The organism is Pseudarthrobacter sp. SL88, assembly GCF_026672455.1.
Taxonomy (GTDB): Bacteria; Actinomycetota; Actinomycetes; order Actinomycetales; family Micrococcaceae; genus Arthrobacter.
Map to the genome: position 1 here is coordinate 1,305,804 of NZ_JAPPRD010000001.1, position 230,686 is coordinate 1,536,489.

Here is a 230,686-nt window from a genome sequence, read left to right on the forward strand (position 1 = left end):
CTCGCCGCCACGGCAGTGGGCATCCAGAAGCTGCAGGAGCGCCGAAGGACCCGGCTCTTCCTCCGCCCCGACATCTACGGCCGCTTCATGTCGGCTGTCGTCTACCTGCCCAGGGATCGCTACACCACCAATGTCAGGCTTCGGATCGAGCAGGAACTCCGAGAGACCTTCCAAGCGGTTTCCATTGACTACGAAGCCAGGATGACCGAATCGGCTCTGGCCCGCCTCTTCTTCAGGATCCGCCTGCCGAAGGATGCAGATGTCAGCCACGTTGACAGCGGAGAGCTCGAAAAGCGGCTGGTCCGTGCGGCCAGGTCCTGGAGCGAGGGCATCGCCGAGGTGCTGCGCGACGGCGGCGACGCGGCGGAAGCCAAGGAACTGGCGGCAATTTGGGCTGAAGCGTTCCCGGCGAGCTACCGGGTGGACTACGAAGTGGAAGACGCCCTTGACGACATTGCCCGCTTCGAGAAGTACGGAGCGGCGGCCGAACGCACCGAGGGGGCACGGCAGGAGCGCCCGGGCGTCCACGTCTACCTCCCCGAGGGGGCGGGCGCAACGCTTGAGGAAGATGCGCGGGTCAAGCTTTACATGCTCGAGCCCAAGAGCCTGAGCCAAATCCTTCCGTTCTTCCACAACCTGGGACTCGAGGTGCTCGACGAACGGCCCTTCGAAATCGAGACCGCGGACCGCCGCGATTTCTTCCTGTACGACCTCGGTCTGAAATACCCCGCAGGCGTCGACCCGGTGGCAACCGGAGGCTTCCTGGCGGATTCCTTCAGCGCGGCTGTGACAGGTGCGGCAGAATCCGACGCTTTCGACCGCCTGGTCCTTCGGGAAGGGCTGCACTGGCGCCAGATCACCGTCCTGCGTGCCTACGCCCGCTACATGCGCCAGATGGGCAACACCAATTCGTTCGGGTTCATGGCCGACACCCTCCTCGCCAACCCTGATGTGACCAGGGGGCTCAGCGCCCTGTTCGAAGCACGGTTCGACCCGTCCCTGGACCGCGATGCACGGCAGGCCGCCCAGGAATCCGTGCGGGAAGAACTGTCAGCGTCCATCGAAAAAGTTGCAACACTTGACGCTGACCGTGTCCTGCGGACGTTTGTGAACCTCATCGAGGCCACCCTGCGGACGAACTTCTACCAGGACAAGCGGCACCTGAGCTTCAAGCTCGATCCGGCGCGGATCGACGGCTTGCCGTTCCCGCGTCCCATGTTTGAGATCTGGGTCTACTCTCCGCGGGTTGAGGGTGTGCACCTCCGATTTGGCAAGGTCGCCCGTGGCGGCCTGCGCTGGTCGGACCGCCGGGAGGACTTCCGCACCGAGGTGCTCGGCCTGGTGAAGGCACAGACGGTAAAGAACGCCGTCATCGTTCCCACCGGGGCCAAGGGCGGCTTTTTTGCCAAGCAGCTGCCGGACCCGTCCGTCGACAGGGCGGCGTGGATGGCCGAAGGTGTCGAAAGCTACAAGACCTTCATCCGGGGCCTGCTGGACCTCACCGACAATCTGGTTACCGAAGGTGCGGACGAGAAGCTGGTGCCGCCGTCGGACGTGGTCAGGCATGACGACGACGATTCCTACCTCGTGGTCGCAGCGGACAAGGGGACTGCGACATTCTCGGACATTGCCAATGGCCTGGCCGCTGAGTACGGATTCTGGCTGGGAGACGCTTTCGCTTCGGGCGGCTCCGTTGGCTACGACCACAAGGCCATGGGCATCACCGCCCGCGGTGCATGGGAATCCGTGAAACGGCACTTCAGCGAGCTGGACCTGGACACCCAGACCCAGCCGTTCACCGTGGTGGGCGTGGGCGATATGTCCGGCGACGTGTTTGGCAACGGCATGCTGCTGTCCCGGCATATCCGGCTGCTCGCTGCCTTCGACCACCGGCACATCTTCCTGGATCCCACGCCGGACGAGGAGTCGTCCTTCACTGAACGCCGGCGCCTGTTCGAACTGCCCCGGTCATCATGGGACGACTACGACAAGTCCCTCATCAGCGAAGGTGGCGGTGTCTTTGCGCGGCAGGCCAAGTCCATCCCGGTGTCCCCCCAGGTACGCGACGCCCTGGGACTTCCCGCCCACATTACGGAGCTCAGCCCGCCCGAACTCCTGCGGGCCATCCTGCTGGCCCCGGCAGATCTTCTCTACAACGGCGGCATCGGGACGTACGTGAAGGCCAGCAGCGAGTCCAATGCTTCGGTGGGGGATAAGGCCAACGACTCGATCAGGGTTGATGGCAGGGACCTCCGCGTCAAGGTGGTGGGCGAAGGCGGGAATCTCGGAATGACCCAGCGCGGACGGATCGAGGCAGCACTGCAGGGTGTCATCCTGAATACCGACGCCATCGACAACTCCGCAGGCGTGGACTGCTCCGACCATGAGGTCAACATCAAGATCTTCGTTGACCGGATGGTGGCTGCCGGCAGGCTGGACGCGGCCGAACGCGCCGAGTTCCTTGCCTCGATGACCGACGAGGTTGCCCGCCTCGTCCTGGAAGACAACATTGACCAGAACATCCTGCTGCTGAACGACCGCACAAGGGTTGCGGAGTGGAGCCCCAGTTACGAACGCCTCATGGACTGGCTGGAAAAATCGGCCGACCTGAAGCGCGACCTTGAGGCCCTGCCCACCACGGAGACCCTGCGCGAACGGCTGCAGCAGGGCCAGGGCCTGACGTCGCCTGAGCTCTCCGTCCTCGCGGCCTACGCCAAGATCGAATTGGCGACGGCCCTGCGGGAAAGCGATCTCGCGGACGATCCGTGGTTCCGGCAGACCCTCCGCGGTTATTTCCCGACGCAACTGCGTGAACGTTTCGACGCTGAACTGGACACGCATCCGCTGCGGCGTGAAATCATCGCAACGGTGGTGGCCAACGACATGATCAACATGGGAGGCATCACTTTCGCTTTCCGCGTCATGGAGGAAACGTCGGCCAGCGAAGTGGCCGTGGCCAAGGCCTTCGTCGCGCTGCGGGAGATTTACGAGCTGGACGTGATGGTCCGGGAGCTCAACAGCCTGCCTGCGTCGTTCCCCACGGAGCACTGGAGCACGGTCCACCTGGATATCCGCAGGTTGCTTGACCGCGCAGTGCGGTGGCTCCTCACCCAGGGAACCGTCTCCCAGCCCATCGATGAAGTGGTGGCTGAGTTCAAGCCGTTGATGGATCCCCTGCGTGCACGCGTCCTGGACTACTTGCGCGGCGAAGACCGGGAACGGGTGGGCAGCTGGCTCGAGAACGCGCGCGAATGGGAACTTCCGGATGGCCTTGCCCTGCGCTGGGCTGAACTGTTCGAAAGCTTTGTCCTTCTGGACATTGCCAAGATCGCCCGCCTGCGGAAAGAGCCGGTTGAGGACATCGCCGCCGCGTATTACACGGTGTTCAACCGTTTCCACGCCGATTCCCTCCTGGAACGGATCAGCAGCCTTCCCCGGCAGGACAGGTGGCAGGCACTGGCAAGGGCAGCGCTTCGCGATGACCTGTACTCCACGGTGTCGGACATTACGACGGCGGTGCTGGACGCCACGGCCGCGGGCGGCTCGCCCGAGGCGCGGCTCACGGAGTGGGAGGCGCGGAACGCCGAACAGCTGGGCCGCGCGAAGAGCATGTTCGATGAGGTCAACGCACTCGAAACCGACGATATGGCCTCGCTGTCGGTAGCATTGAGGCTCTTGAGGTCTATCGTCCGGCGCTGATCAATCAGGCGTCGCAACTGGAGGTGCAGTGGCAATCTTTACCGACCCCATCAGGGAGCACGCCGATTTCGGCCCGGGTGATGCCGAATGGCTTCACCTGCTGGTGGGGGACTGGCAGATGGTTGCGGACCTGGCCTTCGCCGACCTCGCACTGTGGTTCCCGCATCCGGAATACGGGTACGTGGCGCTGGCGCACGTCCGGCCGTCCACTACGCACACCGTGTTCCACGGGGACTTCGTCGGCGAAGGCATCCGCTCCGACCTTCGGCCCCTGGTGGACAAGGCCTGGAACAGCAGGGCCATCGAGCGCTCCAGCGAGACAAACTGGAGCAGTGACATGGCACTGCGGGTCGAGGCTGTCCCCATGGTACGGAATGGGCGGACCCTGGCCGTTGTCACTACGCACATGGACCTGTCCAGCTCACGGATGCCGTCCCGGCTTGAGCTGACGTACCGTCAGTGCGCCTATGACCTGTTGCGGATGGGAACGCTTGGCCTGTGGCCCGACTTCGCTTCGCCAACGGGGTCGCGCCGCGGCGCGCCGCGGGTGGGGGACGGATTGATCAGGCTCGACGCCGACGGCGTGGTGCAGTACGCCAGCCCCAACGGTGTTTCTGCCTTCCGCCGGCTTGGTGATGGTGAATCGCTGGAGGGCCGTTCCTTGGCGGAGGTAACTGCCAGCCTCCTCAAGGACCGTCGGATGGTCGATGAAACCTTGCCCCTGGTTGTTACCGGCCGGATGCCGTGGCGCAGTGAAATCGAGTCCCGCGGCGTTAGCTTGTCCCTGCGGGCGATTCCCCTTCGTGACGAACAGCAACGGTTCGGTGCCCTGGTGCTGTGCCGCGATGTGTCGGAGCTTAGGCGGCGGGAAATGGAGCTGGTGACCAAGGACGCCACCATCCGGGAAATCCACCACCGGGTGAAAAACAATCTTCAAACCGTGGCTGCCCTGCTGCGGATGCAGTCGCGCCGGATGGTGAGCGAGGAAGCCAAACAAGGCCTGGAGCAGGCGATGCGCCGGGTTGCTACGATCGCGCTGGTCCACGAGACCCTGTCCCAGGGCCTGACCCAGAGCGTCGATTTCGATGAGCTGATTGGTCGGCAGTTCAGGCTGTCCGCCGAGGTCGCCTCACCGTCCCAGCAGGTGAAGACGGAACGTTCGGGCACTTTCGGCGAGCTTCCCAGCGACCTGGCCACCCCCCTTGCACTGGTGATCAACGAACTGGTCACCAACGCTGTGGAACATGGCCTTGAAGGGCGGGCAGGGACGGTGTGGCTTATTGCCGACCGTGCGGAGGGCGAGGATGGCGACGACGAAGAGCTCACCGTGACCATCGCCGACAATGGCGTGGGATTACCGGATACTCCGCACGTCGAGGGTCTTGGCCTTCAGATCGTGCGGACCCTGGTGACCAGCGAGCTTGGCGGAACCATCCAGTGGCTGCCCCGCGAAGGCGGCGGCACAGCGGTCCGCATCCGCCTGAGCCTCTTGGGCCGGTAGCCGGACGGCGCCTGCTGTCCGGCGGCGTCCCTTGGCATTAAATGGAGAGAGCCCCGGCGGCAACCTGATCGGTTGCTGCCGGGACTCTTTCTATTTGGCGGATATCCTTCCGCTGTATGTCCGAGGGCCTGCCGCTTATGAAGCGCGGCGTGCCCGGGCTGCCCGGCGCTTAAGGGCGCGGCGCTCGTCTTCGCTCATGCCGCCCCAGACGCCGGCGTCCTGGCCGGACTCAAGTGCCCACTGAAGGCAGGTATCGACTACCGGGCACCGGCGGCAGACACTTTTGGCTTCCTCGATCTGCAGGAGGGCCGGCCCCGTGTTCCCGACGGGGAAGAAGAGTTCAGGATCCTTCTCGAGGCACGCTGCGCGGTTACGCCAATCCATGCTGATTAGTTGCTCCATTTCTGGGAATCGCCCTTTGTGAAATTATTCACTAGTAGCTACAAAGGAAAAGGGCCCGGCAGGGCCCCCTTGGTCATCTTCATCAAGCCTGTCATGTTAACGCTGTGTAAACAAGGGGTAATAACGCTTGATATCCCGGGAATGCTGAGCGATACATCACACTGCTGGCGCTGGCCCTCACCAGTCTCCGACTATGTCGGGTATGGTGCCAGTGTGTCAAGACCCCCTTCCATGCCTGCAGAGTCCCCGCCCCCTCCCGGGGGAACCCACCCCGGCCAGGACGGTGCCGTTGCATCAGGGAAGGTGCGGCCTCCCCGCGCCGCTGTCCTTATTGCCGTGGTGGTTGCGGCCGAGGCGACGGCCCTCCTGGCGGCAGCTGCATGGTACGCATTCGAGCTGGTATCGGGGAGCCCCGTCCTGTCGTTCTGGGGTGCGGTGTTTACCCTCGGGCTTTTGCTCGCCTTTTCGGCGTGGTTGTTCGCGGTGGGTCATTTCCTGTACCGCGGGTTCCGGTGGACCCGTGCGGCGGCCCTGGTGGCCCAACTGTTCGTTCTGACGATCGGTTTCCCCACCCTGACCAGCGGCCTGATCCTTGCTGGATTGGCGATGGTTGTCCCTGCGGTGGCAGCCCTTGTGCTCCTGTTCCACAGCAGCGTTATCGCCTATGCTTCCCGGGCCGGCGGAGTGCCGCCGGCCTTGTAGCCAGTTTTGCTGCCGCCGCTGCCGCCGGCCTCAGCCCCGGGCGGCGCCCAGGCAACCTGGAGGGCGGCGGACCCTCCTCCGGAAATCAGCACTGCCCTGCCCGGCGGAGCAGCGGGCTCCGCCTCGAAGCGGACGCCGAAGAGGTCCCCGTCCGCCATGGAGCGCGGCGCGAGCAGCATTCCGGCGCCGTGAGCCCTGGACGCCATAACAAGGGGGAGGCGTTGCAGCAGCAGGGGATTGTAGTTTGCTGTCAACATGACGGTGTGGCCCCGTGACTGGAGTTCCGCCAGTGCAGTCAGCGCATCGGGAGACAGGTGGTCAGCATCGTCGGCGATCAGGACCCGGCTCCCCGCCGGAGCCCGGGACGCGGCGTCCAGGCGCAGTGATGTCCAAAACCTGTCCGGCTCTGCGGCATCCGGCGGATGCACCCAGCAGGTTTCCGGGTTGAGGATCCGTAGCGCGCGGAGGCTGTTCGTTTTACCGCCGGCGGGGCGGCCCAGAATGGTGAAAACGCCGCCGGCGGGTACGTGCAGGCGGACCGGGGAGAGCTCGTCCCCACCCACGCCGATCAGAAGTCCGGGCGGGGTGGACCCGGCGGCGGCCACGGATGAGACCGGGTTCGTTGCAGACTCCTGAACGTCCGTCGCTGAGACGAGCGGGGGCAATGACTCAATCCGGAAGGGCAGGGTTCCCTGCTTGGCGTTCAGCTCCCTGCCCGTGTCCTGGTGCCACTGGTCCGCTATGGCGAGGTCATAGACCTGGCAGACCACGGGCTCGCTTCCTGCGAATGGTCCGAAGGCCACCGCCCGCCCTTTCACCTTTTCCGTGGAAGGCATCCTGGGCCAAGCGAGCCTGCTGTCCTCGTTGGAGGCTGCGGGGAAATACAGCCGGTTTTGCAGGGAGCCGCCAAAACGGGCGGTGGCCAGTTCCCGTTCCCCGGATATGGCGACCGATATCCCGGCGCGCTGACCGTCCCGGACCAGGTCCTGTACCACGTCCTCAGCCCACGCAAGCGGTCCGGACCTGAAGGCAGAAACCCAGGATCCCCACCCGGAGATGACCAGCACCAACGGAGTGGCCCAATCATCAGGGCGGTTGAGGCGGTGGCCAAGTTCGCGGGCCAGCCGCTCCAGTACACGGACCGCGCGGCGGAGTTCGTGGAGGCCGGCATGGGCCCCCGTCCTTTGATGGCCGGCGGCATGCTGGAGTCCGCCCGGGGCATCGAGGAAGTAGCAGTGTGACTCACGCGGGTGCGCCAGCAGGCGGCGTACTGCGAGGTCCAAGGCTTCAACGGCGCCGGAGGAGGCAGAGCCAACGAGCCCCAGGTGGCCGTGCCGGGCTGGTTCCCAGGTCAGGGGAAGGACGCATTGGGCATGGGGCAGGTCCATGGCGCCCAGCTCAACAGACCATTCCGGACGAGACCCGGATGCCTGCTGGCCGTTTGCCTGCACCGGTGTCACCACGGGTTCCCGGAGCTCATGCGGAAGGGGAGGCGCTACGGGGTGCCGGGGAGGTGACCCACCCCGTGCTGCCCAAAGCCTGCGGACCAATTCAACGTATGGCCGTGCGGCCTGCGCCGGGGTTGACGTTTGGCAGCGGGGTGCACCTCCTTCTCCCGCCCTCAGGAAATCAGAAGTGCGCTGAACGTGAAGGGCGTCGTTCCGGGTTTCCGCGACGGAAAGGTTCAGTGTTGCCGCCTGGAATTCCTGGGCAGGTTCCGTTCCACGTGCAAGGAACGCGCGCCCTGGGCAGCCCACTCCGATGCCTGCCGCAGCTTTGGTGCCGATAATGTCATGGGATTCCATGTCGGACTGTACCCGCAGGGCAATGCTCGACGTCACGTTGGCCCTGATATCGGCTGTCAGTGCTCCCTGCGGCCGCTGAGTGGCCATCACCAAATGGATGCCAAGGGAACGTCCGATGGCGGCAATGCGCATCAGCTCCCGCAGGACCTCCGGTGCGTCATCCACGAGCATTCTGAACTCATCGATGACGATGACGAGATGGGGGAGCGCGGGGCCTGCAACATCCGGCGTGGACCGGTAGGACGCCAGATCCGGCACGTTTGCCGCGGCGAGGGCCTCCTCACGGAGCCGGATCTCAGCCCGCAATGAGGCGAGCGTGCGGTCCAGCTCACTGGCGGACAAGTCAGTCAGCAGCCCAACACAGTGCACGAGGTCGGCTAACGGCCCGAGTCCGGAGCCGCCCTTGAAGTCAACGAAGAGGAAGTTCACCAGTTCGGGCGGGTGACTTAGTGCCAGCGCAACAACGAGGGTGCGCAGCAGCTCCGACTTCCCCGAACCGGTGGTACCCGCCACCAGAAGATGTGGCCCGTCGCCGTCAAGGTCCCAGGACCTGACGCCTCCGGCGCTGAGTCCCAGCGGAACTGCCAGCCCCGTGGCCTGTTCCGCCGTCTCCCACCGCGCAGCTGTGGCGGCCGCGGATAAGGGCATGACATCCTCCAGGGCGCACGTATCCGGGACGCAGTCTTCCCGCGCCCTGCCATCCGCTCCGGCTGCAAGGTTCCGGCAAAATGCGTCAAAGACCGTCGCAGGAGCCAAGTCGGGAACGAATCCCGTATCGCCTTCCGGGCAAAGTAAGGAGGATTCCGGCTCGGACAGTTCCACATCAGCGCTACTGGCTGGCTCTCCCGTGGTGATGAACCTGAGGACCTGCCATCCGAGCTGGATGGCAGTAGCGGCAAGGGCGTTGTCCGTTTCCCGGCAGTCTGACGGGCCGGCGATGATGAGGACTTCGTGCGGGTAGCCCCCGGAAGAATTCTCGGACAGATGCCGTCGGCATGACTCCCCGGTTGCTGTCAGGACGACGCGGGGAAGGAACCTTGCAGCGAGGGGAAGGACTTCCGGCCGGCCGTGGATGACCACCCTGGTCTCTGTACCCCGGGGATAACCGGCCAACTGCATGACCAGCGCCCTGATCATGGCGTCCAGCGCCGGGCGTGCTCCTTGAAATACTGTCTCCGGCCGGGACGGATTGAGGAGGATTGGCACCGCACCCGCGGACGGCAGGTCCCGGACTGCGCCGGCGGGCTGGACGCTGATATTCGCGGGCTGTGCGCCCAAGCCGAGTCGAAGCCAGATCCTGCCATCGCCGGCGCCTCTCCCGTGGGATCCAAGGCGCGGCGCACTCAAGGCGAGTGAGGCCAGGGACGGCCCGGCCCGTCGTCGTCGTTCCTTGTCCTCCTGGACAGCCGCAGCGACTGCGGCTGCGTTGTCCCGCCGCTGCCTTCGCCCCGTTAGCAGCGGAATCAGCACCGAGACGGCTGAGGCGCCGGCGAACGCCAGGAACATCCACATTCCCGTAAAGACAGCCAAACCGACCCCGATGACCAAGGGGAGCGTCGCGGTCAGTAAGAGGACTGCGCGATTTCCGTGATCGGTGCCGGCGGTAACGGGAATGGGGTCCGCTACCGAAGCGCCCGCGTCCGCCAGGTGCCCCGGCAGGCGGTCCGTGAAGATCAGGGACATGACCGACGTCCCGCACCGGATGACGGAGGCCGTGGACACGGCCGCATTCCGGACTCTCCGGCCATCCACCCACGTTCCATTGGAGCTGTCCAGGTCTTCGATGAAGATGCCTGTGTCCGTGACGGTCAGCTTCGCATGCTCCCGCGACATTTCGGCGTCAGCAATGGAGATCCGTGCGCCGCTCCTGCCAACTGTGTAGGTGCCCCGGACAAGGGCAACAACGGCGCCGGCTCCCGAGCCGCTGTGGACAGCCAGTGCCAGCCCAGCCTCCGCCTCGTCCGCAATCCGGGACAGCTGCTTCCTGAGCGGCGGCCTGGCATCGCCGGCATCGACGAGTACCGCGCCGGTGACAAGGGGAGCGGTGCCAACGTTGAGCGAGCCCAGGCGGATTCCCCGGACGGTAATCTCCCCCGTGCCGAACTGGCGGGCAAGATGGTGGTGGATTTCCGTCCCTGCGGTTCCGGCGGGAGCCTCAATGGTCAGCTCCAGTGGATCGTCGCCGGAACCAGGGCCGGCTGCTCTTACCAACGTGCAGTGGAGTGTCATGTGGTGGATTCCTTTGAACGTAGTTTCCAAGCTAAGAGACAGGCTCCGAACGGGCAGGCCCGAACATGGGCTATGTGGAAAACGTTCCGTGCCCTCTGGGACGCAGCTGGCTCATGGGCAATTCGCCGGGCCAGTGCCTGCGGCCGATTCGACTGGCGCTGCAGTCACTCGGGTAGGCTAGAGCAGCAGACAATGCTCAACATTGCGCTGCCCGCATTCGAACCAGGAGATTTTGTGACCGCTGACCTCGTCATCGTAGGGTCCGGCTTTTTTGGCCTGACAATCGCAGAACAGGCCGCCACTGAGCTCGGCTTGAAGGTCGTTGTCCTCGACCGTCGCCACCACATCGGCGGAAACGCCTACAGCGAAAAGGAAGAGCAGACAGGCATCGAGGTGCACCGCTATGGTGCCCACCTGTTCCACACTTCAAACGAACGCGTGTGGGAGTACGTCAACCGGTTCACCAGCTTTACCAACTACGTGCACAAGGTTTACGGGGTTCACAAGGGTGAGGTTTACTCCCTCCCCATCAACCTCGCCACCATCAACCAGTTCTTCCGGGCAAACCTCACTCCGGGCCAGGCCAAGGACCTGATCCAGGAGCAGGCCGGAGAACTTGCAGGCACCGACCCACAGAACCTCAACGACAAGGGAATCCAGCTGATCGGGCGCCCCCTGTACGAAGCCTTCATCAAGCACTACACGGGCAAGCAGTGGCAGACGGACCCGAAGGACCTTCCCGCCGGGATCATCTCGCGGCTCCCGGTTCGCTACAACTACGACAACCGGTACTTCAACGACAAGTACGAGGGCCTGCCCACCAACGGTTACACGGCCTGGATCGAAAAGATGGCGGAGCACCCGAACATCGAGGTCCGCCTGAACACGGACTTCTTTGATGAGTCGCACGAATACAGCAAGAACAAGGTCGTCGGCAATATTCCGGTCGTGTACACGGGGCCCGTTGACCGCTACTTCGATTACGCCGAGGGAGACCTGTCCTGGCGCACGATTGATTTCGAAGAGGAAGTGCTCGATGTCGGCGACTTCCAGGGTACGTCCGTGGTCAACTACAACGACGAAGACGTGGCCTACACCCGCGTTATCGAGCCCCGTCACTTCCACCCCGAGCGGGAGTACCAGACGGAAAAAACCGTCATCATGCGCGAGTTCTCGCGCTTTGCCGAGAAGGACGACGAGCCCTACTACCCGATCAACACTTCGGCAGACCGTGACCGGCTGCTCAAGTACCGCGATCTCGCGGCCGGCGAAAAGGACGTCCTGTTCGGTGGCCGCCTGGGCACCTACAAGTACCTTGACATGCACATGGCCATCGGTTCTGCCCTGACCATGTTCGACAACAAAATCCGTCCTCACTTCGAGGCGGGAGCCGACATCGAAAGCGGAGGAGTCGACGCATGAGCGTCCCCACCGATACCAAGAACCAGGACAAGGCCGAGGGCGGCGCCGTGGAATCCGGCCAGCAGTGGCAGACGCTGCAGCGCGTGATCCTCCCCAGCGCCAGCCAGATGGACACTGTTCCCCTCTACATGGACATGGGCACTGCCACAGGGATCCAGTTGCCTACAGCCGGCGACCGGGACGGGAAAACCCCCAAAGCCCGAACCATCAGCAGCCCCACCAAGGAAGCGCACGTGGAGGATTTCCTCTCACGGCACTCGACTTCCGTACGGTCGGGCGAACGGGTGTCCTTCGGCAGCTACTTCAATGCCTTTCCTGCCAGCTACTGGCGGCGCTGGACCACTGTGGACAAGGTCCGGCTGCAGGTCCGCACGCAGGGCGCTGGTTCTGTCATCGTGTACAAGTCGAACGCCCGCGGATCCCTGCAGCGCGTAGACACGCGCCGCGTTGAGGGTACTGCCGAGAACTTCTTCGAACTGTCGCTGGCACCTTTCGGTGACGGCGGTTGGTATTGGTTCGACCTGTTGGCAGGAACTGAGCCACTGGTGATGCTCGATGCGGAATGGCAGGGCCCCGCCGTTGAGAGCAGCCCCGGCTCCGTAACGCTCCAGATCACCACCCTGAACAAGACCGACTTCTGCCTCAACAACCTCCGGCTCCTGGCCGAAAGCAAAGAGGCCCTCGACCACGTACAGGAAATCCTGATTGTGGACCAGGGGACCCAGAAGCTCGCCGATGCGGACGGGTTTGACGACATCAAAAAGATGCTCAACGGCAAGTTGCGCATCATTAACCAGTCCAACCTCGGCGGGTCGGGCGGATTCGCCCGCGGCATGTTCGAAGCCGTCGAAAACGGCAGCGACTACGCACTGCTGATGGATGACGACGTCGTCGTGGAACCGGAAAGCATCATCCGGCTGCTGACCTTCGCTGATCGCTGCAAGACGCCCACGCTGGTGGGCGGACACATGTTCGACCTCTATAACCGGACCGTGCTGCACACCTTCGGAGAGGTGGTCAACCCCTACCGGTTCCAGCCGTCGCTGCCCAGCGACGAAATGATCCTGGGTCACGACTTCCAGTCCTCCAACCTTCGTCAGACTTCCTGGCTGCACCGCCGCTGCGACGTTGACTACAACGGGTGGTGGATGTGCCTGATTCCCACGGAGGTAATCCGGGAAATTGGACTCTCCCTTCCGTTGTTCATCAAATGGGACGACTCGGAGTATGGGCTGCGTGCGAAGGCCCACGGTTACTCCACGGTCTCTCTTCCGGGATCGGCCGTGTGGCACGTTTCCTGGATTGACAAGGACGACCTCGTCGGTTGGCAGGCGTACTTCCACGCCCGGAACCGTGTGGTGGCCGCGCTGCTTCACAGTCCTTACGAGTTCGGCGGGCGCGTGATTAAAGAATCGCAGTATGCCGATGTCAAACACCTTGTTTCCATGCAGTACGCCACGGCGCAGGGCCGCCAGTGGGCGCTCGAAGATGTCCTGAAGGGCCCCGAAGCCCTGCCTGACCTTCTGCCGGCCAAGCTGCCCCAGATCCGCGAAATGATGTCCGCGCACCCCGACGCCGTCTTCAAACCGAATCCTGAGGACTTCCCGGCGGCGAAGATGGACAAGCCGCCGCGCCGGGGACACGGGCCGGCCCAGCCGTCCAAGATTTCCCTGCTTCCCTGGGCAGCGAAAACCGTCGTCCGCCAGCTGGCGAGCCCGGTGAAGGAAACCAGCACCGAACGTCCGCAAACGACCATTGCCCACCAGGACAACCGGTGGTGGCGCATGGCGCAGTATGACAGTGCAGTAGTCTCGAACGCCGAGGGGACCGGTGCGTCCTGGTACAAGCGGGACCCCAAGCAACTGAGGAAGATGCTGGCAGAGAGTGCGCGACTGCACTCCGCGCTGCTCAAGGAATGGCCCGCGCTCAGCCGGAAGTACAAGGCAGCTGTAGCGGACCTGACGTCGATGGAGTCGTGGAGGAAGACGTTCGAGCAACATACGCAGAACGAAATCAAGTGAGTGCATCGTCACCGGCCGAACTGACAAGTCCAGGGCTTGGGGGTGGACTGCGGGACATCCGGCAGTCCGGATTCCTCCTCAAGCTGTTGGTCCGCAAGGAACTCAAGGTCCGCTACCGCGGGTCCGTTCTCGGACTCCTGTGGTCCTACGTAAAACCCGGCGTTCAGTTCGTCGTCTTCTATGTTGCCCTTGGTGTATTCCTGGGGCTGGAGCGCAGCGCCAGGAACCCTGAAGGTCTTCCGAACTATGCGGTCTACCTTTTCTCGGGGATCGTTCTGATCAACTTCTTCTCCGAGGCGCTGGGAAATGCGTCCCGTTCAATTGTGAACAACGGGAACCTGATCAAGAAGATTTACCTGCCACGTGAGCTTTTCCCGGTTGCCTCTGTGTGGGTCTCCGCGGTTCACTTTTTCCCGCAGCTGGTAGTCCTGGTGGCTGGGTGCCTGCTGGCAGGATGGCATCCGAGCGTGTTCCAGCTGCTGGCAGCTGTCGCAGGTTTCGTGATCGTGGGCCTGCTGGCCACCGGCCTTGGCCTGCTTTTCGGATCTGCCAATGTGTACTTCCGGGATTCGGAGAATCTCGTGGACATGCTCCTGATGGTTGCTACCTGGGCTTCGCCGGTGATGTATGCGTGGTCGATGGTGGAAGCAAAACTCGGTTCAACGTGGTTTGCCATTTACCAGGCGAACCCCATCACCATTGGTGTGGAACTGTTCCATTACGCGTTCTGGTTCCCCACGACAGATGGCACCACCGCTATGCCACCAAATCTCTTCACCCTGTGGACACCCCTGGGCCTGGTCATCGCCCTGGCCATTGTTATTTTGGGTCAGTTCACCTTCCGGCGGCTCGAGGGCCGCTTCGCTCAGGAGCTGTGAGTGGTCAACGCAATTGAAGTTTCAGACATCAGCAAGCAGTTCGTCCTCCGGCACACACGCTCCATCAAGGAAGCAGTTGTTTGGTTGGTCAAGGGCCGTAAAGGCGACCTGTCCGAGAAGTTCCATGCGCTGAAGAACGTCTCTGTCGATGTCAAAACGGGGGAAACCGTGGCGCTGCTGGGCCTTAATGGTTCCGGCAAATCGACATTGCTGAAGCACATCTCCGGAGTGATGCTGCCGGATTCGGGAACCGTGAGGACCAGGGGGCGGGTGGCGGGCCTCATTGAAGTGGGCGCCGGCTTCCACCCCGACCTGTCCGGCCGGGACAACGTCTTCCTCAATGGCGCCATCCTGGGAATGACCGAGCAGCAGGTCAAGGACCGATTCGACGATATTGTCGAATTTTCCGAGATCGGGCAGTTCATTGATACCGAGGTCAAGTTCTACTCGTCAGGAATGTATTTAAGGCTCGCATTTTCCGTTGCCGTCCATACTGATCCCGAGGTGTTCCTCATAGATGAGATTCTGGCCGTGGGCGACGAGCCTTTCCAGCGGAAGTGCATCGACAAGATCCAGGAACTCGCCCGCGACGGAAAGACGCTGGTCGTGGTGAGTCACGACCTGGATCTGGTCTCCCGCATTTGCGACCGGGGAATCCTCCTGGAGCACGGTAACGTGAAATTCGATGGACCAATCCACGAGGCAGTTTCGATTCTGCGCGCCTGACAGTTAGCGGCGCGAGGACGTTCGCTTCGGGGCGGATGATGGTCCCTTATCGTCAAAGTCTGTGGCACGGAGTGCCGCTCTGGCCGCTGTGCCACTGAATTTTCGGAGGATTCTTGTCCTGGTTTGATACAGTCCCACAGTTTGTCCTGGCAGCGGCTTTGCTGTTCATTCCGGGACTCGCCGTGGGTGCGGCAGCCAGGCTGAGGGGATTCCGTATCTTCGCCCTGGCGCCGGGAATCAGCGTGTCGGTAGTGGCCGTTGCTGCGATCGTGGCTCCGTTCGCGGGGATCCGGTGGTCACTGCTGCCAGTCCTTGCTATCACTGCCATTTTGGCCGGAATGGCTTTTGCGGCGTCGGCTGTGGTGGCGAAGAAGGGCGCGATGGTTCAGCCGCACGACGGCGGCAATCCGCGTTGGGTCCTGGGTTCCATCGTGTTGGCGGTTGCCATGGCAGCCTTTTTGGTTTCGCGCCGGCTTGTGGAAGCCATCGGACACCCGGAGTCATTTTCACAGACATTTGACAATGTCTTTCATCTCAACGCGATCCGGTACATCCTCGATACCGGCTCCGGCTCATCCCTGACGCTCAATGAGATGACCGGTGCGGCCTCGTACCCCGCGGCATGGCACGACCTTGTTTCGTTGCTGGCCAGCCTTGGCGGCGGCGGTATACCGGTCTCGGTCAATGTGATCAACATTGTCGTCGCCGCCGTTGTCTGGCCCCTTGGCTGCCTGTATCTCGCTCGCTCCGTCTGGGGCGACCGGCCCGCGGTGGTCCTGTCCGCCGGTGTCCTGTCTGCCGGTTTTGGCGCCTTTCCCATTTCATTGCTCGATTTTGGGGTGCTGTACCCGAATTTCCTTGCCGTTGCCCTCCTGCCCCTCGTGCTGGCTATCTCGCTTGAAGTACTCGGATTGTCCGCGGTGCCGGTCCATTCCAGGATCATCGGAGCACTCGTCCTCCTCGCAGTACTCCCGGGCGTCGCCCTCGCCCACCCCAGCGCCGCCATGGCCTGGATTGCCATGATGTCTCCGCCTGCGGTTTTCGTCTACGTGCGTTTTCTGGTGCGAACATTGACTTCCGCGCGCGGGCGGACCCGCTGGACAGCCACAGCGGCCCTGGTGGCGTTGGGCGTGATCGTCGTCGTCGTTGTACGCATTCTCTGGGACCTCGTCCGGCCACCGGCGGAGGCGGCCTTTTGGCCACCTGTTGAGAGTAGCGGCCAGGCCATCGGAGAAGTCATCGCCAGCTCCGCGATTGGCCGCCCCGTAGCATGGGCCATCATGGCACTGACCCTCGTTGGCATCTTCGTGGTGGTCAGGTCCGGCCGGCAGCTGTGGTGGTTGGGAACCTATGCTGTAGCGGCGTTCCTCTTTGTTGTGGTCAGTTCTTTCCCCGCCGACGACTTCCGGACCTACTGGACGGGGATCTGGTACAACGATCCTCCCCGGCTTGCCGCGCTCTTGCCGTTGGTTACGATTCCCCTTGCCACCCGTGGCGCCGTTTGCGCTTGGGAACTACTGCTTCGGGGAGCCACTCGCAGCGCGGGCATTGTGCAGCGGAAGACTGCAGCGGAACGGGACAAACCCTTCGAAAAGGGCGCCCGTGTAAAGCCGGCAACCTACATGGTGGTTGCTGGCCTGATTGCAGTTCTGGCGCTGGGTGTGCTCACACAGCGTGGAAGCGTGCGCCAGGCGCAGGACTCAATGGCCGGTTCATACAGGCTTTCTGCTGACTCACCCCTCATCTCGAGTGATGAGCTGGAGCTGATTGACCGCCTTTCGGAGGAAGTGCCGGAGGACGCCGTGATGGTGGGGAATCCCTGGAACGGCAGTTCCCTGGCTTATGCCTTGGCAGACCGAAAGCTCATCCAGCTGCACATCCTTAGCGCCGTTCCTGACGGGACGGGAGCGCTCCTTAACGGGCCTACCCCGTCCAAAGGCGATCCTGCAGTATGCCCTGCGGTCCAGAAACTGAACATCGATTACATACTGGACTTCGGCCACCGTGAAGTGCACGGCCGGGACAGCGGTTATAAGGGGCTGGACAGCCTCATTGCCGCGGGCATGGCCACTCTTGAAGATTCGGAAGGCGACGCAAAGCTATACAAGTTGCAGCTTTGCGGGAACTGAACGCAGGACCGGCCCGCCCGTCTCCACGTGCCGTGGCGTTGACGGAAACTGGTGCTTTATTCACGCCTTCTTCAGCAGGCGTAGCCCTGGGACCAGCAGGCCCAGGAAGAGAATCGCCTCGCTGAGGGCCATTGCCAGCGCGATGCCATCCACCCAGCCGCGGGTCGCCGCGAGAAACATGAGGGTAATGCCGATCACGGCCGAGATCAGCGTCCAGACAAGGATGAGACGCTGGCGGCCCTGTGGGAGCAGGAGGTTGCGGATGAACGGAGTGCTGGCGGAGATGAAAAGGAATGACAGGCCGTAGAGAGCGCATGTCGCTTGGCCTGCCTTGTTGACGGATCCAAGGATGATCTCCGTAGCCAGGGGTCCCAGGATAGCCAGGAAGGCAGCTCCCGCGAGACCCAGTGCAAGGTGGGACACGATGGCGGCGGCGTGGCGCTTCTTCGGGCTGGCTTCCTGCGGCTCCAAAGTCCAGCCTTGGAAAGTATTGCCCAAAGCCATCACAGAGAAGAGACCGAAGCGGTAGACCGTGTCCGCGGAACTGAATCCAGCCATAAGGGTGTTGGGCACAAAGGCCTGGCCTATTGGGACAGGAGTTGCTGCGTAGGTTGTGCCGGACAAGCTGATAGCGGCCGGTCCGAAGTGTTGGCGCAGGTAGCGCCAAGTTCCGCCCCAGGCAGTGAAGGTCTTACCCCGCTCCGGGACTACGATGCGGTGGAATAGGACCAGGCTTACGCCAACAGTCGCGAGCAGAATGACTCCGTACAGCCAAATATGAGTCGTCAGCAAGATCACGGGAACGGCAAGAATTGTGGCCGCAACCCGCGGAAGCGCGTCGAACGTTGCCAGAAGGGCGGGCTTTCCTGCGCCAATGCAATACCAGGCCGGCGATAGTCCAGTTACAGCTGTCGTCAGGGACATTGCTGCTCCATCCAGCCGATGGCCAGGGGCTGCCAACTGCCAGGCCAGAATAAAGACGAAGGGGAAAACCAGCGCAGAAAGGACCAGCCTGGTTCTCAGGCTTTGCCGGTAGACCTCGGCACGGTGCTGCGGAGAAGGGTTTTGGGCTATCTCGACGGGGCCGAGGGTATTCCAACTCCAAGCTATGACCGCACCGCCGAAGGCACCGATAGCCTGCCCGGACGCGACGGTGGACCAGCCGCCCTCCCCGGCGACGCGTGCCACGATGGGAACAAGAAGGAACGGGGTCAGTATCGACACCAGGGGTAACCCCGTAAAGCCGGCCAATCTTAACAACACAGCTTTCATGCTTTAAGTGCTTCCTTCTGTTGGTGGTGCCGGATGGCCGTGGCGGCTGCTTCGTCCGGTGGTCCAGAGCCGCATGGCTGTGCGCACCAGGGCCGTGTGCGGGGATGTTTGATCACCCCGAACCACATCGTGCCGGAGCACCGCCTCAAGCCTCATCGCCGGTGCTCCCGGAACAACACTGGGTTACCGTGGATCGCTGATCCCGCTGTGCCGCTTCCATGGGAGCACGACGCCGAGATAAATCTCAGCAGCCCGGATCGGAGCTACGTTCTTGCGTCGCACGCCGTCCCACAGGGCCCTGAACAGGCGCCACGCGCGTGGCCGTGCATACAGGTTCAGGGCATCCTGCAATTCCGGGTCCGTGGAGATGCCAGCCTGCATAGAGCGTGCCAGCAGAGTCCTCGCCATGAGCGTCCGCCATCCGAGGCCGGTCTTGTAGATGATGCTGCAGATACTCCGCAGCGAGGTGTTTCCTTCGTACCGCTTTACGAAGCGGAGAGTGTTCCGTATGGAAGTGAGCAGGCTTTGCCGCGATTCGCCCACCACGTTGCCGCCGTGCTGGATGTAATCCTGCAAGACCTCATCAAGGATGCTGATGCCCCCGGAGGCGAGGGCGCATAGCGCAAGCCAGTGGTCGTGATACTGGGATGGCGCTGCCAACGACGGGAAGGGGAGAGCCGTCTCAAGCACTTCGCGCCGGAACACGCACAGGGATCCGGTGACCTGGTTAGTGGCGATAAGGTCCGCAGCCCCGACATTTCTCCTATCGGTGAGAGTCCCTCTTGCGGGGTCCGGGTCAGTTGCGGAAATTTCCGGCGACACTACCCGTGCCTGCCCTGTAACCAGGGCGGCGCCGTCAAGGCGGGGGAGAAGCGCCGTCAGTTTTCCGGGATACCAGTAGTCATCCTGGTCGCTGAGGGCGACCCAGCGGGCCTCCTCCGGAACGGCTTTGAGGGCCCGCTCGAAGTTGTGGTGGAAGCCAAGCCGGCTGCTGTACCCGAGAACCTGGAAACGCTCGTCGCCGCCACAAATCTGCCGGACCATATCCGCAACCTGTTGGTAGTCGCCGTCCACCGAGATGAAACAGACGAAGTCCGTGTGGGTCTGTGCCTGGATTGACAGGAGTTGGCGCGCAAACATGGGCTGATCCGGCTTGTAGGCGGCCAACGCCACCGCGCCGAAGGTTCCGGCGTAAGTGCCCGCCCCGGATGGGTGGGGCGCAGGGGTCCCTTTCGATGTCATGGAGTTCCCGGCTTCCTGCCCAGGGCCACAAAAATGGCGCGAAGAAGCATGATCCTGGCCCGCAGGATCACCGCGACCGGGCGGCGGGATTTCGGGGTCGTATTCTCGTCGTGCAGTCGCCGGGCAACGGTGGGGGCTGCCACGTGGACCATGTTGCGGTTGAGGTTGGCGACGATGGCGATCCATTGATCGTGGGTTTCGGTCAGGAACTCCGGGAAGGGGAGAATTAATTTCTTGGCTGCCGCCCGGAATGCCATGGTGCACCCGTAGTAGGGACGAATGCCTATCCACGTGGTGACCAGGTTGGCCACCCACCTGCCGCTGTCCGATTCCTTGAGCTGAACCTTGTGATACCTGTTGGCCGGGCCGCCGAACACGGTGAAATTACTGGCGGCAAAATCCTTGGTCTGCAGGGCACTCACCAACGTCTCCACGCGTCCGGGGAGCCAGATGTCGTCCTGGTCCGACAGCATGATGTACTCACCCCTGCTGGAGGAGACTGCCTTTTCGAAGCTCGCAACGTAACCCTTGTTTTCCGCGCTTGGCAGGAGAACTATGCGCGGATCCTGAAGGCGACGGACGACGTCGAGCGTGGAGTCCTTTGACGCATCGTCCACGATGACGAGTTCGTCCTCCGGAGACAGCTGGGAAAGGATGGATTGAATCTGTTCTGCAACGTAGTCCTGGCCGTTATACGTTGCCATGCATACGGAGACCCGCACAGCGCCGTCCCCGTTCATGCGCTGATCTTCCGCTGGAACGAGGGATCGATCTTGCCGAGCCGTCCGAGCCAGCCATCCACGAAGCCGCGGGCAAACGCCCGGTACTGCCCCTTTCGATCGGCGCCGTACAGCATCCTGAAGACGTCACTTTCCACTTGGAAGCGGAGCCTGCGGATCAGCCAGATCGGAAATCTGGCGCCGTACTGCCGCCAGAGGTGGATGTTGTTCCGGGTCATGTAGTACACCCGGAAAGGGGCATGTGAGTGTACATGGCGCTTTCGGCCCAAGACGCTGACATGCCATCCGAAAAGCATCATTGGCTGTGCCTGGCCCAGGGCATGGGTCATGTTGCACCCCTTGCCCACAAGGGTGGCAAGGCCGTGGGACCTGACACGAAGGTTGTATTCAGAATCGACGCAGTCAATGAATAACCTGCCGTCGAGCATTCCGGCTGTTTTGAGTGTGGACACCGGTATGACGGCGCCGGACTGCAGGGGGTCGAAGGCTTCGGGAAACCGTGCCCTCCTGGCCAGCAGCGGAACGTTGAGGCCGTTGTGTGACTGGGCACTGACCAGGCCGACGTCGATGCCGTTGGCACTGGCCTCCGTGTAGGTGGCCAATGCGGCAGCGATGTAGCCATCATCAAGCGCGGAGTCCTGGTCAAGCGTGACGAGGAAATCCGGAGACCACGCCTTGAGCGCTTCATCGATGCCTGCGTTCAGTGCTGCCGCGATTCCCACGTTCTCGGGCATGCGCAGCACGGTGCATCCCAGCGCTTCCAGACCGTTCAGCACGCTGCTCGTTTGCTGGGGGTCGGAACCGTCGTCGACAACAACTGTATGAACGACTTGCTGGTTGAGTTTTTCGACCCTCTCGGGAAGGTCCTGGGGAGGGTGGAAGGCTGAAATAACAGCCACCACACGCGGGTCACTCTGGTGCGTCACGTCTTATAGTTCCTTCTCGCTTACCCAAATAGACCGTTCCAATGCGTCAGGGAACTGTCAGACAGCAGGCTTCAGTCTATCGCCGGGGCGGAGGGGCCTCCATTTGAACCCGGCCACTGGCGGGGGACAGGCGGCTGGAAGCCGCTCGCGCAGGCCGACGCGGTAGCATTGACCGGGGTGCTCATCTCCGGGCAAACAGATCCAACCCTGTGAATCTTCAAGAAAAGGACCTACCTGGCACATGGCCATTGATGTATTGCTTCCGTACTACGGCGACGTCGACCTGATGAAACTTGCCGCGCAAAGCGTCATGAGCCAGCAGTTCGAGGATTGGCGCCTCATCGTGGTCGACGACGGCTACCCCAGCCCGGAACCCCAGCGTTGGTTCGAATCCATGTCAGACCCCCGGGTCAGCTACCAGAAGAACGAAGAGAACCTCGGCGCCAACGGCAACTACCGCAAGGCGCTGGAACTGGCCGAAGCTCCCATTGTTGTGGTCATGGGTGCAGATGACATCATGCTGCCGAACTACCTCGACGTCGTATCCAAAGCGTTCGAAGCCTACCCCGAAGCCAGTGTTGTCCAGCCTGGCGTTCAGGTTATCGACGAGCAAGGGCGCGCGTGCTCCCCGCTGGTGGACATCGTCAAAAAGGTGTACGCACCGTCCACCAAGTCCACAGTCCTGCTGCAGGGCGAGAAGATGGCCACCAGCCTTGTCCGGGCCGACTGGGCGTACTTCCCGTCCCTGGCGTGGCGCACGGATGTTATCCGCCGTATCGGCTTCACGGAGGGGTTGCACGTGGTGCAGGACCTGGCGCTGCTGTTGGATATTGCAGCCGAAGGCGGCTCCATGGTGGTTGACCCGACGCTCGCGTTCCTCTACCGCCGCCATTCCGCATCGGACTCGTCGGTCAAGGCGCTTGACGGGCGCCGGTTCGACGAGGAGCGCGCGTATTTCGAAGGACAGGCACGGCGTTTCCGGGAACTTGGCTGGAACGGAACGGCACGCGCCGCGGCCTTCCACACGACGTCGCGGTTGAATGCAGCCACCCTGGTAGCACGATCACTGATGATCGGGAAAACCGATTCGCTGCCCAGGCTGCTGAAGCACGTGGTTTCCTAGCGGTTTGCTTAAAATGGTGGCTGCCCCCAGATCCTGGGGGCAGCCACCTTTTTCGTTACGGCGCTGGTTCGGGAGGGAGCGTTTCGGGGTGAGTGCCGTTACCGGCGGCTGTGCCACCCTGCGCCAGGCTCTCTTCCAGCTGAAGGACTTTGAGCCGGAGGATACCTACTTCCTCCGCCAGGACGCGGACTTCGTCTTCCGCCTGGGACTGCTCGAAGGAGAGGTGCAGGCACACGGAAACCAGCAGCACGATCGCCATGGCGAACAGAAGGTTTGAAGGCACCTTCACGCCGAGCACTCCGCTGGACCAGAAGAGAAGCTGCGGAAAGGCCACCAGCACCAGGACGCCAATCCCGATGATGATCCAGATGACGGCGTACTTTTCGCGCAGGTGGCGGCGGCGCAGCATTTCAAAAATGATCAGCAGAATGACCAGCACAAAGATGAAGCCAACGAGGGTGGCCATGGAAACTCCTAGTTGGACGACGGTTCGTTCTTCTTGCGCGTCAACGCAAAGAGGAGGGCAAAGGCTGACCGGCCCAGGTAGATGGCGGCCTTGACGGGGTCGTGGCTTGGGGTCCCGCCCTGCCGTTCGCGCATCGAGACGCCCACTTGGCGCACGGTACATCCCGACCGGATGGCGACGACCAGGGAATCGATGGTGTCGCCCAGGTATTCGGCGGGATAGTGGTCCACGTATTGGCGGATGGCCTTCGCATTGGCAGCGCGGAAACCGGACGTCACGTCCGTGAGACGGGTGCCCGCAATCCGCGAGATGGTCCAGGCAAGGACGTTCATGGCCCACTTACGGGGCCCCCGGACGGTGTACGTGCCCTTGTCCGCAAACCTGGCCCCGATGACGATATCCGCTTCCTGCAGGCCGTCGAGGACGGCCTTGATGTCACGAGGATCATGCTGGCCGTCGGAGTCCACCTGGATGACCCGCGTGTAGCCGTGCATTTTCGCGTATTTGAAGCCCGTCCTCATCGCTCCGCCCACGCCCATATTGAACGGGAGCTGCACCACCAGTGCACCGGCGTCGCGGGCAACCTGGGCAGTGTTATCGCGCGAGCCGTCGTCCACGACGAGGACGCTGCAGTCAGGGCCGAACTCGAACACTTCCCGGATGGTACCGCCGATGGCCTCCGACTCGTTCCAGGCCGGCATGATCACCAGGGTGCGGTGGGCTTGCTCTGCAGGAGTCATGCTTTATCGTTTTCCGCCTTTAGGTAGGCAGTCAGCCGCTCATCGGCATTGGCGACATCAAATCCGGTGGAGTGTGCCTTCGCCAGGTTCAGGGCACTCTTGAGCGGCCGCGGAGCGGCGGCCTTGTCCTTGAAGTAATCAGCAGTGGTGATTCCAGTGACATCAGTCCTGGAGGCGCCGGCCTGCTCGTAGACGTCCGCCGCTATGTCGGCCCAGCTTTTTACGGGTCCATCGTTGCTGAAGTTGTAGATACCGTAGGCGGCCTCGGTGGTCAGCAGGTGGCTGATGAAAGCTGCGATGTCCTGGGTGAAGGTCAGGCGGCCGGTCTGGTCATTGACCACCGCCGGCTTAATTCCTTTGCCTGCGAGGCTGGCCATGGTCCGGACAAAGTTGTTGCCTTCACCTATAACCCAGCTTGTACGCACAATGTAGTGGCGGGGGACGACACCTGCCACCGCCTCGCCTGCAGCCTTGGTTTGGCCGTAGACGCCCAGGGGTGTAGGGGGCTCGTCTTCGTCGTGGTTGTCGCGGCTCCCGTCAAAAACGTAGTCGGACGAGACGTGGACCAGCGTGAGGTCATGCTCCACGGCGGTGCGCGCCAGGTTGGCGACGGCCGTCACGTTAATGGCCCAGGCGGCAGCCCGGCCTTCCTCGGATTCGGCAGCGTCCACGGCGGTGTAGGCCGCGGCGTTGACGATGGCGGAGTAATTCTTCCAGTTCCGGTTCTTGTAGGAATCCTCCCTGGCGAGGTCGAACTCACCGCGGCCGGCGAACTCGACCCTTGAATCGCCGTCGTACTGTCCGCGCAGCGCCTTGCCCAGCTGGCCGTCGGCGCCGACGACGAGGATCTTCTTGGCCGGCATCGGGGCGACGTCTGCCATCCGGGGGTGGGCTTTGTCCTTGTCGGAGAGTTCAGCCTGCTCCAGCGGGATCGGCCAGGAAATGGCAGCGGTCTCGTCTGCCAGGTTCAGGAAGGTGTATTGTCCCTGGGCATCGGCGGACCAGTGGTCGTTGACCAGGTAGGTGTAGGCCGTGTTGTCCTCAAGGGTCTGGAACGCATTGCCGACTCCGCGCGGAATGAAGATGGCCTGGCTGGGGTCCAGCTCAGCGGTGAAGACGGCGCCGAACGAGGGCCCTTCACGCAGGTCAACCCACGCCCCGAAGATCCGCCCCGTGGCAACAGAGATGAACTTGTCCCACGGTTCGGCATGGATACCGCGGGTGGTTCCGGCTTTTTCGTTGAACGAGATGTTGTTCTGGACTGGCCGGAAGTCAGGCAGTCCAAGAGCCACCATTTTTTCCCGTTGCCAATTTTCCTTGAACCAGCCGCGGTTGTCGCCGTGGACAGGGAGGTCGTAGAGAACGACGCCGGGAATGGGGGTTGTGTGGCCGGAAAGCTTTTTCGAGAACTCCAGAGACATGGACTACTGGCCCTGTTCCTTGTATTTGGCTTCGGTGGCGGCTTTTTGCGGGCGCCACCACTGTTCGTTGTTGCGGTACCAGTCGATGGTGTCTTCGATGCCGGCGTCGAAGTTGGAGAACTGGGGTTCCCAGCCAAGTTCGTTGCGGAGTTTGGTGGAGTCGATGGCGTACCGCAGGTCGTGGCCGGGACGGTCCACTACATGGTCGTACGCGTCCGGGGCCAGGCCCATGTGCTTGAGGATCAGTTCAACGACGTCCTTGTTGTTCTTCTCGCCGTCGGCACCGATCAGGTACGTTTCCCCGATGGTTCCCTTGGCGATGATGGCCAGGACGGCGGAGGAGTGGTCGTTGGCGTGGATCCAGTCACGGACGTTCTCGCCCTTGCCGTAAAGCTTGGGGCGGATCCCGTCGATCACGTTGGTGATCTGCCGGGGTATGAACTTCTCCACGTGCTGGTACGGGCCGTAGTTGTTCGAGCAGTTGCTGATGGTTGCCTGCAGCCCGAAGGAGCGCACCCAGGCGCGGACCAGGAGGTCCGAGCCGGCCTTCGTGGAGGAGTACGGGCTTGAGGGGTTGTAGGGGGTCTGCTCGGTGAACCGCTCGGGATCGTCCAGCTCGAGGTCGCCGTAGACCTCGTCGGTGGAGATGTGGTGGAAGCGCTTGCCGTGCTTCCGGGCCGCTTCGATCAGCGTGTAGGTGCCGATGATGTTGGTGTCCAGGAAGGGGCGGGGGTCATGCAGGGAATTGTCGTTGTGCGATTCTGCTGCGTAGTGGACCACGACGTCGGTGCCCGCGACGAGTCCGTCCACGATGCCGGCGTCGGCGATGTCACCCTCAACGAAGGTGAAGCGGTCCTCGGGCAGGCCGCGCAGTGATTCAAGATTGCCGGCGTAGGTCAGCTTGTCCAGAACAGTGACATGGTCATCAGTGTTTTCCAATACATAGTGGACAAAGTTTGAGCCAATGAAGCCGGCTCCGCCGGTCACAAGAAGTCGCTGCATAATTCCCAAGGGTACCGGATTTGCCGCTGCACTTAGCGAAGGGAAAGATGGGGACATGCGCGGAATAATACTTGCCGGCGGAACCGGCTCAAGGCTCCACCCCATCACACTGGGTGTCAGCAAACAGTTGGTCCCTGTCTATGACAAGCCGATGATCTACTACCCGCTGTCAACCCTCATCCTCGCCGGGATCCGGGACATTCTAATTATCACCACCCCGCATGACGCCGAGCAGTTCGAGCGGCTCCTCGGAGATGGCTCCCGTTTCGGTGTTTCCATCACGTACAAGCAGCAGCCCTCGCCGGACGGGCTGGCCCAGGCCTTTGTACTCGGTGCAGAGCACATCGGCGACGACAGTGTGGCCCTCGTGCTGGGGGACAACATCTTCTACGGCCAGGGCATGGGTACCCAGCTGCGCCGGTTCAAGACCATCGACGGCGGCGCCGTCTTCGGGTATTGGGTCAAGGATCCGTCGGCCTACGGCGTGGTGGAGTTCGATGAGCAGGGCAAGGCACTGTCCCTGGAAGAAAAGCCAGCTGCACCGAAGAGCCACTACGCGGTGCCCGGACTGTACTTCTACGACAACAACGTGGTGGACATTGCGAAAAACCTGAAGCCCTCCGCCCGCGGAGAGCTTGAAATTACGGATGTCAACCGTAAATATCTCGAAGCCGGAAAGCTGCAGGTGGAGATCCTGCCGCGGGGGACTGCCTGGCTGGACACCGGGACATTCAATGACCTGAACGACGCTTCCAACTTCATCCGCACCGTCGAGAACCGGCAGGGTCTCAAGATCGGGGCACCGGAAGAGATCTCGTGGCGCTTGGGCTTCCTGACGGACGACGAGTTGCGGGAACGTGCTGAGCCGCTCGTCAAGAGCGGTTACGGGGCGTACCTTCTGGAGTTGCTGGCCGAGAGCAACAACTAGCCGGGGCCAGCAGAAAGGGGGGTGAAGCCAAGCTTCACCCCCCTTTCTGCTGGCCGGGCGGCCCTTAGTACGTCAGGGTCCGGCAACCCAGCCCCGTGTTGCCGGTGGTGAAGGGGGACACTCCGATCCCGTAGGTGCACAACGTATATGTTCCACGGACCGTGATTTTGACGTTGACTGAATATCCGTGGGTACCCGTGATGCCGAAAGCCTTGTTTGCATCGGGCCGGTCCACCGTCGTTGAGAACACGTATCCCGTGGTCTTGCCGTCGGGGCCGGTGACATAAGCGTGAACAGGATTCGAAAGGGTGGGCATGTCCGGGTCGTAGGTCCACCCAGTCGCCTCCAGCGAAGTAACCCCCGCAGCCGTCTTGATTGCTACTGAGTCGAGCACACCCACCGGTACCCCGCTCTTGCCGGCGTCAGCCGTGCGGCAACCTATCAACGGGTTGCTGGACGCCAGGGGGCTGGGCGCGATGGCGTAGGCACAGGCAGTGTAGACGCCGGGGCTGGTGATGGGAATCGAGGGAGCGAAGCCGTGGTCGCCCGTCACGCCGAACGCAGTATTGACGTCAGCCCTGGGGCGGGACGCATTGAAGGCATATCCCTTAGTGGTTCCATCAGGTGCGGTGACATATATGTGCACGTCGATGGACCGCGAGGCATCTGCTTTGTCCACGGCCCAGCCGGCGAGGGACAGCGAGGCAGAGGTGGTCGTCTTGTTGACTGTTAGGCTGTCGAGGCTCCCGGTAGGTGGTGCGACCGCTCCAACATCAACGCTGCGGCAGGACAGCAAGGGATTCCCCGGGGCAAGCGGGCTGAGCGCTATTGCGTACGTGCAAACCTTGTACTGTCCCGGTGCCGTGATCGGTATGGCGGCAGCAAAGCCATGGCTTCCTGTTACTCCCAGTGCGCTGTTGACATCGGCCCGGGCCTGGGACGCCGAGAACGGGTAGCTCTTAGTGGTGCCGTCCGGTGAGGTCACGTAGACGTGGACAGGGATGGACCGTGTTGAGTCCCCGCGGTCCAGTGCCCAACCACGAACTGAAAGTGCGGCTGTGGTGGACGTCTTTATCAGGGATGCGTCATCGAAGCTGCCAATGGGGGCGGCCGCCGGGGCGAAGTTCAGCTGCCTGCAGCCGATCTCGGTATTGCCGTACTGGCCTATGGCGTAAACACAGAGTTTGTAGGTTCCGGGCGCCGTGACGGGAATATCGCGCTGGTAGCCATGATTGGCGCCCATCCCCAACGCCTGGTCCACGTCGGGTCGCGACAGATTCGCGGGCATGACGTAACCGGTCCTGGTACCGTCCGGCGCCGTCAGGTAGGCGTGGGCTTCTGTTGCTGTCGCCGGGTTGGCGCCGTCGATTGCCCAGCCCCGAAGGGAAAGCGTTACCTTGTCTGCGCTCCGCACTTCCTTGGCGTCATCAATGCTGCCTATGGGCGGTTCGGTGCCCTTCGCGTCAATCGACTTGCAGCCGATTTCAGTATTGCTGAAGGCGCCAATGGCGTAGGCGCAGACCTTGTAGGTTCCGGATTTCTGAATCTGGATGCCCTGCTGGAAGCCGTGTTGCCCGGTGACTCCAAGGGCGGCGTTCACATCGGGGCGGGATATGTTGGCGGGAAGTGCATAGCCGGTGCGTACTCCGTCCGGGCCGGTGACATAGACATGCGCCTGCGTCGAGGCAGAGGAATTGGCAAAGTCGACGGCCCAGCCGCGCACGTTCAGCTGCGAGGTGGATCCGACTCGCTGCACCGAGAGGTCGTCGAAGGACCCGTCGGGAGCCGCGGCGCCGGCGAACGTCCGCAAGGAGGCGTAGTCGCCGTTCCAGACGTTGGAATCGCCGGCGAGGGGGCCAGTGGAACTGTATTGCCAGATGCTGTAGGTGCTCCAGCTACCCGTCGGGACAGGGCCGGCATTGTTGGTGGCAGAGCTGGGGTAGGCGGCCATCCACAGTGGATAATCACCGAACCCGGCAGGGTTGCCCACGCATTGGTTCCACCAGCTGGTATTGGTGTAGATCACGGGAAGCCGCCCGGTCAACGAACGCATTGTATTGCCGAAGTCCCGGATCCAGGACTGCAGCTGTGCTGCGGACATGTTGTAGCAGGTGTTGCCGAAGTAGAAGCCATTGATCGTCCGGCCCTCGTAAGGGTTGAACTCAAAGTCCAGAACCGGAGGCATCGTATAACCGTCCGAGGACCATCCGCCGCCATTTTGCACGAAGTAGCGGGCCTGGTCTGCGCCCGACGACCAGTTGGGGATGGCGAAGTGGTAGGCGCCCCTGACCATGCCAACGTTCCGCGCTCCCTGGTATTGGGAACTGTAGGAGGGATTGGTGTAGTAGTTCCCCTCAGTTGCTTTCACATAGGCGAACCGGGCCCCCATGTTCCACTGCTGTCTCCAGTCCACGGTTGGCTGGTGGCCGCTCACGTCGAGCCCCTGGACGCCGAACGTGGGCATCCAGGTGCCTTCGCTGGACAGTGCTTCGGAACTGAGCTTCCTCACGGATTCCGAGGGGGCGGAGCGCACTACCCGTGCAGATCGCTGGCCCATTTCGGCGCCGCCAATCCCGACGGCTTCAGCCATGGACTGCTGGGCTTCCGGAGAGGGTGCCGGAGCCGGCGGCTCGGTGGCTGCCGCAGGCTCCTGCGAAGCCGGGGCAGGTACGCCTGAAGACGGCGGGGCGGGGGTCGTCGGTGTGGTCGGCGCACTTGCTTCGGGTGCTGCCGACGCCGTTGGCGAGGGCGCCGGTTCAACAGCCAAGGCCGCGTCCGTAATTCCGGGGCTTGCCATTAGCGAGGCTGCCAGCAGCATGACCCACAGCGATTTCACGGCGGGGCGACGGGACTGAGACGGGTTCCGCTTCATATTGGCTCCGGAGACAATGTGGCGCTCTCCTGAGCGCTCATTTAGATAACTGGCCAAATGCTCCCCCCAGGGAGGCACCTGACCGTGGTAATTCGACAATTAACGCGCTCACCATAGCACTGGTGTGACCAGCGTAACCAGTGGTTCTTTTGGGGCTGGAGTGATAGAGAGCCTCGCGATGGTGGCTTATCCACATTCCGGGAAATATGACTTGTTGCCATGAGGTAGCCTCCCTAGGCTGGACGCAATTGAACTGCCTCCGCCGGGGGGCGGCAGTCAACTGGGGGAAACTGGCATGGATGCTCTGGGGATAGTCGAGGACGAAGTCCGGGAACTGATCAGGCGCAGGGGACTCGACCCGCTCAACCAATCAGGCGAAGTGCGGCGCCTTGTCGACGCCGCGGTGACGGACTACGACGAACGGGCCCTCATGGGACCACTTCCGCCGCTGGGTTCCCTGGACGCAGCGCGGCGGTTTCTGTTCGACGCCGTTGCGCGCTTCGGCGTGCTCCAGCCGCTGCTGGACGATCCCTCGATAGAAGAAATCTGGCTGAATGCTCCCAACGAAATCTATGTGGCACGCAATGGGGAATCAGAGTTAACCTCGCTCAGCCTTACTGAGCAGCAGGTGCGCGACATGGTGGAAAGGATGCTGAAGAGTTCCGGCAGGCGCCTGGACATGTCATCTCCGTTTGTGGACGCTGCCCTCCCTGACGGCTCCAGGCTCCACGTCGTCATTCCGGACGTGACGCGCCGCCACTGGGCCGTGAACATTCGAAAGTTTGTTGTCAAAGCCAGCCGGCTCGAACACCTGGTGGAGCTCGGCACCCTGACGCCGCAGTCGGCTCGGTTCCTCGGCGCGGCTGTGTCCAGTGGGCTGAACATCCTGGTATCAGGGGCAACCCAGGCCGGTAAGACCACCATGTTGAACTGCCTCGCCGCCAGCATCGGCAGCCGGGAGCGGGTCATCACGGTGGAAGAGATCTTTGAGCTGCAGTTTCCCCTGCGGGACGTGGTGGGACTCCAGTGCCGGCAGCCGAACCTTGAAGGAACAGGTGAGATCCCACTCCGGCGCCTCGTCAAGGAAGCCCTGCGCATGCGGCCCGACCGCCTTGTGGTCGGTGAAGTACGGGAAGCCGAAAGCCTCGACATGCTGATTGCGCTCAACAGCGGACTTCCCGGAATGTGCACGGTCCATGCCAATTCCGCCCATGACGCCGTCACCAAGATCTGCACGCTTCCCCTGCTGGCGGGCGAAAACATCTCGTCGGCATTCGTCGTTCCAACGGTGGCATCCTGCATAGACCTGGTGGTCCACTGCAGCCGGCTTGCCAACGGACGCCGGGAGGTAACAGAGATCCTTTCCCTTGGGCGGCGGGTTGAAAACGGAATCATCGAGTCATCACCGGTGTTTGCCATGGCGGACGGCGTTCTGCAGGCACGCGCCAACGCGATGCCTGCAATAGAGAAGTTTGCCCGGGCAGGCTATGACGTTGCAGCCCTGCTGGACCCACGATGATGTCTGCACTGCTGGGAGTTACTGCGGGAACGGGCCTGTTCCTTGTTTGGTGGTCACTGTGGGAATCGCCGGAGCGCAAGCCCCGCCAACGGCCGCCCAGCCGGATCGCGGATCTGCTGGCCGCCGCCGGAGTGGAAAAAGTTTCCGTGGGCGGACTGCTTGGAACGTGCCTTGGCTTGGGACTGTTCGTCGTCCTGGTCTTCTTCGCCGTGAGCAGGTCGTGGCCGATTGCTGTGTGCTTCGGACTGTTCGCCGGCTGGCTTCCACTCACCATCCTTCGGTGGCGCGCGAAGAAGCGGACTGCCCTTCTCCGCCAGCTGTGGCCCGACGTCGTTGACCATCTGCGGTCAGCGATCCGAGCCGGACTCCCGTTGCCTGAGGCGCTCATCCAATTGGGTGATAAGGGGCCCGAAGAGCTCAGGCCGGTCTTTCGCGAATTTGGCGCGGACTACAGGGCCGGAGGACAGTTTGATGGTTCCCTGAACAAGCTGAAGAACCGGCTCGCCGACCCCGTGGCCGACCGGATCGTCGAAGCCTTGCGGCTGACTCGTGAGGTCGGAGGGTCTGACCTCGGCAAGTTACTGGGAACCCTCGCCGAGTTCCTCCGCGAAAACGCCCGAACGCGCAGCGAACTCGAAGCCCGCCAGTCCTGGACCGTCAATGCTGCCCGTCTTGCAGTCGCAGCGCCGTGGATCGTGATGCTTCTCCTCGCCACCCGGCCCGAGGCTGTGCAGGCATACAACACAGCCATGGGGGCGGCGGTCCTCCTCGGCGGGCTCGTGATCTCGTTGGTCTGCTACTCAACGATGCTCAGGATCGGCGCCCTGCCCCAGGACGAACGGGTGCTTCGATGATGACTGTGTCACCGTCCGCCGCCGTTTGCGGCGCGGTCCTCGGACTCGGACTGTGGCTGGTCATTTTCAGGTCTCCGCTCATGCGGGCGACGACTCTGACCCAGCGCATTGAGCCCCAGCTTAAATCGCAGAACCTGGAGTCGCGCCTTCTGTCCGGAGAACACACCCTGACGCCCTTCGGACCGCTGGAGCGGATCCTCCGCCCGTTTATCCGCGACAGCATTTCCGCCCTGGGGAAAATGAGTCCTGCTCCGGGGGCAACAGCCCGCCGGCTCGCGCAGGCCGGAATCGGCAAGTCGGTCATAGATTTTCGCGCCGAACAGATTATGTGGGCAGCTGCAGGATTCGCCCTGTCTTCGGCCATTGTCGCCGTGGGGGCTGCGGCCGGAAGGTTCAACGCCCTGCTGGCTGCTGTGGCCATCATCGGCAGCGGGGTGGCGGGCTTTGCTGTTCGGGACTACTGGCTGGGTGTGCAGGTCCGCAGGAGGGAAGAACGGATGATGGCCGAGTTTCCCAGTCTCGCCGAACTGATGGCCCTGGCCGTCGGTGCAGGGGAGAGTGCCACCGGAGCCCTGGACCGGGTGTGCCGGAGCGCCAAGGGCGAGTTGTCCAAGGAGTTCTCCACGATCCTGGCAGAAACGCGGGCTGGCAAGCCCCTGACCAACGCCCTCCAGGGGTTCTCCGCGCGTACGGACCTTGCACCACTCGTCCGGTTTGTGGACGGAATCGTTGTTGCGGTCGAACGGGGGACACCCCTCGCGGACGTACTGCGTGCGCAAGCCCAGGATGTCCGCGACACAGCCAAGCGGGACTTGATGGAAGCCGCAGGAAAGAAGGAAATTGCCATGATGGTGCCCCTCGTCTTTGGTGTGCTTCCCCTGACGGTGGTATTTGCCGTCTTTCCCGGCATCGCCGCCATCAGCCTGGGGCTCTAATGGCGTCAATTGATCTGGGCGAAAACAGCATGCAATCCATGACAACGCCGTCAACGGCACGGAAAACAACAAGGGACAGGAACAGTAGATGAAGACTCAAGTACTCCGCTGGGCAGTATTACTGGTTGCGGTCGCCGCCTCACCCGGCGCCTGGGCCACCAAGGGCGTCCGGCGCCCGGCCCGATACCGTTTCCCTGCCGTCCATCGCCGCGCGCAACAGCGAGGAACGTCCCACGTTGCCGATGATCCCGAGAGGGGTGATGTTCCTGGGTGGGTAATGATCACCCTGATGTCCGCGGTGCTCGTAGCTGCTCTGCTGGCGCTTGCCGGTCCCGCGCTTGAGGCCATGTTCAACCAGGCAATGGACAAGGTGGGCAACTAGCCCCATGGCCGCTTCCGTACGGGTCTCGGGTCGCGGCCAGCCAGGTGTCCTTGGCCGGGAACAGGGTTCGGCAGTCGTGGATTTTGTGCTGGTGGGTGGCCTGCTCACGATGTTCTTCCTGGCAATTCTCCAACTGACCCTTGTGCTGCACGTCCGGAACACGCTGATTGACGCGGCAGCTTCTGGCGCGCGGTACGGAACACTCGCAGACCGGGGCCCTGGTGACGCGGAAGAACGGACCCGCGGCCTCATCATGACTGCCCTGAACCCATCCTTCGCTGAGGAGATCAGCACGAACGAAGTGACCGTTCAGGGCCTTAGGACGCTGGAAGTAACGGTCCGGGCTCCCATGCCTGTAGTGGGGTTGATCGGACCCCGGGGAATGTTGGAGGTGACGGGACATGCCGCCGTACAGCCGTGACGTCCGCCGAGTGTTCCGGCGTGTCCGTAGCCGGTTACTCGAGGCGTTGTGCCGGGGACCGGAACCATCCGGCCCGCAAGCGGCCGGGCGCAGTGAGCAGGGAAGTGCGGTTGTGGAGTTCACGTTTCTTGCCCTGCTGCTGATGGTCCCGCTCGTTTACTTCATCATCACCGTCGCGCAGATGCAGGGTGGCTCGTTCGCTGTGGTGGGGGCGGCAGACCAGGCTGCGAAGGTCTACGTCGCCCAAGCCGACAGCGCGTCAGCCCAGGCGGCCGCGGAGCAGGCCGTGGGGTTGGCACTGGCCGACTTTGGACACAGCCCGGACCAGGCCTCGATGGCAACAACCTGTGACCCCGCTGACTGTCACGCGCCGGGCACTGCTGTGACCGTCACCGTCAGGTTGTCCATCCCGCTGCCGTTCGTACCGTTCCAAGATGGCGTCCGGCTCTCTGCCACCGAGGTGGAGGCCGCCGCTACCCAAATTGTGGGGAGGTTCCGGTGAGGGAATCGACATCCGAGGACGGCCAGATAACGGTAATGATTATCGGATATGTGGCCTTGGCACTCCTGGTGGCCACAGTCGTGATGGGAATTTCTTCCGTCTACCTGGAGCATAAGCGCCTGCTGTCCCTGGCTGACGGCGCCTCCCTTGCTGCAGCGGACAGCTATACGCTGGGTGAGGTGGCGACCCAGGGCGGCAGCCCATCTGCCGTCCTTAACCCCGCGCGTGTTCGGAGTGTCGCGGCTGACTTTGTTGCCCGGAGCCCCGCCTCGGCACGGTTTGACGCCCTGGCAGTTGCCGGGGCAACCGGTACTCCGGACGGCTCTACCGCTGTTGTGGTGCTCACCGCCGCGGTGCATCCGCCGGTGGTGAACTTCCTGGTCCCAGACGGAATCCTGATTGAGGCGACGTCGACAGCGCGCTCGCGGTTAACGCGGTAGGCAGGCAAACCCGGGGCCGGGTGCAAAGAACCGTGCCTTTCGCCGGATAGCGTAGGCTTAAACGACCATGGCCAATATTGATTTTTCCGCTGAAATCCGCGCGCTCCGCGCCACCTACGAGTCCATTGAACGGGTTACCGACATGGACGCGCTGAGGGAAGACATTGCCGAACTCAGCGAGCGTGCAGGGGAGCCGGACCTGTGGGACGATCCCGCTGCGGCGCAGAAAATCACCTCCCGACTCTCGCACCGGCAGTCAGAGCTGGAGCGTCTGACAACCCTGGCATCGCGCATCGACGATCTTGAAGTCCTGGTGGAGCTCGGCCAGGACGAAGGTGACGCTGACTCCATGGGAGAGGCGGCAGCAGAGCTGGAATCGATCCAGAAGGCGCTGAAGAACCTGGAGGTGGTCACCCTCCTGTCCGGCGAGTACGACGAGCGCGAGGCTGTGGTCTCGATCCGTGCCGGCGCCGGCGGCGTGGACGCCGCCGACTTTGCCGAAATGCTGATGCGGATGTATCTCCGCTGGGCAGAGCGCCACGGGTATCCCACCACAGTCATGGACACGTCATACGCCGAGGAAGCCGGGCTCAAGTCGGCCACGTTCGAGGTCAAGGCCCCATACGCATTCGGTACCCTCAGCGTTGAGGCCGGCACCCACCGGCTGGTGCGGATCAGCCCCTTCGACAACCAGGGGCGGCGCCAAACGTCCTTCGCCGCGGTGGAGGTCATTCCGCTGATCGAGCAGACGGACTCGATCGACATCCCGGATAACGAGATCCGGGTCGACGTCTTCCGGTCCTCCGGTCCGGGCGGCCAGTCCGTGAACACCACAGACTCCGCTGTCCGGCTCACGCACATTCCCACCGGCGTGGTGGTGTCGATGCAGAACGAAAAGTCACAGCTGCAAAACCGGGCAGCAGCACTGCGCGTCCTGCAGTCCCGCCTTCTGCTGTTGAAGAAGGAACAGGAAGACGCCGAGAAGAAGGCGCTGGCCGGGGACGTCAAGGCATCCTGGGGAGACCAGATGCGCTCATACGTCCTGAACCCATACCAGATGGTCAAGGATCTGCGCACCGAACACGAGGTGGGCAACACCTCGGCTGTTTTCGACGGCGAGATCGACGACTTCATCGACGCTGGCATCCGCTGGCGCACGGACAACCGTAACGCTGAGAAGTAGGGCCGGAACACCGCCACGGCGGATCGGCCTACCGCGACACGCCCCCAAAGCCGCGTCTTAAGCAGCCAATCCTGCGTATAGTCGAGGGGCCGGGGCCCTACTTCCCCCAACGAACACCCGTGCACCGGCTGCAGAACTGGGCTGCATTCCGCATCAGCCATGCCCTGCAGGGTACTTAGGGCCATGATCCGATTCGAAAATGTCACCAAGGTCTACGACCAGAAGGCCCGGCCGGCGCTGGACTCCATCAACCTTGAGATCGACCGCGGCGAATTCGCGTTCCTCGTCGGAGCATCAGGCTCCGGAAAATCAACCTTCCTCCGGCTCGTGCTCAAAGAGGACCGCGCCACCTCGGGAGCCGTCTACGTGGCCGGCCAGAACGTCGCGAAGATCTCGAGCTGGCGGGTACCCCGCCTCCGCCGCGGCATTGGCGTGGTCTTCCAGGATTTCCGCCTCCTGCCCCAAAAGAACGTCTTCGCTAACGTGGCTTTCGCCATGCAGGTCATCGGCAAGAGCCGCAGCGTCATCCGCGACACCGTCCCCGAGGTCCTGAAGACCGTGGGGCTCGAAGGCAAGGAGCACCGGATGCCTCACGAGCTCTCCGGCGGCGAGCAGCAGCGTGTCGCCATTGCCCGGGCCGTCGTGAACCGCCCCGGCATCCTCCTCGCTGACGAACCAACCGGAAACCTGGACCCCACCACCTCCATGGGCATCATGGGAGTGCTGGACAAGATCAACCAGAATGGCACCACGGTGGTCATGGCCACCCACGACGACGACATCGTCAACGAAATGCGCAAAAGGGTGGTGGAGCTCAAGAACGGCGTGGTGATCCGCGACGAAGCCAAGGCACTCTACACCTCGATGATTCCGGTCATCGGACAGTCCAGGAGACTCAAAGACGCCAGCGGCAGGGACGAACCCGACGCCCGCCCGGCGGACGAAGGCCGTGAAGGTGAGGCGCAGCGATGAGGCTCGCATTCATCCTTTCCGAAATCGGCAGCGGCCTGCGCCGCAACCTATCGATGGTGGTCTCGGTCATCCTGGTCACGTTCGTCTCTCTGACGTTCGTGGGTGCCGCCGGAATGCTCCAGATGCAGATCAACCAGATGAAGGGCTACTGGTACGACAAAGTCCAGGTAGCCGTCTTCCTTTGCAGTGACGGCTCGACGGCCACCGGCTGCGCAGGCGGTTCGGTCACCCCGGAGCAGCAGGACAGCCTCAACACCCTGCTCGAGTCCCCGGCAGTGGCCCAATACATCAACGACTTTCAGTTCGAGTCCAAGGAAGATGCCTACAAGCACTTCAAGGACCAGTTCTCGAACTCACCGATTGTCGATTCCGTAACCCCCGACCAGTTGCCGGCTTCCTTCCGGATCAACATGAAGGACCCGGAAAAGTACGAAATCATCAGTGAAACCTTCAGCTCCCAGCCCGGGGTGGAAACCGTGATCGACCAGCGTCAGCTGCTGGAGCGGCTTTTCTCGGTGATGAACGGGGCTTCCCTCGTTGCGGTAGGCATCGCGGGTGTCATGATCGTGTGTGCCATCCTGCTGATTGCCACCACCATCCGGCTTTCGGCTTTCAGCCGCAGGCGGGAAACCGGGATCATGCGCCTCGTGGGAGCCTCGAAGACCGTGATCCAGCTGCCCTTCATCCTCGAAGGCGTCATCGCAGCGGTGATCGGTGCAGCCCTTGCCTCGGCAACGCTGTGGGCCGTGGCCCACTTCTTCCTGGGGGAGTACATGTCCAAGCAGTATCCGGACACCGCGTTCATTTCCTCGGGCCAGACACTGATCCTGGTGCCTGCACTGCTGATCCTTGGCGGATCCTTGGCTGGAATTTCGTCCCTCTTGACCCTTCGCAGATATTTGCGCGTTTAGGCTATGCAAACCGACCGAGGAATGCCGATGAACGTAACGTCAGAAAATCCCTTGCGCCTGCGACCGAGGCGTCATGCAGCGCGCCGCTCGGCGCTCCTGAGCGGGGTACTCGCCGTCGTCCTCGCTTCCGGTCTCGCCTCGTCCACACCACCGGCATTCGCCGATGAGCTGGAGGACAAGCAGGCCGCGCTCCAGGCCGAAGCGCAGCGCGTCCAGCAGTCATTGGAGTTCGTTGACTCGAGGATTGCGAAGGCCGCCGGTGACCTGGTCCTGTACCAGGGCCAGCTGCCCGGCGCCCAGCAGGCGCTGCTCGAAGCGCAGGGGCGCGTGGCCAGCGCAGTTAAGGAAGTCGAGGCACTGTCCGCCCGCGTTGACATGGCGCAGCAGAACAAGGCGAAAATCACCCAGCAGCTGGAAACCGACAAGCAGAAGATCGCCGACACCAAGAAACTGATCGGCCAGATCGCGACACAGGCATACAAGTCCGGCGGTGTCCCCTCCAACCTGTCCCTGTTCTTTGGTTCGAACAACGGCGGCAGCCTCACCGACACCATGGACCTGGCGGATCAGGCCATGCGCAGCCAGAACGCAGCCATGGACAAGTTGAGCCAGCAGAACGCCACCAACGTCAACTCCGAGGCACGCCTTCAGGCCGTGGAGGCGGAAATCAAGGATCTGAAGGCCAAGGCTGACGCCGCCCTTGAGCGCGAGAAGGCGGCCCGCGATGAAGCCGCCGCCAAGAAAGCCCAGGTTGACCAGCTGATCGCTGATACGACGCGACTCGACGCTGAACTGCAGGCCGCCAAGCCGGGAATCCAGGCCCAGCTCGCCGGAGTCCAGGCAAGCCAGAACCAGGTGGCCAACGAGATTGCCGAACGGGATCGCAGGGCCCGGGAGGCATGGGAAGCCGAGCAGCGCCGGTTGGCCGAAGCAGCTGCTGCGGCCGCCGCCGCCGCGGCCGCGGCAGCGAACCGCCCGGCACCGCCGGTCCAGCCGTACGTTCCGCCTGCTGCCGGATCGCCGTCGGCCTTTGGTCTTCGCCACCCGTTCGACGGCAGCATTCCGATCACGTCCGGATTTGGTTGGCGCACCACTCCGCCAGGGACCATCGATTTCTACGGCCAGGGCGGCTATGTCCACACCGGTATCGATTTCGGCGCCGCCTGCGGTACCCCGGTGTACGCCGCAGCAGCCGGTGAAGTCTTCAGCTCCGGCTGGAACTCCGCAGACGGCGGCGGCTGGCGGGTGAAGTTGGACCATGGGGTGGTGCAGGGCAACTCGCTGACCACCATTTACTACCACAACTCCAGCATCGTGGTGTCGAACGGGCAGAGGGTCTCGCAGGGCCAGCTCATCGCGTACTCCGGCAGTACCGGCAACTCCACGGGCTGCCACGCCCACTTCGAAACCTGGCTGAACGGCGCCGCCGTCGACCCGATGGGCCTGCTCTAGGGCTGCGCGGCCCTGCCGTACACTGGTATGACTCCGCTGCGACCCGGCCGGAGGACATTTCGATTTGATTGAGGAGCTGTTCCGTGCCCAAAGAAAGTGGCCGTAAGGTGGTGGCCACCAACCGCAAGGCCCGGCATGATTACCACGTGCTGGATACCTATGAGGCCGGCATTGCGCTGATGGGCACCGAAGTGAAATCCCTCCGCGAGGGGCACGCGTCCATGGTGGACGGGTTCTGTACCTTCTATAACGACGAATTGTGGATGGAAGCCATCCATATCCCGGAGTACAACCAGGGCAGTTGGACCAACCATGCTGCCCGGCGCCGCCGAAAGCTGCTCCTGCACCGCGAAGAGCTCATCAAGATCTCCCGCAAGGTCCAGGAAGCCGGCTACACCATCGTGCCTCTCCAGCTCTACTTTGTGGATGGCCGCGCGAAGGTTGAAATAGGCGTAGCCCGCGGCAAGCGCGAGTATGACAAACGCCAGACACTCCGCGAACAGCAGGACAACCGCGAAGCCCAGCGCGAGATGCGGGAACGCAACAGGCGGCGCGGCTGAACGGTGTTGCCCGGAATGAATCTGGCACAACATGCGTTACTATAAATAGTCCGGCGGGTACGCCCGCGGGATTGGGTAACACCGATTGGTAACAAAATACGGGGATGATCGGTTTCGACGATGTTAGTCGCGACAGGTGAAGCGGGCCGAGGATGCAGAATTATCTCGTAAACGCTGTCTGCAAACCAATAAGTGCCGAATCTAAGCGCACTGACTTCGCTCTTGCTGCCTAAGCAGTAAGACAGTCCGTCAGCCCGAGGTTGCTATTGCCCCGGATCCTGGCGTCATTTAGATAGCCACTGCTGTTTACCCCCGTCATCGGGGTAAACGGGACTCTTAGATGACTGGGCCCGGATCAGCCAGCTGTTTGCAGCATGGCTGGGGCCGAGAAAGTCCGACGCAAACTGCGCCCGGAGAAGCCCTGACAACACGACATCGGACGGGGGTTCAATTCCCCCCATCTCCACACCCCTGCGGTGATTCGGGACATCCCTTGCGGATGAGTCGAGTCGCCGAAAAAACACCCCGGTCTTCGGACCGGGGTGTTTTTCTTTGCCCGGATTGAGCGGGCTGGTATCCCAGGCCGGGGCCGGGCCCTGGACCACTGTGACCCAGGGCCTGATTCCTCAGACTTCTGGAGGCAGGATTATTGCCGGGCCTCGTTGAACCGTTGCGCCACTACGGGCATCAGCGAGTGGATGTAGCTCCGTGAGGCGTGGTCGAAATCGGCGTAGACCTGCAGGCCGCCGATGACCGCGTAGCAGGTCTGGTCGTCACAGAACTGGTCAGACATGTCGAGCACCTTCACCGAGGGCTTGCCCACGCCGACGGCCGCACTCGCAATCGGGTCCGGCACCAAGGCTTCGGCCCGGGGGTTCGCGCAGTTAATGGGCTGTTGCTGGTTGAGCGCCACGCAGTCCGGGCTGCTGTGGCGCAGCGTCAAGGGGGGATCGCGGAAGACGAAGACCCGGGAGCCCGCACCTGTCCAGGCGAGGAACCGCTTGGCGACGGCATCGCCGTACTGTTCCAACTGGGGGCGGCCGGTGCCATCGTCGATCGTTTCCCCGGCGCCGAAGGAGGAAGCGAAGACCATGCCGGGTTTTTCCTGGACAATCCTGTCGGTCACCTGCTTGCTCCAGTCCAGGCACCGTTTCTGGGAGCGTGCGTCATCCGCGGGTTCGCCCATGAAAGCGACACGCTTTACGTCGACGAACGGACAACCACCCACCATGGACTCCTTCAGCTTCCACTTGTGCAGCCGGGCCAGCTCATACAGGGCGCTCTTCCACTGCTCCGCATGCGAGTCGCCGATCAGCCAAACAGTTGCCGAGGCCGGCGCGCCGCCCGTGAAATCACACTCCGTCAGGAGTTTCTGGTCCTCAAAAACGATCGGGTCGTCTGCCGCCGGGTGGCATTCCGGGGCGTCAAAGCGCGGAGCCTCGTTCGGCCCCACGTTGGCAACCCGGGCAGCGCCAAAGGGATCACCGCAATCGTTTCCCGGGTCCAGGCTCCGCGCGCCGTAGCAGGGGTCCCCGGAAAGGTTCTGCAGCTTGGCTGTCTCTGCCTCCTGCGCCTTTCCGAAACTCAGCAAAAGGCCTCCGCACAAGGCACAGACGGTGGCCATGGCAGCCGCCGTGACCAGGACGACCCGGAGCGGTCTGGCCCCCTTCAGGAGTTTGGTGCGGCCCGGGTCTTCGACAAGTTTCTTCGACGCGTAGGAGAGCCCGATGGCCAGTGCCAGGATGCCGAGTTTGTCCAAGGTCCCCAGCGGGCGGCTAAGGATGGCCGGCGCCAGGACTATGAGCGGCCAGTGCCACAGGTACAGCGAGTAGGACACATCGCCGACGAACTGGATTGGCTTGGCGGCAAGGACCCGGTTGGGCGACCAGAAGGGGCTGTTCGGCCCCGAAGCAATTACCAGCACCGTACCGAGGACGGGAACTGCGGCAGCGAAGCCGGGGAAGAACGTGTGCTCATTGAACGTCAGGGCGGAAAAGGCGATCAGGCCGTACCCCAGCCACTGCGCTGTTCCAGAGAGTGCCAAATGGTAGGAGGGCAGCCGCAGGCGCAAGGATCCCAAAGCGTGGGCGCCTCCGATGGCCACCAGGGCCCCGGCACCGAACTCCCAGACGCGGGCCGGCGTGACAAAGTAGGCCGGGCTCTTGTTGGTGTACGTAAACCAGATGCAAAACACCAGCGCGATGACACTGGCAAGCGCGACCCCCAGGGTCAGTAGCGCCCGACGGCGGAGCCGGAACCTGACCGCGGCCGTAAACAGTCCGAGCATCAGTAGGGGCCAGACCAGGTAAAACTGCTCCTCCACGGAGAGCGACCAATAATGCTGCACCGTGGACGCGGCTTCGTTGTGCGCTGAATAGTCCACGGATTTAGCGGCCAGAACCCAGTTCTCAACATACAGGACAGATGCCATGGTCTCCTGGGCTATGGCCACCCAGCGTGAGAACGGAAGCAGCGCCCAGGCTGCCAGGAGGGAAACGACGCCCACAAGGGTTGCCGCCGGGAGGAGCCGCCTGATCCGCCGCGCATAGAACTGACCAAGGTTGATCCGGTCTGATCGTTCCAGTTCGCCGAGCAGGTGCTTGGAAATCAGGTAACCCGAGATCACGAAGAATACATCGACGCCGACGTACCCGCCCGGAAGCCGAACGGGCCACAAATGGTTGAGGACCACGAGCATGACTGCCAGGGCCCGGAGGGCCTGGATGTCCTTGCGCGTTGCGTTGACCGATTCTTTCCGTCGCAGTTCCGACCGCGTTCGGAACAAGACCTGTCCGGTCACACGTACTCCTTGTTATTCGACCTGTGGGTTCACCGGGAGCGTGGTCCCGTCCCGCCACAGGTGTGGCGGCCAGGCGTGCTTTCCACCGGGAACAACGCCCGGATGGCATGAAAGCCGCATCGTCGGTGAAGCCAAGACAACCCACATGCTGTGAGGTTGTGGAGGAAATCCCCTCGGGTACTTTAGCACCGGACATACCGCGGTGATGGTGTGGGCAGGCCAAGGTGACAAGCGGCCCGGGGCGCGGCGGATACGCGGCTGCACCAGGGGAGGGGAACGAAGAGCAGGCGTTCACCGAAGGCGTAGCGGGCCAGGGACTAGCGTTGCTCGGCCGCCCGTTGTATCCGGTAAGCCCTCCAGCGCGACAGGTGCGGGGTGCCAGGACAGGGAGGTGCGTCATGGAGCGCGCACGGGAAGAGGCTTCGGACAGGTACGACGACGAAGCCTTGGATTCGTATTCACGCACAGTCATGCGGGTGGCAGCGGCGGTCACGCCGCATGTTGCCGCCATTGAGATGTCAGCTACCCGCCGCAACGGCCGGATGCGCGTTGGAGCGGGCTCAGCGGTGCTTTTCACGGAGGACGGCTACCTCGTCACCAACTCCCACGTAGTGGCGGGAACAAGGAACGGGCACGCTGTCTTTGCCGACGGGAGCAGGCTGGAGCTGGAGCTAGTGGGCGCAGACCCGCTGTCCGACCTTGCAGTTGTCCATGGCCGGCGCCCCAAGGTCCGGCCCGCCGAGCTGGGAGATGCCGAGTCCCTCCGCGTTGGGCAACTCGTCATCGCGGTCGGAAACCCGTTGGGACTTGCAGGTTCCGTAACAGCAGGAGTGGTCAGTGGCCTGGGCCGCGCCATACCGGTCTGGGCGGACGGTAACAGGAGGGTGATCGAAGACGTCATCCAGACCGACGCCGCCTTGAATCCGGGAAACTCAGGCGGTGCCCTGGCCGATACGCACAGCAGGATCGTGGGCATCAATACCGCTGTGGCCGGGGCAGGGCTGGGCCTGGCAATCCCCATCAACTCCACCACCCGGCGGATCATTTCGGCCCTGCTCTCGGACGGCCGGGTGCGGCGGGCCTACCTGGGACTCGTCAGTACCCCGGTCCGGCTCACTCCCAGCGCAGTCATCAGGAGCGGCCCGCGGGACGGCCTCCGCATCGTTGAGGTGCTGCCAGGTTCTCCGGCAGACCGGGCCGGCCTGGCTGCAGGGGATATCGTGCTGACCGCCGGCGGGAGGGCTGTCAGCAACGCCGAAAGCCTGCAGCGGCTGCTGTTCTCCGATGCCATCGGCCAGCCATTGGACCTGGCGGTGCTCCGTGACGGGGCGGTGCTCCGTGACGGGGCGGACCTCCGCCTGGTGGCGGTCCCTGACGAAATGACCAGCAACCCCAAGTGAGCGTGACTGAACGGGTTAGCGTCCGCCGTCGGGCGCTTCCACGTCTGCGATGCCGATGAAGCGGGTGCCCACGCCGTCGAACTCGCTGCGGACAAATCCTGCCTGGGCCGGCGGCACATCGTCCGGGCGGTGATGGTCGCACACTACATAGGTGAAGTCCGGCCACCATTTCTTAGGCCGTGCCGCTTCCTCGTAACCGCAGACCGCGCACACGAGGTGAACCCAGACCGGCCGTTTGCCCGTCCGGTTGGCACGGGACTGTTCCAGCCAGGCCGGCGGGCTGTCCAACAGCGCGCCGAGTTGCTCCTCGGACATAAACTTGGGGAGGCCGTGGCGCTGGGCCATTTCCATGGGGATATCGAGGGCTATTGCCACGTCGCGTCTGCTGATCATCACCTCCACAATACGTGAACGGGAAAGGCCGCCATGGACGGGACGGGCCCTCAGGACACCAACGCGACGCCGGCGGCGGCAGCGCCAAGGCCCAGTACCAGGTTCACTGCGACGTTCATGGCTGCGGCTCCGAACCTTGCCTCTCCGAGCAGACGCACCGTGGCAGTGGTCCAGGAACTGAAGGTCGTCAGGCCGCCTGCAAAGCCCGTCGCAAGGCCAATGCTCCATTCGTGCCCCAGCCCAAGCTGCGCCGTGAGGCCGTACGAGATTCCGATGATGAAGGAGCCTGCCACGTTGACCACCAGTGTTGCCCAAGGCCAGTGGAGCCGCTCCTTCGACAGTCCCGGCCGTACGGTGCGCCGGGAGCTGTGGTGGGCGAACCAGCTGTCCGTGGCGAACCTCAGGAGTGCACCGGAGATACCGAAAATTCCCACCAACGCGGCGCTGATCACTGCCGGCTCCCGGAGCCGCCCCGCGCGGACAACCGCCCGGTGAGCCTACCGAGGCGCCAGCCCAGCGCCGCCGAGAGCAGGCCCAGCAGCAAGGAGAGACCCAGGTAAGCGATCCACAGCACATGCTGCCCCTCCCGCGCCAGCTGGTCCACGGCAAACACCACCGCCGAAAACGTCGTGAAGGACCCAAGCAGTCCCGGCCCCAGCCCGGCACGGAGCCAGAATGCGGTCTGCGGCCGCGCCATCCAGGTGGTGGTCAGGGCGGCCAGGACAAAACTGCCGACGACGTTGATCCAGAGCGTTGTCCAGGGCACGGACCCCGCGGGGTCGGGGAAGGCCAGGCCCAGTCCGTACCGGAGTTCAGAACCAACGAGGCCGCCGGCGGCAACAGCCAGCCAGGCACGGCCCGACGGAATCCACGTCTCCCTCATCCGGCCCTGCGCATGTCAGGACTCCGTCAGGGTGCAACCCTCGTGGGGGTGGCCGGTGTGCACCCACAGTGCGGAGGTGACCTCGTCGGCGAGATCAAATTCCCTGGTTCCGCCGGCATTGCTGATCCGCACGATCAGGGCACCTCCGAAGGGCCGCCGTCCCAGGATTTCAACCCCGGAATCAAGATCGATCTCTTCGGCCGCAAGGTAGCGCAGCAGCTCAGGGTTGTCGTCGCTGATGCGGGTGATCCGGCCTGTGTGGCCCTCGTCGAGTTCGCCCAGGAGGCGGGCAACGGGCATGTGGACCTTGCCGTCGGCCGTGGGAATGGGATCACCATGCGGGTCCCGGTCCGGGTGGCCCAGCTGCGCTGACACCCGGTCGATAAAGGTGTCAGAGACAGCGTGTTCCAGCAGTTCGGCTTCGTCGTGGACTTCATCCCAGCTGTAGCCCAGCTGCTGGACAAGGTACGTTTCGATGAGTCGGTGGCGGCGCACCATGGACAGTGCAAGCCGGAGTCCGGCATCCGTGAGGGTAATCGCGCTGTAGGGCTTGTGGTCCACCAGCCCCTGGTCTTTCAGCTTGCGGACCATCTCCGAGACTGAAGAATTTGCCACTCCCAGGCGCTGTGCCAGCTGGGAGGACGTGATGGGCTTGTCCTGCCATTCCGTGAACGAATAGACCACCTTGACGTAGTCCTCAATGGAGGAGGAGGGCGCGCTGGTCTTCACACGTTCAAGCCTACCCTTTGGCGGGACGCGGCCGGGATCCGCGTCTCACGCGCGGATGGCGCGCCAGGACAACGTCAGGTAGGGGAGGCTGAGTTCTTCACCCTCGGCATGCCCCAGATGCTCATGGAGGTACCACGTGAGGTTCGCCAGGACTTTGGCACGGGTCTGTTCGTTGGCCCGGAGGTAATAGCTCCGGGATTTGGTCAGTTCCATCAGGTCGGCAGGGGTGACAGGATCCTGCCAGCGGGTCACGTGCCCTTCGAGGCCCTCGAACTCCGGGCCCACCAGCGGCCGCTGCCCGGGCTTATAGACGTCCCCGGCATGCATGATGCGGGAAAGCCGGTGCACCCACGGTACCGAGGTGTCCAGCTGGTTCCACACCAGTCCCAGCGTTCCCTGCGGACGGAGGACTCTGGCAAGTTCCGTGCTGGCCGCGAGGGCGTCACACCAGTGCCAGGCCTGGGCAACGCTGACGACGTCGAAACTTGCGTCATCGAGCCCGGTGGCCTCGGCGGTGCCGCGCAGGGCAGCAGCTGCCGGGTATTGGGCGGAGAGTTGCGCCAGCATGTCCGCGGAGGGATCGACGGCGGTTACGGACAATCCGAGCGCCAGCAGCAGGTCAGTGAATTTGCCTGTCCCTGCGCCGACGTCGAGCGCATCATGGGCGCCTGCGGGCACCAGCCACCGTGCCGACTCCGCCGGATACCCCGGACGGACCTTGTCATAGTGCTTGCCGCCGTCCTGGAAGCTCTGGCCGAGCTCCCGGCGCCGCCCGTGATCGAGCTTGGGCCCACCCCGAACCACGTGCGGCCTCCTTCAGCTGATTCCCTGCGGGTACCGTCCGAATTTACAGCATGCATCCGGGTGCCGGCTCCCGGCGGTCAGTCGTCGATGCAGGGCGCTGCGCCGGCCGTTCCCGGGGTGTTCGGTGCCCAGTGGGGGTAGGTCCTGGTGTCGTTGGCCGGCACCCATCGGCCGGCATCGACCACGTAGTCCCAGCCGAGCCCGTCCCGGCGGAGCTTTTCAATGCCTGCGAGGAGCCGCTGGGCATCTTCCAGCCGGGAGCCCACTCCAAAGCTTGCCCGCAGCGATCCCGATGGCAGCCCCAGGCGCTTCAGCAGCGGGTGGGCGCAGAAGCGGCCATCGCGGAGTCCCACGCCGTGTTCGGCGGACAAGTAGGCGGCTACCAGGCCGGCGTCGTAACCCGCCACAGAGAAGTTCACCACCCCGATGGTGTCCTTGTCAGGATCGGTGTCCTTGAAGATCTGGTGCACCGTGACGCCGTCGATCGCCTGCAGGCCTTCCACCAGGTAGGAACGGATGGCCGACTCGTGGGCGTGCCAGCGGTCCTGGTCCAGGCTCGCGATAACCTGTGTTGCCCGCGCCAAGGTAGCCGCACCCAGTACGTTGGGGGAGCCGCCCTCATGGCGGGCCGGGCCGATGGCCCAGCTGACGCCGTCGAGCTTTGCCTCCTTGACGGCGCCACCGCCGGCGAGGTGCGGAGTTCCGGCGTCGAGCCAGTCCGGGCGGCCCACCAGGACACCCGCGCCAAACGGTGCGTAGAGCTTGTGCCCGGAGAAGGCAAGGTAGTCGACGTCGTCGGCGCTGATGTCCACGCGGCGGTGCGGCGCCAGCTGGGCCGCGTCCACCACGATGCGCGCACCGTGACGGTGGGCGAGGGCGGCAAGCTCCCTGATGGGCAGGATTTCGCCGGTGACGTTGGAGGCGCCGGTCACGGCCAGGAGGCTGACGCCGCCCTGCTCAAGCTCGGTGCGCACGGAATCGATGGTCCCGGCGATCGTGTCTGCGGCGACGATGCTCCGGTGGGGGACACCCTGCCACGGCAGCAGGTTGGCGTGGTGTTCGATGTCCAGGTAGAGGACGTCACCGGCGGGTTCGCCGTCGGTGCCGGGGAGGCAGCCGGCCAGCAGGTTGAGGGAATCGGTGGTGTTCCTGGTGAAGATCACGGAATCGTCGGGGCGCCCGCCGACGAACTCGCGGACGATGTTGCGCGCGTTCTCGTAGACCGAAGTGCTGATCTGCGATGCGTATCCGGCACCGCGGTGGACGCTGGCGTAGAACGGCAGGATCTCGTTGAGGTAGGCCGACACCACGGTCAGGGCCGGGGCGGAGGCCCCGTAGTCAAGGTTGGCGTAGCGGACGTGCCCGCCGGAGATCAACGGGGCCAGGATTTCGGCGCCTGTAACCGCTGAAAGCGGACGTCCGGCGGCGGCCAGGCGTTCGTCAGGAACGTTCCCGGCGGCGATGGCGGTAATGGGGGATTCGACGGCAGTAGTCATGGAGACCTCACTTCAGGACAGGACTCCGGCTGTGCTGGAATCCGCGCTTGCCGCATCCGCTCCGGACCGGCCTGGTCGTCACCCGGGGCACCCCACCGCGAATGGAGGGTTGCCGGCCAGCAAACCGGGGTTTAGCGCTGGCACTCGTGACCTGGATAAAACCATAGAACATCAGGCGGCCCGGTCCGAAGCCGGGGGGATTGTTAAGGCTTTTGTTACGCGCGGCCTGGAAACGGGACTTTCTCCGAAGAATACGACGGCGGGCGCCCCCTTTTGGAGGCGCCCGCGGTCGATTGTTCGGAAGGAGGCCGGCTTACAGCAGGTCGTCCAGTCCGGGGTTGAGCCGGTGCAGCACTTCGGTGTGCAGGATGGAATTGGTGGCCAGGGCGTTCCCGCCGAACGGCCCGTCCTCACCTTCGAGCGAAGTGAAGCGGCCGCCTGCCTCCACCACGATGGGCACGAGGGCGGCCATGTCATAAAGGTTCAGCTCGGGCTCGCAGGCGATGTCCACCGATCCTTCGGCCACCATGCAGTAGGACCAGAAATCGCCGTAGGCGCGCGTGCGCCAGACGTCCTCAGTCAGGCCCAGGAAGTCGTCCAGGTTGCCGCGTTCCTTCCAGCCGCCGAGGCTGGAATAGGACAGCGAGGCGTCGGACAGGGTGGAAACGTCCGAGACCCGGAGCCGGGTGGCCGACGCAAGGGATCGGCCCATGTAAGCCCCCATGCCTTTGGCGGCCCACCACCGCTTACCCAGGGCGGGTGCGCTGACAACGCCAACCACCGGCTCGCCCTCATCAACGAGGGCGATGAGCGTGGCCCAGACGGGAACTCCGCGGACGAAGTTCTTGGTGCCGTCGATGGGATCGATGATCCACCGCCGGGAGCCGTGGCCGGTGCTGCCGAACTCTTCGCCCAGCACAGCGTCGCGTGGCCGGGAACGTGAGAGCTGGCCGCGGATGGCTTCCTCGGCGGCTTTGTCCGCATCGGTGACCGGCGTCAGGTCGGGCTTGGTCTCCACGTGGAGGTCCTGCGCCTTGAAGCGGCTCATGGTCTGGTCATCCACGGAGTCGGCCAGGACATGGGCCAGGCGCAGGTCGTCGTTATAGGTCGAAGCGGGTTGGATCATGGTTCCAAACTACCGTCTGGCGCCGTTTCTGCCGGGAGGTCGGCCGTGCCGGTTGGTGCTGTCAGCTGATGGTGCCGAGCTCCTTGGCCTCCTGGGCTTCCATCCTGGGATCGGTGCCCAGGAGCCGCCGGAGCGAAGCCAGGCGCGCTTCACCGGTGGGTCCTGCGTGTCCGCCGGCCACCCAGGCGTCGAGCCCGCAGTTGACGGCAGCGGCGGTGTGCTTGCAGCCGCGTTCGCAATCATCAGTGCCCGGCGAAAGATCCGGGAATGACCTCAGGATCCGGTCCGGATCCACGTGGGCAAGGCCAAATGACCGGATGCCGGGGGTGTCGATGATCCAGCTGCCGGGTGGGGCGTCGGCCAGGCGCAGGGCAAGGGCCGACGACGACGTGTGCCGTCCCCGTCCGGTTACCGCATTCACACCGCCGGTGGCCCGTTCCGCACCGGTCAGGGCGTTCACCATGGTGGATTTGCCGACGCCGGAGTGCCCCAGCATCACAGTGACCTTGCCGCCCAGGTGGGCCCTGAGCCCGGCAACAGCGTCACTGTCCAGCCGGGCCGACAACCCGTCATCGGAGCGCGCGTCAATGCCTGACGCCTTCAGGTCGGCGGTCCGGCTGATGATGACCGGGAAGTCAAGGTGCGTGTAGTTGGCCAGGAACTCGCCGGGATCCTTCACGTCCGCTTTGGTGACCAGCAGGATCGGCTCGATGCCGGCGTCGTACGCTGCCACGAGGGCGCGGTCGATGAACCCTGTGCGGGGCTCGGGGTTGGCTGCTGCCACCACTACCACCAGCTGGTCGGCGTTGGCCACGACGGCACGTTCCACGGGGTCAGTGTCGTCTGCACTGCGGCGCAGGAGGGTGCTGCGGTCCTGGATTTTGACGAGCCTCGCCAGGGTGTTGGGATCCCCGGACACGTCGCCGACGAGGGAGACGAAATCGCCGGCAACCACCGGGTTCCGGCGCAGCTCCCGCGCGCGCGCGGCAATGACTGTCCGTTCATCGCCGGAGTCTTCGTCAACGACGGCGGTGTAGCGCCCGCGGTCGACGGTGATGATGCGGCCTGTTACGGCGTCGTCGTGGCTGGGGCGGTCCTTCGTGCGCGGCCGGGTGCCCTTCTTGTTGGGCCGGATCCGGACGTCGGATTCGTCCCAGGAGTCAGTCCTCCGCGGCACCGGCCGAACCTCCCGCTCCGTTTTCGGAGCCTTGTGTGGCAGGGGCCGTGCCCTGCTGCGCGAGCATGCCCGTCCACAGCCGCGGGAAGTCCGGCATGGTTTTGGCCGTCGTTGCGATGTCTTCCACCTGGACCCCCTCGACGGCGAGGCCGAGGATTGCCCCGGCAGTGGCCATGCGGTGGTCGGCATAGCTGTGGACGACGCCGGCATGCAGCTTTGCCGGGCGGATGACCAGGCCGTCGCTGGTTTCCTCCGCGTCGCCGCCCAGGCGGTTGATCTCGGTGACCAGTGCGGCGAGCCTGTCCGTTTCATGCCCCCGGAGGTGGGCAATGCCGCTCAGGCGGGAGGGGCCGGTGGCCAGGGCACACAGCGCGGCCACTGTTGGCGCCAGCTCGCTGGTGTCGGCGAAATCCGCCCCTTTGATCTCGGGACCGCCCCGGACCGTCAACACCCCCTCCAGCAGTGTTACTTCTGCGCCCATCCGGGCCAGGATGCTGCGCCACAGGTCGCCTACCTGCTGCGTCTGCTCCGGCCAGCCCGGGATCCTGACGGTTCCTCCGGATGCGAGGGCGGCGGCCAGGAACGGACCAGCATTGGAAAGGTCCTGTTCGATCTGCTGGTCAAAGGCACGGATGGGTCCCGGAGAAACCACCCAGTGGTTGGGAACGGAATCGTCCACCTGCACACCGGCGCCGCGGAGCACGGCCACCGTCATATTGATGTGGTCGAGGCTGGGCACCGGCTTGCCGACGTGCTCCAGGTGCAGGCCTTCGGTAAACCGTGCACCGACCAGCAGGAGTGCGGAGACGAACTGCGAGGACGCACTGGCGTCGATGACCAGATGCCCGCCGCGGACTTCTCCGGTTCCTTCGACGACAAATGGCAGCGACGCGGGAGTGCCGCCATCTTCCGCCGAGACATTGACGCCAAGGGCTTTCAGGGCCTCGATGATCGTCCCCATGGGGCGCTTGCGTGCGTGCGGGTCGCCGTCGAACGTGCTGGCACCGCTGCGCAGCGCAGCGAGTGGTGGAACGAAGCGCATGACGGTGCCGGCAAGGCCGCAGTCGATGTGCACCGCGGTGCCCGCTGCGTCCTCCTGTCCTCCATGGTCCTGGTGCTGCAGCGGAACTACCTCAAGGTCGGGGCCGAAGGCGCCGTCCCCGGGAACCTCGGTAATCGTGGCGCCCAGCTGGCGCAGCGCCTCGATCATCAGGACCGAATCCCGGGAATGCAGGGGCGCCCGCAACCGCGACGGCCCGTCAGCCAAGGCAGCCAGGACAAGATACCTGTTGGTCAGGGACTTTGAGCCGGGAACCGTGACGGTGGCGTCTACCGGACGGCCTGCGTAGGGTGCCGGCCAGTGGGGGACAGTCGTTCCGGAGTCATTCCGGGCAGCGGCTGCAGCGATCATGTCCTTTAGGCCCCCGTAGCCTGCTCCACGGCGCGGCGCACGGCCTTGTCTGCTTTGGTCAGCTTCTTGTTCGTGGTCTTGCGCGCATCCGCGGCGAGGTGGGCGGCACCCTTGCGGGCGTCGGCTGCCAGGTGTTCCGCGCGCCACGCCAGTCCGGGCCTGCCTGCGGTGTCAACCGAAGCCAGCAGTGCGCCGCCGCTGAGCGACAGGTTCTTGAGCAGCCTGCCCCGGCGGGCTTCGCGGCCTTCCTTGCTGCTGATGTCCGCGCTGCGCCATTCAACGAATGTGTTAAGCAGCGAGACCACCGTCAGGACGGTGGCGGAAACCCGGGAGAACTTGCCCAGTCCAAAGAGCACTCCCGCGCCCACCTGGGTTCCTCCGATCACCCGGGCGAGGGTCTTCTCGTCCGTTTGGAAAGGCAGGGACGCCGCCGCCTTGCGGAGCAGGGGAGACAACTGCTGGGCAGTGTCGTCGGCGTTCTTGAGCTTGTCCAATCCTGCAATGACGAAGCTGGAAGCCAGCATGGGGCGGGCGAGCGTGCGGACAAAGGACATGGATTTCCTCCTGGCTGGACGAACCGCATCGGCAGCGGCGTAAGTCCGTTCTAGTCTTGCACTTTTAGGGAATATTTGCCCAAGGCCGGCGGTTATGGCTCATGGGTCCGCACAGGGGGCTGGGCCCGAAAGCAAGCAGCAGATCGGGACACCGGACAGAGAGCGGAGTTGGGCCTTGGCGAGGGTGTTGGACGGAGTTGGTGCTCCAGGGCCGGTGGCACTGGACCTGGTATCGGACGCGTTGCCGGAGTACGGCAGCGCCGGGACGAAGAGCCTGACAGTAGACTTGAAGGCAATGAGTACCTTGGATCCGGCCGTTTCGGCCATGTATGAAGCGTCCAGCGCTGAAGCTAAGGGCGGAAACGCTGCGGTGCCGGCAGGCAGCGGGGAAACCCGGGACGTACCTGCCGGCGATTCGGGCGGTAACGGCCTGGATGTTACCGCCGAATCGGTCGAGGAACGCAGGCTCCGTTTTGAGCGTGATGCCATGCAGTACGTCGACCAGCTTTACTCTGCCGCCATGCGGATGGCCCGGAACCCGTCCGACGCTGAGGACCTGGTGCAGGAGGCTTACACCAAAGCATTTTCGGCCTTCCACCAGTACAAGCCGGGAACAAACCTGAAAGCCTGGCTGTACCGGATTCTGACAAACACCTACATCAATTTGTACCGGAAGCGGCAGCGCGAGCCCCTTCAGTCCAACTCGGACACCATCGAGGACTGGCAGTTGGCGCGGGCCGAGTCGCACACCTCAAGCGGACTCCGTTCCGCCGAGGCAGAGGCGTTGGACCACCTTCCGGACTCCGACGTTAAACGAGCCCTTCAGGCCATTCCCGAGGAGTTCCGGCTTGCCGTGTACTTCGCGGATGTCGAGGGGTTCGCATACAAGGAAATTTCCGACATCATGAACACCCCCATTGGAACGGTGATGTCCCGGCTGCACCGCGGCCGGAAGATGTTGCGGGACATGCTCGCGGAGTACGCCGCGGAGCGCGGATTCAAGACGGGCGTGGAATCGCAGGCCGCGGCCGACACCAAACAACAGGAGAGCAGGAAATGAGCGACTGCCAGGGATTGGGCGATTGCGACGACGCCCGGATGCAACGCATCTATGAGTACCTCGATGGTGCGCTGACCCGTGAGGACATCACGGAGATCAAGAACCACCTCGACGAGTGCCCGGAATGCACGGAGCAGTATGACCTCGAGTGCGTCATCCGGAACATGGTGAAGCGCTCCTGCACCGAAGCGGCCCCGGACAACCTCAAGAACGCCATCCTGGACCGCATTCACGCCATCAGGCCCGTGGACGCCTAGCCAGGGACACAGCGGTGCGCTGACCACGCGCCGCGACGCCACCGCCCTCAACTGGATACGTTGGGTGTGGGAAGCAGCAGCAAGTTAAACAGTAAAAGACCCCGGGAGCCGATTGGCGTCCGGGGTCTTTCACTTGAACCGTGGTACCTGGCTGTTGCCTAGGTGTTGGGGCGCTTCCCGTGGTTCGCGCCGCCACGCTTACGGTCACGACGCTTGCGTGCACGCTTGCTCATAGCTGGCCTCCTTACTTTCGGTACTCAAAAGAGCTGCCCTCCAGTCTCCCACATGATCAGACCCGCCGCGAACCGGCACCGCCTCATGACCTGCAGCTGGATCAGGCGGCTGCGGCCGCTGCTAGCGCGCCAGGGAGTTCAGTACGGCGATCCTGGCTTGCTCCAGGACGGTGCGCACAGTCTCCAGTGCCACGGGGCTGAGCGGCTCCTTGCCCGCCTTCAGCCGCAGCTCCCGCCGGAGGTCGTCGCGGAAGGCCTGCAGCATCATTTCCGCTTCCTTCAGCGACCGGTTTCCCTCTGCCGGGGTGCGTCCGCTCCTGCCCCGGAACTCCGCAGCGGTGGCGGTGGCACGGGCGGCCTCTGCCGTGGCTGCAAGGTCCGCGCGAAGGCCGCGCATGTTGCTTCGGATGTCTTCCCGGAGATTGTCCGCCAGCCGGCGCACGGAGGCCGAGATCTCGTTCTCGACCCCGGCCAGTTCGTCGCGGCGGCTGTCCAGCTCGGCAAGGCCGGACTCGGTGATGCGGTAATTGGTCCTCCTGCCGGCGGTTTCGGTGGAAACCAGCCCTTCCTCCTCAAGCTTGCCGAGGCGGGGGTAGATGGTGCCCGCACTGGGGGAGTAGGTGCCGCCAAACCTGTCTTTCAGGGCCTTGATGAGCTCATAGCCGTGTTTCGGCCCTGACTCCAGGAGTGCAAGGAGATACAGGCGGAGGGCGCCGTGTGCGAATACCGGGGGCATCAGAGCCCTGCTTCCGCGTTACCGCGCTCCGCCCCGTGGAAGATCGATGTGGTGCCGGAGATCGAATTTGTCCGGACCAGCATCAGTTGGCGGTCCGGCCCGGCGATTGTTTCCACCTTGCCGCCCACCTGGGCATACCGGTGGTTGTTGATGACCACCGCGCCACTGGCCGATTTGGCCACGATGTCCACGCCGACATCATGCGGCAGCCGGATCGTCAGGTCCCCGGAAACCGAGTTGGAACCAAAATCCTCGGTAAAACCGTGCAGGTCGAAGCTGAGGTCCCCACTGACCGTGTTGGCCCGGACGTGGCTGAGGGTGCCGGAAACGGTGACCTCGCCGGAAACGCTCTTCGCGGTCAGCAGGCCGGAGTGGCTCCGGGCGGTCACATCCCCGCTGACGGTATTGACGTGCAGCTCACCGGCCGTGCCGTCCGCCATGACCGATCCCGAGACGGTGTTCAGCCTGGTGTGTCCGGAGATGCCGGACACCAGTCCGTCGCCGCTGACAGTGCCTGCCTCAACTTCCACATTTTCCGGGACTGCGATGCTGATGATCGCGGAATTGTCGCTGTGGTGGCTGACTGTGCCCATCAGGTTCTTGAACCAGCCTTGGGGGCCGTGCAACTGGTGGCGGATCTCAAGCCTGCCGTCCACCACCGAGACCGCGACGGGATCCCCCTCAACCTGGGAGATCTCAACGCGGGTCACCGGCTCTTCGTGGGTCACAACATCGAACCTGCCGCTGACCATGCCGAGCTTCAGCGACGTCACGGCGTCGACATCGATGGTTTGTGGACTGGTGACTGTCCAGCTCTGCTCAGGCATTTCCCCTCCAAAGACGATATATCGCGGTTGCGTCCAGCGTACGCGGGAGGCCCGGGCCGGTCAAGATATATCGCGAAGCCCGGCTACTCCGGGGCGCTGATCCGCAGCCACTGGAACCAGCCGCGGTGCAGGACCAACCAGGCCATGAGTCCATAGCCAGCCTGCCCGGGAGTGCCGCCATTGGCGGCGAGGTCCTGGCGCCACTGCTCATGGTTGAGCAAGGGGGAAAAGGTGTCCACGTACAGGTGCTTCCGGCGGGTGGTGACATCGGCGAAGGCAGTGTTCAGCTCGTCCAGGCGCCGGTTTTGGGCCGGGTCCAGGGTGGGCGGCGGGCCCACGACGAAGACCTCGATCCGGTTTTGCGAGGCGGAGTCGAGGATGTTGGCGAGGTTAAGCCGGCTCCGTGCCGTGGACAGGCCAAACTCAATGTCGCGGCCCGACAGCCCGATGACCAGCCGGTTCTCCGCCTGGTCGCTGAAACGCCGCCCGGCCTCGCCCAGCCAACGGGCGGCCAACCCCTCGGTGCCTTCCTGGGGGCAGGGCAAGGCATAGCTTTCCAGCAGCATGCCGTCCTGTGGCGTCCGGGCAAGGACACGCCCCAGCCAACCCAGCGCGCGGGGGTCTCCCAGTCCGGCCAGCAGTTCGTCTCCTACAGCTGCTATGCGCAGCTTCCTGTCTTCCACACGATCCTCTTAACGTTCGTACTGACCGGCCGGTGCGTGCCGGTTGCCGCCTGGAGCTGCAACCGGCACACAAAGGGCGCTGTCCATCCATTAAACAGAACTGCCCGGCCAGAGTCTGGTATTTCGACTCCGGCCGGGCAGCCCGCTTCCTACTTCCGGGCAAATGCCTGCTTCAAGAGCACATCCTGCTCAGCAGCGTGCCGCTTCATCGAGCCGGCCGCCGTCGAGGCCGACGCGGGCCGGGACACCAGGCGGACCCTGCGGTCAAGTGCGTCCGGCAGGTTCAGGCCAATAAAGGGCCACGGGCCCTGGTTGGCGGGCTCGTCCTGGGCCCAGACAACCTCGGCGTTCGGGTACTTGGCAAGCTCGGCCGCGATGTCGGCGCTCGGCAGCGGGTACAGCTGCTCAACGCGGACGATCGCGGTGGTCTTGTCGCCGGTCTTCTGGCGGGTGGACAGAAGATCGTAGTACAGGCGGCCGGACACCAGGAGGACGCGTTCGACGGCGTTCGCATCCAGGTGCTCGTGCTCGGCGATCACCGGGCGGAAGGTCCCGGTGGTGAAGTCCTCCACGGAGGACGCGGCGGCCTTCAGGCGCAGGAGCTGCTTGGGAGTAAAGATGATCAGCGGCTTCCGCGGCCGGCTGTACGCCTGGCGGCGCAGCAGGTGGAAGTGTGATGCCGCGGTGGTGGGGTTGGCCACGATCATGTTCTCTTCGGCGCACATCTGGAGGAACCGCTCGATACGGGCGGACGAGTGGTCCGGCCCCTGGCCCTCGTAGCCGTGCGGCAGCATCAGGACCAGCGAGGAGCGCTGGCCCCACTTCTGCTCTGCGGATGAGATGAACTCGTCGATGATGGTCTGGGCGCCGTTGACGAAGTCGCCGAACTGCGCTTCCCAGAGGACCAGCGCATCCGGACGCTCCACCGAGTAGCCGTATTCGAAGCCCATGGCCGCGTATTCGGAGAGCAGCGAATCATAGATCCACAGCTTGGCCTGGTCATCAGACAGGTTGCCCAGGGGCAGCCACTCGTTGCCGTTGGCGCGGTCGTGGAACACGGCGTGGCGCTGCACGAAGGTGCCGCGGCGGGAGTCCTGGCCGGCGAGCCGGACCGGGACGCCTTCCATGATCAGGGAGCCGAACGCGGCGATTTCGCCGAAGCCCCAGTCGATGCCGCCTTCGCGGGACATCTGCTCGCGCTTCTCCAGCAGCTGCTTCAGCTTGGCGTGCACCGTGAAGCCCTCAGGGATCTCGACGTGTGCCTTGCCGATGCGGGCCAGGGTGTCTGCAGAGATAGCGGTGTTGGCCGGGGCGTTCGTGCCGAAATCGGACTGCTGGGCGATGGGCCGCTCGATGTCCGAGACAGCTGCGGAGTCAGCGGTAACGATCGGGATCGGGGACGTCTGCGCTGCGTGCGTTTCAGCGAAGACGCGCTCCAGCCGCTCCTGGTAGTCGCGGAGCAGCTGCTCTGCTTCTTCCTCGGTGATGTCGCCGCGGCCGATGAGGGCCTCGGTGTACAGCTTGCGGACCGAGCGCTTGGCTTCGATCAGGTTGTACATCATCGGCTGGGTCATCGAAGGGTCATCGCCTTCGTTGTGCCCGCGGCGGCGGTAGCACACCATGTCGATGACAACGTCCTTGTGGAAGCGCTGGCGGAACTCGTAGGCAAGCTGGCCGATGCGGACCACTGCCTCGGGGTCGTCGCCGTTGACGTGGAACACCGGTGCCTGGATCATCTTGGCGACGTCCGTGGAGTAGGTGGACGAACGCGATGACGACGGCGCTGTGGTGAACCCCACCTGGTTGTTGACCACCACGTGGATGGTGCCGCCGGTGCGGTAGCCGCGGAGCTGCGACAGGTTCAGCGTCTCGGCGACAACGCCCTGGCCGGCGAACGCGGCGTCACCGTGGACCATGATGGGCAGGACGGGGAAGGCCTCGCCCTGATCCAGGCGGTCCTGCTTGGCGCGCACGATGCCTTCGAGGACGGAGTCCACGGCTTCAAGGTGGGACGGGTTTGCGGCCAGGTAGACCTTGGTCTCGTTGCCGTTCTCCGACGTGAAGGTGCCCTCGGTACCGAGGTGGTACTTGACATCGCCCGAGCCCTGCACGGAGCGGGGATCCTGCGTACCTTCAAATTCGCGGAACACCTGGGCGTAGGTCTTGCCGGCGATGTTGGTCAGGACGTTGAGGCGGCCGCGGTGGGCCATGCCGATGGCAACCTCGTCGAGGCCGTCGTCGGCCGCTTCCGAAATAACGGCGTCGAGCAGCGGAATCAGCGATTCGCCGCCTTCGAGGGAGAAGCGCTTCTGTCCGACGAACTTGGTCTGCAGGAAGGTTTCGAATGCTTCTGCGGCGTTGAGCCGGGAGACGATCCGAAGCTGCTCTTCGCGGCTGGGCTTCGAGTAGGGGTGCTCGAGCTGGTCCTGGAACCACTTGCGTTCTTCCGGCTCCTGGATGTGCATGTACTCGATGCCTGTGGTGCGGCAGTAGGCGTCGCGGAGGACACCCAGGATGTCGCGGAACTTCAGCATCGGCTTGCCGCCGAAACCACCGGTAGGCCACTCGCGGTCCAGGTCCCACAGGGTCAGGCCGTAGGTCAGGACATCGAGGTCGGGGTGCTTGCGCTGCACGTACTCCAGCGGATCAGTGTCCGCCATCAGGTGGCCGCGCACGCGGAACGAGTGGATCAGCTGCTGGATCCGGGCAACCTTGTTGATCTCGTCGGCTGGGTCGACCTGAAGGTCGGGGCTCCACCGTACGGGCTCGTAGGGAATGCGCAGTGCTTCGAAGATCTCGTCGTAGAAGTTCTGCGCACCCAGCAGCAGCTGGTGGACCAGCTTGAGGAACTCGCCGCTGCCGGCGCCCTGGATGACTCGGTGGTCGTACGTCGAGGTCAGGGTGAGGACCTTGCTGATGGCGTTCTGGGCGATGATCTTTTCGCTGGCACCCTGGAATTCGGCGGGGTAATCGAGGGCGCCGACGCCGATGATGGCGGCCTGGCCCTTGGAGAGGCGCGGAACCGAGTGCACGGTGCCGATGCCGCCGGGGTTCGTCAGGGACACGGTGGTGCCCTGGTGGTCATCGGCCGTGAGCTTGCCGTTGCGGGCACGCTTGATCAGGTCCTCATACGTGTGCCAGAACTCGGCGAAGTTGAGGGTTTCGGCCTTCTTGATGTTCGGGACCATCAGAAGCCGGGTGCCGTCAGGCTTGGGCATGTCGATGGCGATGCCGAAGTTGACGTGCGCCGGCTGGACTGCGACAGGCTTGCCGTCCACCTCGTCGTAATACACGTTCATGGACGGGAACTGGGAGAGGGCACGGATCACGGCGTAGCCGATGAGGTGCGTGAAGGAGACCTTGCCGCCGCGGGCGCGGGCGAGGTTCGAGTTGATGACCACGCGGTTGTCGATGAGCAGCTTCGCCGGGATGGCGCGCACGCTGGTGGCGGTGGGAACCTCAAGGCTTGTGACCATGTTGGTGGCGATGGCCTTGGCCGGTCCGCGGAGGACGGAGACGACGTCCTCTTCCGGAGCGGTGGGTGCCTTGACGTTCTTGGGCAGCTGGGCCGGGATGGGCTGGGCTCCGGCGGCGGGCTTCCGGCCGCCGTCGCGCGCTTCCGTAGCGGGCGCCTTTTTCGCAGGTGCCGGTGCCGCGGGTGCTGCGGCCGGTGCTGCTGCGGGCGCAGGCGGTGCGGCGGCCGGCGACGGTGCCGGTGCTGCAGGTGCCGCGTTCACAATTGGCATCTTGGTTGTGGGAGGGTTCGCTGCGGCATTCGCCGAGTGTCCGTTGGAAGAAGAACTGCTGCCTGAGTCGAACGATTCAAACAGCGGCCACCATTTGGCATCCACAGCGTTCTTGTCCTGCTGATACTGCTCGTACAGTTCATCAACGAGCCACTCGTTCCCGCCAAATTCCTCTGGTAGACGGTGGCTTGGCTGCTCTGGCACTTGAAATACGCCTCTTCCATGAGTTTGATTTCTCTGCCGGCCATACGGTGCTACAGCACTCTGACGGACCGGTTTCCCTGAGTCCTCTGAACCCAGACCTCTGCAAGTCTAGTAACCCCAATGTGGTATCTGCCAATAAGGGTGACCCAAATCATGAAGTGACGTTCGGGGCGTTGATTATGGCGGCTGGAAGAGACCCTGGACGGTGTCCCCGGGTATGGGGTTCGGGAGTCCGCTGCCGTTGCCGGGGAACGGGCCGGGGACAGGGGCTCCTGTAGACTGAAATCCTTATGGACAGTAAATCTAGGTGCCGGCCTGGGGGCTGTCAGCGGAGCAGGAACCACAGCGCCGCACAGCCTACCCGCAGAGCCGGCAAACCCCGAACACGCGCCCATCATCTGCTGTCGGCCTCCCCGGTCGAATTCCCCGGGGACAGGGCATCCGCTGACCATCCTCCGCCGGACCGATTTTCCAGCCCCGTGATTCCCGGACTCCTGTCCGGGCCGGCGGGGTGCTGAATGGAGTGGCTGCTCCTGGCGGCAGGACTGCTGCTGATTGCCGGCACGGGCTTCTTCGTCGCCGTCGAATTCTCCCTGATCGCCCTTGACCAGCCGACGGTCCAACGGGCTGTCGATGCTGGTGACGCCGGCGCCGTGCCCCTGCTTAGGTGCCTTAAGTCGCTGTCCACCCAGCTCTCCAGCTGCCAGCTGGGCATCACCCTCACCACGCTGCTCACGGGCTACGTCATGGAACCGTCGGTGGGCCGCCTCCTGGAGGGTCCGCTCACTGCCCTTGGCCTCCCGGAGGTTGCGGCCGCATCAATTTCGCTGATCCTGGCCATGGTGCTGGCAACCCTGTTGTCCATGCTCCTTGGCGAACTCGTTCCCAAGAACATGGCCATCGCGTTGTCCTTTCCCGTGGGCAAGGCCCTGGCCCGGCCGCAACTGATCTTCACCGCGGTCTTCAAGCCTGCCATCGTGGTCCTCAACGGCTTTTCCAACCGGGTGCTCCACATTTTCGGGCTCGAAGCCAAGGAAGAGATCTCCGGCGCCCGCACCCCTTCCGAGCTGGCGTCACTGGTGCGCCGGTCGGCTGCGATGGGAACGCTCGACGCCGGTACGGCGAACTTCGTGGCCCGCACCCTGAATTTTTCCTCCAGGACCGCGGCCGACGTCATGACGCCGCGCATCCGCGTCGAGATGCTCGACGCCGACCAGCCGGTCTCCGACATCGTTGACGCGGCACGCCGCACGGGATATTCACGCTTCCCCGTGATCGGCGATTCCGCGGACGATATCAAAGGCCTCGTCCACGTCAAGAAGGCCGTGGCCGTGCCCTGGGACAGGCGGCACAAGCTCGAGGCCGGAGCCATCATGACCGAAGTCCTCAGGGTTCCCGAGACCATCCACCTTGACGCCCTGCTGGCGGAACTCCGCGAGGGCAACCTCCAACTGGCGGTGGTGCTCGATGAATACGGCGGCACCGCCGGCATCGCCACGCTCGAAGACCTGGTCGAGGAAATTGTGGGCGAGGTTGCCGACGAGCACGACAAGGTGCGTCCGGGGCTGCTGCAGAGCGCTTCCGGGGACTGGTACTTTCCCGGGCTCCTGCGCCCGGATGAGTTGTCCGAGCAGATCCCCGGCCTGACGGTACCGGACGAATCGGCCTATGAAACCGTGGGTGGCTACGTGATGAGCAAACTTGGCCGGATCGCAGCGGTGGGGGACACCGTGGCGGTCGACGGCGGAACGCTGAGCGTCACCCGGATGGACGGGCGCCGCATCGACCGTATTTGCTTCCGGCCGTCTGCCCCTGAACCGGACGGCAACAACGACGGGAGCGCATCATGAGCGACTGGGCCGGCATTGTCTGGCTGGCGTTCCTGCTGCTCGGCAACGCGTTCTTCGTGGCGGCCGAGTTCGCCATTATGTCAGCCCGGCGAAGCCAGATCGAACCACTGGCGGAAGCCGGGTCAAAGCGGGCCCAAACCACGCTGAAGGCGATGGAGAACGTGTCGCTGATGCTGGCCTGCGCCCAGCTCGGCATCACGGTGTGCTCGCTGCTGATCCTGCTGGTGGCCGAGCCCGCGATCCACCACCTCCTCGCCGCGCCGCTGGAGCTGGTGGGCCTGCCGGTGGAAGTAGCCGATGTCGCCGCGTTCGCCGTGGCCCTGATGTTCGTGACTTTCCTGCATGTCACCTTTGGCGAAATGGTGCCCAAGAACATCTCGGTATCGGTCGCTGATAAGGCGGCAATGTTCCTGGCTCCGCCGCTGGTCTTCGTGGCACGGCTGGTCCACCCCGTCATCTCCGTGCTCAACTGGTCCGCGAACCACATCCTCAAGCTGTTGCGGATCGAGCCCAAGGATGAGGTCAACTCGTCCTTCACCCTCGAGGAGGTCCAGTCCATCGTGCAGGAATCCACCCGGCACGGACTGGTGGACGACGACGCCGGCCTGATCACCGGCGCCCTGGAGTTCTCCGAATATACGGCGGGCGACATCATGGTGCCGCTGGACAGCCTGGTCATGCTCAAGGCTGCGACGACCCCGGTGGAGTTTGAGAAGGCCGTCAGCCGCACGGGCTTTTCACGGTTCCCCATGCTGGACGAGGACGATCTTTTATACGGCTACCTGCACGTCAAGGATGTGCTGTCCATCCCTGCAGCGGCGTACGAGCTCCCGATCGCAGAAAGCCGGGTCCGTTCCCTGGCCAACCTGGCCCTCGGCGATGAGATCGAAAAGGCTATGTCCGTCATGCAGCGGACAGGCTCGCACCTTGCCCGCGTCATCGGCAAGGACGGAAACACCCAGGGCATCCTCTTCCTCGAGGACGTGATTGAACAGCTGGTCGGTGAGATCCGGGACGCTACCCAGGCCACCGGCATCCGCCGGCTGGGGCAGCCCAACGGGGGATAGGCACTGCGGTGCCGGGAGCCCGGCCCCTTGCGCGTGCAGGGGATCGGGCTTACCCGGGCCTAAATAGGAATGATTCCCATTTAGGTATAAGCTGGCACCTGTTGTTCCCCTCCCCAGTGAACCGAGGTTTTCCGTGCGCCGCTCCGCCGTCCGTCTGTCCCTGGCCGCCCTTGCCGGCCTTGGCTTGCTGCTCTCCGGATGCAGCGCGCAGCCGGACAATGCTTCGCCGGGGGTGCAGTCCGGTGACACTGGGATCAATGTGGTTGCTTCCACCAACGTCTACGGCGACATCGCGTCGTCAGTGGGTGGCGACAAGGTCAACGTAACCTCGATCATCACCAAGACCAGCCAGGACCCGCACTCGTACGAGGCAACCGCCCAGGACCGGCTGGCGGTGTCAAAGGCCGACCTGGTGATCACCAACGGCGGCGGGTACGACGACTTCATGAATACCCTGGTGGACGGCAGCAAGCTCGACGCCGGAAACGTGCTTGACGCCGTCGAACTTTCCGGCCTGGAGCATTCCGGCGAGGAGGCAGAGCCCTCCGCCAGTGCCGATGCCACGCCAGGAGACCACGGGCATGACCATGGCGATTTCAACGAACACGTCTGGTACAGCCTGCATGCCATGGAGCATCTCGCCGATGAGCTGGAAGCCAAACTGTCGGCACGGGAACCGGACTCCGCGCAGGAGTTCAAGGCCAACGCTGCCTCGTTCAAGTCGTCGCTGGAGGAACTGCACGGAAAGCTGGACACCCTGAAGGCGTCAGGCGGCGGAGCCCAGGTGGCTGTCACGGAACCCGTGCCGCTCTACCTCCTGGAAGACGCCGGCCTGGTCAACGCGACCCCGGCGGACTACACCGCTGCGATCGAGGAAGGCACGGACGTGCCGCCCGCCGTACTCAGGGCGGCCACGGACCTGGTGTCGGGCAAGTCCGTACGGATGCTCGCCTATAACGAACAAACCGAGGGACCACAGACCGAGGCCCTGAAGAAGGCGGCGGAGGCGGCGGGCGTCCCGGTGGTGGACTTCAACGAAACCCTCCCCGACGGCAAGACGTACCTGCAGTGGATGACGGACAATGTTGACAACATCAGCACAATCCTGGAGAGCAAATAGGTGGAACCAGTCGTCAGCCTTACCGGGGCGTCCCTGAAATTCGGCGAGCGGACGCTCTGGGAGGACCTCGACCTGGAGATCAACCCCGGCGAGTTCTTTGCGGTCCTTGGACCCAACGGAAGCGGTAAGACGAGCTTCCTGAAGGTCCTGCTGGGCCTTCAGAACCTCCACCGCGGCAATGTCGATATCGGCGGCAGGCCCGTAGAGCGCGGCAGCAGGCTGATTGGGTACGTCCCGCAACAAAAATCCTTTGCCCCCGACACTCCCATGCGCGCCAGAGACCTGGTGGGACTGGGCGTGGACGGCCACCGCTGGGGGCTGCGGCTCCCGTCGGCGAAGACCAACCGCCGGATCGACGGGCTCCTGGACCTGGTGGGCGCCGCCGACTATGCGAAGGTGCCGGTGGGCCAGCTGTCGGGCGGCGAGCAGCAACGGCTGCGGGTGGCCCAGGCCCTTGCCTCGGATCCCCAGGTGCTCCTGTGCGACGAGCCGCTCCTCTCACTCGACCTGCACCACCAGCAGGCAGTCAGCGCGCTCATCAACAACCAGTGCCGCGAACGCAACAGCGCCGTGGTGTTCGTAACCCACGAAATCAACCCGATCATCGACTATGTGGACAGGGTGCTTTACCTGGCCGGCGGCCGGTTCAGGGTGGGAACACCGGAAGACGTCATGACCACCGAGGTGCTGTCCGACCTGTACGGCAGCCATGTAGAGGTGATCCGCGCCAACGGCCGGCTGGTGGTGGTTGGGCTCCCTGACGCCACAACCCACCATCATGCTGAACCGCATGCTCTCGCGGGCGAGGTTGCCTGATGGACGCTGACAGCATCCTCGGAGCCATCTTCAACTTCGACAACTACGGCGAGCTGCTGGTCCTGGTGCAGAACTCCATCTGGGCCGGAGCCATCCTGGGCCTCCTGGGCGGCCTGGTGGGAACATTCGTCATGAAGCGGGACCTTGCCTTCGCGGTTCACGGCATATCCGAGCTTTCATTCGCCGGTGCGGCCTTCGCCCTCCTCATCGGCGCGGATATCGTGTTCGGTTCCCTCGTCGGCTCCGTGGCCGCGGCGTTGCTGCTGGGGCTGATGGGCGTCAGGGCACGGGACAAAAACTCGATCATCGGCGTCATCATGCCCTTCGGGCTCGGCCTGGGAATCCTCTTCCTCTCCCTTTATGAGGGCCGCGCCGCCAATAAATTCGGCCTGCTGACCGGCCAGATCGTGTCCGTCGACACGGTACAGCTTCAGGCGCTCGCAGGGACCGCCGTGGTGGTCATGATTGCGCTGGTAGCCATGTGGCGGCCGTTGAACTTCGCCAGCGTGGATCCCGAGCTTGCCGAAGCGCGGGGTGTTCCGGTGCGGACCCTGGCCATCGTCTTCATGGTCCTGCTGGGAGTCAGCGTGGCGTTGTCCATCCAGGTGGTGGGCGCCCTGCTGGTGCTGGCCCTGCTGATCACGCCTGCGGCAGCCGCGCTGCGGGTGACATCCTCCCCGGTGGCCGTGGTGGCGCTGAGTGTCGCGTTCGCTGTGACGGCAACGGTGGGCGGAATCCTGCTGGCCCTCGGCGGACGGATACCCATCAGCCCCTACGTGACCACGTTGTCGTTCCTGATCTATGTGGTGTGCCGCGTCATCGGATCGGTACGGCAGCGCAGGGGCATCAACGGCCGGGTCCTGCAGCCGCGCTGACGGTTTTGGGCCGGAAAGCCTCCGGGCTTAGAGCCGGCCGGCTGCCTTGAGCCCGGTGCAGTCCGGGCAGAGTCCAAAGATTTCCACAGTGTGCGCCACCTCGGTAAAGCCGTGCTCGGCAGCGGTGCGGGCGGCCCACGTTTCCACGGCGGGCGCCTCCACCTCCACGGCCTTGCCGCAGTTGCGGCACAACAGGTGGTGGTGGTGCCCGGTGACAGCACAGCGCCGGTAGACGGCCTCGCCCTCGCCGTTGCGCAGCACGTCCACCAGTCCCTCGTCCGCGAGCGACTGGAGGATGCGGTAGGCGGTTGCCAGGGACACCGAGACGCCCTGGTTCTGCAGGATCCGGTACAGCTCCTGGGTGCTGACGAAGTCGTCCAGTTCGTCCAGTGCAGCGCTCACGGCACGGCGCTGCTTGGTGACGCGCTGTTCCTTGCCGGCACCCGCAGGCGGGGCAGGCGGGGTGGAATCAGCCTTGGCGCCGAGCGGCATGGATGAACTCGCTTCCGTGGTGTTGGTGGCAACGATCAAGATTACCAGCCGGAGCTCCGTGGACACCTTTCCGGGGCCCGCCCTAGGCTGGCGCTATGAAGCTGACGAAATACACCCATGCCTGTGTCCGCCTCGAGAAGGACAACCGGGTCCTGGTGATCGACCCCGGCAACTTCTCCGAAACCGGGGAGGCGCTGGCCGGTGCGGAATCGGTGCTGGTGACCCACGAACACGCTGACCATATCGACGTCGACGCCGTGGCAGGTGCCCTGCGCAGCAACAAGGGGTTATCGCTGTATGCCCCGGCAGGCGTCGCAGCGCAGATGCGCTCCGAAGCCGGGGACGCGCAGGACCGCATCCACGCGGTGGAACCAGGATCCTCCTTCCAGGCAGCCGGATTCGATGTCCGGAGCTTCGGCGGCCAGCATGCACTGATCCATCCGCAGATTCCGGTGGTGGCAAACATCGGCTACCTGCTGGATGAAGACCTGTACCACCCGGGAGATTCCTTCATCATTCCTGACGGCATCAGCGTGAAGACCCTGCTGGTTCCGCTGCATGCGCCGTGGAGCAAGGCCGGTGAGGTGGTGGACTTCGTGGTGGGCGTGCGCGCGCCGAAAGCCTTCCAGATCCATGACGGGTTGCTCAACGACAATGGCCTGAAGATCGTGGAGGCCCACGTCAAACGGATCGGTGCGAAGTATGGGACCGACTACGCCCACCTGGATGCAGGGGAATCGGTGGACATCTAGGCTCCCGTCCACCGGCCCGTCTCGAAGAACTCCGCGATGACCGCTTCCCACGGTGCGGGCTCCAGGCCCCGGGCGGCCAGCCATTGGGCGTTGTGGTAGCTGCCCGCGTAGCGTTCGCCGCCGTCGCACATCAGTGAGACGACGCTGCCGCGGCGGCCGTCCGCCACCATCTCCGCGATGAGCTGCCACACGCCCCAGAGGTTGGTTCCCGTCGACGGGCCGGCATGGAGCCCGGCGAGGGTACGGAGGTGCCGCATGGCAGCCACCGACGCGGCGTCCGGCACCTGGACCATCCGGTCGATCACGGACGGCACGAAACTCGGTTCCATGCGCGGCCGCCCGATCCCTTCGATGCGGGACGGCAGCCCCGTGGCGGGACCTGCGGTGCCAGTCCTCCCGCCAAGCCACCCCGGGTAGAAAGCTGAATTCTCCGGATCCACCACCAGCAGCTGGGTGGGGTGGCTGTGGTACCGGAGGTAGCGGCCGATGGTGGCGCTGGTGCCGCCGGTTCCGGCTCCCACCACGATCCAGTCCGGCACCGGATGTTCTTCCTGGCTGAGCTGGCCGAAGATGGATTCGGCGATGTTGTTGTTGCCGCGCCAGTCCGTGGCCCGTTCAGCGTACGTGAACTGGTCCATGTAGTGGCCGTTGGAGGTGGCGGCCACCTCTTCTGCCGCCGAGTACACATCGGAGGCGTGGTCCACCAGGAGGCAGGAACCGCCGAACTGTTCGATCAGGGCGATCTTTTCCGGGCTGGTACTGCGGGCCATGACCGCGACGAACGGCAACCCCAGCAGTTGGGCGAAGTAGGCCTCTGAGACGGCGGTGCTGCCGCTGGAGGCCTCGACGATGGTGGTATCGGAACGGATCCAGCCGTTGACCAGGCCGAAGAGGAAGAGGGAACGTGCCAGCCGGTGCTTCAGGCTCCCTGACCGGTGAGTGGACTCATCCTTCAGGTAAAGCTGGACGCCCCAGTGCTCCGGCAGCGGGATCGAATAGAGATGGGTGTCGGCGGAGCGGTTGTTTTCCGCCGTAATCCTGCGGATTGCCTGGTCGGCCCATTCCCGGTCCTGCCGCCCGCGGAGGCTCCCGTCCGCACCCGCCCTGCTGCCGTCGTCGACGTTGCCGCTGTATCCGTTTGCCACCGCACCAGCCTACCCGCGGACGGGAGCGCGCCCGCCTAGAGTGGAAGCATATTGGCACCCACCCAAGGAGAACGATGAATCCCCTGATGGACGTCGCCCGGCTTACGGAGCTTCTCACGGAAGGCCGGCGCACCGTACTGCTGGACGTGCGGTGGGCGCTGGGGGATCCGCACGGCAGGGACCATTACCTCGCAGGCCATCTGCCCGACGCCGTGTTCGTGGACCTGGCCACGGAACTCGCTGCCCACGCAGAGCCCAGGCGGGGCAGGCACCCCTTGCCCGCGCCGGCGGACTTCCAGGCGGCGGCCCGGCGCTGGGGGATCAACGACGGCGACGTGGTGGTGGCCTACGACGACACCGGAAACATGGCCGCCGCCAGGGCGTGGTGGATGCTGCGGAACGCCGGCTTCCCTGAGGCGTACCTGCTCGACGGCGGATTGGGCGCCTGGCGTGCCGCCGGCCTGGCTGTCGAAACGGGCCCGGTGCAGCCGGTCCCTGGGAATGTGGCCCTTGGCGATGGTGCCATGCCGGTGGCCGACGCCGATGCTGCCGCCACCTGGGCGGACAGTGGGCTCCTGCTCGATGCGCGGGCAGGGGAGCGGTACCGGGGCGAGGTTGAGCCGGTGGACCCGCGTGCCGGGCACATCCCCGGGGCAGTCAGTGCGCCGACGTCGGAGAATGTCGACGGGACCGGCACATTTTTGCCGGCGGACGTGTTGAGGAGCAGGTTCGAGGCGCTGGGCGTACGGGAAGGGACACCCGTGGCCGTGTACTGCGGTTCCGGGGTGACTGCCGCGCACCAGGTGGCCGCGCTGGCCACCGCGGGATTTACGGCGGCAATGTACCCGGGCTCGTTCTCCGAGTGGTCCAACCATCCGGACCTGCCCGTGGCCACAGGCCCCGAACCCGGAAGCACCGCCCGGGAGCCGGCTGGAAACGGCGCCGCAGGCAAGGGTAGCGTCGCACTATGACCCCAGGACGCCCCGTTCCCCCGCCCCTTGCCAAACCCGTCGAACCCGCAGCCGGCCTCCCCGGCAGCCGTCTCCCCGCCCGCGGGGCCAATGGCTTGCTGGCTGCAGCCCGCGGAGCCGTGTCCCCGGACAGTGGACTGGTTCCGCTGACGGTTGCCCGCCGCGCACCCAAGGCCGACGACGTCGAAATCGCCATTGACTTCTGCGGCCTCTGCCATTCCGACGTCCATGCCGCCCGGGGTGAGTGGGGCGGCCAAACCTACCCGCTGGTTCCCGGCCACGAAATTGTGGGACGGGTCAGCCGCGTCGGTGCCGGCGTCACGGACTTCGCTGTGGGTGACCGCGTGGGCGTCGGCTGCATCGTGGATTCCTGCCGGGAATGCGAAAGCTGCCTCGACGGCATGGAACAATACTGCGAAAACGGCATGACCGGGACTTACGGAGCCACGGACCGGCGGAACGGTGACGCCATGACCCAGGGCGGCTACTCCTCGTCGGTCGTGGTGGACCGCCGGTACGTCCTCCGCATCCCGGACGCACTGGACCCGGCCGCCGCCGCGCCACTGCTCTGCGCCGGTGTGACAACTTACTCGCCGCTGCGGCACTTCGATGTTGAAGACGGGCACGTGGTGGGCGTGGTGGGCCTGGGCGGACTCGGGCACATGGCGGTCAAGCTCGCCAAAGCCATGGGTGCACGGGTGGTCGTTTTTACCACCTCGGAATCCAAGGTGGCCGCCGCACTTGAACTGGGAGCCGACGAGGTAGTCCTGTCCCCGGGACGCGGACGCCATGGCGCGCGCCAACCGGACCATCGACGTCATCATCGACACCGTGGCGGCGCCGCACGACCTGAACGCGCTGTTCCGCACCCTCCGCGTGGACGGCGCCCTGTTCCAGCTCGGCCTGCCGTCCGGGGAGATGCCTCCGGTCAATCCGCGGACCCTCATCCGCCGCCGCGTGGCCTATGCCGGCTCGCTGATCGGTGGTATCGCAGAAACGCAGGAGATGCTGGACTTCTGCGCCGAACACGGCGTGCTGGCCGACATCGAAGTGGTCGGTGCGCACCAGCTTGATGAAGCGTACGACCGGATGGTTGCCGGCGACGTCAAATACCGTTTCGTGCTGGACGCCGGAACCCTTCAGTCACCCGCCAAGGAGGCAGACGCATGAGCACGCTTTTCACCAAGATCCTGAATGGCGAGATTCCCGGCCGGTTTGTGTGGCGTGAGGACGGCGTCGGTGCCTTCCTCACCACCGGGCCGCTGGCCGACGGCCACACCCTGGTGGTTCCCACCGAAGAAGTGGACCGTTGGACCGACGCCTCGCCCGAGACGCTGGCGAAAGTCATTGAGGTGGCGCGGCGGATCGGCGCAGTCCAGGTGGAGATCTTTGGCGCGAGCCGGGCCGGGCTGATCGTGGCCGGGTACGAGATCAACCACCTGCACGTCCACGTGTGGCCGTCCCGGACCATGGCAGACTTCGACTTCGCATCCGCGGACCAGAGCCCGGACCCTGCCGTGCTCGACGCCAATGCCGCCAAACTCCGCGAGGGTCTCCGGGCCGCCGGGTACGGGGAATTCGTCCCGGCCGACTAGGCCCTGCTGATTGCCGGCGCCATGTGCCGGCAATCAGCAGCCCTGTGGTGTTCTTTACCTGCGGCGGGGCGTCATCGCCACCATGCCGGCGTAGGTGAAGCCTCCGCCGAACCCGAAGAGCAGCGCCGGGACGTCCGCCGGGATCTTGCCGGAGTGCCACCACTTGCTCAAGCCGAGCGGCACGCTGGCAGCAGACGTGTTCCCCGACTCGGTGACATCGGTGATGACAACGCGGTCCGTCATGCCCAGGGCCTCGGCGAGCGGCTCGATGATGCGCAGGTTGGCCTGGTGCGCGGCCAGCACCTGGATGTCGTCCAGCGTCAGGCCCGCACGGGCAACGGTCTCGCGGGCGCGCTCCGGTGCCTTGGTGAGGGCCCAGCGCAACACCTCACGGCCGTTCTGCGCGAAGCGTCCCGAGGGCGGGGAGATCTTGACGGCGTCGGCCATGCCAATCTCGGAACCCCACACCACCGGGCCGATCCGCGGGGTGGCGGAGGGACGCACGACGGCGGCGCCCGCACCGTCGGCGGTGAGCACCGCCGTCGCACGGTCCGTCCAGTCAGTCACCGCTGAGAGGGTTTCGGCCCCCACCACGATTGCGTGCGAGGCGCTTCCCATGCGGATGGCCTGGTCGGCGATGCCCAGGGCGTATTCGAATCCCGAACAGGCCGTGTTGACGTCCATGATGGCGGGTCCCCGGCCGTCCCGTCCCAGCCCGAGGGCTGCTGACACGCGTCCGGCGGTGTTGGGTGAGCGCTCGGCTGCAGTGGTGGTGGCCACGACGACGAGGTCGATGTCGGCGACCGGAACGCCTGAGTCTTCCAGCGCCATCCGTGCGGCGGGAACGGCGAGGTCTACTACGGTTTCACCCTCCGCGACGATATGCCTGGTGATGATGCCGGTACGCTGGCGGATCCATTCGTCGTTGGTGTCCATCATGCCTTCGAGTTCATGGTTGTCCATGACGCGCACCGGCTGTGCGTGGCCAAGGCCGGCTATCTCGGTGCCGGCAGGCCCGTGGGCAAGCGAAATCTCCATGGGTTTTCCTCTCGTGGGGTAAGTTGCCCGCTATGCGGGGGCCAGAGCCTTGTTGAGTACGGCACGGATGCGCTTTTCCGAGACGGAGTAGGCAGTTCCAAGTTCGACGGCGAAGAGGCTCACCCGGAGCTCCTCAAGCATCCAGCGCACCTGGGTTAACTCGCGCCCGGCTCGCCGCCCCGGGAGCAGCGCCGAGACGGCATCGTCGTAGTCGTCTTCGAGGCGTTGGACCACGGCCATGTTGAGGGCGTCGCGCTGGACGTTTCCCGGCAGGCGTTCCAGCCGCTTCTCGATGGCCGTGAGGTAACGGGGCAGTTGGCTGAGCTGTGCGTAGCCCGTGCGTGCCACAAAACCGGGGTAGACCAGCTGCTCCAGCTGGCTCCTGATGTCATTCAGGGCGCTGATCAGGGCCAGGCTGGTGGTGCCCTTAAGCTGCTTTTCGATCCGGCGGGTGCTGGCAAGTACGCGCTCCACGACGGCAGTCACGCTGAAGACGGTGTCGATCAGCTCCGCACGGACCACCTCGTAGAGCCGGTCGAAGGCGGACCTGTCCCACGGCAGCTCTGCGGGAGTGAGCTTGTCAATTGCCGCCAGTGCGCAGTCGGCAATCAGGGCTGACACTGAGCCGTGTGGATTTTGGCTGAAGGTGAGCTTTTCGGTGTTGCTCAGGTGTTCGAGGACGTAGCGGTCCGGCGCCGGGACGCGCAACGCCAGCAGGCGGATTACACCGCCCCTCATGGCGTCCAGCTGCTCATCCGGGGTCTGGAAGACCTGCAGCGACACGGATGGACCCTGGTCCACCAATGCCGGGTATCCGGTCACCGTATGGCCCTTGACCATGTTGCTGACCTTGCGCTCTACGGTGCCGAAGCTCCACTCCGTCAGGCCGTCTCGCTCCACGAATCCGGCAGCTGCCGGGCTGCCGCCGGCGTTGGTGGAGGCGGGCTGCCCAGCCGGCGCCGCTCCGCCGTCGCTCGTTGCTCCCGCTGGGGCGGCCCCGGACGCCCCTTGGCCCTTGCCTTGGGCCTTGGCGCGGGTCGTTGTGGCCGGCGTGGCTCCGAGGGACTCGGCTATGGCACGGCGGGTAGCCGGCGCGAGGCTCTCCTGGAGCACAGCAAGGTCCTTGCCCTCGCCGAGGGCCTTGCCTTTGCTGTCCACCACCGTGAAGCTCACGCGCAGGTGCGGCGGCACGGCGTCCCAGTTCCACGAGCCGGGGGGAATGACCGCTCCGCGGAGGCGGCGAAGGGCCAGCTCCAGTGACGGTTCGAGCCCGTCCGTGGCGGGATCGAAGTCGGCCTCAAGCAGGGCTACGGCCTGGCGTGCCACGTCGGGGGCCGGGACAAAGTTCTTCCGCACCTGTTTGGGCAGGGACTTGATCAGGGCTGTGACCAGCTCCACGCGCTGTCCGGGGATCAGCCACCGGAACGGGGCGTCATCGAGCTGATTGAGGAACAGCACGGGAACTTCCGCCGTCACGCCGTCCGAGGGGTTGGGGGGAGACCCCGGGGCCACCGGGTGGAACTCGTAGGTCAGCGGAAGTTCGAAGCCCTTGTGCAGCCAGGTTTTCGGATAGGCGGCCTCGTCAAGGTCTTCGGCGTCGTCACTGAGCAGGAGTGATTTGTCGAAGTCCAGAAGGTCGGGATTGTCCCTGCGTGCCTCTTTCCACCACTTGTCGAAGTGGCGCTCGGAGACCACATCGGCGCCCACCCGGGCGTCGTAGAAGTCGAAGAGCGTGTCGTCGTCGACCATCAGGTCGCGGCGCCGCATCCGGGCTTCAAGTTCCTCCACCTCGTGCAGCAGGGCACGGTTGCGGTGGAAGAACTTGTGGTGGGTGCGCCAGTCGCCCTCCACCAGGGCGTGCCGGATGAACAGCTCCCTCGCCACCACCGGGTCCACCCGGCCGTAGTTGATCCGCCGCTGGGCGATGATGGGGACACCGTAGAGCGTCACCTTTTCGTAGGCCATGACGGCGCCCTGGCGCGTTGACCAGTGCGGCTCGCTGTAGCTGCGCTTCACCAGGTCCGGTGCCACCTGCTCAGCCCAGACGGGATCGAACTTCGCGGCCACCCTGGCCCAAAGCCGGCTGGTTTCCACCAGCTCGGCGGCCATGACGAACGTGGGTGACTTCTTGAACAATGCAGAGCCCGGGAAGATGGCAAACCGGCTGCCCCGGGCACCGGCATATTCGCGCTTGCGTTCGTCCAGGATGCCGATGTGGCTCAGCAGCCCGGACAGCAGGCTGATGTGGACACCTTCGTGGTTCCCCACCGGATCCGTGAGCCGCTTGTTGTCCAGGCTGATGCCCAGTGGTCTGGCGAGCTGGCGCAGCTGGGCGAACAGGTCCTGCCACTCCCGGACCCGGAGATAGTTGATGAACTCCGCCCGGCACAGGCGGCGGAAAGCCGACGACGAGAGTTCCTGCTGCTTCTCCTGCAGGTAGTTCCACAGGTTCAGGTAGCCGGTGAAGTCCGAGTTTTCGTCCTTGAACCGGTTGTGCTTCTCGGCCGCCAGCTGCTGCTTGTCCGTGGGACGCTCGCGCGGATCCTGGATGGTCAGCGCCGCCGCCAGGATCATGACTTCCCGCACGCAGTTGCGTTTGCCGGCTTCAACGATCATCCGGCCCAGGCGGGGATCCACGGGCAGTTGGGCGAGTTTTTGCCCGACGGCGGTGAGGCCGCCGCCCTGGGGCCCGCCCCGGGTGCCGGCTTCCGCCTGGCCGCCCTTGCCCTGGGACCGCGGGGGAGCCAGGGCGCCGAGCTCACGAAGAAGGGTGACGCCGTCGTTGATGGCCCGGGTTTCCGGCGGTTCGACGAAGGGGAATTCCTCCACATCCTTGGGGCCGCGTGCCACGCCCATCGCGGTCATCTGCAGGATGACGGCGGCAAGGTTGGTCCGCAGGATCTCAGGATCGGTGAACTGGGGGCGGGACTCGAAGTCCTCCTCCGAGTACAGCCGGATGGCAATACCGTCGGAGACGCGGCCGCAGCGCCCTGACCGCTGGTTGGCGGAGGCCTGGGAAACCCGTTCGATGGGCAGCCGCTGGACCTTGGTGCGGTGCGAGTACCGGGAGATGCGGGCCGTGCCGGTATCGATGACGTACTTGATGCCGGGAACCGTCAACGACGTCTCGGCCACGTTGGTGGCCAGCACGATCCGGCGCTTGCTGCCCGGGTGGAAGACCTTGTGCTGTTCCTGCAGGCTCAGGCGGGCGAAGAGCGGAAGCACTTCGGTGCCCGCGAGCCGGCGGTTCCCCTGGATGCGCGCCTGGAGTGCTTCGGCGGCGTCACGGATCTCGCGCTCGCCGGAGAAGAACACGAGGATGTCGCCGGGGGCTTCCGCCGCGAGTTCGTCCACGGCGTCGCAGACTGCGTCCAGGGGGTCACGGTCCTCTTCAAGCTCGTCGTCCGAGGCGTCATCGTCTTCCTCCCTGGGCTGGGAGAGGGGGCGGTAACGGATTTCCACCGGGAAGGTACGGCCGGAGACCTCGATAATGGGGGCCGGTGTTTCCGGCGTGCCGAAGTGCTTGGCGAAGCGCTCGGGATCGATGGTGGCCGAGGTAATGATGAGCTTCAGGTCCGGCCGCTGGGGGAGGATCCGCTTCAGGTAGCCGAGGATGAAGTCGATGTTGAGGCTGCGTTCATGGGCCTCATCAATGATGATGGCGTTGTACTTGCGGAGCAGCTTGTCGCGCTGGATCTCGGCCAGCAGGATGCCGTCGGTCATCAGCTTGACCTTGGTGGCCTTGCTGACTTCGCCGGTGAAGCGGACCTGGAACCCCACCTCCTGGCCGATCTCCACGCCCAATTCCTCGGCGATGCGTTCGGCGACGGTGCGGGCGGCCAGCCGGCGCGGCTGGGTGTGGCCGATCAGCCCGTTCTCGCCCAGGCCCAGTTCCAGGCACATCTTGGGAATCTGGGTGGTCTTTCCGGAACCGGTCTCGCCGGCAATGATGGTCACCTGGTTGGCCGCGATGGCTGCCATCAGGTCCTCGCGGCGCTCGGAGACCGGCAGCTCGGCGGGATAGGAAATGTGAAAAGTCATGGCTGCAGACAGTCTACTGCGGCGGGGCCGGCTCCCTGTGGTTCGACTGCCTGCGGCTGTTGCTGGTGGCTAGAAAATGCGGAGGGTGTAGTTGGTGCTGGGCAGGTCCAGCGCGGACCAGTCCTGGTGCGAAGCAACGGGAGGCGTGTGCCCCCGGCCGTCGCTGAGGAGTGCCGCCACGGTGGCCGCGGCGACGAGGAGGAGGACGATGACGAGGATGGCTGCGAAGATTTCCATACCTCCATGCTTCTCCTGTGGAGCAGCAGGAAACAGTGGCAGAAATGCCCAAAAAGAGAGAATTTCTGCCACACTGAAGACATGCTGAAAACCGTGGCAGTGATCGTGGTTCCCAACTTCTCGATGTTCGAATTCGGCACCGCCTGCGAGGTGTTCGGAATCGACCGTTCGGACCGGGGGAGCGGCGTTCCCGGTTTCGAATTCCGGGTGTGCACGCCATCGCCCGGGGAGGTGCCGCTGAAGTCCGGCCTGTCCATGAACGTCAGTCTCGGCCTCGAAGCGACCAATGACGCGGACCTGGTGATCATGGCCCCGTTCGGACGCGACCAGGACCTGCCGGAATCGCTCCTGGATGCCCTGCGCGCCGCGGATGCCAGGGGAGCCTGGGTCATGTCCATCTGTTCCGGCGCTTTCGCCCTGGCCAGGGCAGGGCTGCTGGATGGCCGCCGCTGCACAACGCACTGGCATTACTCAGGCCAGCTGGCCGCGTCCTATCCGCACGCACTGGTCGATGAGAATGTGTTGTACGTCCAGGATGGCAACATCATCTCCTCCGCCGGAACCGCAGCAGGCATTGACGCCTGCCTGCACCTGGTGCGGGTGGAGCTAGGCGCGCAGGTGGCCTCCGCCATCGCACGGGACATGGTGGTTCCGCCGCACCGTGACGGCGGCCAGGCCCAGTTCATCGACAGGCCAATGCCAACCTGCGGCTCGGCGCCCATGGAGGCACTGCTGCGCTGGATGGTGCAGAACCTGGACCGTGAGCATTCGGTTAACGAACTGGCGGCCCGGGTACACATGTCAGCGCGCACGTTCGCACGGAAGTTCCGGTCTGAAACCGGGGCCACACCCGCCGCGTGGCTCAATTCCCAAAGGGTGATGCGGGCGCAGGAACTGCTCGAGTCCACGGACCTGAATATCGACGAAGTGGCGAGGGAATCAGGCTTCGGCCACCCGGTGCTGCTGCGGCACCATTTCGCAAAAGTGCTGGATACCAGCCCGCAGTCCTATCGCCGGGCGTTCCGGGGGCAACTGGCCGAGGCGGGGTAGGCTAAGCGCCGGACGCTCCGGCGTCGTCCGCTGACGCCTGGTCCTGTTCCGCTGCGGCCCGGGCACTTTCCACCAGGATCCGCCACGGGCCGGTGACTGCGCGCTCCGGCAGGGCCGCACGGCGCCCGCCGGCACGGATGGAATAAATAAACCGATCCGGCTGGGTGTCGGCGAACTCCCTGGCCGCGGCCACCGCGGTCCGGGGGACGGCGTCCCAGGGGCACGCCTCAACGATCGGCTGCCACTGGTTGATGGCGGTCTCGGACCGGGCATCCACGGTCCACACCCTGGTGATCGCCGCGATGCCGCCCGTGCGCTCCACACTGATCTTCATGGCCTGGTTCCTGGGGCTTCCGCTCAGCCTGGCGGCCTGGAATCCGGCAGCCAGGCATCTGTTAAAGCTTGACCTTCACAGTTTCCCACGCCTGCCGGACGGCGTCATGCTCCGGGCTGTCCGAGCCGAAAAGTTCCACCGCCGCGGCGAGCGTGGCGCGGGCAAAGACGGTGAAGGTGGCCGTGGTGGGAAGCGAGCCACCGGTCAGGGTTTCGTACCAGATCCTCCCCGGCGCGTCCCAGGCGTTCCCGCCCAGGGCCTGGGCCACGAGGTAGAACGCCCTGTTGGGGATGCCTGAGTTAATGTGGACGCCGCCGTTGTCAGCGCTGGTCCGGACGTAGCCGTCCATGGAATCAGGCTGGGGATCCTTGCCCAGCACATCGTCGTCGTATGCCGTTCCGGGGGACTTCATGGAGCGCAGCGCCTGCCCCTGCACGTCCGGGGTGAAGAGTCCCTCGCCGATGAGCCAGCTGGCGTCCGCCGCGGATTGGCCCTTGACGTACTGCTCCACCAGTGCGCCGAAGACATCCGACATGGACTCGTTCAGGGCGCCGGCCTGGTTGCGGTACGCCAGGCCGGCGGAAAATTGCGTTACGCCGTGCGCCAGTTCGTGGCCGATGACGCTCAGTGAGGCGGTGAACCGCTGGAAGACGGCGCCGTCGCCGTCACCAAAGACCATCTGCTTACCGTCCCAGAAAGCATTGTCGTACAGCTTGCCGAAATGCACCGTGGCGTCCATCGGGAGCCCGCGGCCGTCAATGGAGTCCCGGCCAAAGACGTCGGCGTAGAGGCGGTGGGTATGGCCCAGGCCGTCATAGGCTTCATCGGCAGCGGCGTCTCCGGTCTGTGGTTCGCCTTCCTTCCGCACCAGTTTTCCGGGGAGGGATTCCGCGCCATGGGCGTCATAAATAGTCCGGATTGCCGGGCCCGGCATGGCGGCCAGCATCCCGGCGGTGGTCTCCGGCCGGGCGGTTATCCGGGCCGCCTGGACACTCTTCACATGGACCAGGGCTTCCCTGGCAGCCCGGGCGGCGGCGGAGTACTCCGGTGCGTCCTGCCGGGCAAGGCGCCGCAGCAGGTACGGCGGAACGATGGTGCAGAACGGAACGTGCATGGCGTACCCCCTCAACTAGGTAACTTCAGGTTAGGAGGAGGCACCGACATTTGGCGGCAGCCACACGGCAGCCACGTTCCCGCCGCACGGCAGGCAGCAGCCGCGGCTGTGCACGCATGGCAGGGCGGCCTTGCTGTACGGCGGGTTAAACAAAAAACCCCGCCGTACTGGACGGCGGGGTTTGCTGTGCCCTCGATAGGATTCGAACCTACGACCTTCTGCTCCGGAGGCAGACGCTCTATCCCCTGAGCTACGAGGGCAATCCGGGGTTCCTGCCGTTGCTGGCGGGACGTCCTAGAGCTTAGCAGGAAGGTGCCCCGCAAAGGAAAATCGGCTCGGGTTCAAGCCCGGCCAATCCCTGGCCGGGCCGCAGCGGCCCGCCCGGGCACACTGAGCCACGCGCATCAGTACCCCGTGGCATCAGTACCCCGAGAAAGAGTCCACGTGAACGCGCCGTGCCCCCGCCTGGCGCGCCGCGTGCCGCAGCGACGCCACACTGGCGGGCGAGCCGGACACGTACACATCGCGGTCTGCGATGTCGGGGACGAGGGCTTTCAGCCCGGCTGCGTCGAGCCTGGAATTGCCGGCGGGCGCCGCGTCGAGGCCCTGCGGCGGCTCTGAGCCGTCGGCAGTGCGGACCAGGACCCGGACACCCGAAGCCCGGAGTTCGTCCGCGTAGGCGACGTCGTCCGCGCTCCTGGCCAGCAGGACCATTACCGCGTCGCGCTCCTCAAGGGCGCCGGAGGCAACGTGCGAGAGGAACGGCGTGATGCCGATACCCGCAGCGACCAGGAGCACCGGGCGGTTCGGATCCCGGGACAGGACAAAGTCGCCACCCACGGACGTGGCCGTGAGCTCATCACCGGGCTGCAACCCCAGCAGGACCTTTTTGGCCGCAGAAAGGGGTTCGGCAGTACGGACGCCGAATTTCACGAGGCGCTCCCTTGGCGAGCCGGCAAGGCTGAACACGCGCCGCCTGCCCTTGCCGTCGGTTTTCGCGTGCGGCAGGTCCAGCTCCATGTACTGGCCGGGGAGGAACCGTATGGGACGCGACGGCATGAACGAGAATTCGGTGGTGCTGGGCGTCAGTGGCCGGCTGGAGGCAAAGCGGAGCCTTACGCCGCCGCGCTGGCCCAGCAGGAAGGCCGCAAGGTTGCCCACCAGAAGGGCAGCCTCCGGTGAATTGGCAATGAAGCCGAAGTTGTACGGGACTGCGAACACCACGCCAACCACTGCCGCCAGGGACAGCTGCTGCCAGCGGCGCGGCGGCAGCGTCAGGGGTTCCGACAGCATGAAGCCCACGAAGAACAGCACAGGACGCTGAGCCAGTGCCTGCCAGGCACCCGTCCCCACGCCCATACCGGCCCGAAGCAGTTCCATCGTGATGATCGACGTTGCAACCAACGTGAACACCGAGGCCATCAGGACCTTCCGGGTCCGGTACAGGACCAGCAGGACGCCGGGAACCAGCAGCCACAGCATGGCCGGCGTGGCCGCCCACCAGGTGGCGATATTGAGTCCGGTCAGGCCAGTTACGAAGGCTCCGAGGGCTGCCGGATTGAAGGCGTGCCTGCCCCGCCACGCCAGTGCGTATTTCGATGCGGAGGCAAGGACACAGGCCAATGCCACGCCGGCGACGTCCATGGCCTGGAACGACGGCCAGAACAGGAAGTAGAGCAGCAGGCCGGTGATGAGGGCGGACTCGGAGTGCGGGCGTACCCTGAACAACGCCGCCAGCGCACGGTTCGAGGCGTAGGTCAGCAGGAGGCACAGGGCCAGGTGTGCCAGCATCTCCGGAATGCCGAACGTCAGCCATCCCAGCACGTCCAGCAGCAGGCTGTACGCCACCAGGCCCGACAGGACCAGCAGGATGAGCCGGTACATCGTGAAGCGGCCAAGCACGGTGTCCAGCCGCCCGGCAATGGTGGGTGCCGGGCCGGCGGACGGCGTCTCAACGGTGCTCATGCAAACAGTGTCCCTTCGAATTCTGCGGAAAAGGCGGCGCTGCCGTCGGAAAAAACCGTCAGCCAGGAAACGTCGAATGACTCCTCGAGCACGGCGCCGGGGACGAAAAAGAGGGCGGTGGCGAGGGCATCGGCCACAGCGGCGGTGTCCGCCAGCGCCCAGGTGGCGACGGCGGTACGGACCGGTTGCCCGGTGGTCGCGTCAAGGACATGGTGAAGTCCGTCGCCCCAGGCCCGGCGGTTGGCGGCGGAAGCGCACAGTGCCCTGCCGCACAGTTCCACCACGCCGATGGCCTGGGCCGGGTTATAAGGATGTTCGAGCCCCACCCGGACGGTACCCGGGCCGCGGACCAGCAGGTCGCCGCTGGCGTCCACCATGAAGGCCTCCACACCGCCGGCCTCCAGGGCGGACGCCAGCACATCAACCAGCAGGCCCTTGCCGGCTGCCCCGACGTCCAGCACTACCGGAGCGGTGGTGCTGATCGAGGTTCCGTTCCAGTCCAGGATGTTCTCCCAGCGCGGGGCCGGCAGTGGGCCACCCGACGGCCGGAGGGTATAGGCGGCGTCATAGCCCAGGCGCTCAAGGCTTGCGCCCACCAGCGGCGTCATGGCGCCACCGGTCAGCCCGTACAGCGTCCTGTACAGTTCCCCGAGCCCGGCAGCTTCTGCGGGAAAGCTGTAGCTGCCGGGCTTCCGGGCCATTGCACTGACCAGTGAGTCGGTGCGGAAACGGGACCAGGCGGCGTCGAACTTCTCCACGAGGGCCAGCAGGTCCTGCTGTGCGGACGGCGCAAGGACGTGCGGCGTGGAAACCTCCCAGTGCGTCCCGATTCCCTCGAAGGAAAAAGCAGCCCAGTCCCCGTGCGGCACCGCCTACTGCGCCTCCGACTTGATCTGCTCCACGGCCTGGTTGAAGCCACCGCTGGTCAGGGACGACCCGGCCACCTTGGACACGTTGAGGTCCTCGATGTTCCTGCCCACCACCTGGGCGGCGATGCCGCCGGCAAACTCGCCCTGGAACTTGCGGGTGTTGGGGTTGGACGGGTGCTGGGTGATCTGGACGTCCGTCACTTTGCCCGACGCCAGGGTCAGCTGCACGCCCACCGTTTCGTTCCCGTTGGGCGAGACGTAGGTGCCGTCCGCGCTGTAGGTACCGTCCTTGTAGCTCGAACCACTGCTGGCAAGGGCAGATTCCCCTGCGGAAGGTGTGGTTGCGGCAGCAGAGGCGCCACCCGCGGTCGAGACTGGGTTGTTTTCGGCCGCCGAGGGGGCGCAGCCGGCCACCGTGCCCATGAGGGACAGCCCGGCGATTCCAACATAGATGCTCTTGCGTACTGGTCGGTTCAGTGCTGAGGGTCTCATGAAGGCTCTCGTTTCGTAGGGGATCACAGGTATCGGCGGACGTTACGACCTTGTCAACGCTGAAACCACCATATTGGTTCAACCCTGTGCATTCTCTGGGTTTTCCTTGGAGGCGTCCTTTGCGGAAGCCTGACGAAGCAAAGGCCCGCAATTCTTTGCTGTGACTGGCCCCCGGTACCCTAGAAGGGTGACTCCCGAAGAACTCTCCCTCGCCATATCCGCATGCCTGAAGGACGCCGTCGCCGCCGGCGAAATCGCCCTGGCAGAATCAGCCGTCCCCGGGGACGTGCGCGTGGAGCGACCCAAGAACCGGGACCACGGCGACTGGGCCACCAACATCGCGCTGCAGCTCGCCAAGCAGGCCGGCACGAATCCCCGCGAATTCGCCACCATCCTCAGCGCACGGTTGAAGACGATCAGCGGCGTTTCCGCCGTGGACATTGCCGGGCCGGGGTTCCTGAACATCACCGTCGACGCTGCTGCCGCCGGTGCACTTGCCAAGGCCATCGTCGAGGCCGGCACACAGTACGGCACCAACACCGCGCTCGCAGGCCACACCGTCAACATGGAATTCGTCTCGGCCAACCCCACCGGGCCGCTGCACATCGGCCATACGCGGTGGGCCGCGCTCGGCGACGCCATCGCCCGGGTGCTGCGCGCCTCGGGCGCCGACGTCACCGCCGAGTACTACATCAACGACGCCGGCTCGCAGATGAACACGTTCGCCAACTCCGTGTACTCCCGCCTGCACGGCCTGCCCGTCCCCGACGGCGGCTACCCGGGCCAGTACATCGCAGACCTTGGCCATGAGGTCCTGACGGCGCACCCGGACATCCGCGAGCTCACCGAGGTCGCCGCCCTGCCGGTCATCCGCGCTGCCGCCTACGAAGCCCAGATGAAGGACATCAAGGCCACGCTCGCGGACTTCGGCGTCGAATTTGACGTCTTCTTCTCCGAGCAGGAGCTGCACGACGCCGGCGCGATCGAAAATGCCGTGGCGCGCCTGCGCGAGCAGGGCCACGTGTTCGACGACGGCGGTGCGGTCTGGCTGCGCACCACCGACTTTGGCGATGACAAGGACCGCGTCATGATCCGCGCCAACGGCGAGCCCACCTACTTCGCCGCGGACGCCGCCTACTACCTTTCCAAGAAGGACCGCGGCTACACCGAGAAGATCTACCTGCTGGGCGCCGACCACCACGGCTACATCCACCGCCTCAAGGCCATCGCCGCCGCCGCCGGGGACGATCCCGAGGTCAACATCGAGGTGCTGATCGGCCAGCTCGTCTCCGTCAACGGGGCCAAGCTCTCCAAGCGCGCGGGCAACATCATCGAACTCAAGGACCTCATCGACTGGCTGGGCAAGGACGCGGTCCGCTACTCGCTGGCCCGCTTCCCGGCGGATTCCCCGCTGACCCTGGACCCGGAGCTGCTGAAAAAGAACAGCAACGAAAACCCCGTGTTCTACGTGCAGTACGCCCACGCCCGATCCCGCGGTGCCGCGCGCAACGCGGTGGCAGCCGGCGTGGAACGCCAGGTGGACGGCGCGGACAGCTTCGATGCGTCCCTGCTGGACCACGCCACCGAGAACGAGCTGCTCTCCTTCCTGGGCAGCTACCCGTCGGTGGTGGCCAAGGCCGCGGAGCTGCGTGAACCCCACCGCGTGGCACGGCATCTCGAAACCATCGCCGGTGCCTACCACCGCTGGTATGACGCCTGCCGGATCGCACCCATGGGAGACGAAGCCGTCACCGATACCAACCGCACGCGGCTGTGGCTCAACGACGCCACCAGCCAGGTCCTCGCCAACGGCCTGGACCTCCTGGGCGTCTCCGCTCCGGAACGGATGTGAGTGCCATGACAAACGCTGGAAGCACTGTGCACGCCGGGCACGCGGCGTCCCCGCTGGCCCCCGAATGGCTGCAGGTCCCGGCCGACCTGAATGAGCTGCACGAACCCATGTGGGCAGGCAGCGTGGACCGGAACAGTGCCGGCGCCCTCACTGTGGGCGGAGTTGACGTACAAGAGCTCAAAGAGCAGTTCGGCACACCCCTCTTCGTGATGGACGAGGCCGATTTCCGTGCCCGTGCCCGCGCCTTCAAGGACTCCTTCGACGCCGCCTTCGCCGATATCTGCGGTGGCGTGGATGTGTACTACGCCGGTAAGTCCTTCCTGTGCACCGCCGTCGTGAAGTGGGTTGAAGAGGAAGGGCTCCGCCTGGACACCGCGTCCGGCGGTGAACTCGCCGTGGCCGCCCGCGCCGGCATCGCAGGGGAGCGGGTTGCGCTGCACGGCAACAACAAGTCCGACGCCGAGATCACCCGGGCTTTGGACATGGGCCTGGGCCGCATCGTAGTGGACAGCCTGGACGAGCTGGTCAGGGTAGGGGACATCGCCGGGGCCAGTGGCCGGAAGGCCAAGGTCATGCTCCGGCTCACTCCGGGCGTCCACGCGCACACCCATGAATTCATCGCCACTGCCCACGAGGACCAGAAATTCGGCCTCTCCATGGCCGCAGACACCACGGACCAGGCAGGGCTCTCCGCAGCGGAGGAAGCTGTGGCCGCAGCATCGGCCCACCCGGGCATCGAGCTGCTCGGCCTGCACTGCCACATCGGCTCGCAGATCTTCGAGCCGGACGGTTTCGCCCTGGCAGCGGAAAAGCTCCTGCGCTTCCTCGCAGCCATGCAGGAGAAGTACTCCATCACCATGCCCGAGCTGGACCTCGGCGGCGGATACGGCATTGCCTACACGCCGGTGGACACCCCCCGCCCCGCAGCGGAGATCGCGGCGGCGATGGCCGCCGTCGTGCGTTCCACCTGCGCCGAGCTGGCCATCAAGGCGCCGCGCATCTCCATCGAGCCGGGCCGCGCGATCGTTGGCAGCACCACCTTCACGTTGTACGAAGTGGGTACGCTCAAGACCGTCCGCGTCGATGCGACTGCGTCGGACGATGGTGACGCAGACAACAACGTTACGTATCCCCGACGCTATGTTTCAGTGGACGGCGGCATGAGCGATAACGCCCGCCCGGTGCTGTACGACGCCGATTATTCGGCCGTCCTTGCCTCGCGCACCTCCACGGCCGCCCCGCAGCTGTCCCGAGTGGTGGGCAAACATTGCGAGAGCGGCGACATAGTTGTTAGAGATGTATATCTGCCCGGGGACGTGGCAGCCGGTGATCTGCTTGCTGTACCGGGAACCGGCGCCTACTGCTGGGCCCTCTCGAGCAACTACAACTATCTGGCCCGGCCGGGCGTTGTCGCGGTGCGCGACGGATCTTCCCGGCTGATTGTCCGCGGGGAAACCGAAGAAGATCTGCTGAACCGCGACATGGGAGCCTGAATGACGGAAATGCGAACCCTGAAAGTAGCCCTTCTGGGCTGTGGCAACGTTGGGGCCCAGGTTGCGCGGATCCTCATTGAGGACGCCGACGCCCTCGCCGCCCGCACCGGCGCGCGGCTGGAACTCAGCGGCATCGCCGTGCGCAACGTGAACTCCAAGCGCGACGTCGAATTGCCGCAGGAACTGTTCACCACGGACGCCGAGACCCTGGTCAAGGATGCCGACCTGGTCATCGAACTGATGGGCGGCATCGAACCGGCCCGCACGCTGATCCTCTCCGCGCTCACCAACGGTGCCTGCGTGGTCACCGGCAACAAGGCCCTGCTCGCGCAGGACGGCCCCACGCTGTATGAAGCAGCGGACAAAGCCGGCGTGCAACTGTCCTTCGAGGCCGCCGTCGCCGGTGCGATTCCCATCCTGCGGCCCATCCGGGACAGCCTGTCCGGCGACCGGATCACCCGGGTACTGGGCATCGTCAACGGCACCACGAACTTCATCCTTGACCAGATGGATTCAACGGGTGCCCAGTTCGCCGACGCCCTCGCCGAAGCGCAGCGCCTCGGTTACGCGGAAGCCGACCCGACAGCCGACGTCGAAGGCCATGACGCCGCCGCCAAGGCCGCCATCCTCGCAACGTTGTCCTTCCACACCCGCTTCGCGCTGAACAACGTCCACTGCGAGGGGATCACCTCCGTCACTGCGGCAGACATCGCTGCGGCCAAGGACGCCGGCTTTGTCATCAAGCTGCTGGCGATCGCCGAGAAGCTGGCAGATGCTGAGGGCAACGACGGCGTGTCCGTCCGCGTGCACCCCACGCTGCTGCCCCGCGAGCACCCCCTGGCTGCCGTCCGCGGCGCCTTCAACGCCGTGTTCATCGAGGCGGAAAATGCCGGCGAGCTGATGTTCTACGGACAGGGTGCCGGTGGCACGCCGACGGCGTCTGCCGTCCTGGGTGACCTCGTCTCCGCCGCCCGTCGCCTGGTCCTTGGCGGACCCCAGCGCACCGAAACCACCACCGGCCACGTCCCGGCGCTGCCTATCGACGCCTCGGTCACCAGCTACTACATCGGACTCGACGTCGCGGACCAGCCCGGCGTCCTGGCCAGGATCGCCCAGCTGTTCGCCGGGAACGGTGTCTCCATCGAAACCATGCGGCAGACCATCCACCGCGACGCGGAGTCCAACGTGGAATCCGCCGAACTAAGGATCGTCACCCACCGCGCGTCCGAGGCCGCCCTTGCGGCCACCGTCGAGGCTGTGAAGGGCCTTGACGTCATCAATTCAGTTACATCCGTTCTGCGGGTAGAAGGAGTCTAAGTGGCTCACCAATGGCGCGGCGTCATCCGCGAATACGCTGACCGCCTGCCCGTCACGGCATCCACCCGGGTCATCACCCTGGGCGAAGGCGGCACTCCGCTGGTGCACGCACAGAAGCTCTCCGAGCTCACCGGCTCCGAGGTGTACCTCAAGGTTGAGGGCATGAACCCCACCGGCTCCTTCAAGGACCGCGGCATGACCATGGCCATGACCGCCGCCGTCGAGGCCGGCGCCAAGGCAGTGGTGTGCGCCTCCACCGGCAACACCTCCGCCTCCGCGGCCGCCTACGCAACGGCAGCGGGACTGAAGTGCGCCGTCCTGGTGCCCGAAGGAAAGATCTCCATGGGCAAGCTGAGCCAGGCCATTGCGCACGGGGCCACGCTGCTGCAGGTGGACGGCAACTTCGACAACTGCCTGGACATCGCCCGCAAGCTGGGGGAGTCCTACCCCGTCTTCCTGGTGAACTCGGTGAATCCCGCCCGCATCCAGGGCCAGAAGACCGGAGCGTTCGAGGTTGTTGACGCCCTCGGCGACGCCCCGGACATCCACGTACTCCCCGTGGGCAACGCCGGCAACATCACCGCGTACTGGAAGGGCTACAAGGAGTACTCCGCACCGTACGAGTCCGAAACCGCCGGCACGCTTCCCGCAGTGTCCACCAAGACGCCCACCATGTGGGGCTTCCAGGCCGCCGGTGCCGCGCCGTTCGTTGCCGGCCACCCCATCACCGAACCGGACACCATCGCCACTGCCATCCGGATCGGCAACCCCGCCTCCTGGGACGGTGCCGTAGGCGCCCGCGACGAGTCCGGAGGCCTGATCGATGCCGTGACCGACGAGGAGATCCTGGCCGCACACCGCTGGCTTTCCGCCAAGGAAGGCGTCTTCGTTGAGCCCGGTTCCGCCGCGGGTGTCGCCGGACTGCTCAAGAAGCACGCAGCCGGTGAGGTCCCGTCCGGGAAGACCATCGTCATCACGGTCACCGGACACGGGCTCAAGGATCCCCAGTGGGCACTGCGCACCGAGGACGGCAGCGACGTCCAGCCGGTCAAGGTTTCCAACGACGTCGTCACTGTTGCTGCTGAACTGGGACTGGAAGAAAAATAGCCTTGAACGCCACCTCGCAGGCCGCCGTCGGACTGCAACTCATTGAGCCCGGCCAGCGCGTAACGGTCCGGGTCCCGGCCACCACGGCCAACCTGGGCCCGGGATATGACAGCCTCGGAATGGCCCTGGCCCTGCACGACACCCTGACGGTGGAGAGCCTGGACACGGACGAACTCGTCTTTGATCTGCGTGGCGAAGGGGCAGACACCCTGCCGCGGGATGGCAGCCACCTGGTGATCCGGGCCATGGACGCGGCCTTCGAACGGCTCGGGTTCCGCCACGGCGGCCTGAAGGTGACGGCGGAAAACGTCAACCCGCACGGCAGGGGGCTGGGCTCCTCCGCGTCGGCAGTGGTGGCGGCAGTGTCGGCCGCAAATGCCATGGTTCCAGCGGAAAGCCGGCGCGGCCGGGACTGGATCCTGCAGCTCACCAGCGAGATGGAAGGCCACCCGGACAACGTCGCACCGGCGATTTACGGCGCACTGGCGCTGTCATGGCAGGACAGTGACCAGTACAGCAGCACCCGCGCCGAGGTGGCCGGAACAGTGGTTCCCATCGTGGCTGTTCCGGACTTTGAATTGTCCACCGAAGCGGCGCGGGCCCTCCTGCCCGCCTCGGTGGGACACCACGCGGCTGCCATGAACTCCGGCCGGGCCGCGCTGCTGATCCACGCCCTGACCCGGGATCCAGGATTCCTGCTGGCTGGCACGGAGGACTACCTGCACCAGAGCTACCGTGCGTCGGCCATGCGGCCCAGTGCGGCATTGATTGCAGCGCTGCGGCGGGCGGGCCATGCCGCAGTGGTTTCCGGTGCCGGACCCACCGTGCTGGTACTGGCCAACGGCGAGCCGGAAGCAGCCGACGTCCTGGCGTTCATCAGCGCGTTTACAGGAGCCAACACGCCGGAAGTGAACTGGCGCGTGCTGAAGCTCGCTGTGGACGTGGAAGGTGCTAAGGTGGACGTGCACCGGCGGTAATTCCGCCTATCTGATCTGCTTCTGCACTCAGTTGCAACTGATCTCCTACTGCGAATCTATTCCGGTGCCACCTGCTTGGTCTGTCGCAGGAATTTGCAGCATCCAACTGCCCCCCACGCGTCAGTCCTCCGTTCCGCCACGGGCGGTACGGAAGGTGAATCAGTACCGGCCCTGCTGGCCGAAATCCAACCGGCAAGGCCGCAAAATGCGGCTGCAGATCTGAACTGCAGCCCAGATCAAATCATCGCGTCCAGCTCCCAGTCCGGACGCCGTCGAGGGGGAAGGATCCTTCGTGACCGAAACCACTGAGCTGTCACCAGCTGTGGAACTATCATCTTCTGTTGCCGAGTCACCGGCAGCACCCGCCAAGAGCAGCGGCCTTGCAGGCCTGAAGCTCGCCCAGCTGCAGGCCTTGGCCAGCCAGCTTGGAATCTCGGGCGGTTCCCGCATGCGCAAGGGGGACCTGGTGGCTGCAATCTCTGCCCACCGTGCCGGCACTCCCACCACGAAGGCACCGGCCAGGGCGGCTGAAAAGGTTACCGCGCCCGTTGCCGCTCCCGCTGTTTCCGTTCCGGCCGCCGCACCTGAGGCTGCCGAAGCACCGGCCGCTGAAGGCACCCGTGCCCGCCGCGGCCGCAGCCGCCGAGCCGGCAGCGACGGTGTTGTAGTGACCCCCGCTGCCGAAACCGCTCCCGCAGGTGAAGCGGCGCCCGTTGCGGAAGCTGCTGCAGCGCAGTCGAACGCTCCTGCTGCGGAAGCCGCCGAAGCTGCCCCCGAGCGCCGCCAGCCCCGTACCCGCAACCGCCGCCGTGGCGAAGCCGCCGCCCAGGAGACTCCCGCCGAAACTCCCGCGGAGCAGCCGGCCGGCGAACCCAAGGCCGCCGATCAGGCCAGCACGGACCAGAAAGCTGCTGAACAGCGCTCCGAGTCCACCGAGACCGTGGATGCCGGCCAGCGCAATGACCGCCGCGACCGCAGCCGTGGCGGCCGCGACAACCGCGATGCCGATGGCGGCCGCGACGCCGGCCAGCGCGACAACAGCCGTGACGCCGGCCAGCGCGATAACAGCCGTGACGCCGGGCAGCGCGATAACAGCCGTGACGCCGGCCAGCGCGATAACAGCCGTGACGCCGGGCAGCGCGATAACAGCCGTGACAACCGCGACGGAGATGACACCGACGGCAGCAGCCGCCGGAACCGCCGCAACCGGCGCGACCGCAACGACCGGAACGACCGGAACGACCGCTCCGGTGGCCAGGACCGGGACAACAGCTCCCGCAACGACCGCTTCCGCGACCGCAACGACCGCCGCCGCGGACGCAACCAGGGCCCGGACGTCGACGACGTCGAGGTCACCGAGGACGACGTTCTCCTGCCCGTCGCGGGCATCCTGGACGTCCTGGAGAACTACGCGTTCATCCGCACCTCCGGCTACCTGCCGGGCCCCAACGACGTTTACGTTTCGCTGGCACAGGTCAAGAAGTACAACCTGCGCAAGGGTGACGCCGTCGTCGGCGCCATCCGTGCACCGCGCGATGGCGAAGACCGCAACCAGCAGTCCACCCGCCAGAAGTTCAACGCCCTGGTCCGCGTCACGTCCGTTAACGGCAAGACCGCCGAAGAGCTCAAGGACCGCGTCGAATTCGCCAAGCTGGTCCCGCTTTACCCGTCAGAGCGCCTGCGCCTCGAAACGGACCCCAAGAAGATCGGTCCCCGGGTCATCGACCTCGTGGCTCCCATCGGCAAGGGCCAGCGTGGCCTGATCGTCTCACCGCCGAAGGCCGGCAAGACGCTCATCCTGCAGTCCATCGCCAACGCGATCACCACCAACAACCCTGAGGTCCACCTCATGATGGTGCTGGTTGACGAACGTCCCGAAGAAGTCACGGATATGCAGCGCACCGTCAAGGGAGAGGTCATTGCCTCCACCTTCGACCGTCCCGCAGACGATCACACCACCGTGGCCGAACTCTCCATCGAACGCGCCAAGCGCCTCGTGGAAATGGGCATGGACGTGGTGGTCCTCCTGGACTCCATGACCCGCCTGGGCCGTGCCTACAACCTGGCAGCACCGGCCTCCGGCCGCATCCTGTCCGGTGGTGTCGACTCCGCCGCGCTGTACCCGCCGAAGCGCTTCTTCGGTGCAGCCCGCAACATCGAAAACGGCGGCTCGCTCACCATCCTGGCCACCGCCCTCGTCGAGACCGGCTCCAAGATGGACGAAGTCATCTTCGAAGAGTTCAAGGGCACCGGCAACATGGAACTGCGCCTGTCCCGCCAGTTGGCAGACAAGCGCATCTTCCCCGCCGTGGACGTCAACGCATCGGGCACCCGCCGCGAAGAGAACCTGCTCTCGCCCGAGGAAGTCAAGATCATGTGGAAGCTGCGCCGCGTCCTCTCCGGACTCGAAACGCAGCAGAGCCTTGAGCTGCTGACCAACAAGATCCGGGAAACCGGGAGCAACGTCGAGTTCCTCATGCAGGTACAGAAGACGACGCTTGGCGCTAAGTCGGATAACGACAAGTAGCTGCGTTACAGGGGTGGGGCCGTCGCATATTTTGCCGGCCCCGCCCCTTCGCGTTGCGGCTGACGTACTGCGTACGTCAGCCGCAACGCTCCGATAGGCCCGATGCCACTCCCTGGCCGGCAAAATATGCGACGGCGGTCGCACGTCACCTGCCGCTGTATGCGTCATTAGACTTGTACAAGTCGAAAGAGGTTTATAAATGTTTGAGTCCGTACAGGGCCTGCTTGATGAGCATGACTCCATTCAGGCGCAGCTGGGGGATCCTGCTGTTTATGCTGACCAGCGGCTTGCCCGGAAGCTGGGGCGGCGGTCGGCTCAGCTCAATGGCATTGTGGAGGCCTACCACCGCTGGGAGGCGCTGCGGGACGATCTTTCCGCTGCCAAGGAGATGGCAGCTGAGGATCCCGAGTTTGCTGCAGAGGTTCCCGAGCTGGAGGCATCCCTTGAGACCGCTGCGGCGAAGCTTCGGCGACTGCTGATCCCGCGCGATCCGGACGACGCCCGCAACGTGATCCTCGAGGTCAAGGGCGGCGAAGGCGGCGATGAAGCCGCGCTGTTCGCCGGCGACCTCCTGCGCATGTACACCCGATACGCGGAGTCCCGTGGCTGGAAGACCGAAATCATCTCCTCCACGGAGTCTGACCTGGGCGGATACAAGGACGTCCAGGTGGCCGTCAAGGGCAGCTCCAATGACCCCGCTGAGGGCGTCTACGCACGGCTCAAGTTCGAAGGCGGCGTGCACCGCGTCCAGCGCGTCCCGGTGACCGAGTCCCAGGGCCGAATCCACACCTCTGCCGCCGGCGTGCTGGTCCTCCCCGAGGTGGACGAGCCCGAAGAGCTCGAAATCAACCAGAACGACCTCAAGATCGACGTCTACCGGTCCTCCGGCCCGGGTGGCCAGTCGGTCAACACCACGGACTCCGCCGTCCGCATCACGCACCTTCCCACGGGCATCGTGGTGGCCATGCAGAACGAAAAGTCGCAGCTGCAGAACCGTGAAGCAGGCATGCGCGTGCTGCGTGCACGCATCCTCGCACACCAGCAGGAGCAGATTGACGCCGCCAACTCCGAGCAGCGGAAATCCCAGATCCGTACCATGGACCGCTCCGAGCGGATCCGCACTTACAACTACCCGGAGAACCGGATCGCGGACCACCGCACGGGCTACAAGGCGTACAACCTGGACCAGGTCATGAATGGGGACCTGGAACCGGTCATCCAGTCTGCCATCGAGATGGACGAACAGGCACGCCTGGACGCCATCGGCGACTAGTCCTCAGTATGAGTGCAGGCCAGTCCCTCGCTGACGCCGTCAGTGCGGCTACCGCCGTCCTCAGCGAGGCCGGTGTGCCCAGCCCCCGCGTCGACGCCGAACTCCTCGCCGACCACCTGCTTCAGGTCGGCCTGGGCCGGCTCCGCGCCCTGATGCTCGGTGACACCCCGGCGCCCGAGGGGTACGACGAACTTGTCGCCGAGCGGGCAGGCCGTGTACCCCTCCAGCACATCACCGGGGTGGCCCACTTCAGGTATCTGGAACTGGCGGTAGGCCCGGGTGTCTTCATTCCCCGTCCAGAGACTGAATCTGTGGTCCAGCTGGTGATCGACCATGTGGCCGGAATGGACTCCCCGCGGATCGTGGACCTCGGGACAGGATCCGGCGCAATCGCAGGCTCCATCGCGCATGAAGTTCCCGGCGCCGAAGTCCACGCCGTCGAATTCAGTCCGTTGGCCCACGCGTGGGCGTCCCGGAACCTCGAACCCCTCGGCGTCCACCTCGTCCTGGGGGACCTGCGGACCGCACTTCCGGAGCTGAACGGAACCTTCGACGTCGTCATTTCCAACCCGCCCTACATCCCGGCCGAAGCCATCCCCAACGAACCCGAAGTGGCACTGCACGACCCGCCGGAGGCTTTGTACGGCGGGGGAGCGGACGGTATGGAGCTCCCGACGGCGGCCGCTGCCTCCGCTGCCCGGCTCCTTCGGCCCGGCGGCTACTTCGTGATGGAGCACGCCGAAGTCCAGGCGGGCTGGATCACCGCCATGCTCGGCAGGCAGGGGGCCTGGACCGGAATCAGCACGCATGTGGACCTGAACGGCAAAGAGCGCGCCACCAGCGCCTTCCTTGCCGCACCTGGCCACACGGAATGAAAGAATAGGCCTGTGACCACAACCTACGACTGCAGCACCGACGACCAGCGCGCCGAGGCCCTTGAACACGCCCAGCGGGCCATCAGCGAGAAGAAATGCGTGGTCCTGCCCACGGACACCGTGTACGGAATCGCCGCGGACGCATTCTCCCCGCAGGCCGTCACCATGCTCCTGGTGTCCAAGGGACGCAGCCGCACCATGCCGCCGCCCGTGCTGATTCCCCGCATCAACGCCCTGGACGGGCTGGCCACGGATATTTCCGCGGATGCCCGGAAGCTAGCGGAGGCCTTCTGGCCCGGCGGCCTGACGCTCATTTTCCACGCCCAGCCGTCACTGGACTGGGATCTTGGCGAGACCAAGGGGACTGTGGCGCTGCGGATGCCTGCCGATGAGATTGCGCAGGAGCTGCTGACCCTCACCGGGCCTTTGGCCGTATCCTCCGCGAACCGGACCGGACACGCCCCGGCACAGACCGCCGCCGCGGCGCGCGAGCAGCTGGCGGACTCCGTGGAGGTCTACCTGGAAGGCGGCTTCCGCCCGGCCGAGGGTGCAGACGCTGTTCCTTCCACCATTGTTGATGCCACCGGACCCCGCCTCCGCGTTGTCCGCAACGGCGCGGTCAGCCTCGACCAGCTCCGCGAGCACGTTCCAGGTGTCCTGGGCCTCGGCGAAATTCCGATGGCCGAGGAGGACGCGGCCGAGCCGGCCGTGGCAGCGGAGTCGGCAGGTGCGGAGAACGCGGGGAACGATGCGGGCAAGGGTGAATCTGCCGGTGTGGAGTCCTTTGGCGCAGAGCCCGTTGCTGCGGAGTCCGCCACCGCTGATGCTGCCGCGAAGCCCGAGCCGGCGGATGCCGCCACACCGGCCAGGGAACAGCAGCCTTGATGGCACTGGACCGCCAGCAGATTCCTGTCCTGGACGTCCACGCCACGCCGCTGCGGGTTCCCGAGCTGATTGAGGAGCTCAGCCGCTTCATCGAGGACGGTTCCACCCGGACGGTGCTGGGACACAACCTCCACAGCGTCACGCTCACCCTCTCCGATGACGGTTTTCGCCGCCTTTACGAGGCCAGTGACATTGTGCTCCTGGACGGGGCGCCGGTGCTGTGGCTGTGGGGGAGGACCGGCAACGCGGCGGGTCCCGTCATGGACTACCGGCTCGGCTCCACCGACTGGCTGCCCGCCCTTGACCAGGTGCGCGGCCTTGAGCGGATTGCCGTGGTTGGCGCCGGTATTGAAGCCAATTCCGGTGCGGTCGCCCGGCTGAGGACCATCGTTCCCGGTGCGCGGGTGGAAGGCTTTCCGGGCGAGGACTGGAACCCTGAACTGGAGGACGCCGCCGTCGCCTGGCTGCACCGCGAACAGCCGCAGTTGGTGTTGTTGGGCCTGGGCATGCCCCTGCAGGAGGAGGTGCTGCAGCGTCGGCTCGACGGCCTGCCGCCGGCCATCTACTGCGCCGTGGGTGGTGCCATCGAACAGCTGGCCGGGATACAGAAGCTGGCGCCCCGCTGGCTGGGCCGGCTGGGCCTTGAATGGGCCTGGCGGCTGCTGCTGCACCCGCGCCGCGTTGCCTACCGTGTTTTCGGCGAGCCATGGGTCCTGCTGTGGCTTCTGGCAACGCGCCGGTTGTCCCGCAAGGACTAGCGGGCTCCTCCGGCAGCCCCCATGCGGGGAATGCCGCTAGAATTTCTGGTCCTCCAGCGGGCCGAATCCTTTGCCGCGCAGGCCGGCGCTGAACGTCCTGGCCCAGCCCAGCAGCCCGGGAAGGTCACGGCGCTGCAGGAAGTAGCCCAGGTAGCCGCCTACGTCAGCAACGAACGAGCGGACCCGGAAATACCGGCGGATGAGGTACCCGCGGTTGCGGTAGTAGTAATAGCGCTTGAAGGCCGATTCCGGAACGATGACGTGCCATCCGGCGCCGTACACGTGCTGGGTTTCGGAAAACGCGTGCGGGTGCGTAATGGCCGTGGTGGTGACTGTGCCGAACCTGATCCCTGCCTGGCGGAGGCGGATGGTGAAGTCCACTTCGTCGCCCCGGATAAACAGGCGCATGTCGGGCAGGCCTACCTTGAAGAACACGTCGGACCGGATGAGCGCTCCATTGAAGAAGTGCCCGTCGTTGGGAAGGAACCCCAATTTCTCCACCTCGGCGCGGTCGTGGGTGACCTTGCCATCGAGCCGGAAAAAGAAGGAGAGCCTGTCGGGTTGTCCTGGCGCCGTCACGAGCGGAACCACAGCCTCCAGGTCGCGGGCTTCGGCCTCCCGCACCAGGGTGGCGAGGCATTCAGGATCGGCCGGCACGGCGTCGTCATCCATCATCCAGATCCACCTGGCACCGCTGGCCACCGCTTTGAGGGCTGCGAGGGCGAACCCGCCAGCGCCGCCAAGGTTGGCTTCTGACCTGACATAGTCCACGTTGGAATGCTGTTCCGCTATGCTGCGCGCGGGGGTTGTGCCACTGTCCACGAGGCAAATGGTGTCCACTGAGGCCGTCTGGGCTTTGATCGAATCCAGCAGCACCGAGAGCTCCTTCGGACGGTCGAAGGTCACGGCTGCAACTGCAATGCGGGCGGTCATGGGGGTCCTTTCAGCATGGCTGTCAGGGGTTTCCCTGCTCCTTCTGCGCGAGTGTGGCGCGGAGCCATGAAGCCGTTGGCGCTAGTATCTTTGACTAGAGTCCACTGTAATACAGCCCTGTAAGGCACTGCGTAAGGCTATCTGCGTACTGTCTGCTGCGCGCTCGGCGACGGAGAAGTTTCATTTATCGGAGAACAGATTCCCGGCCAGTGAGCCCACCTGGCCCGGACCTGCCGCCGGCGCGGCGGTCCATTCCCGGCCCCCTCAACTCTGAAACGGCCATCACCCCATGATCATGTACCTGCTCATGGGCCTGATTGCCGCCGTCGTGTCCTACGCCGCAACCTGGGGTGCCCGGGTGGTGGGCCACAGGCTCGAACTGCACCAGCCCATCCGCAGCCGCGATATGCATTCCACACCCGTTTCCAGGCTTGGCGGCGTTGCCATCTTCCTGGGTGTGATGGTGGCACTGATCGTCGCGAGCCAGTCCTTCTTCGTGAAGGACATCTACCGGAACAATTTCTCGCCGTGGGGAGTGCTGGCCGGGGCCGCGGTGATTGTCCTGGTGGGCGTGGCCGATGACCTCCTGGACATCCGCTGGTGGGTGAAACTCATCGGCCAGAGCGTGGCTGCCCTTACCGTGGCCACCTGGGGCGTACAGATGACAATCGTTCCCTGGGTTCCGGAACCCATCTACCTGGAGAACGGAACGCTCCGGGTGGTGCTGACCGCAGGGCTCATCGTCACCACCATGAACGCTTTCAACTTCATCGACGGCCTGGACGGTCTTGCGGCAGGAGTGGCCGTCATCGGCGGAACGGCGTTCTTCGTCACCGCCTACTGGGTGCACCGCAATGCAGTCCTGCTGGATTACTCGGATCTTGCCACGCTGATTACGGCGGTCCTCGTAGGCGGCTGCCTCGGGTTCCTGCCGCACAACTGGTTCCCCTCAAAGATCTTCATGGGGGACTCCGGGGCCATGCTGATCGGGCTGCTGATGGCCTCGGCAGGTGTGGTGTCCACGGGGCAAATCACCTCGGGCCTGTATGACCGCGCCAACGGTATTTCCACGGTCATCCCCATCCTGCTTCCCTTCGCTGTGCTCTTCCTGCCTCTGCTGGACCTGGGGCTCGCCGTGGTCCGCCGGACCGCACGCGGACGTTCGCCGTGGTCTGCGGACCGCGGACACCTGCACCACAAACTCCTCGACATCGGCTATTCGCACCGCACGGCCGTGATCCTCATGTACCTCTGGACAGTGGTGCTGTCCTTCGGCGGGCTCGCCTTTGCAATTTTTCCCTGGCAGATTGTCCTCGCCGTCGACCTGTTCGCCACCCTGGTCATGGGCCTCGTCACGGCGTGGCCGTACCTGTCCCGCAGCGGCGAGGAACCCGCCACGTGACGCCGTGCGGAAACATTTTCTATCTCGTGTAGAATTTAGGGGCAGCACAAGCTGCCACTCCACCCTGCTGGCTCCCCGCCAAATGCCCCCGACGATTGGGATCGAATGACCTCCAACGCCGAGCCCGGACCTGCGTCCGGCAAAGGACATGTTGGTGCTTCCGGTCCCACCGCATCGCTGTGGCTGCACCTGCTAAAGATTAGCGCCGCTGCCGCGGCAGTTGGCCTGGTCCTCTGCGGTGCAACAGCGATGTTCCTCAATGGTGGCGCCGCCGCACTTTCGAGTGCCTTGGGCGGTTTGCTGGTGATGCTGTTCTTTGGAATCAGCCTCCTGGTTGGCCACTTTGTTGGACGAAGCAACCCCTCCGGGGCCATCGGCGTCTTCGTGGCCACCTACTTCATCAAAGTCGTGGGATTCGCCATTGTGATGTTTGTACTGGGGGCGCCCCAATGGTTGCAAGGCCGCTGGTTCGTCGCCGGAGCCGTAGTGGCTGTCGTCCTGTGGCAGGCGGCCGAAATCTATGGTTTCAGCAAAGTCCGCCTTCAGATCTACAACGATCCAGAGGACAAAGGGGAGCCCCGTGCGTAACTCAAGGAAACGTGACGCTGCCGGCAACGGCAACCGTGCGCAGGGCAGTTCTGCCGCGGGCGTCTCCAGCGAGAACACCGACGGCGGATACAACGCCGGGATGGCCGTCTTCAGCTACATCATTGGCGGAATCATCGTCTGGAGTTTGATAGGGTGGGGATTGGATTTTCTGTGGGGAACGCGCTGGATTGTGCTCGCAGGCGCTCTGCTTGGAGCCGTCGGAGGTTTTTACCTTTCCCACATGCATGGCCTCACCAGTTCCCGCAAAAACACTGGTGATCGTCCTGCTGCCAGCGGTCCGTCCCAGGACGGCGGCACGAATGCCAAATAATTTCACAGGGGGAGCGTTAGGCCGCAAGGCCCCAGCTCCCCGCCCAACGCCCAATGATGGACACTGCAGAGAGGAAACGCGTTGATCGCGCTTGCGCTCCCGGCCCAAGATTCAGGAGAGTTTACACCTCCTGGTATTAACGAAATGCATTTGCCGGCAATCCTGCCGTGGGGTGCCGCAGAAGGATTCTCCAAGCAGATGCTGCTGGTCCTCCTCTCTGTCGTCTTTATCGCCGTCTTCTTCGTGCTGGCTGCACGCAAGCAGCAGCTGGTACCCGGCAAGCTCCAGTTCGCCGGCGAGGCCGCATACGGCTTCGTCCGCAACGGCATCGCCAAGGACATCATCGGCGGCCGCGACTTCATCAAGTACGTGCCCCTGCTGTTCAGCCTGTTCTTCTTCATCCTGGTGAACAACATCTACGGCGCCATCCCGGTCATCCAGCTCCCCACGTTCTCGCACGTCGGCGGAGCCTACGTCCTGGCCGGCATCGTCTACTTCACCTGGATCGCCATCGGCGTCAAGAAGAACGGCCTGCGCTACTTCAAGCTGGCCACCGTTCCGTCGGGTGTTCCATGGTTCATCCTGCCGATCGTTATCCCGATCGAGATCATCTCGAACTTCGTCGTCCGGCCCGTAACGCACAGCCTCCGTCTGTTCGCCACCATGCTCGCCGGCCACCTCATCGTGATGATCGCCGGTTCCGGCATCGAATACCTGGTCATGCAGGAAAGCATCCTCCTGAAGGGCACCTCGGTCCTGGTGCTCGCGGGTGCGATCGCCATGTACATGCTTGAGGCCCTGATCATGGTCCTGCAGGCGTACGTCTTTACACTGCTGACGGCGATCTACATCGAAGGCGCCCTGCACGCCGACAGCCACTAGGCGCCCTGCCGACAGGCACACACAAATCTTCCCCTCGCGGGGATGAAGCAACCCAAACAACCTGCCACATGGGTGGCATCTTGAAAGGAAGAAAAATGGAAGGCACAATCAACGGCTCCCTCAACCTCATCGGCTACGGTCTCTCGGCCATCGGCGGTGGTATCGGTGTGGGTCTCGTGTTCGCCGCTTACATCAACGGTGTTGCACGTCAGCCGGAGGCTCAGCGCGTGCTGCAGCCGATCGCATTCCTTGGTCTGGCACTGACCGAAGCCCTCGCCATCCTTGGTCTCGTCTTCGCCTTCGTCCTTTCCTAGTCCTGGCGCGAAGCGAACATTCAGAACCGAGTAGATAAGGACGGGTGAAATATGAATCAGCTGATCATCTCAGCCGCCACTGAAGGCGAAAAGGTTAACCCCCTCGTTCCCAACCTTTGGGAAATGGGCGTTGTCCTGGTTGGCTTCGCGATTCTCATGTTCATCGTGGTCAAGTTTGTTGTCCCGATGTTCGAGAAGACCTTTGCCGAGCGAGCCGAAGCCATCGAAGGCGGCATTGCCAAGGCTGAGAAAGCCCAGGCTGAGGCGTCTGCTGCACTCGAAGAGTACAAGCAGCAGCTGACCGACGCCCGCACCGAAGCAAACCGCATCCGTGAGGAAGCACGCGCCGAAGGTGCGCAGATCCTCGCGGACCTCAAGGAGAAGGCTGCTGCAGAGTCTGCGCGCATCACTGCGCAGGCACACGCACAGATCGAATCCGAGCGCCAGGCGGCCGTTGTGTCCCTGCGCTCCGAGGTTGGCACCCTGGCCACCACCCTTGCGGGCCGCATCGTGGGCGAATCGCTCAACGACGACGACCGCGCAGCACGGGTCGTGGACCGGTTCCTGGCAGATCTGGAGACCCAGAGCGCAGGTGCAGCTAAGTAATGGCAGGCGTATCGAGCGAATCGCTGGCAACAGCGCTGACCGCGCTGGAAGTAAAGCTTCCCACCGCGTCGCTGCAGCTGGCAAAGGAACTCTTCGGAATTCTGGGAATGGTGGACAGCTCGGCTGGCTTGCGCCGCGCCCTGACTGACCCGTCCCGTAACGGTGACGAAAAGTCGGCGCTGGTCAGGCAGCTGGTTGGCGGAAAAGTCTCCGCTGATGCTGCAGAGGTCGCGGGCGGATTGGCCGGTTCACGCTGGGCATCTGCGCGGGACATCGGCGATGCACTCGAGACTCTTGCCGCAACGGTGGTCATTTCCGTTGCTGAAAACAAGTCGGCCGTTTCTGCCTCCGGCATCACTGGCCTGGAAGAACTGGAGAACGACCTGTTCTCCTTCAACCAGACCGTGGCGTCCAGCCACGAGGTACAACGTGCTCTGTCCGAACCACAGGCCAGCGGGGCCGCCAAGGCTGCCCTTGCCGAAAAGCTGGTGCCCGGTGTCAGTGAGGAAGCAAAAGTCCTCATTACCCAGGCAGTCACCCAGCCCCGCGGCATCAAGGCGACGCGCCTGGTGGAACGGTTCGCCGAGTTGGCGGCCAAGCGGCAGCAGCGCTGGATTGCAACGGTCAGCGTGACCCGTCCCCTGACGTCGACGCAGTTGTCCCGCCTCCAGGCGGGCCTGAACGCGCTGTACGGACGGGAACTGAAGGTCAACATCAACGTTGATCCGGCACTCATTGGCGGCATCCGCGTCCAGGTGGGTGACGAAGTGCTCGACGCTTCGGTCATCAGCCGCCTGGGCGAGCTGCAACGCCAGCTGGCCGGCTAGCCGGACAAGCACAACCAAACTGATAGAAACCCCGGTCACCTGACGGTGATCACAAAACAGGAGAGCAGGGACTGCAGATGGCCGAATTGACCATCAACGCCGACGACGTCCGTAATGCGCTGAACGAGTTCGCGGCGTCCTACGAACCCGGAAACGCAGAACGCGTAGAGGTCGGCCGCGTAACCACCGCTAGTGACGGCATCGCCCGTGTTGAGGGCCTTCCCTCGGTCATGGCGAACGAGCTGCTGCGCTTCGAGGACGGCACCCTGGGCCTCGCCCAGAACCTTGACGTCCGCGAAATCGGCGTCATCATCCTCGGCGACTTCACCGGCATCGAAGAAGGCCAGGAAGTCCACCGCACCGGACAGGTCCTGTCCGTGCCCGTGGGCGACGCCTTCCTCGGCCGCGTTGTCGACCCGCTGGGCGTGCCCATCGACGACCTCGGCGAGATCAAGGCTGAAACCACCCGTGCCCTGGAGCTCCAGGCTCCCGGCGTGACGCAGCGCAAGTCGGTGCACGAGCCGATGCAGACCGGTCTCAAGGCCATCGACGCCATGATCCCGATCGGCCGCGGCCAGCGTCAGCTGATCATTGGTGACCGCCAGACCGGCAAGTCGGCAATCGCGATTGACACCATCATCAACCAGAAGGCCAACTGGGCTTCCGGCGATGTGACCAAGCAGGTCCGCTGCATCTACGTGGCGATCGGCCAGAAGGCATCCACCATTGCCGCTGTCCGCCAGACCCTCGAGGACAACGGCGCGCTTGAGTACACCACCATCGTGGCGTCTCCCGCATCCGACCCTGCCGGCTTCAAGTACCTGGCACCGTACGCCGGTTCCGCGATCGGCCAGCACTGGATGTACGGCGGCAAGCACGTCCTCATCGTGTTTGATGACCTGTCCAAGCAGGCCGAAGCCTACCGCGCCGTGTCCCTGCTTCTCCGCCGCCCGCCGGGACGCGAAGCATACCCGGGTGACGTCTTCTACTTGCACTCCCGTCTCCTGGAGCGTTGTGCAAAGCTCTCCGACGAGCTCGGTGCCGGTTCCATGACGGGCCTGCCGCTGATCGAGACCAAGGCGAACGACGTGTCCGCCTACATCCCGACCAACGTCATCTCCATCACCGACGGCCAGATCTTCCTGCAGTCGGACCTCTTCAACGCCAACCAGCGTCCCGCAGTCGACGTGGGCGTCTCGGTGTCCCGCGTTGGCGGTGCAGCGCAGGTGAAGTCCATGAAGAAGGTCTCCGGCACGTTGAAGCTGGAACTCGCCCAGTACCGTGACATGCAGGCGTTCGCCATGTTTGCCTCGGACCTGGACGCCGCCTCACGCCAGCAGCTCACCCGTGGAGCCCGCCTGATGGAACTGCTCAAGCAGGGCCAGTACTCACCGTTCCCCGTTGAGGACCAGGTTGTCTCCATCTGGGCAGGCACCAACGGCCACCTGGATGACGTCCCGGTTGAGGACGTGAACCGGTTCGAAACCGAGTTCCTGGAACACCTCAAGCACAAGTCCTCCATCCTCACCACGCTGGCGCAGACCAACGTGATGGACGATGACACCGCTGCAGCTCTGAAGTCCGCCATCATCGACTTCAAGAAGGGCTTCTTCGGCGAGGGCGACAACCACTTGGTGGGCGCAGGCCACGAGGCCCATGACGCCATCTCCGAGGGCGAAGTCGACCAGGAAAAGATCGTCAAGCAGAAGCGCTAGTTCCGACGGCCGGGTGTGCCGGGCCCGCAGGGTCCGGCACACCCGGTTTACGGAATGTTAGGAAAGGATAAGTATGGGAGCCCAGATCCGGGTCTACCGCCAGAAGATCAGCTCGACCACGTCGATGCGCAAGATCTTCAAGGCGATGGAACTGATCGCTACCTCGCGCATCGGGAAGGCCCGTGCGCGCGTAGCAGCTTCACTGCCTTACGCGAACGCGATCACGCGCGCCGTTTCTGCTGTCGCCAGCCAAAGCGAAATCGACCACCCGCTGACCACTGAGCCGGAGCAGATCCGCCGTGCCGCCGTCCTGGTAATTACCTCGGACCGCGGCCTGGCAGGTTCGTACTCGGCCAGCGTCCTCAAGCAGGCGGAAGGTCTCAACGAGCTGCTCCACGCCGAAGGCAAGGAAGTCAAGACCTACCTCGTGGGACGCAAGTCCCAGGCTTACTTCGACTTCCGGAACCGCGAATATGCGCGGGTCTGGACCGGAGGAACCGACGCACCCGAGTTCAGCACCGCTCGTGAAATCGGCGCCGCATTGCTGGCCGACTTTGCTGCGGAGTTCGAAGACGGCGGCGTGGACGAAATCCATGTTGTCTACACGCGCTTCAAGTCCATGGTCACCCAGGAGCCCACGGTCATCCGCCTGCTGCCCCTTGAGGTAGTGGAAGAGGAAGCCGCCTCCGAGTCGGACCTGCTGCCGCTGTACGAGTTCGAGCCAGAGACCGAACAGGTCCTCGACGCGTTGCTGCCCCGCTACATCGAGTCGCGCCTGTTCGCAGCAATGCTGCAGGCCGCCGCATCCGAACTGGCTGCCCGCCAGCGCGCGATGAAGTCGGCAGGGGACAATGCCACGGACCTGATCAAGAAGTACACGCGTCTGCGCAACACGGCCCGCCAGGCTGAAATCACGCAGGAGCTCTCCGAGATTGTTGCCGGCGCCGACGCACTTGCGTCCTAGCCTGCACTGCCCCGGATTCCGCGGAACCTGCACCACAACAGATAAACTTAACCCCACGCCATCTACTGAGTGAAGTGAGAGAGATGACTGCCACTGCTACCGAACACGTAGCCGCAACGTCCGGTGCCACCGGCCGTATTGCGCGCGTAATCGGCCCGGTTGTCGACGTCGAATTCCCGGCTGACGCAATCCCGTCGATCTATAACGCCCTCACCACCGAGATTACTCTCAACGGTGAGACCAAGACCATCACGTTCGAGACCTCCCAGCACCTGGGCGACAACCTCGTCCGCGCCATCTCCCTGCAGGCTACTGACGGACTGGTCCGCGGCACCTCAGTGGTGGACTCCGGTGCCCCCATCTCCGTCCCCGTCGGCGACGGCGTCAAGGGCCACATCTTCAACGTGCTGGGCCAGCCCCTGGACGTTACCGAGTCGGAGCTGGACATCAGCGAACGCTGGCCGATCCACCGCAAGGCACCCGCCTTCGCTTCCCTCGAAGGCTCCACCGAGATGCTGGAAACCGGCATCAAGGTCATTGACCTTCTCACCCCGTACATCAAGGGTGGCAAGATCGGCCTGTTCGGTGGCGCCGGCGTGGGCAAGACCGTTCTGATCCAGGAAATGATCACCCGTGTTGCCCGCAACTTCGGTGGTACTTCCGTGTTCGCCGGTGTTGGCGAGCGTACCCGTGAGGGCAACGACCTCTGGGTGGAAATGGAAGAGGCAGGCGTCCTCAAGGACACCGCCCTTGTATTCGGCCAGATGGATGAGCCGCCGGGAACGCGCCTCCGCGTAGCCCTGTCCGCCCTGACCATGGCGGAGTACTTCCGCGATGTCCAGAACCAGGACGTGCTGCTGTTCATCGACAACATCTTCCGCTTCACGCAGGCAGGTTCCGAGGTTTCCACCCTGCTCGGCCGCATGCCGTCCGCCGTGGGCTACCAGCCCAACCTGGCCGACGAAATGGGTCTCCTGCAGGAGCGCATTACCTCCACCAAGGGCCACTCCATCACCTCGATGCAGGCCATCTACGTTCCCGCAGATGACTACACCGACCCGGCCCCGGCCACCACGTTCGCGCACCTGGACGCCACCACGGAACTTTCCCGTGAAATCGCATCCCGTGGCCTGTACCCGGCCGTGGATCCGCTGACGTCCACGTCACGAATCCTGGACCCGCAGTACATCGGCAAGGACCACTACAACACGGCTGTCCGTGTGAAGCAGATCCTGCAGAAGAACAAGGAACTCCAGGACATCATCGCCATCCTCGGCGTTGACGAACTCTCCGAAGAGGACAAGATCGTCGTGTCGCGTGCACGCCGTATCCAGCAGTTCCTTTCGCAGAACACCTACACCGCCAAGCAGTTCACCGGCGTCGAAGGCTCCACGGTTTCCATCAAGGACACCGTCGAAGGCTTCACCGCCATCTGCGACGGCGAGCTCGACCACATTGCGGAGCAGGCGTTCTTCAACGTCGGCGGCCTCGATGACGTTGAGCGCCAGTGGGCCAAGATCCAGGAACAGACCAAGTAATATGGCTGAGCTTGAGGTTGAGATTGTCGCAGCGGACCACTTTGTGTGGTCCGGAGCGGCCACGATGGTCAAGGCCCGCACCAGTGATGGTGAGATCGGAATCCTGCCCGGCCACTCGCCCCTGCTGGCGATCCTGGCCGAAGGTGAACTCGCGATTCAGCCGGTGTCCGGGGACCGTATTGCGGTCGATGTTGACGGCGGGTTCTTCTCCGTCGACAACAACCGGGTAGTCATTGTTGCTGACAACGCCCAGCTGGGCGGCTCGGCTACCGCTGGGATCCGCTAGCACGACCTTGATGGACGCACCGGGTATTTCGTTCATCGCACTGGCAGTCGCCTTCGGATTGCTGATTTTTGCACTGTGCCTTTCGGGGGTGCGCCGCTTTAACCTGCGGCGTGCCCTCGGTACGGTGGACGCCTCCATTTGCATGGCTGGAAACAGCTGGCAGATGGGGGTTTGTCGTTATCAGGACAACGACCTTGAGTGGTTCCGGCTGCTCTCGCTCAGTGTCCGCCCAAAACACAAGTTCAAGCGGCATTCCCTTGAACTCCTTGGCCGCCGCAAGCCCACCGAAGCCGAAGCCGTCAAGGTACAGCCGGACGTCGTCATCGTGGAGCTGCGCTACGAGGGCCAGGACCTCCGGCTCGCCATGAAGTTCGATGCCTACACGGGCCTGTCTTCGTGGCTGGAAGCCGGTCCGGTCATCGGCGTCGGCACCTGGCGTTAGCCGCGTGGACTGGATCTTTGATGTCCGGCTGACCGACGGCCCCCTCTACTGGGCCTCGCTGATCCTGGGCCTCGCCGGAGCCGCGTTCCTCCTGCTGCCGCCGCCGCCGCACGGTCCGCTGCACGGTCCGCTGCACTGGCTCTACCGGGTCATTGCCGCCGTTGCCGTGGCCTTTGCGCTGGTGGCCTCTGTCCACTGGGCGCTGATCAACCTGTATTCCGTCTTCCCGGAAAACATCCCGGACCCGGTCCTCCTGTGGCTGGTGCCCGCTGTGGCCGCGGTCCTCCTGTGGCTGTTCCTCCTGCCGCGCAACTCCTGGCGCCGCCGTGGCGGTGGCCTGGCGGCCGTACTGCTGGTGATTGCCCTGTCGAGCGTGCAAATCAACGCCTACTTCGGCCTCAACCGCACGGTGAGCGACCTGATGGGCACCGCCCTTGCCCGCATTCCTGCCCTGGAACAAAACCTCGTTAGGCCGGCGGGAACGCCCGACGGCGTGGCGCTGCAGGGCTGGCGCCCGCAAGGGGACATCCCGGACGGGGGAGTCCTGCGCAAGGCCGCCATTCCGGGCCCCATCTCCGGCATGGATACCCGGGACGCCTTCATCTACCTTCCTCCGGCGTACTTTGCACAGAACCGTCCGGCGTTGCCCCGTTTTGGTCCTCATCGCCGGCCAGCCCGGTGGTCCGGCCGACTGGCTGACCGGCGGTGCCCTCCGCGGCCACATGGACTCCTTTGCTGCCGCGCATGGCGGCGTGGCTCCCGTGGTGGTGGTCCCCGACGCCAACGGGTCGCAGAACGCCAACACCATGTGCATGGACAGCCAGATCGCCCACGCTGATACCTATCTGTCGCAGGATGTGCCGCGGTGGATCAGCTCCACCCTTGCCGTGGACACGAACAATGCGCACTGGGCGGTAGGGGGATTCTCATTCGGCGGCACCTGCGCCATCCAGCTGGGAACCCGCCACCCGGACCTGTTCCCCGAGGTCCTCGCATTCTCTGCGGAAGCCGAGCCCGCCATCGCCAAGGAACGCCAGAAGACCATCGACACCGCCTTCCCGGGGGACCCCGAGGCGTTCCTGCGGCAGACGCCGCTGGCCATCATGGCGGACAAGCGTTTTGACGGCCACGGCCTGTACCTGACAGCAGGGCAGAACGATACTGAGTTCGTGGGCTACCTCAGGACCCTGGCCGCCGCCGCCCAGGACGCCGGATTCACCGTGCGCGCCTACGAGGTGGAGCACACCGGGCACTCCTGGGACACGTCGTCCAGGCGGTTCGGCGATGCCCTGCAGTTCCTCGCAGACCAGTGGGCGGCCGGCGGATGAGCGGCGGACAGGACACCCGGACCATGGCTTTGGCCTGGGACACCGTGGTCCGCCCAGCGCTGGGCAGGGCAGCAGCGGGGCTGAAGGCCATGCCGTTCACGCTTGCCGTCCTTGCCCTGTTTGTTGGGACCGGCGCGGCGACGGACAGCTTCCTGGCCGGTCCCTCCGAGCAGCTGCTGGATGTGGCCGGCGTCAGCGGTCCCGGACTGCGCGAGGGCCGCTGGTGGTCGCTGTTCACCAGCCTCTTCTTCGCCACCAACCCCACCGCTTATGTGGTGGCGGCATTGATGATCATTGTGCTGCTGGGCCTGGCCGAACGAAAACTCGGATTCCGGGCTGCCGCTGCACTGTTCCTGGGCGGCCAGTTCGCGGCCGTCACGCTGTTCCTCCTGGTCACCCAGCTCGCGGCCTACGTGGGGGACGGCTGGCTCGACACCATGACCGACGTCATCCTGATTGGCCCCTACGCCCCGGTGCTCGCCGCAGGCATGGCAGGCAGCGCCCGGCTGCCGGTGCTCTGGCAGCGGCGCCTGCGGACGGCGGCACTCTCGATCTCGCTCCTGCTGGTCCTGTACGTGGGCCATGCCGAGACGGTGATCGGACTCCTGGGCGCACTGCTGGGGCTGCTGGTGGGCTGGTGGATCCAAGGGGACGAAGGCAGGCTCCACCGGCACCGCTCCACCGGAAGGGAAGCCCGAAACCTGCTGGCCCTGATGGTGGCCGTGTTCGCCGTCGGGCCCATCCTCACCGGGATCACCCGGGCGCCCACCGGGCCGCTGGCGCTGCTCCGGGACGTTGTCCTGAACCCGCTGCCCACGCTGGGCCAACTGGCTTTCAATTGCGGGGCCACCGTGGAAGCGTCCTGCCTTGAAGCGGGAAGGGCAGGTTTCGGCGGTCCGTTCGGCCTGGCGCTGGCAGTGGTCCCGGTGGTCCTGCTGCTGATTTGCGCCGACGGGATGCGCCGGGGACGCAGGATGGCGCTGAACATTGCGTTGGCGATCCAGCTGGCCGTGACGGCCCTGGCCGCCGTGTACCTTGCACTGTTCGCCCTCGTTCCCTCCCGGCCGCAGGGCCCCCACGCAGCGCCCATGGGGTCCGCCTTTGCCCATGTGCTTCCGCTGGTAGTGGTGCCGCTGCTGCTGTCCGTCATCCTGTGGCTGAACCGGAGGCAGTTCCGGGTGCAGACCCTCCCCACCGCCCGGCGCACGCTTACCGTCCTGGTGGGCGGCTCCTGGGGGGTGCTGGCTGCCGCGTACGCCACCGCATGGTTCGCCTCTGGCGGGATGTCCCGCGACGGCGGGATGCTGGGCCTGTTTGCCGAGTTGGCCAGGCAGTACGTACCGGTGCCGATTCCGCAGCATTACCACCGTGTCTTCGCGGACCGTAACACTGTGGAGGCCGTCCTCTTCGCCTATTCCGGACCGGTGTTCTGGCTCATTGCGCTGGCAGCCGTATGGTGGGCGCTGCTGGGTGGAAACCATGGCCACGACTCCGGCCGGCAGGACAGGGCACGGGCGCGGACGCTGCTCCACCAGGGCGGCGGCCCGCTGTCCTGGATGGCCCTGTGGGAACCGAATACCTATTGGTTCAGCCCGGACGGCCAGGGCGCCATGGCCTACCAGCGGCACGGCAGTGTGGCCCTCACCCTCGGATGTGCCATCGGCCCCGCCGGATCCCAGCTTGCCGTCACGGAGGGATTCCTCTCCCATTGCCGGCGCGAGGCGCTGATTCCGGCACTGTATTCCTGCGACGACACCGTCTGGCCGTTCCTGCGTGAGCGCGGCTTCTCCCGGGTATCGGTGGCCCAGGAAACCCGGCTGGCCATCCGGGAGCTGGAATTCAAGGGCAAGGAGTGGCAGAACGTCCGGACTGCGCTGAACCGGGCAGCCAAGCTGGGAGTCCATGCCGTCTGGGGTCCCTACAGCGGACTGCCGGTTGCCTTGCGCACCCGGCTGAGCGAAGTGTCCGAGGAATGGGCCGCCGGAAAGTCTGTTCCGGAAATGGGGTTCACCCTTGGCAGCGTGGACGGGCTCGACGACGATGAGGTGCTGTGCTGCCTCGCCGTTGACGGTGAGGGCAGGGTCCATGGATTCACCAGTTGGCTGCCCGTGTACGACGACGGCCGCCTCGTCAGCCGGACGCTGGACGTGATGCGCCGGGGCGCCGAGGGTTTCCCCGGCGTGATGGAATTCCTGATCGCCTCCGCTGTCCTGGAACTGCGCGACTCCGTGGAGGTAATTTCGCTGTCCGGCTCACCGCTCGCGAATGACGGCGCTGCCGAGGACACTGCCCAGGGGGGAGCCAAGAACCTGGTCCGCATCCTGGATCTGGTGGGACACGCGCTGGAGCCCGTCTACGGTTTCCGGTCATTGGCGGCCTTCAAGTCCCGTTTCAAGCCGGAGTACCGGGCGTTGTACCTCTACTACCAGGACCCCCTGCAGCTGCCGGCAATCGGCCGCGCCCTCACCCGGGCCTACCTGCCTGGCCTGTCACTGCCCCAGGGCGCGAGACTGGTCCGGAATTTAGTCTGACAAAGACGGCGTCCGCTGCCACATAAACGCCCGGACCGGGCCGGCATAAAGCAAAGGCCAAAGGCCACCCAAACAATGCGGCGGGCAAAAGAATGGTCCCCGGCACGTGTGCCGGGGACCATTCTTTGCTGATGAGGCTTAGCAGTCTGTCCGCAGACTAGACGAGCGTAACGCCGGTGGCCTGCGGGCCCTTGGCGCCCTGGCCGATCTCGAACTGAACGCGCTGGTTCTCGTCGAGGGTCTTGAAACCGCCGGTCTGGATCTCGGAGTAGTGGACGAAGACGTCGCCGTCGGAGTCGTCCGGGGTAATGAAGCCGAAGCCCTTTTCAGCGTTGAACCACTTCACAGTTCCCTGTGCCATTTATTTCTCCTCATTGTGGAACTTTCTTAAGATCGGCACACTTCGTACCGGCCTTGGTCACTCCGCGAGAAGAATCCTGAATAGCCGTCCGGAATAGGAACTGGCCCTGCAGGAGCTTCGCGCTCGCAACATGTCTTGCGAGCATGAAAAACACCTACACAAAGACTGACTTAAGAATTTCATGCCCGTTCCCGCAGGTCAACGCTCCGGCGGCGGAAACGGACAAATTTTAGGTAAAAACCGGGTTGCGGGCCTTCTGCGAACACAATTGGCCAATGCCGGAAGGACAAATGGCGTTAGAAGAGCCGGGATTCACTGTCGTCGACACCGCGCATTGCGTCGTAATCCAGGGTGACGCAATCAATCCCGCGGTCGTTGGCGAGTACCTTGGCCTGCGGCTTGATCTGCTGGGCAGCGAAAATGCCGCGCACCGGTGCCAGGAGGGGGTCGCGGTTCAACAGCTCGAGGTAGCGGGTGAGTTGCTCCACGCCGTCGATGTCCCCGCGCCGCTTGAGTTCGATGGCCACCGTTGCGCCGTCGCCGTCCCGGGCCAGAATGTCCACCGGGCCGATGGCCGTGAAGTATTCGCGCCGGATCAGTGAATAGCCTGTTCCCAGCGTTTCGATCTGGTCGGCCAGGAGCCGCTGGAGGTCCGCTTCCACGCCGTCCTTGATCAGGCCCGGGTCCACGCCGAGGTCGTGCGAGGTTTCGCTGAGCTTTTCATGGATATTGATGATCAGCCGGTCATCCGTCTTGGCGGACTGGACCGTCCATTGCTCCGCGACTCCCAGCTCCAGGTCTACGTCCTCCGGTGACGAAACACGGAGCGTGGCCGGCGGGCTCATCCAGTTCAGGGGCTTGTACGAGCCACCGTCTGAATGCACAAGGACAGAGCCGTCCGCCTTGACCAGCAGGAGCCTGGTGGCGAGGGGCAGATGGGCTTTGAGCCGGCCAACATAATCAACGGAGCATCGGGCAATCACAAGTCGCACGCCGTACACACTACCGGGTACCGGCGCGGGAAGACCGACGGGGGCGCCGGCGGCAGTGCATCACCCGCCGCGGAGAGGCTGCAGTGGTGTCCCGTCCCGTTGGGGCAGAATGGAGGCATGCCGCGCTCCAACCGTCCCCGCCGTCCCGTGTCCGGTAAGGCTGCGGCAGCCGGGCGGGGAACCGGGAAAAAGGGGAACGGTGACATTCCCGAGCTGGACCTCGAACGGGCCCGGGCAGGTATCGCCCGCCGGGAGAGCGCCCCGGACGGGGAATGGATGGTCCGCAGCATGACAGCGCGGAACGCGGCGAAGACCTACATCTGCCCCGAATGTTCCACCGCCGTGCTGCCCGGGGTGGCGCACCTGGTGGTTTGGAAGGACGACCACCTGTTCGGTGCCGCCGCCGGCCTCGCCGAACGCCGCCACTGGCACACGAACTGCTGGAATTCACGCAGCTACCGGTACCGGTGACGCGGCACTGAACGGCCGGCGCGGGGGAGCCCCGGCCCGGGAAGCCGCCCCCTGTCGCTAAGCTGGCAGGCATGACTTTTGATCCGGCGTCGTACGAATTCACCCAGGCCGCTGGCCCCGTTCCCATCCGTGCCTCCACCGTGCTGCCGGCCAGGCGTGAGAACGTCGAGCTGCAGACAGCGGACGGGCACAGGCTGGTGGGCGAGCTCGCCCTGCCGGAATCCGGCGAGGTCCGGGCCACGCTGATCACGCTGCACCCGCTTCCCACGCACGGCGGCTTCATGGACTCGCACGTCTACCGCAAGGCGTCCTACCGGCTGCCGGCGCTGGCCGGCATCGCGGTGCTGCGTTTCAACACGCGCGGCACCGGCTCCCCCCGGGGCACCAGCACAGGTGCGTTCGAGGAAGGCGTCGGTGAACGCCACGACGTGGAAGCGGCGGTCCGCTTCGCCGTCGAACGCGGACTGCCCAACCGGTGGCTGGTGGGCTGGTCCTTCGGCACGGAACTGGCCCTGATGTACGGGGCCACCGAACCTGTCGCTTCGCAGGTGGAGGGTGCTGTCCTGCTGTCCCCGCCGCTGCACCGGGCCACGGACAAGCACCTGCAGCTGTGGGCCGAAGCGGGCAAACCGCTGACGGTCCTGGTGCCGGAGCACGATGACTTCCTCCAGCCCGCCGAGGCGGCAGCCCGCTTCAGCCTGGTTCCCCAAGCGCACGTGCTGGGCGTGGACGGCGCAAAGCATCTGTGGGTGGGCGAGAAGTACGCTGCACGGGTCCTGAACGAGATTGTGGGGCGGGTGTCCGCCGCGGGCGGGAACGCCGCTGCGCTGCCGACGGAGTGGGACGGGCCTACGGCGACTGCCGCCTCCTGACCCGTCCCTTAATAGGGCATCCCTGCGGTTGTCAGGCTAGTGCTGGTCCTGCCGGACGATGTAGATCTCCTTGATCAGCAACAGGATGGCAGCCGCGGTGGGAATCGCGATGAGTGCGCCGAGGACCCCCAGCAGGCTGCCGCCGGCGATCACCGAAATGACGGCGACGGCACCGGGAACGGCCACAGCCTTTTGCATGATGCGCGGCGAGATGAAGTAGGCCTCGAACTGGAGGTAGGCAAAGTAGCAGATGGCGTAGATGGCGGCCGTCTGCCAGCCCACCGTCAGGGCGATCAGGACCACGACGACTCCGGCGATCATGGCACCCACCAGCGGGATGAAGGCAAGCAATGCCACCACGAACGCGAGCAGCAGGGCGAACGGGATGCCCACGATCGACATCACGATGAAGGCAAAGGTGGCATTGAGCAGCGCAACGCAGGCCTGGCCGATGACGTAGTTGCCCACGGACTTGGTGATAGCGTCCGACAACGCCTCCACCCGGTGCCGGCGGGAACGAGGTGCCAGCCGGTAACCCCATTTCTTCATCGCGGGCAGGGCAGCCAGGAAGTAGAGGCTCAGCACCAGGACAATAAGGGCACCGAAGAGGCCATTGGCCACCGTGGAGCCGAACCCCACGACGCCGCCGGCGATTCCGCCCACGGCGTTGGGATCGTTGACGAACTTATTCAGCTCTTCGGCGATCCGGTCCCGGACACCGAACTGGTCATCAAGGGTGCGGAAAAGGTCCGAATTCATGAAGTCGCGCACCCACGTGGGCGCCTGCTCCACTATTTCGGTGACCTGCTGAATGATCGTGGGAATCAGGGTGGCAAAGAAGCCCACGACGGCGATAACCAGCACCGAGACTGACATCAGGATTCCGGCCGGCCGGGGGATCTTCCGGTTCTCGAGCCACTTGACCACAGGCTCCAGGCCCAGCGCGATGAAGAGCGCCGCAACGATCCACAGGAGAAGTTGGGTGGTGTGGGACCCGATCCAGTAGACCAGCAGCGCCACACCGACGCCGACTGTCCCCATGAAGCCCATGTAGAGCGGGTGCTGCGGGGACATCCGTGGCCCGGGCGCGCCGAACTGGGGACGCGCTACGCCGTCGGGGTCCTCGGTGGTTTGGTCCTGCTGGGAGTATTCCGGCGGCATCTCGAAGCGGAGCCGCGGCTGCGCGCCGGGAAGCGGCTGCCGGAGGCGCCGGGCGAGGAAGCCCAGCGCTGCTGCGGCGGCGCCCTTCCGGCCGGCAGTTCCGGAATCCTGGGGGACCGAGGGCGACGGCCCAACGTCCCGTGGATCGCCTGCTGCCTGGGAGGACCCGTCCGTCTTGTCAGTCACTGGTTTTTGGCGCCTGTTCCGTGCATGGCACCGCCTTGGCGGGCCGGTGTGATGATCATCGCAAACACTATCAGCAGGCTTGTCAACACCTGCGGAGGAGCCCCGCAGCGACGCTTTGCGCGGTGAGCCGAAATGCGATTAAACGGGCCTGAACTGGGGCTCGTGGTAACAAAATGGTTACTATTGAAGCTAAACCCCGCTGATGATAGGTGTTCCCTTGCGTTTAAAGACTGCAGCCGCACTTGTGCTGCTCGGCCTCCTGACACTTCTGGCCGGTATCGGCCAGAAGACCATCTGGGCCCCTTCCGAGACCTTTACGGCGTCCGCGCCGGCCGACACTGCGGCAGCTCCGCTGACCGTCTTCGACCAGAAGCTGCGGACACTCCACGGTGGAACCGTCAAGATCGATGTGCAGGGCGACGGCAATTTCATGCTCGCCGCGGGCCGGCCCGACGACGTCGAGGCCTGGGTGGGCACCGCTGCCCACAACACCATCACGGGAACGTCGGAGGATGGCAAGTCCCTGCAGGTTGAACACACCGACGGCGAGGCTGCGGCACCCAACCCTGCAGGATCCGACCTTTGGGTCACCACGGAGAATGCCAGCGGTGAGCTCGAGTACTCCTGGACCCCTCCTGCAGACGGCGACTGGACGTTGCTGCTGGCCGCCGACGGAACAAAGGCTGCTCCCGCGACGGTCTCGATGACCTTCCCCAACGACACCGCCACCCCCTGGGCCATCCCGCTGATGGTCCTCGGCGCACTGCTCATCCTTGGCGGAATTGTCCTCGCAGTGCTCTCTGCCCGCCGGCGCGACGGTGACGGCGACGGCGAGGGCAGCGGATTCGCCCAGCGTGCCCGTGCCCGCAAGCAGGCCCGCACCTCCTCCAGGGTCACCATGGCGGCCGCCGGCGTGGCAGCCGCGGTGCTCGCCGGCACAGGAACTGCCGCCACCGCCGCTACGTCGCCTGCCCCCGCGCCCACAGGCTCGGCCTCCGCGCCGGCCGCCCAGGGCGGCAACGCCGCTCCCGTCCTGCTGGACGTGCAGTTCCGCCGCATCCTGGAGCAGGTATCCAGTGCCGCCGACGCCGGCGACGCCGCCAAGGATGCTGCCAAGCTGGCCGACCGGGTGGGCGGCACGGAGCTGGAAGTCCGTACCTCGAACTACAAGATCCGCTCGCAGGTGGGCTCCTATGAGGCCCGCATGCCGGTCCGTTCCACCAAGCTCCTGACGACGGCGGTCACCACGGACCGCGGATGGCCGCGCTCGGTCCTCGCCGTTTCCCAGGGCGACGGCAACGTGGTTCCCCAGCTGCTGACCCTCGTCCAGAAGTCCCCGCGGGAAAACTACAAGCTGATGGAGACCACGCCGCTCCAGCCGGGCACCACGTTCCCCGCCATCAGCCGGAATGGCACGGAAACCGTGGAAGCGAAGGACAAGACCGGCCTGCTGTACACGGGAGAAGAGGCCCTGTCGGGCCTGGCCGACCGGCTTGGCAATGCCGATTCGGCGTTCAAGGACAAGATCGTGGAAGGCGAATCCTCGCCGTACATTGCCGACACCCTGTCCTACCAGGCCGAAGTGGTCAAGGCCGGCGAAAACGGGAACTTCTCGTTCACCCACAAGGTGGCCCCCGAAGGCACAGTGGTGTTCCGCACCGAAGATGGCGGCGCACTGGTGCTGGGCCGCATCAACTTTGGCTTCGAAGGAACCCCGAAGGCCGCCGGGGACAAGCTCTCCATTGGTGACGACGCTGCAGCCCTGGCCGGAGGCAAGGAAACCACCACGGGCATGGTCCTGAGCTTCGCCGAGTCGGTAGCGGTCTATGTGCCGCCGGCGGGTTCCTCCGATCCCATGAAGCTTGTGGCAGCAACCCGCGGGCTCGTGGGCGCCAGCTTCAAGTAACCGCCCGCACCAAGTAGTCCCATTACCGCAGTACCACCGGCAGCGGCCGCAGTGGCTAGAGTGGGAAGCATGAGTTCGCCTGCTTCCCGTCCAGTCCCTCCGGCCGCTGCCAACCTGCTTAACCTTCGCGGCGCCGTCGATCTTTCCAGCCTGAAGCAACGCCCCGCCGCTCCGTCGCCGTCGCCGTCAGCGGCCCCGCCGGCACTTGACGGACCGGCGGGCACCCCGGCTGCCGGTGCGCCGGGCGGGCCCGGAAATGGCCCCGAGCTGAGGGTCGACGTGACGGAGCAGAACTTCCAGCAGCTCGTGGAGCTCTCCGCGCAGGTGCCTGTGGTCTTTGCCCTGTGGGCTCCGTACTCCCCGGAATCCGCTGCGGCCCTTGAGGTCCTTGACCGTGTGGTGGCCGGCTACGGCGGCCGGCTGGTCCTGGGCGCCGCGGACATCGAAGCGTTCCCGCAGCTTGCCCAGGCCTTCCAGGTCCAGGCCGTGCCCACCGCAGTGGCCGTCCTGAAGGGGCAGCCGGTTCCCCTCTTCCAGGGCCATGCCGAGGAAGAGCAGGTTCGGAGCCTCTTCGACGAGCTGCTGAAAGTTGCCGCCGCCAACGGTGTCACCGGCAGCCTGAACGCCGGGGACGGCGGCGAACCGGAAGAAGCGCCCTTGCCGCCGCTGCACCAGGCCGCGTACGACGCCATCGAAGCTGGGGACTATGAGTCAGCAGCCGAAGCGTACCGGCAGGCCCTTAACGAGATGCCGTCCGATCATGAGGCCAAGGCCGGCCTGGCACAGGTGGAGCTGATGGCCAGGCTCCAGGTGGTGTCCGCCCAGGACAGCGAAGCCGTCCGGGCCCTCGCAGCCAACGAGCCGGACAACATTGAAGCGCAGCTGGGAGTCGCGGACCTGGATGTCGCCGGGGGCCATGTGGAAGATGGGCTGAACCGCGTGGTGGCGTTCATCGGCCGGAACTTCGGCCCGGAGCGCGAGACTGCACGGGTGCGGCTGCTGGAGCTGTTCGACGTCGTAGGAGCCTCGGACGAACGCGTGGCCAAGGCGCGCCAGGCCCTGGCGAGGGTGCTCTTCTAGTGCCGGCGCTCTTTGAGCCGCTGAAGTTGAGGTCGCTGGAACTGCCGCACCGGGGCTGGGTATCGCCCATGTGCCAGTACAGCTGCGACCCCGACGCCGGCCCGGGAGTTCCCAACGACTGGCACCTGATGCATTTGGGCTCCTTTGCCGCCGGCGGGGCCGCGCTGATCCTCACCGAGGCAGCAGCCGTGAACCCCGAAGGCCGCATCAGCCCGCGCGACGCAGGCATCTGGAACGACGATCAGGTGCAGGCCTGGCGGCGGATCACCACGTTCGTTCACCAGCACGGTACGGGCGGGGCCAGGATCGGCGTCCAGTTGGCCCACGCCGGCCGGAAGGCCTCCACGTTCTGGCCGTTTTCCGGCAGGCGCGGGACGGTGCCCGAAGCCGAGGGCGGCTGGTCCACGGTGGGCCCGTCGGCGCTCGCCTTCGAGGGGTATGACGTTCCCGCGGCCATGACCGGAAACCAGATCCAGGCAGTGATCGCGGATTTCGCAACTGCTGCGGCGCGGGCGGTCGACGCCGGCTTCGACACCGTGGAGATCCACGGCGCCCACGGCTACCTGCTGCACCAGTTCCAGAGCCCCTTGAGCAACACCCGTGACGACGAATGGGGCGGCGACGAGAAGCGGCGGAACCGCCTGATGCTCGCCGTCATCGATGCCGTCCGGGCCGCCATCCCGGACTCGATGCCGCTCCTGCTGCGGATTTCCGCCAGCGACTGGGCGCCGGGCGGTATCGGCCTGCCGGAGTCTGTCCGCCTGGCGCGCGAGGCCGCGGAGCATGGCGTGGACCTGATCGACGTTTCCAGCGGGGGAGCGGTGGCCCATCAGGAAATCACCGTGGGACCGGGTTACCAGACCGGTTTCGCCGCCGCCATCCGGGAGGAAGCCGGAGTGCCCACTGGCACCGTGGGACTCCTGACCTCCGCCGGGCAGGCGGAGCATGCCGTGGCCACAGGCCAGGCGGATGCGGTGCTGATTGCCAGGGCGGCGCTCCGCGACCCGCACTGGTGGCTTCGGGCGGCCTTCGAGCTGGGCCATGACCTGCCCTGGGTTCCGCAGTATGATCGCGCCATTCCGCGGCGCTCGTTCTGAGGAGACAGTCCGTGAACGGGCAGTCCGGTCCGAAGCCATCCGATGACGCAGCACCCCGCGGCGCCGTCCCGTCGGGCAACTCCGCGTCAGGCACTTCCCCCTCCGAGCCCACGGGCCGGGAGCTGGAGGCTGCCATCCTGAAGCTGCTGGCCGCCCGGGCAGCCACGTCCACCATTTGCCCGTCCGATGCCGCCCGCGCCGTGGGCGGGGAGCACTGGCGGGCTCTGATGGAGCCGGTCCGCCAAGCCGCCCGCCGGCTGGTTGACGCTGGCGACGCCGAAGTCACCCAAGGCGGTTCCGTGGTGGATCCGGCCACTGCCAAGGGCCCCATCCGCATCCGCAAGGTCCGTTAGGGGCCCGTCCGCGGACGCCGTCGTACGCCTTTGTCGCTACTCCTCCGGGAGGACCCCAGGGGCGGCACCCGCGGGCTAGTCTGGCTTCATGACTGCTCCGCAACCGCACCCGGCGCTTCCACCCACCCCTGCCGGCCCACCCCCGGGCGGGGCCGTTCCGGCCCTTTCCATCCGGGGGCTGGCCAAGCGTTTTGGCACCAAGATCGCCGTCGACGGAATCAGCCTCGATGTCCCGGCCGGCTCCTTCTACGGCATCGTGGGTCCCAACGGCGCCGGCAAGACCACCACCCTGTCGATGGCGACGGGGCTTCTCCGCCCGGACTTCGGCACGGCCCTGGTGCATGGCGTGGATGTATGGGCGAATCCACTGGAGGCCAAACGGCTGATGGGCATCCTCCCGGACGGCGTCCGGCTCTTCGACCGCCTCACCGGAGAACAGCTCATCACCTATGCCGGGCTGCTGCGTGGCATGGACCGCGGGGTGGTGGCTTCCCGGGTGGGCGAGCTGCTCGCTGCCATGGACCTGGCCCAGGACGCCGGCACCCTGGTGGTGGACTACTCGGCCGGCATGACCAAGAAGATCGCCCTTGCCTCCGCACTGATCCACGCCCCGCGGCTCCTGGTCCTCGATGAACCCTTTGAAGCTGTGGACCCGGTCTCGGCATCGAACATCCGGTCAATCCTGGACAGCTACGTCGCCTCGGGCGGGACAGTCATTGTCTCCAGCCATGTGATGGACCTGGTGCAGCGCATGTGCGACCACGTGGCAGTGGTGGCCGGTGGCCGCCTGCTGGCCGCCGGAACCGTTGACGAAGTACGCGCCGGGGCCTCCCTGGAAGACCGGTTCGTCCAGCTGGTGGGCGGCCGAAGCCACACGGAAGGGCTGGAATGGTTGCGCACCTCCTAAGGCTCAAGCTGACACTGCTGCGCAACGGACTCAAGCGCAGCCCGTGGCAGATCGTGGGTATCGCCTTCGGCGCCCTCTATGCCGTGGGAATCGTGGGGGCGCTGGTTGTGGCGCTGATCATGCTGGGCCGCGAAAGCCACGAAATTGCACAGACTGCCGTGGTGCTGGGCGGATCGCTCGCCATTCTTGGGTGGGGGCTCATCCCGGTGGCAGTATCCTCTGCCGACATGACCCTGGACCCGTTGCGGTTCACCACCTTCGCTGTCCCCATGCGGCAGCTGCTGGCCGGCCTCGCACTGGGCGGCCTGATTGGGATCCCCGGGGTGGCCACCGCTCTGGTGGGCCTCGCCACCGTGGCAACCTGGTCACGGGGCATCCTTTCGGCCGGCGCCGCACTTGTGGGGGCCGTCCTGGGAATCCTGACCTGCATTCTCCTGTCCAAGGTAGTGACCACGGCTACGGCCAGCCTCGCCTCGTCCCGGCGCTTCAAGGACATCAGCGGCGTGGTCTTCATGATTCCGCTGATTTTGCTGGGACCCATCGTGGCAGGCGTGGCACAGGGGATTACCGCTTCCGCGGGGTTCCTGCCGGACTTCGCCCGTGCCCTTGCCTGGACACCGCTGGGTGCGGCCTGGTCCCTGGGCGGAGATGTTGACGCCGGGCAACCCGGCGCCGCCGGCCTGAAACTGCTGATTGCCGCCGCAACGCTGGCGGGCCTTACCTGGTGCTGGAAAGTCCTCCTGGAGCGTGCGCTGGTCAACCCTCCCTACGCAGGCGGTGGGAGCCGGAAGGGCGGAAAGCTGGGAATGTTCGCCCTGCTGCCGCCAACGCCCACCGGAGCCGTAGCCGCCCGTTCACTCACGTACTGGCTGCGGGACCCCCGCTACGGCGGATCGCTTATTGTCATTCCGCTGCTGGCCGTGGTGCTGTTCTTCCAGGCCAGCCAGGGCGACAGCCTGGGCGTACTTTCGGTGCTCGGGCCGCTCACGGCTTTCCTTATGGCCTGGTCCATTTCGGCCGACATTTCTTACGACAACACCGCCTTCGCCCTCCACCTGGCCACCGGGGTCCGGGGCACCGCAGACCGCCTGGGCCGGGCACTGGCGTGCCTGATCCTTTCCGTCCCGGTGGTGCTGGCGTTCACGGTGGTGCCGTTTGCCTTCACCGGGTCCTGGGAGTGGTTGCCGGGCGTGCTGGGCCTGTCGCTGGGCATGCTGCTCAGCGGGCTGGGACTGTCATCGGTGGTGTCCGCCCGGTACAACATCGCCGTTCCGCTGCCGGGTGACAGCCCGTTCAAGAAGCCACCGGGAAATGTTGGCCAGACCATGCTGGTGCAGTTCGGCGGCATGGGGGTGCTGGCCCTCCTGGTCATTCCGGAGGCCGCGCTGCTCATCGTGCAGAGCGTCACCGGGAATCCGTTCTTCGGGTGGCTGAACCTTGGCGTAGGCCTGGCCCTGGGGCTGGTACTTTTTGTGGTGGGCGTCAGGATTGGCGGCCGCTGGCTGGAAGCCCGCGGTCCGGAAATGCTGGCCCAGCTCACTGTGAACCGTTGATCCACCACCTCCGAAGGACGGCTTGACGTGGAAGTTGTAATCCTTGGCGGCAGCCGTCCCATCGGGAAGCTTGCGGCTGACGCCATCGAACAGCTGTTGCGGCGCAAACCGGACGCTGTGCTGGGGCTGGCCACCGGCTCCTCGCCTCTGCCCGTCTACGAGGAACTGGCCGGGCGCCATGCAGCAGGGCTGGATTTCAGCCGGGCGTCAGGCTTCGCCCTGGATGAATACGTGGGACTTCCGGAAGGGCACCCGGAGCAATACCGGAACGTAATCCGCCGCGAATTCACCGACCGGATCAATATCGACCCCGCCAACGTCCATTCGCCGGACGGCTCCGCCGCCGACATCCCGGCAGCCTGCGATGCCTATGAAGCCGCCATCGCCTCGGCCGGGGGCGTGGACCTGCAGCTGCTGGGCGTTGGGACCGACGGTCACATTGGGTTCAACGAGCCCGGTTCCTCCTTCGCCTCGCGCACCCGGATCAAGAGCCTGATCGAACAGACCCGCAAGGACAACGCGCGGTTCTTCACCAGCCTGGCCGACGTTCCGCACCATGTGATCACGCAGGGCCTGGGCACCATCATGGACGCCCGGCACGTGATCCTGATCGCAACCGGAGCCCAGAAGGCACAGGCGGTCCGGGACTTCGTGGAGGGCCCCGTTGCTGCGATCTGCCCGGCCTCGGTCCTGCAGTTCCACCCGCATGCCACCGTCCTGGTGGACGAGGCCGCCGCTTCGGCCCTGAAACTCGCCGATTTCTACCGGCATACCTATGACAACAAGCCCTCCTGGCAGGGCATTTAGCGGCACCTCCGGCACGCGGGCGCGTCCCGGGAACGTACGACGGCGGGCATCGCCGGGGTGCGTCCTGCCCCCGCGGCCCTGCCCCCGGGCGCCGCGCCGCCGTCGGACGCAGCACTGCCGGAAAGGCTAAGATGGTTGGCATGACTAGCATGACGGACCCTCTCGAAAACGACCCGATGCGCGAGCTTTCCGGGGCTGGAACGTCCACGGCCACCATTGAGCGCGAAGAACTGCGCCAGGAGGTCGAACCGGGGGACCGGGAGCGCTTTTCGCACTACGTCCGCAAGGAAAAGATCATGGAGTCGGCGCTGAGCGGTGAGCCCGTCATCGCGCTGTGCGGCAAGGTCTGGACGCCGGGCCGGGATCCGAAGAAGTTCCCTGTGTGCCCCACGTGCAAAGAGGTCTACGAAGGGCTCCGCCCGGGCAATGACGGCGGCAAGGGTCCCGGAGGGGACTCAGGCAGCAACAAGTAGTGACGGAGACGCTCTTTGGCGGCCCCACCCTGCCCCCGGCCTATCCGGAACGCGCAGCCTGGGGAACCGCCCCGAAACTCCGTGCCTGGCAGCAGGAAGCACTTGACCTCTACCTGGCCAAAAGCCCCCGGGATTTCCTTGCGGTCGCAACGCCCGGCGCCGGTAAGACCACCTTCGCCCTGCGCATCGCCTCAACGCTCATCGATTCCGGTGCGGTAAACCGCGTGACCATCGTGGCGCCCACCGACCACCTCAAACGGCAGTGGGCTGACGCCGCGGCCAAGGTGGGCATCGCGATCGACCCCAACTTCAAGAACTCGGACGGCCAGCACGGCCGCGGATTCATCGGTGTCGCCGTCACGTACGCCCAGGTGGCCAGCAAACCGATGCTGCACCGCGCCAAGACCGAGGCCGCCCGCACCCTGGTGATCCTGGACGAGATCCACCACGGTGGCGAGGCCCTGTCCTGGGGCGACGGGCTGCGGGAGGCCTTCGACCCCGCGATCCGCCGGCTCGCGCTGACCGGAACACCGTTCCGCTCGGACACCTCGCCCATCCCGTTCGTGGAATACGCCGAGGACCGCGACGGTATCCGCCGCTCCCGGGCTGATTACACCTACGGCTATGGCAACGCCCTGCGGGACCATGTGGTCCGGCCCGTCATGTTCATGGCGTATTCGGGCCAGATGCGCTGGCGTACCAGTGCCGGCGAGGAGATGGCGGCGTCGCTGGGCGAGGCTGCCGTCACGAAAGACATCACTTCGCACGCCTGGCGGACCGCACTGAACCCGGCCGGTGAGTGGATCCCCGCCGTCCTCGCCGGCGCGGACAGACGGCTCAGCGAGGTGCGCCGCACGGTGCCCGACGCCGGCGGCCTGGTGATCGCCACGGACCACGAGGACGCCCGGGCCTACGCCGGGCAGCTGAAGCGGATCACGGGGGAGTCGCCCACGGTGATCCTCTCCGACGACGCCAAGGCCTCGAGCAAGATCGAGGAGTTTACCGCCAGCGAAAAGCGGTGGATGGTGGCTGTCCGGATGGTGTCCGAAGGCGTTGACGTGCCGCGTCTATCCGTTGGTGTGTACGCAACCTCAACGTCCACGCCGCTGTTCTTTGCCCAGGCTGTCGGGCGTTTCGTGCGTGCCCGCAAGCGAGGCGAAACTGCCTCGGTGTTCCTGCCGTCCGTCCCCACGCTGATGGCGCTGGCCAACTCCATGGAAATGGAGCGGGACCACGCCCTGGACCGGCCGGAGAAAGAAGACGGCGACGGCCTGTTCAACCCCGAGGACTCGCTGATGGCCGAGGCCAACCGGGAGGAGAAAGCTTCGGACAGCCTCACCAAGGGCAAGTTCGAGGCGCTGGACTCGCAGGCGTCCTTCGACAGGGTCCTGTTCGACGGCGGCGAGTTCGGCACCGGCGGCGAGGTAGGGTCCGACGACGAGATGGACTTCCTGGGCATTCCCGGGCTCCTGGACGCTGAGCAGGTGGGCACGCTGTTGCGGCAGCGCCAGCATGAGCAGCTGAACCGGAAGAACCGGAAGGGGCCGGCAGCGGCGGAAACCGTCATCCCCGCGGTACCGGACCACAGGATGCTGATGGACCTGCGGAACGAGCTTGCGAAGAATGTGGCGGCATGGGCTGCCCGGACCGGCACTCCGCACGGCATGGTGCACACGAAGCTGCGCACCGTCTGCGGCGGTCCCGCTGTGGCCCAGGCCAACGAGGAACAGCTGCAGGCGCGGTTGCGGAAGCTTCAGGACTGGTTCGTCGGCCGCAAGTAGCCGCTCTGCCAAGAGGAATGGCCGGGCCCTAAGGCCCGGCCATTCCTCTTGGTTCCTGCTTTCAGGCGACGTCCACGCCGCCGAGTTCCATCTCTGCGACGGTTTCTTCAAGGTCCTCGGCAATGCCTGCCGTGAGGGAACGGACCACGGTGACCGAGTATCCTGCCTGGACGGCGTCGAGTGAGGTGGCCAGCACGCAGTAGTCCGTGGCGATCCCCACCACCACAACGTCCTCGACGTCATGGCTTTGCAGCCAGTCGTCGAGGCCAACGGCGTCCCCGTCCGGCTCAAGGGCGTCTTCTGCTGAACCGGCCTGGCGCTCCCCGGTGGGGACCGCGTCCTCGGGTGCCAGCAGTCCCTCGAAGCCCGAGTACGCGGCAGCGTATTGGCCCTTCCGGAAATACGCCTCGATGTATTCGGTGTCCAGGTCCGGATGGAGGTCCGCGCCGCGGGTTCCCGCCACGCAGTGCGCCGGCCAGCTGTCCTTGAAATCAGGGGTTTCGGAAAAGTGTCCGCCCGGATCGATGTGCCAGTCCTGCGTGGCCACAATGTGGTCGAACTCGTTGTGGTGGGCGTCGACGTATTCGCTGATGGCGCCTGCCACGGCAGCGCCGCCGTCAACGGCAAGCGAACCGCCCTCGCAGAAGTCGTTCTGGACGTCGACAATAATCAGTGCGCGTGACATCAGTCCTCCTCAGTTCTCTTCATAGATGGTGGGGATTGCTGCCTCGCCGCGCTGAAGCCGGTTGACCACCGGCGGCAGTTCGGCCATGGAATCGGCGTGCCGCCGGGCCGCCCGCACTACTCCTTCGTGCCCGGTCCAGCCCGGGAGGAGCTCGCCGTTTTTCATGAACTGCTGCAGCAGGACGCGGTCGTTCCCGTCGTCTTCAGGGCGGTGGCCCACGCCCACCACCTCCGCCGTTGCCGTTCCACGGCTGTCCAGCTTGCGCAGCGCATACTTGCGCCCACCCACGCTGGCCTTGTTCTTGGCGGCCTTGGCCACGGACACATACGCGCCGTCATCGCCCGTCCGGCTGACCAGCTTGTAGACCATGCTGGCGGTGGGGGCGCCCGAACCGGTAACCAGCGAGGTGCCCACACCGTAGGCGTCCACCGGAGCGGACTGCAGGGCGGCGATGGCGTACTCGTCGAGATCGGACGTGACCATGATCTTGGTGTTCTCGTTGCCGAGGTCGTCCAGGAGCCGGCGGACCCACTGGGCCTGGGCCACGAGGTCGCCCGAGTCCAGCCGCACTGCACCCAGCCGGGGACCGGCAATGTCCACGGCCGTGCGGACGGCCTGTTCGACGTCGTACGTGTCCACCAGGAGGGAGGTGCCCTCGCCGAGGGAAGCGATCTGCGCCTCGAAGGCTTCGCGTTCGGTGTCATGAAGCAGCGTAAACGAGTGCGCGGCGGTGCCCACCGTCTTGATGCCGTACCGGATGCCGGCCTCAAGGTTGGAGGTGCTGCCGAAGCCGGCGATCACGGCGGCACGCGCGGCCGAAGCAGCCGCTTCCTCGTGGGTGCGCCGCGATCCCATCTCAATGCAGGGGCGGCCGCCGGCCGCGCTGACCATGCGCGACGCGGCAGAAGCGATGGCGCTGTCGTGGTTGAGGACGGACAGGATGTACGTCTCCAGCATGCAGGCTTCGGCGAACGTACCCTCGACGATCAGGATGGGGGAATTGGGGAAGTAGGCCTCACCCTCCGCGTAGCCCCAGATGTCACCGGAGAACCGGTAGGAGGCAAGGTACTCCAGCGTGGTGTCATCCACCACCTTGGTACGGGCCAGGAAATCCAGCTCCGCCTCGCCGAAGCGGAAGTTGGCGATGCCCTCCAGCAGCCGGCCCGTGCCTGCCACGATGCCGTACCTGCGGCCGTCCGGGAGCCGCCGGGCAAAGGCCTCGAACACCGATTTGCGGTGGGCCGCGCCGGAATGGAGCGAAGCCTGCAGCATGGTCAGCTCGTAGTGGTCTGTATAAAAGGACGTGCGGGGATGGTCCCAGCCGGCAGAGGTACTCACGAAAATCACTCTAGTAGCCAGCCCCATAGAATGGACAGATGACCATTAGCGTTGCGCCCGGCCCTGACACGCAGGAGGGCACCCGGACCGGAACAGCGGAGTCCACAGACACCCTGGCCGCCCCGGACATCCCCTGGAACCTGGTGATCTGGAACGATCCCGTCAACCTCATGAGCTACGTCAGCTACGTTTTCCAAAGCTATTTCGGATATTCGGAGACCAAGGCGAACAAGCTCATGATGGAGGTCCACAAGAAGGGCCGGTCCATCGTGACGCACGGCAGCAAGGAACAGGTGGAGCGCCACGCGGTGGCCATGCACGGCTTCGGGCTGTGGGCCACCGTGGAAAAGGCAAGCGGCACGTCCGGCAACTCCGGCCAGGGCAAGGGGAAACGTGGCTAAGGCATTCAAGTACGGACTCAAGGGCATCACCGGATTCCTGGAACCAACCGAGCGCGAACTCCTGCGGAGCCTGATTGCCGATGTCATCTCCATGCTGCAGCCGGAGGAACGCGAAGGCCAGGACCCGCTGGCGGCACTTATCGGGCTGGACATGGACGTGGTGGAGCCCACCGACCGTGCGGTCAGGCGGTTGCTGCCGAACGTGGTCAAGGACGACGGCGCCGCCTCGCTGGAGTTCCGCCAGCTCACCGAGCGCTCGCTGCGGGAAACCAAGATCGGAGCGTTGCGGGCCGCGGCGCTGGACCTGGACAAGGACGAGATCGTCCTGACCAGCGAGGGCGCGAAGCACTGGTCCGCCGCGCTGAACGACGTCCGCCTGGTGCTGGCCGAACGGCTGGACATCCGCGACGAACAGGATGCCGAACACGTCCACCTGATGCAGGACTGGTCCCAGGCCGAAGACGTGGAAAGCTACCTGGCGCTGGTCTACAACTTCACCACCTGGCTGCAGGAATCACTGGTGCAGGCCATGCTGCAGTCCATGGAAACCCGCCGGTGAGCGGCCGCCGCCACGCCGGCAGCCGGGCCTGTGACACATCAGACACGAGTTCCAGGCCACAACATGATGGCTGAGGCTTCAGGGAAGACCTATCCTCGAATAATCATGACAACAGCCTCGAGCAAGGAGCCGTCAGCGGTCGCTGCACAGGCGTCCGCAGCCAGCGCCCTTCCCGCAGCGGCGCTGGAAACCCGGCCCATCGGCGTTTTCGACTCCGGCGTAGGCGGCCTCACGGTGGCCCGCTCCATCATCGACCAGCTGCCCAATGAGTCCATCCTTTACGTGGGAGATACGGCGCACGGGCCTTACGGGCCGCTGCCCATCGCCGAAGTCCGCGCCAATGCCCTCGGCGTCATGGACGAACTGGTGGACTCCGGCGTCAAGCTGCTCACCATAGCCTGCAACTCGGCGTCGGCCGCGGTGCTCCGGGACGCCCGCGAACGGTACACGGCCAAGTACGGCATCCCTGTCATTGAAGTCATCCAGCCCGCGGTCCGCCGAGCCGTGGCGGCCACCCGCTCCGGGCGGGTGGGCGTCATCGGCACCTCCGCCACTGTCGGCTCCCGTGCATACGAGGACACCTTCGCCGCAGCCCCGGACCTGCATATCACCTCCGTGGCCTGTCCTGAGTTCGTCAGCTACGTCGAGGCCGGCATCACCACCGGGCCGGAGTTGCTTGCCGTTGCCGAGGAATACCTGGCACCCCTGAAGGCCTCGGGCGTGGACACCGTGGTGCTGGGCTGCACCCACTACCCGCTGCTGACCGGCGTCATCTCCTACGTCATGGGGGCGGATGTCACCCTCGTCTCCAGCGCCGAGGAAACCGCCAAGGACGTCTACCGCGCCTTGGCAACCAACAACCTGCAGCGCACGGCGGCCGCCCCGCCGGAGCACCATTTCGTGGCCACCGGCGATGCCGCGCAGTTCGAGACACTGGCCAGGCGGTTCCTCGGGCCCGAGGTGCTGTCCGTCCGCCACGTGGACCACGTTGCCGCCCAGTACCCCACGGGCAGCCTGGCCCGCATCACGCCCGAAATGATCGCCGCCGCCCAGAGCGCGCGGACCCGGCCACGGATCTCCAACTTCGTGGACCGCGCTCTTGCGGACACCGGCCCCGCCGGCAGCACCGGGGGGACCGGCCTGTGAAGCTCACCATCGTCGGCTGCACCGGCTCGTTCCCCGGCCCCGGGTCCCCGGCATCGTGCTACCTCCTGACGGCCACCGACGGGGAGCGGACCTGGAAAGTGGTCATGGACCTCGGCAGCGGTGCGCTCGGCGCCATCCAGCGCTACACGGACCTGGAGGACATCGACGCGATCTTCCTCACCCACCTGCACCCGGACCACTGCATGGACCTGTGCGGACTGCACGTCGCCGTCCGCTGGAAGCCCGGCGGCTGGGACCGCGGCCGCATTCCCGTCTGGGGGCCGGCCGCCACCGCCGACAGGATGGCCACCGCGTACGGGCTGGACCTGGACCCCGGGATGCACGAGGAATTCGACTTCACCAACTGGAGCGAACGCCAGCCCGTTACGGTTGGCCCCTTCACGGTGACGCCTTACGCCGTGAACCATCCCGTGGAGGAGGCGTACGCACTCCGGGTAGAGGTGGTGGAACCGGACAAGGACGGCAACCTGGTGGCTAGGACGCTCACCTACTCCGGGGATACGGACTCCTGCCCCGGCCTGGAAGAGGCAGCGAAGGACGCCGACCTGTTCCTGTGCGAGGCGGCCTTCGAGGAAGGCCGCGATGACGGGATCAAGGATGTCCACCTCACCGGCAAGCGCGCCGGCGAAGCAGCAGCGGCTGCGAACGCCCGCAGGCTCCTGCTGACCCACATTCCTGTCTGGACCTCGCAGACCACCGTCATGGCTGAAGCGCGCCCGGTTTTCCCGGGTGATGTGGCCGTGGCCGTGGCCGGAGTGCACTACACCATCTAGCAGCCGGTTCAGCTTGCCCGGCTGCCGGGGCGGACCGGGCCCTGGCACTCGATAAGCTAAAGGCATGACTTCTGAAGCAACTGCAGTGCCCATTGTGCGCGCCGACGGCCGCGCCCCCGACCAGCTCCGGCCCATCAGCATCACCCGCGGATGGTCCAACCAGGCTGAAGGTTCGGCGCTGATCGAATTCGGCAACACCAGGGTCCTGTGCACCGCTTCCCTGACCGCCGGGGTCCCGCGCTGGCTCAAGGGGGAGGGCAGGGGCTGGGTCACCGCCGAATACGCCATGCTCCCGCGCGCCACCAACACCCGCTCCGACCGGGAGTCCGTCAAGGGCAAGATCGGCGGCCGCACCCATGAGATCTCCCGGCTCATCGGCCGGTCCCTGCGCTCGATCATCGACACCAAGGCCCTCGGTGAGAACACCATCGTCCTGGACTGCGACGTCCTCCAGGCCGATGGCGGCACCCGGACCGCGGCGATCACCGGCGCCTACGTGGCCCTCGCCGACGCCATCCGCTTCGCCCGCGACAACAAGCTGATCGCGCGGAACGCCCAGCCGCTGACTGACACCATCGCTGCCGTCTCCGTCGGCATCATCGACGGCGTTCCCATGCTGGACCTGCCCTACGTCGAGGACGTCCGGGCTGAGACGGACATGAACGTTGTAGTCACCGGTTCCGGCAAATTCGTGGAGGTCCAGGGCACCGCCGAGGGCGCGCCCTTCGACCGGGACGAACTGAACCAGCTCCTGGACCTGGCGCTGCTGGGCACCACCCAGCTCGCCGCCATCCAGCGCGAGACGCTGGCGGACACCCTGTGAGTGCTGCGGCCACCCCGCGGCTGGTCCTTGCCACGCACAACAAGGGCAAGCTGCGGGAGCTGCGCGAGCTCCTCCGTGGCCAGGTGCCGGGGCTCGACGTCGACACCCAGGTGGTGGATGCGGCTGCGGCGGGTGCGCCGGACGTCGTCGAAACGGGCGTCACCTTCGCCGAAAACTCGCTGCTGAAGGCCCGCGCCGTCGCTGAAGCAACGGGCCTGGTGGCGATCGCCGATGACTCGGGCCTCGCCGTCGATGTCATGGGCGGCGCGCCGGGCATCTTCTCCGCGCGGTGGTCCGGCAGGCACGGCGACGACGAAGCCAACCTCAATCTCCTCCTGGGCCAGCTCTCCGATGTGCCGGACCAGCACCGCGGTGCCGCGTTCGTCTGTGCGGCGGCACTGGCTGTCCCGGCAGCCGAGGGGGAGGACACGCGCGAGGTGGTGGAGTACGGGCAGCTCGAGGGCGTCCTGCTGCGTGAGCCTCGCGGGGCCGGCGGTTTCGGTTATGACCCCATCCTGCAGCCGGCCGGCCACGACCGCAGCTGTGCCGAACTGTCGGCCGCGGAGAAGAACGCCATCAGCCACCGCGGCAAGGCCTTCCGTGCCCTGCTGCCGTCCATCGTGGCGGCACTGGAAGCGCAGCCCGCCTGAGGCCGGGCTGACCCGGAAAAATACATGAAAAAAGGCGCGGTCCCGTCAAGGGGGACCGCGCCTTTCGCCATCCGCCCCTAGGGGTGGCGGGGAGTCTTGTGTTCGTCCTCCGGAGTGTGTTCCTCAATGAACTCGTCCACGGCGTCGGTACCGTAGGCCCGGGCCTGCCGCTTGGCGGACATGCCGCGCAGGACCTCAATGCCGATGGGCAGCACAGATACCAGCACAATGGCGATGAAGATGACGTCCAGGTTGTCCCGCACCCACGGGACCTTGTCACCGAGCAGGAAGCCGAGCAGCGTCACGCCGCCACCCCAGAGCACCGCACCGATGACGTTGTAGAGAAAGAACTTCTTGCGGTCCATCTGCGCCACGCCCACGATGACCGGCACGAAAGTCCGGATGATGGGGACGAAGCGGGCGAGGATCAGTGCCTTGCCGCCGTGCTTTTCGAAGAACGCGTGGGCGTTCTCCACGTTTTCCCGCTTGAACAGCCGCGAATTCGGCTTGTTGAAGATGGCAGGGCCCGCCTTGGACCCGATGAAGTAGCCGGTCTGGTTGCCGATGATGGCCGAAATCACAATCAGCAGGGCAAGCAGCCACACGTTGAACTTGATGGTGTCCGTGGCAACCAGCAGGCCCGCCGTGAACAGCATGGAATCGCCGGGGAGGAAGAAGCCCACCAGCAGGCCGGTCTCCGCGAAGACGATGCCGCACACCAGCAGGACCACCCATGGCGCCAGGGCAGGATCTGCCAGGAAGATCTGGGGGTTCAGCCAGTCGGGGAGGAAGGAAGCCAGCTGCGGCTGGACCGGTCCTGCACCGCCCAGCATGGACACAGCAAGGTCGTTCATCAGGGGAAAGTTCACCCTTCAAGGGTACTTGACGGGCCTGCGCCGGGCGGTCCGGACTGGCCGGCAGCCTGTCTGGTCCGGGCGCCTTCCGGCGGTAAGGTTGCTGGCGTGGGTTTGGACTTTACGGCGATTGACTTTGAAACGGCGAACGGCTTCAGGGGCTCTCCCTGTGCAGTGGGCCTGACGAAAGTCCGCGGCGGCCGGGTGGTGGAGGAAGCGGCGTGGCTGATGCGGCCACCGGCGGACCATGACCACTTCGAGTACCACAACGTGCGGATCCACGGCATCACCGCCGCGGACGTTGCGGGCCGGCCCCGCTTCGGTGACCTGTTTCCTGAAATCGGGGCCTTCATCGGCGACGACGTGCTGGCAGCCCACAATGCCGCGTTCGACCTGGGTGTGATCCGCTCGGCCCTGGAGGTCTCCGGACTTCCCGGCCCCGCGTACGACTACGTCTGCACCGTGATGCTGTCCCGCCGGTGCTACTCCCTGGTGTCCAACTCCCTGCCGTTCGCTGCGGAGGAGGCCGGCGTCCCGTTGCTCCGGCACCACGACGCCGCGGAGGATGCCCGTGCCTGCGCCGGTATCCTGATCGACATCGCCCGGCGCAACGGGGCCAACAGCCTGGCCGAGCTCTATCTTTCACTGGGGCTCGTGATGCCCCGGCAGCACGCGTTCGATCCGGCGGTGGACCAGTTGTCCAAGCAAAGCCTGACCGCCCTTGCCGGCGGGTCGGGGAACGGGGCCGCGCTGGTCCGGCCCTTCCAGTCCGGCTGGCCGGACGAGGGCCCCAACCCCGAGCCCAACCCGGATGCGGAGCCCGGCCATCCCCTCTACGGGCAGACAGTGGTCTTCACCGGTCAGTTGTCCATCGGGCGGCCGGAGGCGAAGGTCCGTTCGGCCGAGGCCGGCGCCCGGACGGAAAGCCGGGTGACCGGCAGGACCACAGTCCTGGTGGTCGGTGACGGATTCGTAGCCGCGGACCTCCGTTCCGGGCGGCTGACGGGCAAGGCCCGCAGGGTGCTTGAGCTCCACGACCGCGGGCAGGCCATTGAGGTGCTGTCCGAGGGGGAGTTCCTGCAGATGGTGGGGAGCATGGCGGGCGCAGCAACCGCGTAGCCTCCCTGCATGCCAAGCTGCCACCGCAGGCAGGCCAAGCGGCGTTTCCCCACCGCATGGAGTTCACGGGAAGCAACAATCCTTTCCCCCGGCAGCGGCCCGATCCTAGCCTTGCACCATGAGCCTCTTCGCCTTCCCCAACCCCGTTAACGAGTACGCGGCCCGCGTCACTGCAGGCCTGGTGGTGCTCGCGGCGATTGGCACCGCGTTGAGCGGTTCCGTCTGGGGGTTGGCGGCCATCGCCGCGGGCTTCTGGCTGAGGCTGCTGTTCGGCCCGCGGATCTCGCCGCTGGCCTTGCTGTCTGTGAAGGTCATCACGCCGCGGCTGGGCAAGGTCAAGCTCGTGGCCGGACCGGCTAAACGGTTCGCCCAGGGGATGGGCGCGGTGGTGTCCACCGCGGCGCTTATCCTGTTCATCGCCGGTGCCGTACCGGCGTCGTGGGCTGTCCTGGGCGTCCTGATCGTGGCGGCCTCGCTGGAGGCATTCCTGGCGTTCTGCCTGGGCTGCGTGATCTTCGGCTGGCTTCAGCGCCGCGGATTGATTCCGGAGGACGTCTGCGAAGCGTGCAACAACATCAGCCTTCGCCGGTTGTGACTTTCACCAGGAGGTCCGCCATGCCCCGGATTACTTCCGGGGCCTCGAGCACGTCAAGCCACTCTTCCGGCAGGCAAGCCTCGCCGTAGTAGGCGCCCAGGATGTTGCCCGCCACGGATCCCGTGGAGTCGCTGTCGCCGCTGTGGTTCACGGCCAGTGCCACGGCGTCGCGGAAGTGCCGCACGGGAGTGTCCGCGGCTGCGTCATCGGCGGGGCGGGTGGCCAGCACGGCGTAAAGTCCGACGGCGAGCGCCTCCTCCGCAACCCAGCCCTCGCCAAGTTCGGCCACGAGTTCCTCGGGCGCGACAATGCCCTTGGCCGCCAGCCGCAGCGCCACCTCAAGACGCTGGGGCAGTTCGGGCGCCACGCCGGTGATGCTGGCGGCGTGGGCAGTTACCGCAGCAGCCGCATCGTGCAAAGCTTCGCCTGCGATGAGGCGGTGGATCAGGAGGCTGAACACCCCGGCGCTCTGCCGCGCCGAAGGATGCCCGTGCGTCAGGGAGGCGGCGTCGGCACTCAACTTGTAGACGGCGTCGTGCGTCACGTGTGGCACCAGCCCGAAAGGTGCCGAACGCATGACGGTTCCGCAGCCCTTGGAGTCCGGATTTACGGGCCGGAAGGAAGTTCCCATTTCTCCGGTTACCAATCCGGAAATGCAGGCCCGGCCGGGGTGGCGGCGCTGGTGCAGGACAGCCTGCCCGTCGATCCAGCGGGCCTGCGGGGCCGGTGCCGCGGGCCCGGCATCCTCGCCCTGGGTGGCAAGCCACCGCAGGTAGGCCAGCCACAGGCACGCGTTGACGTCGGCGCCGACTCCCGAGTTGGCCCACTCCAGCGCTTCAACCAGGCCGTCCACGGTGTACAGGGTCATCTGCGTATCGTCGGAGATGTGGGTGCTGCCGGAAATGGCAGCGAAGTCCCGCAGCCCGTCCGGGCCGAAGCGGCGCCGGATGTCGGCAATCGGATCGAATTCAACTTCGTAGCCGAGGGAGTCGCCGAGTGCGCCGCCGAGCAGGCATCCGTGGATGCGGGACTTCAGTGCGGGCACGCCAGTGTCTGAGCTCATGCTGCAAATCTACCGTGGGCGTACCGCGGGCCGGAAAGCAGTTGCGAGGGACGGCTCCGCCGGACGCGCGGCGGAGCCGGCGTCCGGTTGGTGTCCAGCCAACGCCCAGCCGGGGCTGGAAGAATACTGGGGTTGCCCGGCGGCAGCACCCCTGGCCCCTACCCAAAAGGTCCCATCATGAGCACTACCGTTCCTGACCGACACGATGCCCTTCCCGGCACTTCCGACGCCGTCCGTCCGGGCCTGCTGCCCAGGCTTGGCGCCGAAGCGTTCGGCAGCCTCTTCATCGCCGTCGCGGGCCTTGGCGTGCCGCTGTTCAGCATCCCGCAGTCCAGCCCCCTTCCCGCAGCCCTGGCAGCCGGCCTCGCCGTGACAGCGGCGATGCTCGCGGTGGGGCACGTTTCCGGCGGGCACTTCAACCCGGCCATCACCCTGGGCCACCTTCTCGCCGGGCGGATGCGTGCCGGCGCGGCAGCCGCCTACGCCGTTGCCCAGCTGGCCGGCGCCGTGGTGGGGGCCTTGGTGCTGTTCGCGGTACTGCGCACCTTGCCGGGCATCGCGGACAGCCGCACGGCCTTCGATACGGTCACCGCCGGTTTCGGTGAGCACTCGATTATCCAGGCGCCCGTGGCCGCGGTACTGCTCCTCGAGGTGCTGGGTGCGGCCATCGTCGTTGCCGTCTTCCTTGGAGCTGCCGCCCGCGAAAAGGCCGGGGCTGTCGTCGCACCTTTTGCCGTGGGCCTGACCTTCGCCGCCCTCCTGCAGTTGGGACAGGCAGTGGGAAACCTGCCCTACAACCCCGCCCGGGCGCTGGCGTCCGCCGTCTTCAGCTCAGGCTGGGCCGTTGAACAGGTCTGGGTCTTCCTGGTGGCGCCGCTTGCGGGTGCGGCCATCGCAGGCCTGCTGTTCCGCATCTTCCGCGGCACGGCGGCGCCCGCGCCCGCCGCCGGGGACGCGTCCGACGACGATGCCGCCTTGGACGGGCGCCCTGAGGTTGCGGCGGGGGCCGGCACGGACGCCACAGCCGGCGCCGCCGGGGAAGCACGCAGCCCGGGGCGGCCGGAACGTGCGGCCGGGTCCACCGGCGGCGCCGCCAGCGAGGCCCAGGAGTTCTTCGACGGCAAGCGGGGCTGAGGGCCCCTTGCTGTGGGATGCCACGGACGGGTTGCGGCGCTGGCGCAAACTGTCGGTGGCAGCCGATAGCTTAGAACGATGCGGTTACTTCACACATCGGACTGGCACCTCGGCCGGTCTTTCCACGGCGTGGGCATGCTTGATGCCCAGCGTGCTTTCGTCAGCCAGCTCGTGGCGGCGGTATCGGATCACGGGGTCGACGTTGTCCTGATCGCAGGGGACGTCTACGACCGCGCCCTGCCTGGCGTCGACGTCGTGCGCCTGCTGGATGAGGCCCTCGTGGGGATCACGGCCGCCGGGGCAAAGGTGGTCCTCACCAGCGGCAACCATGACTCCGCCATCCGCCTGGGCTTTGCGGCCCGGCTGCTCGAACGCGGGGGAGTGCACCTGCGGACACGCGTGGAAGACCTGGACAAGCCGCTGCTTCTGCCGCTGGGCCCGGATGCGGCCGGCAGGGATGCCGTCGCCGCCATCTACGGCATCCCCTGGCTGGAACCGCGGCTCGTGGCCGAACCGCTGGGTGTGGAGGCGGCCAGCCATTTCGACGTCACCAGCGCTGCCACCACTCTGATCCGGGAGGACATCGCGCGGCGCGCCGGCTCCGCTGTGGTCCAGTCAGTGGTCCTGGCCCACACCTTCGCCAGCGGCGGCATCAGCTCGGACAGCGAACGTGAACTCAGTATCGGCGGGGTGGGAGCAGTCCCGCTGGACCTGTTCGACGGCTTCAGCTACACGGCGCTGGGCCACCTGCACGGACGCCAGTCCCTTTCGCCGCAGGTCCGGTACTCAGGCTCACCGCTGGCCTATTCCTTCTCCGAGGCCAACCACAGCAAAGGCGCCTGGCTGGTGGACCTCGGCCCGGACGGCGTCACGGCTGTGGAGGAAGTGCTGTGGGACGCGCCGCGCGCCCTGGCGGTCCTGCGGGGTCCCTTGGCGGAACTGCTGGAGTCACCGGAGCATGCATGGGCCGAGACCGCCTACTGCCAGGTCACACTGACGGATGACCAACGTCCGGCACGCGCCATGGAGCGGCTCCGGGCGAGGTTCCCGGACACCCTGGTGCTGGGCTTCGACCCCCAGGGTGGCACACCGGCGCTGTCCACCAGCTACAGCAGCAGGCTCGCCGAAGCCCCGGACGACCTCGCAGTGTGCTGTGGGTTCCTCGAACATGTCCGTGGCCGAACGCCGAACGATGCCGAGAAGGCAGCGCTCGCGGCCGCACTGGAGAACGTCCGGCTCCAGGAGGCGGCACTGTGAGGATCCACCACCTTCGCATCTCTGGCTTCGGCCCTTTCGCCGGGACCGAGGACGTTGACTTTGACCGGCTGAGCGGGCACGGACTGTTCCTCCTGAACGGGCCAACGGGTGCAGGAAAGACCAGTGTCCTGGATGCCATCTGCTTTGCCCTGTACGGCTCTGTGCCTGGTGCGCGGCAGGACGGCAAACGCCTCCGGAGCGACCATGCCGAACCCGCGCAGGAACCTGCGGTGACCCTGGAATTCTCGGCGCAGGGCCGGCGCTTCGAAGCCACCCGTTCGCCCGCCTGGGACAAGCCGAGCGCGCGCGGCAGGAACGGCTTTACCACGCAGCAGGCAAAGACGCTCCTGCGGGAGCGTGTTGACGGCGCCTGGGTGGAAAAGTCAGCCCGCAATGACGAGGCCGGTGCGGAGATCACCGCGCTGCTGGGGATGGACCGCGATCAGTTCACCCGCGTGGTGATGCTCCCGCAGGGTGACTTTGCCGCCTTCCTCAGGTCGAAGGCTGCCGACCGGCTCGAGCTGCTGCAGAAGCTCTTTGGTACCCAGCGCTTCGAAGCCCTGGAACAGGAGCTCTCCCGGGAGGCGCTGGCGGCCCGGGAAAGTGTTGCTGCACTGTCGGGACAACTGGAACTGCTCACTGCGCGTGCCGAATCCGAGGCCGCCTCCCTGGAGTTGGCGGTGGATGGCGCCCCGGCGGCGGACAACGCGGCCGAACGGCTGGAGTGGCTGCAAGGAGCCGTCGCGCAACGCCTGGAGGTACTTCGCGGTTCCGCGGCGGACGCCGAAGCGGCGGCGGCCGTGCGGACGCTGGCTGTCGATGAGGAAACCGGACGCCGCGAACGGCGGCGCAGGCTTGAAGCGGCCGAAGCGCGGCGGGATGCTGTATCGGATGCGGCTCCCCGCCTCGAAGAACTTGCGGCCCGCCTGGCGCGGCACCGTAAGGCCGAAGTCCTCGAGGGCCAGCTGAAGAACGTTGACAGTGCTGTGGCCAGGGTGGCCAGTGCGTCCCGGGCCGCGGAATCGGCACTGACGTTCCTCCGTCTTGCCGCTGACGACGACCCCGAACTGGCCCCGTTGGAACTTACGGACGGCGCCGTGGCCGGGAGCAGTGCAGCTTCCCTGCCGGCATCCGTCACGGCGTCTGCCGCCGATGAACTGGGCCGGCTCCGCTCCCTGTTGGCCGTCGTGGAGGCGCGCCTTCCGGACGAAGACAGGCTGCAGGCCCTGCGGAAGCGTCACGCCGAACTTGGCAGGAAACAGGCAGAGTTGGAGGCAGCCGGAGCCAAGCTCGGGGTCCGCTCCGCGGCCCTCCTCGACGAACGGGCAGGCCTCGAAGCCGGGCTGGGGCCGTTGGAGCTGCTGGCGGGAACAGCTCCGCTGCGCAGCAAGGAAGCCGCGTCAGCAGGAGAGCTCCTGGATGTGGTGCGCCGCCACGCTTCAGCTGTCGCGGCGCGCAATGCGGTTAAGCTGCGCTGCGATGCGGCCAGGGAACGCCAACTGGAGGCCAAGCAGCAATGGCTGGACCTGAGGGAGGAGCGGCTTACCCATGCCGCTGCGGAACTTGCCGCCCAACTGCAGGCCGGTGACCCGTGCCCGGTGTGCGGCAGCGCGGAGCATCCCGCACCTGCGGCCGGCGGCAGCCAGGGCCCCGGGCTGGCCCAGGCAGAGGAAGCAGCACACGCTGCCTACGAGGCTGCGGACGGGGCCCTTGCCCGGGTCGGCGCCGAACTGGCCCACGCTGAGCAGTCGGTGGCAGTTCTTGCCGGGCAGGGCGGCGACACTCCCGAGGAAGAGGCCCTGGCCGCCGCCGGAGAAGCGCGTACTGCAGCTGCTGAGGCGGAGCGCGCGGCAGCCGAACTTTCAGAAGTCCGCGGAAAACTTGAGGCCCTGGATGCTGGAATTGCCGAGGCAGCAGCCGCCAAGGCCGGAATTGATGCGGGGCTGGCACAGGCAGAGTCATCTCTGGCAGAAGTATCTGACCAGGCCGCTGCGCTGGACGAGGCCCTGTCCGGTCTGCGGGCCGGGCGTCCCAGCCTGGCCCGGCGCCTGCGCTCGCTGGAGGGCGCAGTGGCTGTGCTCGACAAGGCCGTGGCAGCGCAGGCCGCACTGACAGCGGCGCAGTCACAGGCGGACGACGCCCGTGAACAGCTCGAGCTGGCGTTGCCGTCGGCCGGCTTCGCGACGGCCAACGAAGCACGCGGCCAACTCCTCGACAGCACGGAGGCCGACGGACTCCAGGCCGACGTCCGTGCCGGCCAGGATGAGGCAGCCAGGGTGCGGGAGCTGTTCGCTGCCGAGGACCTGGTGCGCGCCGCGGAAGAGAAATCCGGAGGATTTGAACCCAGCGAGGAACGGCTCACGGGGCTCGAAAAGGAAGCTGCGGAGGCCCGCGAACGGGCGCGCCAGGCAGACCTCGCCGCCGGAATGGCCGCACGGTGCCTGGCATCGCTGGCGTCCATCAGCCAGGACTACGCCGCGCTGGCAGGTTCTGCCAGGGAACCGGCGGAGCGGGCCCGGATGCTGGCGGGGCTGGCGGACGCAGCGGCCGGCAGGGGCGAGAACACGTACCGGATGAGCCTGAACAGCTACGTCCTCGCAGCCCGCCTGGAACAGGTTGCCATTGCAGCGTCCGAGCGGCTGGTGGCGATGAGTGACGGCAGGTACCTGCTGCAGCACACTGACGCCAAAGCGGCCCGCGGGGCCAAATCCGGGCTGGGCCTGGAAGTGGTGGATCAATGGACGGGCCACCGCCGTGACACGTCCACCCTGTCCGGCGGCGAGTCCTTCATGGCGTCCCTGTCCCTTGCGCTGGGCCTCGCCGACGTGGTGCAGCAGGAATCCGGGGGAGTGGAAATCGAAACCCTGTTCGTGGACGAGGGATTCGGCAGCCTCGACGAGCAGTCCCTGGAGCAGGTCATGGACGCCCTTGAGGGACTGCGTGATGGCGGCCGTGTGGTGGGGCTCGTCAGCCACGTCGGCGAGATGAAGCAGCGGATCGGGACCCAACTGCAGGTGCTCAAGCACCGGACCGGATCCACGCTGAGGATCTCGGAGGCGCTCGACGCCGGTTGACCCGCAGCTGACCGGGCCGCGGTTCAGATGCAGGCGTAGACTGGTCCAGTTACCGGGTTGCGCGCATCGGGAGGAGGGACGATGCGCATGATTTGAACGAGCCCGGAATTGACTTCACACACTTCTTCACCGACGTCGCCGCCATCCCCGGCATCAACTGACACCGGATCCCCGTTGCAACCTGCAGCTGCCGCGGGCGTTCCCCAACCGGCCAGGACCGGCCGGTTTGCCCGGCTTCCCCTGCTCGCTGGCCGCAGCTTCATTCCCCTTGGCCTTTTTGCCCGGCTTCCGCTCGCCATGCTGACGGTGGGAACGCTCACCATGGTCACTTCCGTCAGCGGGTCCTACGCGGCGGGCGGCACGGCTGCCGGGGCTGTAGGCATTGGCTCGGCCCTCGGCGCCCCGGTGCTCGGTGCGCTCGCCGACAGGCGGGGACAGCGGCCCGTCCTGCTGACCGCGGCGATCATCAACACGGTGGCGGTCCTGGCCCTGATCCTGGCGGCCACTGCCACCGTGGCCTCCGGCGGACTGTTCGGAGCCGTTATCGCGGCGGCGCTTGTCTCCGGTGCGAGTTCCCCGCAGGTAGGCCCCTTGGCCCGGGTTCGCTGGATGGCGCTGGCATCGCATGGCCCGGCGTCGCAGCAGGCCGCCGACCTTGACACTGCCCTGTCCTACGAGAGCACCGCCGACGAAGTCACGTTCGTCCTGGGCCCGGCGCTGGTGGGAATCCTGGCCAGCCTCCTGGCGCCGTGGCTGCCCCTGGCCCTGGCCGCCGCGATGACTGCCACGCTGGTACCCGCGTTCGCGGCCCACCCAACCCACCGGGCAGTGCGGCCCGCCGCACGGAAGGCAGCAACCGGGCAGCCGGCCTCCCGGGCCGGAAAGCTGCCGGCCGCCGTCGCCCTGCCTGTCGCCGCCATGGTCTGCATGGGAACGTTCTTCGGCTCGACACAAGGGGCCCTCAGCTCGTTCTCTGCGCCCTTCGCGGGGCCGGAAATCGCCGGACTGCTGTACGCGGCTGTGGGGTTGAGCTCCGCCGCCGCGGCACTCTCCGTGGCCTACTGGCCGCGCAGCTTCACATTGCCAAGGCGGTGGATCGTGTCCGCCGGTCTGATGGCCCTCCTGTCACTGCTCCTGCTGCTGCCGGATTCGCTGGCCGCCATGGTGGCCGTGCTGCTGGTCCTGGGTATCCCGGTGGGCCCGGTGATGGTGACGGTCTTTACGGCAGGCGGCATCCTGGCGCCCGCCGGCCGGCTGGGAACGGTCATGACCGCCCTGGCCAGCGGTATCGTGGCCGGCACGGCGCTGGGCTCGGCCGCCGGCGGCTTCCTGGCAGAGGCCGGTGGCCACCACCTTGCTTTCCTGGTGCCCATCGCGGCCTCCATGCTGTTGGCGCTGCTGGGCGCCGCTGCCGCCGTCGTCCTTGGGAAGCGCGGAACCGGCAGCCGCGGCTGATGCCACCGCGCCTCCGCGGGCGGGAAGACGGGCGGGGCGGGTCAGGCCAACTGCTCCTGGATCCTCGCCGCGCTCCCCGCCAGCGCGGCACCCACGGCCCCGGGATCATGGGCGGAACGGATGTAGACGACCGCCAGGGCGGCGGGCCGGCCGCCCGGCACCCTGATGGGGGCAGCCAGGGAGGAAACCCCCGCGATGACCTCGTCGTGGCTTGCTGAGTAGCCCACCCGGCGGGCCTCGCCGGCCTCCTGCCGGTAGGCCACGCCGCTGTCCAGCCGGTCCCATTCAGCCTCGGTGAACGCTGACTGGATGGCGATGCCCGGTGCCCCGGCGTTGATGGGATGCCTCGTGCCGGGGTGCTGGGCCACTGTGGCCCCCGAATGCCGCGGCTCGACCGTGACCAGCGTGATGCAGTCATGATGATCCCAGACCGCGATGAACGCCGTCATGTCCAGGGTGTTGGCGAGGTAAGTGAGCTCGGGGAGGGCCGCAGACTGGAGGTTTCGCGACACTCCCCGTGCCAGGACGGCAAGGCCGGGGCCGGGCTGCACCTTTCCGGCGTCGTCGCGCACCAGCAGTGAATGGTCCTCAAGGGTGCGCAGGATCCGGTAGGCCACCGATCGGTGGACGCCCATGGCATCGGCCAGTTCGGCGATAGTCAGTGGGCCGGGCGAGGCAGCAAGGATCTCCAGGGCGCGGATGCCGCGGGACAGCGTCTGGGACGCTGATGCCTGCGCCGGCGCTGGTTCGGTCCGGGCTGCCGCGGTGGGATTCATGGCTTCCATCCTAGGGCGCCTTCCGTCCCGTTCGGGGTTGGCCGCGGCCCGGTCTGCTGCGCGGCCTTGTCTACCAGACAGGATCAAGCTAATTTTCTATTTAAGAACATGCAGTTCAAATATAGAACTCACTTCCCGAGGCGTCCACCGCGAGAAATAGTCGGAATCCGTGTTGCACCTCACATTTTCGTAGTAGTGTACTTACCAACTGACCGTTCTGTCGGTAATCCTGAAGGCGTCCGGCGGTGCAAGCCGCCAATAAACAATGGAGTTTCAATGACCACACCTTCCCAGGTGGATACACTCTCCGGTCCCAGCACACGGAGGGAAGAGCGCAAGGTCCTCGCGGGCACGCTCGTCGGCACCACCATCGAGTGGTACGACTTCTTCATCTTTGCCCAGCTGACAGCAACGCTGCTGTCCCCGCTGTTCCTGGCGCCGCTGAACGACTCAAACCCCGGTCTGGCGCAGATCCTGTCCTTCGCACTGATCGGCATCAGCTTCCTTTTCCGGCCGCTCGGCGCAGTGGTTGCCGGGCACCTGGGTGACCGGCTGGGCCGCAAGGCCATGCTGGTCTTCACACTGGTCATGATGGGTGCTGCAACTGCCCTCATCGGCATGCTTCCCACCTACGCCCAGATCGGTGCCTGGGCCCCGGTCCTGCTGATCCTCCTGCGCGTCATCCAGGGCTTCTCCGCAGGCGGCGAATGGGGCGGCGCCGCCCTGATGGCCGTTGAACATGCACCCCTGAACAAGCGTGGCCTCTTCGGTGCCTACCCGCAGATCGGCGTCCCCGTCGGCATGATCCTGGCCACCGGCCTGCTCTTCTTCCTCAACAGCAGCATGTCCAAGGAAGACTTCGCTGCCTGGGGCTGGCGCGTCCCGTTCCTGCTGTCGATCGTCCTGATCGTGGTGGGTTACCTGATCCGCCGCGCTGTGGCCGAGAGCCCTGTCTTCCAGGAGATGGCATTGCGGAAGAAGGAAAGCAAGGCCCCGCTCGGCGAGCTTATCCGCAACCACAAGCTGCCGGTCCTGTACTCCACCCTGATCTTCATCGGCAACAATGCGGCCGGCTACCTGCTGATCGCGTTCTTCATCTCCTACGCCACCAGGACCCTCAAGATGCCCACCCCGCAGATCCTGCTGGCCACCACCCTGGCATCTTTCGGCTGGCTGATCTTCACCCTGGTGGGCGGCTGGCTCTCTGACAAGATCGGCCGGGTCAAGACGTTCCTGACCGGCTACGCCATCGTGTTCGCCTGGATGCTTCCCATGTTCGCCCTGATCGACACGAAGAACATCTGGCTCTACGGAGTGGCACTGTTCGTCCTCACCATCGGACTGGGACTGTCCTACGGGCCCATGTCCGCCATGTACGCCGAAATGTTCCCGGCCAACGTCCGGTACTCCGGCATTTCGATCGGCTACGCATTCGGCGCCATCCTGGGCGGCGCGTTTGCGGCCACCATCGCTGAAACATTGCTGCAGAGCACCAAGTGGGCCGGGTCCATCGGCATCTACATCATGGTGCTGTGCGTCATCTCCGCCATCGGGGTAGTGCTGGCCAAGGAAACCAAGGGCCGCCCGCTGGGCGTCAGCGCCCACCACTGACCACCAGTCCCGCGCCCGCTTCGGCCAAGGAAACTTGACGGCGGGGCCCGGGGGAACCGACGTCGACGGCGGGCCGGACCTTTGCGTCCGGCCCGCCGTTGCTAATCCCGGAGGTAGTGGATGGCGGCGTCGTCGGACAGCTGTTCGAAGTGCCGGTAGAAACTGCCCACCGCCCGGAACTTGCCAGGCAGGTGCAGGCAGATTACGGCATCGCAAACGCGCTCCACTGACGCCTCGGCCTCGATCGAGCCCACCGGAGCGGCGGCCACCACAACGGCAGCGCCACTCTCGCGGACCGCTTCCACGGCTGCCCGCATGGTGGCGCCGGTAGCCAGACCGTCATCTACCAGCAGCACGGTCTTCCCGGCCAGGTCAATGGACGTTCCGGGGTAGAGGCCCACCCGGCGGTGCAGCTCGGCACGCTCGCGTTCCTCCACCTCGTCCAGCCATTCGCGGCGGACGCCGTGCTCCAGCACCCGGTCCACCAGCGGCTTGTTGACCAGCCTGACTGTGCGGCCGCGGGCCCACGCCAGTGCTCCGTACGCCGTTTCCTCGTGGCCCGGGATGCCCAGCTTGCGGACCAGGACGGTCCCCAGTGGAAGGTAGAGGGCCTTGGCCACGGCCGCAGCCACCGGTATCCCGCCGCGGGCCAGGCCCAGGACCACGGCGCCGGGCCGCTCCCGGAATTGGGTCAGTGCGGCGGCGAGGTGCTCGCCCGCCTCGGTTCGGTCTTCGAATCGCGTACCCATCTGCCCCTCCAGGCTCTTCCGGCCCTGCGATTCCAGCCTACCGCCGGACGGGTGCCGGATATTCAGGGTGCCGGAGTCATCCGGGGTGCCGGTATCCTCAGACCGCCAGGAAGGCGATAGCCGCCTGTTTGAAGGCCCTGCTGGTGACGGCATTGGTGTGGTTCCGGCCCGGCAGCACCAGCTGCTCAGCCATGCCCCCGGTACTGTTGGCCAGCTCGGCGAGCTTGGGGAGGCTGCCGATCCGTTCATCCTGGTCTCCGGCCACCAGGAGCATTGGTACATGGGGGACGGCTTCGGCGGGATCGTAGGGCTCGGCCTTGATGGCTTCCACGAGGGTGAGCAACGCGAAGATGTTGTTGGTGGGCAGCAGCAGCGCCATCTTCAGCAGCTGCGCGGTGGACCCGTCGGCGATCGGCGTGCCGTCGGCCAGGTAATCCTGGGCGGCCGTCAGGTCGAACTCGGCCAGCGGATCGGAGATGTTGGGCCCGCCAAGCACCAGGCGGTGGACGATCTCGGGCTGGGTGGAGGCAAACTCCCACGCCAGCCGCGATCCCAGGGAGTAGCCGACGATATCGAGCCCGCTGGAAGGATCGCCGTCCTGCAAGGGGCGGACGCCGGCGTCGAACGCTGTCTGGAGCAGGTCGGCGCGGATGCGGCTGGGGGAGTACGAATCACGGTCCTCCGGCGCGCCGCTGCGGCCGTGGCCGGGCAGGTCCACCGTGATCACGCGGCGGCCCGCCTCCAGGAGGGCGCCCACCCACCCGGTGTCCTCCCAGTTGAGTTTCCCCGAGGAGGAGAAGCCGTGCAGCAGCAGGACCGGCCGCAACCCGGCATCGTCAGCGGGATCATGCACCGCCACGAACAGTTGGGGGTCCGTGCCCTCCACGGTGTGCGCATGCTGTTGGCCGGTGTGCCTGCCGCTCATGGTGTCAGTCCTCATCAACTCGAACACGGTGGCGGGGGTCCGCACGGATCGTGCGGTGCCGCCGAAGGTACAAGCCACTCTACCGGCCGGGCTGCCGGGTTTTTTAAGTCACTCGGACTGGCGGCGGCGGCCTTGGATCCGGGCACCTGCGGCGCAGGCCAGGGCAATTCCCGCAATCAGCGCAAACGTGCTGAACAGCTGCACCCGGCTCTCCTCGGCGCTGAAGCCCACCGCAAAGATCAGCCCCAGCAGGACAAGCCCCAGGAGGGTCAGGGCGGGGAACCCCTTCATCTTCAGGGGAAGCGGTGTGCCGTCGCGGGCGGCGCGGCGCCGGAGGATCAGTTGGGACACCAGGGCGCTTCCCCACACCACCAGGCAGGTTGAACCCACCAGCTGGAAGAGCGCGGGAAGGACCTTGTCCGGGAAGAGCAGTTCCAGCACGGTGGCCACGAAGCCGAAGGCCACCGAGACGGCCACGGCAATCATCGGCACGCTGGCCCCGCTGAGGCGCGCCAGGAACTGCGGGGCCTCCCCGCGTTCCGCGAGCGAGTAGGCCATCCGGGACGCGCCGTACAGATTGGCGTTGAGTGCGGACAGGAGTGCGACGACGGCCACCAGCGTGATCGCTGTTGCCGCACCGGGGATCCGGGCGGCGTCCAGGACGCCGGCGAAGGGGGACGCCAGGCTTTCGGAGGTGGCCGGAAGGACCGCAGCGATGACGAACACGGAGCCGATGTAGAAGACGAGGATGCGCCAGACCACCGTGCGGATGGCCCTGCCCACGCTGCGCTCGGGGTCCTGGGTCTCGGCAGCGGCTACCGAAACGATCTCAGTGCCGCCGAACGCAAAGATCACCACGAACAGTGCGGCGGCCACCCCGCCGAGGCCCTGCGGGGCGAAATCGGAGGTGATGTTGGACAGTCCCGGCGACGCGACGTTGGGGAGGAAGCCCAGCAGGAGGGCGGCACCGACCGCCAGGAAGAGCACGATCGCGGCCACCTTGAGGATGGCGAACCAGAACTCGAACTCACCGAAGTTCCGCACCCCGGCGAGGTTGATCGCGGTGAACGCCACCATGAAGGCAAGTGCCAGCGCCCAGACCGGAACCACGGGCCAGACGGAGTACAGGAGCCCGGCGGCGCCAAGTGCCTCTGCGGCGATGACTACCACCAATTGCAGCCACCACAGCCAGCCGATGGTGGCGCCGGCGGTCCGCCCCAGCGCGCGTTCGGCGTACACCGAGAAGGCGCCGCTGTTGGGGTTGGCGGCGGCCATCTCACCCAGTGCCCACATCACCAGGATGATCAGCGTGCCCGCCACGAGGTAGGACAGCAGGACGGCGGGGCCGGCAGCCTGCACGCCGGCTCCGGAGCCGAGGAACAGCCCGGCGCCGATGGCGCTGCCCAGGCCCATCATGGTCAGCTGGCGGGGTTTCATGGTGTGGCCCAGGTGGCGTTCCGGGCGTACGGATGCGGACTTCGTCGTCATGGTGCGGTTGAACCTTCTTGGGGTTTGGCGTGATGTTCCTCGTGGGACCTCTTGAATTTACTCTCTTCGCCGGGGCCGCGCCCACATGGCGGGCCCGGCGGCGTCCGGTCGCGGCGGCAGAAACATTTCCCATCCGGCAGGGCGAGGCCGTAGACTTAGTTCGAGTCAAGTTGACTATAACTAGCGCGGGAGCCCTGAAAGGGTCTTGTGGCTGATGAAATGAAAGGCGGTGTGGCCATGTTCTCCAGTTCGGCAAACGTTTCTGAACGCCAGGCCGCGCCGCCCTCGCTGGCAATCTCGACAGTCATTTTCGCGCTCCGTCCGAGTGAGACCTCCGGCCGGCCCACCCTCTGGCTGCCGCTGGTCAGGCGGATCCGAGAGCCATTCAAGGGGCTGTGGGCGCTTCCCGGCGGCCCGCTGTCGCATGACGAATCGCTGCAGGACGCCGCGTCACGGAACCTCCGGGAAACCACCGGGCTGGCCCCCAGTTACCTGGAACAGCTGTACGCCTTCGGCGGGCTGCACCGGTCACCTTCGCAGCGCGTGGTGTCCATCGCGTACTGGGCCCTGGTCCAGCCCACGGAAGCGGCGCTCGCGGACGAATCGGAGAACGTGCGGTGGTTCCGTGCGGACCGGCTGGGCGAGCTCGCCTTCGACCACAACGCCATCGTGGACTACGCCCTCTGGCGGCTGCGCAACAAGCTCGCCTACGGCTCAGTGGCCTACCACCTGCTCGGCGAGTACTTCACCCTGGCACAGGTCCGGGAAGTCTATGAGGCAGTCCTGGACCGCCAACTGGATCCGGCCAACTTCCGCCGCCAGCTCAAGGCAACACCGGAAATCGAAGAAACCGGCGAATACCTCCAAGGCGGCAAGCACCGCCCGCCACGCCTCTACCGCTACACCGGCCGGCCCGGCCTCGACCCAGACAACAGGAGCACACCATGAGCAGCGTCAACACAGCCATCCAGCTGATCACGCGCGAGCAGGCTGAAAACGGTGCTGCCCGCGGCAGCACCTGCAGCCCTGCCCTTGCCAAGGGGCCGTGGGACTACGACCTCGCCGAAGCCCTGGCCGGCATCCCCGCCTACGGTCCCGGTGCCTCCAGTGCGGACGTTGCCCCGGCAACCACCCCCCGGCAGGGCCAGCTGCCGGAGGAGTACAAAAAGGCCACCGACGCCGAGCTGGCGGCCCGCATCCTCGCTGCGAAAGCCACGCTGGGCGACCGGGCCGTGGTCCTGGGCCACTTCTACCAGCGGGACGAGGTCATCCAGTACGCGGACTTCGTGGGCGATTCCTTCCAGCTGGCCAACGCAGCCCTGACCAGGCCCGAGGCCGAAGCAATCATCTTCTGCGGCGTGCACTTCATGGCCGAAACGGCGGACATCCTCTCCACCCCGGAGCAGGCCGTCATCCTGCCCAACCTGGCGGCGGGCTGCTCCATGGCGGACATGGCCGACGCCGATTCGGTGGAGGAGTGCTGGGAACAGCTCGCCGAAATCTTTGGCACGGAGCCCGACGCCGACGGCCGGGTTCCGGTCATCCCCGTCACCTACATGAACTCCTCCGCAGCCCTCAAAGCCTTCTGCGGCGAGCACGGCGGCATTGTCTGCACATCCTCGAACGCGAAGACCGTCCTCGAATGGGCGTTCGAGCGCGGCCAGCGGGTGCTCTTCTTCCCGGACCAGCATCTGGGGCGGAACACCGCCAAGGCCCTGGGCGTGCCGCTGGAGCAGATGCCCATGTGGAATCCGAACAAGGATCTGGGCGGCAACGCAGAACAGCAGCTGCTGGACTCCAGGGTTATCCTGTGGCACGGGTTCTGCTCCGTGCACAAGCGATTCAGCGTGGCGCAGATCGAGCAGGCCCGGGCAGAGCACCCGGGTGTCCAGGTCATCGTGCACCCCGAATGCCCCATGGAAGTGGTTGACGCTGCCGACTCCGCAGGTTCCACCGACTTCATCAAGAAGGCCATTGCCGCCGCCACCGAGCCCACCACCTTCGCGATCGGCACGGAGATCAACATGGTGAACCGGCTCGCCGCGGAGTACCCGCAGCACACCATTTTCTGCCTGGACCCTGTGATCTGCCCCTGCTCCACGATGTACCGGATCCACCCCGGCTACCTCGCGTGGGTCCTGGAGGAACTCGTGGCAGGGCGTGTGGTCAACCGCATTACCGTCGATGATGCCGTCCAGGACAACGCCCGGACCGCCCTTGAGCGCATGCTCGCCGCGAGGCCCTGATGAGCCGCCGGCTTGCCATCGTCGGCAGCGGTATCGCCGGGCTGTACGCCGCCCTGCTGGCATCAGATGCCGGTGCGGACGTGGTGCTGCTGACCAAGGGCAGCCTGGAGCACAGCAATACCTGGTACGCCCAGGGCGGGATTTCGGCGGTACTGCCGGAGCCAGCTCCGGGCGACACCGTGGCGGCACACATCGCAGACACCCTGCGCGCTGGTGCCGGGCACTGCAATGAAGCCGCCGTCCGGCTGATGTGCATCGAGGCCGGCAGCGACATTGCCGCGCTGCAGCAGTTCGGGGTCCGGTTTGATTCAGGGCCCGACGGCGGCCCGGCCCTCGGACTGGAAGCAGCACACAGTGCGCCCCGCATCCTGCACGCCGGCGGCGACGCCACCGGCGCCCGGACCGCCGGCGCGCTGATCGGCGCCGTGCTGGCCCGGGCAGCCCGGGGGACGCTCACCGTCCACACCCACGCCCACACCACCGCCCTGCAGGAGCGCAACGGGCGGGTGACCGGCGTCGTATACCTGCAGGACGGGATGCTCCGGTCCCTGGACGCGGACGCCGTCCTGCTGGCTACCGGGGGAGCAGGCCGGCTGTTCGGCCAGACCACCAACCCCGCTGTGGCCACCGGCGACGGCCTGGCGCTCGCCGTCCGCGCCGGGGCCGCCCCCGCAGACCTCGAATTCTTCCAGTTCCACCCCACCTGCCTTGTAGCCGCCGCAGCTCCCCGGCCCGGCCGGCTGGACGGGCCATTACTCATCTCCGAAGCCGTGCGGGGCGAAGGCGCCGTCCTGGTGGACGCCAGCGGCCGCCGCTTCATGAAGGCCTATCACGCGGACGCCGAACTGGCCCCCCGCGACGTCGTCTCACGCAGCATCGCCCTGCACTTGGCCAAGCTCGGAAATCCCGGCGGCCATGTCTACCTTGACGCCAGGCCCATCGAGCAAGCCCAGGGTGCAGGCTTCCTGAGCCGGCGTTTCCCCACCCTGACCCGGAAAACCCTCGACGCCGGTATTGACTGGAGCCGGGAACTGGTCCCCGTCGCCCCGGCGGCGCATTACTGGATGGGCGGCATCGCCACCGACCTCCATGCCCGCACCAGCATCCCCGGGCTCTATGCCGCAGGGGAGGTTGCGTGCACCGGAGTCCAGGGGGCAAACCGGCTGGCCAGCAACTCCCTCCTTGAAGGGCTGGTCTTCGGCCGCCGCGCCGTTGAAGACTTCCTGGAGGGCAGTTCCGCAGAACCCTCGGCGCCTGCGCTCGCGCCTCGCTCCGGCGAACGCCTCGCACGCTCGGCGGCCGGCGCGGACCCTCACGCGACAACGGCGCTTTCGGGACCTCCGGAACTGCCGCACGCTTCCGCACCCCTGCCACGAAACGCGAGGCCGCACCTCGCGGTCCCTGCTGCTTTGGAAGGCGAAGCGGACCGCCCAATATTGCAAGGCGGGAGTTGGCCGTCCAGCTTCGGTGCGGGAGGTGCAGAGGACGGACTGGAGCCCTTTTCCCGCGAGGGTCTTCGGTCGTTGATGACTGCCAAGGCCGGGGTGCTGCGGTCCGGGGAGCTGTTGGCCGGGGCTGCCGGCACCCTGGCGCGCTGGGCCGCCGTCGCGCGTCCCGATGCCGTGCCTGAATCTGCGGACCCCGCCGTGCATGAAGACCACAACCTGCTCCTGGCCGCGCAGCTGCTGGTCTCTGCCGCACTGGCGCGGCGCGATTCCCTGGGCGCCCACTACCGCAGCGACGAAACTGTCGAGACCATCCCACTCCGGCCGAAAGCGAGCCTCTCCCATGACTGAACCCACCGTGATCGGGTACGTCCGCACCAACGCCGACCTCGGCCTCACCCTTCCGCCGGCACCCGTCCGCGACATCCTGGAGCGCGCCTTCGCGGAGGACGCACCGGCCGGTGACATCACCTCCCAGGTGCTCATCCCCGCCCAGGCCCGCGCAACAGCCGTACTGAACGCCCGCGTGGCCGGCGTCTTCAGCGGCGCCACGGTGTTCCGGGACGCCATGCAGCTGGTGGATCCGGCCACGGACGTGGACCTGCTGGTACGCGACGGGCAGGCGTTCGACGCCGGCACTCACCTGGCCCGCGTCAGCGGACCGGCGCGCTCGGTGCTGCTCGCCGAACGGGTGGCACTGAACCTGGTCCAGCGGATGTCCGCCATCGCCACCAGGACTGCCGAGTTTGTCCGGCTCGCCGAGGGGACGCAGGCCCGCATCACCGACACCCGCAAGACCACCCCCGGGCTGCGGATCCTCGAGCGGTTCGCCGTGCGCTGCGGCGGGGGAGCGAACCACCGCTACAGCCTCTCGGATGCCGTGCTCGCCAAGGACAACCACCTGGCGGTCATGACCGGCGGCGACCCCGCCAAACTCACCGGGCTCCTCCTGGCGGCGAAGGCCCAGCTGGGCCACACTACGCACTTTGAAGTGGAGGTGGACCGGATGGACCAGATCGAACCCGTCCTCGCGGCCGGGGTAGACACCATCATGCTCGACAACTTCAGCCTCGATGAACTGCGCGCAGGGGTTGCCCTGGTGGCCGGGCGGGCCCGCGTGGAGGCCAGCGGCAACGTGAACCTTGGCACCGTCGCCGCGATCGCCGCGACCGGCGTGGATATCATCTCCATTGGCGCCCTCACCCACACCGTCGCCGCCCTTGACCTCGGCCTGGACGTGGAACTGACCGTCGGGTGAAGCCATGATCTTCCTCGACGCCGCCGCCACCACACCCGTCCGCCGCGAAGTCCTGGAGGCCATGTGGCCCTACCTGACCGGTGACTTCGGAAACCCCTCAAGCCACCACAGCCTGGGGGAGTCGGCCGCTGCCGCGCTCGCCGGTGCCCGGGCCTCCGTGGCCGCGGTCCTGGGGTGCAGGCCGGGCGAGCTGGTCTTCACGTCAGGGGGCACCGAGGCGGATAACCTTGCCGTCAAGGGCATTGCCCTGGCCCGGCAGGCGGCGAACCCCGCCCTGAACCGTGTGGTGATCAGCGCCGTCGAGCATCCCGCCGTGGAGGAATCCGCCAGGTACCTTGAACGCTTCCACGGCTTCTCCGTTGACGTGGTGCCTGTGGACGGTGCCGGGCAGGTGACGCCGGAAGCGCTCATGCCGCTGCTGGGACCGGAAACAGCGCTGGTCAGCATCATGTACGCGAACAACGAGGTGGGCACGGTCCAGCCGGTCCCGGCCGTCGCGGAGCTGGCCCGCGGGCAGGGCGTCCCCTTCCATACCGACGCCGTCCAGGCCGCCGGCTGGCTGCCGCTGGACACCGCTGCTCTGGGCGTGGACGCCCTCAGCATCTCCGGCCATAAGCTCGGTGCCCCCAAGGGCTGCGGCGTGCTCTACGTCAGGGGCCGGGTCCGCCTGGAGCCGGTGCTCCACGGCGGCGGCCAGGAACGCGGACGCCGGTCCGGCACCGAAAACATTGCAGGGGCCGTGGGACTCGCCACCGCACTTGCCCTGGCGCAGGCCGCGCAACGTGAACAGGCCGGGCGGGTCTCGCGGCTGAGGGACGCATTCATTGACGCCGTGCTTACGGGAGTGCCGGAAGCCATCCTTACCGGCCACCCCGCGGAGCGGTTGCCCTCGGTAGCATCCTTCTGCTTTCCCGGAACCAGCGGCGAATCGGTCCTGCTCGAACTCGAACGCCAGGGTGTGATGTGTTCCAGCGGTTCTGCATGCGCGGCGGGTTCGGATGAACCCTCTGCCGTGCTGACGGCCCTTGGCATTCCCCGCGAAGTGGCGCAGACGGCTGTCCGCTTCAGCTTCGACGCGGCGGTGACCGGCGAAGACCTGGACACTGCTGCCAAAGCCGTCAGCTCGGCCGTGGCCGGAGTGAGGTCACTCGGCACCAACTGATCCGGTGGTCCGGCTAGCGGTGCCGCGCCCGGCGGAAGATCCAGTGGCGGAGCAGCGTGAACCGGACCGCCGTGGCCACGAACCCGGACAGGGTGGTGGTCAGCAGCTCGTCCCGCACGGTGGCCTCCGGATTGATCCAGTGCAGCACGCCCAGGCTGCCTCCGGTGATCAGCAGTGCCACGACGATCACCACCAGCCCGTTCAGGTGGTCGCTGGCCCGGCGCTGGGTCCCGGAGATCTTGAATGTCAGCCGGCGGTTCAGCGCGGTGTTCAGCAGGGACGTCAGGACCAGGGCAACGGCGTTTGCCGGTTGCGGGCCGATCCACGGCCGGAGCAGGGCGTAAAGCGCCAGGGATGCGCCGGTGCAGATGATCCCTACGCCCGAGAAGCGGAGGAATTGCCGGACCACCGGAAACCGCAGGATTCCGCGGCGGCGCAGGGCGGCCGGCTTGCGGCGGGAGTCCTGCTGCTCCTGGACGGCTGCCGGCGCGCTGGTGGAATCCATCCGTCCACCCTGCCATACCGGGAGCACCGTCCCGCTTCAGTCCGCGGGCGCGGCGTAGTGATTGGTGCCGAAGGCCAAGCGGCGCCCGGGCTCTCTAAGCGTCAGTAGAGCTCGCCCGCCGGGATCTCCACGGCCAGCCGGTTGGACGGGCCGGGCAGCGGGCAAGCCCAGGCATCGTTGTAGGCGCAGGACGGGTTGTAGGCAAAGTTGAAGTCAAGGACGAACGTGGCGTGGGGGCCGGAACCCTGCACTCCGTGGAACGCGCCCTTGATGGTGTCCAGCAGGTACCTGCCGGCCCCGTAGGTGCCGCCCGGCTGGCCCGCTGTGGCATCACGGAACGGCACGAAGATACCGCCGCCGTATCCCTTGAGCTTCCACACGGCCAATTGACCCATCTCGGGAAGGTCGAAGGTGCCCAGCCGGACAAAGTTGACTACGCCGTCGGTGCCCGTTTCCACGCTCATCTCCCGGCCGGCGCCCTCGTTGGTGAGGGGAACATGGAACCGGTAGATGGGATCGTAGTCAGCGGTCTTCAACCCGGAGAACTGCGCCTTGTCCGCGGGCGTCAGCGCCGAGGCCGGGTGGGTGGCAAACATCAGGTCGCGCTGATGGCGCCAATACGAATGCGCTTCCGCCGGGTTATCGGCGGCGATCCGGCGCACGTTGTCGTAGAGGGCGAAGGTCCGCAGCCTCCAGTCGGCGACGTCGACTGCGGACATTTCCGCCAGGTTCTCTTCGTCCATGCCCTGCTGCCCGTGCGCCATGTCCCCAGCCTAGCCGTATGGCGGCGTCCCTAGGGCGCAATGAACGACGACGGCACCTCCGGCGGTTCCATGGCTGCGGTGCGATGGGTGAAGTGGGATGCGGTGTGCGCCTGCGTGCGGCGCCGGGAACTCCACGCGCCTGGGCGGCCGGACAGCCTGGCGCCGATAGGCTGGCTGCATGGAAGCCAGTGGAACAGCAGCAGTACCGGCGCGGGGCCCGGCCAGGGCGGGGTCACTGGTCGTCCTGACGGTGGGTGCCCTGCTGCTTGCCGGGTGCAGTGGCCCGCAGGCAGGCGGATCCGGTTCTGGCTGGACCACGCAGGCGGAGCCCTCGACCGGTGCGGCGGGTGCGCCGACGACGGCGCCGTCAGGCACGACACCCTCGGGTGGCATGCCGGGCCCGTCAGGCGAAGACGGTGCTTCCGGCACCGCTTCAGCCGAACCGCGGCCCGCGGCCACCGCGGCGACGTGGAAGACTTTTGCCGATCCTGCCAGGACGGTCAGCTTTGAACTTCCCCAGGACTGGATCGCCCAATCAGTCCAGCCCGAGGACGGAACCCTTCCGGGTGCGTTGAAGATCGAGGTGAAGAAGCCCGACGGGACCTTCATGGCCGCGCTCCGGACCGGCCTGCCGCCGTCGACCGCCGAATGCCCTGAAGGTTCGCGCCGGCCCTACACGGTGATCAGCAGCGTTCCCGTGTCCCCGGGCGCCTCCGCCGGGTCCGGGGAAGGCACCATCCCGCCCCGGGTGGTCTTCCGGGTGATCCAGGGCTACCGCTACTTCGGCTCCTACGGCATCACCAACCTGGTGGGCGGGGCCGGCAACCAGGCCTGCGAGCTGCGCAACACCGTCCGCGGTCCGGCCGGCAAAGGTGACTGGTCCTTCGGCGACCTGGTGGCTCTGAAGGCTTTTGCGCCTGATGAGAAGGTGGCTCCCGCCAAGGCTTTTGACACCCTTGGCGCGGCGGCCGCGTACGCCGGGGAGAGCCCGGACTTTGCCAATGTCCAGCGGATGCTAATGTCGCTGGAGATCAAAAACTAGTCCCGTCGCCGGCCCCCACAGGGCGCCAGGGCACGGCACTGCTTTCCAACGCCGACACCCCCGGAGATTCATGGAACGCTCTGTTTCCGCACGCCTGGCCTTCCGCACCGCGGCGAACACCAAGGTGGCCATGGCCATTGCCGCTGCCAGGAACAACGGATACTCGTCCTTCGAGGAATCCCTGTCGGTGCTGGCAGGCGGGGAGGAAGTCCCGCTGACGGAAATCTCCGACCACCACGGCGGCCGGTTCCACTACATGGAGTTCGCCGACCCCACCGATGTCACTGTCGAATACTCAGCCACAGTGGCCGGCCGCGCCCAGCCGGAGGGCGCAACGCTGGCGGAACAGATCCGCTACGTCCGGCCCAGCCGGTATGCCGAATCTGACCGGCTCCTCCCCACCGCCTACGCGGAATTCGGGGGACTGCACGGGGAGGAACTCGTCCAGGCCGTCAGGAACTGGGTCTACGGCGAACTCCGGTACATCAGCGGTTCTTCCCGTGGCACCGACGGCGCGGTGGAAACACTGCTGCACCGCCGCGGAGTATGCCGGGATTTCGCCCACCTGGCCATCGCGCTGCTGCGGTCCAAGGACGTCCCCGCACGGCTTGCCGCGGTCTACGCTCCGGGGCTGTCACCCATGGATTTCCATGCCGTGGCAGAGGCCTACGTTAACGGTTCGTGGCGCATCATCGACCCCACGGGGCTGGCCCCGCGGGAGTCGATGCTGCGCATCACCGCCGGCCGTGACTCGTCCGATACGGCTTTCCTGTCCACGGTGGGGGGAAGCCTGACACTCAACCAGCTCCGCGTCACCGCAGTGGTCAACGGTACGCTGCCGGTTGAGGATCCCGCCGCCCGGGTGGCGCTGGGCTGACCTGTCCCGGACCGGTTTGTCGCTGGCCGGCTCAGGTCCTGCCCGGCGCCCCTACCGCGGCAGCTGTCCCAGCGAGTTCCGGAGTTTGTCCGTGAGCCGGCGCAGTTCCTTTTGCTCGTCGGGACTCAGCGCCGGCGCCACCAGGGCGGAGATGTCGCGGACGTGCTCACGGCCGATCTCCTTCTGGAGCTCCCGGCCTTCGTCGGTGAGCTTGAGCAGCACACCCCTGCCGTCCTCCGGCGCGGGCATCCGGGCCACCAGGCCGCGTTTTTCCAGCCGCTCCACCAGCCGGCTGAGGCTGGACTGGCTGAGCAGCACGTTGTCGTTGAGCTCGTTAAGCCGGAGCCAGCCCGACGGGCAGCGTGACAGGGTGAACAGGACATCGTACTCATTCACCGCCAGCTTCCGGAACGCCGGGCCGGACTGCAGCCTGCGCATCACGGCCACCTGCGCCCGGAACAGTGACTCCCAGGTTTCCGCGGCGAGCCGGACGGGGGAAGTGGATTGGCTGGTTGCCATTACGCCTCCGCCGTGGCCTTTTCGGCGTCCTGGGCTGCCAGGTGCGCCGCGACGCGGGATGCGTGGGTGGGTGCGTCCGGCACGTGGGCGGGCTTGCGGTCCGCGTACTCCTTGCGGAGGACGGGCAGGACTTCCTCGCCAAAGAGGTCCAGCTGTTCCAGGACTGTCTTGAGCGGGAGGCCGGCGTGGTCGATCAGGAACAGCTGGCGCTGGTAGTCACCAAAGTGTTCGCGGAAGCTCAAGGTCTTCTCGATGACTTCCTGCGGGCTGCCCACGGTCAGCGGAGTCTGGGACGTGAAGTCCTCCAGGGAGGGTCCGTGGCCGTACACAGGGGCGTTGTCGAAGTACGGACGGAATTCCTTCACGGCGTCCTGGGAGTTCTTCCTCATGAAGAACTGCCCGCCGAGGCCGACGATCGCCTGGTCTGCGGTGCCGTGGCCGTAGTGCTCGTACCGCTCGCGGTAGAGCCCGATCAGCTGCTGGTAGTGCTCCTTGGGCCAGAAGATGTTGTTGGCGAAGAACCCGTCACCGAAGTAGGCCGCCACCTCGGCGATCTGCGGTGTGCGGATGGAGCCGTGCCACACAAAGGGGGCCACGCCGTCGAGCGGGCGCGGGGTGGAGGTGAAGTTCTGCAGCGGAGTGCGGAACTTGCCGGACCAGTTGACGGTGTCTTCGTCCCAAAGCTTGCGCAGCAGGCTGTAGTTCTCGATGGCCAGCTCCACGCCGTCCTGGATGTTCTTGCCGAACCACGGGTAGACAGGGGCGGTGTTGCCGCGGCCCAGCACCAGGTCCACGCGCCCATCGGACAGGTGCTGGAGCATGGCGAAGTCCTCGGCGATCTTCACAGGATCGTTCGTGGTGATCAGCGTGGTCGCCGTGGACAGGGTGATCCGCTCGGTCTGCGCGGCGATGTAGGCGAGGGTGGTGGTGGGGGAGGATGAGAAGAAGGGCCGGTTGTGGTGCTCGCCCAGGGCGTAGACATCCATGCCGATCTCTTCGACCTTCCTGGCGATGGCCACCGAGGCCTTGATGCGCTCGTTCTCGGTGGGGGTGCGGCCCGTCGTGGGGTCCGTGGTGATGTCGCTGACGCTGAAAACACCGAACTGCATGATGTGCCCTTCCGTTTCCTGGACTTGCTGGCTTGGTTCCAGTGTAGTCCAAATTAGATGCATTTGCATCTATCGACGGATACAACGCATCCATGCGGGATTTATTCCGTTTGTGTCAGTCGGGGCTGCCGGGCGCGGCGCGGCGTCCGCTGACCCTCGGCACATCGCCGGTGGTCCAGTCGCGGAACTCGGCATCGACGTCGGCCGCCGGCTCGAATTCCGGCTGTGCCTGCAGGTCGCGGAGGAGCGCCTTCCGTTCGCGCCGGCCCTCCACGAGCCGGTACAGGACAGGAACGAGGACCAGGGTCAGGGCTGTGGAAGAGACCAGGCCGCCGATCACCACCACTGCGAGCGGCTGCGAAATGAAGCCGCCGCCGCCGGTGAGCCCCATCGCCATCGGCGTCAGCGCGAAAACTGTCGCCAGTGCCGTCATCAGGATGGGCCGGAGGCGTTGCCGGGCGCCGTGGGTGATGGCGTCCGCGACGTTCATTCCCGGCGAGGTTGTTCCGGCAGGGCCGGTTCGTGGCTGCCGGTACTGGTTGATGAGGTCGATCAGCACGATGGCGTTGGTCACCACGATGCCCACCAGCATCAGCATGCCGATCAGCGACGGCAGCCCCAGGGGAACGCCGGTGACCAGCAGCAGGGCAACGGCCCCTGTGGCGGCGAACGGCACGGACACCAGCAGGATCAGCGGCTGGATCAGGGACTTGAAGGTGGCCACCATGATGACGTACACGATGGCGATCGCAGCCAGCAGCGCCAGGCCCAGCTGCCGGAAGGACTCTGCCTGCTGCGTGGTGGCACCGCCGATCTCGGCGGTTACGCCCGCTGGCAGCTCGACGCCCGCCAGGCGGCCCTGTACTTCGGTGCTGACGGCACCCAGGTTGGATCCCGACGGCGTCACGGACACCTTTGCGGTGCGCTGGCCGTTGCTGGCCGTGATGGACACCGGAATATCCACCTGTTCCACGGACGCAATGCTGCCCAGGGTCACAGGCCTTCCGGCGGCCGGCAGCGGGATGTTCCGGACGGCGTCGATGCTGGTGAACCTGGTTCCCTGGCCGATCCTCACCGGGAAGTCGTTGGTGTCGATCCGGACAGTGCCGGCAGGGACCGGGCTGATGGTGGCTGCAAGGACTCCCGCCACCTGCTCCTCATTCAGGCCTGCCGCCACTGCCTTTGCCCGGTCCACCTTGACCTGGACCACCGGCTGGCTCGCGGCGAGGTTGGTTTCCACCTCGCTGGTGCCCGGGACCCCCGTCATGGCTTTCACCATGGCGTCGCTGGCTGCCTGCAGGTCCTGGGTGCTGGCAGCCTTGAGGGTGATGTCCACGGTGGAGGAAGTGCCGAAGCCGCCCTGCTGGGTACCCACGGACACCTTGCCGGAGTCCGGAACCTTGGCCAGCTCAGTGCGGACCGTTTCCTGCAGCTGGTCCTGGTCCGCCTTCTCATCCGTCACCACCGTGAAGGTTGAATTCGACGAGCCGGAGGACACCAGTGCGGCGAACCCGGCCTGCGCATTGCCGGAAGTGACCTGAACGTCCTTGATCCCGTCAATTCCGCGCAGCACTTCTTCGAGGCGGACGGCTGCGGCGCTGGTCTCCGCCAAGCTGGTACCGGCCGGAAGCACTTGGCGTACGGTGAGGCTGTTCTGGCCGGAGTTGCCCAGGAGGTTGGTGGCCAGCAGCGGGGTCATGGCTGCCGTGGCGCCCAGCACGAGCACTGCGGCGACCAAAGTCAGCACGGGGTGTTTCTGCGTCTTGGTGAGGATGGGCAGGTAGCCGCGCTGGAGCCGGCCGCGCTGTTCCTTCTCCTGCGCCGCTGCCCGGGCGGCGTCGGCGTCGGCGCGTGCGCCGGCACCGGACGGCGCGGGGCTCATGAGGAACCAGTAAGCCAGCACCGGAACGATTGTCAGGGACACCAGCAGGGACGCCAGCAGGGCGATGGTGACCGTCAGGGCGAACGGCCTGAACAGCTCGCCGGCCAGTTCGCCCACGAAGGCGATGGGCAGGAACACGGCCACCGTGGTGAGGGTGGACGCGGTGATGGCCCCGGCTACTTCACGGATCGCGGTGAGGATGGCGGTGACCTTGTCCTCGCCGTAGGTAAGGTGCCGCTTGATGTTTTCGATCACGACGATCGAGTCGTCCACCACGCGGCCGATCGCGATGGTGAGGGCGCCGAGGGTGAGGATGTTCAGGGAGTAGCCGGTAGCCGAGAGCCCGATGAATGTGATGAGCAGGGACAGCGGGATGGATACCGCGGTCACCAGGGTGGAACGGGCCGACATCAGGAAGACCAGGATGACCGCCACGGCGAACCCCAGCCCCAGCAGGCCCTCGGTGGTGAGGTCCTTGATGGACTTTTCAATGAAGGGCGCCTGGTCGAAAACCGGGGTGAAGGTGGCGTTGGAGCCAAGCTCCGCTGCCAGCTCATCCAGGCTGTCCCGCACCGCATGGGAGATGGCCACCGTGTCGCCTTCGGGCTTTTTGGTGACGGACAGCGCGAGGGTTTCGGCTCCATTGGTCCGGGTGATGGACGTGCGTTCGTCGTCCTTGATGGCGACGTCGGCCACGGACCCGATAGTGGCACCGTCCTTGGCGCCGGACACCGGAAGGGCTTTGACGGCGTCGAGCGAGTCGACCGGACTGCCGATCTGCAGCGAGAGCGTTTTGCCCTGCTCTTCCAGCGTGCCGGCCGGGACCAGGGCTCCGTTGTTGGAGAGCGTGTCGCGGAGGGAGGCGATGCTGGCACCGGACGCAGCCATCGCCTCGGGGCGCGGAAGGATCTCGATGTGCTGGGTGGCGCCGCCGGTGACATCGGCGCCGCGGACGCCGTCGATCTTCTGCAGCCGGGGAACGCTCAGCCGCTGGAGATCGGTGTTGAGTTCGCTGAGCGGCTTATCCGAGGACACCGCCAGGAAGACGATCGGGAAATCGCTGATGCTCCCGGCGATGGCCTGCGGCTGGACGTCGGCCGGCAGGCTGCGCTTGGCGTTGGAGATGGCCCGGTCGATCTGGTTCCGTGCCCGGTCCAGGTTGGAACCGTAGGTGAACACCATCGTGATCTGCGAAACGCCGTTGCGGGACGTGGAGGAGGTGGATTCCAGCCCCTCCACGCCGTTCAGGGCTGTTTCGAGCGGACCGCTGACCTGCTTGTCCACCACCTCCGGCGAGGCCCCCGGCATGGAGGTCAGCACGGTGATCTGCGGAAACTCAATGGACGGGATGAGTTCCTGCTTCAGCGACGACATGGTGATCACGCCGAAGACAGAAGCGAAGATGGTGATCAGCGCGATCAGCGCCCGGTTCGCCAATGAAAGGTGTGCCAGCCGAAACATTGATGGTCTCCTGGAAGGGTTGGTGACTGGATCCCGGTAAGCCAGCCACTGGCCCCGGCAGGGTCAGTTGCTGGCGGAAACACTCTCCAGCTGAAGGGACTTGGCAGTTGCCCGCTCAAGCTCGGCGGCCAGCTCGGGATTCTCATCCAGCTTCACCCCGTAACCGGGCATCATGTCCTTCAGCTTGCCCTGCCAGCCCTTGAAGTTCTTGGGGAACGTCTTCTGCAGCAGTTCGATCATGATGGGAACAGCGGTGGAGGCTCCGGGTGAGGCTCCCAGCAGCGCGCCGATGGAACCGTCGCGGCCGGCAATCACTTCAGTACCGAACTGGAGGATGCCGCCCTTTTGCGGATCCTTCTTGATGATCTGTACACGCTGGCCGGCCGTGATCAGTTCCCAGTCGCCGTCCTTGGCTTCGGGGTAGTACTCCCGGAGCGCTTCAACCTTGTCACCGTGGCGCTTGGCCACTTCCTTGACCAGGTAGGCGGTGAGGTCCATGTTGTCCTTGGCTACCGCCAGCATCGGAATGATGTTGCCGGGCCGGATGGACAACGGCAGGTCGAGGTAGGAACCGTTCTTGAGGAAGTTGGTGGAGAACCCGGCGTACGGGCCAAACAGGAGGGACCGCTTGCCGTTGACGTAACGGGTGTCCAGGTGCGGGACGGACATGGGCGGGGCGCCCACCGACGCCTGGCCGTAGACCTTGGCGCTGTGCTGGGCGGCGATGGTCTCGTCCGTGCAGCGGAAGAACTGGCCGGAGACGGGGAACCCGCCGTAGCCCTTGCTCTCCGGGATGCCGGAGGCCTGGAGCAGGTGCAGGGCACCGCCGCCGGCGCCGACGAAGACAAACTTGGCGTGGATCCTGCCGTGCTCGCCGGACCTGGGGTGCTTCAGCGTCAGGTCCCAGCCGCCGTCGGACGCCTTGCTGATCCCGGTGACGTCGTGCCCGTAATTGATTTCGACGCCGTTGTTCCCGAGGTAGGTGGTCAGCTCGCGGGTGAGTGCACCGAAGTCGACGTCGGTGCCCTCGGCGGCGCGGGTGGCGGCGATCTTCTGCTGGGCGTTGCGGCCCTTGACGATCAGCGGCGCCCACTTGGCAATCTGGCCGTGGTCCTCCGAGTACTCCATGCTCCGGAACAGCGTGTGCGGCTTGAGGGCCTCGTAGCGGGTCTTCAGGAACCGGGCGTGGTCGTCGCCGATCACGAAGCTCATGTGCGGCACGGTGTTGATGAAGCCTTTGGGGGATCCGATCAGGTTCCCGTCCACCAGGTGGGACCAGAATTGGCGGGAGAGCTGGAACTGCTCATTGATCAGCAGTGCCTTGGCCGGGCTGACCGAACCGTCTTTGGCTGCGGGGGAGTAGTTGAGCTCACAGAGGGCCGCGTGGCCGGTTCCGGCGTTGTTCCAGGGGTCTGAGCTTTCGAGGCCGGGCTGGTCCAGCCGCTCGAACAGGGAGATGGTCCAGTCCGGTTCCAACTGCTTGAGGAATGCCCCCAGCGTTGCGCTCATGATGCCGCCGCCAATCAGGACGACGTCGGCATGTTGGGTCTTGGAAATGAAGGTCACGATCAGTCTCCGATTGCAGCGGCTCTGGCTGTCACAGAATATCCCCGCCCTGCCGACATACTGAAATTGGCCCGGCCCGTCAAGGCTTTAATTGCACCTTCGTGAAAACTTCATTTAAGACCGGTGACGCAGGGTAGCTGACAACCCGGTCGGACAAAGCCAGCGCGGAGATGGGGAAAGCGATGGGGACTGCCGGGACGGTGGCAGCAATCTGGGCGTTGATGGTGTGATAGAGCTCATCACGGTCCTCACCCTCGGGCAGCCCCCGCGCACGGTTGATCTTGGAGAACACCTGCGGATCCTGGTAGCCGAACTCGCCGTTCTTCTCGCCGAACAGCGGCCCCACGAAGTTGTCTGCGTCCGAGTAGGAACCGTTCCAGCCCAAGAGGTGCAGGGCATGGTCGCCGGGTGACTGGACTTTCTGCAGGTAGCCGTCGGCCCAGTCCACGGGAACCGGCCGCACATTGATGCCGACGGCGGTGAGCTGCCGGCTGATCTCGGCGTACACCTTCTCGGGAGTAGGCAGGTAGGGGCGGGTGACGTTGAGCGGGTAGTAGAACTTCAGTTCCTCGCCGGCATAGCCCCCGTCCTTCAGGTATTCCTTTGCCTTCGCCGGATCGTGGCCAAGCTCGGGGGCGTCCTTGTTGAAGCCGCTGATCTTCGGCGGGACGAACTGGGTTGCCTTGGTGGTGTTGTCGATGAAGAACCTGCGGATCAGGGTCTCCTTGTCGATGGCCATCTCGATGGCCTGCCGGACCTTCTGGTTCTGCAGGACCGGGATGTCCTGGTTGATTCCCACGTACATGACCGAGAACGGGTCGCGCTGGACGATCTGCTTGCCGCGCTTCACCAGCTGGTCAAAGTTGCCCACGGTGACGGCGTCGTAACCGTCGATCCGGCCGTCGAGCAATGCCTGCAGCCGTGTTTGCGGGTGGTCGTAGGCCAGGAAATTGATGGTGGCAATCTGGCCCCGGTCACCCCAATAGGCCTTGTTGGTCAGCAGGGTGACGCTTTGGTCATCCCAGGAGCCAAAGCTGAAGGGCCCGGTACCCACTGGCGCGGTGGCAAAATCGGAAACTGGCCGCCCGGCGCGGTTCTGGTCCAGGACATCGGCTTTCCCCGCCGCCAGGGCTGCCGGGGAGGCAATGGCAAAGGCAGGCAGGGTCAGCGCCTGGAGAAAGGCCGTGAACCTTTGCGTGAGGTCGATCCGGACGGTGCCCTGGTCCACCGCCGTGCAGCTCTTGAAGATGGACAGCGCCGCTTCGTCGGAGTGCGCCTTGAAGACGCCCTTGAACGAGCTGCCGGGGGCCTGCCGCCGCAGCTCTGCGGGGAAGGCGAACCAGCGGTTGAAGTTCGTGCAGACGGCGTCGGCGTTGAAGGGGGTGCCGTCCTGGAAGGTGACACCGTCGCGCAGCTTAAAGGTGTAGCTGCGGCCCTCGTTGGACTCGGACCATTCGGTGGCGAGCAGGGGAGTGGGCTTGCCGGTGGTCTGGTCGACTCCCACCAGGCCTTCGAGGACCTGCCGGGTGATGCGCTGTGATTCGACGTCGCTGGAGAGCGCGGGGTCCAGGCCGAGCGGCTGGGCTGCCGTACCGAAGTTGAACGTCGCCGCCGGTTCGGCAGCGACCGCGGAGCTGGGGGAATCCGACGACGGCGAGGGGGACGGTGCGTTGGTGCACGAGGTCACACCCCAGGCCAGGAGCGCGGCGCCGGCAGTGAGGACCGTTCGCCGCGATGTACTTCTGGTCACCCGTTTATCACCCCTGGATCGTGGATCTCCGCCGCCTGCGGACCGGGTCCAGTCTAGCCGCCGCCACCGGGCCGGCGCGGGCGGTGACCGCCGCCGGGCGGGTACAGGTCCAACGCGCTGAAGCCGGGCCCGCTCACAGCGGGCCCAGCTTCAACGTTTTGGGCCGGAAATCCGGCATTGCCTACTTGGGCATCAGCACCGAATCGACCAGGTAAACGGTGGCGTTCTTGGTCTTGACGCCGCCGCAGATCACGTTGGCATCGTCAACCTTGAGGTTGTCGCCGCTGCCCGTTACGGTCACGGAGCCGCCCTGGACAGTTGCGTGCGTGCCGGCGATCATGTCGGGCGTGATCTGGCCGGGAACCACGTGGTAGGTCAGGATCTTGCTCAACAGGGCGTCGTCGGTCTTCAGTGTCTCGATGGTGGCGGGGTCGATCTTGGCGAAGGCGTCGTCAACCGGGGCGAAGACCGTGAATTCACCGCCGTTGAGCGTGTCAACCAGATCCACCTTCGGGTTCAGCTTTCCCGAAACCGCAGCGGTGAGGGTGGTCAGGATCGGGTTGTTCGAAGCCGCGACGGCGACGGGGTCAAGGGCCATGCCCTGGACCGATCCGGCGCCGGTGGGTACCTTCTCGGCGTAGCCGGCGCAACCCGGGCCCACCAGGTTTGCCGCCGGGTCCATGGCGCCGGCGGAGGCGCTGGCAGTGGAGCTTGCGGACGGCGACGCGGCCATGCTGGAGGCCGACGGCTCCGCCGAGGGGGCGGACGAGGATCCGGAGGTGCTTCCGGAGCCGCCACACGCGGTCAGGCTAAGCAGCGCGGCTGCTGCAACGCCTGCGACCGTGAAAGTTGTGCGCTTGATTGTCTGCATTGCGTTCTCCTTGTTTGTTGTGGGCCGGCCGCCGACTGGATGTCTGCGGAAGTGGTGCTGATCCGGCTGGTGGGCACCTGCACTGTGGCTGGCGTCTCACAGTGCATTCGGGCGGCAGGTCCATCCGGATGGGCGGTTCGGGAAAGTTTTTCAGGGGTCCACCTGCTGAAACACAAAAATCCCCCGGCCGAAGCCAGGGGATTCCCGTATTTACTGAGTGCGCAAGGGGGGACTTGAACCCCCACGCCCGAAGGCACAGGAACCTAAATCCTGCGTGTCTGCCAATTTCACCACTCGCGCCCGGCACCGCTGCGCTGCGTCAAAAAATGCCCACGACGGCGGATGCCAGCTTCCATTGTAGCGGTGCGCATGTGCACCGCCCGGTGCCACCCGTCAGGCGTCGAGCTTCAGGTCCCGCCGCAGCTTGGCAACGTGGCCGGTGGCCCGGACGTTGTACTGCGCCAGTGCTACCTTGCCGTCGGGGTCCACCACGATGGTGGAGCGGATGAGCCCCTGGTAGGTCTTGCCGTAGTTCTTCTTTTCACCCCACGCGCCGTAGGCCTCCGCCACGGCGTGGTCCTCATCCGAAAGCAGGGGGAAGGTCAGTTCTTCCGCCGCAGCGAATTTAGCGAGCTTCTCCACCGGGTCCGGGGAGATTCCCACCACGTCGTATCCGGCGGACTGGAGGGACGCCAGGCTGTCCCGGAAATCGCAGGCTTCCTTGGTGCAGCCCGGCGTGGCAGCTGCCGGATAGAAGTACACAACTGTGTTCCGGCCCGAGCCGGGGGAGAGGGAAACATCGTTGCCCGTTGCATCCTTGAGCGTGAATCCGGGCGCGTCGTCGCCGGTAACGAGTCTTTCAGCCATTGTTTTTCTCCTTGTTGCGGGCGGGACACAACAGCCTAATAAGCAGCGGAAGCCAGCGCTAATCAGCATTTGGCTATACTTGCTGCTATGCCTGATATGGATCACTGGCCCACGGGGCGCCTATTGTCCACTGCCGCACGCCTCGTCGAACACTCGTGGAACGAAAAACTCGGCGCCATCGGCCTGACCCACGCCGGCGTTATCGCCATTGAGGTCCTTGCCGCGCAGGGGCCCATGACCCAGGCGCAACTGGCCCAATACGTGCGTGTCCAGGCCCAAACCATGGGTAAGACCCTCAGCCGGCTTGAGACGCACGGCCACATTGCCCGCGTCCGCAGTACGTCGGACCGCCGCAGCCACGTGGTCTCCCTCACCGAGAGGGGCAAGGAAGCGGTGGCCGAGGCTGTTGAAATGGAGCGTTCGGTGCTGGCGTCCTCGTCCATCGACCCCGAACTCCTGAGGCAGGAGCTCAAATCCGTGGTCCGGGAACTGGCCAGCCAGTTCGCCACCACCCCGGGCAACGCCGCCGCCCTGGTGGACAACCCTTCAAGCTGAACGCGCCACCCCAAACGCACTCTTTCCACAGACAACGTGGCCCGGACTCCCAGGCCACGTTTTTTGTGCTCCCAGAATGCCTCTTTTGCGGGAGGAGTCCGCGTTCGTCCCTGCGTGCCGGGGATGCGTGATGGGCCAAAGAATGCAGAATAAAACAAAACAGCCCCTGGCTTGCGTTTCCGCGAGCCAGAGGCTGTTTTCCCAGTGGTGCACCCCCCGGGACTTGAACCCGGAACCCATTGATTAAGAGTCAATTGCTCTGCCAATTGAGCTAGAGGTGCATCTTGTTTGTTTCAATCTCCCGGGCTTTTTCTTTCCCGTTGATCTCCGCAACGACATGAAACTCTACACGAACTTTTGGTGCATGTGAAATCGGCCCGTCCGGGAGCTCCATGGGGAGGGTCTTCGGGTGCAGGAGCCGCGGAAACTCAAGGATTTTGGGCTCTTGCTGTTGGCGGCAAGGGTGTGGAAAGTGACCCGCGGAAGGCGCTCCGGCCGCCCGGCCCCGCTGTGAGTTGGGACACAGGGGTGCGGGCGGGATCTGCGGGGTTTGCTGACACCTGCCGCCTCTGCCGGCTCCGCCTCAGAGGCGCCTGCGGCGGGGAGCCCGGAAGCCGGCGGCTTCGGCGTGGGCGGCGGATTCAAACCAGACGTCGGCACGTGTCCCGTCGTAGTCCGGGTGGCCCTCTTCGTAATAGACCATTGAGCCGGCATCGCCCTTGACCGTGTACTCCGCGGGGCCGCTGCCGTCCGCACCGGCGCCTGCGGATCCTGCTCCGTACGGTTCCTCTGCCGCAAGGTGCCCCTGTGGTTCCGGGGCTCCCTGCGGGGGAGCGGACGGCGGTGCCTGCAAGTGGTCTGCACCGTTCTCGGCCAGGGCAGATGACTGGGTGCGGTCCGTGGTCTCCGCGGCAGCGAAGTCAGCAGCGGCGGGTTCCGCAGCTGGGGCAGCAACGGCGTCGCCGGCGGTGCTGCCCGTACCGCTGTCCGGTGAGCCCGGCGCAGTCGCTACGCCCATACCGACGGGGACGTCGGCGCCGGGGGAGTAGCTTCTGTCCGCTCCGGTCCGGGCGGCAGCCGACGGGCCGGCGTCGTCCTCTTCCACCGCCGCTGTCTCAGCGCCGGGAAGGGTCGGTGCGTGGGACTCTGTGTATTCCGCGTGGTGAACCGGCTGGGCGGCCTGCACCGAGGCCTGTTCCGCCGCGGGTACGGCGTGGCGTGCTGACTCCGGGGTACCCGAACCGCCAGCCTCGGACCACTGCGTCTCCCATTCCGCCTGGTCCTGGCGGGTCCGCTCGTCCCGGGGGTTTTCCGGGTGGGCCTCAGCCATCGAAGCCGATTCCGCGTCGGTGGCTTCCAGGGGCGACGCCCCAGCGCCATCCGCTACCGCTTCCGTATCGGATGGGCTGGAGTTGTCCCGGCCGGCCCCTGCGTGGTCAGCAGTTGCCATGTGACCGCCGTCTGACTGGGTCGTAGCTCCTGCGGACGCTACTGCGGAGTCGGCAGGCTCGTCGGCGGCTGAGGGCGCCGCGGGCTCGGCGGGACGCCCGAAGCCGGCAGCGGAGGCAAGCCCGGCTGTTCCCGCTGCTTCGGCCGATGCCGCGGCGCTGCCGCCGGAAAGGGCCCCATCCGCCCGACGGTCTGCCGGGGAACCCGGGGCCCGTGTCGCGGCGGGCCGGGTGTTCCCGGCAGGGCCAGCGGCACCGGCGTCCTTGTTGCGGTTGTTGCGGCTGACCAGCCACCACACCACGCCGATGACAATGACTGCTACCACGATCCACATGACGACATCCATGGCATTCCCTTCACTTTGGCTTACAACGCGTTCTGCCCCGACGCTACGTCGGGTCACCATGGCTGTCTAGGTTTGCCGGCAATGGCGCGCGGGGGAATCCCTTGGCTGGCCAGGGCCGGGGCGCGGGCTTATGGAGTTGCCACGCTGCGTCGTGGGAGGCCGCCGGCGGGAGGCAGGTCCAGCGATCCGGTTTTAACCGCCCCTTCAGTCCGTTTGGCACTACGGGGGTCATAGACTTTCCCTCATGACCGAGAGCCAGATCGAAACCGAGAGCAAGCCTGACATCAAGCCCCGCAGCCGGGTGGTTACCGACGGCATCCACGCCGCACCGGCCCGCGGCATGTTCCGTGCGGTCGGCATGGGCGACGACGACTTCGCGAAGCCCCAAGTGGGCGTCGCGAGTTCGTGGAACGAAATCACTCCCTGCAACCTTTCCCTGAACCGGCTGGCCCAGGGTGCCAAGGAGGGCGTCCACGCCGGCGGCGGCTTCCCCATGCAGTTCGGCACCATCTCCGTGTCCGACGGCATCTCCATGGGCCACGAGGGCATGCACTTCTCCCTGGTTTCCCGCGAAGTCATCGCTGATTCCGTCGAGACCGTCATGCAGGCCGAGCGGATTGACGGTTCGGTGCTGCTGGCCGGCTGTGACAAGTCCCTCCCCGGCATGCTCATGGCCGCAGCACGCCTGGACCTGGCCAGCGTGTTCCTCTATGCCGGCTCCATCATGCCGGGCTGGGTGAAGCTGGAAGACGGTTCCGAAAAGGAAGTCACCCTCATTGACGCCTTCGAAGCCGTGGGTGCCTGCGCCGCGGGCAAGATGAGCATGGAAGACCTGACCCGTATTGAAAAGGCCATCTGCCCGGGCGAAGGCGCCTGCGGCGGCATGTACACGGCCAACACCATGGCCTGTATCGGTGAGGCCATGGGCATGTCCCTGCCCGGCTCTGCCGCCCCGCCCTCGGCAGACCGCCGTCGTGATGAATTCGCCCGCAAGTCCGGCGAAGCGGTGGTCAACCTGCTCCGCCTGGGCATCACCGCCCGCGACATCATGACCAAGAAGGCCTTCGAAAACGCCATCGCCGTCACCATGGCGTTCGGCGGGTCCACCAACGCGGTCCTGCACCTGCTGGCCATCGCCCGCGAAGCCGAGGTTGAGCTGACCCTCGACGACTTCAACCGCATCGGCGACAGGATTCCGCACCTTGGCGACCTCAAACCGTTCGGCCGTTACGTCATGACCGACGTCGACAAGATCGGCGGCGTTCCCGTCATCATGAAAGCACTGCTGGACGCCGGCCTGCTGCATGGCGACTGCCTCACCGTCACCGGCAAAACCGTGGCAGAGAATCTCGCCGCGATCAACCCGCCGGACGTCGACGGCAAGATCCTGCGCGCGCTGGACAACCCGATCCACAAGACCGGCGGCATCACCATCCTGCATGGCAGCATGGCTCCGGAAGGCGCCGTGGTCAAGAGTGCAGGCTTCGACGCCGACGTCTTCGAAGGGACCGCCCGCGTGTTCGACCGCGAGCAGGGTGCCCTGCAGGCGCTGGACAAGGGCGAAATCCATGCCGGCGACGTCGTGGTCATCCGCTACGAGGGCCCCAAGGGCGGCCCGGGTATGCGGGAGATGCTCGCCATCACCGGCGCCATCAAGGGTGCGGGGCTGGGCAAGGACGTCCTGCTGCTGACAGACGGCAGGTTCTCCGGCGGTACTACCGGATTGTGCATCGGCCACGTCGCGCCGGAAGCGGTCGACGGCGGTCCTATCGCCTTTGTCAGGGACGGTGACCGGATCCGCGTGGACATCGCAGCGCGCAGCTTCGACCTGCTGGTGGATGACGCTGACCTTGAAGCCCGCAAGGCTGGCTGGGAGCCGCTGCCGGCCCGCTACACCAAGGGCGTCCTGGCCAAGTACGCCAAACTGGTGCACAGCGCCAGCACTGGTGCGTACTGCGGCTAACCGGCTCCGGCAGCCCAACCGCGCCGTCCGCGGTTGAGCTGAGGCCACACGCACCCTGACCGCTGGCGAGGTTGGGGTGCGGGTGGCGAAACCTTTGGTCCCCATGCCATATGATCAAGGGGTGGACATTGGAGTCCACATGGTGAGATGGGATTGTCCCGCGTTGACACCCGTCACACCAGAGGGAAAACTGAACGCATGACTTTCGTTACCAACTGCGCAGTTGCAGTCGTCGTCCTTACCAAGCGCGTGGCTCACTAGCCCCGGCAACGAACTGTCACGCGCAAACCCCTCGAAGAGCCAGCACGGCTTGAGGGGTTTTTTTATTCCCCCGCAGTTTCACCGTTATTGATGATCCACAAGGAAGAGTCCGATGAGCAAAGGATCGCCGATCAGCCCCTCGCTGATGGCTGCCAAGTCCCCTGGAGCCCCCAAGGCTCCGGAACGTGCCGACCGGACGGCTGAGCATGCCGCCGTCGTCGCTGACCTTGCTGCTGTCTCTCCTGTCCTTGGGCCGAACAACGTTGTACCCCCAACGGTGATGACCGGCTCGCAAGCTATTGTCCGCTCGCTCGAAGAACTCGGCGTCGACGATATTTTCGGTTTGCCTGGTGGCGCGATCCTGCCCACCTACGACCCCTTGATGGCCTCCACCATGAACCACGTGCTGGTCCGTCACGAACAGGGAGCCGGCCACGCCGCGCAAGGCTACGCCATGGTGACGGGACGGGTGGGCGTGTGCATCGCCACCTCCGGCCCCGGCGCCACCAACCTCGTTACCGCCATCATGGATGCCCACATGGACTCCGTGCCCCTGGTGGCCATCACCGGCCAGGTGTCCAGCGGTGTCATTGGCACTGACGCCTTCCAGGAAGCGGACATCGTGGGCATCACCATGCCCATCACCAAGCACTCCTTCCTGGTCACCGACCCCAACGACATCCCGCATGTCATGGCGGAAGCTTTCCACCTGGCCTCCACCGGCCGTCCGGGCCCCGTCCTCGTGGACGTTGCCAAGGACGCACAGGTGGGCCAGATGACCTTCTCCTGGCCGCCCCGCATTGACCTGCCCGGATACCGGCCTGTCACCCGCGGCCACAACAAGCAGGTACGCGAGGCGGCAAAGCTCATCGCGGCGGCCACCAAGCCGGTCCTCTACGTTGGCGGCGGTGTGGTCAAGGCCCACGCCAGCGCCGAGCTGCGGGCGCTGGCCGAAGCCACCGGTGCGCCGGTGGTGACCACCCTGATGGCCAAGGGTGCGTTCCCGGACTCGCACCCGCAGCACGTCGGCATGCCCGGCATGCACGGCACTGTCTCGGCGGTGACCGCCCTGCAGCAGTCGGACCTGCTGATCACTTTGGGCGCCCGCTTTGATGACCGCGTCACCGGTGTCCTCAAGACGTTTGCGCCGCACGCCAAAGTGATCCATGCAGACATCGACCCCGCGGAAATCTCCAAGAACCGCACCGCGGACGTTCCGATCGTGGGCTCGGTCAAGGAGATCATTCCCGAATTGACCGAGGCCGTGCGGGCCCAGTTCGAGGCCGCCGGAACCCCGGACCTCACCACCTGGTGGGCTTTCCTGAACAACCTCAAGGAAACCTACCCGCTGGGCTTTACCGAACCCGAGGACGGGCTCACCGCACCGCAGAAGGTCATCGAACGCATCGGCGCCCTCACGGGCCCCGAAGGCATCTACGTGGCGGGCGTGGGCCAGCACCAGATGTGGGCCGCGCAGTTCATCAAGTACGAGCGCCCGCACGCCTGGCTGAACTCGGGCGGCGCCGGAACCATGGGCTACGCCGTGCCGGCAGCCATGGGCGCCAAGGTGGGGGAGCCGGACCGCGTGGTCTGGGCCATCGACGGCGACGGCTGCTTCCAGATGACCAACCAGGAACTGGCCACCTGCGCCATCAACAAGATCCCCATCAAGGTTGCCGTCATCAACAACTCCTCGCTGGGCATGGTGCGGCAGTGGCAGACCCTCTTCTACGAAGGCCGATACTCCAACACCGACCTCAACACCGGCCACGACACCGTCCGTATCCCGGACTTCGTCAAGCTGGGGGAGGCCTACGGCTGCGCTTCCTTCCGCTGCGAACGCGACGAGGACATCGACGCCACCATCCAGAAGGCCCTCGAAATCAACGACCGCCCCGTGGTGATCGACTTCGTGGTGAGCCCCAACTCAATGGTGTGGCCGATGGTGCCCGCCGGCGTGAGCAACGACCAGATCCAGGTTGCCCGCAACATGACCCCGGACTGGGAAGAGGAAGACTGACCATGAGCCGCCATACACTTTCCGTCCTGGTTGAAGACAAACCCGGCGTCCTCACCCGCGTGGCAAGCCTCTTTGCCCGCCGGGCCTTCAACATCAACTCCCTGGCCGTTGGCCCCACCGAAGTCACGGGCATTTCCCGGATGACAGTGGTGGTCGACGCCGATGGTGAGCTCATCGAGCAGGTCACCAAGCAGCTCAACAAGCTGGTGAACGTGATCAAGATCGTTGAACTGACCTCCGAATCTTCCGTACAGCGCGACCACATCCTGGTCAAAGTACGTGCGGATGCCGCAACACGCCTGCAGGTGACCCAGGCTGCAGACCTGTTCCGCGCCTCGGTGGTCGACGTGTCCACAGACTCCGTCGTCATCGAGGCCACCGGCCATCCCGAAAAGCTCACGGCACTGCTGTCAGTGCTGGAGCCCTTCGGCATCCGCGAAATTGTGCAGTCCGGCACCCTGGCCGTTGGACGGGGATCCCGCTCCATGAGTGACCGGGCACTGCGCTCCGCCTAGGCAGTACGCCACGGCGGGACGTTTGCCCGTAACCGCAGCACCGCAAGACCACCATGTACAAAACCACTCAAGAGGAGTTACGCAAGTGACTGAAATGTTCTACGACGACGACGCCGACCTGTCGATCATCCAGGGCCGCAAAGTTGCCATCGTTGGCTACGGCTCGCAGGGCCACGCCCACGCACTGAACCTTCGCGATTCCGGCGTCGAGGTTGTCATCGCCCTGAAGGACGGCTCCAAGTCAGCCGCCAAGGCCGAGGACGCCGGCTTCACGGTCAAGAACGTTGCCGACGCCGCCGAATGGGCCGACGTCATCATGATCCTGGCGCCGGACCAGTACCAGCGCTCGATCTACAACGACTCCATCAAGGACAAGCTGACCCCCGGCAAGGCACTGGCCTTCGCCCACGGCTTCAACATCCGCTTCGGCTACATCCAGGCGCCCGAGGGCGTTGACGTCATCCTGGTTGCCCCGAAGGCTCCCGGCCACACCGTGCGCCGCGAATTCGAAGCCGGCCGCGGCATCCCCGACATCATCGCCGTGGAGCAGGACGCTTCCGGCTCCGCCTGGGACCTGGCGAAGTCCTACGCCAAGGCCATCGGCGGCACCCGCGCCGGCGTCATCAAGACCACCTTCACCGAAGAGACCGAAACGGACCTCTTCGGCGAGCAGTCCGTCCTGTGCGGCGGCGTGTCCCAGCTGATCCAGTACGGCTTCGAAACCCTGACCGAAGCCGGCTACCAGCCGCAGATCGCCTACTTCGAGGTGCTGCACGAGCTCAAGCTCATCGTGGACCTCATGTGGGAAGGCGGCATCGCCAAGCAGCGCTGGAGCGTCTCCGACACCGCGGAATACGGCGACTACGTCTCCGGCCCGCGCGTCATCACCCCCGAGGTGAAGGAGAACATGAAGGCAGTCCTGGCTGACATCCAGTCCGGCGCCTTTGCCAAGCGGTTCATCGAGGACCAGGACAACGGCGGCGTTGAGTTCAAGGAACTGCGTGCCAAGGCAGAGCAGCACCCCATCGAAGAGGTTGGCCGCGAACTGCGCTCCCTCTTCTCCTGGCAGCAGCAGGACGCGGACTACGTCGAAGGTTCCGCAGCCCGCTAAGGCCACCGCGCGCCGCCAGGCGAACGCGCGACAGCCAGCTAAAGTGCCGCGATGAGGCCGGGTTCACACTTAACAATGTGAGCCCGGCCTTTCCGTCGGCCTAGACTTGTTCCCATCCCCAGGACTGCAACGCAGAGGATCAGCCGTGTCAAAACCCGTAGTACTGCTCGCCGAAGAACTTTCTCCCGCTACCGTCGAGGCCCTTGGCCCGGACTTTGAGATCCGCCAGGCCGACGGCGCTGACCGTTCCCAGCTGCTCTCGGCGATTGGCGATGTTGACGCCATCCTGGTCCGTTCCGCAACGCAGGTGGATGCCGAAGCCATCGCAGCGGCGAAGAACCTCAAGGTCATCGCCCGCGCCGGAGTGGGGCTCGACAACGTGGACATCAAAGCCGCCACCCAGGCCGGCGTCATGGTGGTCAATGCCCCCACGTCCAACATCGTCTCCGCGGCCGAACTCACGGTGGGCCACATCCTCAGCCTTGCCCGCCACATCCCGCAGGCCAGCGCCGCCCTCAAGGACGGCGAATGGAAGCGGTCCAAGTACACCGGTATCGAGCTCTTCGAAAAGAAGATCGGCATCATCGGCCTCGGCCGCATCGGCGCCCTCGTGGCAGCCCGCCTGAAGGGCTTCGACACCAAGATCCTTGCGTACGACCCCTACATCACCTCGGCCCGCGCAGCCCAGCTCGGCGTCCAGCTGGTCACCCTGGACGAGCTGCTCGCCCAGTCCGACTTCATCACCATCCACATGCCGAAGACCCCGGAAACCGTGGGCATGCTCGGAGCGGATGCCTTCAAGAAGATGAAGAACACCGCCTACGTCATCAACGTCGCCCGCGGCGGCCTCGTGGACGAAGAGGCCCTGTTCACGGCCCTGCAGGACGGCGACATCGCCGGTGCCGGCGTCGACGTCTTCTCCAAGGAGCCGAGCACGGACCTTCCGTTCTTCAAGCTCGACAACGTCGTGGTCACCCCGCACCTTGGGGCTTCCACCGATGAGGCCCAGGAAAAGGCCGGCGTGTCCGTTGCCAAGTCTGTCCGCCTGGCCCTGGCCGGCGAACTGGTTCCGGATGCAGTCAACGTGGCCGGCGGTGTCATCGCCCCCGACGTGCGCCCCGGCATCCCGCTCATCGAGAAGCTGGGCCGCATCTTCACGGCACTGACCCACGACTCGCTGACGCAGTTCGACATTGAGGTTGCCGGCGAAATCTCCTCGCTGGACGTCAAGGTCCTGGAACTGGCTGCATTGAAGGGTATTTTCGCCGACGTTGTCACCGAGCAGGTTTCCTACGTCAACGCCCCGGTGATTGCCGAACAGCGCGGCATCAACGTCCGCCTGATCACCACCCCGGATACCGAGTCCTACCGCAACGTACTGACCCTGCGCGGCGCCCTGAGCGATGGCAGCCAGATCTCCGTGGCCGGCACCCTGACCGGTCCCAAGCAGGTCCAGAAGCTGGTGGGCATCAACGGCTTCGAGGTGGAAATCCCCATCAGCGAACACCTCGTGGTGGTGGCTTACGCCGACCGTCCCGGCGTCATCGGCACCATCGGCCACATCCTGGGCATGAACAACATCAACATCGCCGGCATGCAGGTGGCCCGCCACGACGAAGGCGGACAGGTGCTGGCGCTGCTGACCATCGACAGCTCTGTGCCGCAGCAGGTCCTGGACGCCATCAAGGCCGGCATCGGCGCCGAGATGGTCCGCGAAGTGGACCTGGAAGACTAACCAGTCCGCCCGGCCGCACGAAACGCCGAACGACACGTCTCCGCTCGGCGCGTCCCGGCGCGGCCACGTATGATTGGCCGGTCTGCTTAATATGGCCTGGTCCCGTTTCGGGACCGGTCCGGCAGGCCGGCCAATACTTTTTGCACATCCGTCCGTAATCGTCCATGTCCGCTGCCGCCACGTGGTCGACACGGGTGTGCGCCACGCAATCCAGGTCTCAGGGAGTTCAATGAACGCCGTCCAGAGGTTCATCAGGAGCAAAGTGCTGCTGTTGACCGCGGCCATCCTGATCGCAGCCATGTGCTTGTCGGTCCTCGTCCAAAGCCAGTCACAGGCTGCACTCAACAGGACCGTGGATGAGAATTCACGCGGCCTGTACGACGTGCTGGTCCAGGCCAAGGCTCCTGCCGGAGCCCTGCTCCAGCCCGAGATCGCCAACGGCACCGGCGGCATCAGCTTCGAGCAGCTGGATTCGATCCGGAAGCTCTCCGGAACGTCGGTGGCTGCCCCCATCAGCCTCGTGTCCCGCGTGACGCAGAACCTCGAAGCGCCCCGGCTGGACGCCATGGACTACCTCGGCTACAACGCCGGCCTCGCCGGAACGGCAACGGCTGACCAGGCCGCTGGAGCCACGTCCCCGGACCAGTGGCCCGCCGCCGAATCCGTGCTGGGCGACAAAGCCAAGAAGTACCGCCTGACCGCCAGCGCAGTCAGCTCGGACGGCGTTTCCGAACAGACACTGTTCAAGTCCACCGCCGAGGGAACCCTGGGCAAGGCCAAGCTCGTCGAGGAGAAGGCCGCCGGAGGCAGCAGCATCCGCATCGCTGCGCCAGCGGGCGAAACCGGCATCAAATTTCCGTCTCCGGCCGGCGGTTCCGAGCACAACCTGTTCAACCTTTCCGTCTCCCTGCCGCTCGCGCCCGAGGTGACGGAATCCGTGGTGGCCGTTGACCCCGCATCGGAGCGCGCCCTCCTCGGCACTGCCGGGGACTTCCTGGCCCCGCTCGAAAAAGCGCCGCCTGCCGACGCACGCAACGCCGGCGCCGTCGGCCGGTACCTCGAAGGCCTTTTCACCAATGGCATCGGCCTCGATGAACTCAAGGACGGGCCTGACTTCCTCGGCGTGAAGCTCAAGTACTGGGCACCGCTGATGACCCAGTACCAGCAGGCCAAGCGCACCGGCCAGCTGACGACCGATTCCCAGGCCATCCCCCTCGTGGTCCGCTCCGGCACCTCCCTTGATCTGAAGTACAACGTCAAGATCGAAGAGATCGACGACTCCGGCAAGGTCATCAACGAGGTGGGCACCGCCACCCGCTCGCTCGACAAGGACTACCTTCCCTTCGTCTCGAAGGACCCCTTCGCGCTGTCCTGGCCCGGCTCGACCGACCACACGTCGCTGTTGGGCGCCAACGGAAACTTCAACCAGGGCCTCTACACGCCCGCAAAATGGAGCACCGACTTCGCGGCAGCTCCCAAGTACACCGACGCCGGCACGGCGGCCAACGGTGCCGTGGACAAGAACGCCGTCCCCGGTGAATGGGTAACCGTCAACCGCCTGCCCGAAAAGAGCGCCAACGGCGCCCCGGTGGACCAGACCCAGCGCGAGCCCGTGGACGAGCGCTCCTACCGGGACAACCTGTCCACCGGACAGAAGCAGGCCTCCCCGCTGGCCATGGTGTACGGCACCTTCGACCCCGCCGCAGTCGCCGAGGCATCCGGCGACGTCAACAAGCTGCCCCTGGGCGGCTACGACCCCACGCCGTTCACGATGGTCAAGGACGCCGAAGGCAAGGATGTTCCGGCCACGGAGCTTCAGCCGTCCCTCAGCGCCACCGGACTGGCCAGCCAGTCCGCGGGCGCCATCACGGACTACTACGGCCTGGCCGCGGCCCGCGGCTACACCAACAACGCCAACGTCATCGACGCCATCCGGGTCCGCGCCAAGGCGCCGGGCAGCTGGAAGGAAGCACAGCCCGACGTCGAAAAGCTCGCCGCGGAGATCCGCGACATGGGACTGGAAGCCACCATCGTGGCAGGTTCAGCCCGTGAAGACGCCAGCATCTTTGTACCCGGCTACTCCAAGGACGACGCCGGCAAGGAATCGCCGCTGGGCACCGTGCAGCAGTCCTGGGTCCGGCAGAACGCCGCCGACGCCGTCACCGGTTCGCTGTCCGGAACCAACGTCACCCTGCTCTTCCTGACCCTCTGCGGTGGCGCCCTGCTCACCGGGGCATCGACCGTCAGCTACATCCGTAAACGTCGCAGCGAGGCAGGGACCCTGCGCGCCATGGGCTGGACCCAGCGGCGGATCCGCAGCTGGGTACTCGAGGAATTCGGCGTCGGCGCGGTCCTGCTGGCCGTGGCAGGCCTCGTCTTGAGCCTCATCAGCTGGAGCCTGTCCACCGCGCTGGTGTGCGCCGCAGTCCTGGTGCTCTACGCCGCCGCGGCACTGTTTGCCGCACAGCAGCTCAGGCACCGCGACGTCATCGACCAGGAACCGCAGCACGACGAACGGCTGATCCCGGTGGACTCGCCGCTGACCTTCGCCAACCGCCAGCTGGGCACCAATAAGTTCAACACCCTGTCCCTGGCCGTGGCAGTGGGTGTCTTCGGCGCCGCCGTGGGCGGACTGATTGCACTGCTCATCGACATTCCCCGCGCTGCCGGCGCCAGCGCGCTGAGCGGGCTTGCCGCAGCCAGCGTGGCGCTGCCCAGCATCCTGCTGGCCATCGCCGGGGTGGCAGTGGGACTCATCCTCACCCTGGTCACCGGCAGGTTCGAACTGAACGCCAAGCGCCAGTACCTGGGCATCCTCGAGGCCATGGGCTGGAACCCCGACATGCTGCGTCAGGTCCGCCTGTTCGAAAACGCGCTGGTGGGAACCGTCGCCCTGCCCCTGGGCGTGCTGGGCGCCCTCGGCATCGGCCTCCTCCTGGCCCCCTACGCCGCGCTGTGGGCAGGCGTTGCCGGCCTCGTGGCAGTACTTTGCTGGATTCCAATTGCAACGAAAGTGGTCCAATGACAAACCCGACGAATGTCCAGCGGAGCCGCAGGGGCGGCTCCGGCGAGGTTCCCCTGCAGACCCGCGCCAACACCATCGTCAAGGCGGCTGACCACGCCACCCCGCTGGAGCTGAGTGACATCACCATCCGCTATGGCGGCGGCAAGGGCGGAGCCGAAGCCGTCAGCGTCGTGGAGGGCTTCGACCTGACGCTGCACGCAGGCGAGATGCACTGCGTCGCCGGCCGAAGCGGCTCGGGCAAGACCAGCATCCTCACGGTCGGCGCGGGACTGACCCTGCCGACGTCGGGACGCGTCTTCTGGGAAGGCGATTCCCTTGAAAGCATGGGCGACGACGAAATTGCCGACCGCCGTCGCGCGCTGATCGGCTACGTGGACCAGGGCGGTGCCCTGATTGACGGCATGAGCGCCCTGGAAAACGTCCTCCTGCCCGCCGTCCCCGACGGCGAAGTGGACCAGCGCCGCGACATGGCCAAGGACCTCCTGGACCTGGTGGGCCTGGGCCGGCGCATGCGGCACCGGCCCGCGCAGCTTTCCGGCGGTGAGCGGCAGCGCGTCGCCATCGCCCGCGCCCTGATCCTGGGCACCCGCGTCCTGGTGGTGGATGAGCCCACCGCCAGCCTGGACCGCGCCTCTGCCAACCGCATCATCAGTATCCTCAAGGACACCACCTCAGACGGCATCGCCGTCCTGGTGGCGTCACACGACCACGAACTGGTCCGGCTGAGCGATAGCCTGACTGAACTGATCTAGCCCGTCCCTCCGCATCGAAGGTAACTGTCCGCACGTGACTGCTTCAGAGAAAACGCCGTTCTACATCACCACGGCCATCACCTACCCCAACGGCGTGCCGCACATCGGCCACGCCTACGAGTACATCGCCACCGACGCCATGGCGCGCTTCAAGCGGCTGGACGGCTACGACGTGATGTTCCTGACGGGCACGGACGAGCACGGGATGAAGATCGCCCAGACTGCCGAAAAGGAAGGCACCACTCCCAAGGAGCTGGTGGACCGGAACGCGGAAGTCTATAAGGCGGCGCACGAAGCCCTCGGCATCACGTACGACCGCTTCATCCGCACCACGGACGAGGACCACTACGCAGCCTCTCAGGCCATCTGGAAAAAGATGGAAGCCAACGGCGACATTTACCTCGACAAGTACGAGGGCTGGTACTCCGTCCGTGACGAAGCGTTTTACGGCGAGGATGAGACAGTCGTGAAGGACGACGGCGTGCGCTACTCGAAAGAGACGGACACCGAGGTGACGTGGACGGCCGAGGAGAGCTATTTCTTCCGGCTGTCGGCGTACCAGGACAAGCTGCTGGCCCTCTACGAAGCGCAGCCGGAGTTCGGTGCCCCGCAGTCCCGGTTCAACGAAGTGATCAGCTTCGTCAAGCGCGGCCTTGAGGACCTGTCCATCAGCCGCACCACCTTTGACTGGGGCGTCCCGGTGCCGGGCAACAGCAACCACGTCATGTACGTGTGGGTGGATGCGCTGACCAACTACCTCACCGGTGTGGGCTACCCGGACGTGGACTCGGAGAAGTTCCGCCGGTTCTGGCCGGCCGATGTCCATGTGATCGGCAAGGACATCTCCCGGTTCCACGCCATCTACTGGCCCGCGTTCCTCCTGAGTGCCGGCCTGGAACTGCCCAAGCGCGTCATGATCCACGGCTTCCTGCACAACAACGGCGTCAAGATGTCCAAGTCGCTGGGCAACGTGGTGGCACCGGCCGATTTCGTGGAGCAGTACGGCCTGGACCAGGTGCGGTTCTTCTTCCTCCGCGAGGTGCCGTTCGGAGCTGACGGCAGCTACAACCATGAGGCCATCGTGGGCCGGATGAACTCGGACCTGGCGAACAACTTCGGCAACCTGGCGCAACGTTCCCTGTCCATGGTGGCCAAGAACTGCGGGGGAGCCGTTCCCACCCCGGGCGCTTTCACGGATGCTGACACCGCCATCCTGGAACGGGCCGGTGCCTTGCTGGACACAGCGCGTGCGGCCTTCGACAAGCAGGAGTTCAGCCGCGCCCTCGAGGCCATCTGGGCGGTCCTTGGCGACACGAACGCCTACTTCGCCGAACAGGCGCCCTGGGTGCTGCGGAAGACCGACGTCGAACGCATGAACACCGTCCTCTACGTCACCCTGGAGGTGCTGCGCATCGTGGCAATCCTCGCCCAGCCGGTGATGCCGGGTTCGACGGCGCGGCTGCTTGACGCCCTCGGCCAGCCGGAAGGGGACGCACGCCAGTTCGCAGCAGTCCCCACGCGCATCGCCGCCGGGACGCCCCTGCCTGCACCGGCGCCGGTGTTCCCCAAGTACGAGGAACCGGCAGAGGCATAGCTGGTTCACGAAAGGGCAGGAGCCGCGGGATTTCCGCACTCCTGCCCTTTTTAGTGGTGCCTCCGGCGGATCTACGTGGTGGCGAGCCCCTGCACCGGTGACAGCCGGGACGCCCGCCTGGCGGGAAGGACCGATGCCAGCAGCCCGGCGGCGATTGCCACGGCCAGCACCCCCGCCAGCTGCAGCCACGGAACCACCGGCGTGACCGCGGCCAGGCTGCCGAGCGCCGAACGGGCGCCCAGCCATCCGTACACAGTTCCCAGGGCTGAGCCGAGCAGCGCCGCGACGGCGGCAACCAGGACGGCTTCCAGCGCGAGCATTCCGCGCAACTGGCCACGGGTCAGGCCCAGCGCCCGCAGCAGGGAGTTCTCACGCGTCCGCTCCAGCACGGACAGGGACAGGGTGTTGGCCACGCCGATTAGCGCGATCAGCACCGCGACCCCCAAGAGGCCTGTGACCACCAGGAGCAGCACGTCGATGACCTCGTTGAAGGTGACACGCTCGATGGCCGCACCGCTGACCGCCCCGCTGGCCACCCCGGTTGCCGTGGCAACGGCGGACTGGATGTCCTTGATGCGGTCCCCGGACAGCTGCCCGCCGCCGGGGGCGTCTGCAAGGCGCACCCACACGGTGCTGCCCGCCGTGGCATCGCCCAGCAGGCCGGACTGCTGCGCGGTCTCCGCGGAGACGAGCGCCGGAATGTTGCGGGTCCGCAGGACCTCTGCCTCCAGGGTGGCCGTGCCGGATGCGCCGTTGACGTCGACGCGCCCCGCTTGGGCGCCCTCGGGCAGGTAGATCTTCCCGGGCTCCAGGACGAGTGTGGTGTCGCGGAGCAGCCGTCCGGCCTCCGCTGCGCCGACCGCGTAGACGGGGTTTTCCGCGCCCTGCTGCTCGAAACGCCCCGCCGCGGGCAGCAGCGCGGCAGCCGCAACGCCATCGATCCGCGCCACGGCGTCTTGCTGGGCCGCGGTCAGGTGCTCAGCGGTGACGGCCATGTCCACCGGGTAGGTCTCGGCGAGGGCGTCATCGAATGCCTGGCGTGCGGTGGCCGCCCCGGTCATCATCAGGGCCACCAGCGTGACCCCGATGAGCAGGGCGGCAGCCGTCACTGATGTCCTCCCAGGGTTGCAGACGGCGTTGAGCGCAGCCAGTTTGCCGGGGACGCCGGCGGGAGCGGCCAGCCGTCCCGCCAGGCCTACCAGCCGGGGCACGAACAGCGTGGCGCAGAGCAACACCCCGATGAAGGACAGCACGCCGCCGGCGAACGCCACTACCAGCATCACGCTGGCCGCGCCGAAGGCGAGCAGCGGAACTCCCAGGGCGAGGGCGGCAAGGCCCATGACCAGCCGTACCCGGCCGCGCCGGTTCCCGATGCCGGCATCGTCGGCGGGGCGCAGGGCAGCGAGCGGCGCTACGGCGGTCGCCGCCCTGGCAGGGACCATGGCGGCGGCCACGGTCAGGACCGTACCCACGGCGAGGCCCGCCACGATGGACGACGGCGGCACCGCCATGGTGGCAAAGGCCATGTCCGGCTGCGTCCCGGCCCAGCCAATCAGGGCTGCCATCAGGCCGACGGCGGCGAGCACCCCCGCCACGGAAGACACCAGGCCCACCACGAGGGCTTCGGCCAGGACGGAATTGCGCACCTGCGCCCGGGCGGCGCCCAGGCACCGGAGCAGCGCGAGTTCCCGGGTGCGCTGGGCCACCAGCACTGCGAATGTGTTGGAAACCACCAGGCCGGAAACCAGCAGGGCGATTCCGGCGAAAGCCAGCAGGACCACCGTCAGTTCGTCCTGGCCGCCGGTCATCAGGGCCACCTGGGCCGTGACCTGCTCGTCCGCGGTCTTGACCTGCGCGGGGGTTCCGGTGCCGGCAATCGCTGCCAGGGCGCCCGCCCTGGCCGCGGCAACGTCGGTGCCCGGCGCCAGCGCAAGCTGGATGCTGGCATAGCCGTCCGCAGCGCCCGGGCCGGCACCGGGGGCCTGGCCGTCCGCCGCCAGCGCACTGACCGCAGGAGTTCCGGCCAGCAGTTGCGGGAGGGCGGAGGCGAAAGGATCATGGCTGGCGCGGAGGATCCCGGTGACGGTCATCGCCGTGGTGGTGGCGCCGTCCGGAGCCCTGAGCTCCAGGGCGTCGCCGACATGCAGCCCGTAGCGCCCGGCAGTGTCGCTGTCCACGGCGACGCCGTCGGCACGCACCGGCAGGGCGCCATCGGTAACGGCTGCTGTTTCCAGGGCATCGGGCGCCAGGTTGCGGGCCTGCGCGAACACTTCCTGGCCGCCTGCCGTGAATTCCGCATACGCCTGAAGGCGACCGTATGCTTCGCTGACGCCAGGTACCCCTCGGGCCGCTGCCAGGGCCGCACCGTTGAAAGTACCCCTGTCCGGTGTGGCGATGAGTTCCGCCCTGCTGTACGCCTCGCCAAGGCTGGCGCCCAGCGACGCCCTGGTGCTGGCACCCACCATCAGTGTGGTGGACAGGAATGCCACCGACAGCATGACGGCCAGGCCGACGGCTATAAACCGCCGGCTGTGGGACTGGAATTGCGAGAGGGCGACGCGCAGCACGCTCAGCCTCCCAGCTTGCCGAGGGCGGCAAGGACGGATGCGGCGGTGGGTTCGGCGATCTCGCCCACCAGGTTGCCGTCACTCATCAGGACCACCCGGTCGGCGTAGCTGGCTGCCACGGGATCGTGCGTGACCATGATGATGGTCTGGCCCATTTCGCGGCTGCTCCGGCGCAGCAGTGACAGGACTTCGCCGCCGGCTGTCGAATCAAGGTTACCGGTGGGTTCGTCTCCGAAGACCACGTCGGGCCGGGTCAGCAGGGCCCGGGCCACGGCAACCCGCTGCTGCTGGCCGCCGGAGAGTTCATGCGGCCGGTGCCGGAGCCTGTCCTTGAGGCCCAGTGTGGACACCACGGTGTCGAACCAGGCGGTGTCCGTGGCTTTGTTGGCCAGCGCCAGCGGGAGGGTGATGTTCTGTTCGGCCGTCAGGGTCGGCACCAGGTTGAACGCCTGGAAGACAAACCCGATCCGGTCGCGGCGCAGTGCGGTGAGCTGCTTGTCGTTCAGGGCCGTGATGTCCGTCCCGCCCACCAGGATCTGCCCGGAGTCCGCGGTGTCCAGGCCGGCGAGGCAGTGCATCAGGGTCGACTTGCCCGAGCCGGACGGTCCCATGATTGCCGTGAAGCGGCCGGCGTCGAAGGTGACGCTGACCTCGCGCAGGGCACTGACGCGGGTGGCGCCGCGGCCGTAGTTCTTGGTGAGGGACAGTGCCTGGACAGCGGGGGAGGAAGTGGCGTTATCCCTGTTCAAACCAGGGTGGTCATGCACGGAAGTTGTCATGGTTCCACGCTATGGGCCGGCACCCGGCCGGGGGATCGGCCTGGGGTCTGGTCCTGCCGGGGACGGGCTCATACCGTGGTCTGAGCCCGCGCCCATACGCTGTCAGCCTCCGGGGGTGACCACTCCGGTCTCGTACGCGATCACCACGGCCTGGACCCGGTCGCGGGCTCCCAGCTTGGCCAGGATATGCCCCACATGGGTTTTGACCGTGGCCTCGGACACAAACAGGCCTGCCGCGATCTCGGGATTGGACTGTCCCTGCGCAATGAGCTGGAACACCTCGCGCTCGCGGGCGGTGAGCCGCTGGACGGCCGCATGGTGTTCCGGCCGTTCGCTGCCTTGGGTGCGCAGCAGCGGGGCAACATGGTCCAGGAGCCGCCGGGTGGTTGACGGAGCGATGACAGCGTCTCCGCGGTGTACGGTCCGGATGGCCTCCAGCAGTTCCTCGGGAGGAGCGTCCTTGAGCAGGAACCCGCTGGCGCCGGCCTGGATGGCGGCCAGCGCGTACTCGTCCAGGTCGAAGGTTGTCAGCACCACCACCCGGAGCTCTGCCCTGGCCGAGCCGGCCGGGGCGGCAAGCGCGCTTTCCATCAGCCGGCGGGTGGCTTCAATTCCGTCCATGCCCGGCATCCGGACGTCCATCAGGACGACGTCGGCCGCCACCGCGCCGAGCGCCTGCAGCGCCTCAAGGCCATTGCCCGCTTCGACCACTACGTCGAGGTCGGGCTGGGAGTTGATCAGCATGCCAAATCCCGACCTGACCAGCTGCTGGTCATCGACCAGGGCAACCCTGATCCTGTCCGCAGGCGCGTGTTCTTCCAGGAGTGTCATTGCTCAGGCCTCTGTGTACGGGAGGAAAGCCGAGACCAGGAAGCCCCCGCCCGCGGCCGGTCCGGCCGCCAACGAACCATCGTAGAGGTTGATTCGCTCCCGCATTCCGCGCAGGCCGTTGCCGCCGTTTTCCGCAGCGTCGCCGGCGTGGTCCGCGGAGGCGCCCCGGCCGTCGTCGTACACCTCTATCTGCAGGCCCCGCTGCTGCCAACGGATGGCGGCACTGGCGGTGGCCCGGGGCCCTGCGTGCTTAAGGACGTTGGTGAGCGCCTCCTGGAGCACCCGGTAGGCGGTGAGTTCGGCACCGGGCGGAAAAACCCGGCGCGGGGAGCCTTGCTGTTCAAAGGCCAGGGGAAGGCCTGCCGCCCGGAAGCCGAGGAACAGCTCGTCCACGTCTGACAACCCGGGCAGCGGACGGGTGGCGGCCTCATCGCCGTGCCGCAGCACGCCCAGCAGGCGCCGCATTTCCGCCAGTGAGGTCCGGGCTGTGGCGGCGACAGTGGCCAAAGTCTCGGTGGCAACCGAAGGGTTGGCCGCGGCGGCATACCTGGCGCCGTCAGACTGTGTGATGATCACCGAGAGGGAATGGGCCACAATGTCGTGCATTTCCCGGGCGATGTGGGCGCGTTCATCGGCGGCGGCGAGTGACCGTTCCTGCTGTTGTTCGATCTCGAGCCTGCGGGCACGGTCTGACAGGGTCTGGAGCTGCTGGCGCCGCACCCGGGTCAGGTCGCCCAGGGTCCAGCTGAACAGGACCAGCATCCAGATCAACACCGTATACACCGCGCTGATGGTCAGGCCAAGGACTCCGGTTTCGGCGGTGCTGCTGAGGTTGCGGCTGGTCAGGAGCACCCCGCCGAGCAGGCCCAGGCCAAGCACGGAGCGGCTGGCCCAGGCGGGACCGTAGGCGGCAACGGCGTAGATGATCAGCGGAACGGCCACCAGGCCCGCCAGCGGCTCAAGCCCGGCGGCCCACAGCGCAAGGCAAGCGAGCACGATGGCTGCTGCGGCACGGACCGGGCTGGTCCGCCGCCAGGCCAGCGGAACCACCAGCGCGCTGGACAGGAGAAAGTGGCCTGGCCTGTCGGCGAGGAGATAGACCGGGCCGCAGAACACCAGGACCGCAAACATGAGGGCCAGGTCCACCCGGAAGGTGTTGACCCGGAGCCATTGATAGATCTTGTGCCGTCGTTCCACCCGGGAACTCTATGCGGTTGGGGCCTGACGACGCCTCATACCGGAGGCTGATCTCGCTTCCGGAGGGTCCGCCCGCGAGGCACAAGGCACGGTCGTGTCTGAATAGTGAGACATGTTGACCAGCATATGGATGTTTTGGCTACCCTGAAAATATGAGCGCATCCTCCATTGACCTTGCAGTAATTCCCGGCGACGGCATCGGCCCTGAAGTCATTGCCGAGGCAGTCAAAGTGCTGGAAAAGGCTGTGGCCGCGGAGGGAGTGGAGCTCAAGCAGACCCACTACAAGCTTGGTGCCGAGCACTGGCTGGCCACCGGCGAGACCTTGCCGGACGAGGTCCTCGCGGACCTGCGGACCCGCGATGCCATCCTGTTCGGCGCTGTCGGGGCAGCCCCCGGTGACACCCGCATCCCGTCCGGCATCATCGAGCGCGAGATGCTCCTGAAACTGCGGTTCAGCCTCGACCACTACGTCAACCTGCGCCCGTCACGGCTGTACGGCACAGTCGGCAGTCCCCTCGCCAACCCGGGCACCATTGATTTCATCGTGGTCCGCGAAGGAACCGAAGGACCCTACGTGGGCAACGGCGGCAGCCTGCGCGCCGGCACCCCGCACGAAGTGGCCACCGAGGTGTCCCTGAACACCGCCCACGGCGTGGAGCGCGTGGTCCGCGATGCCTTCCGCCGCGCCAGCGCCCGCGAACGCAAGCACGTCACCCTGGTCCACAAGCACAACGTCCTGGTTTTCGCCGGGCACCTCTGGAAGCGCACTGTCGAGGCCGTGGCCCAGGAGTTCCCGGAGGTCACCCACGACTACCTGCACGTGGACGCCGCCACCATTTTCATGGTTACCGATCCGTCCCGCTTCGACGTCATCGTCACCGACAACCTTTTCGGTGACATCCTCACGGACCTGGCTGCCGCCATCACCGGCGGCATCGGACTGGCCGCCAGCGGGAACATCAACATGGACCGCACGGCGCCCTCCATGTTCGAACCCGTCCACGGTTCCGCGCCGGACATCGCCGGCCAGGGCAAGGCCGATCCGACGGCGGCCATCCTCTCCGCCGCGCTCCTGCTGGACCACCTTGGCTACGCCGAAGCGGCCCGGAAGATCGAAGCCGCGGTAGTGGCCGACGTCGAAAAGCGCGACGGCACCGCCCGCAGCACCACCGCCGTCGGCGACGCCATCGCCGCCGGACTCTGACCCGCGCCGGAGCCACCGGCATCGGGCGTAAGCTTGTCTCGAATTACCAAATGCCGCCACCTCCGTTCAGCGCTGAACCCCCGGCGGCCGATCGTGGAGGAACCATGACCCAGACTGCCCATGGCGTCGAATTCAGCCTGCAGCCTTCGGCGAACCCGAAGACCGCAGAACAGCGTGAAGCCATCCTGGCGAACCCGGGATTCGGCAACTACTTCACCGACCACACCGCCGTCGTCGACTACAGCGTGGACGCGAACGGTAACGGCGGGTGGCACGACCCCCGGGTCGAAGCCTACGGACCCATCGTCCTGGATCCTTCTGCAGCCGTCTTCCACTACGGCCAGGAGATCTTCGAAGGGCTCAAGGCCTACCGCCACGCGGACGGTTCCGTCTGGACGTTCCGTCCGGAGGCCAACGCGGCCCGGCTGAACAAGTCCGCACGCCGGCTTGCCCTGCCCGAACTGCCCGCGGAGTACTTCCTCGGCGCCATTCGCGAGCTTGTGGCCGCGGACAAGGACTGGGTTCCCAACGGTGACGGCGAGGCCCTTTACCTGCGGCCGTTCATGATCGCCACCGAGGCGTTCCTCGGCGTCCGCGCCGCACGCGAGGTCTCCTTCCGGGTCATCGCTTCGCCTGCCGGCAACTACTTTGGCGGCGAGCTCAAGCCGGTCTCCATCTGGATCTCACGCGAATACGCCCGTGCCGGGCGCGGCGGAACGGGCGACGCGAAGTGCGGCGGCAACTACGCTGCTTCCCTGATCGCCCAGCAGGAAGCGGAAGCCAACGGCTGCAAGCAGGTCCTCTTCCTTGACCACTTCAACGACGACGCCGTGGAAGAACTCGGCGGCATGAATGTCTTCTTCGTCATGAAGGACGGCTCCCTGGTCACGCCAGCCCTGACCGGCACCATCCTGGAAGGCGTCACCCGGATGTCCGTCATCCAGGTGGCCAAGGACATGGGCCGGGACGTCACCGAGCGCAAGATTACCCTCGATGAATGGCGCGATGGCGTTGCCTCCGGTGAGATCACAGAGGTCTTTGCCTGCGGTACCGCGGCCGTCATCACTCCCATCGGGGTCCTCAAGGACGCCACGGAATTCATCGGCTCGGAGGACGCCAAGGCCGGCGAAACCACCATGGCCATCCGCGAGAAGCTGCTGGGCATCCAGACCGGCACCGTTCCGGACACCCACGGCTGGCTGACCCGCCTCGCCTGAGCGGCTGACGGGTTGGAAACGCTCGACGGCGCCTGCCGGACTTCGGTCCATGCAGGCGCCGTTTGCGCTTAAGCCCGGTGCCGGTCTTTGGCTTGTCCGCGTATCAGAACCGCCGAGGCCGGGTTTCGCGAAAAGGCTTCGGAACGCTGCTCGCGCGGGTCGGAGCGGGGCGTACGACGGCGGTCAGCGCCGGGCTGCCTTGCGCGCAGCGTTCTTCTGGGCTTTGCGGGAGACGGGCTTCAGGGCCTTCCTGGCGGCCTCTTCAGCCAGTGCGTGGTGGCGCCGGGCGTCGATGATGTCGTTGAACAGCGACGAGGCAAAGACGCCGCCGTCCTGGGCATACACCTCGTAGGGGTAGCCCTCAAAGGCCGCGGGGATGGCTCCGGCGGTGAACGGATCCCTGCCCGTGGCCCTGGCGGCTGCGTCACCCAGCGCCCAGGTACGGGTCAGGTGCCGGGTGAGGTTTTCACTGGCGAAAGCTGCGGCGTCACCTGACACAGCGGCACTCTTCAGCAGTTCCTCAAGTTCGCTGGCCAGGATCCCGGCCGCCTGTGCGTCTGCTGCCTCCGGCGTGGTGAGTTCTGCGCCGGCGGTTTCCACTGCTTCCCTCCAGTCGGCCGTCCCGCGGAATGTCTTCCAGGTGGGAAACCAGACCACGGAACCTGCCGCATGGTTGTGGAGGTGCAGGAGCCCGGTGCTCTTTTCAGTGGCGGAGTGGTCGTGGCCGTCCGCTTCCGCGTTGGCGATGAGTTCTGCAAGGGTGGGTGCGCTGGTCATGAATGTATCCGGCTTCCTGGTGAGGGGTGGGGCGTCATGTGTGGTCAACCCGCAGGGGTGTTCGATCTATTCCGGCCCCTGATCCGGCGGGCCCGGTCCATGGGTGCGAGGATGGGGCAGTGACTCCCGATCCAGCCGCCACCCTGCAGCGCAGTTCCGACCTGACCCGGTTCATCCTTGCTCCCAATCCCGGGCCGATGAGCCTGGACGGGACCAACTCCTATGTCCTTGCCGCTCCCGGCAGCCCCGGCGCGGTGGTGGTGGACCCCGGACCGGACGATGAAGCCCACCTTCTGGCGCTGGCGCGCGCGGGCGCCGTCGAACTGGTCCTCATTACCCACCGGCACGCCGACCATACGGCCGGTTCGGCGCGGCTGCACGAACTGACCGGCGCGCCCGTCCGCGCCGCCGATCCCGCACACTGCCATGGTGGGGGAGCGCCGTTGCTGGACGGCGAGGTGGTCCGCGCCGCGGGGCTCGATCTGACCGTTTTGGCAACTCCGGGCCACACCTCCGATTCGGTGTGCTTCCACTTGCCCGGCGATGGGCCGGACGGGTCCGTCCTGACGGGGGATACCATCCTGGGCAGGGGAACCACCATGCTTGACTATCCCGACGGGACGCTGGGGGACTACCTGGCCACCCTGGACCGGCTTGAGGCCATGGGGCCGGCAACGGTCCTGCCGGCCCACGGACCTGTCCTGCCCGCCCTGGCAGAGGTTGTCCGTGGCTACCGTACGCACCGCCATGAACGCCTGGCCCGGATCCGCGAAGCCCTGGACCGGCTGGGCCGCGACGCGTCCGTCGGCGACGTGGCGGACGCCGTCTATTCCGACGTCGGACCTTCCGTCAGGCGCGCGGCCGAGATGTCCGTGGCCGGGCAGCTGCACTACCTGCGGGAGGAGTCCGGCAATGCGGGGGCCCACCGGGGAAACGGTAGGGTATGAACCATGCGTATTGCGAGGTTTGTCGTTGATTCCGATCCCCTGTACGGCGTAGTTGAAGGTGACGCCGGCAGTGAGGAGATTACTGTCATCCAGGGTGACCCGTTCTTCAACGGCGTGGAGCGCACGTCGGTCCGCCACAAGCTGGAGGACGTCCGGCTGCTGGCCCCGATTATCCCGCGCAGCAAGGTGATCGGCGTCGGCCGTAACTTCGTGGAGCACGCCCATGAGCTCGGCAACGACGTGCCTGCCCAGCCGCTGCTGTTCCTGAAGCCGAATACGGCCGTCGTCGGCCCGAACGATCCCGTCGTACTGCCGGAGTTCTCCGATGAGATCTCCTTCGAGGCAGAGCTGTGCGTCGTCATCGGCCGGATCTGCAAGGACGTCCCGGAGGACCGCGTCGACGACGTCATCTTCGGTTACACCTGCGGCAACGACCTCACGGCCCGCGACGTCCAGAAGACCGACCTGCAGTGGACCCGTGCCAAGGGGTTCGATACCTCCGCGCCGCTTGGCCCGTGGATCGAAACGGAGCTGGACACCGAGGACCTGCAGATCCAGGGCAGGCTCAACGGCGAAATGCGGCAGGACGGCAACACCAACCAGATGATCCGCGGCGTCCGGGAACTGGTGTCCATCGTCTCCCAGGCATTCACCCTGCTGCCCGGTGACGTGATCATGACCGGCACTCCTGCCGGCGTCGGACTGGTCACCGCCGGTGACCGGTATGAAGTGGAAATTGAAGGCATCGGCCGGCTGTCCAACCCGATCGTCCGCCGCTAAGGGACAGGCCGCGATGGCGGCAGGCGCCAGACGGTAAAGTTGAAGCCACTATGACTATCGCTTCTTCGTCGCCTGCCGCCTCCATCCCGCCTGTTACCGCGGAAACACCCGTCCGGGTCCGTTTCTGCCCCTCACCCACCGGCACTCCGCACGTGGGCCTGATCCGTACCGCCCTGTTCAACTGGGCTTACGCACGGCACACCAAGGGCACCCTGGTGTTCCGCATCGAGGACACGGATGCGGCGCGGGACAGCGAGGAGAGCTACCACCAGCTGCTGGATGCGCTGAAGTGGCTCGGCATCGACTGGGACGAGGGCGTCGAGGTGGGCGGCCCGCACGAACCCTACCGGCAGTCGCAGCGCAGTGACATCTACCAGGACGTCATCAAGCGGCTGCATGAGGGCGGCTTCATCTACGAGTCGTACTCCACACCGGACGAGATTGAGGCCCGCCACCGTGCCGCCGGCCGTGACCCCAAGCTCGGCTACGACGGGTACGACCGGCACCTGACGGAGGAGCAGCTGGCCCAGTACAGGGCAGAGGGCCGCCAGGCCGTCCTCCGCCTCCGGATGCCCGACGAGGACCTCACCTTCACCGACCTGGTCCGCGGCGAGATTACCTTCCGCGCCGGTTCGGTTCCCGACTTCGCAGTGGTGCGGGCCAACGGCCACCCGCTGTACACCCTGGTCAACCCGGTGGACGACGCGCTGATGGGCATCACCCACGTGCTCCGCGGCGAAGACCTGCTTAGCTCCACCCCGCGGCAGATTGCCCTCTACCGCGCGCTGCACGCAGTGGGTGTTGCTGAGTACATGCCCGAATTCGGCCATCTGCCCTATGTCATGGGCCAGGGCAACAAGAAGCTGTCCAAGCGCGATCCCGAGTCCAGCCTCTTCCTGCACCGCGAGCGGGGCTTCATCCCGGAGGGCCTGCTGAACTACCTGTCCCTGCTGGGCTGGTCCCTCAGCGCCGACGAGGACATCTTCACCGTGGAGCAGCTGGTGGAGAACTTCGACATTCACGATGTCCTGGCCAACCCCGCACGCTTCGACCTGAAGAAGGCCGAAGCCATCAACGGCACGCATGTGCGGATGCTTGCCCCGGAGGATTTCCGGAACCGGGTGGCGCACTACCTGCGTGAAGCCGGACTGGTGGGGGAGATCCTGACCGACCGTGAAGAACAGATCGTCACCGAAGCCGCACCCCTGATCCAGGAGCGCATCACCCTGCTGGGCGAGGCGCCGGAAATGATCGCCTTCCTGTTCAAGGCCGATGACGCCATTGACGTTGCCGACGACGCGCGCAAGGGCCTGCCGGAAAACCTGGCCGAAGTCCTTGACGCAGCGATCGGCGCCCTTGAGCCCATCGCGGACTGGACTCCGGAGACCATCCAGGCAGCCCTCAAGCAGGCCCTCGTCGAAGACCTTGGACTGAAGCCGCGCCTGGCCTTCGGACCGGTCCGCACCGCCGTGTCCGGCCGCCGCATCTCGCCGCCGCTGTTCGAGTCGATGGTGATCCTGGGCAAGGATGCCTCACTCCGCAGGCTTCAGGCTTTCCGCGGCTGATGGCTGTGGCCAGTTCCGCTGCCGGCGGCATCCTGGAGGCCCAGGTGGGTACCGTCCGGGGCGTCCTGTTCGATATCGACGACACCCTCGTGGATCTCGAATACTCCATGACCACTGCATTGCGGGAGGTCAGCGAGCATCTCCTGCCCGGCCTCGACCAGTCCGGGTGGGAGCGGTTCGGCCGCATCTTCACCCACGAGACCACGCACTATTACGACCAGTACCTTGCGGGGGAGCTGACGTTCAACGAGCAGCGCCTCCTGCGCGGCCGGGCTGCGCTGGGACACTTCGGCATCGAACTGGCCGACGGCGAGGAATCGCACCAGTGGCTGACCGCCTACATCCAGAAGCAGCCGTCCTACGTAAAGCCGTTCCCGGACGTCCTGCCGCTGCTCGATGTCCTGGACCGGGCAGGGATCCCGTACGGGGCCGTCAGTAACAACGTCCATGACTACCAGCGGGCGAAACTGGACGGCGCAGGCCTGGAACGGGTGGCGCACCTCGTGGGCACCGACACCCTGGGGGTGGCCAAGCCCAACCCGGCGATCTACCTCGAAGGTGTCCGGCTCCTGGGTACGGCAGCCTCCGAAACCCTTTACGTGGGCGACAACAGGTTGCTCGATGCGGAGGGCTCGACGGCGGCCGGGCTGCAGGGCGTATGGCTGAACCGGAACGCGGAAACCGCGGCGCATTTCTCTGGTGCCGCGGTTTCCACGCTGGCGGAATTGCTCCCGCTCTTCCACTAGGAGTATTGCCGGGTCAGTGCGGCCGGTCCGCGCCTGCGCTGTCGCTGAGCGCAGCTGCCCCGAGTCGAGCCAGCCGCCACCCGCATTGAGCTGGGCTGCCCCCGAGCAGGGCCTGAGGCCGCCCTCGGCAAGCTTGTTGAGGGTGCCCGCACCGGTGTCCAACTGTCCTGCGGCAGCAGCGAGGCGGCCGGTTCCTGCCGCCAATTGCCCGGCGCCGTCAGCAAAGTTGTCCCGGACCCCGGAGTAGATCTCACCGGCCCCGGATTGGAGGGCCCCAGCGCCACTGTTCAGTGTCTATGTCCCGTCCTCCAATTCGGCTGAGCCGTCCCTGACCTGGACAGTGCCCGTGGGATTTTCCGGGGCAGCTTCGGGCGCGGCGGAAGGTCTGGCTGCCTCGATTTGTGCGAGCCGAAAGTCTCGGGTAGAGTATTTTCTCGTGCTGAGGCGCACGGAGCAAGGCTAAGGCCTTGAAGGCCGGGCCCGAAAGTTCCATTGGGATATGGTGTAATTGGCAACACTACGGTTTCTGGTACCGTCATTCTAGGTTCGAGTCCTGGTATCCCAGCTCTGGTTTGGAGATGTTCTACGTCTTCACGCCAGGCAGTTTCAACCGGTTCGCCGATTTGAAACTAAGGCAAAGTGTATGAAACAATCACTGAGCTTGAACGGCGGAAACGCCAAAAAAGTTACTTGGCCCCATCGTATAGCGGCCTAGTACGCTGCCCTCTCACGGCGGTAACGCGGGTTCGAATCCCGCTGGGGTCACCAAAGAAATGGTCCCGGGCAATATGCCCGGGACCATTCTGTTTTTCCGGCCATATTCAATTCTTCCTTCGCTCTCAGCTGGCATGATGTTGCTGTGACCTCACCGAACGAGAAACGCCACACGGACCGGCAGGAGCAGCAAAACACGGCAGCCGTGACCCTGCTTGAACAGGTCCGCGGCACCCTGGCGGACGTGGCACTGCCCCTGGCCCTGCCTGGGGCCGAGCAGGGGCGGCGTGACGCCGCCGCCGGTGTGGCCCAGCTCGACGACTACATCCTTCCCCGCTACCGCAGCCTCGACGCCCCGCTGCTTGCCGTCGTCGGCGGGTCGACCGGTGCCGGGAAGTCGACCCTGGTTAATGCCCTGGCCGGCCATCCTGTCACCCGCTCGGGTGCCATCCGCCCGACCACCCGCCAGCCGATCCTCCTTCACCATCCTGCCGAAGCCGCCTGGTTCGAGGGCAGCCGGGTCCTGCCGGGCCTGGGCCGGATCCGAGGTGCGCTGTCTGCCGGACCTGCCCCTGCGGCCCAAACGGTGACGGGACCCGACGCTGCTGCCGTCACCTCGCTGGTCCTGCTCGCCGATGACGCCGTTCCGGCGGGCATTGCGCTCCTCGACGCCCCCGACGTCGATTCCATCTCCGATGACAACCGGAAGCTGGCCGGCCAGCTGCTCGCAGCCGCGGACCTGTGGATCTTCGTCACCACCGCCAACAGGTACGCCGACGCCGTCCCCTGGCGGCTGCTCCTGGATGCGGCGGCGAGGGACATCATGGTGGCGGTGGTCCTGGACAGGGTGCCGGCGGGCGCGGAGGAAGAAGTCAGCGAGGACCTGCGGCGACTCCTCGACGGCGAGGGCCTGGCCGGTGCCCAGCTCTTTGTCATCCCTGAGTCCACGCTGGATCCGTTGGGCATGCTGCCCGCCGGCGCTGTCCTCCCGCTGCGGAACTGGCTCACCGGCCTCGCCGCTGACGCCGCAGGCCGGGCCGGCGTCGCGCGCCGCACCCTGAACGGTGCGGTCCGGGCACTGGCCGGCCGGGTTGCAGCGATCTCCGCATCCGCTGCAGAGCAGCAGCGCGCTGCAGCTGCGCTTGAGGCCGGCGTTGATGCCGCCTACCGGGACGCGGGCAGCCGGATCCTCGACGCCACGCGAGACGGCGCCCTCCTCCGCGGGGAAGTGCTGGCCCGCTGGCAGGACTTTGTGGGCACCGGTGAGTTCTTCCGGACACTCGAGCAGAACGTGGGCCGCTTCCGCGACCGGTTGGGGGCCTTCTTCCGGGGTGAACCACCGCCGGCCATCAAGGTCGAAGCGGCCATCGAAACGGGCCTGCAGGCCGTCATTGTCGATGAGGCAGCAAACGCCGCAGAGGAAACCGACCACCGTTGGCGGTCCGACCCCGCCGGCCGGCAACTGTTGGGAACGGACGACCTCTCGGGGAGCGGTCCCGGTTTCGCGGACCGGGCGGCACAGGAGATCCGAGCCTGGCAGGAGGCGCTGATGGAACTTATCCGCAGGGAGGGCCAGGGAAAGCGGACCCAGGCCCGGTGGCTCTCCTTCGGCATCAACGGGCTGGGTGCTGCACTGATGATCGTTGTTTTCTCCATGACAGCGGGCCTGACAGGGCTGGAGGTCGGCGTAGCAGGCGGAACCGCAGTCGTGGGCCAGCGCCTGCTCGAGGCCGTGTTCGGTGAAGACGCTGTGCGCCGGATGGCTGAAAAGGCACGGACGGACCTGGCTGCCCGCTGCCAGCGGCTCCTCGAGGAGGAACAGCAAAGGTTCCTGGTCCGGCTCCCGGCGGCAGACACCATGGCGGCCGGTGTACTGGACAGCCAAGCCGATGCATTGGCCCGCCTGGCGGGCGCCGCGTGAGCCGGCACAGCGGCGCCCGGGAATCATCGCGGCTGGACCGGCGCCTGGAAGCCCTGAATGACGCGAGGCAGCTGGCCGGTGGTGTCCTTCCGGACGCGCAGCTGGAGGAGGTTTTCCAGGTCCTGGAGCGCGCCGGATCCCGCCGCTCCCTGTCCGCGGAGCACACTGTGGTGGGGTTCTTCGGTGCTACCGGAAGCGGAAAGTCCTCGCTGTTCAACGCCGTGAGCGGCAGTAACATCGCGACGACGGCGGCGCGCCGCCCCACCACGTCGGAGCCGCTGGCGGGGGTATGGGGAGTGGACGGCAGTGAACCGCTCCTGGACTGGCTTGATGTCCGCAACAGGCATCACGCAGGTCCTGTGGAAGGTTTTGCGGGCGAAGACACCGGCCTGATCCTGCTGGACCTGCCGGATTTCGACTCCACCCGCGCGGCCAACCGTGAAGTGGTGCAGCGCATGGTGGGACTGGTGGATGTCCTCGTCTGGGTGCTCGACCCGCAAAAGTACGCGGATGCAGCGGTCCACCAGGATTTCCTCGCCCCGCTGGCCTCGCACGGCGCCGTCACCCTGGTGGTCCTCAACCAGGTGGACAGGCTTCCCGCCCACGACGTGCCGCCGGTCCTGGAATCCCTTCGCGGGATCCTTGCTGCCGAGGGGCTGGGGAAAGTAAAGGTCCTTGCCGCCTCCGCGCTGACCGGCCAGGGCGTGGACGGCGTGCGTGCTGCGATCAGGAGCGTGGTGGTGCAGCGAAAGGCCCGCTCGCAGCGGCTGGAGGCCGACGTCGCGAAAGCTTCCAGGGAACTGCGGGAGGCATCCGGAGACGGCGAAGCCGCCGGCGTCCGGCACCAAACGACGGCCAGGCTGGGCGCGGAACTGGCGGCGGCAGCCAACGTGCCGGTGGTTGTCAGTGCTGTGGCCCGTTCCTACCGCCTGGAATCAGTCCGTCGGACGGGCTGGCCCGCGACCCGATGGCTTTCGCGGTTCCGGCCCGACCCCTTGCGCAGGCTCAACCTCCGCAGGGACGCTCCGGCGGAACTCAACCGCACTTCGCTTCCGCCCGCCAGTGCCCCCGAGCGGGCGCGCACCGACTCAGCCGTCAGGGAGTTCGCCGACGCCGCCAGCGCCGGCGCGCCCGGTCCCTGGCGGGCCGCCATCCGAAGCGCAGCCCGCGAGGGCCGGGAGCGGCTTCCGGATGCCCTGGACCAGGCCATCGCCGGAACCGACCTCGGGGCCAACAGGAAATCCTGGTGGTGGGGCGTCTTCAATGTGGTCCAGTGGCTGGCGCTGCTGACCGTCCTCGGTGGCCTCGGCTGGCTGGGCGGCCTCGCGGCACTGCAGTACTTCCAGATGCCGGCGCCGGAGCCGCCACGGGTGGAAGGGTGGCCGGTGCCCACCCTGATGGCCGCCGTCGGCGTGGTGCTGGGGATTGTGCTGGCCCTGGCCGGCCGCTTTATCGCCGCAGGAGCCGCCGCGGCACGGGCATCGGGGGCACGGAAACGGCTGGAGGCGGCTGTGGGCGGTGTTGCGCGGAATCTAGTGGTGGAGCCCGTTGAGGTAGAAGTCAGCAGGCTTGCGGCGTTTAACGCGGCACTGAGGGTGGCGGCGGGCTAGGGGAGGGGCTCATCCCTTGGTGCCGGCGGCTTCCAGTCCGGCAGCAGCGTCCCGCACCTTGATCATGGTGCGCAGGTTGCGGGTAGTGGTCGCCGCCTTAAATCTGGCCTTGGACGAAATCTTGCTGAACGGGCTCTCCAGGGTTCCGCCGGCCGGCGCGAGCCAGGCGAGGGCTTCCGGGCCAAGCCGGTGTTGCTTGTGTCCGCCCCCGAGGGCCCGGCCCGCAGCGTCCAGGTCGTCCAGGACTGCGTGGTCGGAGGACAGCGTGATGTACGAATGCGTGGACTTGTCGTCCTCCGGATACGGGCACGCCGCCACCAGATCAGCCACCCTGCCGGCCGGCAGGACCACCACCCAGGCCTCGTAGCCGAACGCGGCGCGCAGGGCCTTCTCGCACTCCCGTTTCACGCCGGCGGCGTCCAGTCCGCTGGCAAGGACCACGTTGCCACTGGCCAGCAGTGTCTTGGCGTCCGCGAAGCCGCTGTTCTTCAGCGCATCCCGAAGGTCCGCCATTTTGATGTTGATGCCGCCCACGTTGATGCCGCGGAGAAATACTGCGTAGCTGCCCATGGGCCACAGCCTAACCGCCGGAGGGCGGCTTGGTGCGGGATTGACCCGACGGCGGTCAGTCGTTGTTCTTGCGCAGCGCTTCGGTGAGGATGCGGCCGGCGTTGCAGACCACTTCAGCGTGCAACCTCCCGGGCTGGCGGGTAAGCCGCTCGATGGGGCCGGAGATCGATACGGCGGCAATGACGCGGCCGGACGGTCCGCGCACCGGCGCCGAGACCGAGGCGACCCCCGGCTCGCGTTCACCAAGGCTCTGGCCCCAGCCCCGCCGTCGTACTCCTGCGAGGACGGTCGGCGTGAAGCGTGCCGACTGCAGGCCCTCAAGCAGGCGGTCGTGGTCTTCCCAGGCAAGCAGGACCTGGGCAGCGGAGCCGGCCTTCATGGACAACTGGGTACCGACCGGAATGGTGTCGCGCAGGCCGATGGGGCGCTCGGCCGATGCCACGCAGACCCGCCAGTCGCCCTGGCGGCGGAAGATCTGTGCGCTCTCGCCCGTGGCGTCCCGAAGCTGCATCAGGACGGGGCCGGCGGAAGCGATGAGGCGGTCCTCGCCGGCGGCCGATGCCAGTTCAACCAGCCGGCTGCCGAGTACGAACCTGCCCTGGATGTCACGGCTTACCAGCCGGTGGTGGACCAGCGCGAGGGCGAGGCGGTGGACAGTGGGACGGGCCAGTCCGGTGGCCGCTACGAGCTGTGCCAGCGTGGTGGGGCCGGCTTCGAGCGCGTCAAGCACCTGTGCTGCTTTATCAATGACGCCGACTCCACTAGAATTGTCCATGTAATGATATTGCCGTCTCATTATCTGAGATGCAAATCTTTCGGCTGGCGCAGTGCCGAGCCGTCCTGCTTCAGTTGAAGCATTCAGCCAAACAGCAGTGAAGGGAGATGGCCATGGCAAAGACATTGGCCGAGAAAGTCTGGGACGCGCACGTGGTGCGCAAAGGCGACGGCGTAGGTGCCAACGCCCAGCCTGACCTTCTCTTCATCGACCTTCACCTGGTGCACGAGGTCACGTCCCCGCAGGCCTTCGAAGGCTTGCGCCTGGCAGGCCGCCCGCTGCGCCGCCCGGACCTGACCATCGCCACGGAGGACCACAACACTCCCACGCTGGACATCGACAAGCCTATCGCCGACCTCACCAGCCGGACCCAGATCCAGACGCTGCGCAACAACTGCGCGGAGTTCGGTGTCCGCCTGCACAGCCTCGGTGACGCCGAACAGGGCATCGTCCACGTGGTGGGTCCGCAGCTGGGCCTCACCCAGCCCGGCATGACGGTGGTCTGCGGCGACTCGCACACCTCCACGCACGGCGCCTTCGGAGCACTGGCCATGGGCATCGGCACCTCCGAGGTGGAGCACGTCATGGCCACCCAGACCCTGTCCCTGAAGCCGTTCAAGACCATGGCCATCAACGTTGAAGGCACCCTGCGCCCCGGCGTCACGGCCAAAGACATCATCCTGGCGGTCATCGCCAAGATCGGTACCGGCGGCGGCCAAGGCTACGTCCTGGAATACCGTGGATCCGCCATCCGCGCCCTGTCCATGGATGCCCGCATGACCATTTGCAACATGTCCATCGAGGCCGGCGCCCGCGCCGGCATGGTGGCGCCGGACGAAACCACCTACGCCTACATGCAGGGCCGCCCGCACGCCCCCGAAGGGGCGGACTGGGATGCCGCCGTCGAGTACTGGAACACGCTGAAGACCGACGACGACGCCACCTTCGATGTCGAGGTGGACCTGGACGCCGACACGCTGGAGCCGTTCGTCACCTGGGGCACCAACCCCGGCCAGGGCGTGTCCCTGTCCCAGGCTGTTCCGTTCCCCGGGGACTTCGGCGACGAAAACGCCAAGGCCGCCGCGGAACGCGCCCTGCAGTACATGGGGCTGGAAGCCGGCACGCCAATGAAGGACATCCGGGTGGACACAGTGTTCCTCGGTTCCTGCACCAACTCCCGCATCGAGGACCTCCGGGCCGCAGCGGACATCATCCGCGGCCGCGAAAAGGATCCGAAGGTCCGCATGCTCGTGGTGCCGGGATCTGCACGCGTCCGCCTCGAAGCGGAGGCTGAGGGCCTGGACCGGGTCTTCAAGGACTTCGGCGCCGAATGGCGCTTCGCCGGCTGCTCCATGTGCCTGGGAATGAACCCGGACCAGCTGGAACCGGGGGAGCGGTGCGCCTCCACCTCGAACCGCAACTTCGAGGGGCGCCAGGGCAAGGGCGGCCGCACCCACCTGGTATCCCCGGTGGTGGCAGCGGCCACGGCCGTCCGCGGCACGCTCAGCTCGCCGTCGGACCTTGATCCTGCCCCCGAATCCGCCGCCATCCGCACCGACGCAGCCTAGGACGCAACCATGGAAAAGTTCACCAAGCACACCGGCATCGGCGTTCCGCTGCGCCAGAGCAACGTCGACACGGACCAGATCATCCCCGCGGTGTACCTCAAGCGCATCACCCGCACCGGCTTCGAGGACGCCCTGTTCTCGGCCTGGCGCAAGGACTCCTCCTTCATCCTGAACCAGGAGCCGTTCAACGCCGGCTCAGTCCTGGTGGCCGGGCCCGACTTCGGCACCGGGTCCTCCCGCGAGCATGCCGTGTGGGCACTGAAGGACTACGGCTTCAAGGCAGTGCTCTCCTCCCGGTTCGCTGACATCTTCCGCGGCAACTCGGGCAAGCAGGGACTGCTGGCCGCCCAGGTGGCCCAGGACGACATCGAGCTGATCTGGAAGGAACTGGAAAACGCGCCGGGAACCCAGGTGACAGTGGACCTGGAGTCGAAGACCGTGGTGTGCGGCAACATTGTGGCCCCCTTCGAAATTGACGACTACACCCGCTGGCGCCTGCTCGAAGGCCTGGACGACATCGGGCTCACGCTGCAGCATGAGGCGGATATCACCGCCTACGAGGCAACCCGCCCCTCTTTCAAGCCCAAGACCCTGCCTGCCAAGGTTTCCTAGCGCCAGCGCTCTGCTCCTTGGCCCTGCGCGGGGCGACATACTTCGCCGCCACGCCTCGGCCAAGGAGCGTACGTATTTCGGTTCGGTAACGCGACCTCCTATGCTTGGGTGGAGCCTTTGCAAGGATTTGGGGGCGAGTAATCGTGAGGAAACCGGTATATGAGTAGTGTTCTGACAATCCGCGGCGGAGTCCCGCTTACGGGCCGCGTCACCGTCCGGGGGGCCAAGAACCTTGTCCCCAAGGCGATGGTGGCGGCGTTGCTGGGCAACGAACCGTCGGTGTTGCGGAACGTTCCGGAGATCAAGGACGTGGAGGTTGTCACCTCGCTCCTGCAGCTCCATGGCGTGACGGTGGAGAAGGACCCGGTCAACGGGGACCTGACCCTCGATCCGAAGGCAGCGAAGACGGCGTCCAGCACGGCCATTGATGCCCACGCCGGGGACTCCAGGATCCCCATCCTGCTGTGCGGTCCCTTGATCCACGCCATTGGCGAAGCATTCATCCCCGACCTTGGCGGCTGCAAGATCGGCGACCGCCCCATCGACTACCACCTGGACGTGCTCCGCCAGTTCGGCGCCGTGGTGGAAAAGCGCCCGGGCGGGATCCATATTTCTGCCCCCAAGGGCCTGCACGGTGCCAAGATCTCCTTGCCCTACCCGTCCGTGGGCGCCACCGAGCAGGTACTGCTGAGCGCCACCCGCGCCGAGGGCATCACCGAACTGAGCGGTGCCGCCACGGAGCCGGAGATCATCGACCTCATCGCCGTGCTGCAGAAGATGGGCGCCATCATCAGCGTCCAGACCGACCGCACCATCCGCATCGAGGGCGTCCGCGACCTCGGCGGCTACAACCACCGGGCCCTCTCCGACCGCAATGAGTCGGCGTCCTGGGCCTCCGCTGCCCTGGTCACGCGCGGCGACATCTTCGTCGAGGGCGCTTCCCAGCGCGACATGATGACCTTCCTGAACACCTACCGCAAGGTGGGCGGCGGCATGGACATCGGTGAGGACGGCATCCGTTTCTACCACCCCGGCGGGAAGCTGAACCCCCTGGTGCTCGAAACCGACGTGCACCCCGGGTTCATGACCGACTGGCAGCAGCCGCTGGTGGTGGCGCTGACCCAGGCCGAGGGCGTCTCGATCGTCCACGAAACCGTCTATGAGAACCGCTTCGGCTTCACCGACGCGCTCATCCGGATGGGCGCCAGCATCCAGGTCCACCGGGAGTGCCTTGGCAGCGTTCCGTGCCGGTTCGGGCAGCGCAACTTCCTGCACTCGGCGGTCATCTCCGGGCCCACCCAACTCAAGGGCACCGATATTGACGTGCCGGACCTGCGCGGCGGGTTCAGCCACCTCATCGCCGCACTGGCCGCCACCGGCGTCTCGCGGGTGACGGGCATCGACCTCATCAACCGCGGCTACGAGCGCTTCACCGAGAAGCTGGCCGGGCTGGGTGCCGATTTCGACATCACTGCCGCGAAGTAGCGGGCTGCCGTGAAGGAATCTGCCAAGAGCAGGGCCACATTCGTGTTCATCGCCGGCATTGCCCGGCCGCTGCTGAACCTCATGATGGGCAAAAAATGGGAAGGCATTGAAAAGCTTCCCGCCGGCGGATTCATCGCCGCACCCAACCACTGCACGGAGATCGATCCGCTGGTGGTGGGGCACATGCTGTACAACCAGAAGCGCGCCCCGCATTTCCTCGCCAAGGCGGGCCTGTTCAAGGTTCCCGCACTCGGCTGGCTCCTGCACGCCACCAAGCAGGTCCCGGTGGAGCGTTCGACGGCGGGCGCGAACCGGTCGCTGCAGGTGGCCCAGGAAATCGTGGCGGAGGGCGGCGCCATCATCATCTACCCCGAAGGCACCCTCACCCGTGACCCGGACCTGTGGCCGATGAAAGGCCACACGGGAGCAGCACGGCTCGCACTCGAAGGCGGCATCCCGGTGGTCCCGATCGCCCACTGGGGAGCCCACGAGGTTTTTCCGCGCTATGGGAAGAGGTTCCACATCTTTCCCCGCAAGTCATCCAGGGTTGTCATCGGTGATCCGGTGGACCTCAGCGCGTTTGCCGGCCGGCCGATGGACAAGGCCACGCTGGCGGAAGCCACCGAAGCCATCATGGATGCCATCACCGGCCTCCTCGCCGGCCTGAGGGGTGAGGAGCCGCCCGCCGAGCGCTGGGATCCGGCACGGAAGCAGCAGTCCAAGCACGGGCGTTTCATGGAGCGCGGCGGGCAGCACCCCGGCAACGGGCCGGACGCGCCGTGACCCTGAACCTGGCGGGTTCAGCCCGCTCCGTCGCCGTCCTGGGCGCCGGTTCCTGGGGAACAACCTTCGCAAAGATCCTGGCCGACGCCGCCGCGGCGGCGGGTACCCCGCGTGGGATCAGGCTGTGGGGCCGCCGCGGGGAAGTGGTTGAGCAGATCAACAACAGCCACCGCAACCACCAGTACCTTAAGGACGTGTCGCTGCCGGCCAGCATCACGGCGTCCACCGACGTCGCGGACGTGCTCCACGGGGCTGACCTCGTGGTCCTTGCCGTCCCCGCCCAGTCGTTGCGTCCGCAACTGCGGGAGTGGCGCCACCTGATCGACCCCGAGGCTGTGGTGGTCTCGCTCATGAAGGGCCTCGAGCTCGGCACCGACGCGCGCATGAGCCAGGTCATCAGCGAGGAGCTCGGCCTCGATGCCGGCAGGATCGCCGTCGTCTCCGGTCCCAACCTGGCCATGGAAATTGCGCGCGAGGAGCCCACCGCCTCGGTGGTCGCCTGCGCCGATTCCGCCGTCGCCGGCTGGCTGGCGCGCAGCTGCACCGCGCCGTATTTCCGTCCCTACACCACGTCTGACGTGGTGGGCGTGGAGATCGGCGGGATCGTCAAGAACGTCATTGCTCTGGCAGTCGGTATCTGCGAGGGCAAAGAGATGGGGGACAACACCAAGGCCTCCGTCATCACCCGCGGCCTGGCTGAAACGTCCCGCCTCGCCCTTGCCCTCGGCGGTGAAGCCAAAACCATGGCCGGGCTTGCCGGCCTGGGCGACCTCGTGGCCACCTGCTCATCGCCGTTGTCCCGTAACCACACCGCGGGACGGCTGCTGGGCCAGGGCCTCACGCTGGAGGAGGTGGGCCAGAAGATGACGCAGACGGCCGAAGGCATCAAATCCGGCCAGGCCGTGCATGAACTGGCGGGCAAGCTGGGTGTGGAGATGCCCATCACCGCCGCCGTTGTGGCGGTGCTGGCCGGCAAGCTGTCCGTTGACCAACTGGGACCTGTCCTGCTGTCCCGCGAACTCAAACCTGAAGGTGATGACTGACGATGTCCCACAACAACCTGACGTCAGGGGAGCCGGCCGGGCGTCCCAAACCGCGGGTAGCGGTTCTGTTCGGCGGCCGGTCCAGCGAGCACGCCGTCAGCTGTGTTACCGCCGCCGGAGTACTCGGCGCCATTAATAAGGACAAGTACGAGGTCATCCCCATTGGGATCGCGAAATCGGGCCAGTGGGTACTGGCCAGCGGTGATACTGCCCAGTGGTCCCTTGCCGGCACGGCGCTGCCTGAGGTCGCACCCTCCGACCAGACTGTGACGCTGGCCGAGATTGGCGGGGAGCACCAGCTGATCGTGGCTGCCCCCAACGAGGTTCCGCAGGAGCTGGGCACGGTGGACGTGGTCTTTCCCCTCCTCCACGGGCCCTTCGGTGAAGACGGAACCATCCAGGGGCTCCTGGAACTCTCGGATACCCGGTACGTCGGCGCCGGGGTCCTGGCTTCGGCCGTGGGTATGGACAAGCACTTCATGAAGGTTGTCTTCGAGTCGGCGGGCCTCCATGTGGGGCCCTATGTCGCCGTTACCGACAGGCAATGGCAGAAGGATCCCGAGGCTGTCCGGAAGCAGGTCGACCGGCTGGGGTTCCCCGTGTTCGTTAAGCCTGCACGGGCGGGTTCCTCCATGGGCATCTCCAAGGTGGACTCGCTGGAAGGGCTGGATGCAGCCATCGAGGAAGCGCGCAGGCACGACCTCAAACTGGTCATCGAAGCCGGCATCGTCGGCCGGGAAATCGAATGCGCCGTGCTGGAAGGCCGTGGGACGGATGCTCCCCGGACCTCCATGCCCGGCGAGATTTCCGTGGCCGGCGGCGGCCACGAGTTCTACGACTTCAACGCCAAGTACGTCGAGGACGACGCCGCGTCGCTGAGCTGCCCGGCAGACATTCCTGATGAAGCCATCGCCAGGGTGCGCGACCTCGCCGCCGCGGCGTTCGATGCTGTCGGCGCCGAAGGCCTGAGCCGCGTTGACTTCTTCTACACGCCCGACGGCGACCTGATCATCAACGAGATCAACACCATGCCCGGGTTCACGCCCAAGAGTATGTACCCGCAGATGTGGGCTGCGTCCGGGCTCGGCTATGCCGATCTGATCGACGAACTGATCCACCTGGCCCTGAACCGGAAGACCGGACTGCGCTGAGCTGCGCTTCCCCGGAGGCTGGGCGTGCCGAAGCCTGCCTACTGGCTCTGGGGCAGGTCCTGCAGTTCCTGCTGGCCTACGCAGTTGCGGCTGGCCGCCACCTTGCCCGCGGCCGTGGCGAGGTCGGCCAGCACTGTAGCGGAGCTGATCTTGTCCGGGTCCATCAGGATTTCGGTGGCGGGTTCGCGGCCATAGGTGGTGAGCGTCCACACCGGATCGCCCTCCTTGATGACCCAGTCAATGCCGTTGACCGTGACGCAGCGGTCCGTGGTGGGGCCAGGAACGTTCACGCCGCAGCGCAGGATCACCAGCGAGGGATCGCCCCAGGCCGCGGTGGCCTGGCTGTTGGTCTGCCGCAGCGTTGCCTCACCAATGGTGTCCGGGAGGGCCACCATCATGGGCGCGCAGGCAGGGTTGGCGGCGTCCTGGGCGGCGGTAACGTCGACGGCGGGGGAGCAGCCTGCCAGCGGGAGGGCCACCATGGCCCCCATAAGCGCCGTCCTGGCAGCGCGGCGGGGCAGGGACTGGTGGCGGCGGGGCATGGTCCAAGCCTATCGCCGGAACGGAGTGTTCCGGACACCGCAGTACCCCTCCGGAACACCCGGCAGCTCACCCAAGCTCCGGATAACACTTGCCCTGCCGGGAATGTCAGTGCCGCGCTGTAGCGTAGTGGGGTGCCTGAAAAGCCTATGACTGAAGCAGATTCTCCGGTGGTTGCCGTCCTCTCCGAGGCCGAACTGCTGGCACGGATCTTCCCCCGCCTGGCGATGGACGCAGGGCATTCCGCCGCTACCCTCCTTGGCCCCGGTGACGACGCCGCCATCATCAGCGCGCCGGACGCCAGGACGGTCATCAGCATCGACACCCAGGTCCAGGACCAGGACTTCCGCCTCACCTGGCCCAACGGATACTGCACCACAGGCTTTGACGTCGGCTGGAAGGCGGCGGCCCAGAACCTCAGCGACATCAATGCCATGGGTGCCCGGGCCACCTCCATGGTGGTAAGCCTCACGTTGCCGCCGGACACCCCTGTGGCCTGGGTGGAGCAGCTGGCCGACGGCCTCACCGCCGGGATCCGGGAACTGGGAGCGTCAGGCTGTTCGGTGGCGGGCGGCGACCTGGGACGGGGCCGGGAAATATCCGTGACCGTGGCAGTGCTCGGCACGCTCGACGGCGGGCAGCCAGTCCTCCGCTCTGGCGCCAGGCCGGGGGACGTCCTTGCCCTGGCAGGTACGGCGGGACGCGCCGCTGCGGGCCTGGCCCTCCTGGAGTCCCCGGTCCATGTAGGGCGGCTGGATCCGCAGCAGCGCAACCTGGTGGACCTCCAATGCCGTCCCGTACCGCCGCTCGGCGCCGGGCCCGCAGCACGGGCGGCAGGCGCCACCGCAATGCTGGACGTCTCGGATGGCCTGCTGCGGGATGGACACCGGATTGCATTGGCCAGCGGCGTCTCCGTAGACCTCGACCCGGACAGCCTGGACCTGCTGGCCGCTGCCCTGGAACCGGCCGCGGCCCTGCTGCAGACGGATGCCGGGACGTGGTTGCTGGGTGGAGGAGAGGACCATGGATTGCTCGCCACCTTCCCGCCGGACGTTCAGCTTCCTCCCGGATTCACTGCGATAGGCTCGGTACTAGCACTGGGAATCGACGAAGGTCCGCGCGTGACGATTGCGGGCCGGGCCGCGGACACCGGGGGATGGGACCACTTTGCAGACTAAGATCGCCGCCAATGCCCAGGCTATGAGGCGGTGGCTCAACAAAGCGGAAACCGCGCTGGGCAACCACAGTGACCGCCTCAACGCCATCAATATCTTCCCTGTCGCTGACGGCGACACCGGCACCAACCTTTACCTCACGGTCCGTGCAGCCTCCGATGCCCTGGACGGGCTGGACCCGTCAGTCACGGACGTCGGCGCCGTCCTTACCCACGCGGGCCAGGCGGCGCTGGAAAAAGCGCGGGGCAACTCCGGGACGCTGTTCTCCGTCTTCCTCTGCGCGGCGGCGGAACCCCTGGCAGGCCAGCAGCGCCTCAGCTCGGCCCTGCTGGCAACAGCCCTGCACCGGGCCCAGATCCGTGCCTGGACCGCCCTGAGCGATCCCGTGCCCGGCACCATGCTTTCCGTCATGGAAGCCGCATCCCTGGCGGCCGGAGAGATCGACGCCCTGCATCCCGGAGATGACAGTAACCACGCCCTCGGGGTGACGCTGGACGCCGCGGTTGCCGCGGCATTGGCCGCCGTCGTCTCCACGGAGGACCAGCTCGATGCCCTGCAGGCAGCCAAGGTGGTGGATGCCGGCGGCGTGGGGCTGCTGTTAATCCTGGACTGCCTCCGCTCCGTGGTCCTGGGCGAGGAGCTGCAGGGTACGCTGCTCGATGACCTTCACGGCTACAACGTCCAGGACCCCCACATCCACACCAGCATGCCGGTGGACGAAGGCGTGGAGGTCATGTGCACCATCAGCCTTTCGCCCCTGGATGCAGCCACGCTCCGGCAGCACCTGGACGAGCTGGGCGACTCGGTCATCATGAGCCAGCTGGGCGGTGGGGAAGCCGGCGACGGCACCTACCGGTGGCGGGTCCACGTGCACGTCCCCACGCCGGGTCCGGCCGTGGAACTGATCCGCACCCTGGGTACGCCCAGTGACATGTCCATCAGCGCCCTGTCTGACACGTCCGGCCACCGGAGCCAGGCGCTTCAGGAGGCAGTGGACTCCGGTGGGCATGAACGCTGAGCCCGGCCTGGCCCTGGAACGCCGCATCGGCAAGCGTTCAGCGGGGGTTATCGAAAAACACCTCAACATCACCACGGTTGAGGGCCTGCTCAACTATTTCCCGCGGCGTTACATGACACGTGGTGAACTGACGCCCATCAACGAACTGCCGCGCGACGAAGAAGTAACCCTGATCGCGCGGGTCCTCTCGAGCAATACCCGCTCCATGCAGGCGCGCAAGGGATCCATCACCGACGTCGTTATCTCGGACGATGACGGCAGGAACGGCGTGAAACTGGTCGGCGGCACCGATTTCCACGGCAAAGCCCCCGGGACCCTGAAAATCACCTTCTTCAACGCCTTCCGGGCAAAGAGCGAACTGCTGCCCGGCCGCCGGGCGTTGTTCTCAGGCAAGGTCACCAGTTTCAAGGGATCCCTCGGCCTGACCAACCCCGATTTCCAGGTATTGGACTCGGACCCCTTCACAGCCGGCGGCGATGACCCGGAGAAACTCGCGGCCATGCCCATTCCCGTGTACCCGGCCACGGCAAAGCTGCCCAGCTGGAAGATCCAAAAGGTCATCGCCACCCTGCTCGAAACTGTTGATCTCGGCGCACTGCCGGATCCGGTTCCGGGGACCGTCACCGCGCGGGAGGAATTCCTGCCGCTCGCGGAGGCTTACCGGCTGATCCATGAGCCGGAAACGGCGGCGGACTGGCAACGCGCACGCCACCGGTTCCGCTACCAGGAGGCGTTGGTGCTGCAGTCTGCCCTGGCCAGGCGGCGGTCCCAGCTGGCTGCTGAGGAAGCAACAGCCAGGCGGCCGGTCCCGGACGGCCTGCTGGCCGCATTCGACCGCAACCTCCCCTTCACGCTCACCGACGGCCAGGCCGCCGTCGGAAGAACCCTGGCGGCGGGGCTCGCCGCGGACCACCCCATGAACCGCTTGCTGCAGGGCGAAGTAGGTTCGGGTAAAACCGTCGTGGCGCTGCGGGCCATGCTGCAGGTGGTGGACGCCGGAGGCCAGGCCGCACTGCTGGCTCCAACAGAGGTCCTTGCCGCCCAGCACTTCGACTCCATTCGCCGGACCCTCGGCCCGCTATCCAGGGATGGGCTGCTCGGCGCGTTCGGCAGCACGGACGGGGATGCGGTGCAGGTTACCCTGCTGACCGGTTCCATGCCTACCGCCGCCCGGAGGCAGGCCCTGCTGGACGCCGCGTCAGGGACAGCGGGGATCGTCATTGGTACCCACGCATTGTTGAGCGACAACGTGTCCTTCTACGATCTGGGGCTGATCGTGGTGGACGAGCAGCACCGCTTTGGCGTGGAGCAGCGCGATGCCCTGCGGGCCAAGGCCAGGAAACCCCCGCACCTGTTGGTGATGACCGCTACGCCTATCCCGCGCACCGTGGCCATGACCGTCTTTGGCGACCTTGAAACCTCCACCCTTGACGAACTTCCCAAGGGCCGTGCCCCCATTTCAACCCATCTGGTCGGCCTGGCGGAGAACCCGGGCTGGGCCGGACGGATCTGGGCCCGGGCCCGCGAGGAAATTGATGCCGGCCACCAGGTCTACGTTGTCTGCCCCAAGATTGGCACCGACGACGACGGCGACTTCAGCCCGGGCGAAGCGGAGCCGGCCGCCGCCGACCTTGAGGAGAACGCGCGGGAACTTGCCTCCGTGACAGCCGTCATCGAGCAACTGCAGGACGAACCATCCATCGCAGGCGTGCCCGTGGCCCCGCTGCACGGACGCCAGGACCCGGACCTCAAGTCGGCCACCATGGCAGGCTTCGCGGCCAACTCCGTCAAACTGCTCGTTTCCACCACCGTGATCGAGGTGGGCGTGGACGTCCATAACGCAACGATGATGGTCATCCTGGACGCCGACCGGTTCGGTATCTCCCAGTTGCACCAGCTTCGCGGACGGGTGGGCCGGGGCGGGCTTCCCGGGACCTGCCTCCTGGTCACATCGCTGGAACGCGGACACCCCAGCCGGCGGCGGCTTGACGCGGTAGCCGCCACAACCGACGGTTTCGTCCTCTCGCAGGAGGACCTCAAGCTGCGCCGGGAGGGCGACATCCTGGGCGCCTCCCAGTCCGGCGGCCGGTCCACGCTCAGGCTACTCCGCGTCCTTGAGCATGAGGACATCATTGCCCAGGCCCGTTCCGATGCCCAGGAGATCGTCACCAGCGATCCGTCCCTCGCCTCCCACCCTGAGCTGGCGGATGCCATCGACAGATACCTCAACCCCGAAAAGGAGGCGTTCCTTGAACGCGGTTAGCAAGGACCCTGCCGGAAGCAGCAGGACCGCGGCCGGACAGCGGGTGCCCGCATGAGCCGGATCATCTCAGGAGCGGCCGGCGGCACCCCACTGTCCTCCGTCCCGGGCTCGCTGACCCGCCCCACCACCGACCGCGTCAAGGAGGCACTCTTCTCCCGCCTCGATGCCTTCGGTGTCATCGCCGGAGCCCGCGTACTGGATCTCTACGCCGGGTCCGGTTCGCTGGGGGTTGAAAGCGGCAGCCGGGGAGCCGGCAGTGTGGACCTTGTCGAATCCGAGGCCAAGGCAAGCGCGGTCTGCCAGCGCAACGCGGACCTGATCAACGGCGTTGTGGGCCGCAAGGCAGTAACCGTCCACCGGTCCAAGGTGGAGCCCTTCCTGGACCGCGCCGCGGAGTCGGCAGCGTGGGACCTGGTATTCCTGGACCCGCCCTACCCGCTCGACGAAGTGGCGCTTGCCGCGGTGCTGCGCAAACTCGCCGCTCATCTGGCGCCGTCCGCCGTCGTCGTCGTGGAACGGTCCTCCCGGTCGCCCGAACCGGAATGGCCCGCCGAACTGGAACGGTTCGCCGAGAAGAAGTACGGCGAGACCCGGCTCTGGTTTGCTGAGCCCTACGTGCCGGACGCCATTGACAGCGATGACCTCCCGGCCGCTGCGGAGTCCTAGCAGCCACGATCGGCCTGGATGCCGCTGAGGTTCCGGGCCGACCCGTTATGGGGCCAGTTGGTCCAGGTCCACTCCCGCCAGTACCTTCGCCGGGTGGGGACCGAGGGCCGCGAGCTGGGCGGTCCACTCCCGCGGCCAGGCCGCCTGGGTCCCGGCCAGGATGATGTTGCCCGGGTACCGGCCTTCGAACATGCCGTTTTCGGCGAAGGCCGCAACGTCCGCCATGGTCTCCCTCAGCGCGGCCACCTGGCTTCGGACCAGGGTGAGCGCGGGCTCGTCTCCCACGTTGACCACCAGCAGCCCCGAGGGTTCCAGCTTCGCCCGGACCTCGCCGTAGAAGTCGGCGCAGGCGATGTGCGCCGGCGCTTCCGGGCCGGAGAAGATGTCCAGGATGACGACGTCGAACGTGAGCTCCGGGTCAAGGTCACCGAGTGCCTGCCGGGCGTCGCCGATGATGGCGTGCAGGTCCGTTCCCGCAGGCAGGGGCAATTCCCGCAGGACGAAATCCAGCAGCTCGCGCTCCAGCTCCACCGCGTACTGCACGGAGCCGGGCCGGGTCGCCTGTATATATCGGGCCAGGGTCAGCGCGCCCGCCCCGAGGTGCAGCGCCCGGACAGGCGCTCCGGCGGGGGCCGCCAGGTCAACCAGGTGGCCGATCCGGCGAAGGTATTCGTAGAAGATGTCTTCGGGGTGGGACAGGTTCACATGCGACTGCTCTGCCCCGCCGATGCTGAGCACATAGCTGCCGTCGGTGAACGCGTCCGGCTCGATGGTGGCGTGCTGGCCGGTGGCGCGGAGGAACCGGGAGGCGTGCCCGGGATTGCCTGCCGCCATCAGAGCCTGCTGCTCAGCGTGGCCAGCCGCCGGGCCGCCTCTTCGAGGACGTCCGCTTTCTTGCAGAAGGCGAAGCGGAGCAGGCTGCGCGTGCGTTCAGCTCCTTCAGGGTGGCAGAACACCGGCACCGGGATCGCTGCCACCCCTACCAGCCCGGGCAGCCGCCGCGCGAGGTCCACCGAGTCGGTGATACCCAGCGGCGCCGTGTCGACGTTGACGAAGTAGGTGCCCTGCGGGGTGTAGACGCCGAAGCCGGCGGCGCGCAGCCCCTCACTGAGGATGTCGCGCTTGTGCTCAAGCGAGGCCGCGATTCCCTGGTAGAAACTGTCAGGGAGGCCCAGCCCTGCTGCTATGGCGGGCTGGAAGGGGGTGCCTGAGCTGTAGGTGAGGAACTGCTTGACGGTGCGTGCGGCGGCCACCAGCTCTTCGGGGCCGGTCAGCCAACCGATTTTCCAGCCCGTGAGGGAGAAGGTCTTTCCGGCGGAGGAGATGGTGATGGTCCGTTCGGCCGCACCGGGCAGGGACGCCACCGGGATGTGGCGGACGGCGAAGGTGAGGTGCTCATAGACCTCGTCGGTGATGATCAGCACGTCGTGCTTTTGTGCCAGGTCCACGATTTTCTGCAGCACCTCGCGGGGAAAAACGGCCCCGGTGGGGTTGTGCGGATTATTCAGCAGGACCACGCGGGTCCGTTCGCTGAACGCGGCCTCAAGGGCAGCCAGGTCCGGCATGAAATCGGGCGCGAGCAGCGGCGCGGTGACATGCGTGGCGCCCGACAACCCGATCACTGCGCCGTACGAGTCGTAGAACGGTTCAAGGGTGAGGACTTCGTCTCCGGGCCCGGTAAAGGCCAGCAGCGATGCGGCGATGGCCTCGGTGGCGCCGGTGGTGACCAGGACCTCCGTGTCAGAGTCAAGGGTCAGCCCGTAGAAACGTTCCTGGTGGGCGGCCACCGCGGCACGAAGCTGGGGGATACCTTTGCCGGCTGCGTACTGGTTGGCGCCCGCTGCGATGGCGTTCCGGGCGGCGTCGAGGATTTCCTGTGGGCCGTCCTCGTCGGGGAAACCCTGGCCCAGGTTGATTGCCCCGGTCTGGACCGCGAGGTTGGTCATCTCCTCGAAGATCGTGACGCCGAGGCCGCCATCAGCAGCCAGGAGGTTGGCTCCAAGGGCGGTCCGCTGCCATGGAGCGGGGGCAGAAGGCGCGGAAAGTTCCCGTGACGCGTGCATCCAGTCATGGTATCCCGGGCTTCGCATGGGGTAGGTTCGGAGCATGAGACGAGCTGTCTGCCCCGGATCCTTTGATCCCATCCATAACGGCCATCTCGAAGTTATTGCCCGCGCTGCCGGTCTCTTCGACGAAGTCATTGTGGCCATCTCCACCAACTACGCCAAGAAGTACCGGTTCAGCCTCGATGAGCGCCTCGAAATGGCGCGCGAAACCCTCGCCTCCCTCAAGGGAATCGTGGTGGAACCCGTAGGTGAGGGGCTGCTGGCTGAATACTGCAGGCAGCGGGGCGTCTCGGCCATCGTCAAGGGACTCAGGTCTTCCTCGGATTTTGATTATGAATTGCCCATGGCCACGATGAACAGGCAACTGAGCGGCGTGGAAACTGTCTTCCTGCCTGCGGAAGCGCACTACATCCACCTGTCGTCGACCCTCATCAAGGAGGTGGCCGGGCTGGGCGGCAACGTCTCCGAGTACGTTCCCAGGTCCGTGCTGCGGAGGCTGCTGGCGGGCGAGCCTTCGGCAAATCAGCAGCCCAGGCGGTAGGCTGGTCCGGTACTTCGGCGGTATCGCCGGCCGGTTTGAGTCCCCGTGGCTATTCAGGCTAAGATGGTACGTCGGTCATATGTTCAACAGGAGTTCTCATTAAAAGAGATGCTGGTTCGCCGCTGGCGTTCGACGTCAAGGACCTCGGGCGCAGCCCGGGAAGCATGCGGACACTGAAGGAACATGTACCCGCACCTGGTGATCTTGGTGTGGCGCTCATTGGCGTTCAGGAAGGCTCGGATATCGGGCTGGACCTGAGGCTGGAGGCCGTACACGAAGGAATCCTGGTATCAGGAACCGTCAACGCCGGTGTAACCGGGGAATGCGGCCGATGCCTGGATCCCCTTGCGTATGACCTTGAGGTCAATGTGCAAGAACTTTTCTTCTACGAAGGTGTTGAGCTTTCTGACGGAGAAGAAGATGAAGAGCAACGTCGAGTCGAGCACGATGTAATCGATCTTGAACCGGTGTTGCGGGACGCGGTTGTCACCAACCTGCCGTTCCAGCCGGTGTGCCGGGAAGACTGCCAGGGCCTTTGCTCCGAATGCGGAGCACGCCTGGAAGACGAGCCGGGGCACCACCACGAGGTCTTGGATCCTCGCTGGGCTGCCCTAGCTGATATGGCTAAGCCTGACCGGCAAAATTGATTTGTACGTGTTTGTCTAGAGAGAAATGAGTTAGCCGTGGCTGTTCCCAAGCGGAAAATGTCTCGCTCGAATACCCGCGCCCGCCGCTCGCAGTGGAAGGCGACCGCCCCCCACCTGGTGAAGACCGTTGAAAACGGCCAGGTCACCTACAGCCTGCCGCACCAGGCTAAGGTCGTTACCGACTCTGCTGGCACTGCGCTGTTCCTTGAGTACAAGGGCCGCAAGGTCGCTGACGTCTAATCGGCCACTCAGGCTGACTGATGTCTTCAACTGAAGAGCTTCTGAAGCGTCTCGGCGTCACTATTGACGCCGGGACGCTTCGTCTTGCGCTCACACACCGTTCCTACGCCTACGAAAACGGCGGGATCCCCACCAACGAGCGGCTGGAATTCCTGGGTGATTCAATCCTGGGCTTCTCGGTCACGGATTCCCTGTACAAGGACAATCCGGATCTCCCCGAAGGCGAGCTGGCCAAGCGGCGTTCGGCCGTGGTCAGCACACGGGCGCTTGCCAACATCGGGCGGAGCCTTGGCATCGGCGAGTTCATCTACCTGGGACAGGGCGAGAAACTCACGGAGGGGAAAAACAAAGCCTCCATCCTCGCCGACACCATGGAAGCGCTGATCGGTGCCACCTACGTCTCCAACGACATTGAGACCGCGCGCCAGCTGGTCATGCGTTTGATCGGGCCCCTGCTCAAGGATGCCGCCGTGCTGGGCGCCGGAACTGACTGGAAGACCAGCATCCAGGAACTTGCGGCAAGCCGGCAGCTTGGAACCATCCACTATGCAGTGGAGGGCGCGGGGCCGGACCACGCACGCACCTTCAGCGCTGTCCTGAATATCGGCGGGAAGCCCTACGGTAAGGGCACCGGCCATTCCAAGAAGGAAGCGGAGCAGGAAGCTGCGTCGGATGCATGGCGCGTCCTGTCCGGACCGGGTGCCGCCGACGGCGCCGGCGCCGGCAAGTCCTCCGGTTCCATCGCCGCCAAGTAGGCTCCCGTGCCTGAACTGCCCGAGGTGGAGGTGGTCCGCCGCGGCCTGGTGCGCTGGGTGCGCGGCAGGACCATTGAGTCCGTCGATGTCCTGGACCCCCGCTCCATCCGGCGTCACGCCCTGGGCGTGGAGGATTTCATCGGCAACCTGCAGGGTGCCACAGTGTCCGACGTTGTCCGGCGCGGCAAATTCCTCTGGCTCCCGTTAAGCGATGGCTCGGCACACCAGCGGGCGGCAGGCAACGGACACACCCCACCGCCGGGGGTGGCGCTGATGGCCCACCTTGGCATGAGCGGGCAGCTGCTCATGCAGGGTGCGGACGTCCCGGACGAAAAGCACCTGAAAGTCCGGCTCCATCTCAGCCCCAGCGGCGGCATGCCTGCTCAGTTGCGGTTCGTGGACCAGCGCATTTTCGGCGGGCTCTTCGTCACCGTTTTGGTTCCCACCGACGACGGCGGACCCGGCGGCCTCGCGGAGTCGCCCCTTCCGCTGATCGCCGAAGAAGCGTCCCATATCGCCCGGGATCCACTGGACCCAGCCTTCTCGTTCGACCTTTTCTACCAGCGCCTGCGTGCACGGAAGACCGGGTTGAAGCGGGCGCTCCTGGACCAGGGGCTGGTTTCGGGCATTGGGAACATCTACGCCGATGAGGCTCTCTGGCGTGCGCGGCTGCACTACGCGCGGCCCACCGACAAGCTGCGGCGGGCTGAGGCCTTCCGTCTCATCGAAAGCGCCCGTGAGGTCATGCTCGATGCCTTGGCCGCCGGCGGAACCAGCTTCGATTCCCTGTACGTGAACGTCAACGGCGCCTCCGGATATTTTGACCGGTCCCTTAACGCCTACGGGCGGGAAGGCGAGCCCTGCAAACGATGCGCGGCTGCAGGAATCCACGCCACCATCCGGCGTGAACAGTTCATGAACCGGTCCTCCCACACGTGCCCCGTGTGCCAGCCGCGCCCCCGCAACGGACGTTGGTAGCGCACGCGCATCCAACCCTGACAGTTTCGGGCCGGCCCCCGGAGCTCCAGAGGACCCGACTGGCGGCTCCGGATCCGCGACTTTCGGCGGCAACCCGGTAGATTTAGGACCGCCAAGCAGCCGCCCAGCCCCGCCCAGGAGAACCGAAAAGCCTTGCACCTCAAAAGCCTGACCGTCCGGGGGTTCAAGTCCTTTGCCTCCGCCACCACCTTCGACTTCGAACCGGGAGTCACTGCCGTGGTGGGCCCCAACGGCTCCGGCAAGTCCAACGTGGTGGACGCCCTGGCCTGGGTGATGGGGGAGCAGGGCGCCAAGACACTGCGCGGCGGCAAAATGGAGGACGTCATCTTCGCCGGCACCTCCGGCCGTCCTCCACTGGGACGGGCACACGTGTCGCTGACAATCGATAACACTGACGGCGCGCTGCCCATTGAGTACAGCGAAGTCACCATCTCCCGGACACTGTTCCGCACCGGAGGCTCGGAGTACGCCATCAACGGTGCCGGCTGCCGCCTGCTCGACATCCAGGAACTGCTCTCCGATTCCGGCATGGGCCGGGAAATGCATGTCATCGTGGGCCAGGGCCAGCTGGACCGCGTCCTGCACGCCACCCCGGAGGACCGACGGGGCTTCATCGAAGAAGCTGCCGGCATCCTCAAACACCGCCGGCGCAAGGAACGGACGGTGCGCAAACTCGAGGCAATGCAGGCGAACCTGCAGCGTCTCACGGACCTGACCGGCGAGATCCGCCGCCAGCTCACGCCGCTGGGCAAGCAGGCCGAGGTGGCACGCCGCGCCCAGCGTGTCCAGTTCGACGTCCGGGATGCCCGCGCCCGCCTGCTGGCCGATGACCTGGTGCAGCTCCAACAGGTCCTGGAGCAAGACGTCGCCGACGAAGCCGCGCTGAAGGAGCGGCGAACCATCGTGGGGCAGGAACTGGAGTCCGGGCGCCGGCAACAGGCTGCCCTGGAGCAGCTCGCAGCAGAGGCAACGCCGCGCCTCAACGCGGCCCGGGACACGTGGTACCGGCTGACCGCCGCACGGGAGCGGCTCCGTTCCCTCGGATCGCTGGCCCAGGAACGGAGCCGCGTGCTCGGCTCCGTGGACGACGCACCGTCCGGGGGCCGGGATCCCGAGCAGCTTGAACGGCAGGCAGCGCGCGTTGGCAGCGAACTCGCCGGACTTGAGCAGTCACTCGCGGCCAGGCGGACGGCCCTGGAAGCAGCAACAGCGGCCAAGGCGGAAGCGGAGCGTGCCGCGCAGGCCGAAGACCAGCGACTCACCGCTGAACTGCGGGCGGTCGCCGACCGCAGGGAAGGACTGGCGCGCCTCGCGGGCCAGGTTGGTGCTGCCCGTTCCCGGGTGGAGTCCGCCCAGGCAGAGCTCGGCAGGCTGCGCGAGTCGCTGTCCGCGGGTGCCGGGCGGCGTGCCCGGGCACAGGAAGAGTTCACCGCCCTGGAAAACCAGGTGGCGGGCGTGGAGGAAGGCGAAGAATCCCTCGACGCAGAATACGAGGCCGCCAGCGAAACGCTGGATACCGTGCTGCAGGAAATCTCGGACCTCAAATCAGAAGTCAACGAGGGCATCCGCCGGCGCGATGCCCTCGCAGCCCGCCTCGAGGCCCTGAAGCTCGGCCTGGAGCGGAAGGACGCAGCCAGGCACGTCCTGCAGTCCGGGCTGGGCGGGGTCCAGGGCGCCCTCGCCGGCGAGCTGCGGGTGCGGGCCGGTTATGAAACCGCCATCGCCGCCGCACTCGGGGAAGCCTCCGAGGCGCTTCTCGTCGAGGACCCGTCCACCGCCGAGTCCGTCGTGCAGATGCTCAAGGACGACGACGCAGGCCGGGCCTCTCTGCTGCTGGCCCCCGCGGGCGGACGGCACGAAGACCTCCCAGCGGCCCCGGCACTCCCGCCAGGTGCGCTTCTGGCGGCCGGTCTCGTGGACACCGCCGACGCCTACACCCCGCTGGTGCGGCACCTGCTGTGCCGCACCGCCGTCGTACCCGACATCCGGGCCGCCGCGGCCCTCGTGGCGGAACAGCCCGGCTTGACAGCCGTTACCCACGCAGGGGACGTGTTCACCGCCGTGACCGTCACAGGAGGTTCGGCGAAGGCGCCGTCACTCCTGGAAGTCCAGGCCGCCGTGGACGACGCCGACAGGGAGCTTGGGCAGGTAACCGCGGCCCTGGAGCGCAACAGGTTCGCCCTGGCCGGGGCCGAGGCGAAGCGCGCCGGAGCGCAGGAAAAGGCGGACGCCGCCCTGGACAGGTTGCACGAGTCCGATGCGCGGCTGGCAGCAGTAGCTGAGCGGCTGGGACACCTCAACTCAGTCCTGCGCAGCGCCGTGGGCGAAAGCGACCGGCTCGCGGCCTCGCTGGCCCGTGCCGAGGCCAACGTGGAGTCCGAGGAGCAGGCGCTCGCGGCCATCACCGCCCGGCTTGCCGCGGCCCAGGAGGTGCCGCTTGAGCAGGAACCATCAACGGCGGAGCGTGATGCCCTCGCGAAGGCTGCCTCGGCCGCCCGTTCTGCCGAGGTGGAGGCCCGGTTGTCACTGCGGAGCACCGAGGAGCAGGTGGCGGCCACACGCAACCGCGTTGCCTCACTGGAACGTGCTGCCGCCGCTGAACGGCGTGCCCGCGAGGAGGCAGCCGAAAGGGCACGCCGCCGACGCATCGAGGCCCGTCGGGCCGCCGCCGTCCGGGCCGCAGTGGACTCGGCACTGGACTTCGTGGACGTGTCCGCCGATGTGGCGCGGCACGCGCGTGACGTGGCGGAGGAAAACCGCGAACGCCGGGACCGGGAGCTGCAGGAACTCCGCGCCGCGAACGAGCGGCTGGCAAAGGAGCTTGCCGAACTTACCGACAACGTCCACCGTGACGAGCTCGCCAGGGCCCAGCAGCGCGCCCGCATCGAAGCACTGGAAACGCGGTCTGTCGATGAACTCGGGATCACCCCTGACGCGCTGGTGGCCGAGTTTGGCCCCCACGTTGCAGTTCCGGTTCCCGCGGGGGAGACGGGCGACAAGTGGGCTGCCCTCCGTGCGCCGGTGGACGAATCCGGTGAAGCCATCGTCGAGGGCGTGCCGTTCGTGAGGGCTGAACAGGAGAAACGCCTCCGGAAGGCCGAACGCGACCTGTCCAGCCTGGGCAAGGTCAATTCGCTGGCACTGGAGGAATTCGCGGCACTGGAGGAGCGCCACCAGTTCCTCAGCACCCAGCTGGAGGACCTCAAGGCAAGCCGCAAGGACCTGCTGGACATCATCAAGGAAGTGGATGACAGGGTCCAGCGGGTCTTCACCGAGGCATTCGAGGACACCCAGGCACAGTTCGTTCGGGTTTTCGACCGGCTTTTCCCCGGCGGCGAGGGCCGGCTGGTCCTGACCGATCCCGCGGACATGCTCACCACCGGAATCGAAGTGGAGGCCCGTCCTGCGGGCAAGAAGATCAAGAGGCTGTCACTGCTGTCCGGCGGGGAGCGGTCCCTGACGGCGGTGGCCCTCCTCGTGGCCATCTTCAAGGCCCGTCCCTCCCCGTTCTATGTCATGGACGAGGTGGAGGCGGCCCTTGACGACACCAACCTTGGCCGGCTGATCACCATCTTCGAAGAGCTCCGCGAGTCCAGCCAGCTCATTGTCATCACCCACCAGAAGCGCACCATGGAAGTGGCGGACGCACTCTACGGAGTCACCATGCGCGGCGACGGCGTCTCCACCGTGATCAGCCAGCGCCTGGGCAACGACGAATGAACGGTGGTTGGCTGTCCACCGCTGAACAGTCCCGGCAGGCGTTTAAGTAACGGCAGGTCAGCTCCTTGCCGGCGCGGGGAAAGGGCTCCGGCGGTTGTGAGAAGCTAGGGGAGTGAATGACATCCTTCCCATAATCCTGTCCATTCTCGGTGCCCTGGTGGTTGTCGGAGCCCTGATCCCGGTCCTGGTGAAGACGCGGAAGAACATCAACCGCTACCCGGGAACGCGTGACGCGAACGACCCCGAACTCCGGCCCGGTGGCGGCACCCTCGTGGCCGACGACACTGCCACGGCGGAGCGGCCGGCGGAGCGGACAGCACCCGCCGAAGCGGACCTTGACGGCGTTGACACCACGGTCCCCGACGATGCCGCCGGACTGGAAACCATTCCGGTTGAAACCCCCCTGCCCGTAGCAGGCCGCCTGACCCGGCTGCGCGAACGCCTGGTCCGGTCCAACAGCATCATGGGCAAGGGCCTGCTGGCGCTGCTTTCCAGCGACAAGATCGACGAAAACGTTTGGGACGAGGTGGAAGAAACCCTCCTCCTGGCGGACCTCGGCACGGAACCGACCATGCAGCTGGTGGATGCCCTCCGCGAACGCGTCAAGGTGCTCGGCACGCGCAGCCCGGAGCACGTCAAGGCCATGCTCCGCGAGGAACTCATTAAGGTGGTCGACCCCACCATGGACCGCACCCTCAATGTCCAGCGCCACGGGGACAAGCCGGCCGTCATGATGGTGGTTGGCGTCAATGGCGTAGGCAAGACCACCACGGTGGGCAAGCTGGCGCGCATGCTGGTGGCCGAGGACAAGGACGTGATCCTCGGTGCCGCGGACACCTTCCGTGCCGCGGCCGCCGAACAGCTGGCCACGTGGGGACAGCGGGTGGGCGTTCCCACGGTCAAATCCGACATTGACGGGGCCGACCCCGCCTCGGTGGCCTACGAAGCCGTGAAGGCAGGCATCGACCAGGAGGTCGATGTCGTCATGATCGACACCGCCGGCCGGCTGCAGAACAAAGTGGGCCTCATGGACGAACTTGGCAAGGTCAAGCGCGTGGTGGAAAAGCTCGCCGAAGTGGACGAGGTCCTGCTGGTCCTGGATGCAACCACCGGCCAGAACGGCCTCAACCAGGCCCGGGTCTTCGCCGAGGTGGTGAACATCACCGGCATCGTCCTGACCAAGCTGGACGGCACCGCCAAGGGTGGCATCGTCGTCGCAATCCAGAAGAGCCTCGGCGTCCCGGTCAAGCTGATCGGCCTGGGCGAAGGCGCGGACGACCTCGCCCCGTTCGACGCCGAGCAGTTTGTGGACGCGCTGCTGAACTAGCCGCTAGCCCTTCTTCCGGCCCGCTGCGTCCTGTGACGTGGCGGGCCGAAGTGTTTCCGGCGTGGCCAGCCACGCAAGGACGGCCAGTAGCAGGACCCCGCCCGTGACACCGAAAGCCCAGCCGAAGCCCAGCCGGTCCGCGAGCACACCGGCCAGGACGGGGCCGACGATCGCACCGACGTCGGACGTCATCTGGTAGACCGCCAGTACCTTGCCGCCGGACCGGCCGCTGCCGATTACATCTGCGACGGAGGCCTGCTGGGCAGGACCGAACAGGCCCGAACCGATGCCGGCGAGTGCGGAGGCGGCAAGGAACCATGGCAGGCCCGGGGCGAAACCGATGCCCGCGGTGGCCAGCCCCGCCACCGCCAGCCCCCACATCATCATGGGCCTGCGTCCCAGCGAATCCGCCAGGCGGCCGGAGAATGACAGCGCCGCTGCATTGCCTGCCGCGAATACTGCCAGGGCCAGCCCGGCCGCCTCGGGACCGGCGCCGAAGGCCGCCGCAGCAAACAGCGGGACGGTGGCCATCCGGACCCCGAACGTAGCCCACCCGTTGGCAAAACTGGATGCCAGTGCGGCCCGGTAAGCCCCGCTCCGCAGGGCCTCGCCGAAGGGCATATCCGGCGCCCGGTTGGCCGCCGGTCCGGAGCCGCGCCGCTGGTGGCTCAGCTGCGTTTGGACCACCGCTGCCGCGATGACCAAGGCAGCCGCGTACGCAAGGAACGGAACCCGCAGGCCAAACCCCGCAAGCAGGCCGCCGACGATCGGTCCGCAGACGTTGCCGATCAGGAACGCGGAGGCGTAGGCGCCGGACACCCTGCCCCGGCTCTCCGGCGGCGCCAGCCGGACCACGAGGGCCATGGAAGCGACCGTAAACATCACCGAACCTGCACCGCCCAGTCCACGGAACAGCAACAGCTGCCAATAACTCCCGGCAAAGGCGCAGGCCGCCGTTGAGGCCGCCACGATGAGCAACCCCGACACATAGACCGGCCGTTCCCCGAGTTTGGCGATCAGGGCACCGCCGGCCGGGGCGAAGATGAGCCGCATGAACGCGAAGATGGCCACGATCACGGCCGCTTCCGTATTGCCCACACCGAATGTTGTGGCGAATTGCGGCAATACAGGCGCAACAAGCCCGAATCCCAGCGCGATCAGGAACGCGGCGGCCAGCATCACCTTGATATCGCGGGGAAGCTTGTCCCGGCCGGGCCGCAGGCGGGCCAGGATCCTTGAAGCGGTGCCGCTGGCGCGGGCTTCTGCCATCATGATGCACGGTTCCTTGCAGGGTGGGGCGCCGGCTTCCGGCGGGAGTGGTGAAACACAACCGTAACAAGGCGGATATGCACCATTTACTTCCTAGAGGTTGTTGTAACAGTCCGGCAATCTAAATCCTCTGCGGGCGAAACACGCCGCCGACACACTCGTTACAGGACGCAAAGGGCGTTGGCAGGCGGAGGACTCCGCAAGATTCGGAAGAGAGGACGTGCACCATGGAACTTACCGCAGGTCACGTTTGGCTCATGGTGTCGGCAGCGCTCGTGCTGTTCATGACACCGGGCCTGGCATTTTTCTACGGCGGCATGACGCGTGCCAAGGCAGCACTGAACATGATGATGATGAGCTTCATCTCCATCGGCATGGTCGGCGTGGTCTGGATTCTGTGGGGCGCTTCCATGACGGGCGGCGAAGGCTTCCTGCAGATCGTGGGAAACCCGTTTGCCACCTTCGGGCTTGAAGGCATCGATACGCCGGACGGGCTCATCAAGGCGGGATTCGCGGCAACCTTCGCCATCATTACCGTTGCGCTGATCAGCGGCGCTATCGCTGACCGCGCCAAGTTCGGCGCCTGGAGCGTCTTCGTCCCGGTCTGGGTCACCCTGGTCTACTGCCCGCTTGCCTACATGGTGTGGGGCGGCGGCCTCTTCGGTCCCGAGGGAGCAGTGGGTAAGGCCCTCGGCCCCGCTATCGACTTCGCCGGCGGCACCGTGGTTCACATCAACGCCGGTGTTGCGGCGCTGGTTCTGGTCCTGATCATCGGCAACCGCAAGGGCTTCGGCAAGGATCCCAACCACCGCCCGCACAACATCCCGTTCGTCATGCTGGGCGCTGCCATCCTGTGGTTCGGCTGGTTCGGCTTCAACGGCGGCGCTGCCACCACTGCGGAGCAGGGCGGCCTCATCTGGGTGAACACCTTGGCCGCTCCCGCCGCTGCCATGCTCGGCTGGCTCGTCACCGAGCGGATCCGCGACGGCCACCCCACGTCCCTCGGCGCCGCTTCCGGTGTGGTCGCAGGACTTGTGGCCATCACCCCGGCCTGCGCCAACGTCAGCCCCGTGGGTGCCCTCGGCCTCGGCGTCGTGGCAGGCGTGGCCTCCGCGCTGGCGGTGGGCCTGAAGTTCCGCTGGGGCTTCGACGACTCGCTGGATGTTGTTGGGGTCCACCTCGTGTCCGGCATCATCGGCACCGTTGCCCTCGGCTTCATCGCACTGCCCGCCGACGGTGTGGGCGGCGGCCTCTTCTACGGCGGCGGCTTCGCCCAGCTGTGGGCACAGCTCGCAGCGGCAGGCATCGCGATTGCTTACTCGGCCATCCTGACGGCGATCATCGCGCTGGCCATCCACAAGACCATGGGCTTCCGGGTCTCGCAGGAACAGGAAACGGTGGGTGTGGACCTCAGCCTGCACGCCGAGACCGCCTACGAGTTCGGCCTCTCCGGACACGGCGGAAGCTTCCAGCCGCTGCATGACATGATCACCGGCAAGAACCAGGCAGAAACCGCCGGCAGCGCCGCTGCAGCAGATGCCAAGAAGCCAGAAACCGCAACAGGCAAGGAAAGCGTGGGGGCATGAAACTGATCACCGCAATCGTCAGGCCCGAGAAGCTTGAAGCAATCCGGGAAGGCCTGGAGGCCTACGGAGTGCAGGGCCTGACGGTCAGCGCAGCCAGCGGCTACGGCCGGCAGCGGGGCTACACCGAGGTGTACCGCGGCGCCGAGTACAACGTGGACCTCCTGCCCAAGATCCGGGTAGAGGTGCTGGCTACGGACGAGCAGGCCGATGACATCCTGGACGTCATCATCGCCAGTTCCAACACCGGCAGGGCAGGTGACGGAAAGGTCTGGACCATGGATGTCTTTGAAGCAGTCCGGGTCAGGACCGGCGAACGCGGCGTAGCCGCCATCTAGGACAGTCATCCGGCCGGCCCCTGCCACAGGGGAACGGGCAGACAGAAGCGGGGTGGGCGGGAACCGGAAGGTTCCCGCCCACCCCGCTTCCGCTCTTAAGGAGTGCGGGCCGGCCTCAAAATCAGCCCCCGCTCACTGCCCTTCCCGGGAGGTGGCCCAGGCCGCCGGACCCGCCGACCCGGCGTCGTACCCCTCAAGGGGAACGGAACCCTGCGCCCAGGCCTGAAGTACCGGTTCAACGATGCGCCAGCAATCCTCGGCGGTGTCACCCCGCACGGACAATAGCGGGTCCCCGGTCAGTACGCCTTCAAGGACCTCACCGTAGGGGAGGAGGTCGGAGGCGCTCAGCTCCGCCTCGAGGGTGACCCGGCCGAGGCTGAAAATGTTTCCGGGGCCGTTGACGTCAACATCGAACTCAAGGGTGTCCGGCCCGAAACCGATCCTCAGCTGGTTCGGCGAGTCGACGCCCGTGAAGCCCTGTGGCAGGTGCGGCACCGGCAGGAAGGTGATGACAGCTTCCTTGCGCTTCTTGCCCAGCGCCTTGCCGGAACGGAGGATGAAGGGAACGCCGCTCCAGCGCCAGTTGTCGATTCCAATCCGGATCTCAGCCAACGTCTCTGTGCCGCGGTCCGCGTCCACGCCGTCCTCGCGGGCATAATCGGGCACCGTCTTGCCTCCTACAGTGCCCGCACCATAGCGTGCCCGCCGGGTGGAACCGGTAAACGGCGGCGCAACGCTGGCCGCGCGAAGGACGGCGGCGATGGCATCGCGCAGGTCCCGCTCACCCAGGGTTGCCGGCGGCTCGATGGCCAGGAGGGCCATCACCTGCAGGAGGTGGCTTTGGATCATGTCCCGCAGGGCGCCGGCACCGTCGTAGTATCGCGCCCGGCCCTCCAGTGCGAGATCCTCGTCGAAGAAGATCTCCACCTTCTCCACGTGCCGGCGGTTCCATACCGGCTCCAGGAAGTTGTTGGCGAAGCGCAGTCCCAGGATGTTCAGGACCGTGGCCTTCCCCAGAAAATGGTCCACGCGGTGGATATGGTCCTCCGGAACCAGCCGGGCAAGCGTCCTGTTCAGGGACCGCGCCGACTCCTCGCTGGAGCCAAAGGGCTTCTCCATCACCAGCCGGGTCCCCGCCGGCACCTCCTCGGGCCGCAGAGCCTCGCACGCCAGCTGGCTGATCCTGGGTGGCAGCGCGAAATAGACGGCGGTGGGGCCCTCGAGGCTTTCCAGCAGGGAGGCGAGGGCGCCGGCAGCTGTGACATCGAGCTGGTGGTACGCCGTTTCCTTTTCCAGTGCAGCCAGCGCATCCTTGCCGTCCGGCCCCGCGGTTTCCGCTGCTGCGGCGAAGGAGGACTGCACCCGTTCCCGCCACTGTTCCGGCGTCCAGGGGTCGGAGCCGGCACCCACCAGGCGGAGGCCGTCCGCCCGGCCGGCGGCCACCAGGCGGGCCAGTCCCGGTAGGAGCAGCCGGCCCGTGAGGTCGCCTGAGGCGCCGAGGATGAGCAGGGTCTTGACAGTTGTTTGGCTCGTCATTTTGCCAGCATGCCATCTGGCGTGCCCGACTTGGTACCCTAGATAGTCGAGTCCCGATCATCTCCTGAAAGAAGTTCACGGCGCGTGTTCAATTCACTCTCTGACCGGTTGACAGCAACCTTCAAGAATCTCCGCGGCAAGGGCCGCCTGACGGAGGCCGACGTCGATGCCACCGTCCGGGAGATCCGCCGCGCCCTGCTGGACGCGGACGTTGCCGTTCCCGTGGTGCGGGAATTCACCAGCCGCGTGCGCGAACGGGCGCTGGGCGCCGAGGTATCAGCGGCGCTGAACCCCAGCCAGCAGATCGTCAAGATCGTCAACGAGGAACTCAAGGAGATCCTCGGCGGCGAGACCCGGCGCATCCGCCTGGCCAAGAACGGCCCCACCGTCATCATGCTGGCCGGCCTTCAGGGCGCGGGCAAGACCACCCTTGCGGGCAAGCTGTCCAAGTGGCTGAAGTCCCAGGGCCACAGCCCCATGCTGGTTGCGTGTGACCTGCAGCGGCCCAACGCCGTCACCCAGCTGCAGGTGGTGGGCCAGCGGGCCAACGTCCCTGTTTTCGCCCCGCACCCGGGTGCAACCTCAACCGAGCTGGAGCAGCCGGCGGGCGATCCCGTGGCCGTTGCCCGGGCCGGCGTGGAGGAAGCCCGCCAGAAACTGCACGACGTCGTCATCGTGGATACCGCAGGCCGCCTCGGCGTCGACGCGGACATGATGGAGCAGGCGCGCCAGATCCGCCGGGCCATCGTGCCCAACGAAGTCCTCTTCGTCATCGACTCGATGATCGGCCAGGACGCCGTGAACACGGCCCTGGCGTTTGACGAGGGCGTCAACTTCACCGGCATCGTCCTGTCCAAGCTCGACGGCGATGCCCGCGGTGGTGCCGCGCTGTCCGTCTCCTCGGTCACCGGCAAGCCCGTCATGTTCGCGTCCACCGGTGAGGGCCTGGACGACTTCGAGTTGTTCCACCCGGACCGGATGGCCTCGCGCATCCTGGACATGGGCGACGTCCTCACGCTCATCGAACAGGCCGAGAAGTCCTGGGACAAAGACGAAGCTGCCCGGATGGCGAAGAAGTTCGCCGACCAGGAAGACTTCACCCTGGACGACTTCCTGGCCCAGATGCAGCAGATCCGCAACATGGGCTCCATGAAGAAAATGCTCATGATGATGCCCGGCGCCCAGAACATCCGCCAGCAGCTGGAGCAGTTCGACGAACGCGAGATCGACCGCGTTGAAGCGATTGTCAGGTCCATGACCCCGCACGAACGCGTGGCCCCCAAGATCATCAACGGTTCGCGCCGCGCCCGTATCGCCCGTGGTTCCGGTGTGCACGTCTCCGAGGTCAACGGCCTGCTGGAACGCTTCGCGCAGGCCCAGAAGATGATGAAGAAGATGGCCCAGGGCGGCATGCCCGGGATGCCAGGCATGCCCGGCCTCCCCGGTGCCGGCGGCGGGGCCCGGAAGAACGCGAAGAACGCGCCGAAGAAGAAGGCCCGGTCAGGAAACCCGGCCAAGGCCGCCCAGGAACGCAAGGACGCCGAAGCGCGTCGCGCCAACGCATCCAAGGCCCTGCCCACCGGAGCTTCCTTCGGCCAGCAGTCCGGTGACTTTGACCCTTCCCAGCTGAACCTGCCCAAGGGCTTCGACAAGTTCCTGGGCAACTAAGCACACCTGGCCCAACCAAGTCGCAGCAGATGTCGTTATGAGGGCTCAGAACGACATCTGCTGCTACTTACATGGGATGTCGGCGCCGTGGAATAGGGTTGGGGGATGTTCAAGCAGAGGGTAGTGTTCGTGCACGGCTCGGGGAGCTTCGGCGCCGCCGCCTGGCCCCGGCAGCACGGCATGGGGCTGATGTACGATGCGCTGTTCCTCCGCCGGCACGGATACCACAGCACCGCCGAACCCCTGGAGTCTTCCTTTGCGGAGGACACGGCCATCGTGCTGCGTTCCCTGGCTGATGACGGGCGGGGTGCTGCCGGCGGACACGTGGTGGCGCATGCGCAGGGAGCCATTCCCGCCATGATGGCGGCCGTGGAACGCCCGGACCTCGTTCATTCTCTGACCCTGGTGGAGCCGGCCTGCCTCTCGCTCACCGCGGAGCTGCCCGCAACAGCCGCCCATATCCGGATGATGAAGCCGCTGTTCGACGTCCGCCACCAGCTCAGCGACGAGGACTTCCAGCGGGAGTTCGTCCGGCGCATTTACGCCGCAGACCTGCACCAGCCAGCCACGCCGGAGGAGAAGCGCTCTGCCCGCCGGCTGCGGCTGCAGTCGCCGTCATGGGAGGCGCCACTTCACATCGTCCCAGGAGTGCCCACCCTTGTCCTTACCGGCGGATGGGAACCATTGTACGAAGAAATTGCCGGGTATCTGCGGGAGACCGGCGCCCTGCACCGCGTCGCGGCGGGCGGGCACCGGCCCCACGATTCAGCCGACGGCAACCGGGCCATCCGGCAGTTCCTCGCCGAAGTCAGCCGGAGTGAACCGGCCCGGGCGTCCTAGCCCGGGCCGGCCACAGGCAACTGCCGGTCAACGCCGGCGGCAGTGTCAGCTGCCGGCCGGGACTTTCAGCTCGGGAAGGTACACCTTGCCGCCGGATTCCAGGAACTCCTGGCTCTTCTCCCGCATCCCCGATGCCGCTTCAGCTATCGCGGCTTGGGCTTCCGCTGACCCGTACTCGTTGCGGATGTCCTGGCTGATCCGCATAGAGCAGAACTTCGGCCCACACATGGAGCAGAAGTGTGCCGTCTTGGCGGGCTCGGCCGGCAGGGTTTCATCATGGAACGATTCGGCCGTCTCGGGGTCAAGCGAGAGCGCAAACTGGTCCCGCCAGCGGAACTCGAACCTGGCCTTTGACAACGCGTCGTCCCGTTCGTGCGCCCCGGGGAGGCCCTTGGCCAGGTCAGCGGCGTGCGCGGCGATCTTGTAGGTGATGACCCCGGTCTTCACGTCGTCCCTGTCCGGCAGTCCCAGATGCTCCTTGGGCGTGACGTAGCAGAGCATGGCGGTGCCGTAGCGGGCGATCTCGGTGGCGCCGATGGCTGAGGTGATGTGATCGTAGCCGGGGGCCACATCGGTGACCAGCGGCCCCAGCGTATAGAACGGCGCGCCCTTGCACAGTTCCTGCTGGCGCTCTACGTTCTCCCGCACCAGATGGAACGGGACATGGCCCGGCCCCTCCACCATGACCTGCACGTCATGTTTCCAGGCGCGCTCCGTCAGCTCAGCCAAGGTGTCCAGTTCCGCGAACTGCGCAGCGTCGTTCGCATCAGCGGTGGCGCCGGGGCGCAGGCCGTCACCCAGCGAGAACGCGACGTCGTACCGGGCAAAGATCTCACACAGCTCATCGAAATGCGTGTACAGGAAATTCTCCTGGTGGTGCGCCAGGCACCATCCCGCCATGATCGACCCGCCCCGGGACACGATTCCGGTGACCCTGTTGGCGGTCAGAGGCACGTAGCGGAGCAGCACGCCGGCGTGGACTGTCATGTAGTCCACGCCCTGCTCACACTGTTCGATGACGGTGTCGCGGAAGATT

At 65.9% G+C, this 230,686-nt stretch carries 198 protein-coding genes, 5 tRNA genes, 1 other RNA gene, 3 pseudogenes and 1 riboswitch (2 of these 208 only partly in view); of the genes and pseudogenes, 131 read left to right on the top strand and 76 right to left on the bottom strand.

Annotation, left to right across the window (positions count from 1 at the left end):
- Window positions 1-3,699 carry the 3' portion of an NAD-glutamate dehydrogenase gene (locus tag OVA06_RS06015; protein WP_268157000.1) on the top strand. The gene continues 1,155 nt to the left of window position 1, outside the view, so only the last 3,699 of its 4,854 coding nucleotides appear in the window; its start codon lies off the left edge, out of view; it ends in the stop codon at window positions 3,697-3,699.
- Window positions 3,700-3,727: 28 nt separating this feature from the next.
- Complete coding sequence (locus OVA06_RS06020) at window positions 3,728-5,200, top strand: sensor histidine kinase (RefSeq protein WP_261619191.1); 1,473 nt, start codon at window positions 3,728-3,730, stop codon at window positions 5,198-5,200.
- 135 nt (window positions 5,201-5,335) lie between these two features.
- On the opposite strand, the gene OVA06_RS06025 is transcribed toward OVA06_RS06020, so the two are convergent.
- A complete protein-coding gene (locus tag OVA06_RS06025; protein WP_015937605.1) occupies window positions 5,336-5,584 on the bottom strand; it encodes a WhiB family transcriptional regulator in 249 nt (82 codons plus the stop codon).
- A gap of 249 nt (window positions 5,585-5,833) precedes the next feature.
- Here OVA06_RS06025 and OVA06_RS06030 point away from each other — a divergent pair, with 249 nt between their 5' ends.
- Window positions 5,834-6,304, top strand: coding sequence for a hypothetical protein (locus OVA06_RS06030; RefSeq protein WP_442793523.1), 471 nt, complete (start codon window positions 5,834-5,836; stop codon window positions 6,302-6,304).
- Here OVA06_RS06030 and OVA06_RS06035 read toward each other — a convergent pair.
- Entirely contained in the window at window positions 6,265-10,338 is a 4,074-nt protein-coding gene (locus tag OVA06_RS06035) for an FtsK/SpoIIIE domain-containing protein (protein WP_268157003.1), read from the bottom strand. The genes OVA06_RS06030 and OVA06_RS06035 overlap by 40 nt on opposite strands.
- A gap of 234 nt (window positions 10,339-10,572) precedes the next feature.
- Here OVA06_RS06035 and glf point away from each other — a divergent pair, with 234 nt between their 5' ends.
- The 5 genes from glf (at window position 10,573) to OVA06_RS06060 (ending at window position 17,514) form a co-directional block, all read left to right on the top strand.
- On the top strand, window positions 10,573-11,760 hold the full coding sequence (gene glf / locus OVA06_RS06040) for a UDP-galactopyranose mutase (protein WP_268157005.1): 1,188 nt from the start codon (window positions 10,573-10,575) through the stop codon (window positions 11,758-11,760).
- A complete protein-coding gene (locus OVA06_RS06045; RefSeq protein WP_056085014.1) occupies window positions 11,757-13,781 on the top strand; it encodes a glycosyltransferase in 2,025 nt (674 codons plus the stop codon). The genes glf and OVA06_RS06045 overlap by 4 nt, the downstream gene beginning before the upstream one ends.
- Window positions 13,778-14,659, top strand: a complete 882-nt coding sequence (locus tag OVA06_RS06050; RefSeq protein ID WP_056085018.1) for an ABC transporter permease — start codon at window positions 13,778-13,780, stop codon at window positions 14,657-14,659. The genes OVA06_RS06045 and OVA06_RS06050 overlap by 4 nt, the downstream gene beginning before the upstream one ends.
- Window positions 14,660-15,385, top strand: coding sequence for an ABC transporter ATP-binding protein (locus tag OVA06_RS06055; protein WP_045729775.1), 726 nt, complete (start codon window positions 14,660-14,662; stop codon window positions 15,383-15,385). It begins immediately after the preceding gene.
- A gap of 113 nt (window positions 15,386-15,498) precedes the next feature.
- Window positions 15,499-17,514 (top strand): DUF6541 family protein, encoded by a 2,016-nt coding sequence (locus OVA06_RS06060; protein ID WP_268157008.1) that lies wholly within the window; start codon window positions 15,499-15,501, stop codon window positions 17,512-17,514.
- Window positions 17,515-17,574: 60 nt separating this feature from the next.
- Here OVA06_RS06060 and OVA06_RS06065 read toward each other — a convergent pair whose 3' ends face one another.
- The 4 genes from OVA06_RS06065 to OVA06_RS06080 form a co-directional block, all read right to left on the bottom strand.
- Window positions 17,575-18,786 (bottom strand): lipopolysaccharide biosynthesis protein, encoded by a 1,212-nt coding sequence (locus tag OVA06_RS06065; RefSeq protein ID WP_056085023.1) that lies wholly within the window; start codon window positions 18,784-18,786, stop codon window positions 17,575-17,577.
- 183 nt (window positions 18,787-18,969) lie between these two features.
- The gene (locus OVA06_RS06070) at window positions 18,970-20,028 is read right to left on the bottom strand and encodes a glycosyltransferase (RefSeq protein WP_268157011.1); all 1,059 of its coding nucleotides are present in this window, start codon (window positions 20,026-20,028) and stop codon (window positions 18,970-18,972) included.
- Window positions 20,025-20,732 (bottom strand): glycosyltransferase, encoded by a 708-nt coding sequence (locus tag OVA06_RS06075; RefSeq protein ID WP_442793524.1) that lies wholly within the window; start codon window positions 20,730-20,732, stop codon window positions 20,025-20,027. The genes OVA06_RS06070 and OVA06_RS06075 overlap by 4 nt, the downstream gene beginning before the upstream one ends.
- A gap of 32 nt (window positions 20,733-20,764) precedes the next feature.
- A complete protein-coding gene (locus OVA06_RS06080; RefSeq protein ID WP_056085027.1) occupies window positions 20,765-21,694 on the bottom strand; it encodes a glycosyltransferase in 930 nt (309 codons plus the stop codon).
- 241 nt (window positions 21,695-21,935) lie between these two features.
- Here OVA06_RS06080 and OVA06_RS06085 point away from each other — a divergent pair, with 241 nt between their 5' ends.
- Window positions 21,936-22,817: a glycosyltransferase family 2 protein gene (locus OVA06_RS06085; RefSeq protein ID WP_056085029.1), complete on the top strand. Its 882-nt coding sequence runs from the start codon at window positions 21,936-21,938 to the stop codon at window positions 22,815-22,817.
- Window positions 22,818-22,872: 55 nt separating this feature from the next.
- Here the strand turns inward: OVA06_RS06085 and OVA06_RS06090 are convergent, their stop codons facing one another.
- From OVA06_RS06090 to rfbB, 4 genes are read right to left on the bottom strand one after another with little or no spacing between them, the layout of a single operon-like run.
- Entirely contained in the window at window positions 22,873-23,283 is a 411-nt protein-coding gene (locus tag OVA06_RS06090) for a DUF2304 domain-containing protein (RefSeq protein ID WP_056085031.1), read from the bottom strand.
- An 8-nt stretch (window positions 23,284-23,291) separates the two neighbouring features.
- The gene (locus OVA06_RS06095; protein WP_056085032.1) at window positions 23,292-24,023 is read right to left on the bottom strand and encodes a glycosyltransferase family 2 protein; all 732 of its coding nucleotides are present in this window, start codon (window positions 24,021-24,023) and stop codon (window positions 23,292-23,294) included.
- The gene (locus OVA06_RS06100; RefSeq protein WP_268157019.1) at window positions 24,020-25,444 is read right to left on the bottom strand and encodes a bifunctional dTDP-4-dehydrorhamnose 3,5-epimerase family protein/NAD(P)-dependent oxidoreductase; all 1,425 of its coding nucleotides are present in this window, start codon (window positions 25,442-25,444) and stop codon (window positions 24,020-24,022) included. Before OVA06_RS06100 ends, OVA06_RS06095 begins: the two co-directional genes overlap by 4 nt.
- Before the next feature lie 3 nt (window positions 25,445-25,447).
- Window positions 25,448-26,446: a dTDP-glucose 4,6-dehydratase gene (gene rfbB / locus OVA06_RS06105; RefSeq protein ID WP_091721403.1), complete on the bottom strand. Its 999-nt coding sequence runs from the start codon at window positions 26,444-26,446 to the stop codon at window positions 25,448-25,450.
- 55 nt (window positions 26,447-26,501) lie between these two features.
- Here rfbB and rfbA point away from each other — a divergent pair, with 55 nt between their 5' ends.
- A complete protein-coding gene (gene rfbA / locus OVA06_RS06110) occupies window positions 26,502-27,374 on the top strand; it encodes a glucose-1-phosphate thymidylyltransferase RfbA (protein ID WP_015937587.1) in 873 nt (290 codons plus the stop codon).
- A gap of 64 nt (window positions 27,375-27,438) precedes the next feature.
- Here rfbA and OVA06_RS06115 read toward each other — a convergent pair whose 3' ends face one another.
- On the bottom strand, window positions 27,439-30,246 hold the full coding sequence (locus tag OVA06_RS06115) for a lysozyme (protein ID WP_442793525.1): 2,808 nt from the start codon (window positions 30,244-30,246) through the stop codon (window positions 27,439-27,441).
- Window positions 30,247-30,541: 295 nt separating this feature from the next.
- On the opposite strand from OVA06_RS06115, the gene OVA06_RS06125 reads away from it, so the two are divergent.
- The 13 genes from OVA06_RS06125 to ssrA all read left to right on the top strand — a co-directional run bounded on the left by OVA06_RS06125 (window position 30,542) and on the right by ssrA (window position 40,846).
- A complete protein-coding gene (locus OVA06_RS06125; RefSeq protein WP_056085041.1) occupies window positions 30,542-31,765 on the top strand; it encodes a CpaF family protein in 1,224 nt (407 codons plus the stop codon).
- Entirely contained in the window at window positions 31,762-32,619 is an 858-nt protein-coding gene (locus tag OVA06_RS06130) for a type II secretion system F family protein (protein WP_268157024.1), read from the top strand. Before OVA06_RS06125 ends, OVA06_RS06130 begins: the two co-directional genes overlap by 4 nt.
- A complete protein-coding gene (locus tag OVA06_RS06135; RefSeq protein ID WP_268157027.1) occupies window positions 32,616-33,554 on the top strand; it encodes a type II secretion system F family protein in 939 nt (312 codons plus the stop codon). The genes OVA06_RS06130 and OVA06_RS06135 overlap by 4 nt, the downstream gene beginning before the upstream one ends.
- Before the next feature lie 88 nt (window positions 33,555-33,642).
- The gene (locus OVA06_RS06140; protein ID WP_056085047.1) at window positions 33,643-33,936 is read left to right on the top strand and encodes a hypothetical protein; all 294 of its coding nucleotides are present in this window, start codon (window positions 33,643-33,645) and stop codon (window positions 33,934-33,936) included.
- 4 nt (window positions 33,937-33,940) lie between these two features.
- Window positions 33,941-34,357 (top strand): TadE/TadG family type IV pilus assembly protein, encoded by a 417-nt coding sequence (locus tag OVA06_RS06145; RefSeq protein ID WP_056085051.1) that lies wholly within the window; start codon window positions 33,941-33,943, stop codon window positions 34,355-34,357.
- Window positions 34,358-34,469: 112 nt separating this feature from the next.
- A complete protein-coding gene (locus OVA06_RS06150) occupies window positions 34,470-34,859 on the top strand; it encodes a hypothetical protein (protein ID WP_397427765.1) in 390 nt (129 codons plus the stop codon).
- Complete coding sequence (locus OVA06_RS06155) at window positions 34,856-35,299, top strand: pilus assembly protein TadG-related protein (RefSeq protein WP_261619204.1); 444 nt, start codon at window positions 34,856-34,858, stop codon at window positions 35,297-35,299. Before OVA06_RS06150 ends, OVA06_RS06155 begins: the two co-directional genes overlap by 4 nt.
- A gap of 67 nt (window positions 35,300-35,366) precedes the next feature.
- Window positions 35,367-36,482, top strand: coding sequence for a peptide chain release factor 2 (gene prfB, locus OVA06_RS06160; RefSeq protein WP_261619205.1), 1,116 nt, complete (start codon window positions 35,367-35,369; stop codon window positions 36,480-36,482).
- A gap of 183 nt (window positions 36,483-36,665) precedes the next feature.
- Window positions 36,666-37,454, top strand: a complete 789-nt coding sequence (gene ftsE / locus OVA06_RS06165; RefSeq protein ID WP_056085060.1) for a cell division ATP-binding protein FtsE — start codon at window positions 36,666-36,668, stop codon at window positions 37,452-37,454.
- Window positions 37,451-38,365, top strand: coding sequence for a permease-like cell division protein FtsX (ftsX, locus tag OVA06_RS06170; RefSeq protein ID WP_015937576.1), 915 nt, complete (start codon window positions 37,451-37,453; stop codon window positions 38,363-38,365). The genes ftsE and ftsX overlap by 4 nt, the downstream gene beginning before the upstream one ends.
- Window positions 38,366-38,392: 27 nt before the next feature.
- On the top strand, window positions 38,393-39,817 hold the full coding sequence (locus OVA06_RS06175) for a M23 family metallopeptidase (protein WP_268157035.1): 1,425 nt from the start codon (window positions 38,393-38,395) through the stop codon (window positions 39,815-39,817).
- 83 nt (window positions 39,818-39,900) lie between these two features.
- The gene (smpB, locus tag OVA06_RS06180; protein WP_015937574.1) at window positions 39,901-40,377 is read left to right on the top strand and encodes an SsrA-binding protein SmpB; all 477 of its coding nucleotides are present in this window, start codon (window positions 39,901-39,903) and stop codon (window positions 40,375-40,377) included.
- Window positions 40,378-40,477: 100 nt separating this feature from the next.
- Window positions 40,478-40,846, top strand: a transfer-messenger RNA (tmRNA) gene (ssrA, locus tag OVA06_RS06185).
- A 177-nt stretch (window positions 40,847-41,023) separates the two neighbouring features.
- On the opposite strand, the gene OVA06_RS06190 is transcribed toward ssrA, so the two are convergent.
- Complete coding sequence (locus OVA06_RS06190) at window positions 41,024-43,177, bottom strand: acyltransferase family protein (protein WP_268157038.1); 2,154 nt, start codon at window positions 43,175-43,177, stop codon at window positions 41,024-41,026.
- Window positions 43,178-43,575: 398 nt separating this feature from the next.
- Between OVA06_RS06190 and OVA06_RS06195 the strand changes: the two genes are divergently transcribed.
- The gene (locus OVA06_RS06195; protein WP_268157040.1) at window positions 43,576-44,577 is read left to right on the top strand and encodes a S1C family serine protease; all 1,002 of its coding nucleotides are present in this window, start codon (window positions 43,576-43,578) and stop codon (window positions 44,575-44,577) included.
- Between the two features lie 15 nt (window positions 44,578-44,592).
- Here OVA06_RS06195 and OVA06_RS06200 read toward each other — a convergent pair whose 3' ends face one another.
- From OVA06_RS06200 to OVA06_RS06245, 10 genes are all read right to left on the bottom strand, one after another.
- Entirely contained in the window at window positions 44,593-44,970 is a 378-nt protein-coding gene (locus OVA06_RS06200; protein ID WP_268157042.1) for a hypothetical protein, read from the bottom strand.
- 50 nt (window positions 44,971-45,020) lie between these two features.
- Window positions 45,021-45,422, bottom strand: a complete 402-nt coding sequence (locus tag OVA06_RS06205) for a fluoride efflux transporter FluC (RefSeq protein WP_056085072.1) — start codon at window positions 45,420-45,422, stop codon at window positions 45,021-45,023.
- Entirely contained in the window at window positions 45,419-45,853 is a 435-nt protein-coding gene (locus OVA06_RS06210) for a fluoride efflux transporter FluC (RefSeq protein ID WP_056085074.1), read from the bottom strand. Before OVA06_RS06210 ends, OVA06_RS06205 begins: the two co-directional genes overlap by 4 nt.
- A 15-nt stretch (window positions 45,854-45,868) precedes the next feature.
- Complete coding sequence (locus OVA06_RS06215) at window positions 45,869-46,582, bottom strand: metal-dependent transcriptional regulator (protein ID WP_056085076.1); 714 nt, start codon at window positions 46,580-46,582, stop codon at window positions 45,869-45,871.
- Window positions 46,583-46,627: 45 nt separating this feature from the next.
- Complete coding sequence (locus tag OVA06_RS06220) at window positions 46,628-47,386, bottom strand: class I SAM-dependent methyltransferase (protein WP_261619212.1); 759 nt, start codon at window positions 47,384-47,386, stop codon at window positions 46,628-46,630.
- A gap of 77 nt (window positions 47,387-47,463) precedes the next feature.
- Window positions 47,464-48,882, bottom strand: a complete 1,419-nt coding sequence (locus OVA06_RS06225; protein WP_268157045.1) for an aminotransferase class V-fold PLP-dependent enzyme — start codon at window positions 48,880-48,882, stop codon at window positions 47,464-47,466.
- A gap of 38 nt (window positions 48,883-48,920) precedes the next feature.
- Window positions 48,921-49,034: riboswitch (SAM riboswitch) on the bottom strand.
- 161 nt (window positions 49,035-49,195) lie between these two features.
- Complete coding sequence (gene hisN / locus OVA06_RS06230) at window positions 49,196-50,008, bottom strand: histidinol-phosphatase (RefSeq protein ID WP_015937565.1); 813 nt, start codon at window positions 50,006-50,008, stop codon at window positions 49,196-49,198.
- A gap of 61 nt (window positions 50,009-50,069) precedes the next feature.
- Window positions 50,070-51,185, bottom strand: a complete 1,116-nt coding sequence (gene rsgA, locus OVA06_RS06235) for a ribosome small subunit-dependent GTPase A (protein WP_268157047.1) — start codon at window positions 51,183-51,185, stop codon at window positions 50,070-50,072.
- Window positions 51,169-52,596 (bottom strand): 3-phosphoshikimate 1-carboxyvinyltransferase, encoded by a 1,428-nt coding sequence (gene aroA / locus OVA06_RS06240; RefSeq protein ID WP_268157049.1) that lies wholly within the window; start codon window positions 52,594-52,596, stop codon window positions 51,169-51,171. Before aroA ends, rsgA begins: the two co-directional genes overlap by 17 nt.
- A 5-nt stretch (window positions 52,597-52,601) precedes the next feature.
- Window positions 52,602-53,150, bottom strand: coding sequence for a DoxX family protein (locus tag OVA06_RS06245; protein ID WP_056085088.1), 549 nt, complete (start codon window positions 53,148-53,150; stop codon window positions 52,602-52,604).
- A gap of 295 nt (window positions 53,151-53,445) precedes the next feature.
- On the opposite strand from OVA06_RS06245, the gene OVA06_RS06250 reads away from it, so the two are divergent.
- Window positions 53,446-54,210, top strand: a complete 765-nt coding sequence (locus tag OVA06_RS06250; RefSeq protein WP_268157052.1) for a sigma-70 family RNA polymerase sigma factor — start codon at window positions 53,446-53,448, stop codon at window positions 54,208-54,210.
- Window positions 54,207-54,467: a mycothiol system anti-sigma-R factor gene (gene rsrA / locus OVA06_RS06255; RefSeq protein ID WP_056085089.1), complete on the top strand. Its 261-nt coding sequence runs from the start codon at window positions 54,207-54,209 to the stop codon at window positions 54,465-54,467. The genes OVA06_RS06250 and rsrA overlap by 4 nt, the downstream gene beginning before the upstream one ends.
- Before the next feature lie 158 nt (window positions 54,468-54,625).
- Here the strand turns inward: rsrA and OVA06_RS19770 are convergent, their stop codons facing one another.
- The 5 genes from OVA06_RS19770 to OVA06_RS06275 all read right to left on the bottom strand — a co-directional run bounded on the left by OVA06_RS19770 (window position 54,626) and on the right by OVA06_RS06275 (window position 60,896).
- Window positions 54,626-54,700 carry a 50S ribosomal protein bL37 gene (locus OVA06_RS19770; RefSeq protein ID WP_369299106.1) on the bottom strand — a complete coding sequence of 25 codons (75 nt, stop codon included), beginning with the start codon at window positions 54,698-54,700 and terminating at the stop codon, window positions 54,626-54,628.
- Between the two features lie 121 nt (window positions 54,701-54,821).
- A complete protein-coding gene (locus tag OVA06_RS06260; protein WP_268157054.1) occupies window positions 54,822-55,436 on the bottom strand; it encodes a PadR family transcriptional regulator in 615 nt (204 codons plus the stop codon).
- The gene (locus tag OVA06_RS06265) at window positions 55,436-56,263 is read right to left on the bottom strand and encodes a DUF4097 family beta strand repeat-containing protein (RefSeq protein WP_268157056.1); all 828 of its coding nucleotides are present in this window, start codon (window positions 56,261-56,263) and stop codon (window positions 55,436-55,438) included. Before OVA06_RS06265 ends, OVA06_RS06260 begins: the two co-directional genes overlap by 1 nt.
- A gap of 83 nt (window positions 56,264-56,346) precedes the next feature.
- A complete protein-coding gene (locus OVA06_RS06270) occupies window positions 56,347-56,946 on the bottom strand; it encodes a GDSL-type esterase/lipase family protein (RefSeq protein WP_056085096.1) in 600 nt (199 codons plus the stop codon).
- Window positions 56,947-57,095: 149 nt separating this feature from the next.
- A complete protein-coding gene (locus OVA06_RS06275; RefSeq protein WP_261619217.1) occupies window positions 57,096-60,896 on the bottom strand; it encodes a multifunctional oxoglutarate decarboxylase/oxoglutarate dehydrogenase thiamine pyrophosphate-binding subunit/dihydrolipoyllysine-residue succinyltransferase subunit in 3,801 nt (1,266 codons plus the stop codon).
- A 518-nt stretch (window positions 60,897-61,414) separates the two neighbouring features.
- On the opposite strand from OVA06_RS06275, the gene OVA06_RS06280 reads away from it, so the two are divergent.
- The 5 genes from OVA06_RS06280 to OVA06_RS06300 all read left to right on the top strand — a co-directional run bounded on the left by OVA06_RS06280 (window position 61,415) and on the right by OVA06_RS06300 (window position 66,624).
- Window positions 61,415-62,746, top strand: a complete 1,332-nt coding sequence (locus tag OVA06_RS06280; protein WP_056085100.1) for a hemolysin family protein — start codon at window positions 61,415-61,417, stop codon at window positions 62,744-62,746.
- Window positions 62,743-63,813 (top strand): hemolysin family protein, encoded by a 1,071-nt coding sequence (locus OVA06_RS06285; RefSeq protein ID WP_056085102.1) that lies wholly within the window; start codon window positions 62,743-62,745, stop codon window positions 63,811-63,813. The genes OVA06_RS06280 and OVA06_RS06285 overlap by 4 nt, the downstream gene beginning before the upstream one ends.
- A 133-nt stretch (window positions 63,814-63,946) precedes the next feature.
- Window positions 63,947-64,933 carry a metal ABC transporter solute-binding protein, Zn/Mn family gene (locus OVA06_RS06290; RefSeq protein ID WP_268157062.1) on the top strand — a complete coding sequence of 329 codons (987 nt, stop codon included), beginning with the start codon at window positions 63,947-63,949 and terminating at the stop codon, window positions 64,931-64,933.
- A complete protein-coding gene (locus OVA06_RS06295) occupies window positions 64,934-65,749 on the top strand; it encodes a metal ABC transporter ATP-binding protein (protein ID WP_056085107.1) in 816 nt (271 codons plus the stop codon).
- Complete coding sequence (locus OVA06_RS06300) at window positions 65,749-66,624, top strand: metal ABC transporter permease (protein ID WP_056085109.1); 876 nt, start codon at window positions 65,749-65,751, stop codon at window positions 66,622-66,624. The genes OVA06_RS06295 and OVA06_RS06300 overlap by 1 nt, the downstream gene beginning before the upstream one ends.
- Before the next feature lie 27 nt (window positions 66,625-66,651).
- Here the strand turns inward: OVA06_RS06300 and OVA06_RS06305 are convergent, their stop codons facing one another.
- On the bottom strand, window positions 66,652-67,116 hold the full coding sequence (locus OVA06_RS06305) for a Fur family transcriptional regulator (RefSeq protein ID WP_056085408.1): 465 nt from the start codon (window positions 67,114-67,116) through the stop codon (window positions 66,652-66,654).
- A gap of 95 nt (window positions 67,117-67,211) precedes the next feature.
- Here OVA06_RS06305 and OVA06_RS06310 point away from each other — a divergent pair, with 95 nt between their 5' ends.
- Window positions 67,212-67,868, top strand: coding sequence for an MBL fold metallo-hydrolase (locus tag OVA06_RS06310; RefSeq protein WP_056085112.1), 657 nt, complete (start codon window positions 67,212-67,214; stop codon window positions 67,866-67,868).
- On the opposite strand, the gene OVA06_RS06315 is transcribed toward OVA06_RS06310, so the two are convergent.
- Entirely contained in the window at window positions 67,865-68,914 is a 1,050-nt protein-coding gene (locus OVA06_RS06315) for a PLP-dependent cysteine synthase family protein (RefSeq protein WP_268160661.1), read from the bottom strand. The genes OVA06_RS06310 and OVA06_RS06315 overlap by 4 nt on opposite strands.
- 173 nt (window positions 68,915-69,087) lie before the next feature.
- Here OVA06_RS06315 and OVA06_RS06320 point away from each other — a divergent pair, with 173 nt between their 5' ends.
- From OVA06_RS06320 to OVA06_RS06330, 3 genes and pseudogenes are all read left to right on the top strand, one after another.
- A complete protein-coding gene (locus OVA06_RS06320; RefSeq protein WP_268157064.1) occupies window positions 69,088-69,984 on the top strand; it encodes a sulfurtransferase in 897 nt (298 codons plus the stop codon).
- Window positions 69,981-71,154 (top strand): annotated as a pseudogene (locus OVA06_RS06325) (NAD(P)-dependent alcohol dehydrogenase). Before OVA06_RS06320 ends, OVA06_RS06325 begins: the two are co-directional and overlap by 4 nt.
- Window positions 71,151-71,579, top strand: coding sequence for an HIT family protein (locus OVA06_RS06330; RefSeq protein ID WP_268157066.1), 429 nt, complete (start codon window positions 71,151-71,153; stop codon window positions 71,577-71,579). The pseudogene OVA06_RS06325 and the gene OVA06_RS06330 overlap by 4 nt, the downstream one beginning before the upstream one ends.
- A gap of 54 nt (window positions 71,580-71,633) precedes the next feature.
- Here OVA06_RS06330 and OVA06_RS06335 read toward each other — a convergent pair whose 3' ends face one another.
- The 3 genes from OVA06_RS06335 to OVA06_RS06345 all read right to left on the bottom strand — a co-directional run bounded on the left by OVA06_RS06335 (window position 71,634) and on the right by OVA06_RS06345 (window position 76,895).
- Window positions 71,634-72,617, bottom strand: coding sequence for a beta-ketoacyl-ACP synthase III (locus OVA06_RS06335; protein ID WP_268157068.1), 984 nt, complete (start codon window positions 72,615-72,617; stop codon window positions 71,634-71,636).
- Window positions 72,618-72,647: 30 nt separating this feature from the next.
- Complete coding sequence (hrpA, locus tag OVA06_RS06340; protein WP_268157069.1) at window positions 72,648-76,658, bottom strand: ATP-dependent RNA helicase HrpA; 4,011 nt, start codon at window positions 76,656-76,658, stop codon at window positions 72,648-72,650.
- Window positions 76,659-76,727: 69 nt separating this feature from the next.
- Window positions 76,728-76,895: a hypothetical protein gene (locus OVA06_RS06345; RefSeq protein WP_200937942.1), complete on the bottom strand. Its 168-nt coding sequence runs from the start codon at window positions 76,893-76,895 to the stop codon at window positions 76,728-76,730.
- 81 nt (window positions 76,896-76,976) lie between these two features.
- Here OVA06_RS06345 and OVA06_RS06350 point away from each other — a divergent pair, with 81 nt between their 5' ends.
- The gene (locus tag OVA06_RS06350; protein WP_268157071.1) at window positions 76,977-77,945 is read left to right on the top strand and encodes a GlxA family transcriptional regulator; all 969 of its coding nucleotides are present in this window, start codon (window positions 76,977-76,979) and stop codon (window positions 77,943-77,945) included.
- Between the two features lies 1 nt (window position 77,946).
- On the opposite strand, the gene OVA06_RS06355 is transcribed toward OVA06_RS06350, so the two are convergent.
- The 6 genes from OVA06_RS06355 to OVA06_RS06380 all read right to left on the bottom strand — a co-directional run bounded on the left by OVA06_RS06355 (window position 77,947) and on the right by OVA06_RS06380 (window position 82,719).
- Window positions 77,947-78,279, bottom strand: a complete 333-nt coding sequence (locus tag OVA06_RS06355; RefSeq protein WP_056085126.1) for a protealysin inhibitor emfourin — start codon at window positions 78,277-78,279, stop codon at window positions 77,947-77,949.
- Window positions 78,280-78,340: 61 nt separating this feature from the next.
- Window positions 78,341-79,393: a M4 family metallopeptidase gene (locus tag OVA06_RS06360; protein ID WP_268157072.1), complete on the bottom strand. Its 1,053-nt coding sequence runs from the start codon at window positions 79,391-79,393 to the stop codon at window positions 78,341-78,343.
- Between the two features lie 187 nt (window positions 79,394-79,580).
- Window positions 79,581-79,653: transfer RNA gene (locus OVA06_RS06365), tRNA-Arg, on the bottom strand.
- A gap of 160 nt (window positions 79,654-79,813) precedes the next feature.
- A complete protein-coding gene (locus tag OVA06_RS06370) occupies window positions 79,814-81,358 on the bottom strand; it encodes a ferredoxin--NADP reductase (protein ID WP_268157074.1) in 1,545 nt (514 codons plus the stop codon).
- A complete protein-coding gene (locus tag OVA06_RS06375) occupies window positions 81,355-82,227 on the bottom strand; it encodes an FAD:protein FMN transferase (RefSeq protein ID WP_056085133.1) in 873 nt (290 codons plus the stop codon). The genes OVA06_RS06370 and OVA06_RS06375 overlap by 4 nt, the downstream gene beginning before the upstream one ends.
- Window positions 82,228-82,230: 3 nt before the next feature.
- A complete protein-coding gene (locus OVA06_RS06380) occupies window positions 82,231-82,719 on the bottom strand; it encodes an FMN-binding protein (RefSeq protein ID WP_056085136.1) in 489 nt (162 codons plus the stop codon).
- A 187-nt stretch (window positions 82,720-82,906) separates the two neighbouring features.
- Between OVA06_RS06380 and argS the strand changes: the two genes are divergently transcribed.
- The 10 genes from argS to OVA06_RS06430 all read left to right on the top strand — a co-directional run bounded on the left by argS (window position 82,907) and on the right by OVA06_RS06430 (window position 95,783).
- The gene (gene argS / locus OVA06_RS06385; RefSeq protein WP_056085138.1) at window positions 82,907-84,571 is read left to right on the top strand and encodes an arginine--tRNA ligase; all 1,665 of its coding nucleotides are present in this window, start codon (window positions 82,907-82,909) and stop codon (window positions 84,569-84,571) included.
- A gap of 5 nt (window positions 84,572-84,576) precedes the next feature.
- Window positions 84,577-86,064, top strand: coding sequence for a diaminopimelate decarboxylase (gene lysA / locus OVA06_RS06390; protein ID WP_268157078.1), 1,488 nt, complete (start codon window positions 84,577-84,579; stop codon window positions 86,062-86,064).
- Window positions 86,065-87,381, top strand: coding sequence for a homoserine dehydrogenase (locus OVA06_RS06395; protein WP_268157079.1), 1,317 nt, complete (start codon window positions 86,065-86,067; stop codon window positions 87,379-87,381).
- Window positions 87,382-88,488 (top strand): threonine synthase, encoded by a 1,107-nt coding sequence (thrC, locus tag OVA06_RS06400; RefSeq protein WP_056085142.1) that lies wholly within the window; start codon window positions 87,382-87,384, stop codon window positions 88,486-88,488.
- A gap of 2 nt (window positions 88,489-88,490) precedes the next feature.
- On the top strand, window positions 88,491-89,465 hold the full coding sequence (gene thrB, locus OVA06_RS06405) for a homoserine kinase (protein ID WP_268157082.1): 975 nt from the start codon (window positions 88,491-88,493) through the stop codon (window positions 89,463-89,465).
- Window positions 89,466-89,757: 292 nt separating this feature from the next.
- Window positions 89,758-91,992 carry a transcription termination factor Rho gene (gene rho / locus OVA06_RS06410; protein ID WP_268157083.1) on the top strand — a complete coding sequence of 745 codons (2,235 nt, stop codon included), beginning with the start codon at window positions 89,758-89,760 and terminating at the stop codon, window positions 91,990-91,992.
- Window positions 91,993-92,191: 199 nt separating this feature from the next.
- Window positions 92,192-93,265 carry a peptide chain release factor 1 gene (prfA, locus tag OVA06_RS06415; protein WP_056085149.1) on the top strand — a complete coding sequence of 358 codons (1,074 nt, stop codon included), beginning with the start codon at window positions 92,192-92,194 and terminating at the stop codon, window positions 93,263-93,265.
- Window positions 93,266-93,273: 8 nt separating this feature from the next.
- Window positions 93,274-94,140 (top strand): peptide chain release factor N(5)-glutamine methyltransferase, encoded by an 867-nt coding sequence (gene prmC / locus OVA06_RS06420; protein ID WP_268157085.1) that lies wholly within the window; start codon window positions 93,274-93,276, stop codon window positions 94,138-94,140.
- A 12-nt stretch (window positions 94,141-94,152) separates the two neighbouring features.
- Window positions 94,153-95,025: an L-threonylcarbamoyladenylate synthase gene (locus OVA06_RS06425; protein ID WP_268157087.1), complete on the top strand. Its 873-nt coding sequence runs from the start codon at window positions 94,153-94,155 to the stop codon at window positions 95,023-95,025.
- Complete coding sequence (locus OVA06_RS06430; protein WP_268157088.1) at window positions 95,025-95,783, top strand: WecB/TagA/CpsF family glycosyltransferase; 759 nt, start codon at window positions 95,025-95,027, stop codon at window positions 95,781-95,783. Before OVA06_RS06425 ends, OVA06_RS06430 begins: the two co-directional genes overlap by 1 nt.
- Before the next feature lie 36 nt (window positions 95,784-95,819).
- Here OVA06_RS06430 and OVA06_RS06435 read toward each other — a convergent pair whose 3' ends face one another.
- Window positions 95,820-96,716: a glycosyltransferase gene (locus tag OVA06_RS06435; RefSeq protein ID WP_261619535.1), complete on the bottom strand. Its 897-nt coding sequence runs from the start codon at window positions 96,714-96,716 to the stop codon at window positions 95,820-95,822.
- A 289-nt stretch (window positions 96,717-97,005) separates the two neighbouring features.
- Here OVA06_RS06435 and OVA06_RS06440 point away from each other — a divergent pair, with 289 nt between their 5' ends.
- From OVA06_RS06440 to OVA06_RS06505, 14 genes and pseudogenes are all read left to right on the top strand, one after another.
- Window positions 97,006-98,118, top strand: coding sequence for an MraY family glycosyltransferase (locus OVA06_RS06440; protein WP_056085160.1), 1,113 nt, complete (start codon window positions 97,006-97,008; stop codon window positions 98,116-98,118).
- A gap of 105 nt (window positions 98,119-98,223) precedes the next feature.
- Window positions 98,224-98,706 carry a hypothetical protein gene (locus tag OVA06_RS06445; protein WP_056085161.1) on the top strand — a complete coding sequence of 161 codons (483 nt, stop codon included), beginning with the start codon at window positions 98,224-98,226 and terminating at the stop codon, window positions 98,704-98,706.
- Entirely contained in the window at window positions 98,699-99,037 is a 339-nt protein-coding gene (locus OVA06_RS06450) for an AtpZ/AtpI family protein (RefSeq protein WP_056085163.1), read from the top strand. The genes OVA06_RS06445 and OVA06_RS06450 overlap by 8 nt, the downstream gene beginning before the upstream one ends.
- Before the next feature lie 81 nt (window positions 99,038-99,118).
- On the top strand, window positions 99,119-99,919 hold the full coding sequence (atpB, locus tag OVA06_RS06455; RefSeq protein ID WP_056085165.1) for a F0F1 ATP synthase subunit A: 801 nt from the start codon (window positions 99,119-99,121) through the stop codon (window positions 99,917-99,919).
- A 95-nt stretch (window positions 99,920-100,014) separates the two neighbouring features.
- Window positions 100,015-100,233 (top strand): ATP synthase F0 subunit C, encoded by a 219-nt coding sequence (atpE, locus tag OVA06_RS06460; protein WP_011775261.1) that lies wholly within the window; start codon window positions 100,015-100,017, stop codon window positions 100,231-100,233.
- 51 nt (window positions 100,234-100,284) lie between these two features.
- Window positions 100,285-100,839, top strand: coding sequence for a F0F1 ATP synthase subunit B (locus OVA06_RS06465; protein ID WP_056085167.1), 555 nt, complete (start codon window positions 100,285-100,287; stop codon window positions 100,837-100,839).
- Window positions 100,839-101,666, top strand: a complete 828-nt coding sequence (locus OVA06_RS06470) for a F0F1 ATP synthase subunit delta (protein ID WP_056085168.1) — start codon at window positions 100,839-100,841, stop codon at window positions 101,664-101,666. Before OVA06_RS06465 ends, OVA06_RS06470 begins: the two co-directional genes overlap by 1 nt.
- A gap of 77 nt (window positions 101,667-101,743) precedes the next feature.
- A complete protein-coding gene (gene atpA, locus OVA06_RS06475) occupies window positions 101,744-103,381 on the top strand; it encodes a F0F1 ATP synthase subunit alpha (protein WP_056085170.1) in 1,638 nt (545 codons plus the stop codon).
- Between the two features lie 73 nt (window positions 103,382-103,454).
- Window positions 103,455-104,345, top strand: coding sequence for a F0F1 ATP synthase subunit gamma (locus OVA06_RS06480; protein WP_056085172.1), 891 nt, complete (start codon window positions 103,455-103,457; stop codon window positions 104,343-104,345).
- An 83-nt stretch (window positions 104,346-104,428) separates the two neighbouring features.
- The gene (gene atpD, locus OVA06_RS06485; protein WP_015937516.1) at window positions 104,429-105,883 is read left to right on the top strand and encodes a F0F1 ATP synthase subunit beta; all 1,455 of its coding nucleotides are present in this window, start codon (window positions 104,429-104,431) and stop codon (window positions 105,881-105,883) included.
- A gap of 1 nt (window position 105,884) precedes the next feature.
- Window positions 105,885-106,169, top strand: a complete 285-nt coding sequence (locus OVA06_RS06490) for a F0F1 ATP synthase subunit epsilon (RefSeq protein ID WP_015937515.1) — start codon at window positions 105,885-105,887, stop codon at window positions 106,167-106,169.
- 10 nt (window positions 106,170-106,179) lie between these two features.
- Window positions 106,180-106,611 carry a DUF2550 domain-containing protein gene (locus tag OVA06_RS06495; protein WP_056085174.1) on the top strand — a complete coding sequence of 144 codons (432 nt, stop codon included), beginning with the start codon at window positions 106,180-106,182 and terminating at the stop codon, window positions 106,609-106,611.
- Window positions 106,612-106,615: 4 nt separating this feature from the next.
- Window positions 106,616-107,939 (top strand): annotated as a pseudogene (locus OVA06_RS19775) (alpha/beta hydrolase).
- Entirely contained in the window at window positions 107,936-110,470 is a 2,535-nt protein-coding gene (locus OVA06_RS06505) for a bifunctional lysylphosphatidylglycerol flippase/synthetase MprF (RefSeq protein ID WP_268157099.1), read from the top strand. The pseudogene OVA06_RS19775 and the gene OVA06_RS06505 overlap by 4 nt, the downstream one beginning before the upstream one ends.
- Window positions 110,471-110,627: 157 nt before the next feature.
- Here the strand turns inward: OVA06_RS06505 and OVA06_RS06510 are convergent, their stop codons facing one another.
- Together OVA06_RS06510 and nucS are read right to left on the bottom strand one after the other, a co-directional pair.
- Window positions 110,628-110,831 carry a cold-shock protein gene (locus OVA06_RS06510; protein ID WP_011692441.1) on the bottom strand — a complete coding sequence of 68 codons (204 nt, stop codon included), beginning with the start codon at window positions 110,829-110,831 and terminating at the stop codon, window positions 110,628-110,630.
- Window positions 110,832-111,127: 296 nt separating this feature from the next.
- Window positions 111,128-111,823, bottom strand: a complete 696-nt coding sequence (gene nucS / locus OVA06_RS06515) for an endonuclease NucS (RefSeq protein ID WP_015937511.1) — start codon at window positions 111,821-111,823, stop codon at window positions 111,128-111,130.
- 117 nt (window positions 111,824-111,940) lie between these two features.
- On the opposite strand from nucS, the gene OVA06_RS06520 reads away from it, so the two are divergent.
- Window positions 111,941-112,294 carry an ATP/GTP-binding protein gene (locus OVA06_RS06520; RefSeq protein WP_268157102.1) on the top strand — a complete coding sequence of 118 codons (354 nt, stop codon included), beginning with the start codon at window positions 111,941-111,943 and terminating at the stop codon, window positions 112,292-112,294.
- Window positions 112,295-112,365: 71 nt separating this feature from the next.
- Window positions 112,366-113,166: an alpha/beta hydrolase gene (locus OVA06_RS06525; protein WP_268157104.1), complete on the top strand. Its 801-nt coding sequence runs from the start codon at window positions 112,366-112,368 to the stop codon at window positions 113,164-113,166.
- Window positions 113,167-113,202: 36 nt separating this feature from the next.
- Here OVA06_RS06525 and OVA06_RS06530 read toward each other — a convergent pair whose 3' ends face one another.
- A complete protein-coding gene (locus tag OVA06_RS06530; protein ID WP_056085182.1) occupies window positions 113,203-114,513 on the bottom strand; it encodes an AI-2E family transporter in 1,311 nt (436 codons plus the stop codon).
- A 202-nt stretch (window positions 114,514-114,715) separates the two neighbouring features.
- Here OVA06_RS06530 and OVA06_RS06535 point away from each other — a divergent pair, with 202 nt between their 5' ends.
- The 9 genes from OVA06_RS06535 (at window position 114,716) to OVA06_RS06575 (ending at window position 124,470) form a co-directional block, all read left to right on the top strand.
- The gene (locus OVA06_RS06535; RefSeq protein ID WP_268157106.1) at window positions 114,716-116,419 is read left to right on the top strand and encodes a hypothetical protein; all 1,704 of its coding nucleotides are present in this window, start codon (window positions 114,716-114,718) and stop codon (window positions 116,417-116,419) included.
- Window positions 116,420-116,488: 69 nt separating this feature from the next.
- On the top strand, window positions 116,489-117,499 hold the full coding sequence (locus OVA06_RS06540; RefSeq protein WP_056085187.1) for a tetratricopeptide repeat protein: 1,011 nt from the start codon (window positions 116,489-116,491) through the stop codon (window positions 117,497-117,499).
- Entirely contained in the window at window positions 117,499-118,596 is a 1,098-nt protein-coding gene (locus OVA06_RS06545) for an NADH:flavin oxidoreductase/NADH oxidase (protein ID WP_268157110.1), read from the top strand. The genes OVA06_RS06540 and OVA06_RS06545 overlap by 1 nt, the downstream gene beginning before the upstream one ends.
- Before the next feature lie 11 nt (window positions 118,597-118,607).
- On the top strand, window positions 118,608-118,949 hold the full coding sequence (locus tag OVA06_RS06550; RefSeq protein ID WP_261619545.1) for a DUF3253 domain-containing protein: 342 nt from the start codon (window positions 118,608-118,610) through the stop codon (window positions 118,947-118,949).
- 88 nt (window positions 118,950-119,037) lie between these two features.
- The gene (locus OVA06_RS06555) at window positions 119,038-119,856 is read left to right on the top strand and encodes an ABC transporter ATP-binding protein (protein WP_056085191.1); all 819 of its coding nucleotides are present in this window, start codon (window positions 119,038-119,040) and stop codon (window positions 119,854-119,856) included.
- On the top strand, window positions 119,838-121,409 hold the full coding sequence (locus OVA06_RS06560; protein ID WP_056085193.1) for a hypothetical protein: 1,572 nt from the start codon (window positions 119,838-119,840) through the stop codon (window positions 121,407-121,409). The genes OVA06_RS06555 and OVA06_RS06560 overlap by 19 nt, the downstream gene beginning before the upstream one ends.
- Window positions 121,410-121,436: 27 nt before the next feature.
- Complete coding sequence (gene nagB, locus OVA06_RS06565; RefSeq protein WP_056085195.1) at window positions 121,437-122,216, top strand: glucosamine-6-phosphate deaminase; 780 nt, start codon at window positions 121,437-121,439, stop codon at window positions 122,214-122,216.
- Between the two features lie 131 nt (window positions 122,217-122,347).
- Window positions 122,348-122,689 (top strand): DUF3039 domain-containing protein, encoded by a 342-nt coding sequence (locus OVA06_RS06570; protein WP_015937500.1) that lies wholly within the window; start codon window positions 122,348-122,350, stop codon window positions 122,687-122,689.
- Window positions 122,689-124,470 (top strand): DEAD/DEAH box helicase, encoded by a 1,782-nt coding sequence (locus OVA06_RS06575; RefSeq protein WP_268157116.1) that lies wholly within the window; start codon window positions 122,689-122,691, stop codon window positions 124,468-124,470. Before OVA06_RS06570 ends, OVA06_RS06575 begins: the two co-directional genes overlap by 1 nt.
- A gap of 61 nt (window positions 124,471-124,531) precedes the next feature.
- Here the strand turns inward: OVA06_RS06575 and OVA06_RS06580 are convergent, their stop codons facing one another.
- A complete protein-coding gene (locus OVA06_RS06580; protein WP_268157118.1) occupies window positions 124,532-125,155 on the bottom strand; it encodes an isochorismatase family protein in 624 nt (207 codons plus the stop codon).
- 9 nt (window positions 125,156-125,164) lie between these two features.
- Entirely contained in the window at window positions 125,165-126,493 is a 1,329-nt protein-coding gene (locus OVA06_RS06585; RefSeq protein ID WP_056085417.1) for a nicotinate phosphoribosyltransferase, read from the bottom strand.
- A 38-nt stretch (window positions 126,494-126,531) separates the two neighbouring features.
- Between OVA06_RS06585 and clpS the strand changes: the two genes are divergently transcribed.
- From clpS to rdgB, 6 genes are all read left to right on the top strand, one after another.
- Window positions 126,532-126,894, top strand: a complete 363-nt coding sequence (gene clpS / locus OVA06_RS06590; protein ID WP_056085202.1) for an ATP-dependent Clp protease adapter ClpS — start codon at window positions 126,532-126,534, stop codon at window positions 126,892-126,894.
- Window positions 126,887-127,453: a DUF2017 domain-containing protein gene (locus OVA06_RS06595; protein ID WP_268157121.1), complete on the top strand. Its 567-nt coding sequence runs from the start codon at window positions 126,887-126,889 to the stop codon at window positions 127,451-127,453. Before clpS ends, OVA06_RS06595 begins: the two co-directional genes overlap by 8 nt.
- A gap of 105 nt (window positions 127,454-127,558) precedes the next feature.
- Window positions 127,559-128,599, top strand: coding sequence for a glutamate racemase (gene murI / locus OVA06_RS06600; protein WP_442793526.1), 1,041 nt, complete (start codon window positions 127,559-127,561; stop codon window positions 128,597-128,599).
- Window positions 128,596-129,393, top strand: a complete 798-nt coding sequence (locus tag OVA06_RS06605; RefSeq protein WP_268157124.1) for an MBL fold metallo-hydrolase — start codon at window positions 128,596-128,598, stop codon at window positions 129,391-129,393. Before murI ends, OVA06_RS06605 begins: the two co-directional genes overlap by 4 nt.
- Window positions 129,394-129,457: 64 nt before the next feature.
- Complete coding sequence (gene rph, locus OVA06_RS06610; RefSeq protein WP_015937492.1) at window positions 129,458-130,216, top strand: ribonuclease PH; 759 nt, start codon at window positions 129,458-129,460, stop codon at window positions 130,214-130,216.
- Window positions 130,213-130,866: an RdgB/HAM1 family non-canonical purine NTP pyrophosphatase gene (gene rdgB, locus OVA06_RS06615; protein WP_056085208.1), complete on the top strand. Its 654-nt coding sequence runs from the start codon at window positions 130,213-130,215 to the stop codon at window positions 130,864-130,866. Before rph ends, rdgB begins: the two co-directional genes overlap by 4 nt.
- A gap of 77 nt (window positions 130,867-130,943) precedes the next feature.
- On the opposite strand, the gene OVA06_RS06620 is transcribed toward rdgB, so the two are convergent.
- Window positions 130,944-131,720 (bottom strand): DedA family protein, encoded by a 777-nt coding sequence (locus tag OVA06_RS06620; RefSeq protein WP_268157126.1) that lies wholly within the window; start codon window positions 131,718-131,720, stop codon window positions 130,944-130,946.
- Window positions 131,721-131,828: 108 nt separating this feature from the next.
- On the opposite strand from OVA06_RS06620, the gene OVA06_RS06625 reads away from it, so the two are divergent.
- The gene (locus OVA06_RS06625) at window positions 131,829-132,839 is read left to right on the top strand and encodes an exonuclease domain-containing protein (RefSeq protein ID WP_261619551.1); all 1,011 of its coding nucleotides are present in this window, start codon (window positions 131,829-131,831) and stop codon (window positions 132,837-132,839) included.
- Between the two features lie 118 nt (window positions 132,840-132,957).
- On the top strand, window positions 132,958-133,434 hold the full coding sequence (locus OVA06_RS06630; RefSeq protein ID WP_268157130.1) for a DUF4395 domain-containing protein: 477 nt from the start codon (window positions 132,958-132,960) through the stop codon (window positions 133,432-133,434).
- Here OVA06_RS06630 and OVA06_RS06635 read toward each other — a convergent pair.
- Complete coding sequence (locus tag OVA06_RS06635) at window positions 133,415-134,497, bottom strand: ADP-ribosylglycohydrolase family protein (protein WP_268157132.1); 1,083 nt, start codon at window positions 134,495-134,497, stop codon at window positions 133,415-133,417. The genes OVA06_RS06630 and OVA06_RS06635 overlap by 20 nt on opposite strands.
- A 177-nt stretch (window positions 134,498-134,674) precedes the next feature.
- Here OVA06_RS06635 and OVA06_RS06640 point away from each other — a divergent pair, with 177 nt between their 5' ends.
- The 4 genes from OVA06_RS06640 (at window position 134,675) to OVA06_RS06655 (ending at window position 141,417) form a co-directional block, all read left to right on the top strand.
- Entirely contained in the window at window positions 134,675-135,631 is a 957-nt protein-coding gene (locus OVA06_RS06640) for an aquaporin (RefSeq protein ID WP_268157134.1), read from the top strand.
- A gap of 78 nt (window positions 135,632-135,709) precedes the next feature.
- A complete protein-coding gene (locus OVA06_RS06645) occupies window positions 135,710-136,888 on the top strand; it encodes an exonuclease SbcCD subunit D (protein ID WP_268157136.1) in 1,179 nt (392 codons plus the stop codon).
- Window positions 136,885-139,962, top strand: a complete 3,078-nt coding sequence (locus OVA06_RS06650; protein WP_268157138.1) for an AAA family ATPase — start codon at window positions 136,885-136,887, stop codon at window positions 139,960-139,962. The genes OVA06_RS06645 and OVA06_RS06650 overlap by 4 nt, the downstream gene beginning before the upstream one ends.
- Window positions 139,963-140,070: 108 nt before the next feature.
- On the top strand, window positions 140,071-141,417 hold the full coding sequence (locus OVA06_RS06655; protein WP_442793527.1) for an MFS transporter: 1,347 nt from the start codon (window positions 140,071-140,073) through the stop codon (window positions 141,415-141,417).
- A gap of 41 nt (window positions 141,418-141,458) precedes the next feature.
- Here the strand turns inward: OVA06_RS06655 and OVA06_RS06660 are convergent, their stop codons facing one another.
- Window positions 141,459-142,193: an IclR family transcriptional regulator gene (locus OVA06_RS06660; protein WP_268157143.1), complete on the bottom strand. Its 735-nt coding sequence runs from the start codon at window positions 142,191-142,193 to the stop codon at window positions 141,459-141,461.
- A gap of 276 nt (window positions 142,194-142,469) precedes the next feature.
- Here OVA06_RS06660 and OVA06_RS06665 point away from each other — a divergent pair, with 276 nt between their 5' ends.
- Window positions 142,470-143,804 (top strand): MFS transporter, encoded by a 1,335-nt coding sequence (locus OVA06_RS06665; RefSeq protein ID WP_268157146.1) that lies wholly within the window; start codon window positions 142,470-142,472, stop codon window positions 143,802-143,804.
- A 101-nt stretch (window positions 143,805-143,905) separates the two neighbouring features.
- On the opposite strand, the gene OVA06_RS06670 is transcribed toward OVA06_RS06665, so the two are convergent.
- The 3 genes from OVA06_RS06670 to OVA06_RS06680 all read right to left on the bottom strand — a co-directional run bounded on the left by OVA06_RS06670 (window position 143,906) and on the right by OVA06_RS06680 (window position 146,966).
- Window positions 143,906-144,553, bottom strand: a complete 648-nt coding sequence (locus OVA06_RS06670; RefSeq protein WP_268157148.1) for a phosphoribosyltransferase — start codon at window positions 144,551-144,553, stop codon at window positions 143,906-143,908.
- Between the two features lie 97 nt (window positions 144,554-144,650).
- Window positions 144,651-145,478, bottom strand: coding sequence for an alpha/beta fold hydrolase (locus OVA06_RS06675; RefSeq protein ID WP_268157150.1), 828 nt, complete (start codon window positions 145,476-145,478; stop codon window positions 144,651-144,653).
- Window positions 145,479-145,586: 108 nt separating this feature from the next.
- Window positions 145,587-146,966 (bottom strand): amino acid permease, encoded by a 1,380-nt coding sequence (locus tag OVA06_RS06680; protein WP_268157152.1) that lies wholly within the window; start codon window positions 146,964-146,966, stop codon window positions 145,587-145,589.
- A gap of 237 nt (window positions 146,967-147,203) precedes the next feature.
- Here OVA06_RS06680 and OVA06_RS06685 point away from each other — a divergent pair, with 237 nt between their 5' ends.
- Genes OVA06_RS06685 through OVA06_RS06705 form a run of 5 tightly spaced genes read left to right on the top strand, consistent with a single transcriptional unit; the run spans window position 147,204 to window position 153,077 of the window.
- On the top strand, window positions 147,204-147,914 hold the full coding sequence (locus OVA06_RS06685; RefSeq protein ID WP_200937959.1) for an NUDIX hydrolase: 711 nt from the start codon (window positions 147,204-147,206) through the stop codon (window positions 147,912-147,914).
- On the top strand, window positions 147,911-149,212 hold the full coding sequence (nadA, locus tag OVA06_RS06690) for a quinolinate synthase NadA (RefSeq protein ID WP_268157154.1): 1,302 nt from the start codon (window positions 147,911-147,913) through the stop codon (window positions 149,210-149,212). The genes OVA06_RS06685 and nadA overlap by 4 nt, the downstream gene beginning before the upstream one ends.
- A complete protein-coding gene (gene nadB / locus OVA06_RS06695; protein ID WP_268157156.1) occupies window positions 149,212-151,008 on the top strand; it encodes an L-aspartate oxidase in 1,797 nt (598 codons plus the stop codon). The genes nadA and nadB overlap by 1 nt, the downstream gene beginning before the upstream one ends.
- The gene (nadC, locus tag OVA06_RS06700; protein ID WP_268157158.1) at window positions 151,001-151,915 is read left to right on the top strand and encodes a carboxylating nicotinate-nucleotide diphosphorylase; all 915 of its coding nucleotides are present in this window, start codon (window positions 151,001-151,003) and stop codon (window positions 151,913-151,915) included. The genes nadB and nadC overlap by 8 nt, the downstream gene beginning before the upstream one ends.
- Before the next feature lie 4 nt (window positions 151,916-151,919).
- Entirely contained in the window at window positions 151,920-153,077 is a 1,158-nt protein-coding gene (locus OVA06_RS06705; protein ID WP_268157161.1) for a cysteine desulfurase family protein, read from the top strand.
- 13 nt (window positions 153,078-153,090) lie between these two features.
- Here the strand turns inward: OVA06_RS06705 and OVA06_RS06710 are convergent, their stop codons facing one another.
- Window positions 153,091-153,582: a GtrA family protein gene (locus OVA06_RS06710; protein WP_268157163.1), complete on the bottom strand. Its 492-nt coding sequence runs from the start codon at window positions 153,580-153,582 to the stop codon at window positions 153,091-153,093.
- 101 nt (window positions 153,583-153,683) lie between these two features.
- Window positions 153,684-154,346, bottom strand: coding sequence for a DUF1684 domain-containing protein (locus tag OVA06_RS06715; RefSeq protein WP_056085243.1), 663 nt, complete (start codon window positions 154,344-154,346; stop codon window positions 153,684-153,686).
- A gap of 178 nt (window positions 154,347-154,524) precedes the next feature.
- On the opposite strand from OVA06_RS06715, the gene OVA06_RS06720 reads away from it, so the two are divergent.
- Window positions 154,525-155,388 carry a hypothetical protein gene (locus tag OVA06_RS06720; protein ID WP_268157165.1) on the top strand — a complete coding sequence of 288 codons (864 nt, stop codon included), beginning with the start codon at window positions 154,525-154,527 and terminating at the stop codon, window positions 155,386-155,388.
- Window positions 155,389-155,458: 70 nt separating this feature from the next.
- Entirely contained in the window at window positions 155,459-156,265 is an 807-nt protein-coding gene (locus OVA06_RS06725) for a transglutaminase-like domain-containing protein (protein WP_268157167.1), read from the top strand.
- 51 nt (window positions 156,266-156,316) lie between these two features.
- On the opposite strand, the gene OVA06_RS06730 is transcribed toward OVA06_RS06725, so the two are convergent.
- The 8 genes from OVA06_RS06730 to bcp form a co-directional block, all read right to left on the bottom strand.
- On the bottom strand, window positions 156,317-156,784 hold the full coding sequence (locus tag OVA06_RS06730; RefSeq protein WP_056085250.1) for a MarR family winged helix-turn-helix transcriptional regulator: 468 nt from the start codon (window positions 156,782-156,784) through the stop codon (window positions 156,317-156,319).
- Window positions 156,784-157,893: an LLM class flavin-dependent oxidoreductase gene (locus OVA06_RS06735; protein ID WP_015937467.1), complete on the bottom strand. Its 1,110-nt coding sequence runs from the start codon at window positions 157,891-157,893 to the stop codon at window positions 156,784-156,786. The genes OVA06_RS06730 and OVA06_RS06735 overlap by 1 nt, the downstream gene beginning before the upstream one ends.
- A gap of 115 nt (window positions 157,894-158,008) precedes the next feature.
- The gene (locus OVA06_RS06740) at window positions 158,009-161,236 is read right to left on the bottom strand and encodes an efflux RND transporter permease subunit (protein ID WP_268157171.1); all 3,228 of its coding nucleotides are present in this window, start codon (window positions 161,234-161,236) and stop codon (window positions 158,009-158,011) included.
- 63 nt (window positions 161,237-161,299) lie between these two features.
- Window positions 161,300-162,802: a malate:quinone oxidoreductase gene (locus OVA06_RS06745; protein ID WP_056085253.1), complete on the bottom strand. Its 1,503-nt coding sequence runs from the start codon at window positions 162,800-162,802 to the stop codon at window positions 161,300-161,302.
- 79 nt (window positions 162,803-162,881) lie between these two features.
- The gene (locus OVA06_RS06750; RefSeq protein ID WP_231994290.1) at window positions 162,882-164,552 is read right to left on the bottom strand and encodes an ABC transporter substrate-binding protein; all 1,671 of its coding nucleotides are present in this window, start codon (window positions 164,550-164,552) and stop codon (window positions 162,882-162,884) included.
- Window positions 164,553-164,733: 181 nt separating this feature from the next.
- Window positions 164,734-165,423, bottom strand: a complete 690-nt coding sequence (locus tag OVA06_RS06755; RefSeq protein ID WP_056085259.1) for a fasciclin domain-containing protein — start codon at window positions 165,421-165,423, stop codon at window positions 164,734-164,736.
- A gap of 218 nt (window positions 165,424-165,641) precedes the next feature.
- A tRNA-Leu gene (locus OVA06_RS06760) sits at window positions 165,642-165,723 on the bottom strand.
- A gap of 93 nt (window positions 165,724-165,816) precedes the next feature.
- Entirely contained in the window at window positions 165,817-166,290 is a 474-nt protein-coding gene (gene bcp, locus OVA06_RS06765; RefSeq protein WP_056085261.1) for a thioredoxin-dependent thiol peroxidase, read from the bottom strand.
- Between the two features lie 96 nt (window positions 166,291-166,386).
- Between bcp and OVA06_RS06770 the strand changes: the two genes are divergently transcribed.
- Complete coding sequence (locus OVA06_RS06770) at window positions 166,387-166,845, top strand: MarR family winged helix-turn-helix transcriptional regulator (RefSeq protein ID WP_015937461.1); 459 nt, start codon at window positions 166,387-166,389, stop codon at window positions 166,843-166,845.
- 205 nt (window positions 166,846-167,050) lie between these two features.
- Here the strand turns inward: OVA06_RS06770 and OVA06_RS06775 are convergent.
- Window positions 167,051-167,126: transfer RNA gene (locus OVA06_RS06775), tRNA-Lys, on the bottom strand.
- A 302-nt stretch (window positions 167,127-167,428) separates the two neighbouring features.
- Window positions 167,429-168,640, bottom strand: coding sequence for a sunset domain-containing protein (locus tag OVA06_RS06780; RefSeq protein ID WP_268157176.1), 1,212 nt, complete (start codon window positions 168,638-168,640; stop codon window positions 167,429-167,431).
- Window positions 168,641-168,884: 244 nt separating this feature from the next.
- Here OVA06_RS06780 and ilvD point away from each other — a divergent pair, with 244 nt between their 5' ends.
- From ilvD to metG, 8 genes are all read left to right on the top strand, one after another.
- A complete protein-coding gene (gene ilvD / locus OVA06_RS06785) occupies window positions 168,885-170,603 on the top strand; it encodes a dihydroxy-acid dehydratase (RefSeq protein ID WP_056085264.1) in 1,719 nt (572 codons plus the stop codon).
- Between the two features lie 373 nt (window positions 170,604-170,976).
- The gene (locus OVA06_RS06790; protein ID WP_091721016.1) at window positions 170,977-172,884 is read left to right on the top strand and encodes an acetolactate synthase large subunit; all 1,908 of its coding nucleotides are present in this window, start codon (window positions 170,977-170,979) and stop codon (window positions 172,882-172,884) included.
- A 2-nt stretch (window positions 172,885-172,886) separates the two neighbouring features.
- A complete protein-coding gene (gene ilvN, locus OVA06_RS06795) occupies window positions 172,887-173,399 on the top strand; it encodes an acetolactate synthase small subunit (protein ID WP_056085269.1) in 513 nt (170 codons plus the stop codon).
- 85 nt (window positions 173,400-173,484) lie between these two features.
- Window positions 173,485-174,510, top strand: a complete 1,026-nt coding sequence (gene ilvC / locus OVA06_RS06800; RefSeq protein ID WP_056085271.1) for a ketol-acid reductoisomerase — start codon at window positions 173,485-173,487, stop codon at window positions 174,508-174,510.
- A 145-nt stretch (window positions 174,511-174,655) separates the two neighbouring features.
- Window positions 174,656-176,245 carry a phosphoglycerate dehydrogenase gene (gene serA / locus OVA06_RS06805; protein WP_056085272.1) on the top strand — a complete coding sequence of 530 codons (1,590 nt, stop codon included), beginning with the start codon at window positions 174,656-174,658 and terminating at the stop codon, window positions 176,243-176,245.
- Between the two features lie 229 nt (window positions 176,246-176,474).
- Complete coding sequence (locus OVA06_RS06810; RefSeq protein ID WP_268157181.1) at window positions 176,475-179,270, top strand: ABC transporter permease; 2,796 nt, start codon at window positions 176,475-176,477, stop codon at window positions 179,268-179,270.
- On the top strand, window positions 179,267-180,022 hold the full coding sequence (locus tag OVA06_RS06815; RefSeq protein ID WP_091721010.1) for an ABC transporter ATP-binding protein: 756 nt from the start codon (window positions 179,267-179,269) through the stop codon (window positions 180,020-180,022). Before OVA06_RS06810 ends, OVA06_RS06815 begins: the two co-directional genes overlap by 4 nt.
- A 34-nt stretch (window positions 180,023-180,056) precedes the next feature.
- Window positions 180,057-181,616, top strand: a complete 1,560-nt coding sequence (metG, locus tag OVA06_RS06820; RefSeq protein WP_268157183.1) for a methionine--tRNA ligase — start codon at window positions 180,057-180,059, stop codon at window positions 181,614-181,616.
- A 71-nt stretch (window positions 181,617-181,687) separates the two neighbouring features.
- Here the strand turns inward: metG and OVA06_RS06825 are convergent, their stop codons facing one another.
- From OVA06_RS06825 to OVA06_RS06840, 4 genes are all read right to left on the bottom strand, one after another.
- On the bottom strand, window positions 181,688-184,183 hold the full coding sequence (locus OVA06_RS06825; RefSeq protein WP_268157185.1) for an ABC transporter permease: 2,496 nt from the start codon (window positions 184,181-184,183) through the stop codon (window positions 181,688-181,690).
- 2 nt (window positions 184,184-184,185) lie between these two features.
- Complete coding sequence (locus OVA06_RS06830) at window positions 184,186-184,962, bottom strand: ABC transporter ATP-binding protein (protein ID WP_091721002.1); 777 nt, start codon at window positions 184,960-184,962, stop codon at window positions 184,186-184,188.
- Window positions 184,963-185,064: 102 nt separating this feature from the next.
- The gene (locus tag OVA06_RS06835; protein ID WP_056085283.1) at window positions 185,065-185,793 is read right to left on the bottom strand and encodes a response regulator; all 729 of its coding nucleotides are present in this window, start codon (window positions 185,791-185,793) and stop codon (window positions 185,065-185,067) included.
- Between the two features lie 3 nt (window positions 185,794-185,796).
- Window positions 185,797-186,990: a sensor histidine kinase gene (locus tag OVA06_RS06840; protein WP_268157188.1), complete on the bottom strand. Its 1,194-nt coding sequence runs from the start codon at window positions 186,988-186,990 to the stop codon at window positions 185,797-185,799.
- 152 nt (window positions 186,991-187,142) lie between these two features.
- Here OVA06_RS06840 and OVA06_RS06845 point away from each other — a divergent pair, with 152 nt between their 5' ends.
- Together OVA06_RS06845 and OVA06_RS06850 are read left to right on the top strand one after the other, a co-directional pair.
- A complete protein-coding gene (locus OVA06_RS06845; protein WP_015937447.1) occupies window positions 187,143-188,195 on the top strand; it encodes a 3-isopropylmalate dehydrogenase in 1,053 nt (350 codons plus the stop codon).
- 104 nt (window positions 188,196-188,299) lie between these two features.
- Entirely contained in the window at window positions 188,300-189,412 is a 1,113-nt protein-coding gene (locus OVA06_RS06850; protein WP_268157191.1) for a branched-chain amino acid aminotransferase, read from the top strand.
- Between the two features lie 183 nt (window positions 189,413-189,595).
- Here OVA06_RS06850 and OVA06_RS06855 read toward each other — a convergent pair whose 3' ends face one another.
- Window positions 189,596-190,189: a hypothetical protein gene (locus tag OVA06_RS06855; RefSeq protein WP_268157194.1), complete on the bottom strand. Its 594-nt coding sequence runs from the start codon at window positions 190,187-190,189 to the stop codon at window positions 189,596-189,598.
- A 119-nt stretch (window positions 190,190-190,308) separates the two neighbouring features.
- Between OVA06_RS06855 and OVA06_RS06860 the strand changes: the two genes are divergently transcribed.
- Genes OVA06_RS06860 through OVA06_RS06875 form a run of 4 tightly spaced genes read left to right on the top strand, consistent with a single transcriptional unit; the run spans window position 190,309 to window position 194,227 of the window.
- Window positions 190,309-191,136, top strand: coding sequence for an MBL fold metallo-hydrolase (locus OVA06_RS06860; RefSeq protein ID WP_268157196.1), 828 nt, complete (start codon window positions 190,309-190,311; stop codon window positions 191,134-191,136).
- 3 nt (window positions 191,137-191,139) lie between these two features.
- Window positions 191,140-191,916, top strand: coding sequence for a fumarylacetoacetate hydrolase family protein (locus tag OVA06_RS06865; protein WP_056085293.1), 777 nt, complete (start codon window positions 191,140-191,142; stop codon window positions 191,914-191,916).
- Window positions 191,917-191,966: 50 nt separating this feature from the next.
- On the top strand, window positions 191,967-193,481 hold the full coding sequence (gene gltX / locus OVA06_RS06870; RefSeq protein ID WP_268157198.1) for a glutamate--tRNA ligase: 1,515 nt from the start codon (window positions 191,967-191,969) through the stop codon (window positions 193,479-193,481).
- Entirely contained in the window at window positions 193,481-194,227 is a 747-nt protein-coding gene (locus OVA06_RS06875; RefSeq protein WP_268157200.1) for an HAD family hydrolase, read from the top strand. Before gltX ends, OVA06_RS06875 begins: the two co-directional genes overlap by 1 nt.
- 159 nt (window positions 194,228-194,386) lie before the next feature.
- On the opposite strand, the pseudogene OVA06_RS19780 reads toward OVA06_RS06875, so the two are convergent.
- Window positions 194,387-194,518, bottom strand: a pseudogene (locus OVA06_RS19780) (hypothetical protein); the annotation flags it as partial.
- 202 nt (window positions 194,519-194,720) lie between these two features.
- Between OVA06_RS19780 and OVA06_RS06880 the strand changes: the two are divergent.
- From OVA06_RS06880 to OVA06_RS06895, 4 genes are all read left to right on the top strand, one after another.
- A tRNA-Gln gene (locus OVA06_RS06880) sits at window positions 194,721-194,792 on the top strand.
- 127 nt (window positions 194,793-194,919) lie between these two features.
- Window positions 194,920-194,995: transfer RNA gene (locus OVA06_RS06885), tRNA-Glu, on the top strand.
- A gap of 91 nt (window positions 194,996-195,086) precedes the next feature.
- Window positions 195,087-196,862, top strand: coding sequence for a dynamin family protein (locus tag OVA06_RS06890; RefSeq protein WP_442793530.1), 1,776 nt, complete (start codon window positions 195,087-195,089; stop codon window positions 196,860-196,862).
- The gene (locus tag OVA06_RS06895; RefSeq protein WP_268157202.1) at window positions 196,859-198,472 is read left to right on the top strand and encodes a GTPase; all 1,614 of its coding nucleotides are present in this window, start codon (window positions 196,859-196,861) and stop codon (window positions 198,470-198,472) included. The genes OVA06_RS06890 and OVA06_RS06895 overlap by 4 nt, the downstream gene beginning before the upstream one ends.
- Before the next feature lie 9 nt (window positions 198,473-198,481).
- On the opposite strand, the gene OVA06_RS06900 is transcribed toward OVA06_RS06895, so the two are convergent.
- Both OVA06_RS06900 and OVA06_RS06905 read right to left on the bottom strand, forming a co-directional pair.
- On the bottom strand, window positions 198,482-199,042 hold the full coding sequence (locus tag OVA06_RS06900) for a DUF1697 domain-containing protein (protein WP_268157205.1): 561 nt from the start codon (window positions 199,040-199,042) through the stop codon (window positions 198,482-198,484).
- Between the two features lie 55 nt (window positions 199,043-199,097).
- Window positions 199,098-199,817, bottom strand: coding sequence for an IclR family transcriptional regulator (locus tag OVA06_RS06905; protein WP_009356552.1), 720 nt, complete (start codon window positions 199,815-199,817; stop codon window positions 199,098-199,100).
- 113 nt (window positions 199,818-199,930) lie between these two features.
- Between OVA06_RS06905 and leuC the strand changes: the two genes are divergently transcribed.
- From leuC to OVA06_RS06935, 6 genes are all read left to right on the top strand, one after another.
- Window positions 199,931-201,385 (top strand): 3-isopropylmalate dehydratase large subunit, encoded by a 1,455-nt coding sequence (gene leuC, locus OVA06_RS06910; RefSeq protein ID WP_261619574.1) that lies wholly within the window; start codon window positions 199,931-199,933, stop codon window positions 201,383-201,385.
- A 9-nt stretch (window positions 201,386-201,394) separates the two neighbouring features.
- On the top strand, window positions 201,395-201,997 hold the full coding sequence (leuD, locus tag OVA06_RS06915) for a 3-isopropylmalate dehydratase small subunit (protein WP_056085303.1): 603 nt from the start codon (window positions 201,395-201,397) through the stop codon (window positions 201,995-201,997).
- 159 nt (window positions 201,998-202,156) lie between these two features.
- Window positions 202,157-203,482 carry a UDP-N-acetylglucosamine 1-carboxyvinyltransferase gene (gene murA / locus OVA06_RS06920; protein ID WP_268157209.1) on the top strand — a complete coding sequence of 442 codons (1,326 nt, stop codon included), beginning with the start codon at window positions 202,157-202,159 and terminating at the stop codon, window positions 203,480-203,482.
- 9 nt (window positions 203,483-203,491) lie between these two features.
- Window positions 203,492-204,265: a lysophospholipid acyltransferase family protein gene (locus OVA06_RS06925; RefSeq protein ID WP_268157211.1), complete on the top strand. Its 774-nt coding sequence runs from the start codon at window positions 203,492-203,494 to the stop codon at window positions 204,263-204,265.
- Entirely contained in the window at window positions 204,262-205,308 is a 1,047-nt protein-coding gene (locus tag OVA06_RS06930; protein WP_268157214.1) for an NAD(P)H-dependent glycerol-3-phosphate dehydrogenase, read from the top strand. The genes OVA06_RS06925 and OVA06_RS06930 overlap by 4 nt, the downstream gene beginning before the upstream one ends.
- A gap of 2 nt (window positions 205,309-205,310) precedes the next feature.
- The gene (locus tag OVA06_RS06935) at window positions 205,311-206,459 is read left to right on the top strand and encodes a D-alanine--D-alanine ligase family protein (protein ID WP_056085310.1); all 1,149 of its coding nucleotides are present in this window, start codon (window positions 205,311-205,313) and stop codon (window positions 206,457-206,459) included.
- Between the two features lie 38 nt (window positions 206,460-206,497).
- Here the strand turns inward: OVA06_RS06935 and OVA06_RS06940 are convergent, their stop codons facing one another.
- Complete coding sequence (locus OVA06_RS06940; protein WP_442793531.1) at window positions 206,498-207,001, bottom strand: DUF3515 domain-containing protein; 504 nt, start codon at window positions 206,999-207,001, stop codon at window positions 206,498-206,500.
- Window positions 207,002-207,148: 147 nt separating this feature from the next.
- On the opposite strand from OVA06_RS06940, the gene thiL reads away from it, so the two are divergent.
- From thiL to rsmD, 4 genes are read left to right on the top strand one after another with little or no spacing between them, the layout of a single operon-like run.
- Complete coding sequence (thiL, locus tag OVA06_RS06945; protein ID WP_268157216.1) at window positions 207,149-208,177, top strand: thiamine-phosphate kinase; 1,029 nt, start codon at window positions 207,149-207,151, stop codon at window positions 208,175-208,177.
- A gap of 22 nt (window positions 208,178-208,199) precedes the next feature.
- Window positions 208,200-209,192 carry a DAK2 domain-containing protein gene (locus OVA06_RS06950; RefSeq protein ID WP_268157218.1) on the top strand — a complete coding sequence of 331 codons (993 nt, stop codon included), beginning with the start codon at window positions 208,200-208,202 and terminating at the stop codon, window positions 209,190-209,192.
- Complete coding sequence (locus tag OVA06_RS06955; RefSeq protein WP_268157220.1) at window positions 209,182-211,455, top strand: ATP-dependent DNA helicase RecG; 2,274 nt, start codon at window positions 209,182-209,184, stop codon at window positions 211,453-211,455. The genes OVA06_RS06950 and OVA06_RS06955 overlap by 11 nt, the downstream gene beginning before the upstream one ends.
- 51 nt (window positions 211,456-211,506) lie before the next feature.
- The gene (gene rsmD / locus OVA06_RS06960) at window positions 211,507-212,121 is read left to right on the top strand and encodes a 16S rRNA (guanine(966)-N(2))-methyltransferase RsmD (RefSeq protein WP_056085317.1); all 615 of its coding nucleotides are present in this window, start codon (window positions 211,507-211,509) and stop codon (window positions 212,119-212,121) included.
- Window positions 212,122-212,166: 45 nt separating this feature from the next.
- Here rsmD and OVA06_RS06965 read toward each other — a convergent pair whose 3' ends face one another.
- On the bottom strand, window positions 212,167-212,955 hold the full coding sequence (locus tag OVA06_RS06965; RefSeq protein WP_268157222.1) for a spermidine synthase: 789 nt from the start codon (window positions 212,953-212,955) through the stop codon (window positions 212,167-212,169).
- Window positions 212,955-214,184 (bottom strand): aminotransferase class I/II-fold pyridoxal phosphate-dependent enzyme, encoded by a 1,230-nt coding sequence (locus OVA06_RS06970; protein ID WP_268157224.1) that lies wholly within the window; start codon window positions 214,182-214,184, stop codon window positions 212,955-212,957. Before OVA06_RS06970 ends, OVA06_RS06965 begins: the two co-directional genes overlap by 1 nt.
- Window positions 214,185-214,227: 43 nt before the next feature.
- On the opposite strand from OVA06_RS06970, the gene coaD reads away from it, so the two are divergent.
- From coaD to ftsY, 7 genes are all read left to right on the top strand, one after another.
- Complete coding sequence (gene coaD, locus OVA06_RS06975; protein WP_015937423.1) at window positions 214,228-214,728, top strand: pantetheine-phosphate adenylyltransferase; 501 nt, start codon at window positions 214,228-214,230, stop codon at window positions 214,726-214,728.
- Between the two features lie 122 nt (window positions 214,729-214,850).
- The gene (locus OVA06_RS06980) at window positions 214,851-215,375 is read left to right on the top strand and encodes a YceD family protein (RefSeq protein ID WP_082497511.1); all 525 of its coding nucleotides are present in this window, start codon (window positions 214,851-214,853) and stop codon (window positions 215,373-215,375) included.
- Window positions 215,376-215,411: 36 nt separating this feature from the next.
- Window positions 215,412-215,615, top strand: a complete 204-nt coding sequence (gene rpmF, locus OVA06_RS06985) for a 50S ribosomal protein L32 (RefSeq protein ID WP_009356569.1) — start codon at window positions 215,412-215,414, stop codon at window positions 215,613-215,615.
- Between the two features lie 20 nt (window positions 215,616-215,635).
- Entirely contained in the window at window positions 215,636-216,370 is a 735-nt protein-coding gene (gene rnc, locus OVA06_RS06990) for a ribonuclease III (protein ID WP_268157226.1), read from the top strand.
- Window positions 216,371-216,376: 6 nt separating this feature from the next.
- Window positions 216,377-217,348 (top strand): bifunctional DNA-formamidopyrimidine glycosylase/DNA-(apurinic or apyrimidinic site) lyase, encoded by a 972-nt coding sequence (mutM, locus tag OVA06_RS06995; protein WP_268157229.1) that lies wholly within the window; start codon window positions 216,377-216,379, stop codon window positions 217,346-217,348.
- 153 nt (window positions 217,349-217,501) lie between these two features.
- Window positions 217,502-221,089, top strand: a complete 3,588-nt coding sequence (gene smc, locus OVA06_RS07000) for a chromosome segregation protein SMC (protein ID WP_268157231.1) — start codon at window positions 217,502-217,504, stop codon at window positions 221,087-221,089.
- 112 nt (window positions 221,090-221,201) lie between these two features.
- Complete coding sequence (gene ftsY, locus OVA06_RS07005) at window positions 221,202-222,416, top strand: signal recognition particle-docking protein FtsY (protein ID WP_056085331.1); 1,215 nt, start codon at window positions 221,202-221,204, stop codon at window positions 222,414-222,416.
- 3 nt (window positions 222,417-222,419) lie between these two features.
- Here ftsY and OVA06_RS07010 read toward each other — a convergent pair whose 3' ends face one another.
- Entirely contained in the window at window positions 222,420-223,688 is a 1,269-nt protein-coding gene (locus tag OVA06_RS07010) for an MFS transporter (RefSeq protein WP_442793532.1), read from the bottom strand.
- A gap of 224 nt (window positions 223,689-223,912) precedes the next feature.
- On the opposite strand from OVA06_RS07010, the gene OVA06_RS07015 reads away from it, so the two are divergent.
- Window positions 223,913-225,271 carry an ammonium transporter gene (locus OVA06_RS07015; protein ID WP_056085333.1) on the top strand — a complete coding sequence of 453 codons (1,359 nt, stop codon included), beginning with the start codon at window positions 223,913-223,915 and terminating at the stop codon, window positions 225,269-225,271.
- Window positions 225,268-225,606 (top strand): P-II family nitrogen regulator, encoded by a 339-nt coding sequence (locus tag OVA06_RS07020; protein ID WP_015937412.1) that lies wholly within the window; start codon window positions 225,268-225,270, stop codon window positions 225,604-225,606. The genes OVA06_RS07015 and OVA06_RS07020 overlap by 4 nt, the downstream gene beginning before the upstream one ends.
- A 132-nt stretch (window positions 225,607-225,738) precedes the next feature.
- Here OVA06_RS07020 and OVA06_RS07025 read toward each other — a convergent pair whose 3' ends face one another.
- Window positions 225,739-227,142, bottom strand: coding sequence for a glucose-6-phosphate dehydrogenase (locus OVA06_RS07025; protein WP_268157235.1), 1,404 nt, complete (start codon window positions 227,140-227,142; stop codon window positions 225,739-225,741).
- 84 nt (window positions 227,143-227,226) lie between these two features.
- Here OVA06_RS07025 and ffh point away from each other — a divergent pair, with 84 nt between their 5' ends.
- Window positions 227,227-228,810: a signal recognition particle protein gene (ffh, locus tag OVA06_RS07030; RefSeq protein ID WP_056085337.1), complete on the top strand. Its 1,584-nt coding sequence runs from the start codon at window positions 227,227-227,229 to the stop codon at window positions 228,808-228,810.
- A gap of 105 nt (window positions 228,811-228,915) precedes the next feature.
- A complete protein-coding gene (locus OVA06_RS07035; protein ID WP_268157238.1) occupies window positions 228,916-229,650 on the top strand; it encodes an alpha/beta fold hydrolase in 735 nt (244 codons plus the stop codon).
- A gap of 45 nt (window positions 229,651-229,695) precedes the next feature.
- Here the strand turns inward: OVA06_RS07035 and thiC are convergent, their stop codons facing one another.
- Window positions 229,696-230,686 carry the 3' portion of a phosphomethylpyrimidine synthase ThiC gene (gene thiC, locus OVA06_RS07040; RefSeq protein ID WP_326493573.1) on the bottom strand. It continues 839 nt past the right edge of the window, so only the last 991 of its 1,830 coding nucleotides appear in the window; its start codon lies beyond the right edge, outside the window; it ends in the stop codon at window positions 229,696-229,698.

What these genes read in the sequence shown, in the direction of transcription:
- OVA06_RS06025 (WP_015937605.1), bottom strand. Translation starts at nt 5,584, where the DNA reads ATGGATTGGCGTAACCGCGCAGCGTGCCTCGAGAAGGATCCTGAACTC.
- OVA06_RS06030 (WP_442793523.1), top strand. Translation starts at nt 5,834, where the DNA reads ATGCCTGCAGAGTCCCCGCCCCCTCCCGGGGGAACCCACCCCGGCCAG.
- OVA06_RS06035 (WP_268157003.1), bottom strand. Translation starts at nt 10,338, where the DNA reads ATGACACTCCACTGCACGTTGGTAAGAGCAGCCGGCCCTGGTTCCGGC.
- OVA06_RS06045 (WP_056085014.1), top strand. Translation starts at nt 11,757, where the DNA reads ATGAGCGTCCCCACCGATACCAAGAACCAGGACAAGGCCGAGGGCGGC.
- OVA06_RS06065 (WP_056085023.1), bottom strand. Translation starts at nt 18,786, where the DNA reads ATGAAAGCTGTGTTGTTAAGATTGGCCGGCTTTACGGGGTTACCCCTG.
- OVA06_RS06070 (WP_268157011.1), bottom strand. Translation starts at nt 20,028, where the DNA reads ATGACATCGAAAGGGACCCCTGCGCCCCACCCATCCGGGGCGGGCACT.
- OVA06_RS06075 (WP_442793524.1), bottom strand. Translation starts at nt 20,732, where the DNA reads ATGGCAACGTATAACGGCCAGGACTACGTTGCAGAACAGATTCAATCC.
- OVA06_RS06085 (WP_056085029.1), top strand. Translation starts at nt 21,936, where the DNA reads ATGGCCATTGATGTATTGCTTCCGTACTACGGCGACGTCGACCTGATG.
- OVA06_RS06090 (WP_056085031.1), bottom strand. Translation starts at nt 23,283, where the DNA reads ATGGCCACCCTCGTTGGCTTCATCTTTGTGCTGGTCATTCTGCTGATC.
- OVA06_RS06095 (WP_056085032.1), bottom strand. Translation starts at nt 24,023, where the DNA reads ATGACTCCTGCAGAGCAAGCCCACCGCACCCTGGTGATCATGCCGGCC.
- OVA06_RS06100 (WP_268157019.1), bottom strand. Translation starts at nt 25,444, where the DNA reads ATGTCTCTGGAGTTCTCGAAAAAGCTTTCCGGCCACACAACCCCCATT.
- rfbB (WP_091721403.1), bottom strand. Translation starts at nt 26,446, where the DNA reads ATGCAGCGACTTCTTGTGACCGGCGGAGCCGGCTTCATTGGCTCAAAC.
- rfbA (WP_015937587.1), top strand. Translation starts at nt 26,502, where the DNA reads ATGCGCGGAATAATACTTGCCGGCGGAACCGGCTCAAGGCTCCACCCC.
- OVA06_RS06115 (WP_442793525.1), bottom strand. Translation starts at nt 30,246, where the DNA reads ATGAAGCGGAACCCGTCTCAGTCCCGTCGCCCCGCCGTGAAATCGCTG.
- OVA06_RS06125 (WP_056085041.1), top strand. Translation starts at nt 30,542, where the DNA reads ATGGATGCTCTGGGGATAGTCGAGGACGAAGTCCGGGAACTGATCAGG.
- OVA06_RS06130 (WP_268157024.1), top strand. Translation starts at nt 31,762, where the DNA reads ATGATGTCTGCACTGCTGGGAGTTACTGCGGGAACGGGCCTGTTCCTT.
- OVA06_RS06135 (WP_268157027.1), top strand. Translation starts at nt 32,616, where the DNA reads ATGATGACTGTGTCACCGTCCGCCGCCGTTTGCGGCGCGGTCCTCGGA.
- OVA06_RS06140 (WP_056085047.1), top strand. Translation starts at nt 33,643, where the DNA reads ATGAAGACTCAAGTACTCCGCTGGGCAGTATTACTGGTTGCGGTCGCC.
- OVA06_RS06145 (WP_056085051.1), top strand. Translation starts at nt 33,941, where the DNA reads ATGGCCGCTTCCGTACGGGTCTCGGGTCGCGGCCAGCCAGGTGTCCTT.
- prfB (WP_261619205.1), top strand. Translation starts at nt 35,367, where the DNA reads ATGGCCAATATTGATTTTTCCGCTGAAATCCGCGCGCTCCGCGCCACC.
- ftsE (WP_056085060.1), top strand. Translation starts at nt 36,666, where the DNA reads ATGATCCGATTCGAAAATGTCACCAAGGTCTACGACCAGAAGGCCCGG.
- ftsX (WP_015937576.1), top strand. Translation starts at nt 37,451, where the DNA reads ATGAGGCTCGCATTCATCCTTTCCGAAATCGGCAGCGGCCTGCGCCGC.
- OVA06_RS06175 (WP_268157035.1), top strand. Translation starts at nt 38,393, where the DNA reads ATGAACGTAACGTCAGAAAATCCCTTGCGCCTGCGACCGAGGCGTCAT.
- OVA06_RS06195 (WP_268157040.1), top strand. Translation starts at nt 43,576, where the DNA reads ATGGAGCGCGCACGGGAAGAGGCTTCGGACAGGTACGACGACGAAGCC.
- OVA06_RS06200 (WP_268157042.1), bottom strand. Translation starts at nt 44,970, where the DNA reads ATGATCAGCAGACGCGACGTGGCAATAGCCCTCGATATCCCCATGGAA.
- OVA06_RS06210 (WP_056085074.1), bottom strand. Translation starts at nt 45,853, where the DNA reads ATGAGGGAGACGTGGATTCCGTCGGGCCGTGCCTGGCTGGCTGTTGCC.
- OVA06_RS06225 (WP_268157045.1), bottom strand. Translation starts at nt 48,882, where the DNA reads ATGACTACTGCCGTCGAATCCCCCATTACCGCCATCGCCGCCGGGAAC.
- hisN (WP_015937565.1), bottom strand. Translation starts at nt 50,008, where the DNA reads ATGATCCAACCCGCTTCGACCTATAACGACGACCTGCGCCTGGCCCAT.
- aroA (WP_268157049.1), bottom strand. Translation starts at nt 52,596, where the DNA reads ATGATCGCTGCAGCCGCTGCCCGGAATGACTCCGGAACGACTGTCCCC.
- OVA06_RS06245 (WP_056085088.1), bottom strand. Translation starts at nt 53,150, where the DNA reads ATGTCCTTTGTCCGCACGCTCGCCCGCCCCATGCTGGCTTCCAGCTTC.
- OVA06_RS06250 (WP_268157052.1), top strand. Translation starts at nt 53,446, where the DNA reads ATGAGTACCTTGGATCCGGCCGTTTCGGCCATGTATGAAGCGTCCAGC.
- rsrA (WP_056085089.1), top strand. Translation starts at nt 54,207, where the DNA reads ATGAGCGACTGCCAGGGATTGGGCGATTGCGACGACGCCCGGATGCAA.
- OVA06_RS06260 (WP_268157054.1), bottom strand. Translation starts at nt 55,436, where the DNA reads ATGCCCCCGGTATTCGCACACGGCGCCCTCCGCCTGTATCTCCTTGCA.
- OVA06_RS06265 (WP_268157056.1), bottom strand. Translation starts at nt 56,263, where the DNA reads ATGCCTGAGCAGAGCTGGACAGTCACCAGTCCACAAACCATCGATGTC.
- OVA06_RS06280 (WP_056085100.1), top strand. Translation starts at nt 61,415, where the DNA reads ATGGAGTGGCTGCTCCTGGCGGCAGGACTGCTGCTGATTGCCGGCACG.
- OVA06_RS06285 (WP_056085102.1), top strand. Translation starts at nt 62,743, where the DNA reads ATGAGCGACTGGGCCGGCATTGTCTGGCTGGCGTTCCTGCTGCTCGGC.
- OVA06_RS06300 (WP_056085109.1), top strand. Translation starts at nt 65,749, where the DNA reads ATGGACGCTGACAGCATCCTCGGAGCCATCTTCAACTTCGACAACTAC.
- OVA06_RS06305 (WP_056085408.1), bottom strand. Translation starts at nt 67,116, where the DNA reads ATGCCGCTCGGCGCCAAGGCTGATTCCACCCCGCCTGCCCCGCCTGCG.
- OVA06_RS06310 (WP_056085112.1), top strand. Translation starts at nt 67,212, where the DNA reads ATGAAGCTGACGAAATACACCCATGCCTGTGTCCGCCTCGAGAAGGAC.
- OVA06_RS06320 (WP_268157064.1), top strand. Translation starts at nt 69,088, where the DNA reads ATGAATCCCCTGATGGACGTCGCCCGGCTTACGGAGCTTCTCACGGAA.
- OVA06_RS06330 (WP_268157066.1), top strand. Translation starts at nt 71,151, where the DNA reads ATGAGCACGCTTTTCACCAAGATCCTGAATGGCGAGATTCCCGGCCGG.
- OVA06_RS06335 (WP_268157068.1), bottom strand. Translation starts at nt 72,617, where the DNA reads ATGGAGATTTCGCTTGCCCACGGGCCTGCCGGCACCGAGATAGCCGGC.
- hrpA (WP_268157069.1), bottom strand. Translation starts at nt 76,658, where the DNA reads ATGACTTTTCACATTTCCTATCCCGCCGAGCTGCCGGTCTCCGAGCGC.
- OVA06_RS06345 (WP_200937942.1), bottom strand. Translation starts at nt 76,895, where the DNA reads ATGGAAATCTTCGCAGCCATCCTCGTCATCGTCCTCCTCCTCGTCGCC.
- OVA06_RS06350 (WP_268157071.1), top strand. Translation starts at nt 76,977, where the DNA reads ATGCTGAAAACCGTGGCAGTGATCGTGGTTCCCAACTTCTCGATGTTC.
- OVA06_RS06355 (WP_056085126.1), bottom strand. Translation starts at nt 78,279, where the DNA reads ATGAAGATCAGTGTGGAGCGCACGGGCGGCATCGCGGCGATCACCAGG.
- OVA06_RS06360 (WP_268157072.1), bottom strand. Translation starts at nt 79,393, where the DNA reads ATGCACGTTCCGTTCTGCACCATCGTTCCGCCGTACCTGCTGCGGCGC.
- OVA06_RS06370 (WP_268157074.1), bottom strand. Translation starts at nt 81,358, where the DNA reads ATGAGCACCGTTGAGACGCCGTCCGCCGGCCCGGCACCCACCATTGCC.
- OVA06_RS06380 (WP_056085136.1), bottom strand. Translation starts at nt 82,719, where the DNA reads ATGAGACCCTCAGCACTGAACCGACCAGTACGCAAGAGCATCTATGTT.
- lysA (WP_268157078.1), top strand. Translation starts at nt 84,577, where the DNA reads ATGACAAACGCTGGAAGCACTGTGCACGCCGGGCACGCGGCGTCCCCG.
- OVA06_RS06395 (WP_268157079.1), top strand. Translation starts at nt 86,065, where the DNA reads ATGACGGAAATGCGAACCCTGAAAGTAGCCCTTCTGGGCTGTGGCAAC.
- prfA (WP_056085149.1), top strand. Translation starts at nt 92,192, where the DNA reads ATGTTTGAGTCCGTACAGGGCCTGCTTGATGAGCATGACTCCATTCAG.
- prmC (WP_268157085.1), top strand. Translation starts at nt 93,274, where the DNA reads ATGAGTGCAGGCCAGTCCCTCGCTGACGCCGTCAGTGCGGCTACCGCC.
- OVA06_RS06430 (WP_268157088.1), top strand. Translation starts at nt 95,025, where the DNA reads ATGGCACTGGACCGCCAGCAGATTCCTGTCCTGGACGTCCACGCCACG.
- OVA06_RS06435 (WP_261619535.1), bottom strand. Translation starts at nt 96,716, where the DNA reads ATGACCGCCCGCATTGCAGTTGCAGCCGTGACCTTCGACCGTCCGAAG.
- OVA06_RS06440 (WP_056085160.1), top strand. Translation starts at nt 97,006, where the DNA reads ATGATCATGTACCTGCTCATGGGCCTGATTGCCGCCGTCGTGTCCTAC.
- OVA06_RS06445 (WP_056085161.1), top strand. Translation starts at nt 98,224, where the DNA reads ATGACCTCCAACGCCGAGCCCGGACCTGCGTCCGGCAAAGGACATGTT.
- atpE (WP_011775261.1), top strand. Translation starts at nt 100,015, where the DNA reads ATGGAAGGCACAATCAACGGCTCCCTCAACCTCATCGGCTACGGTCTC.
- OVA06_RS06465 (WP_056085167.1), top strand. Translation starts at nt 100,285, where the DNA reads ATGAATCAGCTGATCATCTCAGCCGCCACTGAAGGCGAAAAGGTTAAC.
- OVA06_RS06470 (WP_056085168.1), top strand. Translation starts at nt 100,839, where the DNA reads ATGGCAGGCGTATCGAGCGAATCGCTGGCAACAGCGCTGACCGCGCTG.
- atpA (WP_056085170.1), top strand. Translation starts at nt 101,744, where the DNA reads ATGGCCGAATTGACCATCAACGCCGACGACGTCCGTAATGCGCTGAAC.
- OVA06_RS06480 (WP_056085172.1), top strand. Translation starts at nt 103,455, where the DNA reads ATGGGAGCCCAGATCCGGGTCTACCGCCAGAAGATCAGCTCGACCACG.
- atpD (WP_015937516.1), top strand. Translation starts at nt 104,429, where the DNA reads ATGACTGCCACTGCTACCGAACACGTAGCCGCAACGTCCGGTGCCACC.
- OVA06_RS06490 (WP_015937515.1), top strand. Translation starts at nt 105,885, where the DNA reads ATGGCTGAGCTTGAGGTTGAGATTGTCGCAGCGGACCACTTTGTGTGG.
- OVA06_RS06495 (WP_056085174.1), top strand. Translation starts at nt 106,180, where the DNA reads ATGGACGCACCGGGTATTTCGTTCATCGCACTGGCAGTCGCCTTCGGA.
- OVA06_RS06505 (WP_268157099.1), top strand. Translation starts at nt 107,936, where the DNA reads ATGAGCGGCGGACAGGACACCCGGACCATGGCTTTGGCCTGGGACACC.
- OVA06_RS06510 (WP_011692441.1), bottom strand. Translation starts at nt 110,831, where the DNA reads ATGGCACAGGGAACTGTGAAGTGGTTCAACGCTGAAAAGGGCTTCGGC.
- OVA06_RS06520 (WP_268157102.1), top strand. Translation starts at nt 111,941, where the DNA reads ATGCCGCGCTCCAACCGTCCCCGCCGTCCCGTGTCCGGTAAGGCTGCG.
- OVA06_RS06525 (WP_268157104.1), top strand. Translation starts at nt 112,366, where the DNA reads ATGACTTTTGATCCGGCGTCGTACGAATTCACCCAGGCCGCTGGCCCC.
- OVA06_RS06535 (WP_268157106.1), top strand. Translation starts at nt 114,716, where the DNA reads ATGATAGGTGTTCCCTTGCGTTTAAAGACTGCAGCCGCACTTGTGCTG.
- OVA06_RS06540 (WP_056085187.1), top strand. Translation starts at nt 116,489, where the DNA reads ATGAGTTCGCCTGCTTCCCGTCCAGTCCCTCCGGCCGCTGCCAACCTG.
- OVA06_RS06555 (WP_056085191.1), top strand. Translation starts at nt 119,038, where the DNA reads ATGACTGCTCCGCAACCGCACCCGGCGCTTCCACCCACCCCTGCCGGC.
- OVA06_RS06560 (WP_056085193.1), top strand. Translation starts at nt 119,838, where the DNA reads ATGGTTGCGCACCTCCTAAGGCTCAAGCTGACACTGCTGCGCAACGGA.
- OVA06_RS06570 (WP_015937500.1), top strand. Translation starts at nt 122,348, where the DNA reads ATGGTTGGCATGACTAGCATGACGGACCCTCTCGAAAACGACCCGATG.
- OVA06_RS06580 (WP_268157118.1), bottom strand. Translation starts at nt 125,155, where the DNA reads ATGTCACGCGCACTGATTATTGTCGACGTCCAGAACGACTTCTGCGAG.
- clpS (WP_056085202.1), top strand. Translation starts at nt 126,532, where the DNA reads ATGACCATTAGCGTTGCGCCCGGCCCTGACACGCAGGAGGGCACCCGG.
- murI (WP_442793526.1), top strand. Translation starts at nt 127,559, where the DNA reads ATGACAACAGCCTCGAGCAAGGAGCCGTCAGCGGTCGCTGCACAGGCG.
- rph (WP_015937492.1), top strand. Translation starts at nt 129,458, where the DNA reads ATGACTTCTGAAGCAACTGCAGTGCCCATTGTGCGCGCCGACGGCCGC.
- OVA06_RS06620 (WP_268157126.1), bottom strand. Translation starts at nt 131,720, where the DNA reads ATGAACGACCTTGCTGTGTCCATGCTGGGCGGTGCAGGACCGGTCCAG.
- OVA06_RS06630 (WP_268157130.1), top strand. Translation starts at nt 132,958, where the DNA reads ATGAGCCTCTTCGCCTTCCCCAACCCCGTTAACGAGTACGCGGCCCGC.
- OVA06_RS06635 (WP_268157132.1), bottom strand. Translation starts at nt 134,497, where the DNA reads ATGAGCTCAGACACTGGCGTGCCCGCACTGAAGTCCCGCATCCACGGA.
- OVA06_RS06640 (WP_268157134.1), top strand. Translation starts at nt 134,675, where the DNA reads ATGAGCACTACCGTTCCTGACCGACACGATGCCCTTCCCGGCACTTCC.
- OVA06_RS06645 (WP_268157136.1), top strand. Translation starts at nt 135,710, where the DNA reads ATGCGGTTACTTCACACATCGGACTGGCACCTCGGCCGGTCTTTCCAC.
- OVA06_RS06660 (WP_268157143.1), bottom strand. Translation starts at nt 142,193, where the DNA reads ATGAATCCCACCGCGGCAGCCCGGACCGAACCAGCGCCGGCGCAGGCA.
- OVA06_RS06665 (WP_268157146.1), top strand. Translation starts at nt 142,470, where the DNA reads ATGACCACACCTTCCCAGGTGGATACACTCTCCGGTCCCAGCACACGG.
- OVA06_RS06670 (WP_268157148.1), bottom strand. Translation starts at nt 144,553, where the DNA reads ATGGGTACGCGATTCGAAGACCGAACCGAGGCGGGCGAGCACCTCGCC.
- OVA06_RS06675 (WP_268157150.1), bottom strand. Translation starts at nt 145,478, where the DNA reads ATGAGCGGCAGGCACACCGGCCAACAGCATGCGCACACCGTGGAGGGC.
- OVA06_RS06680 (WP_268157152.1), bottom strand. Translation starts at nt 146,966, where the DNA reads ATGACGACGAAGTCCGCATCCGTACGCCCGGAACGCCACCTGGGCCAC.
- OVA06_RS06685 (WP_200937959.1), top strand. Translation starts at nt 147,204, where the DNA reads ATGTTCTCCAGTTCGGCAAACGTTTCTGAACGCCAGGCCGCGCCGCCC.
- nadA (WP_268157154.1), top strand. Translation starts at nt 147,911, where the DNA reads ATGAGCAGCGTCAACACAGCCATCCAGCTGATCACGCGCGAGCAGGCT.
- nadB (WP_268157156.1), top strand. Translation starts at nt 149,212, where the DNA reads ATGAGCCGCCGGCTTGCCATCGTCGGCAGCGGTATCGCCGGGCTGTAC.
- nadC (WP_268157158.1), top strand. Translation starts at nt 151,001, where the DNA reads ATGACTGAACCCACCGTGATCGGGTACGTCCGCACCAACGCCGACCTC.
- OVA06_RS06705 (WP_268157161.1), top strand. Translation starts at nt 151,920, where the DNA reads ATGATCTTCCTCGACGCCGCCGCCACCACACCCGTCCGCCGCGAAGTC.
- OVA06_RS06710 (WP_268157163.1), bottom strand. Translation starts at nt 153,582, where the DNA reads ATGGATTCCACCAGCGCGCCGGCAGCCGTCCAGGAGCAGCAGGACTCC.
- OVA06_RS06715 (WP_056085243.1), bottom strand. Translation starts at nt 154,346, where the DNA reads ATGGCGCACGGGCAGCAGGGCATGGACGAAGAGAACCTGGCGGAAATG.
- OVA06_RS06720 (WP_268157165.1), top strand. Translation starts at nt 154,525, where the DNA reads ATGGAAGCCAGTGGAACAGCAGCAGTACCGGCGCGGGGCCCGGCCAGG.
- OVA06_RS06725 (WP_268157167.1), top strand. Translation starts at nt 155,459, where the DNA reads ATGGAACGCTCTGTTTCCGCACGCCTGGCCTTCCGCACCGCGGCGAAC.
- OVA06_RS06730 (WP_056085250.1), bottom strand. Translation starts at nt 156,784, where the DNA reads ATGGCAACCAGCCAATCCACTTCCCCCGTCCGGCTCGCCGCGGAAACC.
- OVA06_RS06735 (WP_015937467.1), bottom strand. Translation starts at nt 157,893, where the DNA reads ATGCAGTTCGGTGTTTTCAGCGTCAGCGACATCACCACGGACCCCACG.
- OVA06_RS06740 (WP_268157171.1), bottom strand. Translation starts at nt 161,236, where the DNA reads ATGTTTCGGCTGGCACACCTTTCATTGGCGAACCGGGCGCTGATCGCG.
- OVA06_RS06755 (WP_056085259.1), bottom strand. Translation starts at nt 165,423, where the DNA reads ATGCAGACAATCAAGCGCACAACTTTCACGGTCGCAGGCGTTGCAGCA.
- bcp (WP_056085261.1), bottom strand. Translation starts at nt 166,290, where the DNA reads ATGGCTGAAAGACTCGTTACCGGCGACGACGCGCCCGGATTCACGCTC.
- OVA06_RS06770 (WP_015937461.1), top strand. Translation starts at nt 166,387, where the DNA reads ATGGATCACTGGCCCACGGGGCGCCTATTGTCCACTGCCGCACGCCTC.
- OVA06_RS06780 (WP_268157176.1), bottom strand. Translation starts at nt 168,640, where the DNA reads ATGGATGTCGTCATGTGGATCGTGGTAGCAGTCATTGTCATCGGCGTG.
- ilvD (WP_056085264.1), top strand. Translation starts at nt 168,885, where the DNA reads ATGACCGAGAGCCAGATCGAAACCGAGAGCAAGCCTGACATCAAGCCC.
- OVA06_RS06790 (WP_091721016.1), top strand. Translation starts at nt 170,977, where the DNA reads ATGAGCAAAGGATCGCCGATCAGCCCCTCGCTGATGGCTGCCAAGTCC.
- ilvN (WP_056085269.1), top strand. Translation starts at nt 172,887, where the DNA reads ATGAGCCGCCATACACTTTCCGTCCTGGTTGAAGACAAACCCGGCGTC.
- OVA06_RS06810 (WP_268157181.1), top strand. Translation starts at nt 176,475, where the DNA reads ATGAACGCCGTCCAGAGGTTCATCAGGAGCAAAGTGCTGCTGTTGACC.
- OVA06_RS06815 (WP_091721010.1), top strand. Translation starts at nt 179,267, where the DNA reads ATGACAAACCCGACGAATGTCCAGCGGAGCCGCAGGGGCGGCTCCGGC.
- OVA06_RS06830 (WP_091721002.1), bottom strand. Translation starts at nt 184,962, where the DNA reads ATGACAACTTCCGTGCATGACCACCCTGGTTTGAACAGGGATAACGCC.
- OVA06_RS06835 (WP_056085283.1), bottom strand. Translation starts at nt 185,793, where the DNA reads ATGACACTCCTGGAAGAACACGCGCCTGCGGACAGGATCAGGGTTGCC.
- OVA06_RS06845 (WP_015937447.1), top strand. Translation starts at nt 187,143, where the DNA reads ATGAGCGCATCCTCCATTGACCTTGCAGTAATTCCCGGCGACGGCATC.
- OVA06_RS06850 (WP_268157191.1), top strand. Translation starts at nt 188,300, where the DNA reads ATGACCCAGACTGCCCATGGCGTCGAATTCAGCCTGCAGCCTTCGGCG.
- OVA06_RS06855 (WP_268157194.1), bottom strand. Translation starts at nt 190,189, where the DNA reads ATGACCAGCGCACCCACCCTTGCAGAACTCATCGCCAACGCGGAAGCG.
- OVA06_RS06865 (WP_056085293.1), top strand. Translation starts at nt 191,140, where the DNA reads ATGCGTATTGCGAGGTTTGTCGTTGATTCCGATCCCCTGTACGGCGTA.
- gltX (WP_268157198.1), top strand. Translation starts at nt 191,967, where the DNA reads ATGACTATCGCTTCTTCGTCGCCTGCCGCCTCCATCCCGCCTGTTACC.
- OVA06_RS06875 (WP_268157200.1), top strand. Translation starts at nt 193,481, where the DNA reads ATGGCTGTGGCCAGTTCCGCTGCCGGCGGCATCCTGGAGGCCCAGGTG.
- OVA06_RS06900 (WP_268157205.1), bottom strand. Translation starts at nt 199,042, where the DNA reads ATGGGCAGCTACGCAGTATTTCTCCGCGGCATCAACGTGGGCGGCATC.
- OVA06_RS06905 (WP_009356552.1), bottom strand. Translation starts at nt 199,817, where the DNA reads ATGGACAATTCTAGTGGAGTCGGCGTCATTGATAAAGCAGCACAGGTG.
- leuC (WP_261619574.1), top strand. Translation starts at nt 199,931, where the DNA reads ATGGCAAAGACATTGGCCGAGAAAGTCTGGGACGCGCACGTGGTGCGC.
- leuD (WP_056085303.1), top strand. Translation starts at nt 201,395, where the DNA reads ATGGAAAAGTTCACCAAGCACACCGGCATCGGCGTTCCGCTGCGCCAG.
- murA (WP_268157209.1), top strand. Translation starts at nt 202,157, where the DNA reads ATGAGTAGTGTTCTGACAATCCGCGGCGGAGTCCCGCTTACGGGCCGC.
- OVA06_RS06935 (WP_056085310.1), top strand. Translation starts at nt 205,311, where the DNA reads ATGTCCCACAACAACCTGACGTCAGGGGAGCCGGCCGGGCGTCCCAAA.
- OVA06_RS06940 (WP_442793531.1), bottom strand. Translation starts at nt 207,001, where the DNA reads ATGCCCCGCCGCCACCAGTCCCTGCCCCGCCGCGCTGCCAGGACGGCG.
- thiL (WP_268157216.1), top strand. Translation starts at nt 207,149, where the DNA reads ATGACTGAAGCAGATTCTCCGGTGGTTGCCGTCCTCTCCGAGGCCGAA.
- OVA06_RS06950 (WP_268157218.1), top strand. Translation starts at nt 208,200, where the DNA reads ATGAGGCGGTGGCTCAACAAAGCGGAAACCGCGCTGGGCAACCACAGT.
- OVA06_RS06955 (WP_268157220.1), top strand. Translation starts at nt 209,182, where the DNA reads ATGAACGCTGAGCCCGGCCTGGCCCTGGAACGCCGCATCGGCAAGCGT.
- rsmD (WP_056085317.1), top strand. Translation starts at nt 211,507, where the DNA reads ATGAGCCGGATCATCTCAGGAGCGGCCGGCGGCACCCCACTGTCCTCC.
- OVA06_RS06965 (WP_268157222.1), bottom strand. Translation starts at nt 212,955, where the DNA reads ATGGCGGCAGGCAATCCCGGGCACGCCTCCCGGTTCCTCCGCGCCACC.
- OVA06_RS06970 (WP_268157224.1), bottom strand. Translation starts at nt 214,184, where the DNA reads ATGCACGCGTCACGGGAACTTTCCGCGCCTTCTGCCCCCGCTCCATGG.
- coaD (WP_015937423.1), top strand. Translation starts at nt 214,228, where the DNA reads ATGAGACGAGCTGTCTGCCCCGGATCCTTTGATCCCATCCATAACGGC.
- rnc (WP_268157226.1), top strand. Translation starts at nt 215,636, where the DNA reads ATGTCTTCAACTGAAGAGCTTCTGAAGCGTCTCGGCGTCACTATTGAC.
- OVA06_RS07010 (WP_442793532.1), bottom strand. Translation starts at nt 223,688, where the DNA reads ATGATGGCAGAAGCCCGCGCCAGCGGCACCGCTTCAAGGATCCTGGCC.
- OVA06_RS07015 (WP_056085333.1), top strand. Translation starts at nt 223,913, where the DNA reads ATGGAACTTACCGCAGGTCACGTTTGGCTCATGGTGTCGGCAGCGCTC.
- OVA06_RS07020 (WP_015937412.1), top strand. Translation starts at nt 225,268, where the DNA reads ATGAAACTGATCACCGCAATCGTCAGGCCCGAGAAGCTTGAAGCAATC.
- OVA06_RS07025 (WP_268157235.1), bottom strand. Translation starts at nt 227,142, where the DNA reads ATGACGAGCCAAACAACTGTCAAGACCCTGCTCATCCTCGGCGCCTCA.
- OVA06_RS07035 (WP_268157238.1), top strand. Translation starts at nt 228,916, where the DNA reads ATGTTCAAGCAGAGGGTAGTGTTCGTGCACGGCTCGGGGAGCTTCGGC.